This is a genomic window from Schaalia sp. ORNL0103, assembly GCF_019429565.1.
GTDB lineage: Bacteria > Actinomycetota > Actinomycetes > Actinomycetales > Actinomycetaceae > Pauljensenia.
Genome location: NZ_JAHXSA010000001.1, coordinates 1,090,678 through 1,321,363, shown reverse-complemented (window position 1 = coordinate 1,321,363; position 230,686 = coordinate 1,090,678). Strand labels below are relative to the sequence as shown.

183 protein-coding genes, 1 tRNA gene, 3 rRNA genes and 1 other RNA gene (2 of these 188 running past the window's edge) are annotated in these 230,686 nt (G+C 65.6%); 140 read left to right on the top strand and 48 right to left on the bottom strand.

All coding sequences use genetic code 11. From position 1 onward, the window contains the following. A protein-coding gene (locus JJJ16_RS05760; protein WP_219751713.1) for a Gfo/Idh/MocA family protein crosses the window boundary here: on the top strand, positions 1 to 920 show its 3' portion. The gene continues 64 nt to the left of window position 1, outside the view; the window shows 920 of its 984 coding nt (coding positions 65–984); its start codon lies off the left edge, out of view; the stop codon is at positions 918 to 920. 9 nt (positions 921 to 929) lie between these two features. Here the strand turns inward: JJJ16_RS05760 and JJJ16_RS05755 are convergent, their stop codons facing one another. After that, entirely contained in the window at positions 930 to 2,033 is a 1,104-nt protein-coding gene (locus JJJ16_RS05755; RefSeq protein ID WP_219751712.1) for a glycosyltransferase, read from the bottom strand. A 90-nt stretch (positions 2,034 to 2,123) separates the two neighbouring features. Between JJJ16_RS05755 and JJJ16_RS05750 the strand changes: the two genes are divergently transcribed. Next, positions 2,124 to 3,407 (top strand): lipopolysaccharide biosynthesis protein, encoded by a 1,284-nt coding sequence (locus tag JJJ16_RS05750; protein ID WP_219751711.1) that lies wholly within the window; start codon positions 2,124 to 2,126, stop codon positions 3,405 to 3,407. Positions 3,408 to 3,562: 155 nt separating this feature from the next. Here the strand turns inward: JJJ16_RS05750 and JJJ16_RS05745 are convergent, their stop codons facing one another. After that, entirely contained in the window at positions 3,563 to 4,762 is a 1,200-nt protein-coding gene (locus tag JJJ16_RS05745; protein ID WP_219752003.1) for a glycosyltransferase, read from the bottom strand. Between JJJ16_RS05745 and JJJ16_RS05740 the strand changes: the two genes are divergently transcribed. The 6 genes from JJJ16_RS05740 to JJJ16_RS05715 all read left to right on the top strand — a co-directional run bounded on the left by JJJ16_RS05740 (position 4,755) and on the right by JJJ16_RS05715 (position 12,412). Then, the gene (locus JJJ16_RS05740) at positions 4,755 to 6,059 is read left to right on the top strand and encodes a nucleotide sugar dehydrogenase (RefSeq protein WP_219751710.1); all 1,305 of its coding nucleotides are present in this window, start codon (positions 4,755 to 4,757) and stop codon (positions 6,057 to 6,059) included. The two genes, JJJ16_RS05745 and JJJ16_RS05740, sit on opposite strands and share 8 nt — an antisense overlap. After that, on the top strand, positions 6,053 to 7,234 hold the full coding sequence (locus tag JJJ16_RS05735; protein WP_219751709.1) for a glycosyltransferase: 1,182 nt from the start codon (positions 6,053 to 6,055) through the stop codon (positions 7,232 to 7,234). The genes JJJ16_RS05740 and JJJ16_RS05735 overlap by 7 nt, the downstream gene beginning before the upstream one ends. A 248-nt stretch (positions 7,235 to 7,482) precedes the next feature. Then, positions 7,483 to 9,543 (top strand): N-acetylmuramoyl-L-alanine amidase, encoded by a 2,061-nt coding sequence (locus tag JJJ16_RS05730; protein ID WP_219751708.1) that lies wholly within the window; start codon positions 7,483 to 7,485, stop codon positions 9,541 to 9,543. 210 nt (positions 9,544 to 9,753) lie between these two features. Further along, positions 9,754 to 11,034, top strand: a complete 1,281-nt coding sequence (locus JJJ16_RS05725) for a CorA family divalent cation transporter (RefSeq protein WP_225905006.1) — start codon at positions 9,754 to 9,756, stop codon at positions 11,032 to 11,034. Beyond that, on the top strand, positions 11,031 to 11,924 hold the full coding sequence (locus JJJ16_RS05720) for an NUDIX domain-containing protein (RefSeq protein WP_219751707.1): 894 nt from the start codon (positions 11,031 to 11,033) through the stop codon (positions 11,922 to 11,924). Before JJJ16_RS05725 ends, JJJ16_RS05720 begins: the two co-directional genes overlap by 4 nt. After that, positions 11,924 to 12,412 (top strand): HD domain-containing protein, encoded by a 489-nt coding sequence (locus JJJ16_RS05715; protein ID WP_225905005.1) that lies wholly within the window; start codon positions 11,924 to 11,926, stop codon positions 12,410 to 12,412. Before JJJ16_RS05720 ends, JJJ16_RS05715 begins: the two co-directional genes overlap by 1 nt. A gap of 599 nt (positions 12,413 to 13,011) precedes the next feature. Here the strand turns inward: JJJ16_RS05715 and JJJ16_RS05710 are convergent. Next, complete coding sequence (locus tag JJJ16_RS05710; RefSeq protein WP_219751705.1) at positions 13,012 to 14,439, bottom strand: sugar nucleotide-binding protein; 1,428 nt, start codon at positions 14,437 to 14,439, stop codon at positions 13,012 to 13,014. 195 nt (positions 14,440 to 14,634) lie between these two features. Here JJJ16_RS05710 and rfbA point away from each other — a divergent pair, with 195 nt between their 5' ends. The 3 genes from rfbA to JJJ16_RS05695 are packed head-to-tail and all read left to right on the top strand — an operon-like array spanning position 14,635 to position 16,652. Continuing rightward, entirely contained in the window at positions 14,635 to 15,507 is an 873-nt protein-coding gene (gene rfbA, locus JJJ16_RS05705) for a glucose-1-phosphate thymidylyltransferase RfbA (RefSeq protein ID WP_219751704.1), read from the top strand. After that, entirely contained in the window at positions 15,508 to 16,263 is a 756-nt protein-coding gene (locus tag JJJ16_RS05700) for a glycosyltransferase family 2 protein (protein ID WP_219751703.1), read from the top strand. It abuts the gene before it with no gap. Beyond that, positions 16,260 to 16,652, top strand: coding sequence for a DUF2304 domain-containing protein (locus tag JJJ16_RS05695; RefSeq protein ID WP_219751702.1), 393 nt, complete (start codon positions 16,260 to 16,262; stop codon positions 16,650 to 16,652). The genes JJJ16_RS05700 and JJJ16_RS05695 overlap by 4 nt, the downstream gene beginning before the upstream one ends. Positions 16,653 to 16,770: 118 nt before the next feature. Here the strand turns inward: JJJ16_RS05695 and JJJ16_RS05690 are convergent, their stop codons facing one another. Next, positions 16,771 to 17,943 (bottom strand): phosphotransferase, encoded by a 1,173-nt coding sequence (locus JJJ16_RS05690; protein WP_219751701.1) that lies wholly within the window; start codon positions 17,941 to 17,943, stop codon positions 16,771 to 16,773. Between the two features lie 143 nt (positions 17,944 to 18,086). On the opposite strand from JJJ16_RS05690, the gene JJJ16_RS05685 reads away from it, so the two are divergent. From JJJ16_RS05685 to ssrA, 16 genes are all read left to right on the top strand, one after another. Further along, positions 18,087 to 19,301, top strand: a complete 1,215-nt coding sequence (locus JJJ16_RS05685; protein WP_219751700.1) for a CpaF family protein — start codon at positions 18,087 to 18,089, stop codon at positions 19,299 to 19,301. After that, positions 19,298 to 20,164 carry a type II secretion system F family protein gene (locus JJJ16_RS05680; protein ID WP_152905058.1) on the top strand — a complete coding sequence of 289 codons (867 nt, stop codon included), beginning with the start codon at positions 19,298 to 19,300 and terminating at the stop codon, positions 20,162 to 20,164. Before JJJ16_RS05685 ends, JJJ16_RS05680 begins: the two co-directional genes overlap by 4 nt. After that, positions 20,161 to 21,057, top strand: a complete 897-nt coding sequence (locus tag JJJ16_RS05675) for a type II secretion system F family protein (protein ID WP_219751699.1) — start codon at positions 20,161 to 20,163, stop codon at positions 21,055 to 21,057. Before JJJ16_RS05680 ends, JJJ16_RS05675 begins: the two co-directional genes overlap by 4 nt. Before the next feature lie 15 nt (positions 21,058 to 21,072). Continuing rightward, complete coding sequence (locus JJJ16_RS05670) at positions 21,073 to 21,243, top strand: membrane protein (protein WP_003790126.1); 171 nt, start codon at positions 21,073 to 21,075, stop codon at positions 21,241 to 21,243. Further along, complete coding sequence (locus JJJ16_RS05665) at positions 21,230 to 21,604, top strand: ABC transporter (protein ID WP_219752001.1); 375 nt, start codon at positions 21,230 to 21,232, stop codon at positions 21,602 to 21,604. The genes JJJ16_RS05670 and JJJ16_RS05665 overlap by 14 nt, the downstream gene beginning before the upstream one ends. Then, positions 21,601 to 21,999, top strand: a complete 399-nt coding sequence (locus JJJ16_RS05660; RefSeq protein WP_219751698.1) for a 1-hydroxy-2-methyl-2-(E)-butenyl 4-diphosphate synthase — start codon at positions 21,601 to 21,603, stop codon at positions 21,997 to 21,999. The genes JJJ16_RS05665 and JJJ16_RS05660 overlap by 4 nt, the downstream gene beginning before the upstream one ends. Continuing rightward, the gene (locus tag JJJ16_RS05655) at positions 21,992 to 22,435 is read left to right on the top strand and encodes a hypothetical protein (protein ID WP_219751697.1); all 444 of its coding nucleotides are present in this window, start codon (positions 21,992 to 21,994) and stop codon (positions 22,433 to 22,435) included. The genes JJJ16_RS05660 and JJJ16_RS05655 overlap by 8 nt, the downstream gene beginning before the upstream one ends. 72 nt (positions 22,436 to 22,507) lie before the next feature. Then, entirely contained in the window at positions 22,508 to 23,869 is a 1,362-nt protein-coding gene (gene gdhA, locus JJJ16_RS05650; RefSeq protein ID WP_219751696.1) for an NADP-specific glutamate dehydrogenase, read from the top strand. A gap of 136 nt (positions 23,870 to 24,005) precedes the next feature. Continuing rightward, positions 24,006 to 25,127 carry a peptide chain release factor 2 gene (prfB, locus tag JJJ16_RS05645; protein ID WP_034464658.1) on the top strand — a complete coding sequence of 374 codons (1,122 nt, stop codon included), beginning with the start codon at positions 24,006 to 24,008 and terminating at the stop codon, positions 25,125 to 25,127. Between the two features lie 190 nt (positions 25,128 to 25,317). Continuing rightward, entirely contained in the window at positions 25,318 to 26,007 is a 690-nt protein-coding gene (gene ftsE, locus JJJ16_RS05640; RefSeq protein WP_034464661.1) for a cell division ATP-binding protein FtsE, read from the top strand. 5 nt (positions 26,008 to 26,012) lie between these two features. After that, positions 26,013 to 26,927, top strand: a complete 915-nt coding sequence (gene ftsX, locus JJJ16_RS05635; RefSeq protein WP_219751695.1) for a permease-like cell division protein FtsX — start codon at positions 26,013 to 26,015, stop codon at positions 26,925 to 26,927. A 5-nt stretch (positions 26,928 to 26,932) separates the two neighbouring features. Then, positions 26,933 to 28,207 (top strand): M23 family metallopeptidase, encoded by a 1,275-nt coding sequence (locus JJJ16_RS05630; RefSeq protein WP_219751694.1) that lies wholly within the window; start codon positions 26,933 to 26,935, stop codon positions 28,205 to 28,207. Between the two features lie 84 nt (positions 28,208 to 28,291). After that, the gene (smpB, locus tag JJJ16_RS05625) at positions 28,292 to 28,819 is read left to right on the top strand and encodes an SsrA-binding protein SmpB (RefSeq protein ID WP_003790105.1); all 528 of its coding nucleotides are present in this window, start codon (positions 28,292 to 28,294) and stop codon (positions 28,817 to 28,819) included. 18 nt (positions 28,820 to 28,837) lie between these two features. Beyond that, positions 28,838 to 31,528 carry a YhgE/Pip family protein gene (locus JJJ16_RS05620; RefSeq protein ID WP_219751693.1) on the top strand — a complete coding sequence of 897 codons (2,691 nt, stop codon included), beginning with the start codon at positions 28,838 to 28,840 and terminating at the stop codon, positions 31,526 to 31,528. Next, positions 31,525 to 33,729, top strand: a complete 2,205-nt coding sequence (locus JJJ16_RS05615; protein WP_219751692.1) for a YhgE/Pip domain-containing protein — start codon at positions 31,525 to 31,527, stop codon at positions 33,727 to 33,729. Before JJJ16_RS05620 ends, JJJ16_RS05615 begins: the two co-directional genes overlap by 4 nt. A gap of 100 nt (positions 33,730 to 33,829) precedes the next feature. After that, positions 33,830 to 34,207, top strand: a transfer-messenger RNA (tmRNA) gene (gene ssrA / locus JJJ16_RS05610). Between the two features lie 303 nt (positions 34,208 to 34,510). Here the strand turns inward: ssrA and JJJ16_RS10285 are convergent. The 3 genes from JJJ16_RS10285 to JJJ16_RS05595 all read right to left on the bottom strand — a co-directional run bounded on the left by JJJ16_RS10285 (position 34,511) and on the right by JJJ16_RS05595 (position 38,140). Beyond that, positions 34,511 to 34,732 (bottom strand): recombinase family protein, encoded by a 222-nt coding sequence (locus tag JJJ16_RS10285; protein ID WP_225905003.1) that lies wholly within the window; start codon positions 34,730 to 34,732, stop codon positions 34,511 to 34,513. Positions 34,733 to 34,961: 229 nt separating this feature from the next. After that, a complete protein-coding gene (locus tag JJJ16_RS05600; protein ID WP_219751690.1) occupies positions 34,962 to 36,170 on the bottom strand; it encodes a restriction endonuclease subunit S in 1,209 nt (402 codons plus the stop codon). Further along, entirely contained in the window at positions 36,110 to 38,140 is a 2,031-nt protein-coding gene (locus tag JJJ16_RS05595) for an N-6 DNA methylase (protein WP_219751689.1), read from the bottom strand. Before JJJ16_RS05595 ends, JJJ16_RS05600 begins: the two co-directional genes overlap by 61 nt. A gap of 426 nt (positions 38,141 to 38,566) precedes the next feature. On the opposite strand from JJJ16_RS05595, the gene JJJ16_RS05590 reads away from it, so the two are divergent. The 4 genes from JJJ16_RS05590 (at position 38,567) to JJJ16_RS05575 (ending at position 41,890) form a co-directional block, all read left to right on the top strand. After that, a complete protein-coding gene (locus tag JJJ16_RS05590; protein WP_219751688.1) occupies positions 38,567 to 40,243 on the top strand; it encodes an FAD-dependent oxidoreductase in 1,677 nt (558 codons plus the stop codon). A 217-nt stretch (positions 40,244 to 40,460) separates the two neighbouring features. Beyond that, on the top strand, positions 40,461 to 40,640 hold the full coding sequence (locus JJJ16_RS05585; protein WP_219751687.1) for a hypothetical protein: 180 nt from the start codon (positions 40,461 to 40,463) through the stop codon (positions 40,638 to 40,640). A gap of 123 nt (positions 40,641 to 40,763) precedes the next feature. Beyond that, positions 40,764 to 41,129, top strand: a complete 366-nt coding sequence (locus JJJ16_RS05580; protein WP_219751686.1) for an iron ABC transporter — start codon at positions 40,764 to 40,766, stop codon at positions 41,127 to 41,129. Positions 41,130 to 41,287: 158 nt separating this feature from the next. Continuing rightward, complete coding sequence (locus JJJ16_RS05575; RefSeq protein WP_219751685.1) at positions 41,288 to 41,890, top strand: class I SAM-dependent methyltransferase; 603 nt, start codon at positions 41,288 to 41,290, stop codon at positions 41,888 to 41,890. Here JJJ16_RS05575 and JJJ16_RS05570 read toward each other — a convergent pair. Then, a complete protein-coding gene (locus tag JJJ16_RS05570; RefSeq protein ID WP_219751684.1) occupies positions 41,874 to 42,659 on the bottom strand; it encodes an alpha/beta fold hydrolase in 786 nt (261 codons plus the stop codon). The two genes, JJJ16_RS05575 and JJJ16_RS05570, sit on opposite strands and share 17 nt — an antisense overlap. Before the next feature lie 81 nt (positions 42,660 to 42,740). Between JJJ16_RS05570 and JJJ16_RS05565 the strand changes: the two genes are divergently transcribed. The 6 genes from JJJ16_RS05565 to JJJ16_RS05540 all read left to right on the top strand — a co-directional run bounded on the left by JJJ16_RS05565 (position 42,741) and on the right by JJJ16_RS05540 (position 63,061). Beyond that, entirely contained in the window at positions 42,741 to 44,168 is a 1,428-nt protein-coding gene (locus JJJ16_RS05565; protein ID WP_219751683.1) for a hypothetical protein, read from the top strand. A 181-nt stretch (positions 44,169 to 44,349) separates the two neighbouring features. Further along, positions 44,350 to 44,667, top strand: coding sequence for a heavy metal-binding domain-containing protein (locus JJJ16_RS05560; RefSeq protein ID WP_034465938.1), 318 nt, complete (start codon positions 44,350 to 44,352; stop codon positions 44,665 to 44,667). Between the two features lie 314 nt (positions 44,668 to 44,981). Further along, complete coding sequence (locus tag JJJ16_RS05555; RefSeq protein WP_219751682.1) at positions 44,982 to 51,524, top strand: leucine-rich repeat protein; 6,543 nt, start codon at positions 44,982 to 44,984, stop codon at positions 51,522 to 51,524. Positions 51,525 to 51,936: 412 nt separating this feature from the next. Beyond that, on the top strand, positions 51,937 to 54,555 hold the full coding sequence (locus JJJ16_RS05550) for a leucine-rich repeat protein (RefSeq protein ID WP_219751681.1): 2,619 nt from the start codon (positions 51,937 to 51,939) through the stop codon (positions 54,553 to 54,555). Between the two features lie 203 nt (positions 54,556 to 54,758). Beyond that, positions 54,759 to 58,673 (top strand): S8 family serine peptidase, encoded by a 3,915-nt coding sequence (locus JJJ16_RS05545; RefSeq protein WP_219751680.1) that lies wholly within the window; start codon positions 54,759 to 54,761, stop codon positions 58,671 to 58,673. A gap of 446 nt (positions 58,674 to 59,119) precedes the next feature. Then, positions 59,120 to 63,061 (top strand): S8 family serine peptidase, encoded by a 3,942-nt coding sequence (locus JJJ16_RS05540; RefSeq protein ID WP_219751679.1) that lies wholly within the window; start codon positions 59,120 to 59,122, stop codon positions 63,059 to 63,061. Positions 63,062 to 63,638: 577 nt separating this feature from the next. On the opposite strand, the gene JJJ16_RS05535 is transcribed toward JJJ16_RS05540, so the two are convergent. Next, complete coding sequence (locus JJJ16_RS05535) at positions 63,639 to 65,579, bottom strand: solute carrier family 23 protein (protein ID WP_219751678.1); 1,941 nt, start codon at positions 65,577 to 65,579, stop codon at positions 63,639 to 63,641. A 165-nt stretch (positions 65,580 to 65,744) separates the two neighbouring features. Between JJJ16_RS05535 and JJJ16_RS05530 the strand changes: the two genes are divergently transcribed. The 7 genes from JJJ16_RS05530 (at position 65,745) to JJJ16_RS05500 (ending at position 73,944) form a co-directional block, all read left to right on the top strand. Continuing rightward, positions 65,745 to 66,758 carry a LacI family DNA-binding transcriptional regulator gene (locus JJJ16_RS05530; RefSeq protein ID WP_225905002.1) on the top strand — a complete coding sequence of 338 codons (1,014 nt, stop codon included), beginning with the start codon at positions 65,745 to 65,747 and terminating at the stop codon, positions 66,756 to 66,758. Between the two features lie 92 nt (positions 66,759 to 66,850). Further along, entirely contained in the window at positions 66,851 to 67,564 is a 714-nt protein-coding gene (locus tag JJJ16_RS05525) for an L-ribulose-5-phosphate 4-epimerase (protein WP_219751677.1), read from the top strand. A gap of 19 nt (positions 67,565 to 67,583) precedes the next feature. Then, positions 67,584 to 69,092 (top strand): L-arabinose isomerase, encoded by a 1,509-nt coding sequence (gene araA / locus JJJ16_RS05520; protein WP_219751676.1) that lies wholly within the window; start codon positions 67,584 to 67,586, stop codon positions 69,090 to 69,092. Between the two features lie 238 nt (positions 69,093 to 69,330). Continuing rightward, entirely contained in the window at positions 69,331 to 70,515 is a 1,185-nt protein-coding gene (gene chvE, locus JJJ16_RS05515) for a multiple monosaccharide ABC transporter substrate-binding protein (protein ID WP_219751675.1), read from the top strand. Between the two features lie 63 nt (positions 70,516 to 70,578). Next, a complete protein-coding gene (gene mmsA, locus JJJ16_RS05510) occupies positions 70,579 to 72,126 on the top strand; it encodes a multiple monosaccharide ABC transporter ATP-binding protein (protein WP_219751674.1) in 1,548 nt (515 codons plus the stop codon). Then, positions 72,123 to 73,298: a multiple monosaccharide ABC transporter permease gene (gene mmsB, locus JJJ16_RS05505; RefSeq protein ID WP_219751673.1), complete on the top strand. Its 1,176-nt coding sequence runs from the start codon at positions 72,123 to 72,125 to the stop codon at positions 73,296 to 73,298. Before mmsA ends, mmsB begins: the two co-directional genes overlap by 4 nt. 364 nt (positions 73,299 to 73,662) lie before the next feature. Continuing rightward, positions 73,663 to 73,944 (top strand): HU family DNA-binding protein, encoded by a 282-nt coding sequence (locus JJJ16_RS05500; protein ID WP_003790058.1) that lies wholly within the window; start codon positions 73,663 to 73,665, stop codon positions 73,942 to 73,944. An 878-nt stretch (positions 73,945 to 74,822) separates the two neighbouring features. Here JJJ16_RS05500 and JJJ16_RS05495 read toward each other — a convergent pair. The 4 genes from JJJ16_RS05495 to JJJ16_RS05480 all read right to left on the bottom strand — a co-directional run bounded on the left by JJJ16_RS05495 (position 74,823) and on the right by JJJ16_RS05480 (position 80,634). Beyond that, positions 74,823 to 76,874 carry an ABC transporter ATP-binding protein gene (locus JJJ16_RS05495; protein ID WP_219751672.1) on the bottom strand — a complete coding sequence of 684 codons (2,052 nt, stop codon included), beginning with the start codon at positions 76,872 to 76,874 and terminating at the stop codon, positions 74,823 to 74,825. A 10-nt stretch (positions 76,875 to 76,884) separates the two neighbouring features. Next, positions 76,885 to 77,784, bottom strand: coding sequence for an ABC transporter permease (locus JJJ16_RS05490; protein ID WP_101602131.1), 900 nt, complete (start codon positions 77,782 to 77,784; stop codon positions 76,885 to 76,887). Then, positions 77,781 to 78,740 carry an ABC transporter permease gene (locus JJJ16_RS05485; protein WP_219751671.1) on the bottom strand — a complete coding sequence of 320 codons (960 nt, stop codon included), beginning with the start codon at positions 78,738 to 78,740 and terminating at the stop codon, positions 77,781 to 77,783. Before JJJ16_RS05485 ends, JJJ16_RS05490 begins: the two co-directional genes overlap by 4 nt. A 79-nt stretch (positions 78,741 to 78,819) precedes the next feature. Further along, on the bottom strand, positions 78,820 to 80,634 hold the full coding sequence (locus JJJ16_RS05480; RefSeq protein ID WP_219751670.1) for a peptide ABC transporter substrate-binding protein: 1,815 nt from the start codon (positions 80,632 to 80,634) through the stop codon (positions 78,820 to 78,822). 249 nt (positions 80,635 to 80,883) lie between these two features. Here JJJ16_RS05480 and JJJ16_RS05475 point away from each other — a divergent pair, with 249 nt between their 5' ends. From JJJ16_RS05475 to JJJ16_RS05445, 7 genes are all read left to right on the top strand, one after another. Further along, positions 80,884 to 82,032, top strand: a complete 1,149-nt coding sequence (locus JJJ16_RS05475; RefSeq protein ID WP_219751669.1) for an ROK family transcriptional regulator — start codon at positions 80,884 to 80,886, stop codon at positions 82,030 to 82,032. Next, the gene (locus JJJ16_RS05470; protein ID WP_219751668.1) at positions 82,029 to 83,486 is read left to right on the top strand and encodes a M81 family metallopeptidase; all 1,458 of its coding nucleotides are present in this window, start codon (positions 82,029 to 82,031) and stop codon (positions 83,484 to 83,486) included. The genes JJJ16_RS05475 and JJJ16_RS05470 overlap by 4 nt, the downstream gene beginning before the upstream one ends. Then, positions 83,483 to 84,415 (top strand): ROK family protein, encoded by a 933-nt coding sequence (locus JJJ16_RS05465; protein WP_219751667.1) that lies wholly within the window; start codon positions 83,483 to 83,485, stop codon positions 84,413 to 84,415. Before JJJ16_RS05470 ends, JJJ16_RS05465 begins: the two co-directional genes overlap by 4 nt. Further along, a complete protein-coding gene (locus JJJ16_RS05460; protein ID WP_219751666.1) occupies positions 84,412 to 85,092 on the top strand; it encodes a copper homeostasis protein CutC in 681 nt (226 codons plus the stop codon). Before JJJ16_RS05465 ends, JJJ16_RS05460 begins: the two co-directional genes overlap by 4 nt. Before the next feature lie 75 nt (positions 85,093 to 85,167). Then, on the top strand, positions 85,168 to 85,941 hold the full coding sequence (nagB, locus tag JJJ16_RS05455) for a glucosamine-6-phosphate deaminase (protein ID WP_007590223.1): 774 nt from the start codon (positions 85,168 to 85,170) through the stop codon (positions 85,939 to 85,941). Positions 85,942 to 86,075: 134 nt separating this feature from the next. Next, positions 86,076 to 86,408 (top strand): DUF3039 domain-containing protein, encoded by a 333-nt coding sequence (locus JJJ16_RS05450; RefSeq protein ID WP_034464295.1) that lies wholly within the window; start codon positions 86,076 to 86,078, stop codon positions 86,406 to 86,408. Continuing rightward, complete coding sequence (locus tag JJJ16_RS05445; RefSeq protein WP_219751665.1) at positions 86,405 to 88,147, top strand: DEAD/DEAH box helicase; 1,743 nt, start codon at positions 86,405 to 86,407, stop codon at positions 88,145 to 88,147. The genes JJJ16_RS05450 and JJJ16_RS05445 overlap by 4 nt, the downstream gene beginning before the upstream one ends. A 103-nt stretch (positions 88,148 to 88,250) precedes the next feature. Here the strand turns inward: JJJ16_RS05445 and JJJ16_RS05440 are convergent, their stop codons facing one another. The 3 genes from JJJ16_RS05440 to JJJ16_RS05430 form a co-directional block, all read right to left on the bottom strand. After that, positions 88,251 to 89,078 (bottom strand): IS3 family transposase, encoded by an 828-nt coding sequence (locus JJJ16_RS05440; RefSeq protein ID WP_318836528.1) that lies wholly within the window; start codon positions 89,076 to 89,078, stop codon positions 88,251 to 88,253. 32 nt (positions 89,079 to 89,110) lie between these two features. Continuing rightward, a complete protein-coding gene (locus JJJ16_RS05435; protein WP_219751664.1) occupies positions 89,111 to 89,623 on the bottom strand; it encodes a helix-turn-helix domain-containing protein in 513 nt (170 codons plus the stop codon). A gap of 107 nt (positions 89,624 to 89,730) precedes the next feature. Beyond that, positions 89,731 to 91,074, bottom strand: coding sequence for a nicotinate phosphoribosyltransferase (locus JJJ16_RS05430; protein WP_219751663.1), 1,344 nt, complete (start codon positions 91,072 to 91,074; stop codon positions 89,731 to 89,733). Between the two features lie 81 nt (positions 91,075 to 91,155). Between JJJ16_RS05430 and clpS the strand changes: the two genes are divergently transcribed. From clpS to JJJ16_RS05410, 4 genes are read left to right on the top strand one after another with little or no spacing between them, the layout of a single operon-like run. Then, positions 91,156 to 91,443, top strand: a complete 288-nt coding sequence (gene clpS / locus JJJ16_RS05425) for an ATP-dependent Clp protease adapter ClpS (protein ID WP_219751662.1) — start codon at positions 91,156 to 91,158, stop codon at positions 91,441 to 91,443. A gap of 4 nt (positions 91,444 to 91,447) precedes the next feature. Then, a complete protein-coding gene (locus JJJ16_RS05420; RefSeq protein WP_219751661.1) occupies positions 91,448 to 92,020 on the top strand; it encodes a DUF2017 family protein in 573 nt (190 codons plus the stop codon). A 16-nt stretch (positions 92,021 to 92,036) separates the two neighbouring features. Beyond that, positions 92,037 to 92,867 carry a glutamate racemase gene (gene murI, locus JJJ16_RS05415; protein WP_219751660.1) on the top strand — a complete coding sequence of 277 codons (831 nt, stop codon included), beginning with the start codon at positions 92,037 to 92,039 and terminating at the stop codon, positions 92,865 to 92,867. Then, positions 92,864 to 93,661 carry an MBL fold metallo-hydrolase gene (locus tag JJJ16_RS05410; protein WP_219751659.1) on the top strand — a complete coding sequence of 266 codons (798 nt, stop codon included), beginning with the start codon at positions 92,864 to 92,866 and terminating at the stop codon, positions 93,659 to 93,661. The genes murI and JJJ16_RS05410 overlap by 4 nt, the downstream gene beginning before the upstream one ends. 45 nt (positions 93,662 to 93,706) lie before the next feature. Here JJJ16_RS05410 and JJJ16_RS05405 read toward each other — a convergent pair whose 3' ends face one another. After that, a complete protein-coding gene (locus JJJ16_RS05405) occupies positions 93,707 to 94,624 on the bottom strand; it encodes a LysR family transcriptional regulator (protein WP_219751658.1) in 918 nt (305 codons plus the stop codon). Between the two features lie 86 nt (positions 94,625 to 94,710). Between JJJ16_RS05405 and JJJ16_RS05400 the strand changes: the two genes are divergently transcribed. Together JJJ16_RS05400 and JJJ16_RS10245 are read left to right on the top strand one after the other, a co-directional pair. Continuing rightward, on the top strand, positions 94,711 to 95,043 hold the full coding sequence (locus JJJ16_RS05400) for a CBU_0592 family membrane protein (protein WP_034464201.1): 333 nt from the start codon (positions 94,711 to 94,713) through the stop codon (positions 95,041 to 95,043). 251 nt (positions 95,044 to 95,294) lie between these two features. Next, positions 95,295 to 95,417 carry a hypothetical protein gene (locus JJJ16_RS10245; RefSeq protein ID WP_256323451.1) on the top strand — a complete coding sequence of 41 codons (123 nt, stop codon included), beginning with the start codon at positions 95,295 to 95,297 and terminating at the stop codon, positions 95,415 to 95,417. A gap of 75 nt (positions 95,418 to 95,492) precedes the next feature. On the opposite strand, the gene rdgB is transcribed toward JJJ16_RS10245, so the two are convergent. Then, complete coding sequence (rdgB, locus tag JJJ16_RS05395) at positions 95,493 to 96,107, bottom strand: RdgB/HAM1 family non-canonical purine NTP pyrophosphatase (protein WP_219751657.1); 615 nt, start codon at positions 96,105 to 96,107, stop codon at positions 95,493 to 95,495. Beyond that, positions 96,104 to 96,871: a ribonuclease PH gene (rph, locus tag JJJ16_RS05390; RefSeq protein ID WP_219751656.1), complete on the bottom strand. Its 768-nt coding sequence runs from the start codon at positions 96,869 to 96,871 to the stop codon at positions 96,104 to 96,106. Before rph ends, rdgB begins: the two co-directional genes overlap by 4 nt. A gap of 36 nt (positions 96,872 to 96,907) precedes the next feature. On the opposite strand from rph, the gene nudC reads away from it, so the two are divergent. Beyond that, positions 96,908 to 97,843: an NAD(+) diphosphatase gene (gene nudC / locus JJJ16_RS05385; protein WP_219751655.1), complete on the top strand. Its 936-nt coding sequence runs from the start codon at positions 96,908 to 96,910 to the stop codon at positions 97,841 to 97,843. Between the two features lie 26 nt (positions 97,844 to 97,869). Next, positions 97,870 to 99,885, top strand: coding sequence for an ATP-dependent DNA helicase UvrD2 (locus tag JJJ16_RS05380; protein WP_219751654.1), 2,016 nt, complete (start codon positions 97,870 to 97,872; stop codon positions 99,883 to 99,885). A 1-nt stretch (position 99,886) separates the two neighbouring features. On the opposite strand, the gene JJJ16_RS05375 is transcribed toward JJJ16_RS05380, so the two are convergent. Both JJJ16_RS05375 and JJJ16_RS05370 read right to left on the bottom strand, forming a co-directional pair. Then, positions 99,887 to 100,765, bottom strand: coding sequence for a hypothetical protein (locus JJJ16_RS05375; protein ID WP_219751653.1), 879 nt, complete (start codon positions 100,763 to 100,765; stop codon positions 99,887 to 99,889). 110 nt (positions 100,766 to 100,875) lie between these two features. Continuing rightward, positions 100,876 to 102,342, bottom strand: coding sequence for a zinc-dependent metalloprotease (locus JJJ16_RS05370; protein WP_219751652.1), 1,467 nt, complete (start codon positions 102,340 to 102,342; stop codon positions 100,876 to 100,878). A gap of 136 nt (positions 102,343 to 102,478) precedes the next feature. On the opposite strand from JJJ16_RS05370, the gene JJJ16_RS05365 reads away from it, so the two are divergent. Then, positions 102,479 to 103,660, top strand: a complete 1,182-nt coding sequence (locus JJJ16_RS05365; RefSeq protein ID WP_219751998.1) for a PDZ domain-containing protein — start codon at positions 102,479 to 102,481, stop codon at positions 103,658 to 103,660. 106 nt (positions 103,661 to 103,766) lie between these two features. Here JJJ16_RS05365 and JJJ16_RS05360 read toward each other — a convergent pair whose 3' ends face one another. Further along, positions 103,767 to 104,336, bottom strand: coding sequence for a PPA1309 family protein (locus tag JJJ16_RS05360; protein ID WP_219751651.1), 570 nt, complete (start codon positions 104,334 to 104,336; stop codon positions 103,767 to 103,769). 182 nt (positions 104,337 to 104,518) lie between these two features. On the opposite strand from JJJ16_RS05360, the gene JJJ16_RS05355 reads away from it, so the two are divergent. From JJJ16_RS05355 to JJJ16_RS05340, 4 genes are all read left to right on the top strand, one after another. Next, positions 104,519 to 107,536 (top strand): UPF0182 family protein, encoded by a 3,018-nt coding sequence (locus tag JJJ16_RS05355; protein ID WP_219751997.1) that lies wholly within the window; start codon positions 104,519 to 104,521, stop codon positions 107,534 to 107,536. A 203-nt stretch (positions 107,537 to 107,739) separates the two neighbouring features. Then, positions 107,740 to 108,534: a hypothetical protein gene (locus JJJ16_RS05350; protein ID WP_225905001.1), complete on the top strand. Its 795-nt coding sequence runs from the start codon at positions 107,740 to 107,742 to the stop codon at positions 108,532 to 108,534. A 114-nt stretch (positions 108,535 to 108,648) separates the two neighbouring features. Further along, positions 108,649 to 108,725: transfer RNA gene (locus JJJ16_RS05345), tRNA-Met, on the top strand. Between the two features lie 147 nt (positions 108,726 to 108,872). Next, a complete protein-coding gene (locus tag JJJ16_RS05340) occupies positions 108,873 to 110,660 on the top strand; it encodes an ABC transporter permease (protein ID WP_219751650.1) in 1,788 nt (595 codons plus the stop codon). A 72-nt stretch (positions 110,661 to 110,732) separates the two neighbouring features. Here the strand turns inward: JJJ16_RS05340 and JJJ16_RS05335 are convergent, their stop codons facing one another. Beyond that, complete coding sequence (locus JJJ16_RS05335; RefSeq protein ID WP_219751649.1) at positions 110,733 to 111,425, bottom strand: MgtC/SapB family protein; 693 nt, start codon at positions 111,423 to 111,425, stop codon at positions 110,733 to 110,735. 217 nt (positions 111,426 to 111,642) lie between these two features. Here JJJ16_RS05335 and JJJ16_RS05330 point away from each other — a divergent pair, with 217 nt between their 5' ends. The 6 genes from JJJ16_RS05330 (at position 111,643) to JJJ16_RS05305 (ending at position 117,093) form a co-directional block, all read left to right on the top strand. Then, positions 111,643 to 113,145: an amino acid permease gene (locus tag JJJ16_RS05330; protein ID WP_219751648.1), complete on the top strand. Its 1,503-nt coding sequence runs from the start codon at positions 111,643 to 111,645 to the stop codon at positions 113,143 to 113,145. Positions 113,146 to 113,260: 115 nt separating this feature from the next. Then, a complete protein-coding gene (locus JJJ16_RS05325; protein WP_219751647.1) occupies positions 113,261 to 113,893 on the top strand; it encodes a DUF4232 domain-containing protein in 633 nt (210 codons plus the stop codon). 294 nt (positions 113,894 to 114,187) lie between these two features. Continuing rightward, a complete protein-coding gene (locus tag JJJ16_RS05320; RefSeq protein ID WP_219751646.1) occupies positions 114,188 to 114,538 on the top strand; it encodes a hypothetical protein in 351 nt (116 codons plus the stop codon). Between the two features lie 160 nt (positions 114,539 to 114,698). Next, positions 114,699 to 115,616, top strand: a complete 918-nt coding sequence (locus JJJ16_RS05315; RefSeq protein WP_225905000.1) for a hypothetical protein — start codon at positions 114,699 to 114,701, stop codon at positions 115,614 to 115,616. Positions 115,617 to 115,720: 104 nt separating this feature from the next. Next, the gene (locus tag JJJ16_RS05310) at positions 115,721 to 116,233 is read left to right on the top strand and encodes a helix-turn-helix domain-containing protein (protein ID WP_219751171.1); all 513 of its coding nucleotides are present in this window, start codon (positions 115,721 to 115,723) and stop codon (positions 116,231 to 116,233) included. Positions 116,234 to 116,265: 32 nt separating this feature from the next. Next, positions 116,266 to 117,093: an IS3 family transposase gene (locus JJJ16_RS05305; protein WP_318836526.1), complete on the top strand. Its 828-nt coding sequence runs from the start codon at positions 116,266 to 116,268 to the stop codon at positions 117,091 to 117,093. Positions 117,094 to 117,224: 131 nt separating this feature from the next. Here the strand turns inward: JJJ16_RS05305 and JJJ16_RS05300 are convergent, their stop codons facing one another. Next, positions 117,225 to 120,101, bottom strand: a complete 2,877-nt coding sequence (locus JJJ16_RS05300) for a glycoside hydrolase family 66 protein (RefSeq protein ID WP_225904999.1) — start codon at positions 120,099 to 120,101, stop codon at positions 117,225 to 117,227. Positions 120,102 to 120,568: 467 nt separating this feature from the next. Here JJJ16_RS05300 and JJJ16_RS05295 point away from each other — a divergent pair, with 467 nt between their 5' ends. Together JJJ16_RS05295 and JJJ16_RS05290 are read left to right on the top strand one after the other, a co-directional pair. After that, positions 120,569 to 122,149, top strand: a complete 1,581-nt coding sequence (locus JJJ16_RS05295; RefSeq protein WP_219751645.1) for a type I restriction-modification system subunit M — start codon at positions 120,569 to 120,571, stop codon at positions 122,147 to 122,149. Beyond that, positions 122,146 to 123,267 (top strand): restriction endonuclease subunit S, encoded by a 1,122-nt coding sequence (locus tag JJJ16_RS05290; RefSeq protein ID WP_219751644.1) that lies wholly within the window; start codon positions 122,146 to 122,148, stop codon positions 123,265 to 123,267. The genes JJJ16_RS05295 and JJJ16_RS05290 overlap by 4 nt, the downstream gene beginning before the upstream one ends. A 41-nt stretch (positions 123,268 to 123,308) precedes the next feature. On the opposite strand, the gene JJJ16_RS05285 is transcribed toward JJJ16_RS05290, so the two are convergent. Further along, entirely contained in the window at positions 123,309 to 123,536 is a 228-nt protein-coding gene (locus JJJ16_RS05285; protein ID WP_219751643.1) for a DUF2188 domain-containing protein, read from the bottom strand. Between the two features lie 476 nt (positions 123,537 to 124,012). Continuing rightward, positions 124,013 to 124,399 carry a Panacea domain-containing protein gene (locus JJJ16_RS05280; RefSeq protein WP_219751642.1) on the bottom strand — a complete coding sequence of 129 codons (387 nt, stop codon included), beginning with the start codon at positions 124,397 to 124,399 and terminating at the stop codon, positions 124,013 to 124,015. A gap of 294 nt (positions 124,400 to 124,693) precedes the next feature. Here JJJ16_RS05280 and JJJ16_RS05275 point away from each other — a divergent pair, with 294 nt between their 5' ends. Beyond that, positions 124,694 to 127,747, top strand: a complete 3,054-nt coding sequence (locus JJJ16_RS05275) for a type I restriction endonuclease subunit R (protein ID WP_219751641.1) — start codon at positions 124,694 to 124,696, stop codon at positions 127,745 to 127,747. Positions 127,748 to 127,844: 97 nt separating this feature from the next. Here JJJ16_RS05275 and JJJ16_RS10255 read toward each other — a convergent pair whose 3' ends face one another. Beyond that, a complete protein-coding gene (locus JJJ16_RS10255; RefSeq protein WP_318836527.1) occupies positions 127,845 to 128,891 on the bottom strand; it encodes a hypothetical protein in 1,047 nt (348 codons plus the stop codon). A gap of 236 nt (positions 128,892 to 129,127) precedes the next feature. Between JJJ16_RS10255 and JJJ16_RS05260 the strand changes: the two genes are divergently transcribed. Further along, positions 129,128 to 129,445, top strand: a complete 318-nt coding sequence (locus JJJ16_RS05260; protein ID WP_219751640.1) for a TfoX/Sxy family protein — start codon at positions 129,128 to 129,130, stop codon at positions 129,443 to 129,445. Positions 129,446 to 129,522: 77 nt separating this feature from the next. On the opposite strand, the gene JJJ16_RS05255 is transcribed toward JJJ16_RS05260, so the two are convergent. Beyond that, entirely contained in the window at positions 129,523 to 130,074 is a 552-nt protein-coding gene (locus JJJ16_RS05255; RefSeq protein WP_219751639.1) for an NAD(P)H-dependent oxidoreductase, read from the bottom strand. Positions 130,075 to 130,203: 129 nt separating this feature from the next. Between JJJ16_RS05255 and JJJ16_RS05250 the strand changes: the two genes are divergently transcribed. Further along, positions 130,204 to 131,004 (top strand): sulfite exporter TauE/SafE family protein, encoded by an 801-nt coding sequence (locus tag JJJ16_RS05250; RefSeq protein ID WP_219751638.1) that lies wholly within the window; start codon positions 130,204 to 130,206, stop codon positions 131,002 to 131,004. Positions 131,005 to 131,073: 69 nt separating this feature from the next. On the opposite strand, the gene fumC is transcribed toward JJJ16_RS05250, so the two are convergent. The 6 genes from fumC to JJJ16_RS05220 form a co-directional block, all read right to left on the bottom strand. Further along, positions 131,074 to 132,483: a class II fumarate hydratase gene (gene fumC, locus JJJ16_RS05245; protein ID WP_070834482.1), complete on the bottom strand. Its 1,410-nt coding sequence runs from the start codon at positions 132,481 to 132,483 to the stop codon at positions 131,074 to 131,076. A gap of 88 nt (positions 132,484 to 132,571) precedes the next feature. Beyond that, positions 132,572 to 133,906, bottom strand: a complete 1,335-nt coding sequence (locus tag JJJ16_RS05240) for an MFS transporter (RefSeq protein ID WP_219751637.1) — start codon at positions 133,904 to 133,906, stop codon at positions 132,572 to 132,574. A gap of 72 nt (positions 133,907 to 133,978) precedes the next feature. After that, entirely contained in the window at positions 133,979 to 134,512 is a 534-nt protein-coding gene (locus JJJ16_RS05235) for a dihydrofolate reductase (protein WP_219751636.1), read from the bottom strand. Then, positions 134,509 to 135,312, bottom strand: coding sequence for a thymidylate synthase (locus tag JJJ16_RS05230; protein ID WP_219751635.1), 804 nt, complete (start codon positions 135,310 to 135,312; stop codon positions 134,509 to 134,511). Before JJJ16_RS05230 ends, JJJ16_RS05235 begins: the two co-directional genes overlap by 4 nt. Before the next feature lies 1 nt (position 135,313). Then, on the bottom strand, positions 135,314 to 135,739 hold the full coding sequence (locus JJJ16_RS05225; RefSeq protein ID WP_003794191.1) for an OsmC family protein: 426 nt from the start codon (positions 135,737 to 135,739) through the stop codon (positions 135,314 to 135,316). A gap of 85 nt (positions 135,740 to 135,824) precedes the next feature. Next, complete coding sequence (locus JJJ16_RS05220) at positions 135,825 to 136,307, bottom strand: DUF2505 domain-containing protein (RefSeq protein WP_219751634.1); 483 nt, start codon at positions 136,305 to 136,307, stop codon at positions 135,825 to 135,827. Positions 136,308 to 136,404: 97 nt separating this feature from the next. Between JJJ16_RS05220 and JJJ16_RS05215 the strand changes: the two genes are divergently transcribed. After that, entirely contained in the window at positions 136,405 to 137,865 is a 1,461-nt protein-coding gene (locus tag JJJ16_RS05215; RefSeq protein ID WP_219751633.1) for a sensor histidine kinase, read from the top strand. 107 nt (positions 137,866 to 137,972) lie between these two features. On the opposite strand, the gene JJJ16_RS05210 is transcribed toward JJJ16_RS05215, so the two are convergent. After that, the gene (locus JJJ16_RS05210) at positions 137,973 to 138,224 is read right to left on the bottom strand and encodes a WhiB family transcriptional regulator (RefSeq protein ID WP_007587459.1); all 252 of its coding nucleotides are present in this window, start codon (positions 138,222 to 138,224) and stop codon (positions 137,973 to 137,975) included. Positions 138,225 to 138,376: 152 nt separating this feature from the next. Continuing rightward, positions 138,377 to 141,415, bottom strand: coding sequence for an FHA domain-containing protein (locus JJJ16_RS05205; RefSeq protein ID WP_219751632.1), 3,039 nt, complete (start codon positions 141,413 to 141,415; stop codon positions 138,377 to 138,379). 174 nt (positions 141,416 to 141,589) lie between these two features. Here JJJ16_RS05205 and ligA point away from each other — a divergent pair, with 174 nt between their 5' ends. Beyond that, complete coding sequence (ligA, locus tag JJJ16_RS05200) at positions 141,590 to 143,923, top strand: NAD-dependent DNA ligase LigA (RefSeq protein WP_219751631.1); 2,334 nt, start codon at positions 141,590 to 141,592, stop codon at positions 143,921 to 143,923. Between the two features lie 12 nt (positions 143,924 to 143,935). Here the strand turns inward: ligA and JJJ16_RS05195 are convergent, their stop codons facing one another. Next, entirely contained in the window at positions 143,936 to 145,201 is a 1,266-nt protein-coding gene (locus JJJ16_RS05195; protein ID WP_219751630.1) for a phospholipase D-like domain-containing protein, read from the bottom strand. Between the two features lie 18 nt (positions 145,202 to 145,219). Here JJJ16_RS05195 and gatC point away from each other — a divergent pair, with 18 nt between their 5' ends. The 9 genes from gatC (at position 145,220) to JJJ16_RS05150 (ending at position 157,553) form a co-directional block, all read left to right on the top strand. Then, positions 145,220 to 145,516, top strand: coding sequence for an Asp-tRNA(Asn)/Glu-tRNA(Gln) amidotransferase subunit GatC (gatC, locus tag JJJ16_RS05190; RefSeq protein WP_003789902.1), 297 nt, complete (start codon positions 145,220 to 145,222; stop codon positions 145,514 to 145,516). Then, positions 145,516 to 147,021, top strand: coding sequence for an Asp-tRNA(Asn)/Glu-tRNA(Gln) amidotransferase subunit GatA (gene gatA, locus JJJ16_RS05185; protein WP_219751629.1), 1,506 nt, complete (start codon positions 145,516 to 145,518; stop codon positions 147,019 to 147,021). Before gatC ends, gatA begins: the two co-directional genes overlap by 1 nt. Next, positions 147,021 to 148,517: an Asp-tRNA(Asn)/Glu-tRNA(Gln) amidotransferase subunit GatB gene (gene gatB, locus JJJ16_RS05180; RefSeq protein ID WP_060567640.1), complete on the top strand. Its 1,497-nt coding sequence runs from the start codon at positions 147,021 to 147,023 to the stop codon at positions 148,515 to 148,517. The genes gatA and gatB overlap by 1 nt, the downstream gene beginning before the upstream one ends. A 244-nt stretch (positions 148,518 to 148,761) precedes the next feature. Then, the gene (locus JJJ16_RS05175; RefSeq protein WP_219751628.1) at positions 148,762 to 150,189 is read left to right on the top strand and encodes an NAD-dependent malic enzyme; all 1,428 of its coding nucleotides are present in this window, start codon (positions 148,762 to 148,764) and stop codon (positions 150,187 to 150,189) included. Positions 150,190 to 150,608: 419 nt separating this feature from the next. Next, positions 150,609 to 152,147 (top strand): 16S ribosomal RNA (locus JJJ16_RS05170). Between the two features lie 320 nt (positions 152,148 to 152,467). Further along, positions 152,468 to 155,591 (top strand): 23S ribosomal RNA (locus JJJ16_RS05165). A 125-nt stretch (positions 155,592 to 155,716) separates the two neighbouring features. After that, positions 155,717 to 155,834: ribosomal RNA gene (gene rrf, locus JJJ16_RS05160) — 5S ribosomal RNA — on the top strand. The 16S, 23S and 5S rRNA genes sit together here, the layout of an rRNA operon. A gap of 271 nt (positions 155,835 to 156,105) precedes the next feature. Then, positions 156,106 to 157,401, top strand: coding sequence for a threonine/serine ThrE exporter family protein (locus JJJ16_RS05155; RefSeq protein WP_219751992.1), 1,296 nt, complete (start codon positions 156,106 to 156,108; stop codon positions 157,399 to 157,401). Further along, positions 157,398 to 157,553, top strand: a complete 156-nt coding sequence (locus JJJ16_RS05150) for a hypothetical protein (protein WP_219751627.1) — start codon at positions 157,398 to 157,400, stop codon at positions 157,551 to 157,553. Before JJJ16_RS05155 ends, JJJ16_RS05150 begins: the two co-directional genes overlap by 4 nt. A gap of 669 nt (positions 157,554 to 158,222) precedes the next feature. On the opposite strand, the gene JJJ16_RS05145 is transcribed toward JJJ16_RS05150, so the two are convergent. Further along, the gene (locus JJJ16_RS05145; protein WP_219751626.1) at positions 158,223 to 159,815 is read right to left on the bottom strand and encodes an aspartate:alanine exchanger family transporter; all 1,593 of its coding nucleotides are present in this window, start codon (positions 159,813 to 159,815) and stop codon (positions 158,223 to 158,225) included. Positions 159,816 to 160,149: 334 nt separating this feature from the next. On the opposite strand from JJJ16_RS05145, the gene JJJ16_RS05140 reads away from it, so the two are divergent. From JJJ16_RS05140 to JJJ16_RS05120, 5 genes are all read left to right on the top strand, one after another. After that, positions 160,150 to 161,916, top strand: coding sequence for an acetolactate synthase large subunit (locus JJJ16_RS05140; RefSeq protein WP_219751625.1), 1,767 nt, complete (start codon positions 160,150 to 160,152; stop codon positions 161,914 to 161,916). Beyond that, positions 161,916 to 162,428: an acetolactate synthase small subunit gene (ilvN, locus tag JJJ16_RS05135; protein WP_003792759.1), complete on the top strand. Its 513-nt coding sequence runs from the start codon at positions 161,916 to 161,918 to the stop codon at positions 162,426 to 162,428. Before JJJ16_RS05140 ends, ilvN begins: the two co-directional genes overlap by 1 nt. A gap of 2 nt (positions 162,429 to 162,430) precedes the next feature. Next, positions 162,431 to 163,456 carry a ketol-acid reductoisomerase gene (gene ilvC, locus JJJ16_RS05130; protein ID WP_034467551.1) on the top strand — a complete coding sequence of 342 codons (1,026 nt, stop codon included), beginning with the start codon at positions 162,431 to 162,433 and terminating at the stop codon, positions 163,454 to 163,456. 107 nt (positions 163,457 to 163,563) lie between these two features. After that, positions 163,564 to 164,076, top strand: coding sequence for a helix-turn-helix domain-containing protein (locus JJJ16_RS05125; protein WP_219751171.1), 513 nt, complete (start codon positions 163,564 to 163,566; stop codon positions 164,074 to 164,076). A 32-nt stretch (positions 164,077 to 164,108) separates the two neighbouring features. Then, on the top strand, positions 164,109 to 164,936 hold the full coding sequence (locus tag JJJ16_RS05120) for an IS3 family transposase (protein WP_318836526.1): 828 nt from the start codon (positions 164,109 to 164,111) through the stop codon (positions 164,934 to 164,936). A gap of 110 nt (positions 164,937 to 165,046) precedes the next feature. Here JJJ16_RS05120 and JJJ16_RS05115 read toward each other — a convergent pair whose 3' ends face one another. Continuing rightward, entirely contained in the window at positions 165,047 to 165,202 is a 156-nt protein-coding gene (locus JJJ16_RS05115) for a hypothetical protein (RefSeq protein WP_219751624.1), read from the bottom strand. A gap of 395 nt (positions 165,203 to 165,597) precedes the next feature. Here JJJ16_RS05115 and JJJ16_RS05110 point away from each other — a divergent pair, with 395 nt between their 5' ends. Continuing rightward, entirely contained in the window at positions 165,598 to 167,853 is a 2,256-nt protein-coding gene (locus JJJ16_RS05110) for a sialidase family protein (RefSeq protein ID WP_219751990.1), read from the top strand. Between the two features lie 142 nt (positions 167,854 to 167,995). Then, the gene (locus tag JJJ16_RS05105) at positions 167,996 to 169,045 is read left to right on the top strand and encodes a 3-isopropylmalate dehydrogenase (RefSeq protein ID WP_034464035.1); all 1,050 of its coding nucleotides are present in this window, start codon (positions 167,996 to 167,998) and stop codon (positions 169,043 to 169,045) included. Between the two features lie 83 nt (positions 169,046 to 169,128). Here the strand turns inward: JJJ16_RS05105 and JJJ16_RS05100 are convergent, their stop codons facing one another. After that, positions 169,129 to 170,133 carry a hypothetical protein gene (locus JJJ16_RS05100; protein WP_318836525.1) on the bottom strand — a complete coding sequence of 335 codons (1,005 nt, stop codon included), beginning with the start codon at positions 170,131 to 170,133 and terminating at the stop codon, positions 169,129 to 169,131. 71 nt (positions 170,134 to 170,204) lie between these two features. On the opposite strand from JJJ16_RS05100, the gene rimP reads away from it, so the two are divergent. The 28 genes from rimP (at position 170,205) to miaB (ending at position 200,211) form a co-directional block, all read left to right on the top strand. Next, positions 170,205 to 170,675: a ribosome maturation factor RimP gene (rimP, locus tag JJJ16_RS05095; protein WP_070835340.1), complete on the top strand. Its 471-nt coding sequence runs from the start codon at positions 170,205 to 170,207 to the stop codon at positions 170,673 to 170,675. 6 nt (positions 170,676 to 170,681) lie between these two features. After that, positions 170,682 to 171,710 carry a transcription termination factor NusA gene (nusA, locus tag JJJ16_RS05090; RefSeq protein WP_003796129.1) on the top strand — a complete coding sequence of 343 codons (1,029 nt, stop codon included), beginning with the start codon at positions 170,682 to 170,684 and terminating at the stop codon, positions 171,708 to 171,710. A gap of 44 nt (positions 171,711 to 171,754) precedes the next feature. Continuing rightward, complete coding sequence (locus tag JJJ16_RS05085; protein WP_318836524.1) at positions 171,755 to 172,042, top strand: YlxR family protein; 288 nt, start codon at positions 171,755 to 171,757, stop codon at positions 172,040 to 172,042. Positions 172,043 to 172,178: 136 nt separating this feature from the next. Continuing rightward, entirely contained in the window at positions 172,179 to 174,974 is a 2,796-nt protein-coding gene (infB, locus tag JJJ16_RS05080; protein ID WP_219751622.1) for a translation initiation factor IF-2, read from the top strand. A gap of 99 nt (positions 174,975 to 175,073) precedes the next feature. Continuing rightward, positions 175,074 to 175,526, top strand: coding sequence for a 30S ribosome-binding factor RbfA (gene rbfA, locus JJJ16_RS05075; protein WP_219751621.1), 453 nt, complete (start codon positions 175,074 to 175,076; stop codon positions 175,524 to 175,526). Between the two features lie 5 nt (positions 175,527 to 175,531). Then, entirely contained in the window at positions 175,532 to 176,584 is a 1,053-nt protein-coding gene (truB, locus tag JJJ16_RS05070) for a tRNA pseudouridine(55) synthase TruB (protein ID WP_219751620.1), read from the top strand. A gap of 10 nt (positions 176,585 to 176,594) precedes the next feature. After that, complete coding sequence (locus JJJ16_RS05065) at positions 176,595 to 177,584, top strand: bifunctional riboflavin kinase/FAD synthetase (RefSeq protein WP_219751619.1); 990 nt, start codon at positions 176,595 to 176,597, stop codon at positions 177,582 to 177,584. Between the two features lie 241 nt (positions 177,585 to 177,825). Next, a complete protein-coding gene (rpsO, locus tag JJJ16_RS05060; protein ID WP_007587851.1) occupies positions 177,826 to 178,095 on the top strand; it encodes a 30S ribosomal protein S15 in 270 nt (89 codons plus the stop codon). Between the two features lie 184 nt (positions 178,096 to 178,279). Continuing rightward, the gene (locus JJJ16_RS05055) at positions 178,280 to 180,625 is read left to right on the top strand and encodes a polyribonucleotide nucleotidyltransferase (RefSeq protein ID WP_219751618.1); all 2,346 of its coding nucleotides are present in this window, start codon (positions 178,280 to 178,282) and stop codon (positions 180,623 to 180,625) included. A gap of 133 nt (positions 180,626 to 180,758) precedes the next feature. Then, positions 180,759 to 182,063 (top strand): M16 family metallopeptidase, encoded by a 1,305-nt coding sequence (locus JJJ16_RS05050; protein ID WP_219751617.1) that lies wholly within the window; start codon positions 180,759 to 180,761, stop codon positions 182,061 to 182,063. Positions 182,064 to 182,162: 99 nt separating this feature from the next. Beyond that, positions 182,163 to 182,903, top strand: coding sequence for a 4-hydroxy-tetrahydrodipicolinate reductase (gene dapB / locus JJJ16_RS05045; RefSeq protein WP_219751616.1), 741 nt, complete (start codon positions 182,163 to 182,165; stop codon positions 182,901 to 182,903). After that, the gene (locus JJJ16_RS05040) at positions 182,900 to 183,442 is read left to right on the top strand and encodes a GNAT family N-acetyltransferase (protein ID WP_219751615.1); all 543 of its coding nucleotides are present in this window, start codon (positions 182,900 to 182,902) and stop codon (positions 183,440 to 183,442) included. Before dapB ends, JJJ16_RS05040 begins: the two co-directional genes overlap by 4 nt. A 104-nt stretch (positions 183,443 to 183,546) precedes the next feature. Continuing rightward, the gene (dapA, locus tag JJJ16_RS05035) at positions 183,547 to 184,443 is read left to right on the top strand and encodes a 4-hydroxy-tetrahydrodipicolinate synthase (RefSeq protein WP_219751614.1); all 897 of its coding nucleotides are present in this window, start codon (positions 183,547 to 183,549) and stop codon (positions 184,441 to 184,443) included. Between the two features lie 147 nt (positions 184,444 to 184,590). Continuing rightward, positions 184,591 to 185,016 (top strand): DUF4418 family protein, encoded by a 426-nt coding sequence (locus tag JJJ16_RS05030; RefSeq protein WP_219751613.1) that lies wholly within the window; start codon positions 184,591 to 184,593, stop codon positions 185,014 to 185,016. A 13-nt stretch (positions 185,017 to 185,029) separates the two neighbouring features. Next, complete coding sequence (locus JJJ16_RS05025; protein WP_219751612.1) at positions 185,030 to 185,911, top strand: DUF6273 domain-containing protein; 882 nt, start codon at positions 185,030 to 185,032, stop codon at positions 185,909 to 185,911. After that, entirely contained in the window at positions 185,908 to 187,098 is a 1,191-nt protein-coding gene (locus JJJ16_RS05020; RefSeq protein WP_219751611.1) for an ABC transporter permease, read from the top strand. The genes JJJ16_RS05025 and JJJ16_RS05020 overlap by 4 nt, the downstream gene beginning before the upstream one ends. Before the next feature lie 27 nt (positions 187,099 to 187,125). Next, positions 187,126 to 188,334, top strand: a complete 1,209-nt coding sequence (locus JJJ16_RS05015; protein ID WP_219751610.1) for an ABC transporter permease — start codon at positions 187,126 to 187,128, stop codon at positions 188,332 to 188,334. A gap of 1 nt (position 188,335) precedes the next feature. Beyond that, positions 188,336 to 189,013 carry an ABC transporter ATP-binding protein gene (locus JJJ16_RS05010; protein ID WP_219751609.1) on the top strand — a complete coding sequence of 226 codons (678 nt, stop codon included), beginning with the start codon at positions 188,336 to 188,338 and terminating at the stop codon, positions 189,011 to 189,013. A gap of 97 nt (positions 189,014 to 189,110) precedes the next feature. Next, the gene (locus JJJ16_RS05005; RefSeq protein ID WP_219751608.1) at positions 189,111 to 190,802 is read left to right on the top strand and encodes a ribonuclease J; all 1,692 of its coding nucleotides are present in this window, start codon (positions 189,111 to 189,113) and stop codon (positions 190,800 to 190,802) included. Positions 190,803 to 190,919: 117 nt separating this feature from the next. Then, a complete protein-coding gene (locus tag JJJ16_RS05000) occupies positions 190,920 to 191,819 on the top strand; it encodes a PfkB family carbohydrate kinase (RefSeq protein ID WP_219751989.1) in 900 nt (299 codons plus the stop codon). 57 nt (positions 191,820 to 191,876) lie between these two features. Then, positions 191,877 to 194,732 (top strand): FtsK/SpoIIIE family DNA translocase, encoded by a 2,856-nt coding sequence (locus JJJ16_RS04995; RefSeq protein WP_219751607.1) that lies wholly within the window; start codon positions 191,877 to 191,879, stop codon positions 194,730 to 194,732. 17 nt (positions 194,733 to 194,749) lie between these two features. Further along, positions 194,750 to 195,478, top strand: a complete 729-nt coding sequence (pgsA, locus tag JJJ16_RS04990) for a CDP-diacylglycerol--glycerol-3-phosphate 3-phosphatidyltransferase (RefSeq protein WP_219751606.1) — start codon at positions 194,750 to 194,752, stop codon at positions 195,476 to 195,478. A gap of 170 nt (positions 195,479 to 195,648) precedes the next feature. Next, a complete protein-coding gene (locus tag JJJ16_RS04985; RefSeq protein WP_003792723.1) occupies positions 195,649 to 195,963 on the top strand; it encodes a helix-turn-helix domain-containing protein in 315 nt (104 codons plus the stop codon). Positions 195,964 to 195,966: 3 nt separating this feature from the next. Continuing rightward, entirely contained in the window at positions 195,967 to 196,191 is a 225-nt protein-coding gene (locus tag JJJ16_RS04980; RefSeq protein WP_219751605.1) for a DUF3046 domain-containing protein, read from the top strand. Positions 196,192 to 196,439: 248 nt separating this feature from the next. Further along, the gene (gene recA, locus JJJ16_RS04975; protein ID WP_003796169.1) at positions 196,440 to 197,531 is read left to right on the top strand and encodes a recombinase RecA; all 1,092 of its coding nucleotides are present in this window, start codon (positions 196,440 to 196,442) and stop codon (positions 197,529 to 197,531) included. 3 nt (positions 197,532 to 197,534) lie between these two features. Next, positions 197,535 to 198,161 (top strand): regulatory protein RecX, encoded by a 627-nt coding sequence (locus JJJ16_RS04970; protein ID WP_219751604.1) that lies wholly within the window; start codon positions 197,535 to 197,537, stop codon positions 198,159 to 198,161. Beyond that, positions 198,149 to 198,661: a CinA family protein gene (locus JJJ16_RS04965; RefSeq protein ID WP_219751988.1), complete on the top strand. Its 513-nt coding sequence runs from the start codon at positions 198,149 to 198,151 to the stop codon at positions 198,659 to 198,661. The genes JJJ16_RS04970 and JJJ16_RS04965 overlap by 13 nt, the downstream gene beginning before the upstream one ends. A gap of 11 nt (positions 198,662 to 198,672) precedes the next feature. Further along, entirely contained in the window at positions 198,673 to 200,211 is a 1,539-nt protein-coding gene (gene miaB / locus JJJ16_RS04960) for a tRNA (N6-isopentenyl adenosine(37)-C2)-methylthiotransferase MiaB (protein ID WP_219751603.1), read from the top strand. A gap of 385 nt (positions 200,212 to 200,596) precedes the next feature. Here the strand turns inward: miaB and JJJ16_RS04955 are convergent, their stop codons facing one another. Then, a complete protein-coding gene (locus JJJ16_RS04955; protein ID WP_219751602.1) occupies positions 200,597 to 201,136 on the bottom strand; it encodes a YbjN domain-containing protein in 540 nt (179 codons plus the stop codon). Further along, the gene (locus JJJ16_RS04950) at positions 201,129 to 201,575 is read right to left on the bottom strand and encodes a histidine kinase (protein WP_048672833.1); all 447 of its coding nucleotides are present in this window, start codon (positions 201,573 to 201,575) and stop codon (positions 201,129 to 201,131) included. Before JJJ16_RS04950 ends, JJJ16_RS04955 begins: the two co-directional genes overlap by 8 nt. A 60-nt stretch (positions 201,576 to 201,635) precedes the next feature. On the opposite strand from JJJ16_RS04950, the gene miaA reads away from it, so the two are divergent. Together miaA and dapF are read left to right on the top strand one after the other, a co-directional pair. Beyond that, complete coding sequence (miaA, locus tag JJJ16_RS04945; protein WP_219751601.1) at positions 201,636 to 202,625, top strand: tRNA (adenosine(37)-N6)-dimethylallyltransferase MiaA; 990 nt, start codon at positions 201,636 to 201,638, stop codon at positions 202,623 to 202,625. A 47-nt stretch (positions 202,626 to 202,672) separates the two neighbouring features. After that, entirely contained in the window at positions 202,673 to 203,596 is a 924-nt protein-coding gene (gene dapF, locus JJJ16_RS04940; protein ID WP_219751600.1) for a diaminopimelate epimerase, read from the top strand. A 69-nt stretch (positions 203,597 to 203,665) separates the two neighbouring features. Here dapF and JJJ16_RS04935 read toward each other — a convergent pair whose 3' ends face one another. Beyond that, positions 203,666 to 204,280 carry a class I SAM-dependent methyltransferase gene (locus JJJ16_RS04935; protein ID WP_219751599.1) on the bottom strand — a complete coding sequence of 205 codons (615 nt, stop codon included), beginning with the start codon at positions 204,278 to 204,280 and terminating at the stop codon, positions 203,666 to 203,668. 85 nt (positions 204,281 to 204,365) lie between these two features. On the opposite strand from JJJ16_RS04935, the gene hflX reads away from it, so the two are divergent. From hflX to JJJ16_RS04920, 3 genes are all read left to right on the top strand, one after another. Continuing rightward, positions 204,366 to 205,898 (top strand): GTPase HflX, encoded by a 1,533-nt coding sequence (gene hflX, locus JJJ16_RS04930; RefSeq protein WP_219751598.1) that lies wholly within the window; start codon positions 204,366 to 204,368, stop codon positions 205,896 to 205,898. After that, positions 205,895 to 207,835, top strand: a complete 1,941-nt coding sequence (locus tag JJJ16_RS04925) for an ATP-dependent DNA helicase (protein ID WP_219751597.1) — start codon at positions 205,895 to 205,897, stop codon at positions 207,833 to 207,835. Before hflX ends, JJJ16_RS04925 begins: the two co-directional genes overlap by 4 nt. A 101-nt stretch (positions 207,836 to 207,936) precedes the next feature. After that, the gene (locus tag JJJ16_RS04920) at positions 207,937 to 208,926 is read left to right on the top strand and encodes an L-lactate dehydrogenase (protein ID WP_007587840.1); all 990 of its coding nucleotides are present in this window, start codon (positions 207,937 to 207,939) and stop codon (positions 208,924 to 208,926) included. A 62-nt stretch (positions 208,927 to 208,988) separates the two neighbouring features. Here the strand turns inward: JJJ16_RS04920 and lexA are convergent, their stop codons facing one another. After that, the gene (gene lexA / locus JJJ16_RS04915; protein WP_219751596.1) at positions 208,989 to 209,669 is read right to left on the bottom strand and encodes a transcriptional repressor LexA; all 681 of its coding nucleotides are present in this window, start codon (positions 209,667 to 209,669) and stop codon (positions 208,989 to 208,991) included. Positions 209,670 to 209,855: 186 nt separating this feature from the next. Here lexA and JJJ16_RS04910 point away from each other — a divergent pair, with 186 nt between their 5' ends. Further along, positions 209,856 to 210,320, top strand: a complete 465-nt coding sequence (locus tag JJJ16_RS04910; protein ID WP_219751595.1) for a LysM peptidoglycan-binding domain-containing protein — start codon at positions 209,856 to 209,858, stop codon at positions 210,318 to 210,320. A gap of 56 nt (positions 210,321 to 210,376) precedes the next feature. Further along, positions 210,377 to 210,964 (top strand): transcriptional regulator NrdR, encoded by a 588-nt coding sequence (gene nrdR, locus JJJ16_RS04905; protein WP_219751594.1) that lies wholly within the window; start codon positions 210,377 to 210,379, stop codon positions 210,962 to 210,964. A 70-nt stretch (positions 210,965 to 211,034) separates the two neighbouring features. Here the strand turns inward: nrdR and JJJ16_RS04900 are convergent, their stop codons facing one another. The 3 genes from JJJ16_RS04900 to JJJ16_RS04890 all read right to left on the bottom strand — a co-directional run bounded on the left by JJJ16_RS04900 (position 211,035) and on the right by JJJ16_RS04890 (position 216,686). Then, the gene (locus JJJ16_RS04900) at positions 211,035 to 213,062 is read right to left on the bottom strand and encodes an AMP-binding protein (RefSeq protein ID WP_219751593.1); all 2,028 of its coding nucleotides are present in this window, start codon (positions 213,060 to 213,062) and stop codon (positions 211,035 to 211,037) included. A gap of 85 nt (positions 213,063 to 213,147) precedes the next feature. Continuing rightward, positions 213,148 to 214,353: a phosphoglycerate dehydrogenase gene (serA, locus tag JJJ16_RS04895; RefSeq protein WP_219751592.1), complete on the bottom strand. Its 1,206-nt coding sequence runs from the start codon at positions 214,351 to 214,353 to the stop codon at positions 213,148 to 213,150. A 59-nt stretch (positions 214,354 to 214,412) separates the two neighbouring features. Next, positions 214,413 to 216,686, bottom strand: coding sequence for a HelD family protein (locus JJJ16_RS04890; protein ID WP_219751591.1), 2,274 nt, complete (start codon positions 216,684 to 216,686; stop codon positions 214,413 to 214,415). Positions 216,687 to 216,859: 173 nt separating this feature from the next. Here JJJ16_RS04890 and JJJ16_RS04885 point away from each other — a divergent pair, with 173 nt between their 5' ends. After that, positions 216,860 to 217,936: a PAC2 family protein gene (locus tag JJJ16_RS04885; protein WP_219751590.1), complete on the top strand. Its 1,077-nt coding sequence runs from the start codon at positions 216,860 to 216,862 to the stop codon at positions 217,934 to 217,936. A 58-nt stretch (positions 217,937 to 217,994) separates the two neighbouring features. Here the strand turns inward: JJJ16_RS04885 and JJJ16_RS04880 are convergent, their stop codons facing one another. Continuing rightward, the gene (locus tag JJJ16_RS04880; protein ID WP_219751589.1) at positions 217,995 to 218,834 is read right to left on the bottom strand and encodes a spermidine synthase; all 840 of its coding nucleotides are present in this window, start codon (positions 218,832 to 218,834) and stop codon (positions 217,995 to 217,997) included. A 29-nt stretch (positions 218,835 to 218,863) separates the two neighbouring features. On the opposite strand from JJJ16_RS04880, the gene dinB reads away from it, so the two are divergent. The 11 genes from dinB to murG form a co-directional block, all read left to right on the top strand. Continuing rightward, on the top strand, positions 218,864 to 220,207 hold the full coding sequence (gene dinB, locus JJJ16_RS04875) for a DNA polymerase IV (protein WP_219751588.1): 1,344 nt from the start codon (positions 218,864 to 218,866) through the stop codon (positions 220,205 to 220,207). A 67-nt stretch (positions 220,208 to 220,274) separates the two neighbouring features. After that, on the top strand, positions 220,275 to 220,691 hold the full coding sequence (locus tag JJJ16_RS04870) for a DUF3040 domain-containing protein (RefSeq protein ID WP_219751587.1): 417 nt from the start codon (positions 220,275 to 220,277) through the stop codon (positions 220,689 to 220,691). Between the two features lie 464 nt (positions 220,692 to 221,155). Continuing rightward, a complete protein-coding gene (gene mraZ, locus JJJ16_RS04865; RefSeq protein ID WP_003792696.1) occupies positions 221,156 to 221,587 on the top strand; it encodes a division/cell wall cluster transcriptional repressor MraZ in 432 nt (143 codons plus the stop codon). A gap of 111 nt (positions 221,588 to 221,698) precedes the next feature. After that, positions 221,699 to 222,706 carry a 16S rRNA (cytosine(1402)-N(4))-methyltransferase RsmH gene (rsmH, locus tag JJJ16_RS04860; RefSeq protein WP_219751586.1) on the top strand — a complete coding sequence of 336 codons (1,008 nt, stop codon included), beginning with the start codon at positions 221,699 to 221,701 and terminating at the stop codon, positions 222,704 to 222,706. Next, positions 222,703 to 223,095, top strand: coding sequence for a membrane protein (locus JJJ16_RS04855; RefSeq protein WP_034464322.1), 393 nt, complete (start codon positions 222,703 to 222,705; stop codon positions 223,093 to 223,095). Before rsmH ends, JJJ16_RS04855 begins: the two co-directional genes overlap by 4 nt. 17 nt (positions 223,096 to 223,112) lie before the next feature. Further along, complete coding sequence (locus JJJ16_RS04850) at positions 223,113 to 224,846, top strand: peptidoglycan D,D-transpeptidase FtsI family protein (RefSeq protein ID WP_219751585.1); 1,734 nt, start codon at positions 223,113 to 223,115, stop codon at positions 224,844 to 224,846. 17 nt (positions 224,847 to 224,863) lie between these two features. Next, complete coding sequence (locus JJJ16_RS04845) at positions 224,864 to 226,261, top strand: UDP-N-acetylmuramoyl-tripeptide--D-alanyl-D-alanine ligase (protein WP_219751584.1); 1,398 nt, start codon at positions 224,864 to 224,866, stop codon at positions 226,259 to 226,261. Further along, on the top strand, positions 226,258 to 227,343 hold the full coding sequence (gene mraY / locus JJJ16_RS04840) for a phospho-N-acetylmuramoyl-pentapeptide-transferase (protein WP_219751583.1): 1,086 nt from the start codon (positions 226,258 to 226,260) through the stop codon (positions 227,341 to 227,343). The genes JJJ16_RS04845 and mraY overlap by 4 nt, the downstream gene beginning before the upstream one ends. Next, on the top strand, positions 227,340 to 228,785 hold the full coding sequence (murD, locus tag JJJ16_RS04835; RefSeq protein ID WP_219751582.1) for a UDP-N-acetylmuramoyl-L-alanine--D-glutamate ligase: 1,446 nt from the start codon (positions 227,340 to 227,342) through the stop codon (positions 228,783 to 228,785). Before mraY ends, murD begins: the two co-directional genes overlap by 4 nt. After that, the gene (locus JJJ16_RS04830) at positions 228,733 to 230,028 is read left to right on the top strand and encodes an FtsW/RodA/SpoVE family cell cycle protein (RefSeq protein ID WP_219751987.1); all 1,296 of its coding nucleotides are present in this window, start codon (positions 228,733 to 228,735) and stop codon (positions 230,026 to 230,028) included. Before murD ends, JJJ16_RS04830 begins: the two co-directional genes overlap by 53 nt. A 72-nt stretch (positions 230,029 to 230,100) precedes the next feature. Beyond that, positions 230,101 to 230,686: the 5' portion of an undecaprenyldiphospho-muramoylpentapeptide beta-N-acetylglucosaminyltransferase gene (gene murG / locus JJJ16_RS04825; protein WP_219751581.1), read on the top strand. Its footprint extends 539 nt past the window's final position; the window shows 586 of its 1,125 coding nt (coding positions 1–586); it begins with the start codon at positions 230,101 to 230,103; its stop codon lies beyond the right edge, outside the window.

The following is a 230,686-nucleotide window of genomic DNA, read 5'->3' as shown; positions in this document are numbered from 1 at the left end:
GCGCCACCGCCGGCGTGGACCTCGTCGCGCTCGCGGATCCGGGCGGTGACCGCTTCGGCGTCGCCGGCGATCTGCCCGTCCTGGGTGGAGTCGAGGAACTCATCGAGGCCGGCATCGACGCCGCGATCATCGCCGCGCCCACCGCCCATCACGAGGCCGCGGCCCTGGCGCTCGCCGAGGCCGGGGTGCACGCCCTCGTCGAAAAGCCCCTCGCCACGAGCGTGGAGGCGGGCCGCCGCATCCGCGACGCCTTCGCATCCGCGGGCCTCGTCGGTGCCGTCGGCTACGTCGAGCGCTGCAACCCGGCGCTCATCGACATGCGCAGGCGGATCGCCCAGGGCCAGCTCGGCGAGATCGAGCAGATCGCGACGCGCCGCCAGTCTCCCTTCCCCGCCCGCATCAGCGACGTCGGCGTCGTCAAAGACTTGGCCACGCACGACGTGGACCTGGCCGCGTGGGTGGCCGGTGCCCCCTATGAGAGCATCTACGCGCGCACGTCCGCGCGCTCGGGTCGAGTGCACGAGGACATGATGGTCGCCTCGGGCGTACTTGCAGGCGGCGTCCTCGTCAACCACCTCGTCAACTGGCTGACCCCCTACAAGGACCGCACGACGATCGTGACGGGGGAGCGGGGCGCTCTCGTCGCAGATACCGCGATGGGGGACCTGACGTTCTACGAGAACGGCCACGCGCCCCTGCAGTGGGACGCCATCGCCGCCTTCCGCGGGGTGAGTGAGGGACAGGTCGTGCGCTACGCGCTCACCAAGCGCGAGCCCCTCGCCCTCGAACACGAGCGTTTCCGCGACGCGATCCTCGGCGTGGGAAACGAACACGTCACCATGGACGAGGCCCTGGACAACCTGCGCGTCGTCGAGGCCATCCTCGCCTCGGCCGCCACCGGTCGTTCGGTCGACCTGTAGAGCGCGGCGCTACCGCATCACATCGGCGTAGATCGCGCGTAGCTGATCCACAGATCCGCGCAGCGAGCGCTCGCGCGTCACCCACGCCCGGCACGCCGCCCCGCGATCCGCGCGCTCGTCCTCGGACCAGGCCAATGCCTCGTCGAGGGAGTGAGCGAGAGCGTCCGGCGAGCGTTCGGACGAGAGCATCGAGGCCCCGGGCGCGATCATCTCCGACGTGCCGCCCGTGCGATATGCGATGACGGGAACGCCGCACGCCTGCGCCTCGAGCAGCACGAGTCCGGCGGCCTCCTGGCGCCCCTGCGTTGGCTTCGTGGGCAGGACGAGGACGTGGGCGCGACGCATCCAGGCGCGCACCCCCTCACGCTCCAGTCGGCCCGCGAACGTCACGTGGTCGGGAGCGTGTGCGCGCAGTGCGGGTGCCAGCGGCCCGTCGCCCACGAGGACGAGGCGATGCGGGCGGCGCCCCATGAGGGTGGCGGACGCCCGGGCCAGGTCGTCCACACCCTTGAGAGAGCTGAGTGCGCCCACGAACAGGACGACGGGTTCTTCGCGCGATTCTTCTGCGTTCGGGGCGGGCGTCCACCAGTGCGTGTCCACGCCCTGGTAGTGGACGCTCAGGCGCTCCGGATCTGCTCCCGCGCCTAACGCGACATCCGCCAGGTAACGGGAGACGGCCAGCAGCCGGGTCGCCCCCTCAAAGGCAGACGTGTGGTTGCGTGCGTTCCACGCGGCGCCCGCGCCGCGCCCGAGCCTCGGGTAGGCATCCCCGCCGTGCAGCGTCACCACGAGGGGCGCGCCCGTGTCGCGTGCGGCCCCCACGGCCGGCAGGGACCAGGTCGCCTGATGCTGGTGAATGACGTCCGGATTCCAGGCGGCGATCGCGCGGCGCATCCGTCCGAGGCCTCGTGCCTGCGCGGCCACGCGAAGCGGGAGGGGACTGCCGAGCGCGCGCGGAGCGACCTCGTCGATGGGGATCGTGATGGACGGATCGGTGATGCGCGCCGCGAGCGTGAAAGCCTGCCAATCGAGCTCCGGCATCGCGAGGGCGTGCGAGAGCGCGAAGTAGGTCGGGGGAACCAGCAGGGTTCCCTTCGTCAGGGCGACCCTCATGAGTTCCACCCGAGGGTGGGTGTGGATCGGTGAGCGGGCATGCCACCATCCTAGGGGCAAGCCGCGCGCCCCAGGTGATTAAATGAGGTCATGACGAACGCACCTGCCCGCCCCGCCCGCTCGGGCGTCCTCGCGCAGGTGTTCACCCTCCTTGGCGGCACCCTCCTCGCCCAGGTCATCGCCTTCGTCGCCCAGATCGGCATCGCCCGCCTCTACACGGACACGGACCTGGGCTACCTGGGAATCTTTACCTCCGCGGCCGCGCTCGGCGCCGCCGTCGCTGGTGCTCGCTTCGACCTCAGCATCGTCCTGCCCGCTCCGGGGGACGAGGCCTCGGCCCGCTCCCTGGCCCGCCTCGCCTCGCGCTGCGTGCTGGTTGCCTCCGCTCTGGCCACCCTGATTGCGGCCGCCGCATGGCCGTGGGTGAGTGCGCGCTACGGAAGCCCGCTCGCGGGCTGGATGCTTGCCGTCGGCGTGTCCGTCCTCTTCCTGGCGCAGGGGCAGGTGTGCTCCTACTGGCTGACCCGCCACCGGCGATTCCAGGCGATCGCGAGCTCCTCCGTGGTGCGTGCCCTCGGGATCGCGGCGCTGCAGCTGGTGTGCGGTTTCCTGGCTGGTGGCGGCTTGGGTGCGGCGATTGGGGCGACAATCGCGGGCCAGGGGCTCGCCGTCGCCTACCTGTCGTGGCGCGCCCGCGACGCCCGCGAACGTCAGGACACTGATCCGACCCTGCGCGAGGTGGCCATGCGCTACCGCAAGATGGCCCTCGTGGGCGTGCCCAACGTCGTCGTCGACGCGCTGCGCACGAGCGCGATCCCGATGCTCATCGCGACGTATTCCGTGGCCTCGCTCGGCCAATTCAACTTGGCGTGGCTGGCCCTGCAGGCCCCGGTCGCCCTCATCGCTGGGGCGCTGTCGCAGGTGTACCTGCCGCGCCTGTCGGACACCCCTCCCGGTGAGATGACCCGCGTCGTTGTGCGCGTGGGCGGCATCGCCCTGGCCTGCTCGATCCCCGTTTTCGCCCTGCTCGCGTGGGTGAGCCCGGCGCTCTTCCCCCTCGTGTTCGGGGCGCGCTGGGAGGCAGCTGGGCACTTCGCTCGATCCCTGGCGCCCTGGCTGGCTCTCACGGTCGCGACCTCTCCGCTGTCGAACGTCTTCGTCGCGACCTACCACCAGCGGCGCATGCTGGCCTTCGCGTGCGTGTACTGCGCGGCGCCGCTGGCGTGGCTCGCGTGCAGCCCCTACGGAGTGGAGATCACGGTCGCGGTGCTGGGCGTCCTCATGGCTGCGCTGCTGGTGGGTATGTTGGCGATGGCTGTCCTGACGGCCCGTGCCTACGACCGGGGTGACGGCGCGCGCCCGACGGCGGCGTAGACGTGGGCGACCGCGTGATGGTCCCTCCCCAAAAGTCGCACGTAATTCCCATGTGGTCCGTTTATGCGCAAGGTCAAAAGTCTTGATATTTCGCAGTTTTTAGCGGCACTAAGAAAAGTGAGTGAACCCAAATTACGTGCGAGATTTTGGGGGAACTATTGATGTGTTGCTCGCGTGGCGAGGGCTCGCTCGTAGGCCTCACGCAGGCGGGCGGCCCCCTCCTCCCAGGTGGGGATCGCGGGAGCCGTGAAAGCCGCGATGTCCTCTCGCGTGATGCGCTCCAGGGCACCGACGAGCTCGCGCTCCGGATCTTCCAGCACCCACGTGTCGGCCTGATCTCCCAGGTATCGGCGGGCCTCGGACAGGGGGGAACACAGTGCGGGCACCCCGGCCGCGAAGGCCTCCATCATCTTGTTGGGCGTGGACATGCGGTGCGACAGGCACCCGGACTCGATGAGGCACAGCGCCACGTCAGCCCCACGTGTCATGGCCAGAACCTGGTCCGGGTCCACGGGAGGCAGGCGGTGGATGTTCGGGTGGCTCGCAGCCGCACGCTCGACCTCGGGCAGTAGGGCACCCGCGCCGACGAAGGCGACGTGCGCGTTCTGTGCCTTCTCAAAAGCGCGCAAAATCAACGGAATGTTGCGCCCCGGCGCCAGGTAGCCCGAATGCAGGTACAGGAGAGCGTCCTCGGGGATCCCCAGTTGCGCACGCAGGTCGATGACGCCCTCCGCGCCAGTCGGCGCGTTTGTTACGACGACCGGATCGACGCCCGGATATGCCTCGCGGTACCACTGCGCGATCGACTCGTTGACCACGGACACCACGTCCGCGCGGCGGATATAGCGGCGCTCGATGACGCGCTGGAGGCGCTGACGTAGCCCCGCCGACCCCACCGTCTCCGTCTCCAGCTCGTGCGCGTTGTAGGCGAACACCGCGCCCGTGCGCCGCGCCAACGCGTGCGCGAGGGGCAGCAGGAATAGGTTCTGCGCCGAGACAGCCGCGACGCGCTGCCTCGCGAACCGCCGGTACACGCGTGCCCCCCACGCCCCGACGACCCTCACCCCGCCCAAGGGCGCACCCAGGGACGCGCCCTGAATCCTCGTGAGGTGCACGGTGGGGGCCACGGCCTCGTCCGTGGGGAGCTCGCCCTGATCAATCCCGACGACGTGCGTGCGGGAGAAAAGCGGGGACAACGAGCGCGCGATCTTCACCAGCCGACCGGGCGAGGCCAGGTTCGACGGGTAGAGCAGGAGATTGAGCGCGCGATCCACGCTCCCATTGTAGGTGGGGCGGGGCACTACACTGGAGGGGAACAACGAGGCCGGAGACGGAAAGGGGAGCCGCATGCGCATCGCGGTCGTCGGCATGGGCAAGATTGGTTTGCCGCTGGCGGTGCACTACGCGCGCGGCGGGCACACCGTCGTTGGCGTGGACGTGAACCCCCGCGTGGTCGCCCTAATTAACGAGGGGGTTGAACCCTTCCCGGGCGAGGCGCACCTGGCCGAGTACCTGGCCCCGCTTGCTTCCTCCGGCGCCCTTCGCGCCACGACCGAGTACGCCGAGGCGATCTCCGGCGCCGACGCGGTCGTCATGGTCGTGCCCCTCGTCGTCGATGATGAGAGCCGCCCCGACTTCCGCGTCATGGACGCCGCGACCCGCTCGATGGCCGCCCACCTGACGCCCGGTACCCTCGTCTCCTACGAGACCACCCTGCCCGTGGGTACGACGCGCGGCCGCTACAAGCCCCTCATCGAGGAGGTCTCCGGCCTGTTCGAGGGCCGCGACTTCGATGTCGTGTTCTCGCCTGAGCGCGTCCTCACTGGCCGGGTTTTCGCCGACCTGGCGCGCTACCCGAAGCTCGTGGGGGGCCTCAGCGAATCCGGCGAGGCGCGCGGCGTTCGCTTTTATGAGGCTGTCCTCGCCTTTGATCAGCGCGACGACCTGCCGCGCCCCAACGGCGTGTGGCCGATGGGCGGGGCCGAGGCCGCCGAAATGGCCAAGCTCGCCGAGACTACGTACCGGGACGTCAACATCGGCCTGGCCAACCAGTTCGCGCGCTACGCGGACGCGGTCGGCATCGATGTCGCACGTGTGATCGAGGCCTGCAACTCCCAGCCCTACTCCCACATCCACCAGCCCGGCATCGCGGTCGGCGGCCACTGCATCCCCGTCTATCCGCGCCTCTACCTGGCCGGCGACCCGGAGGCGACCGTCGTGTCCGCGGCCCGCGCCGCGAACGCTGGCATGCCCGCCTACGCGGTCTCCCGCGCCGCCGCTCTGCTCGGTTCCCTTGAGGGGCTGCGCGTCGTGGTCCTGGGTGCCGCCTATCGCGGTGGGGTCAAGGAAACCGCGTTCTCCGGAGTCTTTGGCGTCGTCGACGCGCTGCGCGAGGCCGGGGCGCAGGTGAGCGTGCACGATCCGTTGTATTCCGATGAGGAGCTGGCAGCCTTCGGGTGGGACGCCTACCACCTTGGCGAGCCGGTGGACGTCGCCATCGTCCAGGCCGACCACGCCGCCTACCGGGACCTGGTCCCCGCCGACCTGTCCGGCGTGCGCCTCCTCGTCGACGGCCGCGCCATCACCTCGCCCGAGGCCTGGGCCGGCACCCCGCGCATCACGATCGGCGGGGGAAGCGCCCCCGCATGCTAGTCACTCTGGCGACCCGCACCTTTACACCCGAGCCTACGGCCGCCGCGCTGCGCCTCGGGGCGCTCGCCCGCGCGCTCGCCGCAGGCGGAGACAGGGTCCGGGTCCTCACCTCGCGCCTGGCTCCCTCCGTCGCTCGCGATGCCCGTCAAGGCGTAGACGGCGGCAGCGAGCCGGGGGAGGGATGCGGCCTCGTCGAGGTGCGACGTGCCCCCGTCCTGCGTGACCGTACGGGAGCGGTTCGCGGATACGTGTCCTACATGTCCTTCGATGTTCCCCTCGTCGCCCGGCTGCTCACCGGTCCGCGCCCCGACGTGGTTGTCTCCGAGCCTCCGCCCACGACCGGAGCCGCCGTCCGCATTGCATGCGCGGTGCGCCGCGTCCCCTACGTCTACTACTGTGCCGACATTGTCTCGGACGCCGCCGCGCTCGCGGGCGTGCCCAGCATCGTCGTGCGCACGGTCGCAGGGCTGGAGTCTTTCGCGCTGTGCGGTGCCCGCCGCGTCATCGCTGTCTCAGATGGCGTCGCGCGTCGTGCGCGCGATCTGGGTGCGCGCGATGTTGCGGTCGTCCCCAACGGCGTGCGCGTGCCCGACGCCGTGGTCACCGGCACCCCGGAAGGATTCCCCACCTGCGACGGCCCGGTCTTCGTCTACGCGGGCACGGTCGCCCAGTGGCTGGCCCCCGAGGTATTCGTCGACGCATTCGAGCGCGTACGAGCGCGGCTCGGGGACGCGCGCCTCGTGTTCGTGGGGCAGGGGAGTGGATGGGAAGCCCTCGCCGAGCGCTCGCGAGGCGTGGCCGGCGTCGACATGATCCCTGCCGTCAGTGCCGATGAGGCGGACCGGTGGATGGCGCGAGCCACCGCTACCCTCGCCTCGCTGCGACCGGGCGGATACGACTACGCCTACCCGACGAAGATCCTCGCCTCCCTCGCGCAGGGCACTCCCGTCATTTACGCGGGTCCGGGCCAGGCAGCCAGCGACGTCGCGGAGGGTGAGCTCGGGGTCGCGTGCAACCTCGACGTCGATGAGGTCGCCGAGGCCATGGTTGGCCTCGCGTCGGGCACTGCCGCCTGGGTGGGCGCTGAGGGTGCGCGCGCCTGGGTGAGCGCGCATCGGTCAGTCGAGGCCTCATCGCGCGCTGCGGCCGCGGTGGTTCGGTCGGCGCTCGCGTAGGCCTTCGGTTTTTCTCCCTCGGGCTGAAGCGCTGAGTGGCGTTATTCCTGGCCATGAGTGCTTTCGATGGCGCGTCGGTGCGTCCCGATGTGATTGAGCATTGGTGGAGGGGCCCCGGCCTCTTCTCACATGCGAAAAGCTATGACTTCAGTTCGTATCAATTTGTGCGTGTAACTATTCTCATGTTTACAGTTACAACATAAGCATCTACAATCACGACTGTCACATCAGCAACATGAAGGATCACTATGCGCTCCTCGTGGAGGACCATCGTCGCCGGGCTCACCCTGGCCCTCGGCGCAGCCGCAGCGGCCCTCGTGCCGCCCGCGCACGCAGCAGGTATCACGATTGCCATCGACCCCGGGCACGGCGGCTCCGACCCCGGCGCGGTCGCAAACGGCCTGCGTGAGAAGGACCTGACCCTCGCGGTCTCCCTGGCCCTGAAGGAAGAACTGGAAAGCTACGACGGTGTGCGCGTCGTCATGACTCGCACGACGGACACCCGTCCCTCGGAAAACACCAGCGCCGACCTGTCCAGCCGCGTTGAGATGGCCGCAGCCGCGGATGCGGACGCCCTCGTCTCCATCCATTTCAACTCGGGCGCGCCCATCGCGAAGGGTGCCGAGGTCTGGTACCCGAATTCCTCCTCGTACAACTACGGCACCCACACGCAGGGGCGCACCCTGTCCAACGCTATCCAAAAGCAGCTCACCGGCCTTGGTCTGGCTGACCGCGGCATCAAGACGCGCGACAACCCCTACTACGACTACCCGGATGGCTCGACCGGTGACTACTACGCCATCATCCGCCAGTCGCGCGAAGAGAACATGACCGGCGTCATCGTCGAGCATGCCTTCGTGACCTCCGCATCCGACGCAGCCCTCCTGCGCGACGAGAATTTCGTTCGCTCTCTTGGCGTTGCTGACGCGACCGGTATCGCCGAGGCCTACGGCCTGAGCAAGGGCACGTGGCGCGCCACCGGAGATTCCTGGAGCTTCATCTCCAACGGCGCGGCCAAGACCGGCTGGTTCTCCGCCGGTGGCCGCTGGTACTGGGCTGGCTCCAACAAGCAGACGATCCGCGGATGGTCCACCATCAACGGACGCCGCTACTTCTTCGACGACTCCACCGCCATGGTGACGGGCTGGAAGAAGGAAGACGGCAAGTGGTACTACCTGCGTCCTGACGGCGACATGGCCACCGGCTGGGTGAAGGTCGCCGGCTCCTGGTACTACATGAACGCCGACGGCGTCATGGTCACCGGCTGGCTCAAGGATGGCAACAATTGGTACTGGCTCCGCGCCAACGGTGCGGCCGCGACTGGCTGGACCAACGTTGATGGCGCCTGGTACCTCTTCGAGGACGACGCGCGCATGCTCACCGGCTGGCAGCTGACTGAGGATGACAACCGCTGGTACTACATGCGATCCAGCGGCCAGATGGTCACCGGCTGGCTCCTCGACGCCGGCAAGTGGTACTACCTGGATGGTGAGGGCGCCATGATGACCGGCTGGACCAAGGTGGGCGACACCTGGTACCACCTGAACTCCTCCGGCGCGATGAGCACCGGCTGGCTCCTGGATGGCGCCTGGTACTGGCTGGACCCGAACTCGGGCGCCATGGCGACGGGCACGGTCACCGTTGAGGGCCGCGCATCGAACTTCGCTTCCTCCGGCGCGTGGCTCGGCTACGCGGACGGCAGCGAGGCTCCGGCGGCCTCCCGCAGCGCCTCGCGCAGCGCCTCCGTCACGAACGCGTCCGGTCAGCGCCTCATCATGAGTGCGCCTACCGCCTCGCGCGCGGAGATTATCGACGCGATGGAAGACGCCTGGGATCAGGCCGGCTACAGCTACCCGAGCGCCCTGGCCGCTGGCGGTGCGCCGACGATCCGCGACTTCGCGTCCATCGTCTACGACGAGGCCGTGGCCGAGGGTGTGTCCCCCGAGCTGGTCTTCGTCCAGGCGATGAAGGAGACGGGCTGGCTGCGATTCGGCGGCGACGTGACCGTCAGCCAGTACAACTTCTCCGGCATTGGCGCGGTCGGCGGCGGCGCGAAGGGCGCCTCCTTCTCGGACGTTCGCACGGGCATCCGCGCGCAGGTCCAGCACCTGCGCGCCTACGCGGACTCCTCGGTGACCACGGCGTCGCTCGCAAACACGGTCGTCGACCCGCGCTTTACCTACGTGCGTAAGGGTGCGGCCCCGGTGGTCGAGTACCTGGGCATCCAGGAGAACCCCAACCGCACCGGCTGGGCCGCTGCCAAGAACTATGGCTATGACCTGGTGTCCATGATGAAGGCGTACTTCTGAGAGTTCTTCCGTGACGAGGCCGGGGCCGGCTGCGCGATTCAGCGTGGCTGGCCCCGGCCTCGTTTATCTGCGGCGCGCACATATGGTGCCCTCCGGTGCGGCATCTGCGCGACCGACTACAATCTCAAAGAGCGGTGTGTCCCCACGGCCTCGGGCCGCATGGCTGCGGACTACTACGTGTCAACGACTGTGAATGGAGGTGCCCGGGCGATGAGCTCCTACAGCGAGACGTACGCGTCTGATCCTCAGCTCTGGGACGCGGGCCCGAGCTTCCTGCTGAAGTGCCAGTACACAGACGGGACGCAGGCGGTGATTCTGTCTGGCTGGCATCGCCGGGCCATGGAATTCGAGAATCCGATCGTTCTGCCCCCGCTGGACGATGGCGAGAGCTACCGGTACTGCCCCATCGGAGCGCAAACCCATTGCGAGAATCCGTGGAACGACATCGACAGGTACGAGCTCGAGGTGTCGCTCGACGGCGCACACGACGGCGAGATCTCCTCGCTCCTTGAAAAGCTCATGGCATCGACCGTCGCTCGCGCGCTGATGGCTTCCATGCCGGAGATGATCCAGCGGGTGTCTGCGAACAAAACGAACGTGCCCCTGCAGATCGACGCCGACACGAGGATCAGGTACGTCGATCTGCTGACCCAGAACCTGCCGGCCCGTTCCGGTGATACTTCCGAGCCGCTTCGTGCACTCCACCGCTGGTGCCGGATTTTCGATATGGGCAACGGCACCGTCTCGATCTATCAGCCGGTCTCGCCAGAACAGCTCGACAACCTTCGCTGGCCGCACAACGGCATCTGGCTGAACCGCGGGCAGGCATACTTCACCGAGCCGTCGGACGTGGGCAACATCGTTGAGGCGTTCTCGATCCCCATCAAGTACGAGCAATACAACCTCGAGAACTGGCGGATTGAGTTCGAATTCTGGGAGAACGAACCCTTCCAGATCATGATCAGCGACGACTCGGAGGAAGCCGCGCAGCGCCTCGGGCGGGCGCAGCGAGAAATCGGCGTGCTCTCGCAGTTCGTGACCACGGCGTTCCTCGTGTCCAGGAACCTCGAACGCCGTTCCAAGGTCAACGAACTCGTGACCGGAAACGAGGCCCTGCAGGGCCTCGCAACGCGCAAGGTCGCCGAACTCAAGGCGACGATCGAAGAATACCGACGGCTGCTCGAGCGGGCGTCCGGCCTGCTTGCGAACACCGCTCAGTCCGTCCAGGCCGTTGCGAACCAGGAAAACGCTGAGGCCGCAGAACGAACAAACACGTTCCTTACCTTCGCGTCCGCAGTCTTTTTCGTCCCGACGCTCATCATCTCTTTCTTCTCGATGTCCATCATTGGACTCAACCAGGGCGAAACTCTTCCCTCGCTCTGGTTCGTGCTTGCCCTGTGCCTGGCGAGCGTGGTCGTCGCGATCGGCGTTCTCGTTGTCTTGAGACGTCAGCTGAGGAAGAGTCGACACAAGGCCCCAAGGAGGCGATGACGATGTTCTCCACCATCACGTCAGGCGAGATTCGGCAGGCGCTGGAGCACGTGTCGCGCCAGTACCTGGCGGGCAACCTCTCTCGGCCACAGGAGGTCGCGCACTACGACACGAACGATCTTGAAATCGGGATTACGTCCTATTCCGACGATGCGTGCGAGCAGCCGCACTTTCATACGCAGGCCACCGAGTACCAGTACATGCTGTCCGGGTGGACGCAGTACCTGGACACGGACACCGGCGAGGAGCATGAGTTCCGTGCGGGCGATTTCTACGTCATCGAACCCGGGACGACATACGCGCAGCGCTCGAAGCGGGGGACGCAGATCCTCTTCATCAAAGTTCCCTCCACCAACGACAAGAACGTCGTCACCCCCGGCCCGGATGTCGAGGCCTGGCTGGCCTCGGCCCTGACGACGACGCGCGTGGACTACTCCCACGCTCCCGATGCGCCGGCCGCCAACTCGATCGTCCCCGCAGCAGCGGTCGCCATCGAGCGCGAGGGCCACATCCTCATGCTCCAGCGCCGAGATAGCGGGAATTGGACGCTCCCGGGCGGCACCCTCGAATTCGGCGAAAGCCTCGCCGAGTGCGCGGTCCGCGAGCTCAAGGAGGAGACCGGCCTCGACGTGCGGGTAACCGGGATCGTCGGCACCTACACGGACCCGGACGTGCGCATCGCATACTCCGACGGGGAAGTGCGCCAGGAGTTCACCGTCGTCTTTCACGGGGTGTCTGAGGGCCACGAGGTGTCCCTCGACTCTGAATCCACTGGTTTTCAGTGGGTGCCGAAGGAGAAGCTCCTCGATCTGCGCCTCGCGGACTCTCAGCGTCGCAGGCTCGAAGATCTCCTGCGGTATCTGGCCAACGGCACGCAAAGGATCGCATGATGAATGACTCGACGCCGGCAATCGGCATGGACGAGAACCGGCTGCGTCACTGCCGCGGCGTGGGGATGAAGGCCTCCGAGCTGGGGCGGACCCTGTTTGGCTGGTCGGACGCCAAGTGCCGCGAGATGTTCGTGATGGGCTACCTGCATGATGTCGGCTATCAATTCGCTCAGGAACAGTCCGAGCACGAGGAACTCGGAGGCGATCTGCTGCGCTCCCTGGGGTTCACCTACTGGGCGGAGATCTTCCATCACGGCGACCCCGACAGCGACTACCAGTCGGATGAGCTCCTGGTGCTTAACCTGGCGGACATGTTGACATCGAAGGATGGCAGCGCCACGACCATCCCTGCGCGCCTGACGGACATCGCGAGTCGCTACGGCGTCGAATCAACGCAGTACGTGGCGGCGAAGAAGCTCGCAGACGTGCTCGTCGCGCAGGTGAAGGAGATCGACGGTTCGCAGGAGATCCTCAGCCAGCTCGTGTAGGCCTCTCAAGGGGCTAGCTTCTCCAGGCATCTCAGGGTTTTTCATCCCTTTCGACGAGGCCGGGGCCTCTCGGGTGGGAATGCGCCGTCATCGCTGGCTTGCCTCCCCCTTTCATCTCGCACGTAATTCCCATGAGGTTTGTTTTACGGTGTCAAGATAACGTTGGAATATCAACGTTGCGGTTTCAAAAGTTGAAAGAGCCGCCGGGAAATTACGTGCGGAATTGGTGGGGATGTGTAGCGGTGCTCTGGGGTGTCCCGGTGGTGTGGGGCTCCAGTGATGCTGTGCTCCGGTGCTTGAGCACCCACAGCTGCCCTCGGTCATGTGCGCCCGGATAGGGCGTGCGCATCTGGATAGGTTATGCGCATCTGGATAGGTTATTGCGTTCTGGATAGCTTATTTTCCTATCCAGAACGTCGTTTCCTATCCACAACAGTGTTTCCTATCCAGAACCGCCCTCCGCTGGAGGGTAGTGACACGCGAGAGCAGCGCGGAGTCGAACGTGCGCGACGATGAGCGCACCTTCCATGAGTGACCAGGCGTAAAGCGAGGCCCCGGGCGCTTTTCAGAAGCGTCCGGGGCCCTCGTACGTGTAGAGGTCAGCCGCGCAGAGAAGCGACGTAGGAGTCGATGCGCTGCGAGGAATCCTCGGGGGTGAAGCCCGTGGCCTTGATCTTCGTCAGGTCCAGGACGGAGGACAGGGGGCGCGGAGCCACCTCGCGGCCCGCGAAGTACTCCTCCGTCGTCACCTCGGTGACGTCTTCCGGATCGCGGCCGCACAGCTCGAACACGCGCTTGGCGATCTGCGCCCAGCTCATGATCGGTCCCTCGCCCGACAGGTTGTAGGTGCCAAACGGGGCGTCGCTGGTCAGCAGGTGAATGATGCCCTTGGCCAGGTCGGAGGTGAAGGTCAGGCGACCCACCTGGTCGGACACGACCGAGGGGGAGGTGCCCTGATCCGCCAGGGACGCCATGGTCTTCAGGAAGTTCTTGCCATCGCCCACAACCCAGGAGGTGCGCACGATGTAGTGCTTCGGCGTCGAGGCAACAGCGGCGTCGCCGCCCGCCTTCGACTGGCCGTACGCGCCCAGGGGAGAGGGGGCCTCGTCCTCGAGGTGCACGTCCTGCGTGCCATCGAAGACGTACTCCGTCGAGATGTGAACCATCGTCGCGCCGTGAGCCGTCGCCTCGCGCGCCAGGATCGCCGGGCCTGTCGAGTTTGCCTGCCAGGTCGCGCGGCGACCCTCGGGCGTCTCAGCGCCGTCCACGTTCGTCCACGCGGCCGCGTTGATCACCACGTCGATGTCGTCCCACGGCAGAGCGGCCACCTGCTCGGCGTCGGAAATCGACACCTCGGGCAGGTCCACGCCCGTCACCGTGAAGCCGGCCTCGGGCAGTGCGCGCATGAGCTCGCGGCCCAGCTGGCCGTTCGCGCCCGTCACGAGCGCGCGGCGACCCACGGGAGCCGGGGCAGGGAAGGGAGTCACATCCGCCATGCGCGGGTGAGCCTTGTCCTTGTCGGACAGGATGGCGCGCTCGAGCGGGATCGGCCAATCCACGGCGGCCGTCTCGTCAGCCAGGTTCAGGAAGGTGTAGCGCGCATCCGGCGACCAGTGGTCGTTGACCAGGTACGTGTAGGCCGTGTTCGGCTCCAGGGTCTGGTAGGAGTTGCCCACGCCCTTGGGGACGAACACCGCGACGCCCGGATCGATGATCGTCGTGTAGACGGTGCCGAAGGATGGGCCCTCGCGCAGGTCCACCCACGCGCCAAACACGCGGCCGGTCGCGACCGACACGAACTTATCCCACGGCTCCGCGTGAATGCCTCGCGTCACCCCGACCTCGTCGTTGAACGAGATGTTGTTCTGCACGGGCTGGAAATCCGGCAGGCCCAGCGCGACCATCTTCTCGCGCTGCCAATTCTCCTTGAACCAGCCTCGGTTATCGCCGTGAACAGTCAGATCAATGCGCAAAAAGCCGGGGATCGGCGTGGTCGTAATCCCCAGGGGCTTAGCGGTGGGCGCCATGGTTCTTCCTTACGTGCGTGGTTTTTGTGCGGACGCAACATTCCATGTAAATACTATCCGATCTGCACCCCCGCGGCGGTGTGCGCCGCCCCATGGGCGCGCGGAGGGGCAAAGTTGTGGAAAAATACTGTTGTATAGGGATAATTGTCAACGACGCGCGACCCACACGAGGACGCGCCGGGAAGCGGAGGCAACATGAAAGGCATCATCCTGGCGGGCGGCTCGGGCACCCGTCTCAACCCGATTACGCTGGGGACATCGAAGCAGCTCGTCCCCGTCTACGACAAGCCGATGATCTACTACCCGCTGTCGACCCTCATGCTGGCGGGCATTTCTGAGGTCCTCGTCATCACGACCCCCCACGACGCTCCGTCGTTCCACCGCCTGCTCGGTGACGGCAGCCAGCTCGGCGTCAGCATCTCCTACGCTGTCCAGCACGAGCCCAACGGCCTCGCGCAGGCCTTCGTGCTCGGCGCCGATCACGTGGGCAACGACAGCGCCGCCCTGGTCCTGGGCGACAACATCTTCTACGGCCCTGGCATGGGTGCCCAGCTGCGCCGCCACGTCGACCCCGACGGCGGTGCCGTCTTCGCCTACCACGTGTCCAACCCGCGTGAGTACGGCGTCGTGGAATTCGACGAGGAGTTCAACGCGCTGTCCATCGAGGAAAAGCCCGAGCACCCCAAGTCGAACTACGCGGTGCCCGGCCTGTACTTCTACGACAACGACGTGGTCGAGATTGCCCGCAACCTCAAGCCGAGCGCGCGTGGTGAGTACGAGATCACCGACGTGAACCGCTCCTACCTCGAGGCCGGCAAGCTCAAGGTCGAGGTCCTGCCGCGCGGCACCGCGTGGCTCGACACCGGAACGTTCGACTCCCTCGCTGACGCCACCGCCTTCGTGCGTACGGTCGAGGCCCGCCAGGGCATGAAGATTGGCGCCCCCGAAGAGGTCGCGTGGCGTATGGGCTTCATCGACGACGAGGGCCTGCGCCAGCGCGCCGAGCCCCTGGTCAAGTCCGGCTACGGCGCCTACCTGCTCGAGCTGCTTGAGCGAGAGGGTCGCTGAGTGAGCCGTCCCAGTGCTCAGTCCCGCCTGCTCATCGTGATCCCCGCGTGGAACGAGGAGGAGGTGCTCGGTGATGTCCTCGAGATGGTGAAGGTTGAAAAGCCTTCCTTCGCGGACATCCTCGTCGTCTCCGACGGGTCGACGGACGCGACCGCCGAAATCGCGCGCGCCGCGGGCGTGGCTGTCCTCGACCTGCCGCTCAACCTGGGGGTCGGTGGCGCGATGCGCGCCGGCTTCCAGTACGCGCGGCGCATGGGCTACGAGTATGCGTGTCAGCTCGACGCGGACGGTCAGCACGACCCGCGCGAGATCGAGACGCTCATCGAGACGGCCTCGAGCGAGCACGCGGACGTCGTCATCGGCTCGCGTTTCGCGGGTAAGGGCAACTACCACGCGAGAGGCCCGCGCAAGTGGGCGATGAACCTCTTCTCGTTCATCCTCTCGCGCGTGTGTGAGACTCATTTGAGCGATACGACCAGCGGTTTCAAGCTCTACGGTCCCCGTGCGCTCTCGCTCTTCGCGCACAACTACCCGGCCGAGTACTTGGGTGACACGATCGGTGCGCTCGTCATTGCGGCGCGCTCGCACCTGGTCGTGCGCGAGGTCGGCGTGCAGATGCACCCGCGCGCGGGCGGCGAGCCCTCCCACAACCCGATCAAATCGGCGCTCTTCCTGGTGCGCGCGACGATGGCCCTCGCGGTCTCCCTGTCGCGCCCCGGTGAGAAGGTCGCCCCGGCGCCGGAGGAGAACGCATGAGCCCCACGTACGTGCTTGGACTGGTGTTCGCGATCATCATCCTGGTGATGGTGTTCGTCAAGATGCGTAACTCGGGCCTGAAGGAACGCTACGGCCTGTGGTGGTACTGCATCGCTTTCTTTACGGCGCTGCTGTCCATCTTCCCGCCGATCCTGAAGTGGAGTGCGATCCAGCTGGGCGTTGTCGTTCCGCTGAACCTGGGCTTCTTCCTGGCCGGCGTGGTCCTGCTGCTGCTGTCGCTGCGTTTCTCGGTGGACCTGTCGCGTTCGGATGAGGATCGCCGTCGCCTGACTGAGGAGGCCGCGATTCTGCGCCTCCAAATGGAGGATTTGCAGCGCCGCGTCGATGCTCTCGAGGCGTCTCGTCAGGGGGATGGTCAGTCCCGCTGAGGCGCGCGCTTTCAAGACAATAAACGAGGCCGGGGCCCGTCAGGTGGAAACCTGACGGGCCCCGGTTGATGACGTGGGAGCGCCCCTGGGTGGTCGTTCCGCGTGCGGGGCGGCGCGGTTAGCGCAGCAGCGTGCCGTCGGGGCCGAGGCTGAGGCGCTCGGTGGGGGCGGCCGGGTCGACTTCGCCCTCGGCGAGCTTTCGCTTGAGCGCGGAGGCTGGGCGTGACACGGGGACGGTGGGCTCGTTGGAGTCGTCGTCCTCCGAGGCGCTCGGGGTTGGTGCCGAGGCCTCGATCGGCGAGGCGGAGGGGGATTCGATGGGGGTCAGGGAGATGCGCGCCCCCATCGCGGATGCGTGCGAGGGCAGCAGGGGCTCGCCGTCGAGGTCCTTAGCCAGGTCGTCGAGCATTGAGCGGGCTTCTTCGACGATGGAGGAGTCTTCGGCATGCAGGCCGTGCACGAGCCAGCGCACGAGCGCGATCTCGGACAGGAGCTGGGCGCGCGTGAAGACGTGGAGGTCCGTGGCGCGGCGCTCGTGGCCGTAGGTCTCGCGGAAACGGTCGAGGAATGCGTCGGATGCAGTGGCCTGGACCCATGCGATGTCGAGGGCGGGGTCGCCGACGTGTGCGCTGGTCCAGCCGCCGATGGCGAGGAGCGAGCCGCGTTTGACGGACAGGCATCGCTCCTGGATGTCGCCGTGGATGGGCGCGGAGGGGAAGCGCCACAGGGAGACGTCCTCGAGGGCTGCCTCCCAGCGGCTCCACAGGGCGGCGGGGATGGCGACTTCTCGGGCGGCCTCGTCGAGGAGGGCGAGGTTCCGGTCGCGGCACTCGATGGCCGTGTAGCTGGGCAGGCCGATCGAGGAGAAGACGGTCTCGGGGAGGTTGTGCAGGGCCGCGAGGGCGCGTCCGAGGGATGCGGGCAGCAGGGGATCGGTGTCGAGGTCCTCGTCCGTGGGGGCGGTGCCACCCGGGTCGCGGTGGACGTAGACGGTACTGCCGTCGCTGATCTTTACCTGACCCGCCAGGCGCGGCACGTCGAAGGGAATGTAGTCGTGGTCGTGTGCCTGGCCGAGCCGGTCCAGGATGCCGGAGGTCGCCTCGAGTGCGGGTCCGGAGACCTCCTCGTGGGGGCAGGTGACGATCCAGCGGTGTCCGGCGGCGTCTTCGATGCCGGTCACGGTGGAGAGCTCGTCGCTGTAGGTGGGCGGGCGCAGGGCGGTGACGCGCATGCCGGGGACGGCCGCGGTGGCCAGGGCTGCCAGTTCGAGGGGGCTCTTGCGGGAGGTCATTGCCTTAACGTATCGCGGCCTGGGCCCGGGCGCTCCTCCCCGCGCGGGCGCGAGGAGGATTGAACGAATGTGGGTTTGCTCCTTGCCGAAAAACTCTGTTACTTTCAACACATTGGCTTGGTCTGTAGCAAGGAGGCGCAGCGATGGAAGCCACGACGCGCGCGCTCGCCGCACGGGTGCGTGAGGATTTAGCCGCGGGTGGAGTCGACGCGGCTCGAGATCCTCGATCCGTGCGTCTGCTCATTCACCGCGCCATCGACAGGTACGCGCCCGATCTGCTGCCCGCGGCCCGCGAGCAGGTCGAAGCGGACCTCATGGACGACATCTGCGGCCTCGGCCCGCTTCAGGCGCTCATGGATGATCCCTCGGTCGAGGAAATCTGGATTAACGCAGCGTCGCGCGTGTTCGTGGCCCGCTCGGGTGTCGCCGAGCTGACCAGTCTGATCCTCACCGACGAGGACGTGCGTGCACTCGTCGAGCGCATGCTCCACCACTCCGGGCGCAGGCTCGATCTGTCCAGCCCCTTCGTGGATGCGATGCTCGCGGGCGGGGAGCGTCTCCATGTCGTTATCCCTCCCGTCACGGGATCGTCGTGGAGTGTCAACATCCGCAAGCACATCCAGCGCGCCCGCACCCTGGACGACCTGGTCGCGGTCGACATGCTCGCCCCTCCGATGCGTGATTTTTTGGCGGCCGCCGTCTCTGTGGGGCTCTCCGTCCTCGTCTCGGGAGGCACGCAGGCGGGGAAGACGACGCTGCTGCGCGCGCTCGCGGGGGAGCTGCCCAGGTCGCGCCGCGTCATCTCCTGCGAGGAAGTTTTCGAGTTGGGTCTGGCCAACTGGGACCACGTCGCGATGCAGACGCGCCCGGCTGGCGCGGAGGGGACGGGTGAGATCACGCTGCGTGACCTCGTGCGCGAATCCTTGCGTATGCGCCCCGAGTACCTGATCGTCGGCGAGGTCCGAGGCCCCGAAGCCCTCGACCTGCTGGTGGCCCTCAACGCGGGCGTGCCGGGCATGGCGACCGTGCACGCGAACTCGGCCCGCGAGGCCCTCGACAAGCTCTCGATCCTGCCGCTCCTGGCGGGGGAGAATGTGACGACGGGGTTCGTCACCCCGACCCTGGCCTCGTCCATTGATCTCGTGTGTCACGTCGAGCGCGGCGTGGACGGGCAGCGCCACGTCGCCGAGATCATGGCGGTCCCGGGGCGCGTCGAAGGAAATCGGATCGAGACAGCTACCCTCTTCCGCTTCGATGGGTGCCGGTGTGCACGAGGCACGGGCGGCCTCGACCTGCACGATCGTTTTGCCGCCGCCGGCTTCGACCTCGCGTCCCTTCTGGATTGGGGGCCGGCGTGATCGCGATCGTGTGCGGGCTCGTGTTCGGCATCGGCCTCGTGATGGCCGTGTCCCCCTGGTTCACTCCACGCCCGGCGTGGCGCCCGTGGGGGCCGTGGAAGCGCCTGCGCGAGGACGTGGCCCGCGCCCGCATCCCCGGATTGACGGCCGTGCGCCTGGTCGCGCTGAGCCTCGGAGTCGGAATCGTCGTCGCGCTCGTCATCCTGGCTGCCACGGGAGCCTGGCCCGTCGCCCTTATCGTCTCCGTCGGCGTTGCGTTCCTGCCTTACGCGTGGGTCGTCTCGCGCCTGGGTGCACACGCGAAGACTGTTCGGGCCGCCTGGCCCGAGGTTATCGACGCCATGGTGTCCGGCGTGCGTGCGGGCACGGCGCTACCCCAGGTGCTCTGCGACCTGGCCGAAGAGGGGCCCGTCCCCGTGCGCTTCGCCTTCGAAGCGTTCTCGCGGGATTACAGTGCTAACGGCCGTTTCGAGCTCGCCCTGGACAAGATGAAAGAGACGGTCGCCGACCCTGTCGCCGACCGCATCGTCGAGGCGCTGCGCATCGCCCGATCCGTCGGCGGGGCGGACCTGACGCGCCTGCTTCAAGACCTCGCCTCGCTCCTGCGCGAGGATGCGCGCGTGCGTGGAGAGCTCGAGGCGCGTCAATCCTGGACGGTTGGCGCCGCTCGTCTCGGCCTCGCGGCCCCCTGGGTCGTCCTACTTCTCCTGTCGGGAGGAGGGGCCAGCGCACACGTGTGGAACTCGTCGGGCGGTGTCGCCGTCCTGTGCTCCGGGGCCGGTATCTGCGTCATCGCCTACCTGATCATGAAGGCCATGGGCCGACTGAGTACCGACCCGAGGAACCTTGGGGGCGTGCGATGAACCCGTGGATCATGCGTGCCTTCGACCTGGCCGTCGCCCTTATCGCAGGCGCGGGCCTCGTCCTCATCCTGGCCGCCGCCCTCGCACGCCGCCCCTCCTTCGTCGACCGCGTCGCGCAGGGCCGCGTGCAGGAGCGCCCGACCTCCATACTTGCCGCGTGGGCGCGCCGCGTGAGCACCTCAGCCCTTGATTCCCTCGGATCCACCACTGAATCCGTAGCCCGCAGGCTCTCCCTGGCCGGTATGAACCCGGACGTGTCCCTCTTCCGGCTGCGCCAGGCGGTCGCAGGGGTGGTAGGCCTCGTCGCCGCATGTGCCCTCGTCGCCGCGCGCCACGCCTCCTCCCTGCGAGCCTCCCTCATTCCCCTGTGCGCCTGCGCGCTCGTCGGCACCCTCCTCGGGGTCGCCGGCATGGACCGCTTCCTCACCATGCGCGCAAACGCCCGCCAGCGCGCGATTGATGCCGCCGTGCCCGACTGCTCGGAACTCCTCGCGCTCGCGGTGGCCGCAGGCGAGTCGATCCCCGCCGCCATCGAGCGCGTCGCCGGCTGTGCGGGAGGCCCCCTCGGGGCAGAGCTGTCGCTGACAGCCGGGCACATCCGCAACGGCACGCCCTCCGTGCGCGCTCTCGCCGACCTCGTCGAGCGCACCGAATCCCCGGCCCTCACGCGCCTGAGCCGCACGCTCACCACGGCGATCGAGCGCGGTTCGCCCCTGGCCTCGGTCCTGCACGATCAGGCCCGGGACCAGCGCGAACGATCCCTCGCTGCCCTCATGGAAGAGGGTGGGCGCCGCGAGATCGCGATGCTCCTGCCCGTCGTCTTCCTCATCCTGCCCGTTACCGTCATGTTCGCCCTCTACCCGGGGCTCATCGCCCTGGATTTCACCCCGTGAAGGAAGGAAACAGTCATGAAGAAACTCTTTCTCAGGAAGGCTCCCCTCGGGGAGCGCGGTGACGTGCCCGGGTGGGTCCTCATCACCCTCATGACGGCCGCGCTCGTCGTCCTCATCTGGGGTGTTGCCTCGGAGCGGCTCGTGGAGATCTTTAACCGTGCGATGGACTCGATTGCGGGCATCTGAGGAGGGATCCGAGGTCGTCTCGACGGTCCTCGTCCAGGGCCTCGTCGTCCTCGTCATCCTCCTTCTCATTCAGCTGGCCTTCGCTTCGCACGTGCGCACGATGAGCGTGAGTGCGGCGTCCGAGGGCGCGCGCCGAGGCGGCCTCCTCGGAGGGGATGAGGACGAGGCCCGGGCGCGCACGGGCGAACTCCTCGACTCTCTCGTGGGGACCGCGAAGGATCGCGAGATAGCCGTGGATCGCGAGAGCGACGGTGGAGTCGACGTCCTCACCGTCACCGTGCGCACGCGCCTGCCGCTCGTCGGAGGACTCGGGCCGAGGTGGCTGACCGTGCGCGGGCGTGCACTGGTGGAGGGGCCGTGAGCGAGCGCGGAGACGCCAGCGTCGAATTCCTGGGGATTCTCGTCGTCGTCGTGATCCCGGTGCTCTACATCGTGCTCGCGATCGGCCAGGTGAGCGCGGGGGCGATGGCAGTGGACGCGGGGGCGCGCGAGGCTGCACGTATCCTCGCCGAGGACCCGGATCGAACGGCCGATGCGTCCCACGCCGTCGCCCTCATCGTCGAGGATTTCGGCGTGAACGCGACCCCCGAGGTGGCCTCGACGTGCGAGAACTGCCAGCAGGGAGAAGGAGCTGTTGACGTGCGCGTGTCCGTGCAGGTCCCGCTGCCCTTCATGCCCGCCTGGCTCGGCGGCCTCGGCGTGGGTGTATCCTCGAGCGCCCGCGCGCCCGTGCGGGAGGTGGTCGCCCGTGAATGAGGGGGAGGAGGGACGCGTTGGGATCCTCATGTGCGCGGGCTGCGCCTTCGTGTGCCTGCTGCTCGTCGTGTCGATCGCGCTCACCGAGGTCGCGATGCAGGACCGCCGCCTCGTGTCCTGCGCCGACGCCTTGGCCAGCGCCGGGGTGTCAGGAGCCTCCGCGTCAACGGTCTTCGCGGGAGGAAACCTCGGGGTTGACGAGGAGACGGCGAGCTCTCGCGTCGACCGTGCGCTCGCGGGTCTGTCGGACTCGACGTGCCGGGTCGGGGAAGGGGTGAGCGTCTCCTGGGTCAGCGTGAGCAGTGGGGAGGTGGAGGTTGGTGTCAGGGCGCACCCCAGGGTCTCCCTCCTGCCTCCGCTGCTGCGCAGCGCGGTGGTTCCCGAGCTGGTGAGGACCTCGAGTGCACGCCTGCGCGGGGTGCAGGGGTCACCCTAAAGTGGTGTCCGCGACGGTCACATTGTGGGACGGCGAGGGAAGGTCGGGTAAACGAAACGTAAACTTTAGGCCATGAGCAGCTTTGATACATCTCGTCTTTCCCCCGCGCTGGCCTCCGTTTTCGAATCCGTTCAGCGCCGCGATCCCGCCCAGGCCGAGTTCCACCAGGCCGTCTACGAGGTCCTCCTGACCATCGCCCCCCTCGCCGAGCGTCACCCCGAGTACGCTGACCTGGCCATCATCGACCGCATCGTCGAGCCCGAGCGCCAGATCCAGTTCCGCGTCCCGTGGGCCGACGACAAGGGCAACATCCACGTGAACCGCGGCTTCCGCGTCGAGTACAACTCCGCGCTCGGCCCCTACAAGGGCGGCCTGCGCTTCCACCCCTCCGTGAACCTGTCGATCATCAAGTTCCTCGGCTTCGAGCAGATCTTCAAGAATGCCCTCACCGGCCTGCCCATGGGTGGTGGCAAGGGTGGCGCGGACTTCGACCCCAAGGGTAAGTCCGACGCCGAGGTCATGCGTTTCTGCCAGTCCTTCATGACTGAGCTCTCCCGCCACATCGGCCCCGACACCGATGTGCCCGCCGGCGACATCGGCGTGGGTGGCCGCGAGATCGGCTACATGTTCGGCCAGTACAAGCGCCTGAAGAACCGCTTCGACGCGGGCGTCCTGACCGGCAAGGGCCTGTCCTGGGGCGGCTCCTACGTGCGCACCGAGGCCACCGGCTACGGCCTCGTCTACTTCGCCGCCGAAATGCTCGCCGCGAAGGGCACCAGCTTCGACGGCAAGCGCGTCGTCGTCTCCGGCTCGGGTAACGTCGCGATCTACGCGACCGAGAAGGCCCAGCAGCTGGGCGCGACCGTCGTGGCCGTGTCCGACTCCTCCGGCTACGTCGTGGACGAGGCCGGCATCGACGTCGCGCTGCTCAAGGACATCAAGGAGGTGCGTCGTGGACGCGTCTCCGACTACGCGGCCGAGCGTCCCGGCGCCGTCTTCGTGTCCGACGGTTCCATCTGGGACGTCCCCTGTGACGTCGCGCTGCCCTGCGCGACCCAGAATGAGCTGCCCCTGTCCGGCGTCGAGACCCTCATCAAGAACGGCGTCCAGCTGGTCGCCGAGGGCGCGAACATGCCCACGACCCCCGAGGCGATCGAAGCCCTGCAGGCTGCCGGCGTTGCCTACGCCCCCGGCAAGGCCTCCAACGCGGGTGGCGTGGCCACCTCCGGCCTCGAGATGCAGCAGAACTCCGGCCGCACCCAGTGGGCCTTCGAGGAGACCGACGCGAAGCTTCACCAGATCATGGTCGACATCCACGCGACCACCGTCGCCACCGCCGAGGAATACGGCGTCGCGGGTGACTACGTGGCGGGCGCGAACCTGGCGGGCTTCCAAAAGGTGGCCGACGCGATGATCGCGATGGGTCTCATCTGATCCTCTCTCTTTCGGTGCCCCGCCGTCCTGTGTGGCGTCGGGGCGCCGTCGTATCTGAGGTCGGCGGGGGAGTAAACCCCGCCACCGTCGCCCCTTAGCGTTCCTCGTTGGGCTTCCGATCCGCTACCCTGGGTGCGTGGCCATTGAATTTTCTGAAGAGATCCCGTCCCTGCGCACCACGATGGAGAACATCGTCGCGGTCGTGCAGCCGGACAAGCTGCGCGAGCAGATCGCCGAGCTGAACGAGAAGGCGGCAGCGCCCGACCTGTGGGACGACCCGAGCGCCGCCCAGGCCGTCACGAGCGCACTCAGCCACCGCCAGAGCGAGCTGGACCGCATCACGCAGATGAGCGAGCGCATCGACGACCTGGAGGCCATGGTGGACATGGCCGCCGAGGACCCGGATGAGGGCGCTGACATCCTCGCCGAGGCCGAGGCCGACCTGGAGAAGCTGCGCAAGGACCTGGGTGACCTGGAGATCCGCACGCTGCTGGACGGCGAGTACGACGAGCGTAACGCCGTCATCACGATCCGAAGCGGCGCGGGCGGCGTGGACGCCGCCGACTTCGCCGAAATCCTCCTGCGCATGTACCTGCGCTGGGCGGAGCGTCACGGCTACCCGACGAAGGTTATGGACACCTCCTACGCGGAAGAGGCTGGCCTGAAGTCGGCCACCTTCGAGGTTCAGGCGCCCTACGCCTACGGCACGCTGAGCGTCGAGGCCGGCACCCACCGCCTCGTGCGCATCAGCCCCTTCGACAACCAGGGCCGCCGCCAGACGTCCTTCGCGGCCGTCGAGGTCATCCCCCTCATCGAGACCACGGACCACATCGAGATCCCCGAGTCCGAGCTGAAGGTGGACGTCTTCCGCTCCTCGGGCCCCGGCGGCCAGTCCGTGAACACGACCGACTCGGCCGTGCGCATGACCCACATCCCCACGGGCATCGTCGTGTCCATGCAGGATGAGAAGTCCCAGATCCAGAACCGCGCGGCCGCCCTGCGAGTGCTGCAGTCCCGCCTCCTCGTGCTGCGCCACGAGGAAGAGCAGGCGAAGAAGAAGGAGCTCGCCGGCGACGTCAAGGCGTCGTGGGGCGATCAGATGCGCTCCTACGTGCTCCAGCCGTATCAGATGGTCAAGGACCTGCGCACCGAGTACGAGTCCGGCAACCCCCAGTCCGTCTTCGATGGCGACATCGACGGCTTCATCAACGCCGGCATCCGCTGGCGCAAGAACGAGCAGAAGGCCGCTCAGGACTGAGCGTCGCCCATACGCGCAACCCGGCCCCGGCCTCGTCGATTCATGAACGAGGCCGGGGTCGGCTGCGCGTCCAGGCGCCCACAGCGGAGGGCTGAGCGCCACACCGCCTGTTTTCCGCGTGTCGTAGCCGGGCCGTGACCCGATCGTTACCTAATCTGACAGGGACTATTGACCCCGATCGGACGGTCCCATGATTCGTTTTGAAGATGTCACCATGGTGTACACGCCAGGTGCCCAGCCCGCGCTGGACCACGTCTCGCTGGAGGTGGAACGCGAAGAATTCGTGTTCCTCGTCGGCAAGTCAGGTTCCGGCAAATCCACGTTCCTGCAGCTCGTCATGCGCGAAATGAAGGCGACCAGCGGGAAGGTGTGGGTGCTCGGCAAGGACGTGTCCAAGCTGTCCACGTGGGCGGTTCCGAAGCTGCGTCGCCAGATCGGCACGGTCTTCCAGGACTTCCGACTGCTGCCCTCCAAGACCGTGTACGAGAACGTCGCTCTGGCCATGCAGGTCATCGGCAAGCCTCGCCACGCGATCGAGACGGCCGTCCCGGACGCCCTCGAGCTGGTGGGCCTGTCCGGCAAGGAATCGCGCCTGCCGCACGAGCTGTCCGGCGGTGAGGAACAGCGTGTCGCTATCGCGCGCGCCATGGTGAACCGCCCCGAGCTGCTGCTCGCGGACGAGCCCACCGGCAACCTTGACCCGGAGACGTCGCTGGGCATCATGCGTCTCCTCGACCGAATCAATCGCACGGGCACGACCGTCGTCATGGCTACCCACGACGCGGACATCGTGAACCAGATGCGTAAGCGCGTCATCGAGCTCGCCAGCGGCGACGTCGTGCGCGACCAGAACCGCGGCGTCTACGGGGCCGGGAGGTAAGACCAGTGAAGCTTCGTTTTATTCTGTCCGAGGTCGGCAAGGGCCTGTCGCGTAACCGCGCGATGAGCGTCGCCGTCATCCTCGTGACCTTCGTGTCCCTCCTCTTCGTGGGCATCGCGGGCCTGACCCAGATGCAGGTGTCCAAGATGAAGTCGGAGTGGTACGACAAGATCGAGGTCACGATCTACATGTGCGCCATCAACGATGCGGCCGCGAACTGCAACGCGACTGAGGCAACCGACGCGCAGATCGACGCGGTGCGCCAGAAGCTGGCGTCCGCCGAGATGACCCCGTACGTGGCCAACGTGTACGAGGAGACGAAGGAAGAGGCTTACGAGAACTTCCAGCGTCTCAACGGCAACAACGCGCTGACCCAGTGGACGACTCCGGAGATGCTCCAGTTCGCGTTCCGCATCAAGCTGGTCAACCCCGAGCAGTACTCGGTGGTCAAGGAGGAGTTCTCCGGGACCGCGGGCGTGTCCGAGGTGCGCGACCAGCGTGAGGTCGTCGAGCCCCTGTTCCGCGTGCTGGGCGCAGCCCGCACGGCTGCCCTGGGCCTCGGCGCGATCATGGTCGTCGCCGCGATCCTGCTGATCTCGACGACGATCCGCCTGAGCGCCATGAGTCGTGAGCAGGAAACCCAGATCATGCGTTACGTGGGCGCCTCGAACCTGTTCATTCAGGCCCCCTTCATGATCGAGGGCGCGCTCGCCGCGCTGGTGGGTGCCGGCTTCGCGATCGGCACACTGTTCGCGGGCGTGCACTTCATTGTCCAGGGGTGGATGGCCCCCGCATTTAAGTGGACTAACTTTATCGGCATGGGTGAGGTCGCGATCATGACGCCGATCCTCGTCCTGGCGGCGGTGGCGCTGGCGGTTATTGCCTCGGCGTTCTCGCTCGCGAAGTACACGAAGGCGTGAGTCTGATGTCCCTCTCCTCGCATCGTCCCGGTCGTCGCGCGCTGCGCGCCGGCGCGCTGGCCCTCGCGATCGCCTCATTTGCGGCGATGAGCCAGGCCCTGCCCGCACGTGCGGACGATGAGCGCGACGCCGCCGCGAACGCGGCCGCCGAGGCCGAGGCGACGGTCAACGCCCTGCAGTCGCAGCTGGAGGGCATCGATGCGTCGCTCGCCCAGGTGTTCATCGACCTGCAGTCGCTGAACGGGCAGATCCCGGTGGCACAGGCCGCCTACGAGAGCGCGACCGCGACGTACGACCAGAAGTCTCGCGAGCACGCGACGATCATGGGTGAGCTGAGCGCCGCTCAGGGCGAGCAGAGCCGCATCGGTCAGTCGCTCAACCAGGCGACCACGCAGGCCGACGACGCGCAGCGCGCGATCGCTGACCTCGTGCGTCGCAAGTACCGCGAGGGCAACGTCGACCCCGTCGCAGTCGCCCTGACTGCGGGCGGCACGGAGTCGATCACCGACCGTGCAGCGGCCGCCGACATGGCGCTTCGCACGGAGAGCCAGACGATGACGGCCGCGCTGGACGTCTCCTCGTCCCAGCGCACCCAGGCCACGCGCCAGGACGCTATCACGGACCGTATCGCCGACCTCGAGGAGAAGGCCGCGAAGGCCGAAGCCGAGGCTGAGGCTGCGAAGAATGAGGCCGACTCCAAGCTCACCGAGCTCAACAACCTGAAGACGCAGGCGCAGGCCAAGCAAGCCGAATGGGACTCTCAGAAGGACAAGGTCCAGGCCTCGCTCGACCAGGCGGAAGCCGACTACCAGGCGCGCAGCGCGGAGTTGGCTGCCATCGACGAGGCGAACCGTGCGTCGGGTGCCTCGTACGTGTCGGCCTCGGGTTTCCGCAGCCCCCTCGACATTCCGATCGTGGTCACATCCCCGTTTGGTATGCGCTACCACCCGGTCCTGGGCGTCATGAAGGGCCACTCGGGCACGGATATGGCTGCAGACTGCGGCACGATCATTCGTGCTGTGGCGTCGGGCTACGTCAATGCGGTGTCGTCGGACTATTCGGCGGGCAACTACGTGGATATCAACCACGGCCTCGTCGGCGGTAACTCCGTCATCACTGAGTACCTGCACATGCAGGCCCAGTACGTGTCCCCGGGTCAGTACGTCAACGCGGGTGACGCTCTGGGTGAGGTTGGATCGACCGGCTATGCGACCGGATGCCACCTGCATTTTGGTGTCATTCAGAACGGAAGCTATGTTGAACCGATGGATTATTTGTAATCCGCGTTAGGATGGACCCTCGTAGCGATTTCGCTGCGGGGGTCTTTCCGCATGAGTCGGAAACCGAGTTTGAAAGGAGGCAGCATGCCCAAGGAATGGAAGAAGCCCAAGCCTACGGAGGGGCAGCGCGCCAAGGCTGCCTCCGACGCGAAGAAGACGATCGCCCGTAACAAGAAGGCGCGCCACGACTACACGATCGAGGACACCTGGGAGGCCGGCCTGGCCCTCATGGGCACTGAGGTGAAGGCGCTGCGCATGGGTCGCGCGTCCCTCGTCGATGCCTGGGTTGAGATCAACGGGGGAGAGGCCTGGCTCTACGGAGCCAACATCCCTCTGTACTCGCAGGGCTCGTGGACGAACCACGCGCCCACGCGCAAGCGCAAGCTGCTGCTGCACCGCGCGGAGATCGACCGCATGCAGGACCGCGTGGCCGCGAAGGGCTACACGATCGTGCCCCTGGAGCTGTACTTCATCGGTGGCCGCGTCAAGGTCGAAATCGCCCTGGCCAAGGGCAAGCAGGAATGGGATAAGCGTCAGGCCCTGCGCGAGAAGCAGGATCAGCGCGAGGCCGAGCGCGCGATGCGTCGCTACGTGAAGCAGGCCCGCAGGTAAGGGAAAGAAGGCGGTTGCGTGCGAGGTTCCGTCAGGATTTTTCGTCGTGATCTTCTGAGGCTGCTGCGTGTTCCGGCCGCGTGGATCGTCATCATCGGTATGGCGTTCGTGCCCGCGCTCTACGCGTGGTTCAACATCGTCGGGTTCTGGGATCCGTACTCGCAGACCTCCCACATTCGCGTCGCCGTCGCGAACGAAGACGAGGGTGCGACCAAGGACCAGATCGGCACCGTGAACGTCGGTGCGATGCTCGAGACTCAGCTCAAGCAGAACGATCAGCTGGGCTGGCACTTCGTGAGCGCGCAGGAGGCGCGCGCCGAGGTAGAACGCGGCGACTCCTACGCGGCCTTCATTATCCCGGCGTCGTTTTCGCGTGACCTGACGGGCATCGTTGACGGCACGTACGTCAAGCCGAATATCCAGTATTACGTCAACGAGAAGAACAACGCGGTGGCCCCCAAGATCACGGGGGCGGGCGCGACGACTCTCGACCGCCAGATCAACTCCACCTTCGTCTCGACGGTGGCCAAGGTGCTGTCGGAGAAGGCATCCGAGGCCGGGGTCAGTATCGCGGACAACGCTGACCAGAAGCGTTCGGAGGTTTCTACATCGGTGTCCGAGGCCTCGGCCAAGCTGGGAAGTGCCTCGCAGACCCTGGACGGCATGGGGGAGAAGATCGACGCTGCGAAGGCATCGGTGGCCTCGGCTCGCACGACCCTGAGCGATCTGGACGCGGCCGTCTCCGAGATGTCGACCTCTCTGGACCAGGCGGACCAGCTGGTGAGCGACTCGCGCACGTCGCTGGCTTCCTTCTCGAGCCAGATGGGCGGGGCCCTCGACGGCCTGTCCTCGAACGCGGCGAGCGCCCTTGCGGGCGTGTCCGCGAATGCGGGAACCCTCGACGGCGCGGTGCAGGGCGCCTCCGGGCGTGTGGGCGGCCTGCTCACCGAGGGAACGTCGATCAACGACTCGGTCGGTGAGGTGCTCGCGGAACTGAACGCTCTGGGGATCGGGAACCTGCCCGCCGCGGGCACGGCACTGACCGACCTGACGAATCAGAACACTGCGCTGTCGACGGCCCTGGGCAGCCTGACGACCCTCAACTCCGACCTGTCGGACACGTCCACGTCGATTTCGAACGCGCTGACGTCAGCCTCCGACGCGTCCGCGGCCGTGTCGGCCTCAGTGACGAACGCCCGCAGCGGAGTGTCCGCTCAGCTGCCCGCGATCTCCTCGGCGCTTGATGACTTCTCGAGCGCGTCCTCGTCGATGCGTGGCTCCCTCGACACGCTGCGCAGCCAGCGCGAGCAGGTGTCGGGCCTGCTCGACCAGCTCGATTCCCTCTTGGACGGGGCGAAGACGGCGACCCAGACCAGCTCGACGAATGTCGCCGCGATCAAGACCGACCTCGACTCGGTGGCGACGGACATTTCGTCGCTGTCCTCCTCGAACACGCTGCGTGACCTCGCGGACTCTCTCGGGGTCAACGCAGAATCGATCGCCTCGTTCATGGCCTCGCCGACGCAGATCGAGACGAAGGCCGTGTACCCCGTAGCCGCGTACGGCTCGGCGATGGCCCCGCTGTTTACTAACCTGGCCCTGTGGATCGGCGCGTTTTCGCTTGTCCTCCTTCTCAAGCTCGACGTGGATGAAGAGGGCATCGGCCCGATCTCGTCGGCCGCCAAGTATATGGGCCGGTGGATGCTGCTCGCGTTCTTCGGGGTCATTCAGGCGCTCGTCGTGTCGATCGGCGACCTGGTCATCGGCGTTCAAACGGTCTCCCGACTGGGTTTCGTGGGGACGTCGATCGCTATTTCGCTCGTGTTTATCTCGATCGTCTACATGCTCTCGACGTGCTTCCAGCACATCGGCAAGGGGCTGTGCGTCATCATCATGGTCATGCAGATTCCCGGTTCTGCCGGCCTGTATCCGATCGAGATGCTGCCGTCCTTCTTCCGCTTCCTGCATCCGCTGTTCCCCTTCACCTACGGTGTTAATGCGCTGCGTGAGATCGTGGCCGGGTTCTATGGGCACACCTACCTGTCGTGCCTGGCGGTTCTCGGTGCTGAGGCGCTGGTAGCCTTCGCGATCGGTCTCGCGCTGCGCCCGTTCTTGGTGAACCTAAATGCGATGGTCACCCGCGACCTGGCGTCCTCTGGCCTCTTTCTGGCTGAGGCGACGCGCGTGCCTTCGAACCGCTACCGCCTGACGCAGATTGTGGCAGCCCTGGCCGATCACGACGGCTTCCAGCGCTCGGTCAGCGGCCGCGCCGCGCGCTTCGAGCGCCGATACCCGAGGATTCGCCGCGTGGCGATCATTCTTGGGGTTATCGTGCCGGTGGCGCTCGCCGTCCTGTCGGTCGCGAACGTCGCGGAGGTGCCGATCGTGCTGGGTGCCTGGATCGTGTGGGTTCTCCTCGTCATCACGTTCCTGATCGGCCTGCAGTACGTGCGCGAGGCCTTGGCGCGTCAGCAGCTCCTCGGCGCCATGGACGAGGGGGACGTGCGCTCGCTGCTGACCCGCCGCGTGCAGGGCGCGCGCTCGCGTATCGCGCTGGGTGCTGCCGCTGTGGGTGCGTCGATCTCGTCGGCGCTGGCCTCCTCCCTCGGTGATCGCGGGGGAGAGGACACGGACAAGGCCGACCCCGACCTCGTCGATGAGGCTGCCGCGGGCGGCGCGTCGGAGCCGGCGAAGGGAGAGCAGCAGTGAGGACCATCTGGGCCATCTACCGCGCGGACCTGCGCCGCGCGCATCGATCCCTGATCGCCAGCGTCGTCGTCTTCGGACTGGTCGTCATCCCGTCGCTGTTTACGTGGTTCAACGTGGCGGCGTCGTGGGACCCGTTCGGGAACACGAAGAGCCTGCGCATCGCGATTGCGAACACGGACGCGGGCTACAAGTCGGACTTGGTGCCGCTGCACGTCAACATTGGCGATTCTGTGGTGTCCGCACTGCGTAAGAATGACAACTTCGACTGGGTCATTGCCTCCGAGGATGAGGCGGTTGAGGGGACGCGCTCGGGCGAGTACTACGCGGCCATCGTCATTCCCTCGGACTTCTCTCAGGAGATGCTGACGTTCTTCGACGGGGGAGCGTCCTCCGCGCCGATGACGTACTACGTCAACGAGAAGAAGAACGGTATTTCGCCGAAGATCGCCGGGCAGGGCGCCGAGGCCGTGAGCGCCCAGGTGAATCAGATCTTCGTTCAGACCCTCTCCGAGGTCGCCCTCGATACGGCGACGTCAGTCGGGGGTGCGCTGTCGGCTCCCACGGCCGTCAATACGGTGACGGCGCTCGATAACCGCGTGCAGACCGTCGCCTCGCGCCTGCGCACGGCGGCGGACAGTGCGGATGCCTACGCGTCGCTCGTGGGTTCCTCGGTGACGCTCATCGACTCGACGGCCACGCTCGTGGACGGGTTGGGGAGCGCGAAGGGACCTGCGCAGTCCGCGGTGTCGAGTGCTCAGGTGGGGGCCAGCGGCCTCGGATCTGCTGCGTCGGCGACGGTCTCCTCGGTGTCCGACGCGATCTCCTCCTCCCAGTCCTCGCTGTCCTCCCTGTCGAGTGCCGTCGAGAGCGTGTACGCGAACGGATCGACGAGCGCGTCGGATGCGGCCTCGACGCTGCGTTCGCAAGCTGGCGTGCTGGACACGCAGGCGACCAGCTTCGCGTCGATCAAGTCGACGCTCGAGGCGCTGCCGGGCTCGCCCGTCTCCCAGTCTTCGCTGGACCGCCTGCAGGCGGCCTCCGACCGTTTGACCGAGGTTGCGAACGGGCTGCGCGCCGCCGCCTCAGAGCTGGACTCCAAGGTCGCGAATGCCGAAGCTGGGCACGCGACGGTCAACGGCCTGATCGCCCAGGCGCGCTCGGCGGTGGACGGGCTGTCCTCCGACTACGAGAACAACCTGCGTCCTCAGCTTGAATCGCTGGCCGCCACCCTGGCCTCGGCCCAGTCGTCCCTGAGTGCCGCGCGCACGTCCCTGGAGGGCGCGACGTCCACGGCTTCGAACGGAAGCGGGAGCGCGCGCGAGGGGCTGACCCAGCTGCGTGACAACCTGAGTGGCGCGGCCACGAGCCTGCGCGAGGCCGCAGGTAAGCTCGACTCCCTGCACTCCTCGATCAGTGAGGCGCTTGCCAGTGGAGACCTGACGACGCTGGGAACGATCATCGGGAATAATCCCGAGGCCCTGGCTGCGGCCATTGCGGCCCCCGTCGGCGTGGAGAAAACTCCCGTCTACCCGGTCGCAAACTTCGGCTCCCAGATGGCGCCCCTGTACACGATCTTGGCGCTGTGGGTTGGCTCTATTCTGATGGTCGTGTCGCTGCGCTCGGACGTCACGGACTCCAACGTTGCCGACGGCCTGCCCGAGGGTGACTCGCTGCGTGCAACCCTGACGGCTAAGCCCGTCGGCCTGGCGGCCGGGTACCTGGGCCGCTACCTGATCTTCGGGACGATCGCGCTCACCCAGGCGACCCTGGTGGGGCTCGGGGACCTGTACTTCCTGAAGGTTCAGCACGCGCACCCTCTGCAGTTCATGGGCACCCTGTGGCTGACGGCCGTCGTGTTCTCATTCCTCCTGTACACGCTCATCGCCACGTTCGGGAACGCGGGCAAGGCCCTGGGCGTGCTGCTCCTGGTCCTGCAGATCTCGGGCGCCGGGGGAGCGTTCCCGCTGGCGATCCTGCCGTCCTTCTTCTCCTCCGTTTCCCCGTTCCTGCCGGCCACGCACGCCATCACGGCGCTGCGCGCGTCGATCGCCGGGTACGCGGGGCACGAGTACGGGGACGCCATGTGGTTCCTCGCCTCCTTCATCCTGTTCGCCGCGTTCCTGGGGCTGGCGCTGCGCCCGCTGCTGGTGCGCAAGAATCGGCGCATGGTCGAGAAACTGGAGTCCACGAAGCTGCTCTGAGGCGTCGGTTTTTCCCTTGACGGGCGGGGGCTGTGGGCGTAAACTGATGTGTCCGACGGTCTGCGGCAACGCGGGCGTTGGGGGAGTTGAAAACTCAAGAGGGGATGATCGGTTTCGACAGTGGTCGTCGATCGAAGTGAAGCGAGCCGAGAATGTACGCTCAACTCGTTAACGATGCGTGCAAACCAATAGGTGCCGAACAGAATCGCACCGACTACGTTCTCGCTGCCTGATATCGCAGCCTGAACCTTTAGTCCGTCAGCCCGGGAGTTGCTTCCGGCCCGGTGTCTGGCGTCGTCTAGGGAGCCACTGGGAGTCGCCCATGTTGGTGGGGCGCCTCCGACACTTCATCAACTGAGCCTATCCAGCGGTGTGTCTACGCAATGCCGGGGGCTGAGAAATAAAAACGTAGACTGCGCTCGGAGAAGAATTCGGGGCCGGCCATTGGACGGGGGTTCGATTCCCCCCATCTCCACTCGAGTACACAGGCTCGACCCCGCTTGATGCGGAGATACTTCGTGCTTGCCGTACTACTGGCCTAGGCCGAAAAGAAGGCACCGCCCATCAGGGCGGTGCCTTCTTTGTATTGGGTGGCTCTAGGTGGCGCCTCACGCTCTAGTACCCGGTAGAGAGTCCAGCGTCAGACTCTGAACGATCTCGCTATGGAGGCGACGCTCTCCCCGCTGCTGGTGAGCTGGCGCGTCGGCAGGGCTCACTCGTTGGTGAGATTGGGATTAAGATCCGCTGCGCGGGCGTGGGCGACACCCTCATGGGTACGGTCCTACAGCAACGCTCGCTTCCACACCGCCAGGGAGGCCATGACGTGCACGACCCCCTCGTCTGCGGGGCGGGACCTATCTAGCACGGAATCGAGTACTTGGACTTTAGTCTGGCGCGCGGCAAGGTTAGCGTTGGTGGTGACGGCCTCGTACATATTGCGTCCTAGACGGACTAGGTGGGTCGCCACGACGGTGTCTCCTGTGCGCATGTACTCCAGCCGCATCCGTAAGCTCTGGGCGGCTCCTTTGAGTGTCGCTGATGGTGTCTGAGTGCGGCTCGTCGGGATCACACTCGGCGTCGATCAGCGCCTCATGCTGGGTGTCCAAGGATCGCTCTCGGCGGGTGGTTGAAACCCTTGTGTGTCCGTTTCTCATGGGCTGAAATCACTCCTCGCTTGAGCGCATCGCTAATCGAGTTGGCATCCGATTGTTTCAAAAGGAGGATTGTCGCGATTATTGGGCATCCAAGCCGGTCACTTTCAAGCTGGCCGCAATCTCGCGGGCAGCGAATTCGGCGACGCCCTGTACCACCAGCTTGTGAGCAGCGCTAACAATGGCATCCATGAGATCCCAGTCAGGCTTGCCGTTCTTTGTGGGCAAAGAGATCTCCAGTGCATCGGCATCTTTCGCGTAGAAGTTCCGCCCATAATCAAATGCCCCAGTGTGGGCTGCTTTGTGCGCCGCGCCAGTGACAAAAATCGCTGCATTGCGCGTGAGTTTTTCTGTGTGTACCACAGCCACATGGTCGTCGCCGCCGTAGTTGTAGTTGCGGAACTTGGCAGAACCAAACATGTCGATAGTGAACGAACCGGCGGGGAATACCTGCACGTTGTTGCCGATGAAGGCCGAAACTCCCGTATCAGACTCACCCGCTGTCACGAACGGCAAAACCCCTGCCGTTCGGTCCGCAGACTTGAGCCGCTTCCCGCGTGTGGCCGGGCCGAAAAGCTCCTTGAGGTTGAAGGAAGCCCAGTTAGCAGAAGTGAGGGAAGACAAAGCTCGATAATCGACCTCACTGAGAGCGTAATCAGAGAGACCAGAGGAGGACAGGTAAGCTTCCAGCTCGGCGACATGCCGAGCTTCCAGCTCGGCGACATGCCGAGCTTCCAGCTCGGCGACAACACGCCTCATCGCTTGAAAATCAAGACTTCCATCCCCCTGACACGGCAACATGATTCGTATATCGCGAGCAGTGTCTCTGGTGAACTTGTGTCCATAGCTGAAGCGGCCACGTGCGTATTTACTCATGAGGGAAACAACAAAGAGAAGTGAGGCACAATCCCACTCTCCAGGTTGTTCAATGGGATAGAGACCCTGCACGTGCGGATAACCGATAAATGGGCGCGGCTGGACAAAAATGCAGTCCCCTGTAGTCGTGTCGCTAAAGGTAATCATTGGCCCTATCTCAGTCGGGGGTAAACTGGAGAACCCGGTTATTCCATTATTCGATGAGGAGTTAGTAACCACGGGTATGGTCCCCGCTGAAGAAAATAGCTCGCCGTTTGTTAGCCTGTAAGCACGGGTCGGGTGAATATCGAACAGATCGCCGATTCTGACTTCTCCCCACTGTGCGCTATCAAGTTGCGCGCGCAGTGAGGTATCTATTTTCCCAGGCGATCGTCCTCCAGCTTGATGTTCTTCAAGAGCGTTGAGACTTCCCAAGCGAGATAGTCGGACACAGTCTTCTTGAAGTCTTCCAAAGTTGGCGTGATGTCAATGGGAGCACTCTGATTCCAATCAGCGCCGTTGGTCGGGTCGATGGCGCCCTCGAAGAAGTCTTGTGGGCGAATATGGTGGAGCTTTTTTGCCCCATAGTGCACCACGTCAACCAGCTCTGCGTAACGCTCCGTCGCATGGTTAACATCCTTCAGGTTGATGCGTGCCTTTTTGCGGTTTGACCGTTCATACCCGTCATCAGTGAAGTCAATGAAGCGAACTGTGTCATCCGTCTGGTGTGCCTCACCGACGCGGAAGACGTAAACATAGGTCTGGACGCTTGACTTGCCGAGGAACAGGTCTATAGGCATTTTGATGCTGGCCAGCAGCTTGGAGTGGGTGAGAATTCGCCGGTTGTAATCGATAGCTTTTCCGGATCCCGCGGACCCCTGAATGATGACAGCCGCGTATCCGCTAGACATCATTGCTAAAGCCTTTTCCACAAAGACCATTCCATTTCCGGGTGCCGAATATGGTGGGTTGAGGATAAATGCGTCTGCAGAAAATGGGGCGTCCCCACCGTCAAATTCCTTAAGAGAGTCTCTGTTGAGGATGTTCGAGGATCCATCGCCCATGAGGATCATGTTGAGCACGGCAAGCATGTAGACGCTAGGCAGGATTTCAATGCCCAGCAGCTGATTCGCCTTGATCTCAGCTTCCTTGCGAGCCGAGTCTTCGGGGGACTTGATAGTTCTCTTCGCATCAGCGAGCATCTCGTTCATCGCAGCAACCAGCAGTCCAGCGGAGCCGGTAGCGAAATCCCATACGTGCGAGTCTTTGTTGACACGCGCTAGCCTGACCAACAGCGTTGCCACATACGATGGCGTCAACACCACATCGTTGAGCTTGTCCTGGCTAAAGCCGAGCCATGAGTACATTTCGTTGAACAGGCGGCCAGTGAAATCAGTGGTCAGGCCGATCTTGTAGTAAATTCCCAGGTCGTCGATGATCTTGGAGAAGATACGCCGAAGCTGGCTCTCGCCGTTTTCTGGCTTGTTGATCCGCTCTTGTAGCAGCACATTCGACAATGTGTTTACGACGAACTTCCGCTTTTCTTCGGGTAGATTCTTGTGCTGTAAGAACGCTTGAATCTTCCGATGAATGATGTCTCCGTCGCGACTACCGACCTCAGTTGACGATTTGAGGTCTGCCTTGTCCAGTGGTGCGACATAGTCAGGGATACCGAGCGTGGCAATGATCGACGCGGCCACCAGGTAGACGCGGTCCGACTCCCCGATACCCTTCTCGTTTTGGTAGATGTCGTTGTTGAGTTTGGTGAGACTGGCGGTAATCTCGCCCTCGCGCTTTTCTCGCAGAGCCTCAAGCTCGCGCTGCGTGAGAGACAGTTGCTTGACTTGTTTGATGAAGCCATCGAAGTGTTTGGGGGCGAGGAAGCTCAAGTCGATAAAGTCCGCGACCTTCTGCCCCACGCCCAGGTTGGAGCGTGACACATAGTAGACGCCAATCTCATGGTGCAGCTTGCCGTCATCTGGATTGAGGTATCCGGTAACGCCGATGGCAATGATGTCCGAGTATCCGGTGAAGTGAAGCAGGGCGTTGGCATAGTGAACCGCGCCATTGACTGCGAACTTTGCGATGTTTCGGTAGTCGGGTTCGCCCTTGCTGTCCCGGTTAGCGATATGGCCTTGCGCGTCACACTTGATGAGCTTGTCGCGGTAGCCCTTGTACTCGATGAGTATGGGCCAGTGCTTGTTTTCACTGTCGGTCAGCAGTAGTTTTGCGTCTGGACGGTTCCCGCCCTTCCCTCCGCCTTTGGACTCGTATTCGGATAGAGCTTTGTCGATCTCCTCGTTGAGAGGTTCTTGTTCAAGCTTGTAGTCCAGCCCCATGTCGCTCATCCAGCGGTTGCAACGGTCAGCGACTTGAGGTTCGACTGATTTTGCTTGCTTGGCCATTTTTTTATCCTTTCCAAGCCTTAGATGTGTTCACAATCGGTTGAGTTCGAACATGTGCGTGAGGGGTACTGGACCTGGGCAGGCCATGGGGGTAGCCTCCACTGTTCCATCATCGGAGTCCGCATTCCTAAGTGTGTCACAATGTGCGGATTGGCGATAATGGACCCGTCGGGGGGCGTAACGTACTCTGCTTCTTTTTGGGTGCTGTGGGGAAACCTGTCTCGAAAGTTGGGGTGCGAGCTGTTTTCCTTCGCGCATCCCGGCCACGACGAACTCTTGTGCAAGGATTCGTTGCGGTCATCGTGAGAGGCTAGGGGCCTGTGAACTAGTCAGAATTCCCGCATTCAAAACCCGTTAGATACCCCTCAGGGGTATCATTGGGGTTGTTGAAGAAGACCAGCCCTCGAGCCAGAAAGTGAGCCGAACATGCGAGTAGTAGTCGTCGGAGGAGTCGCGGGTGGCATGAGCGCGGCGGCACGCCTGCGCAGGCGCGACGAGGGAGCCGAGATCATCGTGCTGGAGCGCAGCAAGTACGTGTCCTTCGCGAACTGCGGGCTCCCGTACTATGTCGGCGGCGAGATCGAAGACCCCGCCAAGCTCCTCCTCCACACCCCGCAAACCCTCAAAGCTGCGCTCAACCTCGACGTGCGCATCAACTCCGAGGTCACCGCGCTCGACCCGGGCGCGCACAGCGTCCAGGTCACGAACACTGAGACCGGCGAGGCCTACACGCTCACCTACGATCACCTGATCCTCTCCCCAGGAGCCCTCGCGAGCCGGCCCCCGATCGACGGCCTCGACTCCCCGCGCGTGCACACCCTGCGCACGGTCGACGATGCCCTCGCCCTGCGCGAGGCCTCGGGCACGCAAGCCGTCGTCCTCGGAGCCGGGTTCATCGGCATCGAGGCCACCGAAGCCCTCGCACAGCGAGGCTTCGAAACCCACCTCGTCGAGTACGCCGAACACGTCTTACCACCCCTCGAAGTCGAAATGGCCACGCTGGTCACCCGCGAGCTGCGCGCCCTCGGCGTGCACGTCCATGCGGGCGTCGCCGCCCAGACCATCACCCACGGCGACGACCACGACTCGGTGACACTCTCCGATGGCGCCAAGCTGGACGCCGACGTCATCGTCCTATCGGCCGGCGTGCGCCCCGACACCGCCTTCGCCGAGGCCGCGGGCATCGAGACCAACCGCGGCTACATCCTCGTCGACGAGCACGGGCGTACCAGTGCTGACGACGTCTACGCGGTCGGCGATGGCACGATTGGCCGCGACTACGACCGCCCTGTCGCCCTGGCCGGACCCGCGAACCGAGGGGGACGCCTCGTCGCCGACGCGATCGCGGACGCGGAACACGGCGAGGCCACCGCGCGCCCCATCCCGAGCCCCCAGGGCACCGCAATCGTTCGGGTTGGTAGCCTCACCGCCGCCATGACCGGCGCCAACCGCGCGACCCTGGATGCCTTGGGCGCGGAGTACTTCACGGTGCACACGCACGCTAACCAGCACGCGGGCTATTTCCCGGGCGCCAAGCCCGTGCATATCCTCATGCACGTGGGCGCGGATGGGGAGATTCTGGGCGCGCAAGCCGTGGGTGCCGACGGCGTGGACCGCCGCATCGACGTCATTGCGACCGCCATGCGAGCGGGCCTGAAAGCGACGGACCTCATCGATCTGGACCTCGCCTACGCGCCGCCCTACGGCCAAGCCAAGGACCCCGTCAACCAGACCGGCATGGTCGCCCACAACGTGCTGACCGGCGAGCTCGTCCTCATCGGCCCCGACGCCCTCACCGAGGACATGCCGGTCCTGGACGTGCGCACGGTGGGGGAGTACGCGGCCGGGCACATGCCGAACTCCCTCAACATTCCCCACACCCAGCTGCGCGACCGCCTCGATGAAGTCCGCGCTTGGGTCGACGAGAACGTCGGCGACCAGCCCTTCGTCGTCATGTGCGCCGCGGGAGTGCGCTCCTGGATCGGCTACCGCATCGTGCGCCACGCGGGCTTCAACGCCACGATGCTGTCGGGCGGCATTCAGACGCTGCGCGCGTGGCTCGGAGAGAAGGCTGAGGCCGTGCTGGTGAAGGGGGAGGGCTAAGCCCGAGGACTTCTGCCTCGCAAACGACCACGCGTCGGACCGCGAAGCAGTAGAATTTCTAGTCAAAACCGGGAGCATTGCGACCGACGAACACGAGTTCCCCTTCCTTCGGCTGGCCTCATGCGACGGTGCAACCAGCATGGGGAGGGCGGAAGCTCGCAACACCACGGCCCGGATCCAATGACGGATTCGCGGCGCAACAACGAAGGAGGCAATCATGTGTCGACCCACCACCTGCGAGGTATGCGGAAAGACCACCTGGAAGGGCTGCGGCAAGCACATCGACTCGGTGAAGGAGCAGGTTCCCGCGGATCAGTGGTGCGATAAGAACCATTCCGACGAGGAGTACGCCGCCGCCGAGAAGAAGCGCGGTTTCTTCGGCAGCTTTTGCAAGTAGGCGTCAGCCCTCTGGTAGCGTCGCGCGAGCCGCGACGCTGGTTCATTTGCGCCCATTTTGCGGCCCGCACAGCGGACGTGTCAAAGAGCTTTTTTCTTCATGCGACACGGCTATCATTGAGTCATGAGGTGGGCGACAAAATCAACGTGGATTCGTATCGCCGTGCTGTTCGGCATCTACCTGCTGGTGCCGGCGGCGTGGTTTAGTCTCTCGCGCGTCTCGGACTCGATGGAGATCGTGAAGAGCCTCGTGTTCCTGATCCTGCTCGCGATCCTGCCGATCCTTGCGATGGGCTTTGGCGCTTGGGATGGCGTGAAGGATGGCTTCAGCCTCCTGTGGCTGCTCGCGCCCTTCGTGTGTTTCCTGGCGCCGATGTACCTGTTTCTCAATGACAGCGCGCTCATCTACGGGGTGGGCTACAGCCTCCTTGGCTTCGGGGCCCATAGCGTCGGTGCCTTCATCCACGCGTGTTCCTCGCGGCGGATGTAGGTGCGCAGCAGGCCGATTCGCGTGCTGAAGGCGACTACGCGGATATGTCCCCGTGCGCAGAACCCGTTTCACCCCGGTGTCGCCTTCTCGGGCGTAGCATTTCCTGTATCGCGACGGCTCAAGGCCCGCGCAACGCACAAGCACACGGAGGTGCTGGCATGATTTGGGATCGAGTTGCCCCGCTCTACGACCTCGCGGTCAACGCGCTCAACAGGAGAGTGTACGACGGGACGGGCGGTGCCGTTGCCCGGTTGATTCGTCCCGGTGACACCGTGCTCGAATGTGCGTGCGGAACGGGCGCGATTAGCGCGGCCATCGCCCCCGCATGCGCGCGTGTGGTCGCGACCGACTATTCCGAGGGGATGCTCAAGCAGGCACGCAAGAAGCTCGCGAAACACTCGAACGTCACCGTCGAGCAGGCGGATATCACCGACTTGCGCTACGCGAACGACTCGTTCGACGCCGTCGTGGCGGGCAACATCATCCACTTGCTGCCTGAACCGGGCGACGCGCTCAAGGAACTCAAGCGGGTCGTGCGCCCGGGTGGCATGATCATCGTGCCCACCTACGTGATTCCCAAGAAGCGGGCGTACACCATGTTCCTGAGGGTGATCTCCCGATTCGGCGTGCACTTCCAGGAGCACTTCGACCCGGTGTCGTACCGGGCGTTCTTTGAGCGTATGGGCTGCATGGGCGTCACCTACCGCGTCGTGCGAGGTCGAATTCCCTGCGTGATCGCCTCCTTCACGAACGATCAGTAGATGCCGAGCCCAGGGCGACGTTCCGCAGCATCGCCCCGTAGGCGACCGAGTCACGGCTCATGCGCTCGCAGTGCCCCCAGCCTGACCAGACGCGCAGCTCCACCTCCGGATAGAGGCGTGGGACCACGCGGCGCGCGAGCCGCAGGTCGGAGTCTTTCTCCCCATACGCGAAGGTGCAGCGCTGCTGGGTGGTGGGGGAGAGGGGTGGCAGGCTGACATGCGAGCAGTCGTGCACGATCGCGCGGACGCTGTCCTCGCTCATCGCTGCGAAACTGGCGGCCATTGAGTGTGCGGCCTCCTCGCCGTAGAGGCGTGCGAGCTTGCGTGCCCCCGCCTCGGGGTCGCGGACGGCCTTCCGGTGTTTCGCGACCATCACGCGGCTGAGAACTGCCCCGCCGACTCGGGCCACGGGTCCGCCCGAGTAGAAGCTCACCCCCTCGATGAACAGTCGATCAAACGAGAGGTCCGGGAAACGCAGCAGCTCGAACAGGACAACCCCGCCGAGCGACGCCGCGAACCCCAGCGATAGGTGACGCACCCCGTGGGAGGATAGCCACTCGTGGATCGCCCCCGCTTCCGCGGTCGCTGACACGTAGGGGGCCGAGGCCTCGTCCCCGTGGGCGGACAGGTCCGGCACGAGAAAACGCAGGCCGGGACCCATGTGATCGCAGAGGGCTGCCTTCATGCTCGAGGCCGAGGACAACATCGGGTGAATGATGAGGACGGTGGGGGAGTTTTCCCCGCCGGGCCCGTAGACGTGCATCTTCATATCGGAACTCCGTGAAAATAGAAAAATTGAGAGTTGGTGAAACGCCTGCGCAAACCGTAGGGCCGATGACAAAATGTGCTCATGGGACAGATTGACCTTGATTTTGGAGATAGTATCACTGGTCTCCTTGTGGATTGTGAAAATGATAGTTTCTATGTGGGGGCGACATTGAGACTCACGCCTGATGAAGGAGTCGTAGTTGAGGTGCCGTATGTGTTAGATGGAGAAGTGCAGAATTTTGCAAGAGTGCGGAAATGGTTTGAGAATAGGGAAATTCCTTCAGCTCTCGTTTTGCTAACTACGAATGGTGCAATTGGTTTGTACGAGAATAGATGGCGATCATATAATGAGGCTTTCGGGTATAGTGTTGCATCAATTGGTAGATTTTGTCCTTCCTATTCGGTATTAGGGGTCACGTTAAGAGGGAGCTTAGAGTCTCTTGCGGTTGGTGAGATTGCGAGTTGGATTGATGGTCTTAATGTTTGGTCTCCAGTATATGCATTGTCTGAGAATCCAATTATGGATGAGCGAGGATGTGCTGAATCCCTTGAAATCAAAACGGGGTCAAATCAAATTGCTACCTGGAGTCAGGGGGGTGCTCGAATGGAATTGCGAACTACTTGGGAGGGGAGGTCGACTCAAGATGGGTATAAACAGCGTATATTTGTGGACGGTAATGTTTCGCTTGTTAGTAAGTTTGAATCTGGTGCGAAAGCGGCTGCGGATCATTTATACGAACATCAAAAGTTTAAGAACTTTATGACATTTATTTTTGGTAGGCAATTGTCTTTTCGTCGTCATTGTCTGCGAGATGAGAATGTGTCGGCACGTTTTGTCTCCGGCTCTGATGTTACTCACATATCTTCTGTCGAGTTTGTTAGCGCAGATACAGTTCGAGAGAAGGTTGAACCTATCCCGGACATGAAAGGGCTGAGGTATCCTATCGCTTCGCTTGGGGAAATTGGAGTGGAAGGTCTCGAGCGATGGGCTAACCTGTATGATGAATGGGAGCGCTTTATTCTGCCAAGTGCTAATGTCCTTGGTCGTAAAGGTGGAATTGTTGAGGATTCTATTATCTCAACGTGCATGAGTATAGAGGCTGCGGCGTCGAAGCTTGAGAGTGTTGAAGGAGAGGAGTGTGTAGGCGCTAGACGGGGGCAGCGTAACGTGCCGATAGCTGTCTGTGTATACAGGTGCCTTACTGTGCTTGATATTAAGTGGCCTGATCAGATTGAAAGTGTAGAGGGTTTATCGCGGGCGATTGCGGCAGTCTATAACTCGATTAAGCATGCTAGTCGGGGTAGTTTTCCGGATGGTGTGAAAGTTAGAGTTGTCTCCAAAATTAATGAAATGATAGTTCGCCTGTTGGCGGTGTATGTTGCTGGAGCAGGAGATGTGGTATTTCCTCGTTACAGGCAATCGATGGAACTGCTATCCATAGCACAGGTTCTGTCTGCGTATGATTGTCATATTCGTGATGATGGTTCTTGGGATATAGGTGTAATTTAATTCATTCTGAAGTTAGGTTATTGTTGGATTTATGCATAGTGGTTTAGGAGTATGTTTAGATGCTGATTTGTGCGCTATGGTAGCGGAGTGTGTCGATCGGATGTTTGCCTGAGCGCCTACTAGCCTCCGCGCGGGATCGCGGGTAGTGTTGCCACGTTAGCCCCCTATGAAGGAGTGAATGATGCTCGTTGTGACGACCCCGACCGTTGAGGGTGCGCCCGTCAAGCAGTACATCGGCATGGTCTCCGGCGAGGCGATCTCCGGCGTCAACATGTTCAAGGACTTCGGTGCAAACCTGTCCAACATGTTCGGTGGCCGCGCCTCCCAGTACGAGGAAGAGATCGGCGGCGCCTCCGCAACCGCCGTCAATGAAATGTGTGCCCGCGCCCAGGCCATGGGTGCCAACGCGGTCGTCGGCGTGAAGGTCGACTACTTCACCGCCGGCACCAACAACGGTATGCTCGCCGCCATCGCGACGGGCACTGCGGTCATTCTCTGACCCGCGCCTGCGCGCCACAACGCGCTCGACTGACAGCCCGCCAGGAGGCGGCTCGGACCCTGTTCGAGGCCTCCCTGGCGGGTTTGTCGTTTCCTGCCGTAACCGACGCAAATTAAGTGGCGCTATTGTTACTAAGGCCTCGCTAAGAAGAGCTAGTTTACGCTGAAAGTGCGGGCACGTAAAGACCTCGACGGATGGTGAGAAGAAAACTGAGCGGGACTTTTCAGTAAGGGTAGGGAACCCTACCCTAGACGCTGGGTTATGCCGTATCTGCGGCCATGCCCTGACCCAGTTGTCAACCAAGTGAGCCATAGATGTCCCATCGCACAACTTCGGCATTGGTGCTGCTAACCGCGGGCACCCTTGCCATGACCGCCGTGACCACCCCGGCGGCTTTCGCGGCCAACAGCCCCGAGGAAAGCCAGTCCGGTGCCCCCGCCCCCGCCTCGTCCGTCGACGCCCAGTCCGGCGCCCCGCAGTCGGGAGCTGCCGACGAGGCCGGGGTCGAGAACCCGACCACCACCCCCGAGACCTTCCCCGCCGACGACACCCCGACGACGATCATCGTCCAGCTCGAGGACGGCTCGGTCGGCATCCCGTGGTACCAGCGGGTCTTCGGCCTGTCGTCCTCGACCAAGCACGAGACGGTCAAGGAACGCATCGAAACCTCGGTCGAGGCAGTGGTCCCCGGTGCGGACATCACCGACGTGCGCGACTACACGCACGCGCTGGATGGTTTCGCGATCCAGGCCCCGGCCTCGTCCCTGGACGCCATCAAGGCGACCGAGGGCGTCAAGGCCGCGTTCATCGAGCGCCACCACAAGCCCATGGTCGTCGAGGGTGACGCGGGCGCGCTGGGTGCCGAGGCCGTGGATCCCGCCCTGCAAAACGCCTCCTCCCTGGAGATGACGCGCGCCAACCAGACCACGCAGAAGGGTGATCGTCAGGTCGTCGAGGTCATCGACACGGGCATTGAGGCCACCCACCAGGCGTTCTCCGGCTCCATGGATGGCGTCGACGTGCGCCTGAGCCAGGGGGACGTCGAGGCTCTCGTCGGCAAGCTGCCACACGGAAAGGCCGGCGCGTACCTCAACAACAAGATTCCCTTCGTCTTCGACTACGCGGACAACGACGCGGATGTGCTGCCCAAGTCCAGCAAGGACCTGTCGCACGGCACCCACGTCGCCGCGATCGCCGCGGCCAACGCGGCCGACCTGCAGGGCACCGCGCCCCACGCGCAGATCATCGTCGCTAAGGTCGCCTCCGATAAGGACGGCTCGATCCCCGACAGCACGGTCCTGGCGGCCCTCGACGACGCGGTTGTCATCAAGCCCGACTCGATCAACCTCTCCCTCGGCGAGGACGCGGGCATGGGCACCGAGGCCGGAACCATGTACGCGGAGGTCTACAAGAACCTCGCCAACGCGGGCGTGACCGTCAATGCCGCTGCGGGTAACTCCTACTCCAGCGCCTACTCCAACTACAGCGGCAAGAACAAGCCGTTCGCGACCGACCCCGACGCCGGCACGGTCTCCGAGCCCGGGTCCTACAGCTCGACCCTGGCCGTCGCCTCGGTCAACAACCAGGACGCACTGCCCTACCTGACGGTGGGGGACCGCCAGGTCGTCTACCAGAAGTCGCGCGGCATCAAGGACGCCGTCGTGCCGAGCCTCCTCGACATCCCCGAGGGGACCTACACCCTCGTCTACGCGGGCATCGGTGACGCGGCCGCACTCGAGAAGCTCGTCGCCGAGCACCCCGGGGACCTCTCCCAGGTCATCGTCCTCGAAGACCGCGGCGGCTCCGACAGCGCGACGGGCGCGGACATGACCCACGAGGCCAAGGTCAAGGGACTCACCCAGCTGACCTCCAAGCCCGCCGCCCTCATCATCGGTGACTCCGAGACGGTCGAAAACCCGTACGTGGCGACGATCGAGGCCACCCACACGATGCCGACCGTGACCATCACGAAGAAGGAGAAGGACGCGCTTATCGAGGCCATCAAGGCCAGCGAGTCCGGCTCCATCACCATCTCCAACCCGCACGCGGGCCTTAAGCTCGCCTCGACCAACCCGTCGGTCTCCGACTTCACCTCGTGGGGCGTCACGCCTGATCTTAAGCTCAAGCCCGAAATCGCGGCCCCCGGTGGCAACATCGTTGCCGCCGTCCTGGGCAACACCTACCGGTCCATGTCTGGCACGTCCATGGCGACCCCGCAGGTCGCGGGCATTGCCACGCTCGTGCGCCAGCGCGTGAACGACGACCCGGCATTCGCGGGCCTGTCGGAGGCGGACAAGGCCGCGATCGTCACCACCCTCATGATGGGCACCGCCCACCCGCTGCTCGACATCGACCAGAACGACGGCACCTACTACTCGCCGCGCCGCGTGGGTGCGGGCCAGGTGGACGCGCTCGCCGCCACGACCACGACCGTGTACCCGAGCGTCGCGGGCGCCGAGAACCCGTGGCGCCCCAAGGCTGACCTCGGTGAGGGCACGAACGGGTGGACCTTCCAGGTCACCCTGACGAACGTCTCCGACGCCGACCACACGTACACTCTGGGCGGCCAGGCGCTCTCAGAGATCGTCGAGGGTGGCCTGTTCACCGAGCACTCGAAGAACTGGGCGGGGCAGGGCATCGACCTGACCTACTCCGCCGACTCGGTGACCGTGCCCGCCAAGGGCACCGCGACCGTGACCGTCACCGTGACCCCGCAGGGCGCCTTCGCCTCGTACGCGAACGCGAATGCGCCGAAGGGCACGTTCATCGACGGCGCCGTCACCTTCACCAGCGCCGACGGTCAGCCCGACCTGACTGTCCCCTACATGGGCTTCTACGGCTCCTGGGGCGCGCCCGCCGTCTTCGACGGCAAGTGGTACGACGGCACGACGAGCACCGCTCACGCCTGCTCCTCGACGCTCATGAACCCCTCGACCGAGGTGCCCCTCGGCGCCCTGAACCCCCTCGTCGGACAGGAAATCGACGACGTGCGCGCGGTCGACCCCGCGTACTTCATCATGTCCCGCTCCGCGCTGCCCGAGGCCCCCTCGCGCATCCTGCCGCGCACCTGCCTGCTGCGTAACTCCCCGAAGGTGACCTACACCTACACGAACGAGGCCGGCGAGGTGGTGCGTGAGTACACCTTCGAGCGCGCCCGCAAGTCCCTGTTCAACTACCACGCCAGCAAGGTCGAGCCCATCGAAAGCCAGGAAGGCAATAACCCGGTCTTTGACGGCTTCGACAAGGATGGCAAGGAGCTGCCCGCAGGCCGCTACAAGCTGACGATCGATGCGGCCTCGGTCGCGCCCTCGAGTGTGAACTCGCAGCTGACCTGGGACTTCACCCTGGACACCCAGGCGCCCGTTATCTCCAACCTGGCCGTGACCGGCGAGGGGGACGAGCGCGTCGTGTCCTTCGACGTCACCGACAACTCGCCGCTGGCCGGCATCGCCTTCTCCGAGTCCCCGACCTCGCGTCGCTACTACGACGAGAAGGAGGCCGTGGGCGCGAATCGCCAGGCCGACGGCACCTACGCCAAGCACTACGAGATCAAGTGGGCCGACCTCATCGACCGCGCGGACTCCTCCGACCCAGCGACCGCCTACCTGTTCGCGTGGGACTGGGGTAAGAACCAGGCCCGCCAGGTGATCCGCTTCAGCACGATCCCGATGACCTCCCTGACCCTCACCCCGCAGGACTCCGAGGTCGTCGCGGGCGAGACGGTCACGCTGAGCCCCTCGTACGAGCCGGCGAACGCGAATGTCATCGACCTCGTATGGACGTCCTCGAACGAGGCCGTGGCCACCGTGAACGAAAACGGCGAGGTCCGCACCCTGGCCGCCGGCGAGGCGACGATCACCGCGACCGACGCGTCCCAGCCGACCCTGTCGGCCAGCGCCCAGATCCGCGTGCGCACCATCTCCGAGGATGCGGGCATCGAGCTCGCTGACACCCAGGTGAGCGTCAAGGTGGGCGAAACCGCCCCCGTGAAGGCCTACCTGGCGCCCTCGCTGAAGGACCGCGCGGTGACGTGGAGCGTGGAGCCGTCCGACCTGGCCACGGTCGCCGCCGACGCAGACACGCGCAAGGCGACCCTGACCGCCGGCGATCACGCTGGTTCGGGCAGGCTGACCGCCACCGTCACCACCGAGGCTGGCGCTACTAAGACCGCGTCCATTCCGGTTACGGTTCGCGCCGCCGACGCCGACGACTTCGAGATCAACGAGGAAGGCGTCCTCGTCAAGTACAAGGGCTCGGCCACCGAGGTCACCCTGCCCGACACCGTGACCTCCATCGGCGAGCGCGCCTTCGCGAGCTCCACCGTGGAACACGTGACGATCCCCGCCTCGGTGCGCTCGATCGGCCTGGAGGCCTTCATCTACAGCTCGCTGAAGAAGATCACCTTCGTCGACGACGAGGCCCACCCAGCCCAGCTGACCAAGATCGCCGACCGCGCGTTCGCGAACACGAGCCTGGAGGCTATCGAGCTGCCGCGGTCCGTGGTGACGATCGGCGCGGAGGTCTTCGACTTCAACTCGGCGCTCACGACGATCAAGCTGGGACCCAACGTCGCCGCCGACTCGGTGACCTCGGGCTACGCCGAGACCACCGCGCTGACCAGCGTCGAGGTCGATCCCGCGAACCCGAACTACGAGAGCGTTGACGGAGTCCTCTACTCCAAGGACCACTCTCGCCTGATCCTGTACCCGGCCGCCAAGAATCCCGGCGGTGCGTACACGGTCCTGGACGGAGTCACGACGATCGCGCCCAAGGCCTTCCAGAAGGCTGGCATCACCTCCGTGACCCTGCCCGACAGCCTGCGCGAGATCAAGGACGAGGCCTTCCGCCTCTCCGCGCTCACCGCGGTCACCCTCCCCGAGAAGTTTGAGACGGTCGGCACCTGCGCCTTCTGCTCCGCCGACAAGCTCGCGAGCATCGACCTGGGCGGCACGATCTCCCTGGGCGGCAGCGCGTTTGAGTCCACGAGCGCTAAGGCGGGCGTCAACTTCCGTCCCGAGCTCGGCCGCCTGACCACCATCGGCGACTTCGCGTTCAGCCGCACGGCGCAGTCGTCTGTGACCCTGCCGGACTCCGTGACCACGGTCGGCGAGCAGGCCTTCTCGGAGAGTACGGCCCTGACCTCGTTCCACATCGGAGCGGGCGTCACCTCCTTCGCCGAGACCGCCCTGTACAACGACCGCAAAATCGCGACGCTGACCGTTGCGGATGGTAACCCGGTGTACTCGGCCGAGCACAACGTCCTGTACCGCAAGGCGGACGACGGCCTGCACCTGATGCTGTCCCCGGTCGCCAACACGCTCACCGACTACACGGTGCGCGCGGGCACGGTCGAGATCGGCGCGACGGCATTCGCCAACAACAAGACGCTCACCCGCGTCGTCCTGCCCGAGGGCCTTAAGGTCATCGGCGACGATGCCTTCGCGGGCACCACGGCCCTCACCGAGCTCGTCATCCCCGAGTCGGTCGAGCGCTCGAGCGGTGTCACCGGAAACTCCCTGGAACTCGTCGAGTACGGCTCCAAGGTGACCTCGATCCGCATGGAAGGCAGCTGGGTTCCCATGCCTCGTCGCATCGTCGTGCGTGGCGGTGTGGACGGCTCCTTCGTGTACGATGGTCGCCCGACGAACGGACGCCGCCAGAGCGCCTACTTCGGCGAGGGCATGACTCGCGTGTCCTTCGGCGTGGACGTCCCGCGCGTCCTCGTCCTGCCCTCCACGCTCACCCGACTCGACCTCGAGCCGGAGCTGAGCGACGAGAAGAAGGATGACACCCACGTCTACGTTGCCGCAGCCGAGGGCGAGCCGGCGTGGAACGTCGCCAAGGACGCCCTCGAGGCGGCCGGCATCGACCCCTCCCACCTGCACACCTTCACGGCTGCGTCGATGACCCTGGCAGGCGCGAACATCGCCGAGGCATCGGGAAGCTACACGTACACGGGCGAGGTCGGGGCGTCGGTCGACGTGACCGCGACGGTCACCGGTGGCATCGCCGGCACGCAGCAGGTGCGCGCCGTGCAGATCGGAGCGGACGGCACCGAGACGCTCGTGCGCGACTGGACGACGGTGACGGACGGTGGGGACCGAGCTGCGGCCTCCTCCGTGACCTTCCCGTGGACCCCGTCCGCCGCGGATGTGAGCCTGCGCGTCCAGGTGCGCGACGCCTCGTACCTGACGAGCACCCTCATGATCAAGCTCCCGGGTACCCCGGAGCCCGCGCCGACTCCTGAGCCGACGCCGGACCCGACGCCCGCGCCCTCGCCGGATCCGACGCCCGCGCCCTCGCCGGATCCGACGCCCGCGCCCTCGCCGGACCCGTCTCCTGCTCCTGCCCCGCAGGAAGGCCAGTGGGTGAGCGACTCTGTCGGCTGGTGGTACCGCTATGCGGATGGCACCTATCCGGCGAACAAGACGGTACAGCTCGGAGGCTCCACCTATCGCTTCGGTGCGGATGGCTACATGCGCACTGGCTGGGCGAGTGAGGATGGCGCGTGGTACTTCCACAATCCGTCTGGCGCTCAGGCGAGCGGCTGGGTGAAGGACGGCTCCTCCTGGTACTACCTGAACCCGACGACCGGACAGATGGTGACGGGATGGATCCTTGATGGGCTGACCTGGTACTACCTGACGCCCGGCAGCGGCGCGATGGTGACCGGCTGGGTGAAGGATGGTTCCTCCTGGTACTACATGCACTCCAGTGGCGCGTTGACGACCGGCTGGCTGAAGGATGGTGGCTCCTGGTACTACCTGAGCACCGACTCGGGCGCCATGTACACCGGCGGGCACTGGATCGGCTGGAAGTGGTACTACTTCAACGAATCGGGACAGCTCGTCGGCTGACATAGCTGCGAGACTGTTCGCCCGCGCCCCGGAGACTCTCCGGGGCGCGGGCATTTGTTCGACCATTAGGTCGGGTCTGCCGTCCTCTGAGTTCGCGCGTGCTCGCTTGTAGGGCTGTTTAGGCTATAAATTCTGGCTATTGGTTGATTTGTCAGATTCGGTGGAAAGATGTTATGCAACCCTTGAAAATATGGGCGGAAAACGCCTGCATCGCCGCCTCTACGCGTTATCTGTCGGTTCGGATTGATGCATGGTACTACGGGCAAAGATCCCAAATGTTCGACCGACGCATGCTGAGAAGGAGTGTCTCAGGGGGTACCTAAAAACCCTCTTGAGGGATATGTTTGACACGAGGGGTCGTGGTCGCAACACGGAGCCTTCCCTTACCAACTGTCAATAGAGGGGGTCACAGATGTCCCATCGAAAGTCAATGGTGCTGGCGTTCGCGCTCGCCGGCGCCCTGTCCCTGACCGTGGTCAGCGTGCCAGTCGCGTTCGCGGCTGACGCGGGTGCCGTCGGTCCGGTGAACGCAGCCGCCCCGCTGCAAGCCAATGCCGATGGGTTCACCATCGACGCCGACGGTGTGCTCGTGTCGTACACGGGCACTGAGACGGATGTTCGCATCCCCGAGGGCGTGACCGAGATCAGCACGAATGCCTTCACTGACACGCAGCTGACGAGTCTGTGGATCCCCGCGAGCGTGCGAGCGATCGACGACAACGCCTTCTCGGGCCAGCCTCTGACCCAGGTCACCTTCCAGGATGACGATGCGCATCCCTCGCAGCTGGAGACGCTTGGAGAACGCGTCTTCGCATACACCCCGCTCGAACACGTCACGCTGCCTCGTTCTCTCAAGATGGCGGGCCTCGAGACTTTCAGCGACATGGGGAAACTGCGCTCCGTCCACGTCGGCCCGAACGTCCAGGCCGACGGTCTTTTCGCTGCATTCGCGCGTACTCCGCTCCTGGAGAGCATCGAGGTTGACGCGGCCAACCAGAACTACCAGAGCGTCGAAGGGGTTCTGTACACGAAGGGTCTGACCCACCTGGCGACCTACCCGCAGGCGAAGAACGCCGGCGGGCACTACACGGTTTCCGAGGGGACCACGACCATCGACGAGGGCGCTTTCTCCTCCGCGCAGATCACCTCCCTGGCTTTGCCGTCGAGCCTGCGCCACGTGAACAGGGGTGCTTTTGTGGGCTCGCAGATTACCTCCCTGACCCTGCCCGATGGCTTCGAGTCCATGGACGACACGGCCTTTTGGTACATGCCCAAGCTGCAGCGAGTCGACCTGGGCGGCACGAAGGCGCTCACAGATAGTGCCTTCCGCTACGATAAGGCGCTCGCCGAGGTGAATTTCCGCCCCGACCTGAATCGCCTGACCGACGTTGGCGACTACGCCTTCGACGGTTCGGCTCTCGTCTCTGTGTCGTTGCCCGACTCGGTAACCTCGATCGGTAAGGGCGCGTTCGCTGGGAACGCTGCGCTCCGGTCTGTGCATCTGGGCTCGGGCCTAACCTCCATCGGTGAATCCGCATTCGTGGACGCGAGCAACCTCGCCTCGCTGAGCGTTGCCCCCACTAACTCGGCGTTCTCCGTGGAGGATGGCGTCCTGTACAGCAAGGGCGACACCGGGCGCACCCTGGTCCTGTACCTGCCCACGAACGGGGCCTCCGAATTCACGGTTCCTGACGGCACGGTCGCTATCGCCGACACCGCTTTCGCGCACAACATGTCCCTGCGTCGCGTCGTCCTGCCCGAGGGGCTGACGACCATCGGCTATGGTGCCTTCGACGGGTGCGACAACCTCACCGACATCGTCATCCCCGACTCGGTGACCGTGGCTCGAGGCCTCGTCAACAACGGCCTGGACACGATTGAACTGGGCTCGCAGGTCACGGAACTGTGGATGACCCCGCGAGACACCGCCACCCCGCGCCACATCATCGTGCGCGGCGGCAACAACGGCGAGTTCTACTACGAGGGCAAGGCCACCAACGGCCGCCCCGACAGCGCCTACTTCGGCGAGGGGATGACCAGCTTCACCTTCTGGTTCGACACGCCCCGCGTCCTGGTCCTGCCCTCGACCGTGCAGGACATCAAGCTCGCCGCCGACATGGCACAGGACCTCAAGGATGGCACCGAAATCTACGTCGCCGCCCCCAAGGGCTCGAAGGCCTGGACGCTCACCGAGGCGGCCATGAAGGAAGCCGGCTACAACACGGCCAACCTCTTCGAGTACGCTCGCCCGCAGGTCGCGGTGTCGGGCGACGGAATCAACGAGGCCGGCCCCGGGTACACGCTCACCACCTCCGTGGGCGCGCCGACGACCGTGAACGTCTCCGCTCAGGGCGGCACTCTGGGTGGGCGCCAGATACGCGTCGTGCAGATCGGTGGGGATGGTACCGAAACGGTTCTCCAGGACTGGGACTCGATGCAGGGCAGCTCGGATGAGAGCGCGTCCACCGCCTCCTACACCTGGACCCCGACGAGCGCTGATGTCTCCCTGCGCGTCGACGTGCGTCAGGATCCTCGCGTCGTCACCTCGGTGGCCGTGACCGTTAAGGCCGACTCCGACTCCGCTCCCGCTCAGGGCACGTGGACGTGGGGCGCTCGCGGCTGGTGGTACCGCTACGCGGACGGCACCTACCCCTCGAACACGGCCAAGACCATCGACGGCCAGGTGTACCGCTTCGACGCGGACGGCTACATGCGTACCGGCTGGGTCTTCGAACGGGGCGCCTGGTACTACCACGCGCTGTCCGGCGCGCAGGCCACCGGCTGGGTCCTCGACGGCGTCTCCTGGTACTACCTGACCCCCGGAAGTGGCCAGATGGCCACGGGATGGGTCGAAGACGGTTCGCACTGGTACTACCTGAACCCCACCAACGGGAAGATGAAGACAGGATGGCACTACGAGGACGGCTCCTGGTACTACCTCAAGCCCGGCAGCGGCCAGATGGCGACCGGACGCCTGTGGATCGTGTGGAAGTACTACCGATTCGCCGACAACGGCAAGCTGATCCGCTGATCCGCTGACCCGCTGACCCGAAGGACTACCCATGCGTCGCGCCCGCCCCGCCCGGACTCATGCCGGGGGAGTGGGCGCGCTCGCAAGGCAATGCGGGCACCGCATACGCTCCGCCCGCCCTATCGCGCCCCACAGGGATGTGCCGCGCGATCACTCATCCTCATGCAGCTCAACACTTTATGTGTGAAGAAAGCGAGCCGACAATGTTTCACTACCGACGCGCAGCGCTGACGCTCATAGCGGCTGGCGCCCTCGCGCTCACCACGATCGGCGTGCCCGCCGCCTTCGCGGACGAGACCGACGCCACCCAGGCCTCGTCGCCCCAGCAGGGCGCAAACGACTCCCCGGCGACGATCATCGTCCAGCTCGAGGCGGGCGAGGCCGGGGCCGACCACGCCGCGTACTACGCGCAGATGAAGAAGCGCATCAGCGAGGCCGTAGCCACGGCTCTCCCGGGTGCGACCATCTCCGACGTGCGCGACTACCACCACGCCTTTGATGGCTTTGCGATCCAGGCGCCCGCCTCGACGCTCGGTGTCATCAAGGCGACGGCCGGCGTCAAGGGAGCCTTCCTCGATGGCAGCCATACGTTCGCCACGGATGACGAGATCTCCGGAGGCTACCGCGCCGTCGCAGGGGGCGACGAGTCGGATGCTGCCACCGGTGCCGCGGCCCAGATGATGCGGGCCGACGGCCTTGCCCAGAAGGGCCAGGGCCAGGTCATCGAGCTCATCGACAGCGGCATCGATACCTCGCACCAGGCTTTTGCCGGCGATATGGATGCAGCGTCGCTGCGCTTCACGCAGGACTCGGTGGCCTCGCTCGCCTCGCAGCTGGGCGCCGGCAAGGGTGGCGTGTGGGTGAGCCCCAAGATCCCCTTTGCCTACGACTACGGTGATGGGGACACCGACGTGCTGGCCACGGAGGAAGGAGGCGACGGAGCCCGCAGCGCCAACAGCCAGGGCACGCACGTCGCAGCCCTCGCCGCGGCTAACAGCGGACAGTTCTCGGGCGCAGCGCCCCAGGCCCAGCTGATCGTCGCGAAGGTGACGACCGATCCGGGCAACCAGGCGAGCGACGTGAACCTCCTGGCCGCGCTCGACGACGCGATGGTCCTCAAGCCCGACGTCGTCTCGGTCTCCTTCTCCAAGACTGAAGGATTCACGGACGACGCAGAGGCCCTCTACGCCCACGTCTACGAGGCCCTAGGCGCGCAGGGCTCGACCGTCTACGCGCCCGCCGGTGACGTCGAGAGCTATGGTCGAGCCGACGACCCCGACAACGGCGCGCTCGGCTTCCCCGCAGCCTTCTCCTCGACCCTCTCCGTGGCCTCGGTCAACGAGCAGGAGATCATGGGTGCCCTCACCTTTGGGGATCACCTGATCGGGTACCGGCCCCTGGGTCGCATGAGCAAGGGCGATGGCCCCGGGTTCGACACTCTCGCCGAGGGCACGTACCGCGTGGTCTACGCAGGCAACGGCTCGAGCGAGGACCTGGCCAAGCACCTAGGAACGGACTACGGTGACCTGTCGCGCACGATCCTCCTCGAGGAGCTGGGAGGCAACGACTCGAGGGGCAACTCGGTGGAGGTCAAGCACAAGATCAAGGCCCTCAAGTCGCTGACCAGCAAGCCCGCCGGCGTTCTGCTCGGACACTGGTACGACAGCGAGACCCCCATCAAGTGGTCGGTCGATCGCTGGTTCAACCTGCCGATGGCGACCATTACGACCTCGGACCGCAACCGCCTCTACGACGCCATCAAGGCCTCGGAAAGTGGATCGATCGAGGTGAACGTCTCTCCCTCCACGATCCTCACCGTGCCCGAGGGGATCCACGCCTCCGACTTCTCCTCCATGGGCGTGACCCCCGACCTGCGGCTCAAGCCCGAGGTCGCGGCCCCCGGCGGCGCGGTCATGTCCGCGACCCCCGGGAACTACTACGATCGGCTGTCCGGTACGGCCGAGGCCTCGGCTCAGGCCGGCGCGGTCGCTACCCTCGTGCGTCAGCGCGTGGCGTCCGACCCGGCGTTTGCGGGCCTGTCCGCCTCCGAGAAGAATGCCGTGGTCACGAACCTCCTGATGGGCACCGCGCGCCCGATCGTGGACGCGGAGCAGAATAACGGCACTTTCTACTCGCCGCGCCGCGTGGGTGCAGGTCTGGTGGACGCCCAGGGCGCCACGACCTCGTCCGTGTACCCGAGCGTCGTCGGGGCAGTGGACCCCTCGCGTCCCAAGGCTGACCTGGGTGACGGAACCTCCGGGTGGACCTTCCAGGTGGCCCTGACGAACGTCTCCGACACCGCCCGCACCTACACTCTCGGCGGACAGGCGCTGTCCGAAAAGGTCGAGAGCATGCTGTTCACGCATCACTCGACCAACTGGGCGGGACAGGGCATCGACCTGACCTTCTCCTCCGAATCGGTGACCGTGCCCGCCAAGGGAACTGCCACCGTGACCGTCACCGTGACCCCGCGCGAGGCTTTCGCCTCGTACGCAGCGGAGAACACGCCCAAGGGCACGTTCATTGACGGTGCTGTCACCTTCACGAGCGCCGACGGCGCTCCGAACCTCACCGTCCCCTACGTGGGCTTCTACGGCTCCTGGGGTGCGCCTGCGATCTTCGACCTTGTCACGCCGGACAACCACATCAGCGGATACGGGTCGACGTTCATGAGCGGCCGCCTGCCCTTTGGTCAGCAGAGCCCCTTCGACGTTGAGGATGAGCGGATGATCAACGGGGTCAACCCCGACCTCCTCGTCATCTCGCGCTCCACACAGGAGGACGCCCGCACCGCCGTCACCCCGGGCACGGTGCTGCTGCGCTCCGTCCCCTCGCTGACCTACACCTTTAGGAACGAGGCCGGGGAGACGATCCGCTCCTTCACGTGCGGGCGCGCGGATCGGTCCATCTACGACGTGCACACGCGCTCGCCACGCACCGTCGAGGACTCCGCGCCGGGCTGTGACCCCTGGTTCAACGGCTACGCGCCGGACGGCACCGAGTTGCCGGATGGACGCTACATGCTGACGATCGAGGCCTCGACCTACGGCCCGTCGCCCGCGACCCAGTCCATCAGTTACAGCGTCATCCTGGACACGCAGGCTCCCGTCATCTCCAACGTGACGGTTTCGGGTGAGGGTAAGGACCGCGTCCTGTCCTTCGACGCCACCGACTCCTCAGCCATCGCCGGTGTCGGCTTCTCGGCCACCGAGGACGGCAAGGTTGTTGAGCGCGGCGCCGAGGTCTACCCGACCGGGCGCAGCGAGGACGGTCTGGTCCACATCCACTTCGACGTGCCGCTGAAGGACGCCCTGACGAGCATCGGCGGTGACCCGTCGACTATCTACCTGCACGTGTGGGACTGGCCGGTCAACGGGGCAACGGCACCGGTCGCCCTGAAGGCAATCCCCATGACGTCGCTCGCGTTGTCGCGCGAGTCCGCCACGCTCGGTGTCGGGGAGACCCTCACGCTGAGCGCCACCCACGAGCCCGCGGACGCGAACGTGACCGGCGTCGTCTGGTCCTCCTCGGACGAGGCCGTGGCGACAGTGAGTGCGACCGGCGAGGTGCGTGCGGTGGGTGCGGGTGACGCGACTATCACTGTCTCCGACCCGACGCAGCCGAGCGTGTCCGCCAGCGCCACCATCCACGTCAGCGCCCCCACGCCCACCCCCAAGGCCGGTACCTGGAAGCGGGATGGCCGCGGCTGGTGGTACCGCTACGAGGACGGCTCGTACCCCGCCGATACGACCCTCGCTATCGACGGAGCGACGTACCGCTTCGACGCGCGCGGTTACATGCGCACCGGATGGGTGAGGGAGCAGGGCTCGTGGTACTACCACAGCGCATCGGGTGCGCAGGCGAGCGGCTGGGTCCTCGATGGGATCTCCTGGTACTACCTGGACCCGGCCACGGGCGTCATGGCGACCGGTTGGGTCAAGGACGGCGACACCTGGTACTACCTCAATCCCGCCACCGGCAAGATGATGACGGGGTGGCTCAAGGACGGCGGTGCCTGGTACTACCTGAAGACCGGAAGCGGCGCGATGGCCACGGGTCGCCTGCGTATCTTCTGGACGTGGTACACCTTCTCTGAGACGGGACAGTTGATCAGCTAGGCCGCCCTTGAGACTGAGCGTCCAGGCCCGCACACCCTGCTACATGTGGGATGTGCGGGCCAGACGTCTGTCAAAGGAGGCAGGCGCCAAAATTCCCAGGGTTTTTTCAGGTTGTCTTGTCGTTGTCGCAAGGTTCGCTGTTTACACTGAATGTCATCACAAGGGAATACGGCACGGACCATGAGGGTCCGGGACATGCCGACGAGACTTTTTCGAGGAGCCTTCTGGGAAAACTTGCACTGTGTTGATGGGATAAGCCGAGGGGCCGACCGCAAGGTCGGCCCCTCGGCTTATATTCAGGCCTGCACAAAATGTCAGTGTGTGGACACTGGGCCATCTATCGGACATGCATACTGCACAACTGGAAGAACTTACGCATAATAGGACGGCGCGTCAGCCGGACGCGCATCAGATCGTCATCTCGTCGACACGTAAGTGAGCCATTGATGTCCCATCACTCCACCCCGGCACTCGCGCTCGCCGCAGCCCTCGCCCTGACCGGCGTGAGCGTCCCGGCGCTCGCAGCAAGCCCGCAGCCAGGCGGTGTCCTCCCCGCCAACCCCACCCACGCCTCGTCGAAGGACGCGCAGTCGGGGACGCGAGTCGAGGACGCGCTGCTGTCCATCCGCCAGGCCGAGGCCGGGGGAGTGACCCTGCCCGACGCCTCGTCCGCGCAGGAGGCGGCCGACGACACCCCGACGACGATCATTGTCCAGTTGGAGGATGGGACAGCCGGTGGCTCCACGCAGGCCACGCGCGACGACGTGAAGGCCCGTATCGCCTCCGCTGTCGCGGGAATCGTCCCCGGTGCGCAGGTCGCGACCGTGCGTGAGTACACCAACGCTTTCGTCGGCTTCGCCATCGAAGCGCCCGGCTCCGCTCTCTCCGCGATCCAGAAGGTCGAGGGAGTGAAGACCGCCTTCATCGAGGGCGTCCACAAGCCAATGGAGACTGAGGAGCAGGGGAGCGGTGCGCCCGTCCTCAAGAACGCCTCGTCCCTGGCGATGACGCGTGCGAACGAGGTCGCCCTCAAGGGCGATCGTCAGGTCATCGAAGTCATCGACTCCGGCCTGCAGACCGACCACGACGCTTTCGCCGGCTCGATGGACGGCGTCAACGTGCGCATGAGCCAGGCCGACGTGCAGGCCTTCGCGGGTAAGCTCCCGCACGGCGGCGCCGGCACGTACGTGAACAGCAAGATTCCCTTCGCCTACGACTACGCGGACAACGATGCCGATGTCGTCCCTCATTCCGAGAAGGACCTGTCCCACGGCACGCACGTCACCGCGATCGCGGCCGCCAACGCCGACGTCCTGCAGGGCACCGCACCCCACGCGCAGATCGTCGTCGCCAAGGTTGCCTCAGATGAGGACGGATCGATGCCCGACAGCGCGCTGCTCGCAGCCCTCGATGATGCGCTCGTCATCAAGCCCGACGTTATCAACCTGTCCTTGGGTGATGATTCCGGCATGAGCAGCGATGCTGGCAGCGTCTTCGCCGGCGTGTACGAGAAGCTCGCCGCCGCTGGCATCACCGTCAACGCGGCGGGCGGCAACGCCTTCTCCAATGCCTACGGCAACAACTCCGGCCAGAACAAGCCCTTCGCGACCGACCCCGACACGGGTACACTCGGCGAACCCGCCTCCTACAAGTCCACCCTGGCCGTCGCCTCCGTCGACAACCAGGAGGCCCTGTCCTACGTGAGCCTGGGCGATCGCAAGATCGCCTACCGCACCGCCCTCGACGGCCAGGGCGCGGCCGTGCGCGGCCTGCGCGACGTCCCCGAGAAGACCTACCGCATCGTCGACGCCGGCGCTGGCGGCACCGACCGGCTCGAGCAGTACGCGGGCGCCGACCTTTCAGGCGTGATCGTCCTCGAGGACAAGGGCGGTACGGACTCCCGCGACGGCTCGGCCATGACCGAGGAGCTCAAGGCGCGCAACCTGACGGCTCTCTCGCCTGCACCCGCGGCCCTCATGGTCGCTGACACGGACGAGGTCGGCACGCCCTACCAGGCGATCCTCGGCTCGACCACGTCGATGCCGACGGTGACCATCACCAAGCGGGACGGCGCGGCGATCCGCGAGGCTCTGGCCGCCGCCAACGGAGCCGACGTCACCGTGACCGTCACGCACTCCGGCATCGTGCTGGCCTCGAACAACCCGACGGCCTCGGAGTTCTCGGCGTGGGGCGTAGCCCCCGACCTGACCCTCAAGCCTGAGATCGCTGCCCCCGGCGGCGACATCATGTCGGCTTACCTCGGCAACGAGTACCAGCGCCTGTCGGGCACCTCGATGGCCTCCCCGCAGGTCGCGGGCATCAGTGCCCTCGTGCGTGAGCGCCTTGCGAGCGATCCCGCCTTCTCCGCAATGAGCGCCGAGCAGAAGAACGCGGTCGTTACCAACCTCCTCATGGGCACCGCCCACCCGCTCGTCGACGTTGAGCTGGGCGACGGCACCTACTACTCGCCGCGCAGGGTCGGCGCGGGGGCTGTCGACGCGCTCGCAGCGACCACCGCGACCGTCTACCCGACCGTTGTCGGCGCTGCCGATCCCTCCCGACCCAAGGCCGACCTCGGCGACGGGACGAAGGGGTGGACCTTCCAGGTGCAGCTGACCAACCTCTCGGACGCTGCTCACACCTACACCCTCGGCGGCCAGGCGCTTTCCGAGATGGTTGAGGAGGGCCTCTTCCTCGAGCACTCACAGAACTGGGCGGGCGCGGGCATCTCGCTGACCTTCTCCGGTGACGGCGTCGCCGAGGCCGGGGACGCCCAGCAGATCACGGTCCCCGCGATGTCGAACGCCACCGTGACCGTCACCGTGACCCCCGAGTCCGAGTTCGCTGCCTTTGCCTCGGAGAACGCCCCCAAGGGAACCTTCATCGACGGCGCCGTGACCTTCACGAGCGAGGACGGGACCCCGAGCCTGACCGTGCCCTACCTGGGCTTCTACGGCTCGTGGGGAGCCCCGAACGTCTTCGACGGCAAGTGGTCGGACGATGAGACGACGCCCGTGCACGTCTACCGTTCCGCGCTGGTCAACGCTCACTCCTCCATCCCGCTGGGAGCGCTGAACCCGCTGTCGGACAAGCAGGACTCGAACCTGGTCACGACGATCAACACGCAGCGCCTCATCACCTCGCGCGCCAAGTGGGCCGGCGCCCCCGACAAGATCGCGCCGATGACCGGCATGCTGCGCTCGGTCCCGTCGATGTCTGTCACCTACCGGAACTCTGCGGGCGAGTCAGTGCGCTCCTACACGATCAACCGCGTGCGCAAGTCCCTCTACGACCTCGAGACCGGCTGGACGAAGCCGGGTGAGTTCGCCGGTGAGGAACCCTTCTTCGACGGCTACGACCAGTCCGGCAACGAGCTGCCCGACGGCGCCTACACGCTGACGATCGAGGCGGCGACGGACGGGCCGTCCTCGCAGAAGCACCAGATGAGCTACGAGTTCACGCTGGACACGCAGGCCCCCGTCATCTCCAACCTCACGGTGAACGGCGAGGGCGGCGCCCGCACGGTGTCCTTCGACGTCACCGACGCTTCCCCCGTGGCCGGCATCGACTTCCACGAGGACGCCGACGGCACGTGGTACTACCGCAAGCTCGTCGAGGACGACGGTGAGATCCTGGCCGACGGCACGCACCGCTACCACTTCGACGTGCCCGTCTCGGAGCTGAAGGCTGCCTGGGCGCAGCAGGGACGCACGGACGAGGCCCCGGTGACCCCGTACCTCTTCGCCTGGGACTGGGGCGTCAACCCCGCCAAGCAGGAGGTGCGCCTCCAGGGCGATCCGACGCCCGCTCCGACCCCGGCACCTGAGCCGACGGCGGACCCGACGCCTGCTCCGACCCCGGACCCGACCCCCGCACCTGCCCCGCAGGGAGGCCAGTGGATCAGCGATTCGGTTGGCTGGTGGTACCGCTACTCCGACGGGACCTACCCGGTGAGCCAGACGCTGCAGATCGGTAACTCGATCTATCGCTTCGGTGCGGATGGGTACATGCGTACCGGTTGGGTCAACGAGGCTGGTTCGTGGTTCTACCACGATGCTTCGGGTGCCCAGGCGAGTGGCTGGGTGAAGGATGGCTCTTCCTGGTACTACCTGGATCCGGCGACGGGGCGAATGGTCACCGGTTGGCTGCTTGATGGGCTGACCTGGTACTACCTGACGCCCGGTAGTGGCGCGATGGTGACCGGTTGGGTCAAGGATGGCTCGTCCTGGTACTACATGCACTCCAGTGGCGCGTTGACGACCGGTTGGCTGAAGGATGGCGGCTTCTGGTACTACCTGAGCACCGACTCGGGTGCGATGTACACGGGAGGTCACTGGATCGGCTGGAAGTGGTACTACTTCGCCGAGAACGGCCAGTGGAACGGCTGAGGCCTCACGCGCAGCACTGACAGTGTGTGACGCAGTGTGCGCCCCCGGGAAACCGCGGGCGCACACTCGTCTTGTGATCAGTCAATTATCTGCGGGGTTAAAATCCCAGGATTTTCTCAGCTTGCCTTGCCGTTGCCGCAAGGTTGGGTGCCTACAGTAGGTGTCATCACAAGGGAATACGGCACGGGCCGGGCCCGAGCGATGCCGACGAGACATCATTGAGGAGCCTTCTGGGACAACTTGCACTGTGTTGATGGGATACGCGGAGGGGTCGACCGCCAGGTCGGCCCCTCGGCGTATCTGCACCGGGAGCGAGTCGTGGGAACTGTGTGCTGTGGGAAGAATGCTGTTTCAGGCATCTTTCGTGCTGCTCACCAATTTCGCACGTAATTCCCCCGCGGCTGCTTCAAACATTGAATTGTGGTCATTGGAATTGCAACGTTTCTGGATGTTGTTGAATATTCATGCAGTCGAATTACGTGCGACTTTTGTCTGGCTGGGGTGTTGTGGGCCTGAAAAAGCCGGGGCGCGTCAGGCATATCGCCCGACGCGCCCCGGCCTCGTCGTTGCGAGCTACTCAGAGGCGCTCAAAGCCGGCGTCCCACGCGGCGCGCATGGGGTTGGCGTCGGCGACCAGCTGATCGAAACGCAGGTCGGCGATGTCGATGACCTCGCCGAGCGCGAAGCGAGCCTCGCGGGCGGGGGAGTGCTCGACGCGGCGCCAGCCCGAGGACAGCAGGTGCTTGCGGTCCACCACGTTGTCCACGCAGATGACCAGCGGGCGGCCGAACTTCTCGCGGTAGGCGGCAGCCAGGGCGCGCAGCTCCTCGGCTTCCTCGGAGGTCACATCGCCCACCGACAGGGACGAGGTGTCCGTGCTGGCCTGCTCGTCGCCCGCGCCGTCGAGGACCAGGGAGACGACGTCCGTGTAGGACGCGATGAGCTCCTCGGCCTCCTCGGGGCTGGCCGCCAGGACGGCGTCCTCGAAGGAGGAGCGCAGCTCGGACACGGAGGCGAAGGGACGGGACTCCCAGGCTCGCTCGACCGGCCACGTGTGAGCGGAGAACATCGACGAGAAGGTTGCTACGAACTGGTCGCGATCCATCGCGTTGACGTCGTCCAGGTTGATCTTCTTGCCGTCCACCACGGCCACGTCCGGCGAGGCCGGGCGTCCGATGTGGAAGAACAAGAGGTTCAGGATGATGGCCGTCAGCGAGCCGATGGTCACGCCGGAGCCGAAGATGATCTGCAGCCAGGAGGGCATGGCCGCGACTATGTCTGCTCTCCTGAAGGTGACGAGGAGTGCCAGGCCGATCGAGGTGGAGACGATGACGGCGTTGCGGCTGTCGCGCAGGTCGACCTTTGACAGGGTCTGGATGCCGACGACGGCGACGTTGGCGAACATCGCCAGGGAGGCGCCGCCGATGACGGGGGAGGGGATGGCTGCGACGATGGCCGCGGCCTTGGGGAGCAGGCCCAGGATGATCATGAAGACGCCCGCGGCGGTGACGACCCAGCGGGACTTCACGCGGGTGAGGCGCACGAGGCCGACGTTCTGCGCGAAGCAGGTGTAGGGGAAGGAGTTGAGGACGCCGCCCAGCAGCGTGGACAGGCCGTCGGCGCGCAGGGCGTTGGCGATGTCGCGCGGGGCGATGCGCTTGCCCACGACCTCGCCGGTGGCGAAGACGTCGCCCGTGGTCTCCACGGCGGTCACGGCCATGACGATGATCATCGCGATGATGGCGGTGATGGAGAACTGGGGGAGCCCGAAGAAGAAGGGGTGGGTGACGGCCACCCAACTGGCGTTTCCAACGCCTGTTAGATCGGTCTTGCCCATTGCGAAGGCGACGCCCGTCATAATGACGAGGCCGAGAAGGACCGAGAGGGTCCCCATGAAGCCCTTGAAGAGGCGCTGGATGAGGACGATGATGACGATGGTGCCGATGGCGTACGCGAGCGATTCTAAGGTGAGCGCCGCCTTCGTGTCCGCCGGTGCATCGTCAGTCCACCTCAAAATGTCGTCGGCAGAGACGGACAGGAGCGTCGTGCCCATGACGGTCAGGAGCGTGCCCGTGACGACCGGCGGGAAAAAGCGCAGGAGCTTGGCGAAGAAAGGAGCGACCAGGAAGACGATGAGGCCGACGGCGATGATGGAGCCGTACATGGTGGCCAGGCCGGTCTTTGGGTCGGCGCCGGGCGGCGTCGCAGCCGCACCGATCGCAATGAGGGGGGAGACGGCGGTGAAGGTGACTCCCTGGATGAGGGGGAGCTTCACGCCGATGAAGCGGCCGATACCGGCCGACTGGATGATGGTGGCGATGCCGCAGGTGAGCAGGTCTGCGTTGATGAGGTGAATAAGCGTTTCATCATCGAGTCCAAGCTGCTTGACAATGACGAGCGGGACGACCACGGCGCCCGCGTAGAACGCGAGGACATGCTGAATGCCCAGAATGGTGAGTTTCCCAAAGGGAGGGACTTGATCGACGGGGTGGGGAGCGGACGAGGGGCTTGATGCCATCTGTGTCTCCTGGACCTTTATCCAAGTGTTGAAGGGACCCCTCCATTCTCTGTGATCGGCACGATTGTTTTACGAGTTATTTAAAAAGTGTGGCGAGTTCTATGTCGTGGGCTCTCGTCGTTTACGATGTGAGCACAGTGTGACGCATGCGGGAGGGAGGCCGGTATGACGCGCAATGGTCGTCCTCCGTCGATGGCGGACGTGGCTGAATTGGTCGGTGTCTCGCATCAGACGGTGTCTCGCGTGGTGAACGGCAAGGGGCGTGTGTCGCCTCGGACGCGCGAGCGCGTGCAGGCCGCGATTGATCAGCTGGGATACCGCCCGAACTCGGTGGCCCGTGCCCTGGTGACTGCCCGCTCAGGCATTATCGGCGTCGTGACCACGACCTCGGCCCACTTCGGTCCCTCCTCGATGCTGGTGGCCCTGGAGGTCGCCGCCCGCGAGGCTGGTCTTTTCACGTCGGTCGTGGCCCTCGATCGTTTCGGAGCTGACGACGTGGCCAGTGCCTTCGACCACTTCTCCTCCCTGGCGGCCGAGGCGATCGTGGTCATCGCGCCGGTGGATTCTCTCGCTGAGGCCGTGGCATCCCAGGGTGCGTCCGTGCCGGTGGTCGCGGTCTCCGGCGGGCGCACGTTCGGTCGCGGGGTGTCCGTCGTTCACGCGGATCAGCGTGGAGGTGCGCGAGCGCTCGCGGAGCACCTCATGTCGCTGGGGCATCGGGACATTGCCTGCGTGGCGGGCCCTCAGGAGTGGTTCGAGGCGCGCGAACGCGTGGCCGGCTGGCGCGAGGCAGTGGATGAGGCGGGCCTCTCGAAGCGCGAGCCGCTCGTCGGCTCGTGGGAGGCGCGCTGGGGGTACGTAGCCGGGCAGAGCCTCGTCGAGGATGGCCTTCCGGACGCCGTCATGTGCGCGAACGACGAGGTCGCGGTGGGTCTCCTGCGCGCCTTCGCCGAGGCGGGGGTGAGCGTTCCGGGCGACGTGTCGGTCGCGGGTTTCGACGATGTGCCGATCGCCGCCTACGCGGGTCCGGGGCTGACGACGGTGCGCCAGGATTTCGCGGACCTTGGGCGCTGTGCGCTTGAGGCGGTCAGCCACGCGCTCGATGGGGACTTGGTGGACACGTACGTGCGTCCAACACGCCTCGTTGTGCGCGGTTCGACGGGAGTTTGCCCTCGTTAGAGGCTCTTTCGGTAGTCGTACTTGCTTTCATGCGCGGACGAATGTTAACGTTAACCCAACCGATGCTCATCGGCGCTCAGTGAGGAGTACGAATGGATCACCGCAACCCCGACACATGGACCCCAGAGTTCGCGCGCGAGATCGAGCGCGTTCGTGAATACGTCGCCACCCTGCATGCCGAGCTGCCCCGCTGGGGCCTCGTCGTCTGGACGGCCGGAAATGTCTCTCAGCGCGTGCGCGGCGAGGCCGAGGATGGCAGCCAGGACCTCCTCGTCATTAAACCCTCGGGTGTGTCCTACGACGACCTGAGCCCCGAGGCGATGGTCGTGTGTGACCTCGACGGAAACCTTGTGCTGGGGGAGGGGTCTCCCTCCTCGGATACCGCCGCGCACGCCTACGTCTATCGCCACATGAGCGAGGTGGGCGGCGTCGTGCACACGCACTCCACCTACGCCACCGCATGGGCTGCGCGCGGAGAGGAGATTCCCTGCGTCCTGACCATGATGGGTGACGAGTTCGGCGGTCCCGTCCCCGTCGGCCCCTTCGCCCTCATTGGTGACGACTCGATCGGGCGCGGCATCGTCGACACCCTGCGCGAATCACGCTCGCCGGCGGTCCTCATGCGCAACCACGGCCCCTTCACGATCGGGCGCGACGCGCGCGCCGCCGTCAAGGCCGCTGTCATGGTCGAGGAGGTCGCCAAGACCGTGCACGTCGCGCGCGCGGGCGGGCCTCTCGTTCCCATCGAGCAGCACCACATTGATTCCCTCTACGACCGCTACCAAAACGTCTACGGACAGCACTGACATCAAAGGAGATTTCACCGTGACCAGTTTCTACGAGGGCCGCGAGGTCTGGTTCGTCACCGGCAGCCAGGACCTGTACGGCGAGGAAACGCTGGCGCAGGTCGCCGAGCAGTCCCGCGAGGTTGTGCGCCTGCTCAACGAATCCGACCTACTTCCCGCGCCGATCGTGTGGAAGCCCGTCCTGAAGGACTCCGACGCCATCAAGCGAGCAATGCTCGAGGCTAGCGCGGACGACCGCGTCCTTGGTGTCATCTCCTGGATGCACACGTTCAGCCCCGCGAAGATGTGGATCCGCGGCCTCGAGGTCCTGCGCAAGCCCCTGCTGCACCTGGCGACCCAGGCCAATGTCGAAATCCCCTGGGACAGCATCGACATGGACTTCATGAACCTGAACCAGGCGGCGCACGGTGACCGCGAATACGCCTACATCCTCACGCGCCTGGGCCTGGCTCGCGCCACGGTCGTCGGTCATGCCTCGCAGGAGAACACGCGTCGTCGCGTCGCCAACTGGGTGCGCGCGGCCGGCGGTTTCGCGGCGACCAACGAGCTGCGCGTCGTGCGCTTCGGCGACAACATGCGCAACGTGGCCGTCACGGAGGGCGATAAGACCGAGGCTGAGCGTCGCCTCGGCGTCTCGGTCAACACGTGGTCGGTCAACGACCTCGTCGCCGTCGTTGACGCCGTGGACGAGGCCGCTATCGACGCCCTCGTGGCCGAATACTGCGAGCGTTACGACGTGGCCCCCGAGCTGGCCCCGGGTGGGGATCGGGCGGAATCGCTGCGCTACGCCGCCCGCGAGGAGATCGCACTGCGCACCTTCCTCGAGGAGCGCGGGGCGATGGCCTTCACGACCAACTTCGAAGACCTTGGCGGGCTCCGTCAGCTCCCCGGCCTGGCCGTGCAGCGCCTGACCGAGGCCGGCTATGGCTTCAGTGCCGAGGGGGACTGGAAGACCGCGGTCCTCGTGCGCGCCGCGAAGGTCATGGGGGAGGGGCTGCCCGGCGGCGCCTCGCTCATGGAGGACTACACCTACAACCTTGTCGAGGGCCAGGAGATGATCCTGGGCGCTCACATGCTCGAGGTGTGCCCCTCGCTGACGAACGCCCGTCCGCGCATCGAAATTCACCCCCTGGGCATCGGGGATCGCGAGGATCCTGTCCGCATGGTCTTCGACGCGGCCCCGGGACGCGGCGTCGTTGTCGCCATGTCCGACATGCGCGACCGCTTCCGCCTCACCGCGAACATTGTCAATGTCATCGAGCCTCCCCAGCCGATGCCCAAGCTCCCCGTCGCCCGCGCGATGTGGATCCCCGAGCCCGACTTCTACACTTCCGTCGAGGCGTGGCTGACGGCAGGCGGGGCGCACCACACGTGCATGTCGACGCAGATTGAGCCCGAGGTGTGGGAGAACTTTGCGGCGCTGGCGCACATGGAACTCGTCGTCATCGACGAGTCGACGACGCGACGCGACTTCGCCTCCGGCGTGCGCTGGAACCAGGCGTACCATCGCCTCGCAGAGGGGCTGTAAAACCCGCTCACATTGGCTGTGTGGGGTCGTCTCGCCCCACACAGCCTGGGGATTCCTTTGTGTATATGTCCGTTCTTAAAGTTGTGAACGTTAACAATTGTTATTGGAACGTTATCAATTGGGCAATGCGAGGGTGTCCCCTCTCTCATATGGTAAAAGTTGTCAGACCACACGACGGATGTGTGGAGACGTGACACTCATCGACAGTGATGTCGAGGAAATTAACAGGAGATATTCCATGAAGACACGTGGTTTCTTTGGCAAGATGGCAACGGTTGCGGCCACTTTTGCGGCCGGTGCCCTTGCACTGAGCGGATGCGCAGGCGGCGGTGCCGGCGGCGCTTCCAATTCCGATAGTGGCGCTGCGGCCTCGAACGGCGGCAAGGTCAAGGTCGGCGTCGCGATGCCGACCCAGACCTCGGAGCGCTGGATCGCCGACGGCAACGCGGTGAAGGAGGGCCTCGAGGCGGCCGGATACGAGGTTGACCTCCAGTTCGCCAACGACGACATCCCCACCCAGACCCAGCAGATCGACCAGATGATCACCAACGGTGCCACCATCCTGGTCATCGCCTCCATTGACGGCACGGCCCTCTCCAGCCAGCTGGACACCGCCGGCTCGAAGAACATCCCGGTCATCGCCTATGACCGCCTCATCCGCGACAACGAGAACGTTGACTTCTACGTCTCCTTCGACAACTTCAAGGTCGGCGTCGCACAGGGCAACGCCCTGCTGTACGGCCTGGGCCTGACCGACAAGGACGGCAAGAAGCTCGATAACGCTCCCAAGGGCCCGCTCAACATTGAGCTCTTCGCCGGTTCGCCCGACGACAACAATGCCAAGTTCTTCTTCGATGGCGCCATGAGCGTCCTCAAGCCCTTCCTCGACGATGGCACCCTCGTCGTGAAGTCGGGCCAGACCAACTTCGACCAGGTCGCCATTCTGCGCTGGCAGCAGGAAGTCGCCCAGAAGCGCATGGAGGACCTGCTGACCTCGACCTACGGCGGCGGCTCTGAGCCCCTCGCCGGCGTGCTCTCGCCCTTCGATGGCATCTCCCGCGGCATCATCACCGCCCTCCAGGGCGCCGGCTACGGCCCCGCCATCAAGGACGGCCTGCCCATCGTGACCGGCCAGGACGCCGAGATCGCCTCCACCAAGATGATCGCCGACGGCATCCAGCAGTCCACCATCTTCAAGGACACCCGTACCCTGGCCGCCCAGGCCGTGACGGTCATCAAGGCGATGGCTGAGGGCAAGGAGCCCGAGGCCAACGACACCACCACCTACAACAACGGTGTGAAGGTCGTGCCCTCCTACCTGCTCGAGGTCGAGACCATCTACGCCGACAACCTCAAGGAAAAGCTCATCGACTCCGGTTACTTCACCCAGGCCGACGTTGATGCGGGCGTCGTGAAGAAGTAAGCGACGACGGGGTGCGGGGCACTCGCCCCGCACCCCACCCCTTCCGATTCGAGGAATGCAAACATGACGCAGAACATTTTGGAAATGCGTGACATCGACAAAGGCTTCAATGGCGTGCCCGTCCTCAAGCACGTCAACCTTGATGTCCGCCCCGGTGAAGTTCACGCCCTGTGCGGCGAAAACGGCGCCGGCAAGTCCACCCTTATGAAGGTTCTCTCCGGCGTCTACCCCCACGGGCAGTACGACGGCACCATCATCTTCGATGGCAAGGAAGTCCAATTCCGCTCCATCAAGGACTCCGAGGCGCTCGGCATTGGCATCATTCACCAGGAGCTGGCCCTCGTTCCCTACCTGTCGATCGCGGAAAACATCTTCTTGGGCGCTGAGAAGCCCCGCAAGCTCGGCCTCATCGACTGGCATGAGGTCAACCACCGCGCCGAAAAGGTCCTGGAAAAGGTCGGCCTGAAGGAAAACGTGACGACCCAGGTTGGCACGCTCGGCGTGGGCAAGCAGCAGCTCATCGAGATCGGCAAGGCTCTGTCCAAGGATGTGCGCCTGCTGATCCTGGATGAGCCCACCGCCGCCCTCAACGACAACGACTCGGCCCAGCTCCTCGACCTCGTGCGCAGCCTGCGCGACCAGGGCGTGGCCATCGTCATCATCTCCCACAAGCTCGGAGAGATCGCCGAGATCGCCGACCGCACGACGATCCTGCGCGACGGCCAGACCATCGAGACGATCGACATGAAGGACCCCGCCTCTACGCAGGGCAAGATCATCTCGCTCATGGTCGGCCGCGATCTTACCCAGCGCTACCCCGAGCGCAACGTGGAGATCGGCGAGGAGGTCTTCCGCGTGGAAGACTGGACCGTCTACCACCCGTCCCAGGCAGGGCGCGTCGTGATCTCCGGGGCTTCCTTCAACGTGCGTCATGGCGAGGTCGTCGGCATTGCCGGCCTCATGGGTGCCGGACGTACCGAGCTTGCGATGAGTATCTTCGGCCGCTCCTTCGGTACGCGTATCTCGGGCAAGCTCTTCAAGGACGGTAAAGAGATTAAGATCAAGACCGTCTCGGACGCGATCAAGCACGGCATCGCCTACGCGACCGAGGATCGCAAGCAGTACGGTCTCAACCTCATCGACGACATTCGGCATAACGTGGCCACCGCAGGCCTGTTCAAGCTCTCGCGCCGAGGCCTCGTCGATGGACACAAGGAACTGGCGGTCGCCGCCGACTACAAGGAACGGATGAACATCCGATCCAACTCGGTCCTCCAAAAGACCGGCTCCCTGTCGGGCGGCAACCAGCAGAAGGTCGTCCTGTCCAAGTGGCTCTACACGGACGCAGACGTCCTCATCCTCGACGAACCCACGCGTGGCATCGACGTCGGCGCGAAGTTCGAGATCTACACGCTCATCAACAAGATGGTCGAAGAAGGCAAGGCCGTCATCGTCATCTCCTCCGAGCTCGAGGAAGTCCTCGGCGTCTCGGACCGCATCTACACCCTGGCGTACGGCCGCATCACCGGCGAGGTCAAGGCCGAAGACGCCACCCAGGAAAACCTCATGGAACTCATGACTATCGAACCCGCAAGGGAGGACCAGAAATGACCGCCGAAATCAGCCTGGTTGACACGCTGAAGGCCAACCTGCGTCAGGGCGGCATCTTCATCGCGTTCATCGCCATCGTCGTCCTCTTCTGGGCGTTCAACCCCGACACCTTCCTCTCGTCGGGCAACCTGACGAACATCGTTCTGCAGTACTCCTACATCCTGATCCTCGCGATCGGCATGCTCTTCGTCATCGTCCTGGCCCAGATCGACCTCTCCGTCGGCTCGGTTGTGGCCGTGACCGGCGCCCTCAGTGGCGTTCTCGTCATCAAGCAGGGCTACCCCTGGTGGGTTGGTGTCGTCGCCGCCCTCGTCATGGGTATCCTGATCGGTGCATTCCAGGGTTTCTGGGTCGCCTACGTGGGCATCCCCGGCTTCATCGTCACGCTGGCCGGCATGCTCCTGTTCCGTGGCCTGACCTACCAGGTTCTCGACAACGTCTCGCTCTCGCCTTTCCCCAAGGGCTACTACAACATCGCCAACGGCTTCCTCAACGGTCTCCTGGGCGGTAATGGCTTCGACGTCTTCACCCTGGTGATCTTCGGCATCGGCGTGGCAGGATTCGCCTACCAGCAGGTGCGCACCCGCCGTGCACGCATCTCCTACAACCAGGCGGTTGAGGCGATGTGGCTGTTCGTCGCGAAGATCGTCGTCACCGCCGTTGTCGTCATGTGGTTCGCGTACAAGCTCTCCACCGAGCGTGGCCTGCCCATCGTGCTGATCCTCCTGGCGATCCTCGTTCTCGTCTTCGGAACCCTCGCGTCGTCGACGATGTTCGGCCGCGACGTGTACGCGATCGGTGGCAACAAGTCCGCCGCTGCCCTGTCCGGCATCGACGTTAAGAAGGTGACCTTCTGGTGCTACGTCAACATGGGCTTCCTCGCGGGCGTTGCCGGCGTCGTCTACTCGGCGCGTATGAACGGCGCGCAGCCCTCGGCGGGTAACATGTTCGAGCTCGACGCGATCGCCGCCTGCTTCATCGGTGGTGCGTCGACGACCGGCGGTATTGGACGTCTGTCCGGCGCCCTCATCGGTGGCCTCATCATGGCCGTCATGTCTAACGGCATGCAGCTCATGGGTGCCTCCACCTCCACCCAGCAGATCGTCAAGGGCGCTGTCCTGCTCCTGGCGGTTGCCTTCGACGTGTGGAACAAGCAGCGCGCCTCGGCCTGAGGTATCGCGAAGCTTCTCATCAGGGCGGGGAGCGGCCATGCGGTCGCTCCCCGCCCTTTTGTATGTCGGTCGTCTATGTTTGTCAGGTCTAATGAGAGGGGTGCGCACTGGGTGCAGGGAAAAGTTCCTGTTACCGAAAAACGTGCCGGTGGCGGCGCATTTGAGTTCCGCAGAATTGCAACCACTCGGCAAGTTTGAGTGATCTGTCGCACAGAATTGACGGTTTTTGAGCAAAAAAACGAGATATTTTCGTGAAATCCGCGAAATCTGGCCCTAAAGTCGGCAAAATCGCCAAAGATTTCGTAGTGTGTCATTCGTGGCCACGACAGTGGTAACCAAGAACGAACAGGAATGAGGTTTCTCAATGTCCGTGAACCGTACCGAGCTTGTCGCTCAGATTGCCGAACGTGCCGACCTGACCAAGGCGAAGGCCGACGAGGCCCTGGCCGCCTTCCAGGCCGTCCTCGTTGAGTCCCTGGCTAAGGGCGAGGCCGTCAAGGTGACCGGTCTGCTCTCCGTCGAGCGTGTTGAGCGCGCCGCCCGCACCGGCCGTAACCCCCGCACCGGCGAAGAGATCAAGATCCCCGCTGGCTACGGTGTGAAGCTCTCCGCTGGCTCCACGCTGAAGAAGGCCGTCTCCAAGTGACGCGCTGACACTAGCGAATAGCCTGTGGGGCACGACCGAGTGGTCGTGCCCCACACGCGTCTGTGCGGTCCTGTGCTCTTCGCCGCGGACGTGGGCCCGCTAATGCGCACGTGGGCCCGATGACATGCGAGTGGGTGCGACACCTCGCACGTTAACCCGATGATATGCGCGTGGGCAGCGCTGCCCACGCGCACATCTAGAGGTTTACGTGCGTATCAAGGGGTTGACGCGCATATTCAGCGGTTTGCGTGCGACCAACACACCCGGCCAGGCACCGTTGTGCCCAAAACGCAGACCACCTCAGCCGCAGCACCCTATTTTCAGTGTTTTTCACCGAGGTGGTCTGCGATTTGGGCGCCTTACCGCCCCGAACTGTGACCTCGCCGCCACCAGACGGGGGGGATTTGCACCATGAGGGGCGCGACACGCCGGTGACACGCCGAAGGGAGGCTCCTAATGCTGCAAAACCCCCCGCCATTACCCCTGGTGTCATGTTCCCTCACTAGTGCATGACTGCCCGGCTGGGCGCCGAGAAACGCCGGTAGGGTGTCGCCAGCAATAACGGGGAAGGTCATGAGCGGCCAGCTCCGCGACGAGGCTTGTGCCTGATGAGGTGTTACACCCGATCGGGAAGATTCAACCTCTTCTGATCGGGTTGAATCTTCCCTAACGGGTTGAATGCTCCCGATCAGGTGGAATCTTCGCCCTGGGGCGCATCCTGTCTGAGGCGCAGCGGTGGGCACCGGGAGGGCGACACAGCCCTGCGCCCCTCAGACGCGCATAGCGGCCCGATGACGTGACTGTCGCGCATAACGTTGCCCCCCGGCTCGCATCAGCGGGCTGGGGGGCAACGCATGGAGTTCGCATGAACGTGTGTGTTAGGCGTTCACCTCTTCCTTGACGCTCAGCGTCAAGAGCGGGTGGTGGCACGCCACGCGGTGCGTCTCGTCCGTGAGCATGGGCTGCACCTTGCACTCCTCGCCAGCGAACGGGCAGCGCGGGCGGAAGCGACAACCCTTGGGTGGGTTGACGGCGCTCGGCGGCTCGCCGGTGAGCTTGATGGCACTCTCGTCGTGCTGGAACTCGGGGTCCGGCACGGGGATCGAGTCGATGAGCGCCTTCGTGTAGGGGTGCTTCGGGTTCTTGACGACCTCGTGCGCGGGGCCCTCCTCGACGATGTGGCCCAGGTACATGACGCCGATGCGATCGGCCATGTACTGAACGACCGCCAGGTCGTGGCTGATGAACAGGTAGGAAAGGCCCAGCTCCTGCTGCAGGTCCTTCATGAGGTTGAGGACCTGCGCCTGGACGGAGACGTCAAGCGCCGAGACAGGCTCGTCGGCCACGATCAGGTCGGGAGCCAGGGTCAGTGAGCGAGCGAAGCCGATGCGCTGGAGCTGTCCGCCCGAGAACTCGTGCGGGTAGCGGTCCAGGATCTCCTCGGTCAGACCGACCTGCTCGAGGATCTCCATGATGCGCCCGGCGATCTGGCGAGCGTTACCGGTCTTCTGGATGCTCATGGGCTCGGCCAGGATCTGGTCGATGCGCATGCGCGGGTCCATTGCCGCGTAGGAGTCCTGGAACATCATCTGCACGTCTCGGTGGATGCGCACAGCGTCGCGTCCCTTGAGCGTGGCCAGGTCGCGTCCATCGAGTTCGATGGCACCGCCCGACGGGCGCTCGAGGCCTGCGATGAGGCGGCCAACGGTGGACTTACCGCAGCCGGACTCGCCGACGAGGCCGTAGGTCTCGCCCTTGTTGACCGTGATGGACACGCGGTCGACGGCGGAAACGACGCCCTTATCGCGCTTGAAGAAGCCGGAGCCTGCCGACTCGTACTCACGCGATGCCTCCTTGACGTCGAGGAGTACCTCGTGGGAGATCTGCCCGGTGGCGTCGACCGCGTCCTCGGCCTTGCCGGAATCCAGCTTGGCCTGGAGGACCGCGGGGGACTCGTCGCCCTCCTGCACCGGGTGGAAGCAGGAGAAGGTGTGGGAGTCGTCGCCGCTCAGGGACGGGTAGTCGGCGAGGCACTCGTCTGTGGCCCACAGGCAGCGGGCCGCGAAGCGGCATCCCTTCGGCAGGTTGGTCAGCGACGGGGGAGCGCCGGGGATCGAGAAGAGCTTCGTACCGGCCGCAAGGGCGCGCTCGGGCAGTGCCGCCATCAGTGAGCTCGTGTAGCGGTGCTTCGGCTCGGTGAACAACGTCTTCGTCGGCGCGGTTTCGACGATACGGCCGGCGTACATGACGGCGACACGGTCGGTGTGGCCGGCAACAACACCCAGGTCGTGGGTGATGAGGATGACGCCCATCTTGTACTCGTCGCGCAGCTCGTCGATGAGGTCGAGGATCTGCATCTGCGTCGTGACATCCAGGGCCGTCGTAGGCTCGTCCGCGATGAGAATACGCGGCTTGCACACGAGGGCCATGGCGATCATGACGCGCTGGCGCATGCCGCCCGAGAGCTGGTGCGGGTAGTTGTTGATGACAACCTCGGGGCGAGGCATGCCGACGCGCTTGAGGATCTCGACGGCGCGCGCGAGGGCTTCCCTCTTCGAGAGATTCTCGTGCACGCGCAGCGGTTCGCACACCTGAAGGCCGATCTTCATAGTCGGGTTCAGGGAGGTCAGCGGATCCTGGAAGATCATGCCGACCTTGGTGCCACGCATCTTGCGCTTCATGTGCAGCGGCATCTTCGTCAGGTCCTGGCCGTCGAGGATGATCGAGCCGGAGGAGACCTTGCCGCCCTGGGGGAGCAGACCCATGAGGGACAGAGCCGTCATGGTCTTGCCCGATCCGGACTCGCCCACGATGCCGAGGGTCTCGCCCGGGTTCACGTGCAGGTCGACACCCGAGAGGGCGCGAACAACGCCGTTGCGGATCTCAATATCGGTGTGTAGATCTTTGATCTGAAGGAGTGGAGTATTCATAGTTCAGTGCTCACCTCTTGCGCAGTCGAACTTCGAAGGCGTCACGCAGGCCGTCGCCGATGAAGTTGAACGACAGGACCAGCAGGATGATGAGGACGCCCGGCGGGTAGAGCAGCCACCAGTTGCCCGAGTAGACGTGCGACTGGCTGTTGGAGAGCATGGCTCCCCAGTCAGTGGCGGGAGGCTGCGCGCCCAGGCCGAGGAACGACAGGTAGGCGACGTAGAGGACGGCGTCTGCGACCTGGAAAGTCGCGTTGACGATGACGGTACCGATCGTGTTACGGACGATGTGCGTCCGGATCGCTCGGGGCATCGAGCCGCCCATGCCGCGCATCGCGACGACGTACTCGCGCGTGCGCAGGGACAGGGCCTCGCCTCGAATCAGTCGGGACGTACCCAGCCAGGACAGGGCCGACATGATGATGATGAGGACCGGGACGGTCGGCGGGATCATCGTGGCGATCAGCATGAAGAGGAACAGGACGGGCACGGACATGAGCGCGTCAACGATGCGCATCATGATTGCGTCGATCCAGCCACCCACGAAGCCGGCGATCGCGCCGTAGAGCGTGCCGATCGTGGTGGCGAAGATGCCGGCGAACAGACCGACGATGATCGAGGTCTGGCCGCCCTTCATGAGGCGTCCGAGCTGGTCGTATCCAACCATGTCGGTGCCGAGTGGATGCTCGGCGGAGGGAGGCAGCGCCGAGTTCGACAGGTCCGTGTGGATCTGGTCGGTCACGTAGAACAGGGGACCGATGAAGGAGAAGGCCATCAGGATGAGGATCAGGCACACGCCGAAGACGGCGAGCTTGTTTTCCATGAAGACCTGCAGGCCCTGCAGCTTCGTCGATTTGCGGGCGGTGCGCGCCTTGGCCGGCGCAGCGATGGGTGCTGTTGCAGTGGTCATTTGGCACGTCCTGCCAGTCGGATACGGGGATCAGCGACGGCGTAGAGGAAGTCTGCCAGGAGCGCGCCGATGACGGTCGCAAAGGAGATAATCAGGGCGACGCCGAGGAGAATCGGGTAGTCGCGCCTGCCGGTCGCCTGGTAGTACAGGTAGCCCATGCCGTTGAAGTTGAAGAGGGTCTCGATGACGAGGGCGCCGCTGAACATCGCGGGGATGTACAGGCCGATCATCGTGATGACGGGGAACATGGCGTTGCGCAGCGTGTGAACGAAGACGACGCGGAACTCCGACAGACCCTTCGCGCGAGCGGTACGCACATACTGCTCGTTGAGGTTATCCACCATCGAGGAGCGCACGTAGCGCGCGTAGGCGGCGATCGTGCCGATCGACAGGGCACACACGGGCAGGACGAGGTGGTCCCACTGCTCCCACATGACCGACAGGGCCTCGCCCTGCGGTGCATCGTTGGGCAGGATCGGCCACACCTGGGAGAAGAGGACGATGAGGAGGAGGCCCGCGAAGAAGATCGGCGTCGAGTAAGCGAGCAGACACGCGATCGTCACGATGTAATCGGGCGCTTTATTTCTCTTGACGGCCTGCCACACGCCCAGGGGGATCGCAACAATGAGAGCCAGGATGGTGGACAGGAGAGACAGGAAGATGGTGCGCGGCAGGCGGGCTGCCAGCAGGTCGTTCACAGACTGGTTGTGCTGGTAGGAGTAGCCGAAGTCGCCGTGCGCAATTTTGGTGACGTAGATTTTGTATTGCTCGAGGATGGGCTTGTCGTAACCGTTTTCGTGGTCGAAGGCCGCGAGCTGTTCTTGGGTCGCATCCTTACCGAGTGCCGCTCGGGCTGCGCCGCCCGGCTGGGACTGGAGGAGGATGAAGGTGATGATGGTGACCAGGAAGACAACGACGACTGCCTGGCCGAGGCGTTTGAGGATGAATTGGAACATTGCGAACTCCACAGTAAGGGGGCAGGCGCCCGCATGTGCGGGTGCGGGCGCCTGCCCCGTGAGGCGTCAAGGCGAAGGCTTACTTACCTTCGGTCGACCACGACCAATCCTCGGGCCAGGTGTCGCCGGTGGCATCGAGTTCGCCCAGGTCGAGCGTCTTCTTCACCGCGGTGATCTGGTAGTACGGGTTGGGCATCCACAGAACGGGGAGGTCCTCCGCGAGGTAGTCGTTGTATGCCTGGAGAGCGTCGGGCTCGGAGGAGCGGGTCGACTCTTCGATGAGCTTGTCGGCCTCGGGGTTGGAGTACTGGCCGAGGTTGACGGGAGCGCCAGTGGCGAAGAGGCGCTCGCCGGAGGCGTAGATCGGGAAGCCCCACGAGGTCTGGGATCCGAAGAAGGACAGGTCCCAGGTGCAGGGGGTCTCGTCGTCACATGCCTGCGAGGCGCCGACCGAGTCGGGAACTTCGTTCATGTCGATCTTGATGCCGAGCTTGCCGAACTGGGAGATGATCTCCTCGAACATCTGGTGCGTGGAGACGAAGCCCGACTGGGAGACGAGCTTGAAGCTCAGCTTGTCGCCGGCCGCGATGCCCTCGCCACACTGGTTGGCGCCGGTGCCGGGGTTCTCGCACGTGCTCTCGCCGTCGGGCACGACCTTCCAGCCGTGGTCCTCAAGGAGCTTCTTGGCGGCATCCGGATCGAACTTGTAGACGCAGCCCTCGGTGGTGCCGACCTTGTCAGCCGCCATGGGGACGGGGCCACAGGTCGGGGAAGCGGTGCCGGACCAGATCTTCTCAGATAGGGTCGGCTGGTCGATGAGCTCCTGCATCGCCTGGCGGATGTACTTCTGGTTGATGAACTTCGAGCCGGGGGCCTGGGGTGCGAAGTTCAGGGCCAGGTAGGTGATGGAGTTGCCGGGCCACAGGAAGACGTTGTAGCCCTTGTCCTCGACGGCCTTGCGCTGGTTGTACTGCGCGGCGGGGATGTAGCCGAAGTCGATGGAGCCCGAACGCACGGAGTTGAACTCGGCGTCGTCACCCGTGAATGCCTTGTAGATCAGCGCGTCGATCTTGGGCTTGTCCTCGCCCCAGTAGTTCTCGTTGGGGACGAGCGTCAGGCCCTGGTCGGGGGTGAATTCCTTGAGCTTCCAGGGGCCGTTCACCGTCTGCCACAGCGGGTTGGTGGCGTAGGAGGACAGGTTCTTCGCCTCGCCCTGCAGGTAGGCAAAGACCTTCTGGGCACCCTCGGGGGTGCGGTCGAGGTCGGAGACGGCCTCGTCGGCGCTGGACTTGTCCCAGGCGTGCTGGGGGAGCAGAGCGACCTTGTTGATCTGGTTGTCAATGAACCAGGCCGGGGCGAACTTGGTCTCGGTGGTGATGGTGAAGGTGTGCTCGTCGACGATCTTCAGGTCGGCACCGTCGGGGAAGAAGCCCTTCTTGTACGAGGCCCACTCGTCCTTGTTGTTGGTGACGAGGTTCCACCAGAACTCAACGTCGCGGGTGGTGACGGGCGTGCCGTCGGACCACTTGGCGTCGTCGCGCAGCTTGATGGTGAAGGTCAGGCCGTCCTCAGAGACCTCGGGAACGGTGCCCAGGGACTTGGGGAGGTTGATCTTGTAGGGGGTATCAGAGGTGGACTTGTAGGCGAAGAGCGGGCGGTACATCGCCTGGATGAACTGGCCGTTCTCGCCCTGCGTGTAGCCCTTTGCGGAGACCGGGAAGATCCAGTTGGGGGTACGCGAGGCCATCGTGACCTCGTTCTTTCCGGTTTCCGAGTTGGCTGCCTGGCCGCCGCCGCTACTGCTGCTGCCGCCACCACAGGCGGACAGGCCCAGGGAGGCGACCATTGCGAGGGCCGCGCCGGTGACCATCCACCGCTTCTTTCTAAGGTTCATGACTGCTCCAAATCAACGTTGATCGGGGACACTGACGGATGACAACCCTGTCAGATGACGTTCATCATATGACAGTTTGTCGGCGAATGTTGCCACTTTGGCCAAAATGTGGAATGTTACGAAAAAATAACAAGATATTTCGGCGAAAGAAGTGTCACACTTTCTTCGGTGGGGCATAATGGATCCTGTTCTCAACGATGAGCGCAGTGTAACGTTGTAGTTACTGCATACGTACCTAGAGGAGGTGTCATGGCCACGCATGATGTCGACGAGACCGTCCTGACGCTGATTGGGTCCGGTCAAGCAGACACCAGGCCCGCGATTGTCAAGCAAACGGGCCTCGCACCATCAACGGTGTCGGCCGCTGTGTCTCGCCTTGTCGAAGCCGGGGTCATCGCGGAAGCGGAACACTCTGTGTCCACGGGCGGGCGGCGCGCGCGCCGCCTCGTCACCTCCGATGGCGCCGGAGCACTCGCCCTCGTCGAGCTGGGAGCCCACCACGGCCTCGTCGCACTGACGGACCCCACCCGCGGAGTCGGGCAGGCCTCGAGCCTCCTCATCGACATCGCGGAAGGCCCCCAGGCGGTGCTCAGTGCCGTCATGGACGAGGTGTCCCGCCAGGAACAAGCTGTCGGCGTGCGGGTCGGTGGCATTGCCCTGGCGGTTCCTGGTCCCGTGGATGCGGAGCGCTCTCGCGTGATCCGCCCCGCCCGCATGCCCGGGTGGGACGGCATCAACGTCGCCGAGGCCATCACCGAGCAGTGCGGCCTGCCCGCCCTCATCGAAAATGACGCGCGCGCGGGAGCCATCGGCGAATCCGTCTACCGGCGTCGTCTCCACGGCGTGACCCCCATCGACACGCTTATCTACGTCAAGGCTGGCTCCGCCATCGGCGGCGCCTACCTCGTCGATGGCGTGCCGCAGGTGGGGCAGGGTGGACTGGCCGGGGACATCTCGCACATCCCCGTCGAGGCCGCCGCGGGCCGCCCCTGCAAGTGCGGCAACGTCGGATGCCTCGAAACGATCGCGTCCGCCGACTCGATCCGAGCAGACCTGGCCGCCTCAGGCCTCGTTTATGAGAACAACGCACAGCTTCTGGCTGCCGCACGCGACGGTATCCCCGAAGTTGCGACGGCCATCCGCCAGGCAGGCACCCTCCTGGGCCACTGCGTCGCCCACCTCGTGTCCTTCCTGGCTCCCGAGGGAGTCATCGTCGGTGGAGCACTCTCCGCCGTCGATGCCTTCACCGCCGGAGTGCGCGCCGCACTCCACCAATCCTGCCTCCCCTCGATCATGGAACACCTCGTGATCGAATCGTCTCGATCAGGGCGCGAAGCGGCGCTCTGGGGGCTCTCGACACTCACCCCCTCGAAGATCTCAAAGGAGAATCGCTCATGACCAAGCCCCGCATCGCGGTTGCCGGCATCCACATCGAATCCTCGACGTTCACCCCCTACATCTCGACCGCCGACGACTTCATCGTCACCCGCGGCGAGGAACTGATGGACCGCTTCTACTGGCGCGATGAGGACTGGGCCACCCAGATCGAGTGGATCCCGGTCCTGCACTCGCGTGCCCTGCCCGGCGGCGTCGTCGAGCGTGGTGCCTACGACGCCTGGAAGGCTGAGATCCTCGAGGGCCTCGCGGCTGCGGGTCCCCTCGACGGCCTCTTCTTCGACATCCACGGCGCCATGAGCGTCCAGGGCATGGACGACGCCGAGGGTGACCTCATTAACGCCATCCGCGGCGTCATCGGCCCCGAGCCCATGGTCAGCGCCTCGATGGACCTGCACGGAAACGTCTCCCAGGACCTCTTCGATGGCTGCGACATCCTCACCTGCTACCGACTCGCACCCCACGAGGATGCCCTTGAGTCGCGCCGTCGCGCCGCCTACAACCTGGGCATGCGCCTCCTGAACGGCCAGCCCAAGCCCGTCAAGGCCCTCGTCCACGTGCCCGTGCTGCTGCCGGGCGAGAAGACCTCGACCCGCATCGAACCCGCCAAGTCCCTGTACAAGATGATTGACCCCATCGAAGCGATGGACGGCATCCTGGACGCCGCGATCTGGATCGGCTTCGCGTGGGCCGACCAGCCGCGCTGCAAGGGTGCGGTCGTCGTCACGGGCGACGACGCGGAGCTCGTCAAGGAGCAGGCCGAGCGCATCGGCCAGTACTTCTGGGATGTGCACGACCGTTTCGAGTTCGTGGCCCCCGTTGCCTCCATGGAAGAGTGCCTGGCAGCCGCTGAGGAGGGCCCCAAGCCCTTCTTCATCTCCGACTCCGGCGACAACCCGGGTGCCGGCGGTGCCGACGATGTGACGGTCGCGCTCGCGGCCCTGCTCGCGTGGAAGCCCGTCCAGGAGGCCACGCTCGACGTCATCTACGCCTCGATCATCGATCCCGCCGCGGCCGCCATCGCGTGGGAGGCTGGCGTCGGCGCCGAGGTCGACCTCGAGGTCGGCGGGCACATCGACACCCGCGAGCCCGGAACGCTGAACGTCCACGCCACGGTCGAGGCCCTCGCCGACGACCCGATGGGCGGCCATACCGCGCTGCTGCGCACGGGCGGCCTGCGCTTCATCATCACGACGAACCGCAACCAGTACACGATGTACAGCCAGTTCGAGCTGCTCGGCGTGGATATCACCACCGCTGACGTCGTCGTCGTCAAGATCGGTTACCTGGAGCCCGACCTGTACGAGACCCAGAAGGGCTGGCTCATGGCGCTGACCCCCGGTGGCGTCGATCAGGACCTCATCCGCCTCGGTCACCACAAGATTGAGCGCCCGATGTTCCCCTTCGATCCGGATATGGCAGATCCTGATCTGCATGCTCAGGTCGTCGTACCATGAGCGCCGTCAAGCATTCCGAGGGCCCGGTATTTGCGGGCATTGACATCGGCGGCACATCCATCAAGTGGATGATCGTTGATGAGGCGGGCGCGATCCTCACCCAGGGAAACGAGCCGACCAACCGCGAGGCCGTGGCCGAGCAGGTGGGACGAATCGGCGCGCGACTCGCGAGCGACTATCCGGGACTGGTCGGTTTCGGCCTGATCTGCCCGGGCCTCGTCGATGAGGAAAGCGGGACCGTCGTGTATGCGGCGAACCTCGAGCTGCGCGGTGTCCAGCTGGCACGCGCGGTCGAGGACGCCACGGGTGTGCCCGCCGCACTCATGCACGATGGGCGCGCCGCTGGCCTGGCTGAGGGCCTCCTCGGCGCGGGCCGAGGGGCTTCCTCCTTCCTCATGATGCCCATCGGTACCGGCATCTCCGTGGCTCTCATGCTCGGGGACAACCTGTGGAGTGGCGCAACGTTCAGCGCCGGCGAAGTCGGGCACGCGCCCGTATTCCCCGGTGGGGAGTCCTGCCGCTGCGGGTCGCGCGGGTGCCTGGAGGTCTACGCTTCGGCGAAGGGCATCGCGAGGCGCTACGAGCAGGCGACCGGCGAGGACATCGGTGCGAAGGCTGTCGAGGCCGGTATCGGTACCGACCCGGTCGCGACCGAGGTGTGGAACACCGCGGTTCGTGCACTCGCGCTATCCCTCACCCACATGACGCTCACCGTCGACGTCGAGCGCATCATCATCGGCGGCGGCCTGTCGCACGCGGGCGAGAACCTGCTGGCGCCGCTGCGCGAGGAATTCGCTTCGATGCTGACATTCCGTGACGCTCCCGAGATCGTCCGTGCTTCCCTCGGGGGTGCGGGCGGTCGCTGGGGTGCTGCGATCCTGGCCGCCCGCGTGGGCGGCTCGACGTGCTACGAGAGGTGGCAGCCGTGACGACTGTAGAAATTTGTGTGGAAGATGCCGTGGGTGTGCGCCGCGCGCGCGACGGGGGAGCGGATCGTATCGAGATCTGCACCGACCTGTCGTGCGGCGGCCTAACCCCCGCATTCGACGAGGTGGCCGCCGCCCTCGAGGTGGCGCCCGCTGGGGGCGTTCAGGTGCTCGTGCGCCCGCGCCCCGGGGACTTCGTGCATACGCGCGAAGAGGTCGACCGCATCGCCTCCGATATCGTGACGCTCTCCTCGATTGGTCGTGGAGCACCGGTGCGCCTCGGCTTCGTCGTCGGAGTCATCACGCGTGACGGGCAGATCGACGTGAATGCGGCTGCGCGCCTGCGGGACACGGCCGAGGACGCGCCGCTGACCTTCCACCGTGGATTTGACCAGGTCGTGGATCAGGATCGCGGCCTCGACGTCCTCATGGAACTTGGGTATGACCGCGTGCTGACGACGGGTGGGGATCCGGCCGTCGCACAGCCGGACGCCCTCGCTCGCCTCGTCGAGCGCGGGGGAGACGACATCATCATCCTGGTGTCGGGTGGCCTGCGCGCTCATAACGTCGCCGAGGTCGTGGCTGCCTCGGGAGCACGAGAGGTCCACATGCGCGCCCCCGGAACCTCGGGAACCGATCAGGCGGAGGTCGAGCGAATCGTCGCTGCCCTGCACGGATAGCCCAGCTCACACGTTTTCGAAAAATCTTCATCGATTCGTCTGACAAATCGACGTCAGCAGTGTAAGGTTAAACACATGAGAATTGGAATTTTCAACGACGAAGATCAGATCGCATCCCTCGCAGCGGACCGCATCCTCGAGGTGTACCGCGCTAAGCCGAACTTCGTGCTCGGCCTGGCCACCGGCTCCTCGCCGCTGAAGCTCTACGCAGAGCTCGTGCGCCGCTACGAGGCCGGTCAGATCTCCTTTGCCCAGGTTCGTTCCTACAACCTCGACGAGTACGTGGGCCTGCCCCGCGACCACTACGAGGGTTACGCGAACTTCATCCACCGCAACCTCGTCGACCTCGTCGACATGCCCGAGGGTGCGGCACACGGCCCCGACGGCTGGTGCGATGACCTCGAGGCCGGCGCTGCCGCCTACGACGAGGCCATCAAGGCCGACGGCGGCATCGACATTCAGGTCCTCGGCATCGGCTCTGATGGCCACATCGGCTTCAATGAGCCCGGCGGCACCCTCGCGTCGCGCACCCACGTGGGCGTCCTGACCGAGCAGACCCGCCGCGACAATGCCCGCTTCTTCGATGGCGACATCGACCAGGTCCCCACGCACTGCGTGACCCAGGGCCTGGGCACGATCATGGACTCGCGCGCCCACATCTTCATCGCCACGGGTGAAGGCAAGGCCGACGCGGTCAAGGCCATGATCGAGGGCGGCGTCACCCAGCGCTGGCCCGCGTCCATCCTCCAGCACCACCCCGACGTCACCGTGCTCCTCGACGAGGCCGCTGCCTCCAAGCTCGAGCTCGCAGACTTCTACAAGGAGGTCTGGGAGAAGGAACACCTGTGAGATAGGTTCCCCACCCGACTTCGCCCCGGCCTCGTCAATGCGAGGCCGGGGCCTTATTGTGAGCGTCGCTTCTTCGCTCCCGGCGCACGCGTGCCACCCGTTGGAAGGACCCCCAGGCACGTACAATGGACCCCATGCGTAATGCCCTCGACGAACCCACCGGCCCCTCCGCGCCCTCCGGTCCCTCCACCGCGTCCTCGACCGGTCTGCTGGAGCGTACCGAGACCCGCAAGGAGCGCACCGGCGGGGACGGCGACCGCTTCGCCCACTTCGTGCGCAAGGACAAGGCGAACTCGTCCATGGTGACGGGACAGCCCGTCGTTGCCCTGTGCGGCAAGGTGTGGATCCCCACCCGCGATGCCTCGCAGTACCCGGTGTGCCCCACCTGCAAGGAACTGCGCGACTCGATGGGAAAGAACGGGCGTAACTGGCCCTTCTCCGACGGTGGAAAGGGCTCCGACAAGTGAGCGAGACGACCCGGCGCGCACCCGTTGGCAGGCTGCGCGCCTGGCAGGCCGCTGCCCTGGATCGCTACATGGCGGCCTCCCCGCGCGACTTCCTGGCGGTCGCAACGCCGGGCGCAGGTAAGACGACCTTCGCCCTGACGCTTGCGACCGAGCTGATCGCCCGCGGCATCGTCGACAAGCTCACCGTCGTGTGCCCGACCGAGCACCTCAAGGGACAGTGGGCCTCGAGCGCCGCGCGCTTCGGTATCCACATCGACCCCGACTTTACGAACTCGCAGGGCGTTGCCGGCTCACACTTCGACGGCGTGGCCGTCACCTACGCGCAGATTGGCTCCAACCCGGCCGTTCATGCGGCGCGCACCCGCGCCTACCGGACCCTCGTCATCCTCGATGAGATCCACCACGCCGGCGACTCCCTGTCGTGGGGTGACGGCGTGCGCGAGGCCTTCACGGACGCGACGCGTCGCCTGGCGCTGACGGGTACGCCCTTCCGCTCCGACACCTCTCCGATCCCCTTCGTCACCTACGAGGAGGACGAGGAGGGCATCCGACGCTCGCGCGCCGACTACACGTACGGCTACGGCGACGCCCTCAAGGACGGCGTCGTGCGTCCCGTCCTGTTCATGTCCTACTCGGGGCAGATGGCCTGGCGCACCAGCGCGGGTGACGAAGTGAGCGCCCGCCTGGGTGAGCCCCTCACCAAGGACATGATGAAGCAGGCTTGGCGCACCGCGCTGGATCCGAAGGGTGAGTGGATCCCCGCCGTCCTGCGCGCCGCCGACCTGCGCCTCGAAGAGGTGCGTCGCGCCGTGCCCGACGCGGGCGGCCTCGTCATCGCCTCCAACCAGGAGCACGCGCGTGCCTACGCCCGCCACCTGCGTCTCATCACCGGCAAGGCCCCAACGATCGTCCTGTCCGACGACGCGGACGCCTCCGACCGCATCTCCGAGTTCGCCGACTCCACCGACAAGTGGATGGTCGCCGTGCGCATGGTGTCCGAGGGCGTCGACGTGCCCCGCCTCGCGGTCGGCGTCTACGCGACCAACGCCTCCACGCCGCTGTTCTTCGCTCAGGCCATCGGCCGCTACGTGCGAGCCCGTCGTCGTGGCGAGACGGCCACCGTCTTCATCCCCTCCGTCGTGCCCCTGCTGACCCTCGCCGGCGGCATGGAGGTCGAGCGCGACCATGCGCTGGACCGCCCCAAGCGCGACGAGGCCAGCGAAGACGACATGTGGAATCCCGAGGACGCCCTCGTCGCGGCCGCAAACCGCGAGGAGAAAGCTTCCTCCGACTTGCTCTCCCAATTTGAGGTCCTGGGTGCGGACGCAGAGTTTGACGGCGTCCTCTTCGACGGTGCCGCGTGGGGCGCGGGCGCCGAGGTTGGCTCCGAGGAAGAGCAGGAATACCTGGGTATTCCCGGCCTGCTGGATGCCGATCAGGTGACGACTCTGCTGCGTGCCCGCCAGGCCGACCAGGTTGCCGCGCAGAAGAAGACCCGCGCCGCGCAGAAGATGCGCGAAGAAAACGCCGGAATCCCCGCCCACAAGCTGCGTGCCGCCAAGCGCAAGGAGCTTCAGCACCTGGTCTCCACGTGGTCGCGCCGCTCCGGTGAGACCCACGCGACCATCCATTCGCGTCTGCGTTCGCGCTGCGGTGGCCCCGAGGTCGCCCAGGCGACGACCGAGCAGATCGAGGCCCGCATCGCCCTGCTGCGCGAGTGGTTTGTTGGCCGCCACTGACGCGCACTCCCGCAGCGATGTCCGCGCCCTGATGCATAACGAGCCCCGGCCTCGTCCCTCCGTGAACTGCGCCCCGAAACTTGGACGCGTTTAATGGTAGCCGTTATGCGGCTTCCCGTAGGGCCTGATCCCGGTATTCTGCCGGGGTCAGGCCCTTGAGCTTTACTTGGCGTCTTACTGTGTTCCAGTGTGTGATGTAGGCGTCGAGGTCGGCTTTGAAGCTCTCGAAGGTTGGCCAGTCTTGGCCGCGAAAGAACTCGTCCTTGATGTGTCCGAAGACCTGCTCAGTGGCGCCGTTGTCGATGCAGTTGCCTTTGCGTGACATGCTCTGGATGAAACCGTTATCAGCAAGCGTGCTGATGTAGGCCTCGTGCTGGTACTGCCATCCCATGTCCGAGTGCAAGATCGGCTCGACCCCTGCGGGCTTGGCATCCATGAGTATCTGGAGCATCTCTTGTTGCTGGGCGAGGTTGGGGCACAGAGAGATGGAGTAGGCGACAATCTCTTTGCTGGCAAAGTCGTAGACCGGAGCGAGGTAGGCCTTACCGAAGGAGAGCTTGAACTCGGTGACATCGGTACCCAATTTCTGCCAAGGGCCATCGGCTGTGAAGTCGCGGCCGATGATGTTCTTGAAGCTTTGCCCCACGTCCCCCTTGTAGGAGTTGTACCTGTGATAGGCCCTCTCGCGGCGTATGCCGCAGCGCAGCCCCATCTCGCGCATCATCTTCAAGACCGTCTTATCGGCGATGCGCTCTCCTGCCTCAGCGCGTAGGCACATGGCGATCTGCCTGTGACCGCACCCGTTGGGGGTTCGTGAAAAGATCTGGGCGACCTTGGGACGTAGCTGCGCCCGGGTCACGCCCTTGGGGTGAGCCAGCGCGTAGTAGTAGCTCGACCTGGCAAGACCGGCGGCCTTGAGGAGATCACCCACCGCGTGTCCGCGCCCTGAAAGCTGCGCGACCACTAGGGCTTTGTCCCGGTTTGGGAGCGCCTCTGCGCCTTCAGGGCAATCGATTTTTTTAGGTACGCCACCTGCGCCTCGAGCTTGCGCACGCGCTCGGCGAGTTCCTCCTCACGCGTTGGTGGCACCGCCCGCACCGACCCCTTCGGCCTGCCCTTGGGCTTGGGCTTGAGCGCCTGCGCGCCGCCCTCGCGGTACAGCCTGCACCACTGCTTCAACGGTGTCGCGCTCGCAATACCGAAACGCACCATCGCCTCAGGTTTACTCATCCCACCGTCAACCACGGCCCTCGCTGCGGCGACCTTGGTCTCATAGTCGTATTTGGCCCGCTTTACTCCCATGGCAAGAAGCCCGCCCCTCCCGATCACGCGGTACATCTTCTGCCACTCTCTCACAGTCTCGGCAGACACACCAAGCCTCCTGGCGGTCAAACCATAGCCACGTCCCCTCTCAAACATCTCCACCGCCTGCTCCCGAAGCAAACGATCATGCCTCAACCCCAGATCCACAGACATGAAAAGCCTCCCATTCCCTGGACTTCAATTTCGATGTCCAAGAAACGGGAGGCAGTTCACCGAGTGTGAAGGACGAGGCCGGGGCTTCGTTGAGTGAGAGGTGAGGGTCAGTCGACCTGCTCGTAGCGTGTGGGGATCGCGACCTCGCCCTCGGACAGGCGCCACGCCTGGTAGGGAAGCTCGTTGCGGGTGCGCAGGTGGCGCTCCTGGGCGCGGGACAGCGCCTCGGGGCCCCAGGCTTCGGCGTCGATCTGACCGCCGCGGACCAGCTGGACCTGCAGCGGGCGGGCGCCGCGCTCGGCCAGCAGAGCCTGGCCCTCCTCGAAGGACGTGCCGACGAGCAGGAGTTCCTCGGTCGCGTAGCCGTCCTCGCCCATGACGCGGCCGGCAACCTTGCGTCCGCCGACCGTGGACTTCGACTCGGCCTTCTTGGCCACCGACACGATCTGGCCGTTGCTATCCTCGCGCTGGACGACCTTGTAGACCAGGGCGGCCGTCGGGACGCCCGAGCCCGTCACGAGCTTGGTCCCCACGCCGTAGGAGTCCACGGGGGCCGCGCCCAGGGCGGCGATCGCGTACTCGTCCAGGTCGGAGGTCACCGTGATCTTCGTGGTGGTCGCGCCCATCGCGTCGAGCTGGCCGCGCACCTTGAACGCCTCAGCGACGAGGTCGCCGGAGTCCAGGCGCACCGCGCCCAGCTCGCCGCCGGCAGCGCGCGCGGCCTCGACAGCGTTGATGACGCCCTGCCTGATGTCGTAGGTGTCCACGAGCAGGGTCGTGCCCGCGCCCAGCTTGGCGACCTGAGAGTCGAAGGCGTCGCGTTCGCTGTCGTGCAGGAGCGTGAACGCGTGGGCGGCCGTGCCGATGCAGCGGATCCCATAGCGCTTGGCAGCCTCGAGGTCGGAGGTGCCCTGGAAACCGCCGATGATGGCGGCGCGGGCGGCGGAGACCGCTGCGCGCTCGTGGGCACGGCGAGCACCCATGTCCATGCAGGGACGGCCGTGGGCGGCGATCGTCATACGCGAGGCGGCGGAAGCCACCGCGCAATCGTGGTTGAGGATCGACAGGAGCAGCGTCTCTAGGAGCGTGCAGTCCGCGAATGTACCCTCAACCGTCAGCAGGGGAGAGCCGGGGAAGTAGCACTCGCCCTCGGCGTAGCCCCAGATGTCGCCCGTGAAACGCCACGAGGCGAGGAACTGGGCGGCCTCCTCGGAGATGATCCCCTGGTCGCGCAACCAATCGATCTGTTCAGCGTCGAACTCGAAGCGTTCCAAGGCCTCGAGAATGCGACCGGTGCCGGCGACAACGCCGAAGCGTCGCGTGGCGGGCAGGCGGCGCCCAAACAGCTCAAACGTGCAGCGACGATGCGCGGTGCCATCCTTCAGGGCGGCGTCGAGCATCGTGAGCTCGTACATGTCAGTCAGCAATGAAGTGGATGTCGATGCAGGCATACTGTGAGCCTACCCTGAGAAGCGTGTCACCGGGGTGCGAATTTCCTTCCCTGATACTCAAATACGTCTTAGTGTTGACGTATGACAACGATCTTCCAACCCGCGTCCCGCACGCACGAGGCACCCACTGGGGTGCCGCGTTGGCGTGCCGTCGTGTGGGACGATCCTGTCAACCTCATGAGCTACGTGAGCGCTGTTTTTCGCCAGTATTTTGGCTATTCAAGCGCCCGTGCTGAGGAGCTCATGATGGCCGTTCATACGCGCGGGCGTGCCACCGTTTCCACGGGCGTGCGCGAACGCATCGAGGCGGATGTCATGGCCATGCACTCCTACGGTCTACGCGCCACCATCGAAGAAGACCGGGACTGAAGATATGGAAGGCTTCGCTCTTCGAGACGGTGTCTACGCCTCGTCGATGAGCGACGGCGAGGCGCTCCTCCTGCGCCAGTTGGCGACGGAGGTTCTCGTCGTCTTGGATGATCCCGGTGAGTACGCCGCGACCTCGTCCATGGTGAACGCCGCCACCGAGACCGAACAGCGACGAGACGAACCCCGCGAACGCACCCTGCGTATGCTGCTGCCCTCGATGAGTGAGGATGACGAAGAGGCTGGCCGCCTGCGCGCCCTGACCGAGGATTCTCTGCGCACCGATAAGTCCGTCCGTTTGCGCGCCATCGTTGGCGATCTTGACCACATCGTCCACGGCGAGAGTGACACCCTCAGGATCCAGCCCGAGGCCGTGTGGTCCTGGCTGGGCGCTCTCAATGACATCAGGCTCGGCTTAGCCGGTGAGCTGGGCCTATCGGATCAACAAGATGCGCAGCGCATCGAAGAATTGGCGCTCAGTGAGCCGACGGGGGAGCGCTCGCAAACCGTCGCCGCCATCTATATGCTCATCACATGGTGGCAGGACTCACTCCTAGAAGCCGTCAATAATTCCCAGTAGCGCATAAGGTCGAGACATGAACAACGCCCCGATCGGAATTTTCGACTCGGGCCTAGGTGGGCTGACGGTGGCGCGCGCAGTCATCGACAAGCTGCCCGACGAAGAGATCATCTACCTGGGCGACACCGAGCACACGCCTTACGGCCCGCGCGCGATTGCGCAGGTTCGCTCGCTGACGCTGTCCGCCCTCGACGAGCTGGCCTCGCGCGGCGTGAAGGCGCTCGTCATCGCCTGCAACACGGCGACGGCCGCCGCGCTCGCGGATGCTCGGGAACGCTACTGGATCGATGCCGGCATCCCCGTCATCGAGGTCATCACCCCGGCGGCACGCCAGAGCGTTATCGCCACGCGTAACCGCCACGTGGGCGTCATCGGTACGAAGGCCACCATCCAGTCTGAGGCGTACCTGCGCGCGCTCGCAGCCGTCCCCGGGCTGACGGTCAGCCAGCAGGCCTGCCCCGCTTTCGTTGACTTCGTCGAGGCCGGGGTGACCACGGGCGAGGAGATCGAGGCCGTGGCGCGCGAGTATCTGACGCCGCTGAAGGAAGCGGGTGTGGATACGCTGATCCTGGGGTGCACGCACTACCCGCTGCTCACCGGTGTAATCGGCCGAATTATGGGCGAGGGAGTCACGCTCGTAACCTCCTCGGAGGCGACCGCGAACGTCACCTATAACGAGCTCGTGGACCGCGGGCTCCTTCACGATCCGTGGCCCGCTGGTGAGGGGCCGCAGCACCAGTTCCTGGCCACGGGCGCTTCCGACGCGTTCCCGCGCCTGGCTCGTCGTTTCCTTGGCCCCGAGGTGGGGTCCGTTGCCCGCGTGAACACCGGCGGTGGTATCGCGTGAAGCTGACTGTCATCGGCGCTACCGGTTCGATGTCTGGCCCGGAGTCGCCGGCCTCGTCCTACCTTGTTCAGGCCCGAGGCCTGGACCCTCGATCGGGGGAGGAGCGGACCTTCTCGCTCGTGTGCGACATGGGTCCCGGTTCCTTCGGGGCGCTGTGGGCGCACGTGTGCCCATGCGAGCTTGATGCTCTCGCGCTGTCCCATTGCCACGCCGACCACATGGGCGACATCATTTCCCTGCAGGTCTACCGCAAGTGGGGTCCGGGAGCTGCTGCATCCGCGCTGCCCCTGTACGGTCCCGCCGAGACGATGCGTCGCGTGCGCCAGATCGAAGACGCCCCGGACGACGAGGCATACGAGGTTGAATTCGCCTTCACCCGCATGCAGCTGGGCGAGGCCTACCAGGTGGGCCCCATGACGATCCGCCCCTACCGCGCCCTGCACCCGGTCGAGGCTTTTGGCCTGCGCATCGAGGGCCCCTCCGAGGAGGATCCTGAGCGCCTGGTGTCCCTGTTCTACACGGGGGACACCGACCTGTGCGACACGATCATCGAGGGCGCGCGCGGTGTCGACGTGCTCCTCAGTGAGGTCGGCTTCACGAGCGACGAGACTGAGCCCGACATGCACATGGACGGCGTGCGTGCGGGCGAGGTCGCCAGGCGAGCCGGAGTGGGCCGCATGATCGCGACCCACATCCAGCCGTGGACGCCTCGCGACCGGGTGGCCGCCGAGGTGCGACAGACCTGGTCTGGTCCCCTCGACTTCGCGACCTCCGGGATGCAGGTGAGCCTCTGAGCCATCCCTCGCCCCGCCGGTGGGTGAGGCGAGGCGGTTCCTTGGTCAGTCGCTAGACGTCGAGTACGAGGCGTTGTGGCGCTTCCACTCCGCCAAGTATGTGGCCACGCGCGCCGGGCCTGACGCCTCGGACCATCCGTGATTCTTGTGACGCAGCAGGATCTTGCGAGTGCCCAGCGACGGCAGCGGCGTGATGCGCATGCCCTCCGTGTGGGCCCCGGCCAGCGCCATGGCCGGCAGGATCGTCGAGCCCGTGCGGGCACGCACGAGGGCGCGGGCGGCCTCGTACGTCGTGTACAGGTGGGGCGCCCAGCGTGTGTCCGGGAAGGCCTTCGTAATACGGCGCATGACGTGGTCGCCGCTGGTGCCCGGATTGACGCGCAGCCAGGTGAGGTCCGCAAGGTCTTCGATCGAGCCGATCGGGGGAGCGGAGTCCGGTGTGACGAGCATCCAGGGTTCGTCGAGGAAGGGAACGTCCGTGTATCCGCGAGGGGCCAGGCCTGGGTCCTCGTCTCGTTCGATGACGAGGATGTCGTAGTGGCCGGTGCGCAGCGCGGCCATGCCCGGGGTCTCTTCTGTTTCCTCGATGCGCAGGTCGACGCCGGGCAGGGCGTCCGCGAGGTCGGGGAGCGCGGGGATGAGGGTGGATCGGCAAATAGTCAGGAACGCCCCAATGGTGACCGTTCCCGTCACCTGGCCGGTGAGGGGACGCAGCGCCTTGAGAGCTTCCTCGATATCGGCGTTGATGCGTTCGCCGGCCTCGGCGACGATCGTGCCCGCCGGGGTGAGAATCGCGCCGGACGTGGTGCGCTCGACGAGCTTGAGGCCGACTTCCTCCTCAAGTTTCTGGATCTGCTGGGACACCGCCGAGGGTGAGACCATGAGGATGTCGGCGGCGGCAACGATGCCGCCTTCACGCGCGACGGACAGAAGGAAAGGCAGGCGGCGGGGGTCGATATCCACGCGAACTCCTTCGTTAAGTGAAACTGTAAGATAACTATAGAACCATTCAATTGTGCTTGACTAGCGGAAGGTGCATCATATGAGTCATGACGATCTCATCTCTTGTAATTCCGGTCCTCGGTTGGCTGGGTGCGGGCGCCTCTATCGCCGCCTACTACCTGGTTTCCTCCAAGCGCTTCGCTCCCGACTCCCTGCGCTACCACTCTCTCAATGTCTCCAGCTGCATTCTGCTGGCCCTCGCATGTGCATCCACCGGCGCGTGGCCGTCCTTCCTGACGAACGCCATCTTCATCGGTGTCGGCTGCACCATGATCTGGCGCGTGCGCGACCGCCTCGCGCGCCGCATCATGCAGGTCGTTCGCTTCTTCGACGTGCGCCGCTTCCTGCCGCGTCGTGCGCGCCTGGCGCGAGCTCGCTGACTCTTCGCTGAATTGGGGAGGTGAGGGGGCAGGCCGTGGGCCTGCCCCCTCACCGTATCCACCGGCTGATTAATTAAGCGAAGCGACCCTCTTCGGTCAAGAATTTGCCAAGCTGTACCAAGGGAAAGTCCGTAAGAAACACTTCATAGAAAAATAAGAAAATATCGATGGAAAACACGGACTTTGAGGCGCACTATGTCAGTATGACGCGGTGACAGATCCATCGCACTGTACTCAAAGAGGAGCACACAATGTCTCGTTTCGTCGCATCACTCCTTCATCGCCTCGCCCATCACCGCAGGTGGCGCCAACAGCGCAACCCCCTGCAGTTCTCGATGGACCGCCCCATCTTCGGCAACCTCGTCGCCCGTTGATGGCGCGCCTGCGGGCGCAACACACAAGTGCCGGACACCCTCGGGTGCCCGGCACATTTGTGTCCGCGGTCCTTCTCAGCCGCGCAGGTACTCCACGATGTGAGGCATGAGGGCGCGGAAGGCGATGCCGCGGTGGCTGATCGCGTTCTTCTGTTCCGCACTCATCTGAGCGGTCGTAACCTCGAAGCCCTCGGGGACAAAGATCGGGTCGTAGCCGAACCCGCCGTCGCCGCGAGGGGAACGCGTCAAGGTGCCGCGCACCTCGCCGCGCTCGACGAACTCGCGACCGTCCGGGGTCACGAGGACAGCGGCCGACACGAAGGCCGCGCCACGGTGGCGGTCGGGCACATCGGAGAGCTGATCGATAAGCAGGCGTAGATTCGCCGCATCATCACCGTGGGAGCCGGCCCAGCGCGCAGAGAAGATGCCGGGCGCCCCGCCCAGAACGTCCACCGTGATACCGGAGTCGTCGGCGATGGCAGCCAGGCCGGTGGCGCGAGCCAGCGCGTGGGCCTTGATGAGGGAGTTCTCCTCGAAGGTCACACCGTCCTCGACCGGCGAAGCCACGTCGAAATCGCTCATGCGCGCCACGCAGCCGGCCTCGAAGCCCTCCCATGCGGGGGCCAGGATGGCCTCGAGCTCGCTGACCTTGTGCGCGTTGGAGGTCGCGAAGACCAGACGCGCGCTCACGGACGCACCTCGACGCGCTCCATGAGGGGAGCCTCGAGCGCCAGCTTCTGTGCCTCCGCGAGCCGGGCGTTACCCAGGGTTGCCAGGTCCAGCAGCTCGCCCAGTTCATCGCGGTTGAAGGGGGCGTGCTCGGCGGTGCCCTGCACCTCGATGAAACGGCCATCGCCCGTCTGGACGACGTTCATGTCGGTCTCGGCGCGCACGTCCTCAACGTAGGGCAGGTCCAGCATCGGGGTGCCGTCGATGACGCCCACGGAGATCGCGGAGATCGAGTCGGTGAGGACCTTGGCGGAGGGCTTGAGGATGCCCTGCTCCTTCGCCCAGCTCACGGCGTCGGCGAGGGCCACGTAGGCGCCCGTGATCGCCGCGGTGCGGGTGCCGCCGTCGGCTCGCAGCACGTCGCAGTCCAGAACGATCGTGTTCTCGCCGAGCGCGGAGACGTCGACGATGCCGCGCAGGGAGCGGCCGATGAGGCGCGAGATCTCCTGCGTGCGGCCGCCCACCTTGCCCTTGACGGACTCACGTGAGGAGCGCTGCTCGGTCGCACGCGGGAGCATCGAGTACTCGCCGGTGACCCAGCCTTCGCCGGAGTCGCGCTTCCAACGCGGCACACCTTCGGTGAAAGACGCAACACACAGGACGCGGGTGTTGCCGAACTCGATGAGGACGGAACCCTCACCGGTGCCCGACCAACCGCGGGTAATGGAGACGGGACGGAGCTGGGAGGGGGTGCGCCCATCGGCGCGCAGGGGAGTATTTGTCATAGTGCCTAGGGTAGCCCACCGCGTTACCGTGGAGTTATGAGTCTTGATCTACCTCTCGTCCGCGGTCACGTCGACCCGGCCGTCGCGCTGCGCGAATCCGTGGCTCCCGTCGCCCTGGTGCGCGCCGGTGAGGCCGATGTCATTCTCGTGGACGGCGCCGGCTTCGTTCTCGTTGACGAGGTTGAGACATCCTCCTCGGGAGCCCCTGTCCTGCGGCGCCTGAGTGGGGACGAGGCCGTGCGTGCTACCGAGGGAGGGACGGCCTCGTTCATCGGGGTCGTGCAGGGACGCTCCGTCGTCGCGATCGAGACGAGTCGGGACGAGGCCCGGGGCCGCTGGGAGCACCTGCGCGCGGTCGGGTGGCAGCTTGACGGTGACGACGCGGCCCTGGCGCTGACTGCGCTCGCGCTTGCGGGCTGGCACGCCAACTACCGATTCTGCCCGCGCTGTGGGGCGCCCGTGCAGCTGGTGTCCGGCGGATGGGCCGCGCGATGCGAGACGTGCGATCGGCTTGAATACCCGCGCCAGGACCCGGCAATCATCGTCATCGTCGAGGATCATGACGGGCGCGTTCTCCTGGCGCACAACGCCCTGTGGCGGCCCGGCTTCGTGTCGATCATCGCCGGCTATGTCGAGGCCGGGGAGTCCCCGGACGTCACGGTTGCCCGCGAGGTCGCCGAGGAGGTGGGCGTCGAGATTGAGACGCCTACCTACGTCGCGACGCAGCCGTGGCCCTTCGGGCGTTCGCAGATGATGGGCTACCGGGCTCGCACGGCCTCGCCGCGCCCCACCCCGCAGGCGGATGGCGTGGAGATCGAGTGGGCGCGCTTCTACAGTCGCGACGAGCTGACGCGTGCGCTGGAATCCGGGGAGATTAGCGCCCCCGGTCGTGCCTCGATCGCCTACGCGCTGCTGCGGGAGTGGTACGGCGAGGAGCTGCCGAGCGGCCCGGACGGTGCGGGACGCAACTGAGCGTGGGCGATGGAACAATGGGGACCATGAACCCCGAGGAACTGCTGGAGGCACTGGACCCCGATCAGCGCGCCGTCGCCACGCAGGTGGCGGGCCCGCTCGCCGTCCTGGCGGGCGCGGGCACCGGCAAGACCCGCGCGATCACGTACCGTATCGCGTACGGGTCGGCCGTCGGCGCCTTCGACCCGTCCAACGTGCTCGCCGTGACCTTCACGCAGCGTGCGGCCTTCGAAATGCGCCACCGCCTGGCCCAGCTGGGTGTTCCCAAGGCTCAGGCGCGCACCTTCCACTCCGCCGCGCTGCGCCAGCTGCGCCACTTCTGGCCCACCGTCGTGGGTGGTCCGCTGCCTGACGTCATCCCGCACAAGGCGTCCCTCGTTGCGGCCTCCGCCGCGCGCCTGGGGATCACAATTGATCGCACGAACGTGCGCGACATCGCGGCCGAGGTCGAATGGGCGAAGGTGTCGATGATCGACGCTGCGCACTACGCCTCGCGCGTGGCTCGCCTGCGCCGCGACGTGCCCGCCGGGCTGGACGCGGGCGACATGGCGCGCCTCCTCGACGTCTACGAGGACGCGAAGAACGAACGCGGCGTCATCGACTTTGAGGACATCCTCATCTACCTGTGTGGCATGCTCCAGGAACGCGCGGATGTTGCCTCGATCGTGCGCAAGCAGTACCGCTCCTTCGTGGTTGATGAGTTCCAGGACGTCAACCTCCTCCAGGCTCGCCTGCTCGACCTGTGGCTGGGTGGGCGCCACGACGTGTGCGTCGTCGGCGACGTCGCGCAGACGATCTACTCCTTCACGGGCGCGTCCCCGGACTACCTGACCGGTTTCGGACGCAAGCACCCGGGCGCACGTATCGTCGAGCTGACACGCGACTACCGCTCGACCCCGCAGATCGTGAGCTTGGCGAACGACGTCCTGGCGCGCTCGAGCCAGCGCGAGGGCACGGTGCGCCTGTCCAGTCAACGTGACGGCGGCGCCCAGGTCACCTACCGCACCTACGATGACGATCGGGCCGAGGCCGAGGGCGTTGCAGCCTCGATCGCGGACCTCATCGCGGGCGGTATGGCGCCTCACTCGATCGCAGTCCTCATGCGTACGAACGGCCAGTCCCAGGCCTTCGAAGAGGCCCTGGGGGCGCGCGGAATTCCCGTCGCCGTCGCCGGGGGAAAGCCCTTCTTTGCGCGTGACGACGTGCGTACCGCAATCTCGCGCCTGCGGGCAGCGGCGGCGGCCGCCACCGACGACGGGAGCGTGGGCGAGATCGTCCGCGACGTCCTCTCAGGCGTCGGCTGGGCACCCGAGGCGCCCTCCGGTCAGGCGGGATCCGAGCGCTGGTCCAACATGAACGCGATCGTCGGCTGGGCGGACGACAGCAAGGCGGAGACGCTTGCCGCCTTTGTGGCGGAGCTCGACGAACGAGTCGCCTACCAGGTCGAACCGGATAAAGCAGGCGTCGAGCTGGCCACGATCCACGCCGCTAAGGGCCTCGAATGGGACGCCGTCTTCCTCGTCGGCGTCGCCGAAGGTCTCCTGCCGATCTCGTACGCAAAGACCACAGCCGCACGCGAGGAGGAACGCCGCTTGCTGTACGTGGCCGTCACCCGTGCCCGCGACCTGCTGACCCTGTCGTGGGCGCGCTCGCGGGGCGCGGATGGGCGCGGCAAGCGCAAGCGCAGTCGCCTGCTCGACGGTATCTGGCCCGAAGACGCGCGAGTGGGCGCGCCGAAGAAGAAGGCGCGTGCCTCCACGCGCGCCCTCAACCAGGCCTTCGAGGAGGAGGCCTCGCCCCAGGCGATCGAGCTCTTCGGGCGCCTCAAGGCGTGGCGTCTCGAGGTCTCGCGTCAGGCGGGCGTGCCGCCGTTCGCCGTGTTTACCGATCAGACCCTGCGAGACATTGCCCAGGCCATGCCAAAGAACACGACGCAGCTGCGCGTTATCCGTGGCATCGGTGACGTGAAGGTGCAACGCTTTGCCGCCCCGGTGCTCGCACTGGTGCGCGGCGAAGAGGTCATCGTCGACGAAGGGGCCTGAGCTAGCAGGCGACGCCGTCGATGCCGCAGACGCATTCGTGGGCGCCGATCGCGCGTTCGACGGTGATGGTTCCGTCCTCGTCGACCGTGGCGATCTCGGCGCACAGGTGCGGGGTGAGTGCCCCTGAGGCGAAGTCGCGCAGCAGGCGGGCAATCCGCAGGGCGGACGCGAAGTGTGCCAGCTGGGGGAGTGGCCCGAGTGGCCACTGGGCGAGTTCTCGCAGGTGGGTGAGGTGGTAGGGGTCCTGCTCGGCTCGCGCGTGCTCGATGCAGTGGAAGCATGGCGTGGAGCCGGGAATGACGAACGGCCCAATCTCGTAGGAGTGCTCTCCGCGCGTGATGAGCAGGTGGGGTGTGTCTGCGGCCATCAGCTCGAAGGGGATGCCGGGGTCCTGCGCCCGATCCGCCGACACGAGGGCGACGTCCGGCGCGTCCTGGGCGTGCAGGTCGGGCAGCGGGATCAGTGAGGAGAGTTCTCGGCGCACCGCACGCGAGCGTGGCGTGCCCGTGTAGGCGCCGCCGAACACATGATCCCAGTCGCCGTCCACCAGGGTGGGCGCGTCGATGCGGAGCCGCAGTGCGAGGGTGTCGACCAGCGAACGGAGAGCGAGGACAGCGGCGGGGGCCGCGCCGAGAACACCTACGGATAGGAGTGGGCGTCGGTCGGGGTGCTCCACGAGGTCCGCCGCGGCCAGCGCAGCGAGGAGGTCGGGAGATGCCTCGGGAGAGTCTGAAGCGTGAATGGGCCTGGCTTGGCTGGCGAGCCAGAGCTGGTCGCTTGCGTGTAGGTCGTCGAGGCGCACGTGTCGGGCGCGGTCGCCACCAATTTGGACGCTACCTGGACCACGCCACAGGATCGCCGTGTGATGCATCAGGTTCATGATTGTCTCCTTCAGTTTGTGACTGTTAGAGACATGATGAACCTATGCGTGTCGCCCGTGTAGCGTTTTGGAAAATCTGTGGATAACTTGTCAGATCGTTCTGGTATATATCAGTCCGTCTTTCCCATGGGATCCGATGCTTCGGGATCCTCGGGTTTGTCATCCGAGTCGGCCGAGGCCTCGTCCCCGGGTTCCAGCCCATCCGCCCAGCCGAGCGTTCCATCCAGGAGCGAGTTGAGGGCGGCGTCGATATCCGCGTCCTCTTCCGCCGCAGCCTGGCGCAGCGTGAGGAAGGTGTCCGGCGTGGCCAGCTCCGTCTCGGAGGGAACCATATCCGGGTGCGACCACAGGGCCTCGCGAGCGTTGCGCCCGCCATCGGCCTCCACCAGCGCAAAGATCGACGCGGCGCCGCGCGCCTGACGCGGGCGCATCTGCAGACCCATGAGGGTCCCGAGGATCTCCTCCGCGGGACCGCCCGACGCGCGGCGGCGACGCATCATCTCGCGCAGCGCGTCCGCGTGGGGCAGGTAGGGCAGGGTGGCGCGGGCCGTCACGACCTCGACCCAGCCCTCGATGAGGGCCAACATCGTCTCCAGGCGCGTGAGCGCACGACGCTGATCGGGCGTCGTCGACAGCGCAAACACGCCGCCGCTGAGGGCAGACTCCACCGAGTGCGGATCCGAGGGGTCCACCGAGCGCGCAGCCTCGGAAATCGCCTCCGTGTCAATCGCGATCTGGGATGCGTAGCGCTCGACCGCGCGCACCAGGTCGCCCTCCAGCCACGGGACCGAGGCGAAGAGTCGGCGATGCGCCGCCTCGCGCACGGCGAGGAACTGACGGACCTCATCGAAGGGGATGTCGAGCCCCTCGGAGAACTGCGCGACGTTGTGCGGTAGCAGGGCGGCGTGCGACGTGTCCGACAGGGGGATGCCCGTGTCGAAAGTGCCGAATGACTCGCCGGCCAGGGCCGCCAGCGCGCGTGCGATCTGCGCGGAGAACATCATCGCCGACAGGCGCGGCATCATTTCCTGTGTCTTGCCGAGCATCGCAGCCATGCCGTCCGGCAGGGAGGCTGCATCCCCCAGGCCCTCGGAACCGAACTGCTCCGAGAGGGCGGCGGACAGGGCGCGCGACACGTTGAGTGCGACGGGCTCGCAGATGCGCTTCCATGTCGGAATCGTGTGCTCGACCCATGCGACCTTGCTCCACACGTCGCGGGTGACCGGGCCGGAGGCGAAATCGGTGACCGCGTCGAGCCACAGGTCCGCGACGGTCATAGCCTGACGCGCGGCTTCGGCCTCCGTGGCCGTGGGGGAGGGGTCGCCGCTCGCGTACGCCGCCTGCTTCGCGCTGTCCTCCACCATGCGCCAGTTGACGGGGCCGGCCGTCGTGTTCATGAGGAACTGGAACTGGCCCATCGCCGCGCGCATACGCGCGGGATCGGAAAACTCCGGGGGAAGATTCGCAGGATCGAAACCCTGAGCCTGCAGGGCGCGCGCGGCCTCAGCTGCCGCCTCCTCGCCCAGGATCGAGCGCAGGAAGTCCTCAAACGGGGTGCCGGAGTCAAACTCGTTCATGACCACAGACTAGCCGCCCGTTGTTCGCGGGGGCTGACAATCTTCTGCAAAAACGCTGAGAGCTGAAGGAGTGGCGCGCGGCGCGCGTGCGCAGGGGGAGCGGGTGGGACACAATGACACGGTGAACGATGCGCAGATGACCTCGGAGAATATCGAGCTGGTGCCCCTGCAGGAGGACGACTCCACCCGGCGTATCCCCATCGTCAGCTGGCGGATCGTCACGGCGGTCCTCGCCGCGCTCGCCATGGTGGTGATCCTCTTCTGGATCCCCGTTCCCTTCGTGGTCAATAGCCCCGGTCCGACCTTCAATGTGCTGGGATCCGACAACGGAGTTCCCATGCTTCAGATCGAGGGAACCGACCCTGCAACTGGGGAACCGATCGAGCAGGACGAGCCTCAGTCCACCTCGTACAAGGCACCCGCGAAGCCGGGGCAGGGGCAGCTGCGCATGGTGACGGTCTCCGAATCGGGAAACCCCAAGTCTCGCCTGAACTTCGCACAGCTCATCGCCGCGTACTTTGACCCGCACAGCAAGATCGTGGACTACGAGTCGGTGTATCCCAAGGGATTGACGCAGGAACGGGCGAGCACGGCTCAGCTGGCCATGATGCGTAACTCGCAGACGACCTCGCAGGTCGCCGCCCTCGAGTACCTCGGGTGGGAGGTTCCTGCGACGGTCACGATTGAGGGCGCGGTTGAGGGAACCAACGCGGAAGGGATCGTCCAACAGGGAGATATCCTCCGCGCGATCACCACCCCGGACGGTGTACGTCACGAGATCACCAGCGCCGCAACTCCTTTCGCCCTCATGCGATCGGTGCCGGCCGGCTCCACGATGACGCTGACGATCGAACGAGAAGGCGCCACGCAGGACGTCTCCTTCGCATCCGTCGCCGCGTCCGCCACCGAGAGCGGCTCCAAGCTCGGCGTCTACCTCTCCGTCGACCCCGCCCTGCCCGTCGACATCACCGTCAACATCGACGGCGTTGGTGGTCCGAGCGCCGGCATGATGTTCTCGCTCAGCATCATCGACCGTCTCACCCCCGGCGACATGACCGGCGGCAACGTCATCGCGGGCACCGGAACCATGTCCTACGACGGCCAAGTCGGAGGCATCGGTGGCATCCAGCAGAAGCTGTGGGGCGCGCACCGCGACGGGGCCCAGTGGTTCCTCGCCCCTTCCGAAAACTGCAACGAGGTCGTCGGACACGTCCCCGACGGGCTGCGCGTCGTCTCGGTGTCCACCCTCGACGAGGCGGTGAACGCCGTGCGCTCCATCGCCGACGGCACCGGGGACGCCCTGCCGACCTGCCAGTAGCGCGGGGGCGCTCTCAAGCCCGCCCACCGACTTTCGTCAGGTGGGTGACAAAGGGCCCCGGCCTCGTCCATCTGGTCCGGACGAGGCCGGGGCCTCCTCTATGCTGTCAGGCTTGCTCGTCCGTCACCGGCTCGAGGGACGCGCGCAGGGCGTCCACCAGCGCCGGGACGAGCGTCGAGCCCTGCCCGACCTTGTCGTCAGAGTCGAAGGCGCGGGTGCGCAGCGCGCACCACGATTCGCCCGTACGCATCACGCCAACGGCCAGACGCACGTCCGTGCGCAGGGGGTGATTTGAGATGAAGGCCAGGGCCTCGTCGGGGTCCTCGGGGGCCTCGTCCTCGACCTCCGGCGGAACGACGATGCGCTCGACCGTGATCGCCGCTCCCGGCACGGTTTCCGGCCAGGCCAGATGCGCCAGAACCTGCTCGATGTCGTCGTCAGCCAGGTCCTCCTGGATGATCGCGCTCAGGTGGTCCTCGGTGCCATCCCAGCCGGCGCGCAGCTGCTCCGCAATGTCAGCAGGTAGATTCGGGTCCGCCAGCAGCATCGCAGTCGGCACCAGCGCGTAGATGGACGGGGCGTGATCCCATCCCACACGGGCCGCGCCCTTCTCGATATCGACAACCACGTTGGCCAGCGCGATCTCGCGCGCACTCGGCATCATCTCAACAGTCATGCCCCCATAATCTCACGGAGAGCGAATAAGACTGAGACGAAGAAGTGCATGTGCGCCGCTACACTGGATCGGAGCCGATCGGTTTTACAGAGAGGACTGCCGTGAGCTTCAATTTTTCGGTCTTCCCCCCGGGGGGAGCGCGGGCGCCACGAGACCCCGATAGCCCACCCGTCGAGCTGAAGATGCACAAGCCCGGCCCCGGAGCGATCACTCTGGGCGTCCTGATCGCGATCGGCGCGATCATCTACGCTGCGTCGATCGTGTGGACCGAGATCCTCTGGTTCCGCCAGATGAGCGCCACCCGCGTCATCCTCACCCAGTGGGGAGCACACATCGGCCTGTTCGTCGTCGGATTCGTCGTGGCCACGGCCCTCATTTTCTTCTCGATGTCCTACGCATACCGGCATCGCGCCTCCTCGACGCGCGGACAGGCGTCGGCCTCCCTGCGCGCCTACCAGAAGGCTCTCGAGCCCGTGCGCCGACTCGCGTTCTGGGGCGTCGCTCTGTTCTTCGGTTTCACGAACGGCGCTCGCCTGGCCACGGAGTGGCAGACGCTGCTCCAGTTCCTCAACCGCTCCTCCTTCGATCAGGTTGATCCCCAGTTCGGTCTGGACATCTCGTTCTTCGTGTTCGTCCTGCCCGCGCTGAAGGTCCTCGTGTCCTTCCTGCTGACCGTCACCGCCATCGCTCTCATCGCGGCCCTCATCGTGTCCTACCTGTACGGAACGATCCGCCTGGCGCCGCGCCCTCACGCCTCGAAGCAGGCACGCCTGCAGTCCGGCTTGATGGCCGCCTGCCTGTCGCTCTTCATCGCCGTGAACTACTGGCTGGGCCGCTACGAGCTGCTTACCTCGGACTCCGGCTCCATTCATGGCGCCATGTACTCCGACATCAACGCGACGCTGCCCGCGCACTCCATCCTGGCGGTCATCTCCGGACTCGTCGCGGTCCTCTTCGTCGTCGCGGCCTTCAAGGGCACGTGGCGCCTACCGGTGACCGGCGTCGCGGTGACGGTGATCGCGGCCCTCGTCCTGGCCGGCGCCTACCCGGCCCTCGTCGAACAGTTCCGCGTGCGCCCCAACCAGCGCAGCCTTGAATCTCCCTACATTCAGCGCAACATCGACGCCACGCTGGCCGCATATGGCCTGCAGGACGTCGACTATCAGACGAACTACGACGCGGCCACCACGGCCTCGGCCGGTCAGTTCGACACCGAGTCCCTCACCTCCCAGGTGCGTCTGCTCGACCCGCAGGTCATCACAAAGACCGTCCAGCAGCTCCAGCAGTCTCGCCTGTACTACGGCTTCAACTCGGGCATGAAGGTCGACCGCTACAACGTGGGTGGGGAGCGCCGCGACACCGTGATCTCTGTGCGCGAGCTCAACCTCTCGGGCCTGTCCGCCGAACAGCAGACCTGGGTGAACCAGCACACCGTCTACACCCACGGCTACGGCGCGGTCGCCGCATACGGCAACCAGCTGACCAGCGACGGCCTGCCCTCCTACTGGGAGCAGTCCGTGCCCTCCGTCGGCGAGATGGGCGACTACGAGGAGCGCGTCTACTTCAGCCCCGGCTCGCCCGACTACTCGATCGTCGGCGCCCCCGAGGGCTCCGAGCCTCAGGAACTTGACTACCCGGACGACACCGCGGTTGGCGGCCAGGTCTCCACGACCTTTGTCGGCAATGGCGGCCCCTCCGTGGGTAACGTGTGGAACAAGCTCCTGTACGCGATCAAGTTCGGATCCACCGATCTGTTCTTCTCCTCGCAGACGAACGAGGCCTCGCAGATCCTCTACAATCGCGATCCTCTCCAGCGCGTCGCAAAGGTCGCGCCCTATCTGACGCTCGAACAGTCCGCCTACCCGGCGGTCGTCGATATGGACGGCGACCCCTCGACCCCCAAGCGCCTCGTGTGGGTCGTCGACGCGTACACGACCACGAACAACTACCCCTACGCGCAGCACGAGACCCTCTCGAATGCCACCGTGGACTCTCGCTCCACCGAGGTCGGCCAGTACGTCCAGGCCAACAAGATCAACTACATGCGTAACTCCGTCAAGGCCATCGTCGACGCCTACGACGGCTCCGTGCGCCTGTTCCGCTGGGATGACCAGGATCCGATCCTACGCACCTGGGAAAAGATCTACCCCGGCAGCGTCGAGCCCGTCTCGGCGATCTCGGGCGATCTCATGAGCCACCTGCGCTACCCGGAGGACATGTTCAAGGTCCAGCGCAACCTGCTCGCCACGTACCACGTGACCGACGCTGCCGGCTTCTACTCCGGCGGTGACCGTTGGCGCCTGGCCGAGGAGACCTCCACCCACGGCGCAGCCTCCAGCTCCGACTCCTCCACGCGCGTGGACGCGGCGGGCAACCCCGTGCCCGCTCCGACCGCTCTGCAGCCGCCGTACTACCTGACCATGCAGATGCCCGGCCAGGACAGCGCTGAGTTCTCCCTGACCTCGGTCTTCGTGCCCGGTGGCGGCGGCGAGGGCCGACGCGAGGCCATGGCGGGCTTCCTCGCCGTCGACTCTGAGACCGGTAACACCCCCGGCCAGGTGCGCGAGGGATACGGCAAGCTCCGCCTGCTCGCCCTGCCCTCGTCGACGACCGTGCCCGGCCCCGGCCAGGTACAGAACAAGTACGACTCCGACGAGAAGATCGCGACCCAGCTCAACCTGCTCAACCAGGCTGACTCCACGGTTATCCGCGGTAACCTCCTGACCCTGCCGGTCGGCGGCGGCCTGCTCTACGTGCAGCCCGTCTACGTGCAGGGCACCGGCTCCGCGTCCTACCCCGTGCTCCGCTCGGTTCTGACCGCCTTCGGTGACAAGGTCGGCTTCGCGCCCACCCTGGAAGAATCGCTGCGCCAGCTCGTCGCCGACGATGGTAGTGCGACGACGCCGCAGACGCCGCCAGCGAGCGACGACGGCAGCCAGTCGGGTGCGACCCCGCCGGCCGCCTCGGGCGACGCGAACGCCCGCCTGACGCAGGCCATCAACGATGCCGCTCAGGCCATGCGTGACGCCGATTCGGCGATGAGCAAGTCCGATTGGACCGCCTTCGGCCAGGCTCAGACTCGTCTGCGCGACGCCCTGGCCCGCGCCGAGGCTGCCCAGCAGGAGCTCGGTGCGGCGACGCCCAGACCGACGCCCAGCCCGAGCCCATCTGCCACGAGTGGTGCCCAAAGCGGCTCATAACTGCTGACGGAAGCCGCCGCGCGCCCGGTCCCGCCTATCACACGTCGTGAGGGGGCCGGGCGCGCGGCCGTATGCGCTTTGTGGAAACAACTGGATGGGGGAGCTTATCCCAGCATGAGTTGTCGTCCGGCTTGCCCCGGCGCGTCGTTGCTATGGTGAGGGCATCTGTCTCTGGGACCCATCGACATCGTGGAAGGAAGACGATGACTCTGCCCAATAATCCCTTCGCTACCTCCTCGGGTGTGCCTCAGCCAAGCGAGGCGCCGGAGCGAGCTTCGTCGCTGCCGACTCCGGCGGGTACTTCCTCGCTGCCTGCGCCGATGAGTGCTCCCGTGATGGTGGCGCCGACCGCAGATCCTTATGGCGCGGCGCCCCTGTATGCTGGCCCATCGAATACGGCTCGTTCGTCGCTATCCATGCGCGGACGCATCGCCGCGTGGACGATCATTATCCTCCAGGGGATCTCCCTGGTGAATGGATTCATTCCCTATCACTTCGATCATCTCGACGACTACGTAAGCCAGTTCTCGAACCCGTTGTTCTGGCTGTGGCGTCTGATTGACATCGTTGTCATCACGCTTGCGGTGCTCTATCTGCGCAGGGGCGCTGTCATTGCGCGCTACGTCGCCGCGTCCATCATTTTGGTGCTGTTCTTCATCGTCACACCGGTCATGTTCGTTGCTAATGATTCTGTCTGGTACCACGCGTTCGTGCCTGAGCCCGGGATTTATGAGCTCGGACTCTTGGGTGCGCGCTTGCTCCTGATGCGGGCGATTGCTTGGATCTGTGTCATCGCCGCGATCCTGCTCGCGATCCCTGACTTCAAGCCGGCGCCCTCGCCCTACGCGATGAGCGCTCCCGTTCCTGCTGGAGGAGCGGCTCCGGCCGGCCACGTCGCTTCGCCGTCGGTGATGCCCGAGCCCGCTTCTTCCGCGGTGGCGCCCGAGGCCTCGTCCGCTCAGGTGACGAACGTGTCAGGGTTTGCCGCGCCCCAGTGAGCGCGCTGGGGCCGCGTGAATGCCCGCCTGCTGACAGATACTGACCGCTGGGACGTAAATCACCGCGCACGGTTTGTGCCCTCCCGGTCGATGCGCTAGAGTATCTAGAGCCGACGCGGGGTGGAGCAGTTCGGTAGCTCGCCGGGCTCATAACCCGGAGGTCGCAGGTTCAAATCCTGTCCCCGCTACCACCACAGACCCGGTCCCGTGAGGGGCCGGGTCTTTTGTATCACGCCCATGTTTCATGGTGTGAACGTCTTGACGTATACAACCCTCGGCGCGATAGTATTGGCTGTTCGCCATCAGGAACTGCACCTACGGGTGCGAGAGGAATACAGATGAGCACTATCGATCCGTCGCAGCTCACCGCTGCCGACTTGAGCAATCCGGCGCTTTCGGCCCAGGATCTCGCGGATATCACTGCCGCTCGCCCGGACCTGCGTCCCTACGTCGCAACGCACCCGTCGCTGTACCCTGCCCTCGGGCAGTGGCTAGCGGACCAGGGTGTCGTTCCCGCGCAGCCCCCGGCTGCTGAGGAACCTGCGGTCTCCGAGCCCGAGGCCCCCGCGGAGGAAACCGGCGAGCAGGCCGAGCCTTTCGCCGGTGTCCACGAAGAAGCGCAGCCCGAGGCTAACGCCGCCCCGGCCGAGGCCCCCGTCGAGCAGCCCGTGGTCGAAGAGCCGCACGTTGAGGCTCCCGCAGAACCCGAGGTTGCCCACGTCGAGCCCGAGGCTGCCCACGTCGAGCCCGAGGCTGCCCACGTCGAGCCCGAGGCTCCCGTGAGCGAGGCCGCCGAGGCACACGATGACAACCTCGAGCAGGCAATCCTCGAGGGCGCGGCGCAGTCCGAGGCCCCTGCGGGCGACGAGGCCGCTCCCGCCCTGTCGACCGAAGAACAGGTCGCGCAGTCTCCCTTCAGCAACCCGCCGCAGGTAGACGCTCAGCCGCAGGGTCAGCCCCAGTTTGGCGCCCAGCCGCAGCAGGGCCAGCAGGCCCCCTTCGGTCAGCAGCCCGGTCAGCCCCAGTACGGTACTGCTCCCCAGCAGGGTCAGCAGGCTCAGCAGGGTCAGCCCCAGTTCGGCGCGCAGCCGCAGCAGGGTCAGCCCCAGCAGCCTCCCTTCGGCCAGCCCGGCCAGCCCCAGTACGGTACTGCTCCCCAGCAGGGTCAGCAGGCTCAGCAGGGGCAGCCGCAGTTCGGCGCGCAGTCGCAGCAAGGTCAGCCCCAGCAGGCCCCCTTCGGCCAGCCCGGCCAGCAGGGACAGCCCCAGTTCGGCGCGCAGCCGCAGCAGGGCCAGCAGGCCCCCTTCGGCCAGCCCGGCCAGCAGCAGTACGGTCAGCCGGGTTACGCTCCGGCGGGCCAGTCGACGGGCCAGCAGTTCGGCGCTGCCGCCCAGCAGTTCGGCGCTGCCGCGAACTCGGCGTTCAACCAGTTCCAGACGGCCGTTGTGGCCGAAACGGGCAAGGTGAGCGGCCGCTCCGTTCGCGCGACCTACTCGCTCATCGGTATCGCCGCGTCGGCGGTGCTGATCCTCGTCTCGATGTTCCTGCCTTTCGTTTCTGCCTACGGCTACAGCGCGTCGATGTTCGAGGCGAAGGGCGGCTACTCGGCATTCCACCTCATCATGCTGATGGCTGTCGTCGGCCTGGGTGCCGCCTACTGGTTCACGAACCAGAAGTGGGCGTACCTGTCGGCGGGCATCGGCGCGCTTGTGGTGGCGTTGCTCGGTGTTATTCAGTTCATTGTCGCGATTAGTAATAAGTACGTCGATGCGGGCTTTGGCGCTTTCATGCTGCTGCTGTTCTCCCTCGCGCTCGGCGCTGCGGGCGGCCTCCTGCTTATGGAGCTGAAGACCGGTGCGGTCGCACCGATCAACAACCCGAATGCCTTTGGTGGCGCGTTCGCCGGCGTGCAGATGGGCCAGCAGCAGGGCCAGTTCGGCCAGCAGCAGGGTGGCTTCCAGGCCCCGCAGGCCGGTCAGCCTCAGTTCGGCCAGCAGCAGGGCGGATTCCAGGCCCCCCAGGCCGGTCAGCCCCAGTTTGGCCAGCAGGCTCAGTTCGGCCAGCAGCAGGGTCAGCAGCCCCAGCTGGGCGACAAGCCCTACAATCCTTTCGGTCCTCAGGCGTGATGCGCTGAGAGCCTGATGGCATGAACGAGGGGCCCGCGGTGATCCGCGGGCCCCTCGTCTACGCTGTGGACTTTATTCGTCGTCGTCTTCGCTGATGTCGACGCCCGCGACGCCATCGAGGTCGGCCAGGGTGGTCACCAGCAGGGAGCGTGAGAGGTCCTGGCGCGTCGCAGCAGTGAATCGCGCGGTGGTTGCGCGGTCACTTGAATCCGTGTGGGTCGACACCGTGGAGACGGTCCAGCCGAGAGCTGAAACCTGGCTGAGGAGCGTGGAGAGGACGCCGTGCCCCGGCGTGTAATGAATAGTGAGCGTCACCTTGTGGCCATGCGTGCGCATGAGGATGAACTGAACGAGGGGCGTCAGGAGCGCGATGACGATGAAATGCAAAACCGTGCCGGCCACGGCAAGCCACCACAGGCCTGCCCCGCACGCCATGCCGATTGCCGCGGTCTCCCAGATGGTGGCCGCAGTCGTGAGGCCTCGAATCGCGCCGTGACGGGTCAGGATGATGCCCGCGCCCAAGAAGCCGATGCCGGAGACGATCTGTGAGGCGACGCGCGAAGGGTCGTATCGGGTGATGCCGTCGACGAGGATGTCGGAGAATCCGTACTTGGAGATCAGCATCATGAGGCACGCGGTGAGGCCGACGATGGCCTGCGTTCGAATGCCCGCGCTCTTGCCTCGGATTTGTCGCTCGAGGCCGATGGATGCAGAGAGGACGAGGGCGAGGAGCATCCAACCGATGCTCATGAGGGATTGCGTCATAGGAACCTCCTGCGGTGGCGTGGGTGGGTTTAGTGTAACTGCCCAGCGTGTGTGTGGCTCGTTTGGTGCGCGCGAGGTCGTGGTGGGCAACGGGGTGTCAAGAGCGGAAGGAGAACCCCGGCCTCGTTAAAGAATGAGAAAAGAATCTACCAACGTCGACACAAGCGATTGTGGGACTAAGATGGGACTCGACGATCGACAGATGAGGAACCGACTCATGGCTACCCCCACTCCCGACGACATCGCCAGTGATGTGCGCGAGCGCTCCAACACGGCGCTCAAGCGCGGCCTGGCGTCGCGTCATATGCAGATGATCGCCATCGGCGGCGCGATCGGCACGGGCCTGTTCCTGGCCTCCGGTGCGACGGTCGCGAACGCCGGTCCGGGCGGTGCCCTTCTCGCTTACGCGGCGATTGGCCTGATGGTGCTGCTCCTCATGCAGTCCCTGGGTGAGATGAGTGCGCACCAGCCGGTCGCGGGCTCCTTCCAGACCTTCGCCACGAAGTTCATCTCCCCGTCCTTCGGCTTCGCGATGGGGTGGAACTACTGGTTCAACTGGGCGGTGACGGTGGCCGCGGACCTTGTGGCATCGGGCCTGGTCATGGCCTACTGGTTCCCGTCTGTGCCGTCGTGGATATGGGCGGTGGGCTTCCTCGTGATCGTCGTCGGGCTGAACGCGCTCTCGGCGAGAGTCTACGGTGAGGCCGAATTCTGGTTGGCGGCCATCAAGGTCGTCATTGTCATCGTCTTTGTCTTGTCGGGCGTCTTCATGATCGCCGGCGTGATGGGCGAAAACTCTCCGGGCTTGTCGAATTGGACGATCGGGGACGCGCCCTTCCATAACGGCTTCGTGGGCGTTATCGCGGTCTTCATGATTGCGGGCTTTTCCTTCCAGGGCACCGAGCTGGTGGGCGTGGCAGCGGGCGAGTCCGAGAACCCGCGCAGGGACGTGCCGCGCTCGATTCGCACGGTGTTCTGGCGCATCATGTTCTTCTACATCGGCGCGATCGCGGTTATCGGTACGCTGCTGCCCTACACCGACCCGAGCCTGCTGAGCGCGGCCGACGACTCGGCGAACAACATTGCCCAGTCGCCCTTTACGCTCGTGTTCGCCCGCATGGGCATCGGCGCGGCGGCCGCCGTCATGAACGCAGTCATCCTGACCTCGATCCTGTCCGCGGGTAACTCGGGCCTGTACGCCGCTTCGCGCATGCTGCACTCGATGGCCCTCAAGCGCCAGGCGCCCGCAATCTTCGCCCGCGTTACCAAGGGCGGCGTGCCCGCCTACGCGATGGCGGTGACGACGGTGACTGCGGCGTTTGGCTTCCTCACGCAGCTGGTCTTCAACGACGCGTACATCTGGCTGGTGAACATCGTCGGTATTTCCGGCATCATCATGTGGCTGGGTATCGCGGTCAGTCATATTCGTTTCCGCCGCGCGTACCTGTTGCAGGGATATCGCCTCGAGGACCTGCCGTATCGATCGCCGTTCTTCCCGGCGGGCCCGATCATCGCTTTCGTCATGTGCTTGGTGGTCATGGCGGGACAGAACTATGAAGCCGTGCTTCATGGCCAGGTCTGGGAGGTTGCCTCCTCCTACATTGGCCTGCCGCTGTTCGGCGCGGTCTGGTGGGGCTACCACGTGGCGCGCAAGGATCGGGTGGTGCCTCTGGCTGAGATGGACGTGGCCCCCGTGGAGATTGAGCCGGTCACTCGATAGAGGGGACGAGGCCGGGGCCGGGTGGGTAGTTAACGCCCGGTGCGCCCCTTGTCACCCCTGGGCTCTGCCCGGCGTGGCGGTGCGTGAGCGGCGTGGCACTTCATAGGATGGGGCCATGATCAACACGCGACGCATTCTTGCCGTGACCTCCCTGTCGGCCCTTGTCCTGGGCATCGCTGCCTGCTCCCCGAAGGGCCCCCAGCCTGAGTCGGGGTCCACTGCCTCGTCCGCTTCCCCGAGCGCTTCCGCCTCGCAGAGCGACATGCCCGCCCAGAGCGGCGCTGGCCCTCAGAGTGGCGTGCCCGACGAGGGAAACCAGGCGCCCGAGGTGAACGTTGCCGATAACGACCAGCGTTGCGACCTGACGAACCTGCAGCCCTCCATCGACTCCCAGCAGGAGGCGGGCGGCACCACCTACGTGGAAATCGGCTTCATAAACGAGGGGCCCTCGTGCTGGATTGACGGCTTCCCGCAGATCATCTTCTCCAGCGGCGGCTCTGTCATCTCCACTGCCGTGCGCGACGGTGAGGACCCCGGTAACGTCTACACGATTGCTCAGGGCGGCCGTGTGGGCGTGACCCTGACGGCAGAATCGACGGACGGAGTTGACGGGTGTAACCCCGCCGATTCGGAGCTGGTCGACGTCATGCCCGAGGCGGGCATCGGCGTGACGAGCCTGCAGCTGACCCTGCGCGTGTGCCAGGAGATGCCCTCGGTGTCGGTCAGCCCCTTCGAGCCGCGTTCCTGAGGAAGGTGCCGTCACTTCTGTGAACAGGGCGGGCGGCGAGACGGATGACATCTCGCCGCCCGCCTGCGTCTATGGGCCCGGCATGTGCTTTCTCAACGAAGGTGATGGTCATTTCTGGTGACGGAATATGAGATTTGGGCGCGTGCTGCTACGCTGAACCAGCTGGAAGAAGTCGCGCATTCGCAGCGCCACACCGAGGTGTCCGCGATCGTGCGCGTGGCCCCTTCTTCACCGGTTGACGCGTAACCCGTGCGCGCCGACTGTGCACACTGAGATCCTTAAGGAGACACTCCCATGGGTATGCGTTCCACAACCCAGGCATTCCAGTTCGACGTGCCGTTCGAGCAGCTGTTCCAGCTCGCTACCCCGGCTGCGCAGTCCGTTCCGAAGGCGACCGTGACGCTCGCGGACCCCAACCGTCAGGTTGTCACCTTCGATACCCCGATGGGCATGATGTCCTGGGGCGAGAACATCGTCGTTGGATTTATTCCCTCCGAGGCCGGCACCGTCGTTGAGGTCACCTGCACGACCAAGGGCCTGCCCAACCTCATGCAGGACAGCCGCAACCGCAAGCTGATCGCGCAGTTCGTGACCGCTCTGTCCAACCTTGCGCAGACGACCGCCGTGGAGGTTGCTCGCTCCTGACGGCCCGTGAGCGTCAGGCTCGGCCCCGGCCTCGTTCATAGTGACGAGGCCGGGGCCAAACCATGCGCGCAGGACTGGCTGATTGCGGTGGGAGAGCGTGCACACGATAGGCTGGATGCATGAGTGCCTTCGGGCGCCACGCGAGGAGGATCGGAGACGTATGAACAAGTTTGCACCGCCCACCGGCGACAACGATGTCGCCGCCGAGACTACCCCTGCCGAGCAGGCTGGCAACGAGCAACCGCTTTCCGCGTCGAGCGCCGCGGGGTATCGGGGTTCCTCCGCGCAAGTGAATCCGACACCTCCGGCTCCCGTGGGGCAACCCAGCCCTCAGATGATGCGACCGAGCTACGGCACCTTCTACACGATCTACCATACGGATCGGCGCTCGCTGCGCCCCTGGCTCGTGTGGGGCATCGGCCTCACGTTGGCGGTTCTCTTCACGTCAATCGGAATCTTCATCAACGACATGCTCTATGTCGCCGCTTCGGTAATCGGCGGCATCGTCTGCCTGATCGTGGGAGTGACGGAAGCAGGTTGGTCGCGCAGGCTCGTGAGTGTCGTGTCCACGCCCGAGGGATCGATTGTCCTGCGTCCTAGCGGTTTTCTCATGTCCATGCGTCTTGTGGGTACGTTGCTTACCACTGCGAGCGGTGTCTGTTTCTTCTTCTCGTTCTTCCTTGGGCCGTACCACGAGGTCAAGGAACTCACCACGTTCAACCTGTTGGGCGCGTTTGCCCTCGCGGCGTATCTGCTCTGGAAAATCGTTGGTTCACAGAGCGGTGAGTGCATCGTCGTCAGCCAGGAACGCGTGGACCTGTGGGGCAAGGGCGGAATTCACTACTCGATCCCGTGGAACGATCAGCCCAAGGTGATTGGGCAGCGCAACAACGGTAGGAGCCTGCTGATCAACGTCGGGCAGGACGTTGAATGCCCCATCGTGTTCATGACTCTGCGGCTCCTCCCGTCTCGCGTACAAAGCATGCTTGCCTACTACCAGAAGAAGCCTGAGGCGCTCGACCGTCTCTTCACGTCCGAGGCTTACGACGACGCGATGAAGGCCCTGGACTGGCGCTAGGCGCGCGTTGAAGAGCCACGACATGACTCGGCCCCGGCCTCGTTCTGAACTGCCTCCCGTTTCTTGGACATCGAAATTGAAGTCCAGGGAATGGGAGGCTTTTCGTGTCTGTGGATCTGGGGTTGAGGCATGATCGTTTGCTTCGGGAGCAGGCGGTGGAGATGTTTGAGAGGGGATGTGGCTATGGTTTGACCGCCAGGAGGCTTGGTGTGTCTGCCGAGACTGTGAGAGAGTGGCAGAAGATGTACCGCGTGATCGGGAGGGGCGGGCTTCTTGCCATGGGAGTAAAGCGGGCCAAATACGACTATGAGACCAAGGTCGCCGCAGCGAGGGCCGTGGTTGACGGTGGGATGAGTAAGCCTGAGGCGATGGTGCGTTTCGGTATTGCGAGCGCGACACCGTTGAAGCAGTGGTGCAGGCTGTACCGCGAGGGCGGCGTGCAGGCGCTCAAGCCCAAGCCCAAGGGCAGGCCGAAGGGGTCGGTGCGGGCGGTGCCACCAACGCGTGAGGAGGAACTCGCCGAGCGCGTGCGCAAGCTCGAGGCGCAGGTGGCGTACCTAAAAAAATCGATTGCCCTGAAGGCGCAGAGGCGCTCCCAAACCGGGACAAAGCCCTAGTGGTCGCCGAGCTTTCAGGGCGCGGACATGCGGTGGGTGATCTCCTCGAGGCCGCTGGTCTTGCCAGGTCGAGCTACTACTACGCGCTGGCTCACCCCAAGGGCGTGACCCGGGCGCAGCTACGTCCCAAGGTCGCCCAGATCTTTTCACGAACCCCCAACGGGTGCGGTCACAGGCAGATCGCCATGTGCCTACGCGCTGAGGCAGGAGAGCGCATCGCCGATAAGACGGTCTTGAAGATGATGCGCGAGATGGGGCTGCGCTGCGGCATACGCCGCGAGAGGGCCTATCACAGGTACAACTCCTACAAGGGGGACGTGGGGCAAAGCTTCAAGAACATCATCGGCCGCGACTTCACAGCCGATGGCCCTTGGCAGAAATTGGGTACCGATGTCACCGAGTTCAAGCTCTCCTTCGGTAAGGCCTACCTCGCTCCGGTCTACGACTTTGCCAGCAAAGAGATTGTCGCCTACTCCATCTCTCTGTGCCCCAACCTCGCCCAGCAACAAGAGATGCTCCAGATACTCATGGATGCCAAGCCCGCAGGGGTCGAGCCGATCTTGCACTCGGACATGGGATGGCAGTACCAGCACGAGGCCTACATCAGCACGCTTGCTGATAACGGTTTCATCCAGAGCATGTCACGCAAAGGCAACTGCATCGACAACGGCGCCACTGAGCAGGTCTTCGGACACATCAAGGACGAGTTCTTTCGCGGCCAAGACTGGCCAACCTTCGAGAGCTTCAAAGCCGACCTCGACGCCTACATCACACACTGGAACACAGTAAGACGCCAAGTAAAGCTCAAGGGCCTGACCCCGGCAGAATACCGGGATCAGGCCCTACGGGAAGCCGCATAACGGCTACCATTAAACGCGTCCAACTTTCGGGGCGCAGTTCATTCATAGTGACGAGGCCGGGGCCGAGTCTTGCGTGCAGCGCGCGGGCACTGCGTCCCTCCCCGGCTGTGCCCGTGCCGGGGAGGCGGACGTTACTGTCCGGAGGTGTCGGTGAGCGTCCAGCGCTGCGACTTGGAGGTCTCGGAGCACTGCGAGATGACCGCCTGCGTGGCGTCGCGTGTCGTGTCACCCGGGATCGTCAGGCACAGGCCGGACGCACGGTTTTCGAGCTGGCCATTCTCGTTGAGATCCCACTTCTGGGATTCCAGAGCCGGGTAGCAGGTCCACATGTGCGCGACCGTGCCCTCCTCGGTGTAGCCGCCCAGGACGTCGACGCAGCGGTCGCCGATGCGGATGTGCCCGTCACCCTCGTAGATGACAGTCTGCGCGGCGCTGTTCCCGGCGCAGTTGCTGTTCCACACGGGGGTGCCGTTGGATCCCTTCGGATCCTGGGAGGTCAGGCACTGGCCGAGGCCGTTGCGCAGCTGGCCGACGATCGTCGCGGGCACGAGGCCCGCGTCGTCCGCGTCGGTTGTGGCGGCGTTGTCGGACGTGTCCACTGCCTGGGGCGCGAGGGCCGCGCGATCCGCGTAGGTGGCGGGGGAGAAGACGACCATGTCCCACGAGGCCAGGCGGCCCACGTTGAAGGTGATCGTCGTGCGGCCCTGATCATCCGTGCCCGTCGTGAAGTCGAGGGGCGTCGCGCGGCCACCGTCAACGTCCGGGCTGACGGCGAAGATCGAACCGGGGATCGCCTCGCCGTCCTCCAGGTGGTAGGTGACGGACGTGTTGTCGAAGGCGAGGATCTGCTTGGCGGCATTACGCCAGTATTCGTCGTTGCCTTCGTTGTCGTTGGTACGCAGGTTGATCAGGTGCAGGGCCGTGCCCGCGTTGGACGTCATGGCGTTCGCCCAGATCGTGTTCGCGGCACCGTCCGTCGAGGTCGGCAGTCCCACGCCGTTCGTCGAGACCTCGACCTGGCGTTCCTTGCGCGTCAGGTTGTCGCCGAAAAGCAGGTTCTCGTAGGCGGTGGAGATGTTGTAGTAGTTCTTCATCCACGCCTGGAGGTCTGGGGACAGTCCTCGGCCGGATTCGGCGAAGAACTGATCATCCAGCATGCGCCCGTAGTCGCCGAGCTCCAGGTGGTGCGCGCCGTTCGCCGCGAACGCCGCGTCCGCGAGCTTGATGGAATCTGCGTTGAACTCGCGGAACGTAATGCAGTCGATGTTGACGGGCGCGTACTTCTCGTACTTGTCGATCGGGAAGGAAATCGTGTGGGTGCCCGGGGTGAGCTCCACGTTGATGCTGATGTCCTCGCGCCAGTCAGAGTCGCTCTGCGTCTTATTGAAGGTGACGTACTTCAGGAGCTTCTGCTGACCCTTCTTGCCCATGTCAATCATCACCTGGTGGCTGGCGCCATCTGCCTGCGGGCTCGAGTAACGCGGCGAGAAGGTGAAGGTGCCTCCCTGTCCTGCGTCAACGGTGAAGGTGACGGAGTCGCCGTCCTTGGCAATGCCCGAGGCGTAGGAGCCGCCAGAGGCGGAAGCGTCGCCCGACACGATGGTGACGTCGCCGCTCACCTTCGCCTGGTTGGACTCGGCCTCGATACGCACGCCGTTGTCGGGGGTGATTTCGGGATGCCGATACTCTTTGGCCGCCGCATCCCAGTAGCGGGTCGTCGGATCGTAGTCGTTCGCGTAGGCGGTGACCACCATCGGCTTCTTCGTACCCGTGGCGCGTACGCCCTGCAGGTAGCTGGCGATCTGCGCGTTGGTCTCGTTGTTGTTCCACAGCTCCGTGTACAGGTACGTGGATGAGCCGGGGATGACCTTGTCGTTTCCGGCGCCGTCGGGCAGGTTGATGCCCACCGCGCCCTTCGTCTTCTCGGCAGTCTCGTTGACGAGCGCGGACAGGCCCTCGGTCAGGTCGATCTTGTTGCCGGAAGCGTCCTTCTTGACGGTCTGGCCGAGCGTGTCGATGTGCGTGCCGGTGAACGCGAATTCCTTCTTCTGGGTCGCGTATTGGCCGGTGATGTAGTCGCGCCAGCCCTGGTTGTTGACGTTCATCATCGTCATATGGTTCTGGGGCTTGGGCGTGTTGGGGGGCACCTGGACCCACCACTGGCTGCCAAACTCGCGTTGCCAGTAGGAGCCGTTGTCCTCGCGCAGGATCCAGTCTTCTTTGATGGCGTTCGTGTCGTAGCCGTCGTTGACTGCGTACGCTATGGAGTAGGCCAGCGAGGCTGCACCAACCTCGTCAGCCTTGGTCACGTAGGTGTTGATGGTCGCAGCGGAGGCGTAGGTGTCTCGGTACCACAACGGCCACTCGTTCTTGAGGTCGCCTTTAGCGACGGGCTGCTCGTGGCGGTACTGCCAGTCGTAGTACTGGAAGGCGTTGAGGTGATAGTCCTGGCTGAGCTTCGTCACGTAGTCGGACGGGGTGTGGAAGAGGTAGGGCTCGTAGGTGGCGTTGTCCGCCAAGCCATCGGGGGCGGTGGGCTTGAGGTGGGAGAGGTAGCCCATACGCGGGAAGCGCTCCCAGCTGGTGGAGGCGTCGATGGCGGTCTCTGTGTGCGTGCCGTCTCCGCCGGTCGCGGTGACGAGGTATCCCTGGTTGTTCTCGCTCGGCGTCGTGTAGGTCCACGTGGCTTTACCGTTTTCGACGGTGGCGTCGCCCGAGTCGATTTCGACGCCGACGTGGCTGACGGAGAAGTGAACGGTTCCCTCGGTCGAGGCCTCGGCCGTGATCGTCGCCTGCTTACCCGGTTCGTGCGTGGACTTGTCCGTGTAGGCGCGGGTGACGTGCGCCGTGCCCGTGGCGGTGGCCGGTGTGCTGCTCGGCAGGGGCAGAGCGGTGGCGACGACCGCGGTGCCCAGCACGATGGCGGCGGGGATGGTCAGGGGATGTCGTGTCTCCATGACGTGTGTGTCCTCGAAGTCGTTGACGGGACTGCCCTGTGGGGGAGTCATGCGCGTGAAAATGCGCCCATTCAACGGTAAAGCGATTTTTCAGTAAATTAACCGACAATATGGTCATGCTGGGCGAAAATGTCCCGCAGTGCGGACAAGTAAAATCGTGGGTCGGTTGAATTTCTGAGTATTTGCCAGGTGTTGTGCGCTCGTGAGCTGCTGCTTTGGTTGCGTGGGCGTGAGGGATCCTGTCGTTCTTTTCTGAAAGTGTCTAACAGGGTGGGGTGGGGGAGTATCCTGAAAAGTTGGGTTTTGTGAGTCCGTTTCCCTCGCGCTGTTCTCATTGACGAGGCCGGGGCTGGGGAGGCGGACATAGACGCCTCTCGGAGCGCGATGGTCTACAGATGTGGGGTCGTGCCGTAAGCTAATTTGTGCGGCCTGCACCTTGGGTTTATAGCGGGCTAGCAGAGATGAAAAGACCAAGTTGGGGTGCAGCTGATGCGCTCTACGCCGGAAATGAGGACACCGTGGCGGCAGTGATCGAGCGAGCCGAGCTGCATAAGACGATCTGGCGTATCGCCAACGACCTGCGCGGCAGCGTGGACGGGTGGGACTTCAAGAGCTACGTCCTGGGCTTCCTGTTCTACCGCTTCATCTCGGAGAACCTGACGGACTACGTGAACGCTACTGAGCGTGAGGCAATTATCGCCGAAGGCGGAACCCCTGAAGAGGCCGCGGCCTTCGATTACGCGACCCTCAGTAACGAGGACGCGGAAGCGGCGCGTGAAGGCATCGTCAAGGAAAAGGGCTTCTTTATTCGTCCCTCTGACTTGTTTGGGAACGTGCGCGCCCAGGCTGCCGGTGACGAGAATCTGAACGAGACCCTCTCCTACGCCTTCCGCTTCATCGAAAACTCGGCGCGGGGCAGCGGCTCCGAGTCTGACCTGCGTGGCCTCTTCGACGACGTGGACGTGAACTCCACGAAGCTTGGGAACACGGTGGCCCAGCGTAACGCGAAGCTCGTGAAGATCATGGACGCCGTCGGCGATCTGCCCCTGGAACACGGTGCTGCGCAGATTGATGCTTTCGGTGATGCCTACGAGTATCTGATGACCATGTATGCCTCGAGCGCGGGCAAGTCGGGTGGCGAGTTCTACACGCCCCAGGAGGTCGCAGAGGTCCTCGCGACCCTCGCTCTGGATGGGCGCTCCGACGTGACGCGCGTGTACGATCCCTGCGCGGGCTCGGGGTCGCTGCTGCTGAAGTTTGCGAAGCTTCTCGGTCCCTCAAGTAGCCGTCAGTATTTCGGTCAAGAGATTAACCTGACGACGTACAACCTGTGCCGCATCAACATGTTCTTGCACGACGTCAACTTCTCGAACTTCGACATCGCGCTGGGGGACACCCTGACGGAACCTGCCCACTGGGACGATCAGCCTTTCGACGCGATCGTCTCGAACCCTCCGTATTCGACGAAGTGGGTGGGCAAGGACGACATCGCTCTCATTAATGATCCGCGCTTCGCGCCGGCGGGGGTTCTGGCACCCAAGTCCAAGGCTGACCTGGCCTTCACCATGCATATGCTGCATTGGCTGGCAGAGGATGGGACGGCCGCAATCGTCGAGTTCCCGGGTGTCCTGTATCGCGGTGCCGCCGAGGGGAAGATCCGCAAATACCTGGTCGAAAACAACTTCGTGCACGCGGTGATCCAGCTGCCGCCGGACCTGTTCTTTGGGACCACGATCGCGACCTGCATCATCGTGTTGAAGAAGGCGCGTCCCGACCATAGCGTCCTCTTCGTGGATGCGTCCGCCGAGTGCACGCGTGAGGGAAACAAGAATCGCCTGACGGCGGAGAACCAGCAGCGGATCCTCTCCCTGGTGTCGCAGCGTCAGGCGGTGGACCACGTGGCCGCCCTGGTGTCGATTGACGACATTAAGAGCAATGACTGGAACCTGTCGGTGTCCTCCTACGTCGAGCCCGAGGACACGCGCGAGCAGGTGGACATCGTCGAGCTGAACACTCGGATCGCCGGCATTGTGGAGCGCCAGCGTGAGCTGCGCGCCTCCATCGACGCGATCGTCGCAGAATTGGAGGCCGACCGATGAGCCGCCTCGCCGAGCTGATCGAGGAGCTGTGCCCGGACGGGGTGGAGTATCGAGCTCTTGGTGATGTCGCAGAACTCAAGCGTGGGCAGGCAGTGACACGCAAGGAGATCGTGGAAGGGCAGGTCCCCGTTATTGCGGGTGGTCGCGAGCCTGCCTACTATATCGATCGTCCGAATCGGCAGGGTGAGACAATCGTTATTGCGGGTTCGGGTGCCTACGCTGGATTCGTTTCATTTTGGAATGAGCCCATTTTTGTTTCCGATGCATTTTCTATCGTAGTGGATCGTGGCACCCTGCAACCGCGATTCGTCTATCACTGGTTGCGTGGTAGGCAGGAGACGATTCATGCACTGAAGAGCGGTGGCGGCGTTCCGCATGTCTATCCAAAGGATGTGGCGAAACTAAGGTGTCCGATTCCTCCGCTGGAAGTGCAGCGAGAGATCGTGAGAATCTTGGATCAGTTCACGACGCTGGAAGCGGAGCTGGAAGTGGAGCTGGAAGCAAGGCAGGCCCAGTATGAGCACTACCGCAACCACCTGCTCTCGTATGAATCGCTGGCAGCTCGCGGACCGGTTGAAATGTTGAAGCTCGGGGAATTGGCGCATATCGCGACAGGCGGACGAAACACCTCGGATGCCGTCGAAAATGGTACTTACCCGTTTTATGTTCGGTCACAAGTACCGCTCAGCTTGAATGAGTATGACTTTGATGAATCTGCGGTGCTCACAGCGGGCGATGGTGTAGGTGTTGGTAAGGTTTTCCACCATGTAGAAGGTAAATATGCCCTACACCAGCGAGCTTATCGGCTCGTCCCTAATCTAGAGTTGCTCTCCTCAAGGTATTTGTACCATGTGATGGTTTCCCAATTTGGTCGATACCTTGAATCAACAGTCTTTCATTCATCTGTCACGTCGGTGAGGAAGCCGATGCTTGAGCGATTCCCGGTGGCTGTACCGCCTATGGAAGAACAAGACCGAGTGGCAGATGTACTCGATCGCTTTAATGCCCTCGTGAACGACATTACGTCGGGCCTGCCCGCCGAGATAGCGGCCCGCCGCGCCCAGTACGAGCACTACAGGGATCGCCTGCTGTCCTTCCCTGAGAAGAAAGCAGAATAACGAACTGAGGGGCGGGTGTCTGACCCGCCCCTCAGTGGTAACTAGCCCCTGCTTCGACGGGGATCGTTCCCAGGCTTGATGGTGTCCTGGGCGCGGATTCTCCCGTTCTCTCCACGCGTCCGCATCTCGCCGCCACCCTGGTTAGCCAGGATTTCGCGCGCGCGCTCTTGAGCAGCTGCCTGCGTAGGGGCGACTGCGGATGCCTTGGATGCATCCGGTGCAAACACAGCCCATCCTTCGCCATGTCGGCGTACTTCTCGAATGTTCATTCGTCACCTCCTTTCTCCTGTGTAGGGAGAGTAGGAGGAGGCATGCACATCTGCGTCCACTCCATCTGCATATGACGAACACCTGGTGCTCGAGTCCGTGTAGCTGCTTCGACTTCGCACGTAATTCTCTTGCGCGGCTTTTGAAGTGTTCTCTCTAAACCTTGATATTCCGCGGAAAAGACTTCGGGCAGCAGGAGATTGGCTGGGGAATTACGTGCAGGACTCGTTGTTTGTGGTTAGCGCTTTCCTCAACAGTGCCTCCGAATAGTTGTGTTTCCCCTCGCGCGTGCGCGAGGGGAAACACGAGGGCGTGACTTCAGCTTGCCGTCCACGAGTGGACTATTACGAGGCCCTGTTTTGTCAGGTTTCGCGGTCGTCGTCTGCAGGTGATCTGCTTCGTACCCGTTTCAGCCCTTGCCCTGGTGGTCATTTTAGTGTCGACAGTGGCACCAGAGCAATGGGGAGCCGATAGGCAATCATGCGAAAACGGGGTGTTCCAGGTAGTAGCTGTGCATTGCTTCCTGCGTGATAACTGCATTCGAGGGATCGGATGGAGCCAGTCCTTCGCGCGCATTCAGCCAGGGCGATTCAAGGTGCGTCCGTTCACTCAGCTCGGCACCTGTCAGGCTGCCCAGTGCAGAACACACGCTATCGATCAGGGCGCGTTCAGCATCAGTGAGAGCGGACGAGTCGCCGGACATCAGTTCGCCCGGACGAATCAGGAACATGCCGCGATGCAGTGCGTAGAGCTCGGGGGCAACGGGTCCACCGCGCCACGCCTCGAAGTCCTCGGGAAAGAGGGAGGACCCGTACTGAGCGAGGTGCTGAGCTTGAGAATAGAAGGCAAGCTTCTGGAGCTTCATTGTCGGTACCGTATTGGTACGCTCCAGGATGTAGGCTGCGACATCAACGATTGACCGTGCCGTGTTGGTCTCCTCCTGCGCGTAGTTGCCACGCGATTATACTCGGCGTTCAAGGCTATATCAGTCGGGTTGAACAGGCTTCAGGTTTGTCTTTCAGCTGACGCCGCCGGGAGAGCCTGGACGCAGATGACGGTGGGTGACGTTAGCATCGGATCAACGTCACCAGACGGGAGGGAAGCCTCCCGCGTGCCAGCCCCGGCCTCGTGAATGAGACCCGTAGAGAAAGGAACGCGAGTGTCCACCGACGCACCTCGCCCCCGCATCGAACCCGTCGTCGTCTCCGACGAATTCACGGTCGTCGGCCTCTACCACCCGACCCGCGAGCAAGAGCAGGATTACCAGAGCGAAGCCGCCCTCGAGGACGACCTCATCAAACAGCTGTGCGCCCAGGCCTACGAATATGTGGATATCCACGACCGCGACGGACTGGAAGCGAACCTGCGCGTCCAGCTCGAGGCCCTCAACAACTACCGTTTTAGCGACCGGGAATGGAAGGACTTCTACCAGCATTCGATCGTCGACGTCCGCTCCTCCGACGGGAACCCCGTCGTCGCCAAAGCCCGCCGCATCCAGGAGGACCACGTGCAGGTCCTCACCCGCGACGACGGCACCACCAAGAACATCAGCCTCATCGATAAGACCAACATTCACCGCAACAAGGTGCAGGTGATCCGCCAGTACGCCATCGACACGGGCGCGCGCTCCAACCGCTACGACGTCACCATCCTCGTCAACGGCCTGCCCCTCGTCCACATCGAACTCAAGCGACGTGGCGAAGAACTGCGCCAAGCCTTCAACCAGATCGACCGCTACCAGCGCGACTCCTTCCACGCCGGCGCCGGTGACGGACTCTTCGGCTACGTGCAGATCTTCGTCATCTCCAACGGAGCCCACACCAAGTACTACTCCAACACCGTACGCCTCCAGCACATCACCGAAAACCAGGGCAAGCGACGGCAGGTGGCCGCCGCCAACGCGCGATCTTACGAATTCACCATGTGGTGGACCGACGCCGCCAACAATCAGATTCCGGACCTTACCGACTTCGCCGCCACATTCCTGGCCAAGCGCACGATCCTCGCCATCCTTACGCGCTACTGCGTGCTCAACACCCGCGATGAACTCCTCGTGATGCGCCCCTACCAGATTGCCGCGACCGAAGCGATCCTCCAGCGCATCAAGACCTCCAGCATGAACAACCAGACGGGCACCGTCGCCGCCGGCGGATACATCTGGCACACCACCGGTTCGGGAAAGACCCTCACGTCCTTCAAGACCGCGAAGCTCGCCGCCGGCATGGAGGGGGTCGACAAGGTTCTCTTCGTCGTCGACCGCAAGGACCTCGACCACCAGACCATCCGCGAATATAACGCCTTCGCCGAGGGAACCGTCTCCGCCAACCAATCCACACGCCAGCTCGCCCAGCAAATCAACGACCCGTCCACGCCGATCATCGTCACCACCATCCAAAAGCTCGCGACCTTCGTCAAGAGCCACCGTGGGCACGCCATCTACTCCGGGCACGTCGTCCTCGTCTTCGACGAATGTCACCGCAGCCAGTTCGGCGACATGCACACCGACATCACGCGAGCCTTCCGCAACTACCACCTCTTCGGCTTCACCGGAACACCCATCTTCGCGGAAAATGCCTCCAGCTCCGGCAAAGCAAACCTACGGACGACCGAGCAGGCCTTCGGGGACCAGCTGCACTCCTACACAATCGTCGACGCCATCCGGGACAAGACCGTCCTGCCGTTCCGCGTCGACTACCTCAACTCGTTCCGCGTGCGAGACGGCATCGACAACCACGACGTCGAAGGCATCGATACCGACAGCGCCTACATGAACCCGCAGCGCATCTCGGCCGTGGTCTCCTACATCCTCGAACACTTCAACCAAAAGACGAAGCGGCACGCCTCCTTCCAGTACAAGGAACGGCGCGTCAACGGCTTCAACTCCCTGTTCGCCACCTCCTCCATCAAGGCCGCCCGTGCCTACTACCAGGAGTTCAAGCGCCAGCAGGCTGACCTGCCGGAGGCGCGCAGGCTCAGCGTCGGAATCATCTACTCATACGCGCCCAACGCCGAGGCGCCGGGCACCGGCCTGCTCTCCGAAGAATCCATGGATCCTTCGGCCCTCTCCCAGGACGACCGTGCCTTCCTCGACGAGGCGATCGCCGACTACAACCAGCAGTTCGGTGCCAGCTTCGGCACCGATGCCTCGGGATTCGAGGGATACTACACGAGCCTGTCAACGGCTCTTGCCGAAAGACGTATCGACCTGGTGATCGTCGTCGACATGTTCCTCACCGGCTTTGACTCCAAGTCCCTCAACACCCTGTGGGTCGACAAGAACCTGCGCGCCCACGGCCTCATCCAGGCCTTCTCGCGCACGAACCGAATCCTCAACTCCGTCAAGACTTTCGGAAACATCGTCTGCTTCCGTAACCTCGAAGAGGCCACGAACGACGCGATCGCCCTCTTCGGCAACAAAGAGGCGCGCGGTCAGGTACTCCTGCGCCCATACGGAGAGTACCTGTCCACCTACCTCGAGACCATCGAGCAGCTTCGCATCGGCTTCCCCCTGCCCATCGGATCGATCGCATCTGAAAAGGAACAGAAGCGCTTCATCGACCTCATGGGGCAAATCCTGCGCCTGCGCAACATCCTCACCTCCTTCGACGACTTCGAGGGTGATGACATGATCGCCCCGCGTGAGCTCGAAGACTACAGGAGCGTCTACCTGGACCTCTATCACGAGGCGCGCGAGCGCTCGAAGGTGGAGAAGGAACCGATCGCAGACGAGCTCGTCTTCGAAATGGAGCTTGTCAAGCAGGTCGACATCAACGTTGACTACATCCTCATGCTCGTCGAACACCATCGGGGCGAGCGCGGCGACGGCGACGACCGCGAAATCCCCGTCGAAATCACGCGCGCCCTCGCCGCTTCACCCGCCCTGCGCGGCAAACGCGACCTCATCGAAGAGTTCTACCGCCGTGTGTCCCTCAATGGGGACGTTCCCACAGAGTTCGAGTCCTTCATCGCCGCCAAGCGCGACAGCGAACTCGAAGCAATCATCGAGGCCGAACGCCTCGGCGAGGGCGCGCGGGACTTCGCGTACGACTCCCTGCGCGAGGGCTACGTCCCCGACGAAGGGACCGGCCTGTCCTCGATCCTCCCGCCGGCCCGCCGCTTCGGTGGCGGTGGCAGTCGCGAAGCCATCCGCTCGCGCGTCCTCGACGCCCTGCGGACCTGGGTCGAACGCTTCTCCGGACTCGGAGGACTGTGACGAAACGGCCCCGGCCTCGTGATGGCGAGGTCGGGGCCAGTTTTCGCCTTTTGTCTAGTGGCAGGGGAGCGGTCGAAGCCGCTCCTGAGACAACGGACTATTGCTTGTTGGTGTCGGTGTCGGTGTCGGTGTCGGTGTCTGTGTCGGGGTCTGCTTCGATAACCCCGGTGGTCGCTGTTGGGGCGTCTGCAATGTTGGAATCGCCCGGGATCTCAGTTTCAGCCGGAGCGGCGGGGCTGGTAGGGGCGCTGGGCGTAGCAGTGAGTCGTGGGCTCAACCAGCGGAAGAACTCGCGGAGTCCCCACGCGCACAAGGCGGCCACGAAGTGGTAGGGCAGCCAGTGGGTCACGAGCCCCCAGTCGGAGCTGGGGCCGCCGACATAATATCCCAGCAGAACTCCCAAGAACCACAGGGCAGCCACGTCGGAGACTACGGCCCCCACGATGGCGATACCCTTCCACCATCCGCCCTTCTCGAGGAACTTTCGGGTAATGGCTATCAACACCTGGAAGAAGGTGAAGAAGCCCATGAAGCCATAGAAGTAGAAGTCGGTGAGTGTCAGGCTCATGCCATAGGAGACCGGCAGTCCGGCAAGGAAGATCACGTGGAGGACCAGGTATCGGACGATGAACGTCATGATGCCTCGCGGGTCCCTCGATTTTGTCATTCCTCCATCTGCGTCTTCGGAGCTGGTGAGGTTCTCCGTAACAGCCGGATCAACGGCATCGACAGGGGCGCTGGGGGTCGCAGTGTCTCGTGGGCTCAACCAGAAGAAGAACTCGCGGAGTCCCCACGCGCACAAGGCAGCGACGAAGTGGAAGGGCAGCCAGTGGGTCACGAGCCCCCAGCTGGGGCCGTCGGATATACCTCCTATCAGCCATCCCAAGAACCACAGGACGGCCACGTCGGAGAATACAGCCCCCGCGATCGCGACAATTTTCCACGATCCGGCCTTCTCGAGGAACTTTCGCGTGATGGCTATCAGCACCTGGAAGAAGGTGAAGAAGCCCAGGAAGCCAAAGAAGTAGATGAGTGCCAGGTCCATGGCATACGAGAGCGGGAGCCCGACCAGGAAGATCACGTGGAGGACCAGGTAACGGACAAAGAAGTTAACAATCCCTCGCGGGTCACGCGCATCTGTCATGCCCCCATCCTAACGGGGTTCTCAGCTGCGAGGTCCAGCCCTTCAAGCCTCTAGCATCACGGCGATACTAGCCCGTCCAGCTTCCAACCCCGGCCCCGTTGATCAATGAACGAACGCGGTCACCGGACCGCTCAAAGGCTCCTACACTGTTCTCATCCGCCACAAAAGAGCAAGGCCGCTGAATGCAGCGCAGGCTCAGATGAGCGTGTCGTTGAGCGGGAAAGTGAGGAAGAACGATGTCGTCCACCGAGCAATACCTGGACTTCGTGCTCGACCTGCTGGGCGAGCTGGAAGACGTGGCGCACCGCAAGATGATGGGCGAATACGTCCTCTACTACCGGGGCAAGGTCATCGGCGGCATCTACGACGACCGCTTCCTGCTCAAGGTCACGCCCGCCTCCTCACGGCTTCTGCCCGAGGCCCCGCGCGCCATCCCCTACGAGGGAGCGAAGGAGATGCTCCTCGTCGAGGTGGAGGATCGCGACGTACTGCGCGACGTCGTCGACGCGATGTGGGAGGAGCTACCTGCACCGAAGAAGAGGAACAAGAAGTAGGCGTCTGGCCCCGGCCTCGTATTGTATGAGGCCAGGGTCGGGCAGCATGTTCCTCCTGATGGCAGGGGAGCAGAAGCTCAGAGGGAGGAGACGAACTCCGCGAGGTGCTTCGCGTGCTCGCGCGAACGCTGCACCATGTCGGCGCGCGCCGCCTCATCCGTGCGATTCGCGTACGACACCCCGTACAGGGGAAGGCTCCCCGCAAACTCCATGCCCGTCAGCGCGCACGTCGCCTTCGCGGGCGTCAGCAAGTCGTTGAAATCGACGGAGTCTGGCGCGTAGTAGGCCTGAGAAGCCCCCGTCGTTACCGACACGACCAGCTTCTTACCGCGCAGAGCAGTACCCGAAGACCCGTGGCTGAAACCGCGCACAAACACGTCCTCCATCCACTTCTGCAGCAGCGCCGGCCAGCCGTACCACCACAGCGGATACTGCAACACGATGACGTCCGCGGCGCGTAGCTTTTCCTGCTCCGCCTCAACGTCGAAGGCGTACTCCGGATAGAGGTCATCGAGATGATCGATCTCGGCGCCAGGAAGCAGGACCGAAAGTTCCTCCAGGATCGTCTTATTCGCAACTGAATCATCGCCGGTGCGCGGGTGTCCCGACACGACCAGAACGTTGGACATCGCATTTCCTTTCGTTGATGTGAGGAGTCTACGTCCGCCCGTGGCCCCTGAACAGGGCCTGGACTTCCGTTTCGCGCGGGGTGAAGCCCCGTCCCAGAACGCAAAACAACGCGGTACTACAGTAGAAGCATGGCCAACACCGACTCCCAGCCCCTCACCCTGAACCGTGTCCTCCTCGTCATCGCGACAGGCGTACGCGCTGGATTCCTCTCCGGACTCTTCGGGGTGGGAGGCGGCCTCCTCATCGTGCCCGCCCTGATGGCCGTCCTGGGCATGGATCAGCGCCGCGCCTCGGCCACGTCGCTTGCCGCCATCATCGTCACCGCAGCCGTCGGCTCGGGTAACTACGCCCTGCACGGCGAGGTCTCCTGGGCAGGAGCCGCCCTCCTCGTGGTCGGCGCGCTCGCGGGCTCCCAGATCGGCGTGTGGCTCCTGCGCCGCCTCCCCGCGCCCGCCCTGCCCTGGATCCTCATCGGCTTCACCGTCTTCGTCATCGTCTCCCAATACCTGCACGTCCCCACGCGAGAGGGAACCGTGTCGCTGACCCCGGCCTCGTGCGCCCTCATGATCCTGGTCGGCCTGTGCGCCGGCATCCTCTCCGGCCTGGTCGGCGTGGGCGGCGGATCCGTCATCGTGCCCGGCATGGAGCTCGCCGTCGGCGCGGGAGACCTCATCGCGCGCGGCACGTCTCTCCTCGTCATGATCCCCACCGGCATCGCCGGCACCGTCACCAACCTGCGCCACCGCATGGTCGACCTGCGCGTCGGCCTCATCGTCGGCGTATCCGCAGCGGCCACGACCCCCGTCGGGCGCCTCGTCGCCACGTGGGTATCCCCGAGCGTGGGTGCGATCCTCTTCAACATCTTCCTGCTCTCCATCATTGCCTCAACGATTCTGAAGATGCGCAAGAAGGCGCGCGCCCAGGGCTGAACGAAACGGCCCCGGCCTCGTCAATGCGAGGTCGGGGCCGAAGCGTTTACCGCTAGCGCGACGAGCGGATCACTCGTCGGCGGCGCTGGGGTGCGTCATGTCGGCGGGAACGACCCACGCGTCGAACTCCTCGGCCGTCAGGAAGCCGAGCTCGAGGGCGGACTCGCGCAGCGACAGGCCCTTGTGATGCGCGTTCTTCGCGATCTTCGAGGCCTTGTCGTAACCGATGTGGCGGTTCAGGGCGGTCACCTGCATGAGGTTGATGTCCAGGTTGTGCTGGATCTTCTCGTAGTTGGGCTCGATGCCGTACGCGCAGTGCGTATCGAAGGACACGCAGGCGTCGCCCAGCAGGCGGATGGACTCCAGGACGTTCCAGGCCATGACGGGCTTGAAGACGTTGAGCTGGAAGTTGCCCTGCGAGCCGGCGAAGCCGACCGTCGCGTCGTTGCCGAACACCTGGGTGGCGACCATGGTCATGGCCTCGCACTGGGTCGGGTTGACCTTGCCCGGCATGATGGACGAGCCCGGCTCGTTCTCGGGGATGATCAGCTCGCCGATGCCGTTACGCGGACCGGAGGCGTACCAGCGCACGTCGTTCGCGATCTTCATGAGAGCGTCGGCCAGGACGCGCAGCGCACCCGAGACCAGCACCAGCGCGTCGTGCGCGCCCAGGGCGGCGAACAGGTTGTCGGCCTGCTTGAACTCGATGCCGGTCTCCTCGGAGATCTTCTTGGCGGTGAGCTCGCCGAACTTCGGGTGAGCGTTCAGGCCGGTGCCCACGGCGGTACCGCCGATGGCCAGCTCGCGCGCACGGGTGTCCGCGTACTCGATGCCGTCGAGGGCGAAGTCGATCTGAGCAACCCAGCCGGAAATAACCTGGCCCAGCCGGATCGGGGTGGCGTCCTGCAGGTGGGTGCGGCCCACCATGATGACGTCCTCGAACTCCTTGGCCTTCTTGTCCAGGGTGTCACGCAGCTGGCGCACGCGCGGGTACATGTCGTGCAGCTCGGAGACGACCGCGATGTGCATGGCGGTGGGGAACGTGTCGTTCGAGGACTGGCCGCGGTTCACGTGGTCGTTGGGGTGGACGGGGGACTTGGTGCCCATGGTGCCGCCCGCGAGCTCGATGGCGCGGTTGGAGATGACCTCGTTGGCGTTCATGTTCGACTGGGTGCCCGAACCGGTCTGGAAGACGACCAGCGGGAAGTTATCGTCGAGCTTGCCGGAGATGACCTCGTCGCCAGCCTGCGCGATGTAGCCGGCGATATCGGCGGGCAGCTCGCCCAGCTCGGCGTTGGCCAGGGCCGCGGACTTCTTCAGGATGCCAAGGGCGCGCACCATCGGGCGGCCCCACACGAAGGTGTTGCGTCCAATGTCGAAGTTGTGCAGCGAACGCTCGGTCTGAGCGCCCCAGTAGCGGTTCGCGGGGACCTCAACGGCGCCCATCGAGTCGGTTTCAGTACGGGTTTCTTGTGCCACAGGTGGCTCCTTCGCGTAGGGCTTACGTACCTCTCTAGGATAGCGCCGCACACGCGATGAGGCGTGGGGCACTCGTCCTAGTCGCGTCCTAGTCGCGTGCGCGGGCCTCGAGATCAGCGCGGCGCAGCAGCCACCAGGCGCAGGCACACGACAGGGCGACGAGCGAGAGCGCCAGCAGGAAGGGAGACAGTGGCATCCAGCCGTACAGGGCCGTGGCGCTCACGGGGGCCACGATCCACGTGATAGCGCCGGTCGCGTTGATGACGCCGGCGATGCCGCCCTGCTCGCGCGCGCTCACCGCCAGGGACGCGCCCGCCGAGTAGCCGGGGGAGGCCATGCCCGAGGCGACGCCCATCGCGAAGGTCGAGACTGCCAGCGCCCACAGCGACGGCGCGATCGTCAGGCAGGCGAGGGCCACGAGGGCGAGCGTCATGCCAACGCGCAGCAGCATGCGCGGACTCCATCCGAGGCGCGGTACGACGATCAGCTGCATGAGCATGGCTCCGGCGGCGTTGGCCAGCAGCATGAGGGCGGTGACGGAAACTGCGGGAGCGGGCTCGAGTCCGCCGCGGTCCTGGACGAGGAAGCCCATCGTGATCTGAACGACGCCGTTCGCGAAGTAGATGCCGAACACCGAGGCGATCCACGGGGCGATGCGCCGGTCGGTCCACCTCACGCGCGGGGGCAGCTCGGCGGTGGCCTTCGCCCCGCTCGCGTTATCGTTCGCCGCTTCAGTCGACGAGGCCGGGGCCGCCTGCTCGGGCTCCGTGTCCTTGGCCGTCAGGCGGGGCAGGCGCCTCCTCGGGCGCGTGGATGCTCCGTCGCGGGGGAGCCAGATGAGGGCGATGGCCAGGGCGATGAGGACAAAGATCGGGGTGGCGTGCACGGGGCCGAAGATCCACCAGGCGCCCAGAGCCGACGAGACGAGGGAGCCGACCATGACGGACAGGTTGATCGCGCCGGAGAACGCGGACGTGCCGCGCACGCGCGAGGCCTCGTCGGGGGTCACCTCGGCGACGAGGGCCTGGCCCGTCGGCGGGATCGCGGCGACGGCAGCGCCGAAGAAGGGGCCGCGCGCAGCCATGATGGCGCCCGCAGCGACGAAAGCGCCGATGTAACCGGCCGCTCGCGCCCACACGGCCGCCGAAAAGAGCGTGCCCGCCGTGAGCGCTAAGAAAAGAGCCAGCAGGATGACGCGCCTGCGTCCCCAAGCGATCGAACGGCGCCCCCAGAACTGGCTGAGCGCCGTCACCGCGGCGGCCGCCAAGGAAACGGCCGCGCCCACAATCCACTCGGGCAGGTTCAGGGCACGCGACAGGGGAGCGATCGACACGTTGAGCATGTTCTGCGCCGTGTACGTAAACAGCGCGATCGCCACGAGTGCGCGCAGCGTCGGATTCGTCAGCAAAGGTGATGAGGGCACAATGCATCCTACGACGAAGGCCCCGCGCGATGCGCGGGGCCTTGCCGGACAGACGTCACAACGGGGAAACGCTTAGCGCTGCACCCAGGTGCTCACCTTCCAGCGAGCGTCCCCGGAGCGCTCACGCCACTCGGCGTCGCTGCGCTCTTCGTCCCTACGCCACAGCGCCGGATCCAGCGGCGGCGCATACACGAAGGTCGAACCCTCGGGAGCGCTCGCGGCCACGTCCAGCTCCAGGTCGGTCACCACGGCCTCGTCCAGGAGGGGGAGGGTCTCGGCGTACAGCTGAGCCCCGCCCGTGATCCAGATGTAGGGGGCGTCCGTTCGCGAGGTTTCCTCGCGCGCGATCTGGAGCGCCTCGTCGACGGAAGACACAACGAGAGCGCCCTCGGCCTCGTACCCGGGGGTACGGGTGATGACGATGTTCGTGCGGCCCGGCAGAGCGCGCCCGAGAGCCTCCCACGAGCGGCGACCCATGATGATCGGGCAGCCCATCGTGGAGTCCTTGAAGTGCCGGAAATCAGCGGGAACATGCCAGGACATGGCCGTGCCCGTCCCAATGATCCCGTTGCAATCCTGCGCCCAAATCGCTCCCAGCTTCGTCATACCGCGACCGGAGCCTTGATCGTGGGGTGATGCTGGTAGTCCGTCACCGAAATATCATCGAAGGAGTACTCGAACATCGAGGGAGCGTGTCCGAGCTCCAGGCGCGGGAACGGGTACGGCTCGCGGCTCAGCTGCTCGGTCACCTGCTCCGTGTGGTTGGAGTAGATGTGGCAGTCCCCGCCCGTCCAAATGAAGTCGCCGACCTCCAGGCCCGCCTGCTGGGCGAACATGTGGGTGAGCAGCGAGTAGGACGCGATGTTGAAGGGCACACCCAGGAACATGTCTGCGCTGCGCTGGTAGAGCTGCAGCGACAGGCGGCCGTCGGCCACGTACAGCTGGAAGAACGCGTGGCAGGGCTCGAGCGCCATCTGCGGCAGATCACCGACGTTCCACGCGGACACCACCATGCGGCGCGAATCCGGGTTCGTCTTCAGGGTCTCGAGGACCTGGGAGATCTGGTCGATGTGGCGACCATCCCCGGCATTCCACGAACGCCACTGGACGCCGTACACCGGGCCCAGCTCGCCGTCCTCGTCCGCCCACTCGTTCCAGATACGGATCCCGTTGTCCTGGAGCCAGGACACGTTCGAGGAACCGGAGAGGAACCACAGGAGTTCGCCGACCACCGACTTGAGGTGTACGCGCTTCGTCGTGATCAGCGGGAAGCCCTTGGACAGGTCGTAGCGCAGCTGCGCCCCAAACAGGGAACGCGTGCCCGTGCCGGTGCGGTCGCCCTTCGGGGTGCCCTCGGCCATGATGCGCGCCAGCAGGTCCTCGTACTGGCGGTCGACGGCGGTCACGTCAGTTGATCCGCTCGTTCGTCCACGTGTGCGAGGCCGACAGCGCCTGGTCGACGACCGAGTGCTCGATCGTGCAGTTGCGCTTGATCGCGGCATCGGCGCGACGCTTCAGATCCTCGATCTCTTCCTCAGACAGTGCGGACATGTCCTGGACCAGCTCGACGTCCACGTGCGTGAAGCGGTCGTTGTCCTGGTCGTAGTCGGCGGAGACACCGACGAACTGCTCGAAATCGTCGCCCAGGCGGGCGGCCATGCGCGCGTCTGAACTCATCGCGTTGCAGCCCGCGAGCGCGAGCTTGAGCAGGTCGCCGGGGGAGAAGAGGCCGGGGCCGTGACCGATGCGGATTTCGGCGCCGTCCTGGTTGCGGGCGACGTACTGACGCACGCCCGTACGCTGCATGTACAGAGACTTAGGTGTATCACTCATGGCACCTATTGTGTCGCGAAAAGACCCCGCCCGCCCGAAATACAGCGCCGGGCGGGCGGGGTTCCGCGCAGAGCGTAGCGTGGGCTCAGCGATGCTCCTCCAACCACTGTGTGGCCAGCGCCTGCTCGCGCTCCACGACGCGGCCCAGGTGCGCCACAGCCTCCTTCTCGATGCGCCCGCCCAGCAGCGGCACGCGCACCGACACGTTGCCGGTCACCACGCGAACACTGCCCTCCTCGGTGCCCGCCAGCGTGGACGTGGCCTCGACGGACACCGGGGCGCCGTCGACGGTCACGGACGTGCGCGAGGTCGCCCCGGCCTCGTTCGTTGTCCACTCCTCGGTGAAAGTAATGCGCAGATCAGACTTGACAAAGCGCGCGGCCGCCGCCGGAATCAGCTCCGGGCGCACGGTGCCCGCAAAGGACACGCGCTCACCCTCCACCGACACGGCCTGGGAACCCTCCACGACAAACTGGCCGAAGCGTCGCTCCAGGTAGGCGGGGGTCAGGTACATGGCGACGACCTCGTCGACCGTACCCTGATAAGAAATAGACTGCGTGAATTGCATGGCTCTCCTGACGAAAGAAGCGGCGCCGAAGCGTGTCCCGGCGCTCATTTACAACTAAGGTCCGCCCTCGCGGCCCCTCTCCCTTTAGAGTAGATGCATGCGTAGTCTCATGCAGTTAGCTGAAGAAGCCTCTTCGACGCCGTTGTCGGAGCAGGACATCGATTGGCTGCACCTCCTCCTCGCGGACTGGCAGGTGCTCGCCGACCTGGCGGCCGCCGACCTGGTTCTGTGGCTGCCCGCCGACGACGGACGCTTCATCGCGGCCGCCCATTGCCGTCCCGCGACCTCGACGACCGTCCACGTGGACGACATCATCGGCCTCCACCTGCCCGCCGCCCGCGAAATCGACCTGCGGCGCGCCCTGCAGACCGGGCAGGTCGTGCGCTCGCCCGCTGCCCGATGGGCCGGCACCTACTCGATGATGGAAACCTGCGTGCCCGTGTGCCACGATGGGCGCATCATCGCCGTCGTCACCCGCGAGGCCAACCTGTCGAGTCCGCGTCTGTCCCTCGGGTTCGAGGGGTGGACCGTTGCGGCGGCCGACACCCTGTGCCAGATGATGGCGCGCGGCGAATACCCCTACGACTCCACCCCGCAGGTCACCTCCCACGGCGTCCCGCGAGTCCTCGACGGCGCTGTCCTGCTGGATGCGGAGGGCCGCGTCCAGCATGCGACCCCCAACGCCGTGTCGTGCCTGCGCCGCCTCGGCATTCGCACGCACGTGACCGGAAAGGTTCTCGCTCAGGAGATCACCGAGGTCATCGGTGACGGCACTCTCATCGAAGAATCCATGGCGGTCGTCGTCATGGGCCGTGCCTCCTGGCGCGTCGAGATCGCCGCGCGCGCCTCCACCGTCAGTATGCGTGCCCTGCCCCTCGTCAACGGGCGTAAGCGCCTGGGCGCCGTCATCCTGACGCGCGACGTCTCCGAGGTCCACCGTCACGAGCAGGAACTCATGACGAAGGACGCGACAATCCGCGAGATCCACCACCGCGTCAAGAACAACCTGCAGACCGTGTCCGCCCTGCTGCGCCTCCAGTCGCGCCGCTCCTCCGAGGAAGCGGTCAAGGTCGCGCTCGCGGAGGCCGAGCGCCGCGTGCAGGCCATCGCGACCGTGCACGCCGCCCTGTCGCAGAACGTCGATGAATCGGTTGACTTTGACGAGGTCGCGCGCACGATCGTGCGCATGGCCGGTGCGATCGCGTCCACGGACCACGCCGTCGAGGTCATCACGAGCGGCAGCTTCGGCACGATTCAGGCCGATCAGGCTCAGGCCCTGGCGACGGTCCTCAACGAGCTGGTCGCCAACTCGGTCGAGCACGGCCTCGCGGACCGTGATGGCCTCATCGAGGTGCGCGCCGAGCGCGAGGGAACGTCCATGACCGTGACAGTCGCAGACGATGGCGTGGGCTTCGTGCCGGGCACGCCCATGAGCGGCCTGGGCACGCAGATCGTGCACCAGATGGTGCGCGGCGAGCTCAAGGGCTCGATCGAGTGGGCGCCGCGTGAGGGTGGCGGCACGCTCGTCACGCTCCACGCCAACCTGGACCCCGCCTGATCGGGGATCCGCCCAGGCGGTATGAATGATCAACGAACGAGGCCGGGGATCCATTGTGGATCCTCGGCCTTGATCGTCTGTGCGGCACGTGCGGGCGCTGTGGCTTGTTAGCAGCCTGCGCGGCGTGCGCGCGCGGCGCGGCGCTTGAGGGAGCGGCGTTCTTCTTCGCTCATGCCACCCCACACGCCGGAGTCCTGGTTGTTGTCGATGGCCCACTGCAGGCAGATGCCCACGACCTCGCACTCGCGGCACACGGCCTTGGCCTCGGCGACCTGCGTAATAGCCGGACCCGTGTTCCCGATCGGGAAGAAAAGTTCCGGGTCTACGGTCAGGCATGCTGCCTTACTGCGCCAATCCATGATCTGTCTTTCGCTCCTCGCGTCCTGTGCGCCTGGTTCTCTTTTACTCTTTTTCAGTGTCCGCTAGGTCATCTTAGTCGTGCAAGGTCGTGTCAACAGTGAAATGGAGATGTCACTATGTGGCTGCTCACGACCGGCCAATAAGGTGGGACTTAGGTGTTAACTGACCCTACGGTCAGTTGGACAGTACTGACGGTATCACCCTCGCTGATCAGTCCGCAGGTCATATCCCACCGTCGTGCCGTCAGGGCGAGCGGCGGCGTGTGGCTGTGTTGAATTAATGCGCGAATTACGTTGTGTGTGGGGTTGAGCGCGAGGACCCTGTGCTTGTCCCATCTGGTGATACGAGTCCACGCTTCTTCGGGAATTACGTCAGAGATCTTTGGTGTTTCCCAACCGAGGTGGGCGTGGATGGCCTCGATGACCCGGGCATCGTCCCTGCGTCCGATGATGATCCACGGCAGTGCGTGTTCCCAGGTGGGGGCGCTGTAGGTGGGGCCGATCAAGATGGGAGAGCGGGTATTTCTGACCAGCGCTGTGACCTGCGAAGGGGAGGGGATGTGCCAGTCGTTCTCGTCAGCCGGGCGGTGGGGTCGCAGGTGAATGCCCTGCCTGGGGATGGTGGCGAGGCGCGAGGGCTCCCCAGGCCGCACGACGAGCGCCTGCCCCTCACCGAGAGCGCGCAGCTCCCCGGGCGCGATCCCGGCGTGGACGGCCTCGTCCGCGTCCCGGGCACGCACGATGCGGGTCGAGAATGCTCCCATTGCCGCGCTCGACGGGGTGAATCTGCCGGCGAAGGCTGCGACGATGACGATGCCGGCGCGCCTGGCCTTGGCCAGGAGTGAGGTCCACAGCGCCTCCGCCTGGGGAGCAGCGAGCGCCTGCGACAGATACGAGCGCAGCTGCGGGCCATCCGTGAGCGCGAGGACCGCGGGCCCGTGGTCGCAGATGCCTTCCAGCAGGTCGATGGCGCTGGGTGCGTCCGCAGGCAGCTGGGAGGCCACGCCTCCCACCGCGTCCTCGCCAATTACGTGGAGAGGGTGGTGGGTGCCGTGCGCGATCCGCGTCGCGAGGGACAGTGCCCATTGCGCGGCGAGACGCGCCTCGTGCGCGCTGGTCTGAATCTGGATGCTTCCCCCGTCCCAGACGATGGGGGAGTGCCGCTCGATGCCTTCCGCGAGGCCGAGAGACACGGCGGTGCCGCCAGGGAGTCCGTCGCGGGCAGCGTTCCTCTCCGGGGCGTGATCGGGAAGGGGCTGTGCGGCGTCGTCGACATCCTCCCAGGTCAGCTCCTCGGGTAGGGGCGGCGCCCACAGGGGCTCGGTGCCCGTGCGAGGCCACGTGGCGTTGCAGCGCTCGACCACTGACGCGATGTCGGCGAGGTAGGTCAGCTGGATCGTGCCCACGTCCGACAGGACCGCGCGACCGGGGATACGCGGCAGTGAGGCGGCGCGTCCGTCCCCGATGATATCGGTGGAGTCCGAGGTGCTGACGCAGCGCAGACACAGGCGAATGTCCATGTTTGCGCGCATCTGTGCGCTCACCGCGCCCGAGGGGCGTTGTGTGGCCGCGATGAGATGCAAGCCGAGGCTGCGTCCCTGCGCGGCGAGGCGGAGCAAGACCTCCATCGAATCGGGGTGGGCCTGGGCGAGAACGCGGAACTCGTCGATCGCGACGATGAGACGAGGCGGGGGAGCGCTCACGCTGACAGGATCCTCCTCGTGCGCGCTCTCCCAGGCGGCGAGGTCGGGGAAACCGAGCGCCCCGAGGGCTTCCTCACGTCGTTGGAGAATCGACGCTATTCCCTCCAGCGCTCGGGTCGTGGCTCCGGCGTCGAGGTCGGTGAGGAGGGCCTGCGTGTGAGACAGTGCCTCGAGGCGGGCGAAGGTCGCCCCGCCCTTGTAGTCGATGAGGATGAAGCGGACCTGTTCGGGGTTGTAGCAGTGCGCGATGGCGGCGAGCCACCCGAGGAGCGCCTCTGACTTACCCGATCCGGTGCACCCGGCGACGAGGGCGTGCGGCCCGTCGGCGACCAGGTCTAGGTCGACGGGACCATCCTCTCCCAGACCTATCCGCACACTCAGTCCACCGCCGCGTCCCCTCGCTGAGGAGGGGTCCCAGTCGAGCCGCGTGGGCAGGCTGTCTTGTGCATCCGCTCGGGTGACGGTCCACCACCAGTGCGAGCTTACGGGTGCGTCGTCGGTGACGCACACCTGCGCGCACCACGCCGGAAGGAGCGACAGCGAGGAGGCGTATCCGATGTGGAGCGTTGGGCGGGCGGCGTCGCGCGTGCAGTGCGGGCAGGAGTCGCGGTCGCTGACGTGGATATCCACGCCTGCGTTCCCAATGAGCACGGGAGTGGCGCTCTTCCACCACACGCGCGCCCCACCGAGCTGAGCGGCGATCTGGCCGGCGCACCACAGCGCGCACTGGGACGCGTGGGCGCCGACGATGCCGATCGCCTCGCACTCGCCCGGCTCTCTCGCATCGGCTGATGCTGCCAGCCGCACGCGCCGGCCCACGCGCGTGGGCCGCCCCGGCCACACGGCGGCCCTCGCAGCGCGTGGGGGAGCGGACGAGGCCGGAAGCCCAGCGAGGACAAGGGACAGTGCCCCTCCATCCCAGCCCAGGCGACGCCGGCGTGCCCGCCACGCTAGGGCGACCGCGGCGACGATTGCGACCAGCACAACGCCCGCGCAGGCCGGCGCGAGCGCCGAAGGAAGCGAAACGGACGAGCGCAGCCTCCACAGCAGGAAACCTCCCATGACGAGCACTGAGACCAGGGGAGCTCCTCGCAGGAGAGACGACCCCGTGATCGACCCCCGGCCTCGTCCGGAAGGTGCGGGCCAGGCCAGGCGCCGAGGCCGCCCCCGCACTTCGAAGATGTCCTCCCCCAGGCGGATGCGGGTCCCCGCAGGGAGAGGACGGGTGTCCCGATGGTGGCGCCATAGGGGGAGCCGAGCGCGCACGCGCACGGGGGAAGCGCCGGGCGACACACGCAAGACGGCCTGACCGTCCCGCGTCGAGAATCGGAGGTGCTCCCTCGCGACGGAGACGCATGTCAGCGGCACGTCCCCCGCTCGCCCGACCGTGCCGGGGGCGAGCACGACGCCGACGTCCGGGCCCGCGACGCAGGCCAGGTGAACGTCGGCTCGCAAGGCCGATCGGGCGAGGCAACCGGAATCCTTCATGCACCAACGATCCCGCTGCGCTCGCTGCCGATCAAGCGACGTGAGAAGCCCTGTGGATAACCCGAGGCACTCACGTGCCCCTGTGGATAACAGCGCATAGGCCCGTGTGGCTATGGCCACCTCCGCCGTCCAAGCGCCCCGCCCGCCGGTCCGCCAGCCTCGTCGAATGCAAGAATGGACCCCATGGCTGACTCCACGTTCGAGACGACCCGCGACCGCTACAACGACCTCGTGACACGCATCAATGAGGCGCGCGCCGCCTACTACGACCGTGATTCGCCGACGCTCGCGGACGCGGACTACGACCGCATGTACCGCGAGGTCGAGCAGATCGAGGAGCGCTACCCGCAGCTGCGCGGCGTCGACTCGCCCACGATGAGCGTGGGCGGCAGCGTCGACTCCGGTTTCTCCGAGGTGCGCCACCTTGCTCAGATGATGTCCCTCGACGACGTGTTCTCCCTCGAGGAGCTCGCCGGGTGGGAGACCCGCATGGCCGAGGCCACCGGAATTGCCGACCTCGAGATGACGACCGAAGTCAAGGTCGACGGCCTCTCCATCAACCTCCTCTACGAGAACGGCCGCCTTGTGCGCGCCGCGACCCGAGGCGACGGCTACGTCGGCGAGGACGTGACCGCTAACGCCCGGACGATCAAGTCGATTCCGCAGACCCTCACCGGAACGGTGCCCGCCCGCATCGAGGTACGTGGTGAGGTCTACTTCCCGGTCGCCGACTTCGCCGCATTCAACGAGGCCCGCGTCGAGGCCGGGGAAAAGACCTTCGTCAACGCGCGCAACGCCGCCGCCGGCTCCCTGCGCCAAAAAGACCCGGCCGAGACCGCCAAGCGCCCCCTCGCGATGGTCGCCCACGGCATCGGCTTCGTCGAGGCCGGGGAAGACTTCTCCGAGCCGACCACCCAGATGGGCTGGTACGAGCAGCTGCGCGACTGGGGCCTGCCCGTCTCGCCCTACACCCGCGTGCTGACGGGCCGCGAGGCGATCGAAGAGCGGATCGCCGAGATCGGTGCCAACCGCCACGGCCTCGTCCATGAGATCGACGGCGTCGTCGTCAAGATCAACGACCTGGACCTGCAGCGTTCCCTTGGCTCGACCTCGCGCACCCCGCGCTGGGCGGCCGCCTACAAGTTCCCGCCCGAAGAGGTCCACACGCGCCTGCTCGACATCCGCGTCCAGGTGGGCCGTACGGGGCGCGTTACCCCGTACGGCGTCATGGAGTCCGTGCTGGTCGCGGGCTCGAACGTTGCGCGCGCGACCCTGCACAACGCCCAGGAAGTCGCCCGCAAGGGCGTCCTCATCGGCGACCTCGTCGTCCTGCGAAAGGCCGGCGACGTCATCCCCGAGATCGTCGCCCCCGTCGAGGACGCGCGCAACGGCTCCGAGCGTCCCTTCGTCATGCCTACCGAGTGCCCCTCCTGCGGGACGACGCTCGTCCAGGAGAAGGAAGGCGACGTCGACCTGCGCTGCCCGAACAAGGGTTTGTGCCCCGCGCAGATCACCGAGCGCCTCGCCCACGTCGGCGCCCGATCCGCCCTGGATGTGGAGGGCCTCGGCGACGAGTCTGCCCTGGCGATGACCCAGCCTGAAAATGACCGTGACGAGGTGGCGGCCGCCCTGGTCGCCGGCCACAGCGTCACGCTGGAGGACGGCACCGTCCTCACCCTTGAGGGCGGCCGCGAGCTGCCCCACGGCGAGCAGATCACCCGTGCCGAGGAACTCCTGCCCGCCCCGCAGGCTCCCGCCCTGCGCACGGAGGCCGCGCTCTTCGACCTGCGTGCCGAGGACCTGCACGACGTGATGGTGTGGAAGCCCGTCAAGCAGAAGGGCGAGGAAACCGGGGACTGGAAGCAGGTCCGCTACTTCTGGACCAAGGCCTACAAGCCTCGCAAGCTGCGCGGACAGACCATCTTTGAACCCATTGAGCCCAGCGCCTCCAAGGGCACTGAGAAGATGCTCGCCGAGCTCGAGAAGGCCAAGAGCCAGCCCCTCGCGCGCGTCCTCGTCGCCCTGTCCATCCGCCACGTCGGCCCCACGGCGGCCCGAGCGCTCGCAGAGAAGTTCCTATCGATGGATGCCCTGCGCACCGCCACGGTCGAGGAGCTCTCCGCCGTCGAGGGCGTGGGCGAGGAAATCGGCCGATCCCTGCGCGACTGGTTCACGGTCGACTGGCACCTGGAGGTGCTGGAGGCGTGGGCGCGCGCGGGCGTGCGCATGGCCGACGAGGCACCCGAGCCGGCCTCGGACGTGCTCGCTGGTCTGACGATCGTCGTCTCGGGCGCGATGCCCGGATACGACCGCGAGGGCGCCAAGGAGGCGATCACCTCGCGTGGCGGCAAAGCCGCGGGCTCGGTCTCGAAGAAGACGTCCCTCGTGGTCGCGGGCCCTGGCGCGGGCTCGAAGGCCGCGAAGGCCGAGGCCCTGGGCGTCCCCGTCATCACCGAGCAGCAGTTCGCGGACCTCCTCGAGGGAGGCCTGGCAGCCGTCGGCCTGTAACGAGGCCGGGGCTCAGACGAAGGGCTCGAAGGGGCCCAGCAGCACCTCGCCGACGCGGGTGATCATCGAGCGCTTCTCCCACTCGTCGATCGTCAGGCGGCGGGCCGTCGTCAGGTCGTTCGCGAAAATCTCCTCCATGCGCGCGGCCAGCGGGCGAGAGAAGAACTGCAGGCACACCTCGTAGTTGCCGCGCATCGACAGGCGGTCGATATTCGCCGTGCCGATCGTCGACCAACGCCCATCCACCGTCATCGTCTTCGAGTGGACCATCGCGTGACGGTACAGCCAGATCTCCACGCCCTCGCGCAGCAGCTCGCCGTAGTAGGGGCGCGCCACCCAGTCCGCCAGGATGTGGTTGGAATACTCGGGGATCAGCACCTGGACGCGCACGCCACGGCGGGCGGCGGCGATCAGGGAACCGAGGACCTCGCGGTCGGGGATGAAGTACGCCGTCGTGATGAGCACGCGGTCGGTCGCGCGCTCAATCGCATCGATGTACATGCCGCGGATCGGGTACAGGAGGTAGTGCGGCAGGTTGAACTGCGCGGTCACGTCCGCGCTCCACGCCCGCGCACCCTGATCGGGCAGCTCCGGGCAGGTCTTGGGGCGGAAGTGGTTCCAGAAGTCGACGAAGCCGTTTTCCAGCTCCCACACGGCCTCGCCCGTGATGCGCACGTGGGTGTCGCGCCACTCGTTGGCAAAGGGATCGCCGATGTTGTAGCCGCCGACGAATCCGACCTCGCCGTCGACCACGAGAATCTTGCGGTGATCCTGGCCCGTGCGACGAATGTTCAGGGTGAAGAAGCCCGAACGTAGCGTCGGGAACTTACGCACGTGCAGATTCGGCATCACGGGGAACTTGTAGAAGCGCGGATCCTGGTTGAGGACGCCGAAGCCGTCCCACACGCAGAACACCTCGACACCGCGCTTCGCCGCGTCGATCAGTGCCGTCTTAAAGCGCTGGCCCCAGCGGTCCGAGCGCCAAATGAAGGTCTCGAAATAAATGTGATGCGTCGCCCCTTCAATGGCCTCCAACATGTCTGCGTACAGGGAGGTTCCCTCGGTGTACGTCCGCGCCACGGTGTCGCCGATCTGCGTGTCGGCGGGAGGCAGGGTGGGGAAACCGTGCACGCCACCGGGGATACGGGCGGTGCGCATGCGGTCGATCGCGTGCACGGTCACGACTGCGGCCGCCTGGGCGGCGAGCAGCGCGATTCCCGCTTTTTTGACGATCGACCACGTCTGCCTGGTGAGTTGGCGTCGCTGTGAAAAGGCCATACGGGTAGGATGCCACACATGTCACGCATTAGTACTGACGAGGTCGCCCGCGTTGCGGGCCTGGCCCACATCGCATTGACCGACGAGGAAATCACGCGTTTCGCGGGTGAGCTCGACGCGATCGCCGACGCCGTCTCCAAGGTGTCCGAGGTCGCCACCCCCGAGGTTCCCGCCACGTCCCACCCGATTCCGCTGACCAACGTGTGGCGCGAAGACGAGATTGGGCAGACCGTGGACCGCGACGAGGTGCTCGCTCAGGCGCCCGCCGCCCAGGACGGCATGTTCCTGGTTCCGCAGATTCTGGGGGAGGACTGATGAACGAGCTGCTGAAGAAGAGCGCCCTCGAGCTGGCGGACATGCTGGCCGCCGGCCAGATCACCTCCGTCGAGCTGACCCAGGCCTGCCTGGACCGCATCGACGCCATCGAGGACCGCGTCAACGCCTTCATCACGGTCGACCGCGAGGGCGCCCTGGCGACCGCGGCCGACGTGGACGCGCGCCGCGCGGCGGGGGAGACCCTGCACCGCCTGGCGGGCGTGCCGATCGCAGTCAAGGACAACGTGGTGACGCGCGGCCTGCGCACCACCTGCGCCTCGAAGATCCTGGGCGACTGGGAGCCTCCCTACGACGCGACCGTCACCACCAAGATCAAGGAAGCCGGCCTGCCCATCGTCGGCAAGACCAACATGGACGAGTTCGCCATGGGTTCGTCCACCGAGCACTCCGCCTTCGGTGCGACCAAGAACCCGTGGGACACCGAGCGCATCCCCGGCGGCTCCGGCGGCGGTTCGGCCGCTGCTGTCGCTGCCTACATGGTTCCCCTGGCCCTCGGTTCCGACACGGGCGGCTCGATCCGCCAGCCCGCGTTCGTGACCGGAACGGTCGGCGCCAAGCCCACTTACGGCGCGGTGTCGCGTTTCGGCCTGGTGGCCATGGCCTCGTCCCTGGACCAGATCGGCCCCGTCACCCGCACGGTCGCGGACGCGGCCGCCCTGACCGAGCTGATCGGCGGCTACGACCCCAACGATTCGACCTCCCTCAACGAGCCGGTCCCCGCGCTCACCGAGGCCGTCGAGTCCGTGGCCGCGGAAGGCTCCATGAAGGGCCTGAAGGTTGGCGTCGTTAAGGAGTTGAGCGGCGAGGGCTACCAGAAGGACGTTATCGACGCCTTCAACGCCACCGTCGAGAAGCTGCGTGAGGCCGGCGCCGAGATCGTCGAGGTCTCCTGCCCGCACCTGGAGTACTCGCTGGGCGCCTACTACCTGATCATGCCCGCCGAGGTCTCCTCGAACCTGGCCCGCTTCGACGGCATGCGCTACGGCATCCGCGTCGAGCCCACCGAGGGTCCCGTGACCGCCGAGCGCGTCATGGCGGCCACCCGCGAGGCCGGCTTCGGCGACGAGGTCAAGCGCCGCATCATCCTGGGCACGCACGTGCTCTCGGCCGGCTACTACGACGCCTACTACGGCAGCGCCCAGAAGGTGCGCACGCTTATCCAGCGCGACTTCGACGCGGTGTTCGAGCAGGTCGACGTCCTCGTGTCGCCCACGGCCCCCGAGACGGCCTTCAAGTTCGGTGAGAAGACCTCCGACCCGCTGGCCATGTACCTCTACGACGTCGCGACGATCCCCGCGAACCTGGCGGGCATCCCCGGCGTGAACGTGCCCAACGCGGTGTCCTCCGAGGGCCTGCCCATCGGCTTCCAGGTGCTGGCCCCCGCGCGCGGCGACCTGGTCATGTACAAGGTGGCGTCCCTGGTGGAGGCGCTCAGCGACGACGTCGCGGGTCAGTGCCCCGCAGCTAACTGGGAGGAAAAGTGATGACTGAGCTCATGGATTACGACGAGGCGGCGCGCCGCTTCGACCCGGTTCTCGGCATTGAGGTGCACGTCGAGCTGGGCACCAAGACCAAGATGTTCGACGCAGCCCCCAACGCGTTTGGTGGCGACCCGAACACCTTCGTGACCCCCGTGTCGCTGGGTCTGCCCGGCTCCCTGCCGGTCGTCAACCACAAGGCCGTCGAGTACGCGATCAAGATCGGCCTGGCGCTGAACTGCGAGATCGCGGAGTACTGCCGTTTCGCGCGTAAGAACTACTTCTACCCGGACCTGACGAAGGCTTTCCAGACCTCTCAGTCCGACGAGCCGATCGCTCACGACGGTTACGTGGACGTCGAGCTTGAGGACGGCACCATGTTCCGCGTGCAGATTGAGCGCGCGCACATGGAGGAGGACGCGGGTAAGAACACGCACATCGGTGGCGCTGACGGTCGCATCCAGGGCGCGGACCACTCGCTCGTGGACTACAACCGTGCGGGCGTGCCGCTCGTGGAGATCGTGACCCGCCCGATCGAGGGTGCCGGTGAGCGTGCGCCCGAGGTGGCCGCCGCCTACGTGCAGGCCCTGCGCGACATTTTCCGCGCCCTCGACGTGTCCGAGGCTCGCATGGAGCGTGGCAACGTGCGCGCCGACATCAACGTGTCGCTGCGCCCGACGCCCGAGTCCCCGCTGGGTACGCGCACCGAAACGAAGAACGTGAATTCCTTCCGCGGCATCGCCTCGGCCGTGCGCTACGAGATGCAGCGCCAGGCCCAGATCCTGTCCGAGGGTGGCACGATCCTGCAGGAGACCCGACACTACCACGAGGAGGACGGCTCGACGTCGTCCGGCCGTGAGAAGTCGGATTCTGAGGACTACCGCTACTTCCCCGAGCCCGACCTGGTGCCGATCCGCCCGGATCGCGAATGGGTGGAGGAGCTGCGCGCCTCGCTGCCCGAGCTGCCCGTCGCCAAGCGCCGCCGCCTGCGCACCGAGTGGGGCTACGCGGACATGGAGATGCGCGACGTCATCAACGCTGGCGCACTCGAGCTCATCGAGGCCACGGTCGCCGCGGGCTGCGATCCCGCCTCCGCCCGCAAGTGGTGGATGGGCGAGATCTCGCGCCGCGCCAAGGAGCGCGAGGTTTCCCTCGACGAGGCCGGGGTCAGCCCCGCTCAGGTCGCCGAGCTGCAGGGTCTTATCGATTCGGGTCGTATCAACGACAAGCTGGCGCGCCAGGCCCTCGAGGGTGTCCTCGCGGGCGAAGGCGATCCGACGCAGGTCGTCGAGGCCCGAGGCCTTGAGGTTGTCTCCGACGACGGTGCCCTGACGGCGGCCGTCCAGGAGGCCCTGGACGCCAACCCCGACATCGTCGAGAAGATCAAGGGTGGCAAGGTCCAGGCGGCCGGTGCCCTCGTCGGCGCGGTCATGAAGGCCACTCGCGGGCAGGCTGACGCCGCCCGCGTGCGTGAACTGATCATGGAGATGGTCGGCGCCTGAGGTTACTCCGCGCGAGCGTCACGGGGGCCGGGATCGATGCGATCCCGGCCCCCGTCGTCGTTTCCCGACTGGACGCCGCGGCCTCGTGGTGATCTCCCGAGGAGGTGCCCCGGCCTCGTCCCTGATCGCTCGCACGTGTCCACGTTGTGGCATTCCTCTTTCGGGGGGAGTGGAAAGTTACCTAGGATGAGCGCTTGAGGACAGCCGGGCCGACTGTGGCCGGGCGCCCAACGAAAGGACAGACATGCGCACATCGCCGTCGTACACCGCCTCCTACCGTATCGAGGTGGACGAGAAGACGACTTCCATCGCGTCCATTGTTGACGCAGTCTCTTCGACTGGAGCGGAGATCAAGGGCCTCGACGTGGCCGACTCCGACCGCGGGCGCATCATCATTGACCTGACGTGCGACATGCGCGATTCCGAGCACCGCCGCGAGGTGCGCGACGCCATCGCTGCGCTGCCCGGCGTGACCGCCGATTCCGTCGCCGACCAGACCTTCATGAGCCACATCGGCGGCAAGGTGGAGATCCACTCCAAGGTGCCGCTGCGTAACCGTGACGACCTCTCGCGTGCCTACACGCCCGGCGTGGCCCGCGTGTGCACCGCCATCCACGACATGCCCCAGAAGGCCCACCTGCTGACCATGAAGGCCAACACGGTCGCGGTCGTCTCCGACGGCACCGCGGTGCTCGGCCTGGGCGATATCGGCCCCGAGGCTGCCCTGCCCGTCATGGAAGGAAAGGCCGTCCTGTTCAAGGAGTTCGGCGGCGTCGACGCGTGGCCGGTCGTCCTGGACACCAAGGACACCGAAGAGATCATCTCGATCGTCAAGGCTATCGCCCCCGCTTACGGCGGCATCAACCTGGAGGACATCTCCGCACCCCGCTGCTTCGAGATCGAAGAGCGCCTGCGCGCCGAGCTCGACATCCCCGTCTTCCACGACGACCAGCACGGCACCGCGATCGTGGTCCTCTCCGCGCTCATCAACGCCCTGAAGATCGTGGGCAAGAAGATCGAGGATGTGCGCATCGTCGTCTCCGGCGTCGGCGCCGCCGGCAACGCGATCATCCGCCTGCTTCTCGCCCAGGGTGCGCGGGACATCATCGGCTGTGGCCGCGACGGCGCGCTGTCCGGAGACGCGACCGAGGGCATGCACCCCTCCCGTAAGGCGCTGGCCGAGGCGACCAACCCCCGCCACGTCCACGGCTCCCTCAAGGAGGTCCTCAAGGGTGCCGACGTCTTTATCGGCGTCTCCTCCGGCAACATCCTTGAGCCCTCCGACGTCGAGACCATGGCTGACGACGCTATTGTCTTCGCGCTCGCCAATCCCACGCCCGAGGTTGACCCGATCGGCGCCGGCAAGTACGCCGCCGTCGTCGCCACGGGCCGCAGCGACTACCCGAACCAGATCAACAACGTTCTGGCCTTCCCGGGTCTGTTCCGCGGTCTCCTGGACGCAAAGGTCAAGGAGATTACGACCGAGGTACTGCGCGTCGCCTCCGTGGCTATCGCGTCCGTGATCTCCGAGGACGAGCTCTCGCCCTCCTACATCATCCCCGGCGCCTTCGATAAGCGCGTTGCGCCCGCCGTCTCCAAGGCCGTGCGTCGTGCCGTGCGCGACCTTCCGACCGTGGATATCCCCGTTCAGCCCGATATGGATGTGAACTGAGAGTCATTTCGGCTGTTTGGCGGGCCCGATCGCGCTGGTGATGCGCGGTCGGGCCCGCCTTTTCGTTGACTGTGCACGGGCATGCAAGCTGAATCGACACGGACTTTTCGTTGTGTTTGGTGGGTTTGTGGTGTGTGTGGTGGGGGTCACGGTGTTTTGGTTTGACTTTGGGTGTGGGGGTGAGTAGATTATTCACCTGTCGCTACGAGCTTGTGAGTGAGTTTGTGGTGGTGGTTCACCGCTCTGGTGGCTGGGTTTGTGGCTTGGTTGTCTGGGGTGTGTGGGTGTTGTTTGTGAACTCGATAGTGTGTTTGTTTGTTTTTTTATGCCTGTTTTTTGTTTTTGAGTGTTTTTGGTTGGGATTGCTGGCTGGCCTTGTTTGGTTGGTTGGTTTTTCTGGGCTTTAACGTTTTTGTTTTTGTTCGGAGAGTTTGATCCTGGCTCAGGACGAACGCTGGCGGCGTGCTTAACACATGCAAGTCGAACGCTGAAGCCCAGCTTGCTGGGTGAATGAGTGGCGAACGGGTGAGTAACACGTGAGTAACCTGCCCCCTTCTTTGGGATAACGCCCGGAAACGGGTGCTAATACTGGATATTCACTGGCCTTCGCATGGGGGTTGGTGGAAAGGTTTTTTCTGGTGGGGGATGGGCTCGCGGCCTATCAGCTTGTTGGTGGGGTGATGGCCTACCAAGGCTTTGACGGGTAGCCGGCCTGAGAGGGTGACCGGTCACATTGGGACTGAGATACGGCCCAGACTCCTACGGGAGGCAGCAGTGGGGAATATTGCACAATGGGCGAAAGCCTGATGCAGCGACGCCGCGTGAGGGATGACGGCCTTCGGGTTGTAAACCTCTTTCGCTCATGGTCAAGCCGCAACAATGGTTGTGGTGAGGGTAGTGGGTAAAGAAGCGCCGGCTAACTACGTGCCAGCAGCCGCGGTAATACGTAGGGCGCGAGCGTTGTCCGGAATTATTGGGCGTAAAGGGCTTGTAGGCGGTTGGTCGCGTCTGCCGTGAAATCCTCTGGCTTAACTGGGGGCGTGCGGTGGGTACGGGCTGACTTGAGTGCGGTAGGGGAGACTGGAACTCCTGGTGTAGCGGTGGAATGCGCAGATATCAGGAAGAACACCGGTGGCGAAGGCGGGTCTCTGGGCCGTTACTGACGCTGAGGAGCGAAAGCGTGGGGAGCGAACAGGATTAGATACCCTGGTAGTCCACGCTGTAAACGTTGGGCACTAGGTGTGGGGGCCACCCGTGGTTTCTGCGCCGTAGCTAACGCTTTAAGTGCCCCGCCTGGGGAGTACGGCCGCAAGGCTAAAACTCAAAGGAATTGACGGGGGCCCGCACAAGCGGCGGAGCATGCGGATTAATTCGATGCAACGCGAAGAACCTTACCAAGGCTTGACATGCACGGCGACACTGCAGAGATGTGGTGGCATTTAGTTGGTCGTGTGCAGGTGGTGCATGGTTGTCGTCAGCTCGTGTCGTGAGATGTTGGGTTAAGTCCCGCAACGAGCGCAACCCTTGCCCTATGTTGCCAGCACGTGATGGTGGGGACTCGTGGGGGACTGCCGGGGTTAACTCGGAGGAAGGTGGGGATGACGTCAAATCATCATGCCCCTTATGTCTTGGGCTTCACGCATGCTACAATGGTTGGTACAGAGGGTTGCGATATCGTGAGGTGGAGCGAATCCCTTAAAGCCAGTCTCAGTTCGGATTGGGGTCTGCAACTCGACCCCATGAAGGTGGAGTCGCTAGTAATCGCAGATCAGCAACGCTGCGGTGAATACGTTCTCGGGCCTTGTACACACCGCCCGTCACGTCACGAAAGTTGGTAACACCCGAAGCCCATGGCCTAACCGTTTTTGCGGGGGGAGTGGTCGAAGGTGGGATTGGCGATTGGGACGAAGTCGTAACAAGGTAGCCGTACCGGAAGGTGCGGCTGGATCACCTCCTTTCTAGGGAGCCCAGTTTGTGGGGAACAAGGCAGCATGGCTGTTTGGGTTGTGTTGTGTTGTTTTCTTGTGCCTGCGCATGTACGCCACCTGATGTGGGTGGTGGGTGTGGGTGCGTGTTTTGGGTTGGGCATAAAAATGTTGTAGCGAGCAGACACACTGTCGGGTTCACGTTCAACACCGTGTGAGCGTCCGCTGCCTGTTGGTGGTGGTTGCCTGCGCAGCCAGCCTGGGGGTTTCTTGGGTGTGGGTGTGTGTGGTGGGTTGTTTGTGATTTGTATAGTGGTTGCGAGCATATTTGTTCTGTACTGTTTTTTGTGTTTTGTTTAGTTTTATTGGGCATTCGGTGGATGCCTTGGCATCAAGAGCTGATGAAGGACGTTGCGGCCTGCGATATGCCTCGGGGAGCTGGCGAGCGAGCGTTATTATCCGAGGGTGTCCGAATGGGGGAACCTAACCTGGGTTGTGCTGGGTTACCATCATCTGAACGTGTATAGGGTGGTGGGGGGAACGCGGGGAAGTGAAACATCTCAGTACCCGCAGGAAAAGATATTCCGTGAGTAGTGGCGAGCGAAAGCGGAGGAGGCTAAACCAGATGCGTGTGAGAGGCGGCGGCCGTTGCGTGTTTGGTGTTGTGGGGCCATATTGGATCCTTCTGCCGGGGGATCGCATCACTTGTTGTTGGGAGTTGAACAGTCTGGGAAGTCTGACCGTAGAGCGTGATAGTCGTGTAAACGGACCGGTGGCGTGTGGTGTGGGTGTGGTACCCGAGTAGCGCGGGACTCGTGAAATCTCGTGTGAATCTGCCAAGACCACTTGGTAAGCCTAAATACTACTTGATGACCGATAGTGCATAGTACCGTGAGGGAATGGTGAAAAGTACCCCGGGAGGGGAGTGAAATAGTACCTGAAACCGTGTGCCTGTAAGCCGTCAGAGCCTTGAGGGGTGATGGCGTGCCTTTTGAAGAATGAGCCTGCGAGTTAGTGATACGTGGCGTGCTTAACCCGTGTGGGGTATGCGTAGCGAAAGCGAGTCTGAAATATGGCGTTGGTCGCGTGTTCTAGACCCGAAGCGGGGTGATCTACCCATGGTCAGGTTGAAGCAGAGGTAAGACTGTGTGGAGGACCGAACCCACCAGGGTTGAAAACCTGGGGGATGAACTGTGGGTAGGGGTGAAAGGCCAATCAAACTCCGTGATAGCTGGTTCTCCCCGAAATGCATTTAGGTGCAGCGTCGCGTGGTCCCTGGTGGAGGTAGAGCTACTGGATGGCCGATGGGCCCTATGGGTTACTGACGTCAGCCAAACTCCGAATGCCATTAGGTGTAGCGCGGCAGTGAGACTGCGGGGGATAAGCTTCGTAGTCGAGAGGGAAACAGCCCAGATCATCAGCTAAGGCCCCTAAGCGTACGCTAAGTGGGAAAGGATGTGGAGTCGCGGTGACAACCAGGAGGTTGGCTTAGAAGCAGCCATCCTTGAAAGAGTGCGTAATAGCTCACTGGTCAAGTGGTTCTGCGCCGACAATGTAGCGGGGCTCAAGCGTACCGCCGAAGCTGTGGCAACAACACAAGTAGCTGGCGCCAGGAACTGGAGTGCTGGTGTGTTGTTGGGTAGGGGAGCGTCCTGCACGAGGTGAAGCCTGGAGGGAACTTCTGGTGGATTGTGTGGGAGTGAGAATGCAGGCATGAGTAACGAATCTGCGGTGAGAATCCGCAGCGCCGATTGACTAAGGGTTCCAGGGCTAGGTTTATCCGCCCTGGGTTAGTCGGGTCCTAAGGCGAGGCCGACAGGCGTAGTCGATGGACAACCAGTTGATATTCTGGTACCGCGTTATGACCGCCCATGCTGAAGTCATTGTGCTAACCAATTTGCTCACGCCCCCACATGACCTTCGGGTTGCGTGGTGTGTGTGGGTCTTGGGGCCCCGGTGATTGTAGGCAAGCGTGTTAACAGGGGTGACGCAGACAGGTAGCTGCAGTGCGCCGATGGTTGTGCGTATTTAAGGTTGTGGCCCGCCTCCCAGGCAAATCCGGGGGACAGATGGGTGAGAACTGATGAGGGACACACGCGTGTGTGGACTTGTGGTGATCCTAAGCTGCCGAGAAAAGCCTCGACGTGAGGGCATGACGCGCCCGTACCCTAAACCGACTCAGGTGGTCAGGTAGAGTATACCGAGGCGTTCGAGTGAATCGTGGTTAAGGAACTCGGCAAAATTCCTCCGTAACTTCGGGATAAGGAGGACCCCGTGACTTCCCCGCGCCGTGCGTGTGGGTGGGGTTGTGGGGTCGCAGAGAATAGGGAGAAGCGACTGTTTATCAAAAACACAGGTGCGTGCGAAGCCGTAAGGCGATGTATACGCACTGACGCCTGCCCGGTGCTGGAAGGTTAAGAGGAACCGTCAACACTCCTTTGGGGTGTGAAGCGGTGAATTTAAGCCCCAGTAAACGGCGGTGGTAACTATAACCATCCTAAGGTAGCGAAATTCCTTGTCGGGTAAGTTCCGACCTGCACGAATGGCGTAACGACTTCTCCGCTGTCTCAACCGCGAACTCGGTGAAATTGCAGTACGAGTAAAGATGCTCGTTTCGCGCAGAAGGACGGAAAGACCCCGGGACCTTTACTATAGCTTGGTATTGGTGTTCGCTTGGACTTGTGTAGGATAGGTGGGAGACTGTGAAGCTGCCGCGCCAGCGGTGGTGGAGTCGTCGTTGAAATACCATTCTGGTTCAAGCGGTCACCTCAACCTTGGCCCGTCATCCGGGTTGGGGACAGTGCCTGGTGGGTAGTTTAACTGGGGCGGTTGCCTCCTAAAATGTAACGGAGGCGCTCAAAGGTTCCCTCAGCCTGGTTGGTAATCAGGTGGCGAGTGCAAGTGTACAAGGGAGCTTGACTGTGAGACCGACGGGTCGAGCAGGTGCGAAAGCAGGAACTAGTGATCCGGCCATGGCACGTGGGTGCGTGGTCGCTCAACGGATAAAAGGTACCCCGGGGATAACAGGCTGATCTTGCCCAAGAGTCCATATCGACGGCATGGTTTGGCACCTCGATGTCGGCTCGTCGCATCCTGGGGCTGGAGTTGGTCCCAAGGGTTGGGCTGTTCGCCCATTAAAGCGGTACGCGAGCTGGGTTCAGAACGTCGTGAGACAGTTCGGTCCCTATCCTCTGTGCGCGCAGGAAATTTGAGAAGGGCCGTCCCTAGTACGAGAGGACCGGGATGGACGAACCTCTGGTGTGCCAGTTGTACCGCCAGGTGCATGGCTGGTTGGCTACGTTCGGAAGGGATAACCGCTGAAAGCATCTAAGCGGGAAGCCTGCTTCAAGATGAGATTTCCACGCCCCCTCGTGGGGTGAGAGGCCCCCGCCAGACTAGCGGGTTGATAGGCCAGAGGTGGAAGCACAGCAATGTGCTCGTGAGCCGACTGGTACTAATGGGCCAACACTAAACAACCACCCAACCAACAGGTCCGGGTGAACAAAAAGACACCAGCAAAACAGCCGCAACCACTATACAAACCACGATCAACCCACACCCCACCAAACCACGGCGGGGGAACAGTGTTGAACACCAAGACTTGTGGTGGTCATAGCACCGGGGAAACGCCCAGCCTCCATTCCGAACCTGGAAGCTAAGCCCGGCAGCGCCAATGGTACTGCAACCGCCAGGTTGTGGGAGAGTAGGACACCGCCACAACACACGTACGGAAGCGGCCGGAGACTTTACGTCTCCGGCCGCTTCATTTTTTTCGCGTTTCCAATTCGCCCTTTGTCAGTTGCACTTTCTGCACGTCCGGGACTGGCGGTCCACACCGTGTCTTCTGTCCACCACATGAAAAATCGCACGTGACGGACCAACGTCGCCCGCATATCGCTGTATCGCATGCGATGCTATATCCATGGTCACTTCTGCACACCCGCACGAGCCTCACCACCACGGTGGCAAAGACGAGGTCCTCGCTCAACGCATGGCGGCGCACGACCGCCTCGCCCATCAATCCCAGGTAGTTCTCCGACTCGGCCAGATGCTTCTGTCGTTCGGCGCCAGCGCCTACCGTGTTAAGAAGTCGATGGCAGACCTTGCGCGAGCCGTCGGCATTTCAGAGCACCGAGCACAGGTTACGTACACGGAGATCATCGCGACTGCGTACGCGAACGGCACATTCCGAACGGAGCTCGCCGAGCAACGTCTGATGGGCGTGAACGCAGACAAGATCGACCGCATCAACAACTACGTGGCGTCTTTGAACGGCAAGTCCGTGCGAGTCGAGGATGTGTCCGATGAACTCGACAAGATTGCGAAGGTTCCCGGCCTCTACGACTGGTTCTCCAACGCGCTTGCCTCCGGCCTCGCCTGTGCGGCCTTCGCATTCTTGAACGGTGGGGGATGGGTCGAGTGCTCTGCCGTTGCCGTCGCGTCGTTCTTTGGACAAGCGCTTCGCCGCCAGATGCTGATCCGCCACATGAACCACTTCGGCGTGTGGATGGCCTGCGGCGCTCTCGCCGCGATGATCTACATTTTGTTGGTCGCACCGGCTCAGCATTTCCTCGGTATTGAATCGACGCACCAGGCCGGCTTTATTTCCGCGCTGCTGTTCTTGGTCCCAGGCTTCCCGCTCGTGACGGGCCTGATCGATTTGGTGCGACAAGACTTCCAAGGCGGCGTCGGTCGCCTCGTGTACGTGACGATGCTCGTCATGTCGGCGGGTGTGGCTGTCTGGGCGATCTCGGCTGTCTTCGGGTGGTCTGTGACGCCCGAGTACGGTGTTTCGCTCGTTCCATGGCTGCACTACCTCCTGCGCTTCCTCGCCAGCTTTGTTGCTGCATACGGGTTTGCGATGCTTTTCAATTCACCGCAACGCGTGTGCGCGACGGCCGCACTCATCGGTGCCGTTATCAACACTGCTCGTATCGCCCTGCACCTGGAACTCGGCGTTCCTGCCCCGGCTTGCGTCGGCCTCGCCGCGCTCGCAGCTGGCCTTCTCGCCGTCTTCGTGGCCCGCAGGACGCGCTTCTCGCGCGTGACCCTGTCCGTGCCTGCTGTCGTCATCATGATCCCCGGTGTGCCGCTCTATCGTGCTCTGACCTACTTGAACAACCAGCAGATCGACGATGCGCTCGCCGCGCTCTTCACGGTCATGTTCACGATCGTCGCGATCGGCATGGGCCTCGCGCTCTCCCGTATGCTGACGGATAAGAACTGGCTCGTCGAAAAGCAAGAACGAGTCCCCAACCTGTGGGAGTACGAGGAGGAGAACGTATGAAATTCGAGATCGAAGCGGGCCTGAAGCCGCCGTCGTTTGAGATTGAGTACGAGATTGACCGTGACGAGATTCGCGCCGTCGGCCGCAACATCGCGATTGTGTGCGTGGCGGCGGTGACCGCTCGAGTGCTCGTCGCGCTGATTTCGCGCTGACGCTCATGCATTGACGAGGCCGTGGCCGGGAAACCGGTCGCGGCCTCGTTTGTGCGTAGGCCGAGTTGGCAGTCATAGAGGGCCACGACAACGTACTGAGCAAGCGTCGCCCTTGTGGAGGGCGCCGCAGGGCCTGCGGGGCCTGGCCGGGCTTCGAGGCGACGCGCCGAGCGGAGCTCGCGGCGCGGGCGACGAGCGGGCGGGCAGGCCATGCGGTGCCCGGAACAAAGGCGACGCCGCGAGGATTGATCAGCTGAGCGCGGCAAGTCAGGCTCTGGTTCCTGGCTACCAGGCCCCGCCACCGCCCACGGGCACCGCAGCCAGGCCTCGGCGGCCATGCGCCGGCTTTTATGTGATCGTATTGGTGGCTTTCGACCTTCTCAGCAATTTCGCACGTAATTCCCCTGCGACTGTTTCAAGATATGAACTCAAGGTGTTGAAATTGCAACGTTTTCGGGCATTGTTGAAAGCTCACGCAATCGAATTACGTGCGACTTTGAGGGAGTAGGTTCTTTCAGGGGCTACGGGCACCGGAGCCCGAGCGCCCTTGAGAGCTTCGCGGTGGCCTTGATGGTTTGAGGGGACGACAAGGAGGCATACGAATGGGGCCGACCCGAAAGGGCCGGCCCCATTGTTGTCGCAGGATCGAACCCGCGGGAGACGTTGCCGCTACATGCCGCCCAGGATCGTGGCGACGATGATCTTGCCGACCATGGCGACCGGGTAGACCAGCGCGTAGCCGAGCGACACGCGAGGATCGGCGTTGGTACGGCCGTTCGCGAATGCGAGGACGGCGGGCTGCGTCTGAGCGCCGCCCAGCAGACCGGCGAGCTTCGTGCCGCCCATCTTGAAGATCCAGCGCATCGTGCAGTACAGGCCGACCGCCATAATCGACGTCATGACGATGCCCAGGGCAAAGATGCGGATCCAGTCGCCCGACGTGAAGGCCTCGAGGATCTGACCGCCTGCCTTGGCGCCCGCCTGCGCGAGGAAGATGAGCAGGCCGAGCTCGGCCATCACCTGGCAGGTCGTGAAAGGCAGAGCCGTTGCGATGGGGCCGATGCGGCCGACGCGGCCGAAGATAAGGCCCACGATGAGCGTGCCTGCGGCGGAGCCGATCGAGAAGTACTCGCCGGAGGGGGTCAGGATCGGCAGCTCACCGATCGCGATACCCAGCGCCATGCCGATGCCCAGGGCGATCGGGTTGAGGTCCGTGAGGCCTCGGGACGAGTCGCCGAAGAACTTGGTGATCTCAGCCATCTTGGACGTGGGGGCGACGACGCGCACGCGGTCACCTTCCTGGAGGACGAGGCCCGGCTCGGCAACCATGTCGACGTCGCCGCGGCGCACGCGCGAGATAGTCGCCGAGAATTCCTTGGCGAGGCCGAGCGAGGCAACCGTGCGTCCGGCGACCTTCGGGTTGGAGATCGTCATGCGGCGGAAGTCAAGGTAGGAGCGGTCCTGCATGAGGGAGTGAGAGGACGCGTGGCCGAGCTCGGTGGCGGCGCGAGCGACGAGCTCACGGGGGCCGACGACCGTCACAAGGTCACCAGGATCCAGGGTGTCGGACATCTGGGGACGGGTGATTGGGCCGGTCTCGCCGCGGCGCAGACGGGAGAAGGAGACCTTCTCGCCGAGCTTCTCGTAGATGTCGCCGACGAAGGGGTGATCGTCGCGCTCGACGCGGATCGTGCGGTTCGACAGGGGAGAGGGGGCATCCTTATCGTTGCGACCGTAGTGCAGTGCGGCCATCGAAGCGGCAAGCATGCCGATGACGCCGAAGAGGTAGGCGATCGAGTAGCCGACCGTCGCACGTGCAGGATCGCCGGAGGCCTCACCGGCGGCGGCCAGAGCGGGTGTGTTCGTCACCGAACCCGCGAAGGTACCGGCGATGAGCGGAACGTCCATACCCATGGCCTTACCGACGTAGAGGCCGACGGTGGCGGTGATGCCGTAGAGGGCAACCATCGCCAGAATCGGGCCGACGGCGGTCTTCAGGTTGTGGAAGAATGACGCACCCGAGTTGATGCCGATCGCGAACGTGAAGAGCGTCAGGCCGAGAGTGCCCAGCTGGGGGGTGACTCGCAGCTCGATGTCGTAGGACTGTGCCCACGCTGCCAACGCGATGGCAAAGAAGAGAACGGCGGCGGCGCCGAGGCTAATGCCCTTGATTTTCACATGGCCGAACGCCATGCCTATTCCGATGAGAATGAAGAGGAACAGAACCGGCTGTTCGCTCAGAATCTCGAACACCTGATGCACGATGAAATCTCCGTGTTGTGGATTGTGATATGAGGTATGTATCAATTAAACCAGTAATACGTGCTGTGCATCTCAGTCCATCGTCCTAGATGGCGATCAGAACCCAAAGGTCCGCACAATGAGATGAAGAAGAGCGCAGCGCCTAGGCGAGATACGGTAAAGGCATGCTCAACGTTCGCGGAATTGGAATCCTCGCCCTGGTCATCGTACCCGGGCGTGCGATGCCTGCCGTGTAACGTGAGGATGGATCGCACGCCGAATTCCCCGCATCCGCGCATCTGCCGGACCTGACGGGGTTTTTTCTTTGAGACGGTCCCAACGATTGAGAGGACGAATGGTGAGCGACACCGCCAACACCACCCGCATGACCGGAGCCGAGGCTATCGTGGCCAGCCTCGAGGCCCTGGGCGTTACCGACGTGTTCGGTATGCCCGGCGGCGCAATTCTGCCGACCTACGACCCGCTGCTGGCGTCGACGTCCATCCGCCACATTCTTGTCCGTCACGAGCAGGGCGCGGGCCACGCCGCCGAAGGCTACGCCCTGGCCACCGGTAAGGTCGGCTGCGCGATCGTGACGTCCGGCCCCGGTGCCACCAACGTGCTGACGGCCCTGGGCGACGCCTGCATGGACTCGGTCCCGATCGTTGTGATCTCCGGCCAGGTCGGCGCATCCCTGATCGGAACCGACGCCTTCCAGGAAGCCGACGTCGTCGGCGCCTCGATGCCGATCACCAAGCACTCCTTCCTCGTCACGGATCCCGCGGAGATCCCCGCGCGCCTGGCCGAGGCCTTCCACCTCGCGGGCACCGGCCGCCCCGGCCCGGTCCTCGTAGACATCACCAAGTCCGCGCAGGTCGCCGAGATGGACTTCTCCTGGCCTCCCGCCCTCGACCTGCCCGGCTACCGCGTCGCGGACAAGCCGAACATGAAGCAGGTGCGTGCGGCCGCCCGCGCGATCGCCGACGCCCAGGCCCCCGTGCTCTACGTGGGCGGCGGCATCGTCCGCTCCGGCTCCACCGGCGCCCTCACCGACCTCGTCGAGATCACGAACGCCCCCGTCGTCACCACGCTGACCGCCCGCGGCGCGTTCCCCGACTCCGATCGACACAACCTCGGCATGCCCGGCATGCACGGCACCGTGGCGGCCGTCGGCGCCCTCCAGCGCGCGGACCTGATCGTGGCGCTCGGCGCCCGCTTCGACGACCGCGTGACGGGCCGCCTCGACTCCTTCGCGCCCCGCGCCACCGTCGTGCACATCGACATCGACGCCGCGGAGATCTCGAAGAACCGCCACGCCGACATCCCGATCGTCGCCGACCTGGCGACCGCCCTGCCGATCCTCACCGAGGAAATCGCCCAGGCCTCGTCGGAAAACAAGGCGGACATCTCCGGATGGTGGCGCTACCTCGACCGTCTGCGTACCAAGTACCCGATCGGATGGGCTGAGCCCGAAGACGGCATGATGGCGCCCCAGGAGGTCCTCAAGAAGCTCTCCGACAAGGTTGGCCCCGAGGCGATCTACGTGACGGGCGTGGGCCAGCACCAGATGTGGGCCGCGCAGTTCATCACGCTGGACAACCCGCGCAGCTTCATCTCCTCCTCCGGCTCCGGCACCATGGGCTACTGCATCCCCGCAGCCATGGGTGCCCAGGTCGCGGCCCCCGACAAGGTCGTGTGGGCGATCGACGGCGACGGCTCCTTCCAGATGACCAACCAGGAACTGGCCACCTGCACGATCAACAACATCCCGATCAAGGTCGCCCTCATCAACAACTCGGTGCTGGGCATGGTCCGCCAGTGGCAGTCCCTGTTCTTCGGCAAGCGCTACTCGAACACGACGCTCAACCCCGTCGAGGGCGAGCAGATCCCCAACTTCGAGATGCTCGCGCAGGCCTACGGCATGGCCGCGCGCACCGTTCGCTCCATCGACGAGGTCGACGAGGCCATTGAATGGGCCATGTCGATCAATGATCGCCCCGTTCTCATTGACTTCCGCGTCTCCAAGGACTCGATGGTCTGGCCGATGGTCGCCGCGGGCGTGTCCAACGATGAGATTCGTTACGCCAAGGGCATGGCGCCCGACTGGGAGGTGGAAGACTGATGACGAATCGTCACACTCTGGCCGTGTTGGTCGAAAACAAGCCCGGCGTGCTCACTCGCGTCGCCGCGCTTTTCGCCCGCCGCGCCTTTAATATCAAGTCGCTGACCGTGGGAGAGACCGAACACCCGGAGATCTCCCGCATGACCATCATCGTGGACGCAGACTCCGCGCCCATCGAGCAGGTGGTCAAGCAGCTCAACAAGCTCATCAACGTCCTCAAGGTTGTCGAGCTTGAACCCGAAGACTCCGTCGAACGGCGTCTGCTCATGATGAAGGTCCAGGCTGACGAGACCCGTCGTACCTCGGTCCTGCAGATCGTGGACCTGTTCCGCGCACACGTCGTCGACGTGCAACCCGAGTCGGTCGTCATCGAATCGATCGGCTCCCTATCCAAGCTGGAGGCGCTGCTGCGGGCCCTGGAGCCCTACGGTGTCACCGAACTCGTCCAGTCGGGCGCCGTGGCTATCGGCCGCGGGTCGCGCTCGATCACGGATCAACTGAAGGAGAAATGAAAATGGCAGAAATCATCTACGACGACGGCGCAGACCTGTCGCTGATCCAGTCCAAGAAGGTTGCCATCATTGGTTACGGTTCGCAGGGTCACGCGCACGCGCTGAACCTGAAGGATTCCGGAGTTGACGTGGTCGTCGGCCTGCGCCCCGGTTCCTCCTCCTGGGCCAAGGCTGAGGCCGCCGGCCTCGAGGTCAAGGACGTGGCCGAGGCCGTCGCCGAGGGCGACGTCGTCTCGCTGCTGCTGCCCGACCAGGTCCAGCGCTACGTGTACGCCGAGCAGGTTGCCCCCAACCTGAAGGAAGGCGCCGCCCTTCTCTTCGCGCACGGCTTCAACATCCGTTACGGCTACATCGAGGTCCCCGAGGGCCACGACGTCGTCATGGTCGCCCCCAAGGGCCCCGGCCACAAGGTCCGCGAGACCTACACCCAGGGCAAGGGCACCCCGGACGTCGTCGCCGTTGAGGTGGATGCCTCCGGCCAGGCTTGGGACCTCGTCCTGTCCTACGCGAAGGCCATCGGCGGCACCCGCGCCGGCGTCATTAAGACGACCTTCACCGAGGAGACCGAGACCGACCTGTTCGGCGAGCAGGCTGTCCTGTGTGGCGGCGTCTCCCACCTGATCCAGGCCGGCTTCGAGACCCTGGTCGAGGCTGGCTACCAGCCCGAGATCGCCTACTTCGAGGTCTGCCACGAGATGAAGCTGATCGTCGACCTCATCAACGAGGGCGGCATCACCAAGCAGCGTTGGTCCTGCTCCGACACCGCTGAGTACGGCGACTACGTCTCCGGCCCGCGCGTCATCAACGAGTCCTCCAAGGAGGCCATGAAGGCTGTCCTGGCCGACATTCAGGACGGCACGTTCGCCCGCAAGTTCATCGCCGATCAGGATAACGGCGCCCTCGAGTTCAAGGCGCTGCGCGCCGAGGAAGAGGCTCACCCGATCGAGAAGACCGGCCAGAAGCTGCGCAAGGCCTTCGGCTGGACCGACTCCGACGAGGACTACACCGAGGGCAGCGCCGCGCGCTGATCTCGCGGTCCGTTTCGGATAGCGTCAAGCCCCGGCCTCGTTCCCAACTGAACTGCCTCCCGTTTCTTGGACATCGAAATTGAAGTCCAGGGAATGGGAGGCTTTTCGTGTCTGTGGATCTGGGGTTGAGGCATGATCGTTTGCTTCGGGAGCAGGCGGTGGAGATGTTTGAGAGGGGATGTGGCTATGGTTTGACCGCCAGGAGGCTTGGTGTGTCTGCCGAGACTGTGAGAGAGTGGCAGAAGATGTACCGCGTGATCGGGAGGGGCGGGCTTCTTGCCATGGGAGTAAAGCGGGCCAAATACGACTATGAGACCAAGGTCGCCGCAGCGAGGGCCGTGGTTGACGGTGGGATGAGTAAGCCTGAGGCGATGGTGCGTTTCGGTATTGCGAGCGCGACACCGTTGAAGCAGTGGTGCAGGCTGTACCGCGAGGGCGGCGTGCAGGCGCTCAAGCCCAAGCCCAAGGGCAGGCCGAAGGGGTCGGTGCGGGCGGTGCCACCAACGCGTGAGGAGGAACTCGCCGAGCGCGTGCGCAAGCTCGAGGCGCAGGTGGCGTACCTAAAAAAATCGATTGCCCTGAAGGCGCAGAGGCGCTCCCAAACCGGGACAAAGCCCTAGTGGTCGCCGAGCTTTCAGGGCGCGGACATGCGGTGGGTGATCTCCTCGAGGCCGCTGGTCTTGCCAGGTCGAGCTACTACTACGCGCTGGCTCACCCCAAGGGCGTGACCCGGGCGCAGCTACGTCCCAAGGTCGCCCAGATCTTTTCACGAACCCCCAACGGGTGCGGTCACAGGCAGATCGCCATGTGCCTACGCGCTGAGGCAGGAGAGCGCATCGCCGATAAGACGGTCTTGAAGATGATGCGCGAGATGGGGCTGCGCTGCGGCATACGCCGCGAGAGGGCCTATCACAGGTACAACTCCTACAAGGGGGACGTGGGGCAAAGCTTCAAGAACATCATCGGCCGCGACTTCACAGCCGATGGCCCTTGGCAGAAATTGGGTACCGATGTCACCGAGTTCAAGCTCTCCTTCGGTAAGGCCTACCTCGCTCCGGTCTACGACTTTGCCAGCAAAGAGATTGTCGCCTACTCCATCTCTCTGTGCCCCAACCTCGCCCAGCAACAAGAGATGCTCCAGATACTCATGGATGCCAAGCCCGCAGGGGTCGAGCCGATCTTGCACTCGGACATGGGATGGCAGTACCAGCACGAGGCCTACATCAGCACGCTTGCTGATAACGGTTTCATCCAGAGCATGTCACGCAAAGGCAACTGCATCGACAACGGCGCCACTGAGCAGGTCTTCGGACACATCAAGGACGAGTTCTTTCGCGGCCAAGACTGGCCAACCTTCGAGAGCTTCAAAGCCGACCTCGACGCCTACATCACACACTGGAACACAGTAAGACGCCAAGTAAAGCTCAAGGGCCTGACCCCGGCAGAATACCGGGATCAGGCCCTACGGGAAGCCGCATAACGGCTACCATTAAACGCGTCCAACTTTCGGGGCGCAGTTCAAACATGGGACGAGGCCGGGGCCCTTTTGTGCTCACGGGCACGGTTACGTTCGGCAGGGTTTCCGCGGGGTCAGTTCGCCGGTGCCTCGTCCGCGCCGTTCGTCCACGGAAGGGGCGCGGGGGAGAGAGCATCCGCGTTGGAGACGGTGGAGATCGGTGCAACGATCACGAGGGAAGCGACGGCGGCCGATGCGACGCGCGTCAGAGTTCGACGGGAGGGGCGCACTGTGATTCCTTGCTGTGAAAGACTGATTGACAGGACTAGTTTACAGGTAAGTGCTTGCTGAGCAACTAGCCGTGATCTGTTCTACTGCCCAGTGTTGGTCGGCATGTTCTGGTGAGGCGAATTGTTTGTTGGATCGTTTGGTTTGGCAGGGGAGGGGTTGGCATTGTTGGGCGGTGCGGGGATTGGGGGTCTGAGTGTGTAGGCCTGTTGTGGAATGAGGGGTTGACAGGCGTGTGTGAATGTCGATAGTTCTAATGTAATTGTCCTAGACGTTGATAAAAGTTGTCTGTCATATAACTGGTTAGCGAGCATCTAAATTTGTATGATGAATCTCGTGGATAGTGAGTCATGACTCACTGACCGCTGATTGACAACCCATATCGGAAGGACCAATGATGACCCTCCGCCACTACGGGCGCGCCCTCGCGGCTGCCTCGGGAGCCGTGCTGCTGTGCGCGACTCTCTCGGTTCCCGCGCTCGCGACCCCGACCAGTGACACCGGTGCAGCTGCTCCGGTGGCGGCCTCGGCAACCGACGAAGGTTCGGCCCCCATCACCGTCACCGTCACGCGCACCGACTCCCACGGAGACAAGGTGTACGAAGGTGACCTGATCACCATCACCGTCACCTACACCAACAACACCGACAGCGCGCTCACCGTCTTCCCGGTGGACTCGAACCTCTCCGGCGTCCTCACCACCGGCGCTCCGAACTGCCGCTGGCATAACCTCGCCGCGCACACCACCAAGCAGTGCACGACCGCCACGCACACCGTGACCGCGGACGACGTTGCGGCTGGTACTTTCACCCCGATGACCACGTGGGCGGCCACCCGTGACCGCAACGGCACCGACGTCATCGCCGGTGGCATTACCGCCAATGCCGACCCGGTGACCGTCGCCCAGGGTGAGCGTCCCCCGGCCCCGGACCCGCTGGAGACCCCGCAGGACTACGCGATCGGCGACAAGGTCCGCCTCGCGTCCCCCGGCCTCGCCGGATTCAGCTGCCACCGCATCCCCGCGCTGACCACCGCCAACAACGGCTGGATCATCGCCTCGTGGGACGGCCGCCCCAACACCTGCCAGGACGCGCCTCAGGCCAACTCGATCGTCTACCGCATCTCCAAGGACGGCGGTAAGTCCTGGACCCCGATCAAGACCGCCCTCGCCGGCACCCCCGGCGCCCAGAAGATCGGCTACTCCGACCCCTCCTTCGTCGTGGACCGCACCACCGGAACGATCTTCCTGTTCTCGGTCAAGTCCTACGACGCCGGCCTCTTCCAGTCCCAGCTGGGCACCGATCCTGCGGCTCGTAACATCCTGCACGCCCACGTCGTCGAGTCCCACGACAACGGCGAGACCTGGGTGAACCCGCGCACCATCACCGACCAGGTGACCGCAGGCCACACCGACCAGTGGTTTACCCGCTTCGCCTCCTCCGGTGAAGGCATCCAGCTGCGCTACGGCGCCCACGCCGGCCGCCTCATCCAGCAGTACGCCGTCGCCAACTCCGGCACGACCTCGCTCATGGCCGTCTCCGTCTACTCCGACGACCACGGCCAGACCTGGAAGCCCGGCGCACCGACCGAGGGCAGCGCCGACGAGAACAAGGTTGTCGAGCTCTCCGACGGTCGCCTGCTGCTCAACTCGCGCACGCAGGGCACCGCCGGCCAGCGCCTCGAAGCCATCTCCTACGATGGTGGGCAGACCTGGGGGCCGTTCCGCCACAACTGGGACCTGACGGACCCGCGTAACAACGCCTCGATCGTTCGCGCCTACCCGGATGCCCCCGAGGGCTCCGCCCGTGCTCGCGTCCTGCTCTTCTCGAACGCCGACTCCTCCAGCGCCCGCGCCAACGGCACCATCCGCGTCTCCTACGACGATGGCTTCACCTGGAACGATGGCAAGGTCTTCGAGAGTGGCGAGATGGCCTACTCGACGCTGCACCCCCTCGGTGACGGCACTTGGGGCCTGCTGTACGAGTCCGGCGGCTACAAGAACATCGAGTTCATGCGACTGGACGCCGCCTACCTCGGCCTGACCGACCCCGGCGAGGAGCCTGCTCCCGAGCCGCAGCCCACCCCTGACCCGACCCCCCAGCCGCAGCCGACTCCGGATCCGACTCCGGAGCCGCAGCCCACCCCTGAGCCCGCCCCCGCGGTCACCCCCGCGCACTGGGTGAACACCGGCTCGGGCTGGAAGTGGCAGCTGGAGGACTCCAGCTACGCGACCAACCAGACCATCACGATCGGTGACGCCACCTACCGCTTCAACGCATCGGGCATGATGGTCACCGGCTGGGACCTCCAGGACGGAAAGTGGAGCTACTACAACGCCTACGGCGCTCGCGTGAGCGGCTGGGTCAAGGATGGTTCCTGGTACTACCTGGATCCCGCGACCGGCGTCATGGCGACCGGCTGGGTGCAGGTCGACGGCACCTGGTACCTCTTCTCCGGCTCGGGCGCGATGCTCACCGGCTGGCAGAACACCGGCAGCTGGTACTACCTGGCTCCCTCGGGTGCCATGCTCACCGGCTGGCAGCACATCGGCGTTACCTGGTACTACTTCGCTGGTGATGGTCACATGGTCACCGGCTGGCAGATGATCGACGGACGCTGGTACTACTTCGCATCTTCGGGTGCGTGGATCTGATCCATATCCATCGCGGCCGGGGCCGGGGGAGCGTGTATGCCCTCCCGGCCCCGGCCTCGTCTATGGGGGACGTCACGGCGCAAAGAGACCACGGGTTGGACCCGTTCGGACGCGCGGCGCAGACGCGGGGGAAGATGGAGTCATGACACTGAACATCGCAGTAATCCCCGGTGACGGAATCGGCAAGGAAATCGTCCCCGAAGGCCTGAAGGTCCTGGACCGCGTCCTGGCGGACAAGGGCATCGACTACTCCACCACCCACTTCAACCTGGGTGCCGAGCGCTGGCACGCCACCGGCGACACCCTGACCGACGAGGACCTTGAGGCGATCAAGCGCCACGACGTCATTCTGCTTGGCGCGGTCGGCGATCCCTCCGTGCCCTCCGGCGTCCTCGAGCGCGGTCTGCTCCTCAAGCTGCGCTTCGCCCTCGACCACTACGTCAACCTGCGCCCCTCCAAGTACTACGAGGGCGTGCCCAGCCCCCTGGCCAACCCCGGCGACATCGACTTCGTCGTCGTTCGTGAAGGTACCGAGGGCCTCTACTGCGGTAACGGTGGCGCCGTGCGCGTGGGTACCCCGCACGAGATCGCGACCGAGGTCAGCGTCAATACCGCCTACGGCGTCGAGCGCGTCGTGCGCTACGCCTTCGAGGCGGCCGCCTCGCGCAAGAAGCACCTCACCCTCGTCCACAAGCACAACGTCCTGGTCAACGCCGGACACATGTGGCGCCGCATCGTCGACGAGGTGGGGGAGGAGTACCCCGACGTGAGCGTCGACTACTGCCACATCGATGCCGCCACCATCTACATGGTCACCGACCCGGGCCGTTTCGACGTGATCGTCACCGACAACCTTTTCGGAGACATCCTCACTGACGAGGCCGGGGCAGTCACCGGCGGCATCGGCCTGAGCGCGTCGGGCAACCTGAATCCCTCGCGCGAGTACCCCTCCATGTTCGAGCCCGTGCACGGCTCCGCCCCCGACATCGCGGGGCAGGGTAAGGCAGATCCGACCGCGACCATCTCCTCCGTCGCGCTCATGCTCGACTTCATGGGATTCGCCGAGGAAGCAGAGCGTGTGCGCGCGGCGATCGACGCCGACATGGCGGCGCGCGCCGAGGCCGCGGCGGCGGGAACGCCGCTCGTGCGCTCCACCTCCCAGATCGGCGATGACATCGCCGCCAGGGTCTGAGGTATCGATACGACGAGGGCCGCTCCCCGGATGGGGGCGGCCCTGTTGTTCTATCCGTCGGAGTGCCGGCCTCGCACCGCGTGTTAGCGCGTGCCGATGAGAGCGGGCAGGGACGTGCGGGAAGCCCACTGCTCGATATCGATGAGGGCAGCGCTGGCGCCCGCCGCGCGCACATCTGCGGAGTCGCTCGTGAGCATCGCGGCGTCAGCCGCGAGCAGGTTTGAGGCCAGAGAGGCGGCATCAAGCGCATCGAGTGTGCAACGCGACGTGCGTGTGTCCGCAGCCCCAGCGCGCAAAGCGGTATCGACGCGGACGAGCAGCTCGCCGGACACGTTGTACGCGTCGCTCAGCGTCCCCGCGCTCACCTGCGCCTTCGGCAGTGATGAGGCGGTGCAATCCCACGTGGCGACAGCCTGCGAGAGCTCCGCCGAAGAAGCGAGGTCCTTGCCGGAAGGGGCGAACGTGGGGGAGATGGACGACTCATTGAACAGGTCGATCGCCCAGGTCTGAACGCCCTGACGCGACGCTATATTCACGCGGTCGTTGATGAGTTGCGCCGCGTCATCGCCGGTCTCGAGATCGATGCCGTAGACGTGGGCGAGGCTCACCGCGCTCGCGTAACGCCCGAGCGCGGAGGCACCGAGCGTGCGTGCCTCTTCGGCGCTCGTCTTGTCCGGGTTGGCAGCGATCTCGAGGTCGCGCGTGGCCGTGCGCGCCAGCCACGACACGTACGCCGAGACGTCGGTGGGTGCATCGGATACTGCTGCCGGAGCGGATGCGCCCTCGGGCGTCGCCCCGCCCCACGGGTCCCACAGTCCGCCGAGCGCCTCGAGCCGTGCCTGCGAGGATGAAGCCACGTCACGCAGAGTGGACGAACAAGAGGCGCAATCCGTCGCGATATCTGCCAGCTGGGTAGCGCGAGCCGCAGCGGCAGCCTCCGTGCGCGCGGCCTGGTCGCGAACCGCCGCGAAACCAGACAGAGTGGGCAGCGACGACGCGTCGCACGCGGACAGCGCGAAAACCGCAGCCGACGTCACGACGAGGCCGGGAATGCGGTGTGTGGTCAAAGTCAGTTTTGCGAAACGCACACCCGCATCATCCCACACCCCCGGGTAGGATAGGGAACTGACCCGCGTACGCGAGAGAAAGATAGGCGCATATGGCATCGTCCACGTCAGAGGGACCGCTCGAGGAGCTGCTGGCTCCCGTGGTCGCACGCTCGGGACTGGAACTGGACTCGGTGACCCGCTCACGCTCCGACGCGATGCCCCTCCTGCGGGTCATCGTCGAAGCGCCCATCGGTGCCGACGGAATTGACTCGGACACCCTCGCTGAGGTGTCTCGCGCCGTGTCCAAAGCCCTGGATGTCGCTGACCCGATTGACGGCGAATACCTGCTCGAAGTCTCCACGCCGGGAGCCGAACGCGAGCTCACGAAGGTCGGGCACTGGATGCGACAGATTGGACGCCTCGTGCGCATCAAGCTGCGAGCTGGCGGCTACGTCTCCGGACGCGTCGTCGCCGCGAACGAGACCAGCGCAACGATCGATGTCGACGGCGAAACGACTACCATTGACTATTCTGACATGAGGAAGGCGCGCTCCCGCGTCGACTTTGGAACGGGGAAGTAGGAGACCATGGAAATCGATATGACCGCTCTGCGGATGGTGGAAAACGAGAAGGGCGTCAGCCTCGAAACCCTCGTCGACGCCATCGAAGAGGCGCTGCTCAAGGCGTACCACAACCTGCCCGGCGCCATCTCCCAGGCCCGCATCGAAATCGACAAGAAGACCGGACGCGTCACCGTCATGGCTATGGACGAGGACGAGGACGGCAACCCGATCGGCGAGTTCGACGACACCCCGAAGAACTTCGGCCGCATCGCCCAGTCGACCGCCCGCTCCGTCATCATGCAGCGCCTGCGCGACGCCGACGACCAGCGCGTCTTCGGTGACTTCGCCGGACGCGAAGGTCAGATCATCACGGGCACCGTCCAGGCCCCGCGCCCCGGTCGCCCCACCATGGTTCAGGTTTCCGACGACTTCGAGGCCGTCCTGCCCGACGGTGAAAAGGTTCCCGGCGAGTCCTACCGCCACGGCGACCGCATCCGCGCCTACGTCGTGGGCGTCGAGCGTACCGAGCGTGGTCCGCGCATCACCCTGTCGCGCACCCACCCCAACCTCGTCGCCGGCCTCTTCCAGCGCGAGGTCCCCGAAATCCAGCAGGGCCTCGTCAAGATCAAGGCCATCGCCCGCGAGGCCGGCCACCGCACGAAGATCGCCGTGGCCGCCACCCGCGAAGGCATCAACGCCAAGGGTGCCTGCATCGGCCCGATGGGTGCACGCGTGCGCTCCGTCATGGCCGAGCTGGGCGGGGAGAAGATCGACATCGTCGACTACTCCGATGATCCGGCGCGCTTCGTCGCCAACTCGCTGTCGCCCGCACGCGTCACGCGCGTCGTCGTCCACTCCGTGGACAACCGCACGGCGACCGCCATCGTCCCCGACTTCCAGCTCTCCCTCGCCATCGGCAAGGAAGGCCAGAATGCTCGCCTCGCCGCGCGCCTGACGAACTACCACATCGACATCCACGCCGACACGGAAACCGGCGACGACGCAATCGCCTCGCGCGTCTCGACCCCCGACGACGTGACAAGTCGCTCATAGAATCTGAGACGAGCAATCCCCTAGCTGGACTAAGCTAGGGGATTGTGTCGTATTCTGTGCCGCCAGTGCCCACCCCTGGGCCCCAGCGCACCTGCATTGGATGCGGCGCACACGCGCATCGATCCGCGCTCGTGCGGATCGTTCGCTCGCCGGACGGTTCGATTCGCCTCGACCGAACGGCCACTCTTCCGGGCCGAGGGGCCTGGATTCACCCCGATGCGGGGTGCGTCCACAAAGCCCGAGCCAGACGGGGTCTCTCGCGCGCGTTCCGAACGGGAAACCTGACGGACGGCGTGTGGGACGACGTGGAGGAGTTGATCAACCACCAGTGATGGCCATGGGCCATCAACGCCGAGAAAATGGAAGCGGGTTGGAAGCTGATGGGCACCCGATGAGTACCCAGCGATGAGCTGCCAGCAATATCAGTAAGGCGTCTCCGGACCGGAGACGCTTCCGGAATGGAGAAATGTGGCAAAGTTGCGTGTCCACGAGCTCGCCAAAGAGCTCGGAATCACCAGCAAAGAACTGATGGGTCACCTGAAGGAAGCAGGTGAATTCGTCAAGTCGTCGTCGTCCTCGCTCGAACCGCCCGTCGTGCGGCAGATGCGCGAGAAGTTCGCGACGGCCCCCAAGACCAAGAAAGCGGACGCCAAGCCCGCCGCCAAGGCCCCCAAGCCCAGCGCGGCTAAGCCCGCTGCGAAGAAGCCCGCCGCCCCCAAGGCGGAGGCTCCCGCGGCCGAGGCTGCCGCCGCTGCCCCCAAGGCCGCTGCGCCCAAGGCTGCTGCGCCCAAGCCGGGTGCCCCCAAGCCTCGCACCAAGAAGGCCGATGCTGCCCCCAAGCCCGCTACCCGCAAGAGTGCGGAAGGCGGCGCACCCAAGCCCGCGCCTCGTCGCGCCGATGCGCCGCGTCCGGCCCGCCCCGGCGGCCCTCGCCCCGGTGGCCCGCGCCCGGGCAACAACCCCTACGCCTCCTCGCAGGGCATGCCTCGCCCCGGCGGCTCCGGCGGCCCTCGCCCCGGTGCCCCGCGCCCGGGCGGCTCCGGCAACGGCGGCCCGCGTCCCGGCGCCTCGCGTCAGGGTGCCTCCGGTAACGGCGGTCCCCGTCCCGGCGCCCCGCGCCCCGGTGGCAACCGTCCGAACCCGGGCATGATGCCCGGCCAGGCGAACTTCGCACGAAACGCTGCTTCCGGTAACGGCGGCGAGCGCACCGGCCGCGGTGGACGCGGTCGCGGCGGCGCACGTCCCGGTGGCGCAGGTGCAGGCGCCGGCGGTCCCCAGAACAACGGCGGCGGCTTCGGCGGTCCCCGCGGCGGTGGCCGCGGCGGTCGTGGCTCCACGCCGGGCGCATTCGGTCGCGGAGGCGGCCGCTCGCAGCGCGGACGCAAGTCGAAGCGCGCGAAGCGTCAAGAGTACGAGCAGCAGAACGCGCCCGTCATCGGCGGCGTGTCGATCCCGCGCGGCAACGGCGCGCAGATCCGCATCCGCCAGGGCGCATCCCTCGCTGACCTCGCCGAGAAGATCGACGTCAATCCCGCAGCGCTCGTGACGGTCCTCTTCGCCCTGGGCGAGATGGCGACCGCCACGCAGTCCCTCGACCAGGACACCTTCGAGGCCCTGGGCGCGGAGCTCGGCTACGACGTCAAGGTCGTCTCCCCGGAGGACGAGGACCGCGAGCTGCTCGAGTCCTTCGACATCGACCTCGAGGCCGAAGAGCTTGACGACGCCGAGAACATGGTGTCCCGCCCGCCGGTCGTCACCGTCATGGGCCACGTCGACCACGGTAAGACCAAGCTGCTCGACGCGATCCGTCACACCGACGTCGTCGACACCGAGCACGGCGGCATCACCCAGCACATCGGCGCCTACCAGGTCACGGTCAAGGCTGAGGACGGCACCGCCCGCCCGATCACCTTCATCGATACTCCCGGCCACGAGGCCTTCACGGCCATGCGTGCCCGTGGTGCCCAGGTCACCGACATCGCGATCCTCGTGGTCGCAGCCGATGACGGCGTCATGCCCCAGACGGTTGAGGCCATCAACCACGCGCAGGCCGCCGGCGTTCCGATCGTCGTCGCGGTTAACAAGGTCGATAAGGACACGGCGAACCCGGAGAAGATCCGCTCCCAGCTCACCGAGTACGGCTTGGTCGCGGAAGAGTACGGCGGCGACGTCATGTTCGTGAACATCTCCGCCAAGCAGCGCCAGGGCATCCGCGAGCTGCTCGAGGCCGTCCTGCTGACCGCCGACGCGGCGCTGACCCTCGAGGCCAACCCGAACACCGACGCGCGCGGCGTCGCCATCGAAGCGAACCTGGACAAGGGCCGCGGCGCAGTCGCGACCATGCTGGTCCAGCGCGGCACGCTCCACGTGGGCGACTCCCTCGTGGTCGGCTCGTCCTACGGCCGCGTGCGCGCCATGTTCGACGACGCCGGTAACGACGTCTCCGAGGCCGGTCCGTCGACCCCCGTCGCGGTCCTCGGTCTCACGTCCGTCCCGCGCGCCGGCGACTCGTTCCTGGTTGCGCCCGACGACCGCACGGCCCGCCAGATCGCCGACAAGCGTGAGGCCGCCGAGCGTCAGGCCCTGCTGGCTAAGCGCCGCAAGCGCGTCTCCCTGGAGGACTTCGACAAGGTCCTGGCCGAGGGCGAGGTTGACACCCTCAACCTGGTCATCAAGGGCGACGTGTCCGGTGCCGTCGAGGCCCTGGAAGACTCGCTGCTGCGCATCGACGTGGGCGACGAGGTCGCGCTGCGTATCATCCACCGCGGTGTCGGTGCGATCACGCAGAACGACGTCAACCTGGCGACCGTCGACAACGCGGTCATCATCGGCTTCAACGTCCGTCCCGCTGAGCGCGTGGCCGAGATGGCGGATGCCGAGGGCGTCGAGATCAAGTACTACAACGTCATCTACTCTGCGATCGACGACATTGAGGCTGCCCTCAAGGGCATGCTCAAGCCGATCTACGAGGAGGTCCAGCTGGGCACCGCGGAGATCCGCCAGGTCTTCCGCTCCGGCAAGTTCGGCAACATCGCCGGTTCGATCGTCCGTTCCGGCACGATCAAGCGCGGCACCAAGGCTCGCCTGGTGCGCGACGGTGTGGTTGTCGCCGACAACCTCGAGATCGCATCCCTGCGTCGCGAGAAGGACGACGTCACCGAGGTCCGCGAGGGCTACGAGTGCGGTATCACGCTGGGTTACAAGGACATCGCCGAAGGCGACGTCATTGAGACCTGGGAGATGCGCGAGAAGGCTCGTGACTGATTCCGTGGCTTGAAGTATCGGGGTCCGGGCACGCTCGGACCCCGATCTTCTCTCATCTAGTGTTTCGACAAGGGCGTGAGTGCCCGAAAGGAGGGCGCGATGGCTGACGAAGCTCGCGTTCGAAAGGTGCAGGAGCGAATCCTGCAGACCGTCGCGTCGATGATCGGACGCCAGGTGAAGGATCCCCGCCTGGAGCTCGTCACCATCACGGACGTGCGCGTGACGGGCGACCTGCAGCACGCGTCCATCTTCTACACGGTGCTCGGCGACGACGAGCAGCGCGAGAAGGCCGCGCGCGCGTTCGCATCCGCGCAGGGTCTTTTCCGCTCGCGTGTGGGCAAGGCCCTGGGCCTGCGCCTGACCCCGACCCTGGAGTTCATCCTTGACGCCCTGCCCGAGAGTGCCGCCGCGCTCGAGGACGCCCTGGCCAAGGCCAAGGCGAAGGACGAGGCCATCGCCGCCGCGTCCGCAGGCGCGACCTACGCCGGCGACGCCGACCCCTACCGTCGCGACGACGAAGAGGACGAGGCCGACGCGAAGGATTGGGCCTGACCCTCATGGCTCGTCGCCCCGATAATCCTCGTCCCGGCCTGCTTGTCATCGACAAGCCGCAGGGACTCACCAGCCACGACGTGGTCTCGCGCGTGCGACGCCTGGCCCACACCCGCAAGGTGGGGCACGGCGGCACCCTGGACCCGATGGCCACGGGAGTCCTCGTGATCGGCATCGGGAAGGCGACGAAGCTGCTCACCTGGGTGAGTGGTCATTCGAAGGAATATCGGGCGACGATCCGCTTCGGCGTCGCTACCAACACGGACGACGCCGAAGGCGTCGCGACCGCAGCCGTTGGTTGCTCCTCGCTGAGTGAGGAACAGCTAGAGGCCGCGCTCGCGCCACTGCGTGGGGACATCATGCAGGTGCCCTCGACCGTCTCGGCGATCAAGGTGAACGGCAAGCGCGCCTACGCCCTCGCCCGCGCGGGTGAGGACGTTGAACTGGCGGCGCGTCCGGTGCGTATTTCTCGCCTGGAGGTCCTCGAGCCCCCGCGCCCCGCAGAGTGCATCCTCGAGGAAACCGACGCCGACAACGCGCCCGACGTTCAGGCTCTGTCCGGCCCCGTTCGCGTGGTCGACGTTGATGTCGTCGTCGAGTGCTCCTCGGGCACCTATGTGCGCGCCCTCGCGCGCGACGCCGGCGAGGCGCTCGGCGTGGGCGCTCACCTGACCGCGCTGCGCCGCACGCGCGTGGGCGATGTGCCCCTGGAGACGGCGATGACGCTCGAGGAGCTGAGCGCCGCCGTCGAGGCAGCCACCGCGGAAGGGGAGCCGGACGCGGAACCGGTCATGCCCCTCGTCCCGCTGGGCGAGGCCGCGCGCACCATGTTCCCCTCCCTGCTCATGACCGAGGCAGAGGCCGGGGCGTTCGCGCACGGCCAGGCACCCAGGCGCTCGCGCGACGAGCTGGCCCAGTGGGCGACCGAGGTGGGCTACCGCCCGGGCGATGCGTCCGAGGAGGAGACCTCGCCGATCGCCGCCGTCGCGCCCGATGGCACCGTGCTGGGTCTGCTTCGCATCGATGCTTCTCGCCTGCGCACCGTCCTGGTTTTCTAGAAAGAGACTCATGAACGTTTGGTATTCCCTCTCTGACATTCCCGGCAACGAGGCCAGTGTCGTCACGATCGGCAACTTCGACGGCATGCACAACGGACACAAGAAGGTCATCTCCACGTGCGTTGAGCGGGCCCATAAGCTCGGCGTCGACGCCGTGGCCATTACGTTCGACCCGCACCCCATCCAGGTCCACAAGCCGGAGGTAGGCCTCCAGCTGATCTCCCCGCTGCGCGACCGACTCGACGCGATGGCCGCCGCAGGACTGGACGCCACGCTCGTCGCCCACTACGACGCGAGCGTCTACAGCCTCGAAGCCGACGAGTTCGTGTACGAATACCTGGTCGAGCGCTGCGGTGCGCGCGAAGTCGTCGTCGGCGAAGACTTCCGTTTCGGACGCGGCAACGCGGGCACCATCGACACGCTGCGCGAGCTCGGGCGCCGCTACGGCTTCAACGTCATCACGGTCACCGACATCGAGGCCCCCGAGGGGCGCCGCTGGTCCTCCTCGTGGGTGCGCGAGCTCCTCGCCGCCGGCGACGTGTCCGGTGCCGCCCGCGTCCTCGGCCACCTTCACCGCATCCGCGGCACCGTGTGCCATGGCTTCAAGCGCGGCCGCACCCTCGGCTTCCCGACCGCAAACCTGTCCGAGGACGTCGAAGGCGTCATCCCCGCCGACGGCGTCTACGCCGGCTGGGTCGTGCGCGCCGTGCCCGGCACCCAGTCCGCAGAGTTCCTCCCCGCCGCCATCTCCGTGGGTACCAACCCCCAGTTCAACGGCGTCGAACGCACCGTCGAAGCCCACGTCCTGGGCCGCTCGGACCTCAACCTGTATGGCGAACGTATCGCGGTGACCTTCGTGTCACGCATCCGCCCCATGCTCTCCTTCGACTCCCTCGATGAACTGCTCACCCAGATGGACGACGACCTGCGCCAGACGGCCTCCGTCCTCGGCATCGGCGTCGCTGGGCGCGTCGACCCGGACTCCGTCACCGCCCGATAGGACACCATCCTCTTCGCCTGGCCCCGCGCTAACGGAGGCGTCCACCCGGCCCGAGGCCGGGGGAGCGCAGGTCGGGGGAGGAGAAGAGTCCTCGTGAGAAGGCAGAATCGTTAGCTTGGTCGCTCATTGTGGGGATAACGCCGGTGGCGTGCTACTGTAGAAAGGCCGTACACCGGCCGCGGACTGTCAGCACCCGGGAAAAGCCCGGATGCCCCGCGCAACGAACACAAAGGAGAAGCCTGTGCCGCTGAGCAAGGACGTCAAGGACCAGATCATCGCCGAGTACGCGACCCACGAGGGCGACACCGGTTCCCCCGAGGTGCAGATCGCGCTGCTGACCCGCCGCATCAAGGATCTGACCGAGCACTTCAAGACCCACACGCACGACCACCACTCCCGTCGTGGCCTGCTGCTGCTGGTCGGCCGTCGTCGCCGCCTGCTGGGTTACCTGGCTGACATCGACATCGAGCGTTACCGCTCGCTCATCGAGCGTCTCGGCCTGCGCCGCTGATTTTGGGCCGGCCCGCCTCCCGTAGCGGAGACGGGCCGGTTTTCACACGCCCGCCTCGGGCAAACCGTTAATTCTCGCGCGAAAGCCGCCGGTTTTCGACAGTGGCCTACGGAGCGTTTATCCGTGGGCTTCGATCGAAGGCCGAAGTGGAGCGCGACACCAACAAACCAAGGAGAAACGCCCCATGATGGAAGGCTCCGACATCATCGCCGCAGAGGCGATTATCGATAACGGCCGTTTCGGCAAGCGCACCGTGCGCTTCGAAACCGGCCGTCTCGCCAAGCAGGCCGCCGGCTCTGCCCTGGCCTACCTGGACGATTCCACCACCGTTCTGTCCGCCACCACGGTGGGCAAGAACCCCAAGGACCAGTTCGACTTCTTCCCGCTGACCGTCGACGTTGAAGAGCGTCAGTACGCCGCGGGTCGCATCCCCGGTTCCTTCTTCCGCCGCGAAGGCCGCGCGGGCACCGAGGCCATCCTGGCCGCCCGCCTCATCGACCGCCCGCTGCGCCCCGGCTTCGTCAAGGGCCTGCGCAACGAGGTCCAGGTCGTCGAGACCGTCCTGACGATCGATCCGGACGACGCCTACGACGTTCTGGCGATCAACGCCGCGTCCATGTCCACCCAGATTGCCGGCCTGCCCTTCACCGGCCCGATCGGCGGCACCCGCCTGGCGCTCATCGACGACCAGTGGGTCGCGTTCCCGCGCTGGAGCGAGCTCGAGCGTTCCGTGTTCAACATCGTTGTTGCGGGCCGCATCGTCACCAAGGAAGACGGCTCCGAAGACGTCGCGATCATGATGGTCGAGGCCGGCGGCGGCAAGAATGAGTGGGAGCTCATTCAGGCTGGCGCAACCGTCCCCACCGAAGATGTCGTGGCCGACGGCCTCGAGGCCGCCAAGCCCTTCATCAAGGCTCTGTGCGAGGCTCAGCTCAAGGTGGCCGAGAAGGCTTCCAAGGAGACCGCCGAGTTCCCGCTGTTCCTGGACTACACCGACGAAGAGTACGCGGCGGTCGAGGAATACGCGGCTGAGAAGGTCGCCCAGGCCCTGCTGACCGAGGGCAAGCTCGCCCGCGACGAGGCCGTTGACGCTGTCAAGGAAGAGATGCTCGAGGCACTGGCCGAGCGCTTCCCCGAGTCGGAGAAGGCCCTCAAGGCTGCCTTCCGCTCGCTCGAGAAGGCCACGATCCGTAACCGCACCCTGCGCGAAGAGATCCGCATGGACGGCCGTACCCCGCGCCAGATCCGTTCGCTCTCCGCCGAGGTCGAGGTCCTGCCCCGCGTGCACGGTTCCGCCCTGTTCCAGCGTGGCGAGACCCAGATCCTGGGCGTCACCACCCTGGCCATGCTGCGCATGGAGCAGCAGATCGACAACCTGTCGCCCGTCAACGCCAAGCGTTACATGCACCAGTACAACTTCGCTCCGTTCTCCACGGGCGAGGTTGGCCGCGTTGGCTCCCCGAAGCGCCGCGAGATCGGCCACGGCGACCTGGCCGAGCGCGCCCTGGTCCCCGTCCTGCCCTCGCGCGAGGACTTCCCCTACGCGATCCGTCAGGTCTCCGAGACCATGGGCTCCAACGGCTCCTCGTCGATGGGCTCCGTCTGCGCCTCGACCCTGTCCCTCCTCCAGGCCGGCGTGCCGCTGCGCGCCCCCGTTGCGGGCATCGCGATGGGCCTCATGACCGGTGAGGTCGATGGCCAGTTCAAGGCCGTCACCCTGACCGACATCCTGGGCGCCGAGGACGGCTTCGGCGACATGGACTTCAAGGTTGCCGGTACCCGTGACTTCATCACGGCCCTGCAGCTGGATACCAAGCTCGACGGCATCGACTCCCAGGTGCTGCGCGCCGCGCTGGCCCAGGCCCGCGACGCCCGTCTGGCGATCCTCGACCTCATCAACCAGGCTATCGACGGCCCGGATGAGATGAGCCCCAACGCCCCTCGCATCATCACCGTCAAGGTCCCCGTCGACAAGATCGGCGAGGTCATCGGCCCCAAGGGCAAGATGATCAACCAGATCCAGGACGAGACCGGCGCTGACGTCACCATCGAGGACGACGGCACCGTCTACATCGCCTCCTCCGACGGCGCCTCCGCTGAGGCCGCCCGCACGATGGTCAACCAGATCGCGAACCCGCAGATGCCCGAGGTTGGCGAGCGCTTCGTCGGCACGGTCGTCAAGACCACCTCGTTCGGCGCCTTCGTGTCGCTGACCCCCGGCAAGGACGGCCTCCTGCACATCTCGCAGGTCCGTCGCCTCGTGGGTGGCAAGCGCATCGACTCCGTGGATGACGTCCTGCAGGTCGGCCAGCAGGTCGAGGTCGAGATCGCTGAGATCGGCGACCGCGGCAAGCTGAGCCTGCACGCCGTCATCGACGGCGAGGCCGGCGAGCTCGAGGCCGCCGAGGGCGAGCAGACCGAGCAGCGTCGCGAGCGCCGCGACCGCTCCGAGCGTCGCGAGCGTCGCCCCCGTACCCGCACCCGCCGTCGCCGTGACGACGAGCGCGAGGACGGCGCTTCCGAGGAGTGAGTAGCTCCCGCTAGCTGAATCGGACCGGTGGCCGGACGGAGTGTGTGCTCCGCCCGGCCACCGGCCTTTTTACGGCTACACTGTGAACGTTTCGTGCCAACCCCCGGATCATGGGGGACGCAAGAGGAGAAGTATGACGCCCAAGCCGCTGCCGCTCGACGAGGCCCGCCTGTCCATCGAGGATGGCGACACCCGCATTGATCGCACGATCCTGGGAGCCGGGACGCGCGTCCTGACCCAGGAGATTCCCGCGACGAAGAGCGCGGGCGTGTCCCTGTGGGTGCCCGTGGGGTCGCGCGACGAGGGACCGCGCACGGCCGGGTCGACCCACTTCCTCGAGCACCTTCTGTTCAAGGGCACGAACAAGCGTTCCGCCCTCGACATCGCCGTCGCCTTCGACAGCGTGGGCGGCGAGTCGAACGCGGAGACCGCTCGCGAGCACACCGCCTACTGGGCGCGCGTGCGCGACGCGGACCTCGACATGGCGATCGAGACGCTGACCGACATGGTCACCGACTCACGCCTCGACGAGGAAGATTTCTCGATGGAGCGCGGCGTCATCCTCGACGAACTGGCGATGGGGGAGGACTCGCCCACGGACACGGTCCACGACACATTCCAGCTGGCCGTCCACGGCGACCGTCCGATCGGACGCCCCGTCGGCGGCACGCCCCAGGCCATCCGTGAGGTCGAGCGCGCGGATGTGTGGGAGCACTACCAGGCCCACTACGGCCCCTCATCCCTCATCGTCGCAGCCGCCGGCAACGTCGACCACGATTCAGTGTGCGAGCGCGTGCAGGCCGCCCTGGAGGGATCGCCCTGGGACGCGGGCAGCGCGGCCTCGCCCCGGCCTCGTCGATCCACGATCGTGACACCGATTGCCGACCATGACAAGGACATCACGCGCAGGCGAGACGTGACCCAGGCGCACGTCATCATCGGCTGCGAGGGCCTGTCGGCCACGGACCCCGCGGGCCCGACCATGAGTGTCCTGCTGTCAGTCCTGGGCGGCTCCATGTCGTCGCGCCTCTTCCAGGAGGTGCGCGAAAAGCGCGGCCTGGCCTACACGACCTACGCCTTCGACGTCGCCTACTCCGACACCGGAACCTTCGGTATGTACGCGGGCTGCAGCCCCGATAAGGTCGGTGAGGTCGAGGCCATCATGCGTGCTCAGCTGGAAGATCTCGCCACCGACGGCCCGACCGAGGAAGAGATGACGCGCGTGCGCGGACAGGTGCGCGGAGGTGTCGTCCTGGGCCTCGAAGACAACTGGTCGCGCATGATGCGACTGGGCCGCTCTGAGATCATTGGTCGCTACCGCCCCATCGACGAGTCCCTCGCCGAGTTCGACGCGGTGGAAGCCGCCGACGTGCGCGCCCTGGCGGCCTCCCTCATCACCAAGCTGGATTGCCGCGCCCTCGTCCTGCCCGCGCAGTAAGAAACGGGGGAGTGAGATACCCCCTGTCCATCAGTGCTCGTCGCGCCGCCCGTGGGAATACCCTGAAGAGAGCCACACAACCGTAAGAAGGAGAGCGCAGTGATTCGCGTCGCAGTGACAGGAGCCAAGGGCCGCATGGGATCGACCGTCGTTCAGGCGGTCACGGACGCCCCGGACATGGAGGTCGTTGCCCTCTTCGATGCGGGCGACGAGATCACGCCGCAGAGCGTGAATGGCGCGCAGGTCGCCGTCGACTTCTCGATCCCCAGCGTCACCGAGTCCAACGTGCACGCGCTCCTCGACGCGGGCGTGGACGTCGTCGTGGGCACGACCGGGTGGACGGAAGAGTCCTACGCGCGCGTGCGCGAGCACGCTGAGGCCGCTGGGCGTGCCGTCCTGATCGCTCCGAACTTTGCGATGGGCGCGGTGCTCGCCATGAAGTTCGCCGCCATGGCCGCCCCCTACTTCGAGTCCGCCGAGGTCATCGAGATGCATCACCCCGCCAAGGTGGACGCCCCCTCGGGCACCGCCGTGGCGACCGCGCGCGGCATCGCGAAGGCGCGCGCCGAGGCCGGCCTGGGCGAGATGCCCGACGCGACCGAAACCGACGAGCTCGGCAGCCGCGGTGGCCGCGTGGATGGTGTCCCCGTCCACGCCGTGCGCCTGCGTGGCCTGACCGCCTCGGAGGAGATCCTCCTGGGCAACGCGGGTGAGCAGCTGGTCATCCGCACCGATTCCTTCGATCGCGTGTCTTTCATGCCCGGTGTCCTGCTGGGCGTGCGCCGCGTGATCGGCTGTACGGGCCTGACGATCGGCCTCGACCAGGTGATGGGCCTGTGAGCCAGAGCGTGGGTCCGGACCGCTCCGTGCGCCCCGCTCAGAGCGGCGACGCGCGCGCGATCGCTCGCCTGCAGCGCGAGGCCTGGCGCTCCCTCATGGGGCAGGACGCCCTCGACGCTCAGGGCATTACCGAGGAGGTGCTCGCCGCCCAGTGGGAGGCGACGCTGGCCTCTCCGCGGCCGGGCGGCACCGCCCTCCTCGTCGCCCTCCACGGCAACACGATCGTCGGCTTCGCGCTCGCCGGTCCCGACGAGGCCGGGGTGCCCACGGCTCCCGAAGCTTCACCGGGTGAGGCGGCGGTGGCCGCGACGCAGGTGTATGAGCTGACGGTGGATAAGAACTTCCGCCGCTCGGGGCATGCGTCGCGCCTACTGTCGGCGGTCGCAGACCTGACGAGTGGCCAGCTGCGCGTGTGGGTCGGTGTGGACGATGAGGAACGCCAGCGCTTTTACACGTCGGCGGGTTTCGCGCCCTCGGGCGCGGTGCGAGTGCTGGGCGATGGCCCCACGCAGCACATGTGGTGGGCGGAGCGCGACTAAGGGCCCACGGCGCGAGCGTCGCCACGCGGGTGCGTGCGCGGCGCTCCGTCCACGTCGGGGACGCAGTGCGCCCAATGCGAGGGGCCGTGCGTATCATGGAACGCATGAGCAACATTCCTCCCCGCCGCTTCGGTTCCCTCGCAGCCGCCATGGTCACGCCGATGACCGATACCGGTGAGATTGATCTGCCCTCCGCGCAGCGCCTGGCGATCAAGCTCGTCGACGAAGGGTGCGACACGATTCTGCTGTCCGGCACGACGGGCGAGTCGCCGACGACTCACCAGCCGGAGAAGAACGACCTGACGGACGCCGTCCGTGAGGCCGTGGGGGATCGAGCGTTCATCCTGTGCGGCGCGTGTTCGAACGACACCGCCCACGCGGTGCGCATCGGCGAGGGCGCCCAGGAGCACGGTGCGGACGGTCTGCTGATCGTGTCCCCGTACTACAACCGCCCCTCCCAGGAGGGCCTGCGCGCGCACGTGCGCGCCGTGACGGATGCGACCGACCTGCCCGTCATGCTCTACGACATTCCGGGGCGCACGGGCATCGCGTTCTCTGACGCGACCCTAGACATCCTTGCCCAGCACCCGCGGATCCTGGGCGTCAAGGACGCGACGGGTGATGTGGAGACCGGCGTGGAGCGCATGCACCGCACGGGCCTGGAGTACTACTCGGGGGACGACGGCCTGAACTTCGCATGGATGACGGGCGGCGCCTCGGGCTTCATTTCCGTGGTCACGCACGTGGCCTCAGCCCAGTACCGTCGCATGATCGAGCTGCTCGACAGCGACCAGGTGTGGGAGGCCCGTGAGCTCTCCTATTCGCTGCGTCCCCTCGTGCACGCGATCATGGGCGGCGGACAGGGAGCGGTCATGGCGAAGTACGCCCTGTGGCTCCAGGGCGTCATCGACAGCCCGGCCGTGCGCCTGCCGATGGTGGGCATCAGTGACGATGAGGTGTCGGCCCTGCGTCGCGCCCTGTGCACCGCTGGCTTGCTCTGACATACAGTTCGCCCCCGTCGAGCCCCGGCGGGGGCGAGGTGTATGTTCGGGGCGCCGTGGTGGTGTCACCGATCGTTGACGGGTGTTGAAAGGTAGGCTTAATATACTTAGGTAAAGCTCATCAACACTGATCGTTGTCTTCAAGGAATGGATACCGTGGCAAAGAAGGACGTCATCATTCCGCTGGTCCCCGCCGCCCTCAGCGCCCTGCTGCTCGCCGGAGGTGTGACCGTCTTTTCGGCGTGCGAGCAACGGGCAGACGGCTCGTGGATGCACTGCCACCAGTGCCAGAACATGGTGGCCGGCAGCGCCGTCGGCCTCATCGCGCTGTACGGCGCCTCCTCCCTCGTCAAGAACAAGCCCGCGCGCCTGGCCCTGCTCGCGCTCGCGGTCATCGCCAGCGTCGTTGTGTTCTTCATTCCCGGCGGGATCTGCCCGCTGTGCGCGATGAAGACGATGCGCTGCCACACCGTCTTCCAGCCCTTCGTGCGCATTATGAGCGTCCTGGTCGCCGGTAGCGGTATTGGGGCGCTGGTGGCGTCCTGGAAGAAGGACACGAGGCCCTCTGCCTGACGTATCGCCCCGGATGGGAGACAATGGCGGCGTGAGAGCCCTAGGACGTTCGAAAACCGTGCGCATCGGCGCGGTTCTCCTCGTGCTATCCCTCGTCGCCGTTCTCGCGATCGTCGTGCGCAACGCGGTGCGCTATCGCGAGGCCGTCGCCCTGGACGAGGCCGGGGACGCCCAGGGGGCGTACGAGCTCTTCCATGCGCTCGGCGGGTACAGCGACGCGGCGCAGCGCGCGCAGGCCCTCGTCGAAGCCGATCCCGGGCTGCCGTACCGCTCGGTATCCAAGGGCGACACCGTGTCCTTTGGCTCCTACGAGCAGGACGGAAATACAAGCAACGGTCCGGAGCCGATCACGTGGATTGTCCTCGACAAGATCGACGGCCAGCTTCTGCTCCTGAGCGCAGACGTTCTCGAGGCGCGCCAGTACCACCACGTGCCCTTCGAGGAGGTCACGTGGGAGAACTCTGACCTGCGCGCGTGGATGAACGGCAACTTCTACGAGGGCGCGTTCACCCCCGTTCAGCGAGGGCTCATCGAGACGGTGCACAACGAGAACGCGGATCAGTCGATCACCGGCGCGAGCGGCGGAGCCGCGACTGACGACCGGGTTTTTGCGCTCAGTGAGACCGAGAGCGTCATCTACCTGAACACGCCCGCCGCGCGCAGTGACATCGGAGCGGCGCCCGCCAGCGTTCACGCGGCCGCGGGACCCCTGAGCGTCTCCGAGGACGGCACGGCAGACTGGTGGCTGCGCTCTCCCGGAACATACGGTTTCGCGACGCAATTCGTCGACGCGACGGGCGTGCCCTCGCTCAGTGGAGCGAACGTCGACCTGCAGTACGGGGTGCGTCCCGCGCTGTGGATCAACGTCGAAGGGATCGGTGAGGGGAGCCGATGAGTAACGCGCTGTCCCTGCGCCGCGTTCCCCTCCTGACCATCCGCGCGCATCCCGTCCGTTCCCTCATCATCGCTGTGCTTGCACTCGCACAGGCAGCCTGCGTGTTCGGCGGATTGATCCTCGTGGGTGCGATGCGGGCGGAGCTCACCCTCGCTGAGCGCAGGCTCGGCGCCGACCTTGTCGTGTACCCGACGACCTGCTTGAACCAGGTGGAGAAGAAGCGCCTCCTTATGCTCGGGACCCCCGTGGGCTGTCACCAGCCGCGCTCGGCCCTGGCGCGCATGTCGTCCAACGAGGACATCGCCGCGGTGTCCTATCAGCTCTATGTGTCCGAGACGCTTGCCGATGGGTCCACCCGGTGGATTGTCGGTTTCGAACCCGAGACGGATTTCGCGCTCTCGCCTTGGATTGCCGAGGGGGACGGGACGTCGCTGCCGCGCGGCTCGGTTCTTGTCGGTAGTGCCGTGCCCGGCGCGGACGGACAGAGCCTCTCCGTCTTTGGGCGAGAACGCCCGATCGGCGCTCACCTCCTCGCCACCGGCTCGGAACTCGATGACGCAGTCTTCGTTTCCATGGACACCCTGACGGACATGATGGCGGACGCGCGCGCGGCGGGGCAGGACATCGACGCTTCCCTCGACCCGCGTACGGACTACTCTGCCGCGCTCGTACGCGCCTCGGACAGCGACGCCATCGAGAGCGTGACCAACTGGATCAACCTCTACGTGCGCAAGGTCAGTGCGGTGCACGCCACCGAGGCGCTCGTCGGGGCCGCATCGGGCATCCGCGCGCACCGCGGGGTCGCAATCGGGGTCCTGGGAGCGACCTGGCTCGTTCTACTGGGCGCCCTCATCATCGTGCAGGTGAGCCTCATGAACGAACGGCTGCAGGAACTGGCCGTGTGGCGCTCCATTGGGGCATCGCGCTCCATCATGAGCCGTGTCATGCTGAGCGAATCAGCGCTGCTTCACGTGGCCGGAGCGCTCGTGGGAGTCTGCCTCGCAGCCCTCACCGTGCCACTCGTGGGGGACGGGAGCCTCGTCGAGGCCCTTGCCGCCCCCGCGACGTCGCTGCCCCTCGCGGGCCTGTCAATAGTCGCCGTCACCTGCGTCGGTGTCGCCGGAACGCGTCTCGCGATCGCTCGGGTCAGCCGTGCGGCCACGGGGAATAAATCTGTCCTGGTGTAGGGACAACGGTCAAGGAGGAATGACGCAATGCTGTCGCTGTCGCGACTTCCATGGATGAATCTGCGCGGCTACCCCGTGCGGACGGGGGCCCTGGTCTTCTTCTCCATGCTCATGACGATGACGATCTTCGGCGGAACGCTGGTCGTCCAAGGCATCGAATACGGCCTGCGCACGACCCAGTCGCGCCTCGGAGCCGACATCATGGTGACGCCCGACGAGGCCGACACCGACTTCGACGCGCAGACCTTCCTCGTGAGCGCCGAACCGTCGTACTTCTACATGGACGCGTCCACGCGCGAGGCAGTCGCAGCCGTCGACGGCGTCGAGGCCGCCTCCTCCCAGCTCTTCCTCGCCTCGGCGAGGGCGAGCTGCTGCTCGGGCCGCTACCAGGTGATCGCCTACGACCCGGCCACCGACTTCACGATCCAGCCGTGGATGAACGATGCCGTCGGGCAGACGCAGCTGGGGGAGAATGAGGTGATCGTCGGCGCCAACGTGCTCGCCAACGACCCGGAGAACTTCCAGCTCTTTGACAACACCCTTCGGGTTGTCGGCCAATTCGACCCGACCGGATCGACCCTCGACAACGCGGTCTACATGAACTTCGAGACCGCGAAGAAGGTCATCGACTCGTCGCTGCGCAAGGGACTCAACAAGTACTCGACGCTCGAAACCGACCGCATCATCTCCTCGGTCATGGTCAAGGTGGCACCCGGATACGACGCCGAGGCCGTGGCCGCGCAGATCCGCGAGCAGGTCCCCGGCGTCTCGGTGGCCACGTCGACAAAGCTTGTCAGTGGCATCGCGCAATCACTGGAGGCGACCTCCCGTACGGTCACCACCCTCATCGCCGTCGCGTGGGGAGTCGGCCTGCTTATGATCACCCTCATGTTCGTCCTGATGATCGTCGAGCGCAGGAGAGAGTTCGCAACCCTCATCGCCGCCGGAGCACACCGTCGGCTGATCTCTCGCATTATCATTCGCGAGGCCCTCGCGGTCAACGCGCTCGGTGGCGTGGGCGGCATCGTCGTCTCCGGTGTCCTCCTCGTGTCCTTCTCCGGCCTCGTACGCCAAAGCCTGGGAGGGGGATTCCTCGTCCCGTCGCTGCCCACGCTGGCGCTGCTCGCGCTGGGAGCGCTCGCGTCGGTGGGCCTCGTCGCCCTCGTCTCCTCGTGGATAGCGCTACGGTACGTGACGACAATGGACGCCAGCCTGGCCCTCAAGGAAGGGGAATGACATGATCATCGAGGCAACGGGACTCACGAAAGAATTCGCCCGAGCCCGCGGGGGAAAGCGCCTCTTCACGGCCGTCCACCCGCTGGATATCGGCCTGGAGGAGCGCCAACTGACCGTCGTCTCGGGGCACTCCGGCAGCGGCAAGAGCACCCTGGCGAACATGCTCGCCGGCATCCTCACGCCGACCGCAGGACACGTACGACTGGACGGCACAGACCTGTATTCGCTGCGCGACGAGGAGCTCTCGCGCCTGCGCAATGAACGTATCGGCCTCATCCCCCAGGGGCACACGGCCCTGCGAGCCCTGACAGTCCTCGACAACGTCTTGCTTCCCTCGATCCTCTACACCAAGGACGAGGCGCCCGCGGACCGTGCCCGCGAGCTGCTGGCCTCCGTGGGCTTGGGCGACCTCGCCGACGCTGCGCCCACCGAGCTGTCGGGCGGTGAGCTGCGGCGCATGGCGATTGCGCGCGCCCTCCTCATGGACCCCGCGATCGTCGTCGCAGACGAGCCAACCGCCGGCCTCGATAGCGCGAACGCGACCGCTGCCCTCACCCTCCTGCGCGACGCCGCCGACCGGGGAGCAGCCGTCCTCGTCGTCTCGCACGAGGCCGAGGCGCAGCGCTTCGCGGACCGCAGCTACGTCATGGAGGACGGCCATCTGCGCGAGAGCGAGTAGTTCAGCGCCCTCCGAACGCGTCAAATGTGAGAGGGCCGACCTGCCCAACATGTCTTCCGATGCGGGCAAAGCGGTGCCAACGTGGCAGACTGGCATCATGAAGTCTTTGTACGAGAACCTCAGCGAACCCGCGCCCCTGGAAGATGGCGCACTGCGAGTGATCCCGCTGGGAGGTCTCGGCGAGGTCGGCCGCAACATGAACGTCCTCGAATACCGGGGCAAGCTCCTGGTCGTGGACTGTGGCGTCCTCTTCCCCGAGGAGACCCAGCCCGGCGTCGACCTGATCCTGCCGGATTTCTCCTGGATCGAAGAGCGCATGGACGACGTCGTCGGCCTCGTCCTCACCCACGGCCACGAGGACCACATCGGTGCCGTGCCCTACCTCCTCAAGCTGCGAGGAGACATTCCGATCTACGGATCCGACCTGACCCTGGCCTTCGTCGCACCCAAGCTGCGCGAACACCGCCTGCCCGACCCGGGCCTTAACGTCGTCGCCGAGGGCGACCGCCTCACCGTCGGTCCCTTCGACCTCGAGTTCGTCTCCGTCACCCACTCGATCCCCGACGCGCTCGCGGTCTTCGTGCGCACGGACGCGGGCAACGTCCTCATCACGGGTGACTTCAAGATGGATCAGTTGCCGCTGGACCGCCGTCTCACCGACCTGCGCGCCTTCGCCCGCATGGGCGAGGAGGGTGTCGACCTGTTCATGGTGGACTCCACGAACGCGCTGGTGCCCGGATTTATCACGCCCGAGCGCGAGATCGGCCCGGTCCTCGACCAGGTGTTCGGCGAGGCCACGGGCCAGATCGTCGTCGCCTCCTTCGCCTCGCACGTGCACCGTGTCCAGCAGGTCATCAACGCGGCCGCCCATCACGGGCGTCGCGTGGCCTTCGTGGGCCGCTCGATGGAACGCAACATGCGCATCGCGGAAGAAAAGGGCTACCTGTCGATCCCCGAGGGCATCATCGTGGACCTCAAGGGCATCGGTGAGCTGCCGCCTTCCGAGCGCGTCTACATGGCGACCGGTTCGCAGGGCGAGCCGATGGCCGCGCTGTCGCGCATGTCGGTGGGATCGCACCGCACCGTGACGATCGAACCGGGCGACATGGTCGTGCTGGCCTCCTCGCTGATTCCCGGCAACGAGAATTCCGTGTACCGCGTCATCAACGACCTGACCCGCCTGGGTGCGCGCGTCGTGTCGAAGGAGAACGCGAAGGTGCACGTGTCCGGTCACGCGAGCGCCGGCGAGCTCATCTACTGCTACAACATCGTTCAGCCCAAGAACGTCATGCCTATCCACGGCGAGGTCCGTCACCTGGTGGGCAACGGTCAGCTGGCAGTCAAGACGGGCATCGACCCGCAGAACGTGGTCCTGGCCGAGGACGGCGTGACGGTCGACCTCAAGGACGGCGTCGCGCGCGTGTCGGGCATCGTGCCCTGCGAGTACGTGTACGTGGACGGCCGCTCGATCGGAGAGATTTCCGAGGACGAGCTGGAGACACGCCGCACCCTGGGGTCGGAGGGCTTCATCTCGATCTTCGCGGTCGTCGAGCACGATTCGGGCATGGTCCTGGCCGGCCCGGAGATTCGCGCGATTGGTATGGCCGAGGACGACTCGGTGTTCGAGGAGATCCTCCCCGACGTCACGCAGGCACTCAAGGACGCGGCTGCTCCCGGCGGGCAGGACCCCTACGTCCTGCAGCAGGCGATGCGCCGCGTGATCGGACGCTGGGTTGCGCGACGCTTGCGTCGTCGTCCTATGATCGTTCCGGTCGTTACCGAGCAGTAGTCTGGCAGTCTTCATTGACGAGGCCCTGGTGCGCTGGGCGGTAGCGCGCGCTTGAAGGAAGGAATCTACGTGTCGGGTCGTTTTATTTCGACGCACTCTGTTGCGCTCGTGTTGCCGATGCACATCGCATACGTGCCGGAGCGTGGTGGATCCGTTCATGCGGATGCCGCCAGCTCGCGCCCGGGCGGTGGCTTCACGACCCTGTGCGCCGCCGCGGCCATGGGCATCCCGACTGCGGCCGCGTCGCCGCTTGGCACGGGTCCGAACTCTTTCGCCGTTCGTCAGCAGCTGGTTGAGGCCGGCGTCGAGGTCCTGACCCCCGAACTGGTGGGTGACATTGGCGTCGTCATTCAGCTCATCGTCGAAGATGGGTCGATGCGTTCGGTCGTGACGGCCGGCGTCGAATCGGAGCCATCGCGCGGTGCCCTTGCGAGCATCGAGCTGCGCGAGGGGGACGTTGTCCACGTGGCCGCCTCCGACATGACGAGCGCGCACGCGGCTTCCGAGCTGAGCGAATGGGCCGCGTCACTGCCGCCTTTCGTGACGCTCGTCGTCTCGGTGTCTCCCGCAGTCGCGCAGGTTCCCGTTGAGGCGTGGGAGATGATCTTCCCCCGTGCCGACGTCGTGACGATGAACGGCTGGGAGGCCTCCACTCTCGCCGGTATTCTCGACGCCAACCGTCACGGCTCCACGATCCGCACCTACATGCGCCCGGACGCCGCCACGGTTCGCCGCGTGGGGGAGCGGGGCTGCGAGCTGCAGAAGGTTGCGGATGCTCCCGTCATCTCGATTCCCGCGTTCCAGTCGCGTATCGCGGACACCGCGGGCGTGGGCGATACCCACATCGGTGAGATGTGTGCGGGCCTGGCCATGGGCTACGACCTGGAGACCGCGTGCCTCATGGCGAACGCGGGTGGCGCGCTGGCCATCTCCCACGAGTCGGCTCTGCCCGTTCCCACGCGCGAGCAGGTTGAAAACGTACTCGAAACCGGGGTTGTTACCAACATCCTGCGCTGATCTCGCGCGGCGCGCCTGGCAGAGTGGGGCCGCGGCGGGCGATATGGTGGAAGGATCATGGCACAATCGTCTCCACGCTCGTCGTCCGGTAAGGCTCCCGCGCGCCCGCGCGCCAAGGGAGGCTCGAACAAGTCCGCCCAAGCGCCCCAGCCCGAAGCAACGCAGCCAGGCTTCCTGGCGCGCTTCTTTTCCGCGCTCGGCCGCGCCGGTGTCGGTGCCGTGCGCGCGTGGAAGGCAACCGATTCGCAGGTCAAGCGTGACGCTGCGGCCTTCGTTGCAGTTGCCGCGGCCATCGTTATCGCGCTGCGCGAGTGGTTCCAGATTTCCGGCGAGGCCGGCGATGCGATCCACCACGCCTCCGCCGGCCTGTTCGGCATCTTCTCGGTCGTCCTGCCCCTCGTCCTGATCGCCCTGGCCGTCGAGCTCGTCTCCGCGCGATCCGGGCGATCCGCGCTGCCCCACCACGTGGCAGGCGGCATCGGCATCACCGCAGCGCTCACCGGCCTGGTCCACATCTCGCGTGGAAACCCCGCGATGGGCACCGAACCCGGCATCGAGGCGGCCGGTGGCTTGCTCGGCTGGTTCGTCGCACGCCCCCTCGCCATGCTGCTCTCCGGCTGGGGTGCGGGTGCCCTCATGATCCTCCTTCTGGCCTACTCGATCCTGCTCGCCACGCGTACGGCCGTCGCCGACGTTCCCGCACGCCTGCGCGACCTCGCCGCCCACCTCAGCGGTGAGCGCCCCGAGGGCGACGCCGAGGAAGCCGATCAGGCTGGTGGTGACCCCGCCAAGGAAGCCCGCCGCAAGGCGCGCAAAGACCTCGCAGCGGGAGACGACGCGTTCCTCGACGAATACGACGGCGACGAGTCCTTCCGCAAGGCGACCGACACGGAATCCGTGGGGGAGACCCGCCTCCTGGAATCCGGTGCCATCGCGGCCCCCGCGTCCGCCCCGGCTCCCGCGCCCCGGCCTCGTGCAACGACGCCCGACGCGCCCACCGAGATGCTCACCCAGATGCGTCCCGCCGTGGCCCCCGCGCCCGTCCAGGTGCCCGCGCACGTGCCAGAGCCCGAACCGGAGCCCGAGGACGAGCCGGCGCCCCCGCCGATCACCGACGAGCCCGAAGGGGCCTTCCAGCCCAACCTCGACGACTCGATCAGCTACACGCTCCCCTCGGAGGACCTCCTGGTCTCCGGCCCGCCCCACATGACCCGATCCTCCGTCAACGACCAGGTCGTCGCGGCCCTGGGGCAGGTCTTCGCAGACTTCAACGTCGACGCTCGCGTCACCGGCTTCTCCCGAGGCCCGACAGTCACCCGCTACGAGGTCGTCCTCGGCGCGGGCGTGAAGGTCGACAAGCTCACCAACCTGTCGAAGAACATCGCCTACGCGGTGGCCTCCGCCGACGTGCGTATTCTCGCGCCGATCCCCGGCAAGAGCGCCATCGGCATCGAGATCCCCAACGCCGACCGTGAAAACGTGGCCCTCGGTGACGTCCTGCGCTCCGCAGCTGCCCGCCGCAACCAGCACCCGCTCGTCGTCGGCGTCGGCAAGGACGTCGAAGGCGGCTACGTCGTCACCAACCTGGCCAAGACACCGCACATGCTGGTGGCCGGCCAGACCGGTTCCGGTAAGTCCTCCTTCGTCAACTCCATGATCACGTCGATCATGATGCGTGCGACGCCCCAGCAGGTGCGTATGATCCTCGTCGACCCCAAGCGCGTGGAACTCACGATCTACGAGGGCATCCCGCACCTCATCTCGCCCATCATCACCGACGCCAAGAAGGCCGCCGAGGCCCTCGAATGGGTCGTCAAGGAGATGGACGCGCGCTACGACGACCTCTCGGACTACGGCTTCAAGCACATCGACGACTTCAACAAGGCTGTGGCCGCCGGACAGGTCCAGGCCAAGCCCGGGCTGGAACGCACGCTGCACCCCTACCCGTACCTGCTCGTGGTCGTCGACGAGCTCGCCGACCTCATGATGGTCGCCCCGCGCGACGTCGAGGCGTCGATTCAGCGCATCACGCAGCTCGCTCGAGCCGCCGGCATCCACCTGGTTCTGGCCACGCAGCGCCCCTCCGTCGACGTCGTCACCGGCCTCATCAAGGCCAACATCCCCTCGCGCCTCGCGTTCGCGACCTCCTCGCTGACTGACTCGCGCACGATCCTCGACCAGCCCGGCGCCGAAAAGCTCATCGGCCAGGGTGACGCCCTCTACCTGCCCGCGGGCGCCTCCAAGCCCATGCGTGTCCAGGGTGCCTGGGTCTCCGAATCCGAGATCCACCAGATCGTCTCCCATGTCAAGAGCCAGATGGAGACGCACTACCGCGACGACGTCGTGCCGGAGAAGAAGGAAGCCAAGGTCGCCGAGGACATCGGAGACGATCTCGAAGACCTGCTGCAGGCCGCCGAGCTCGTCGTCTCCACCCAGCTCGGCTCCACATCGATGCTCCAGCGCAAGCTGCGCGTCGGCTTCGCCCGCGCCGGTCGCCTCATGGACCTGCTCGAGTCGCGCGAAATCGTCGGCCCCTCCGAAGGATCCAAGGCGCGCCAGGTGCTCGTCACCCCCGAACAGCTGCCCGAGGTCCTCGCCATGCTGCGCGGAGAGTCAGCCGGCATCGCCGAGCCCGAGCCTGAGCACGCCCCCGCGCCCGCTCCGGCCGCTCACGAGGGGGCGCCCAGCCCGGCCATCGGTGCTGCGGCGGGTGCTGCGGGGGAGGCTCCTGCCTCGTCCCCGGCCGATGCAGCTCCCGCATCCGGTTACGAAATGGGCACGGCTGGCGCCGGCGATTCGCGCGGCAGTGGGGTTGACCCTTACTCTGGTCATAACTTTGGTGGGTCCTCGCCCGACTGGGTCGACGAGGAACCCGAGGACAACGAGGACGCTTGGCAGCTCACGGGCCGCTGAGCGGAAAGGAAACGGTCATGAGCGAGAACGTGTCGCGCGTGCAGCGAGACAGCAAGGTTCCCTTGGTGAACCTGCCCAACGTGCTGACCGTTTTGCGTCTGGTCCTCGTTCCGGTCTTCATTGTTCTCGGCCTTCAGCAGTCGTGGATCGCGCTGTGGGCGGCATTCGTCGTCTTCGCCGTCGCCGCGATCACGGACCGCTTCGACGGGGAACTCGCGCGCTCGTGGGGGCAGATCACCGACTTCGGCCGCATCGCCGACCCTATCGCCGACAAGGCCCTGACCCTGTGCGGCTTCGGCCTGCTGTCCTACCAGGGGTATCTGCCCTGGTGGTTGACGATTCTCATCGCGGTGCGAGAGCTGGGCATCACCGCGATGCGTGCTTTCTTCCTGCGCCGCGGTGTCGTCGTGTCTGCCAACCAGGCGGGCAAGCTGAAGACCTTCATGCAGATGGTGGCCCTGGGGACCCTGCTCATCCCGTGGGCGCACTTCACGGCGCTGAACGAGGCCAATGAGTGGTGGGTTGTCCTTCTTATTCGCCTCGGGCAGATTTTCGCGGGCGTTGCGCTCGCGCTGACGCTCTACTCGGGCTTCATGTACGTCATCGATGGTGTGCGCCTCATGCGCGGGGCGAGCACTGGCGAAGCCGCGGTCGGCGAGGCAGTGGCGGACTCTGGCGATAACGATGCTCCGGAGGAGCCTGTGCCATCACGCCGCCGCACTGCGGGACAGCATGTCCAGAGTTGAGCGTGGGTGACGCAACCCATATCGAGATCAACTCGTCGGTGGAATAAGCCTGAAAGTGTCCACGTTGTACGGGTATGAATGCAACGCGAGGAATGAAAGCGGAACGTCACAGCGTTTCGATGCGCGAACTAACAATGCGTCCCTCGAAACAGAACGGCTACAGTAACAGTATGGAAAAGACACTGAGCGAAACCCCGCTGCTGCGCAGCGAACTGGGCGATGTCCTGCGTGGCATCCGCCAGCGCCAGGGTCGAACCCTGCGCGAAGTCTCTTCGGAGGCCCAGGTCTCCCTCGGCTACCTGTCCGAGGTTGAGCGCGGCCAGAAGGAAGCCTCGTCGGAGCTGCTCGAGGCGATCACCTCGGCTCTGCGCGTGCCGCTGTGGTTCGTGCTTCGCGAGGTTTCCGAGCGCATGGCGATTATCGATGGTGCGGTCATTCCCGACGCGGTGCCCGACGATATCGTGCCCGTCACGCTGATTTCCTGACGCGTGAAGCACTCTGAGTTTTACGAGGCGGTCGAGGCGACCTTCGGGTCGGCCCTCGGCCGTTCGTATGTCTCCGACCTCTATCTCGCCTCGCTAGGGGCGACCGCGCGCGAGGCGCTGTCCGCTGGCGTGAACCCGGACGAGGTCTGGGCGACCCTGTGCGAGGAAACCGGGCGCGAGGATGCGCGCTGGATTCATCGCGTGGATCCACGTGAGCGGGGGCGCTGACCGACTCGGGTCGTCGGTGTGATCGATGTCCGTCTGATTGGTGGGCGGCGTGTCGATCGATGGTCGAACATGTGTTCCATTTAAGCTTGTGGGCGACGACGCTCCGACGCGTGTCATCCACAGGGGTGACGTGCGCGGGACGCAGATGACGATGGCCGGTCGCATACTCGTCATGTCGCCTCGGAGAGGGGTGGCATTCCAGGCCAGGACACCCGCAGGCCGGAGAGGCCGCAGACGAAAGGATCACCATGGCAGCCCGTAAAGCACCCGCCGCAAAGCCCGCGACCAACGATCGCAATAAGGCTCTCGAAGTCGCCCTGTCGCAGATTGATAAGCAGTTCGGCAAGGGCTCCGTCATGCGCCTGGGCGATGACAACCGCCCGCCCGTTCAGGTGATCCCCACGGGTTCCCTCGCTCTCGACGTCGCCCTCGGCATCGGTGGCCTCCCGCGTGGCCGCGTCATCGAGGTCTACGGCCCCGAGTCCTCCGGTAAGACCACGGTCGCCCTGCACGCTGTCGCCAATGCCCAGAAGGCCGGCGGCAACGCGGCCTTCATCGACGCTGAGCACGCTCTCGACCCCGTCTACGCCCGCGCACTGGGCGTCGACACGGACTCCCTCCTGGTCTCCCAGCCTGACACGGGTGAGCAGGCCCTCGAGATCGCCGACATGCTGATCCGCTCTGGCGGCATCGACATCATCGTCATTGACTCTGTTGCGGCGCTCGTGCCCAAGGCGGAAATCGAAGGCGAAATGGGTGACTCTCACGTCGGCCTGCAGGCCCGCCTCATGAGCCAGGCCCTGCGTAAGATCACGGGCGCCCTGTCCGCCACTGGCACCACCGCGATCTTCATCAACCAGCTGCGCGAAAAGATCGGTGTCTTCTTCGGCTCCCCGGAGACCACGACGGGCGGTAAGGCCCTAAAGTTCTACGCATCCGTGCGTATCGACGTGCGCCGTATCGAAACCCTCAAGGAGGCCGGCGCCCCCGTCGGTAACCGCACGCGCGCCAAGGTCGTCAAGAACAAGATGGCCCCGCCCTTCAAGCAGGCCGAGTTCGACATCGTTTACGGCAAGGGCATTTCGCGCGAGGGCTCGATTATCGACATGGGCGTCGAGGCCGGTATCGTGCGCAAGTCCGGCTCCTGGTTCACCTACGGCGACGACCAGCTGGGCCAGGGCAAGGAGAACGTGCGTCAGTTCCTCGTGGACAACCCCGAGTTGGCTAACGAGATCGAACAGAAGATCCTCGTCTCGCTGGGCATCGGCGAGGCCCCGGATCCGGACCAGGCGTCCCAGGACGTGCCCGACATCGATCCTGACGAGGACGCGGGCTTCTGAGTCGTGGTCCGCTACCTGGATCCTGAAGATCATCCCGAGCTGGGGGAGGAACGTCACCGGCGTTCCTCCCCGGGCGAGAGGCTCGCGCGCGCCCGTGAACGCAATGCGGCCCTGACGGGCACGGCGGCGATCGAGGCCGCGCGCGAGGTCGCCCTGCGCAAGCTCGACGCGCGCGCGTGTTCCCGCTCGGAGTTGACCAGCGCGATTGAAGGGCGAGGCTTCAGCGCCGAGATCGCCGCCCGCGTCGTCGACCGTCTTGAGGCCGTTGGTCTCGTCGATGATCAGGCGTACGCGGACGCGCTCGTCCGCTCGCGTTTTTCGGGGACCGGAGCGTCTGGTCGAGCAGTGCGCGAAGTCCTCGTGCGCAAGGGGCTGGACTCGTCGACGATCGAGCGTGCCCTGTCTCAGATCGATCGGGACGACGAGGCGGAGCGCGCGGCACAGCTGGTGGCTCGCAAGCGTCGCTCCCTTGCGGGCGTCCCGCGCGAGACCGCCTACCGTAGACTGAGTTCCATGCTCGCACGCAAGGGGTATTCGCCGTCTGTCGCGTCTGCCGCCGTGCGCGACGCCCTCGACACGTGGGGCGACGAGGAGAGCGGTACCGAGGAGGCATGGCAGTGGGGACTGTGACCGCAGTGAGCGATGAGGCGCTCGCCGACCTGATAGCGGATCTGACTGAGCGTGGCCTGACGGTTGCGACGGCGGAGTCGCTGACCGGAGGCGGCCTCGTCGCGCGCCTCGTGGACGTACCCGGTGCCTCTCACGTCGTACGCGGGGGTGCGTGCACCTACGCGGTCGATACCAAGGCCTCGGTGTTGGGCGTTTCGGAGAGCCAGTTGGCGGCGACGGGTCCGGTGGATGAGCAGGTTGCTCGTCAGATGGCCCGAGGGGTGCGCGAGCTGTTCCGCGCAGACATCGGCGTATCGACGACCGGGGTCGCCGGCCCCGGCCCCGCTGACGGGTTCCCCGCGGGAACCGTCCACATCGCCTGCGTTCACCCGGTGGGGGAGGAGCATCGCCTCCTGCACCTCGACGGTGATCGAGCGGCCGTGCGTGCGGGCGCGATCGACGCGGCTATCGTCCTGGTGCGTGACGTGCTCGACTTCGCCGGTGCGCAGGTGGGCGACTAGACTTCACTGCGATGAATACGATGACGCAGGACGGCACCACGGCGCCCCGCACCTACGCGGTGCGCACGCTCGGCTGCCAGATGAATGAACACGACTCCGAACGAATGGCGGGTCTGCTGGAGCAGGCCGGCCTCGTCCCCGTTGAGCAGGTCCCTGAGGCTGCCGCCCGCGCGACCGACGCCGGCGACATGGGCGCCGACGTCATCGTCATCAATACCTGCTCCGTGCGTGAGAACGCAGCGACCCGCCTTTTCGGTAACCTCGGTCAGCTCGCTTCCGTCAAGCGTGCGCGCCCCGGCATGCAGATCGCGGTTGGTGGCTGTCTCGCCCAGCAGATGCGTGACGGCATCGTCGAGAAGGCTCCGTGGGTGGATGCCGTCTTTGGCACGCACAACATCGACGTGCTCCCGGCGCTCCTGCGCCGTGCCGAGCATAACCGCGCGGCCGCCGTCGAGATCGAGGAATCCCTCAAGGTCTTTCCCTCGACCCTGCCCACCCACCGTGAGAGCGCGTACGCCGCATGGGTGTCCATCTCCGTGGGTTGTAACAACACATGCACGTTCTGCATCGTTCCGCACCTGCGCGGCAAGGAACGTGACCGTCGCCCCGGCGACATTCTCGCCGAGGTCGAGGCCGTCGCCTCGCAGGGTGCTATCGAAGTGACCCTGCTGGGTCAGAACGTCAACTCCTACGGCGTCGGATTCGGTGAGCGCGGCGCGTTCGCCGACCTGCTGCGCGCCGTGGGCCGCGTCGAGGGCATCGAGCGCGTGCGCTTCACATCGCCCCACCCCGCAGCCTTCACGGATGACGTGATCGCCGCTATGGCGGAGACCCCCACGGTCATGCCGAGCCTGCACATGCCCCTGCAGTCCGGGTCGGACGCGATCCTGCGTCAGATGCGCCGCTCCTACCGTCGTGAGCGTTTCATGGGCATCCTGGAGCGCGTGCGCGCCGCCATCCCGGAGGCTGCGATTACCACCGACATCATTGTCGGCTTCCCGGGAGAGACTGAGGAAGACTTCCAGGCGACCCTCGACGTCGTCGAGCAGGCTCGCTTCTCCTCCGCCTTCACGTTCCTGTACTCGCCGCGCCCCGGGACGCCCGCCGCCGACCGCGAGGACCAGGTGCCCGACGATGTGGCGCTCGAACGCTACCAGCGCCTCATCAAGCTTCAGGAGCGCATCTGCGCCGAGGATAACGCCGCGCTGGCGGGGACCGAGGTCGAGGTCCTCGTCTCCGAGGGGGATGGCCGCAAGGATGGCGCTACGCACCGTATTTCGGGACGCGCCCGCGACAATCGTCTCGTGCACGTCGCCCTCCCCGAGGGGATGGCCGAGGCCGATCGTCCGCGCCCGGGCGACATGATCCGCGCGACTGTCACCTACGGTGCTCCGCACCACCTGATCGCCGACTCGGGCGCGCAGGGCGGCCTGTTCGAGGTACGCCGCACGCGCGCCGGTGACGCGTGGGAGGCCCGTCAGGCCTCGGACGAACCTGACAACACGGTGTCGCTGGGTATCCCCACGCTGCGTGTGGGCGCCCCGAGCTGACCCTGATCTGCACTGATGTGAGCCTCCCCGGGCGATGCGCCCGGGGAGGCTCATGCATGCCGGGGTGCCACGCGCGACGGGCGCTGCACGTTTGATCGTTTGTCTCAGTAACAAACGAGAAAATGTCTCACTGAAACATGCGTGTGACCCACGACTCCTGCGTTACTTTTGTGTTGTGGCGATCGTCACGACGACGAGGCGATCGACATGCGGGAGCACTCTCGGTAGTGCGGGTCGATTCGAGCCCCCCTATGCGACCCGTGGCCTCCCCGCGTACGCGGTACGCGCCGCGCCTTCGCATGTAGTCGGCGCACACTCCACCGAGAGTGCCCCGCTCCTCCCAGACGGAGGAACGGGGCACGATTCGTTTGATGCGCGGCTGGCGTTACTTGGAGGCCTCGGCCAGCAGGCCGGGCAGCTCCTGAGCCGCCGACAGGCCGATGATGAGGCCGCGGCGCAGCATCGCGTGAATCTGGCGGTCCGAGAGGCCCTCGCCCACGAAGAAACGCGAGGCGGCCACGAGGATCCACTGATCGCCGTCTTCGATCGGGATGACGGTGGGCTGGAGGTGCTCGGTGTTCCAGCGGTTGGCGACAGCCTGGAGGGACAGCTCGGTGTGGCCCTCGCCGTCGGGCTCGATGCGGGTCTCGATCTGCAGCCAGGGGGCGTCGACCGGCTCGCGGTGAATCTGGAAACGCACGTCCTCCAGCTGGGTGACGGCGATGAACTCGCTCGACCCGTGCGGCAGTCCGTCACCTTCGAGGACGTTCTCGATGCGAGCGATGCTCACCTCGGCGACCTCGGTGCCCCACTTGGCGGCGTATTCGTCGGCCTCCATCGCGGGGGAGGGAGCAGCGGGGGCGGGCGTGGTTTCGGGAACGGCCTCGCCGCCCTCCCCGAAGGTAAAGCTCTTCCACTCAGGCATTGGTGCCCTCCTTGGTCCACTGGTCGGGGAACATGATGTCAAGCTGGTTCATCATGGCGACGGCGGCCATGATGAACTGGGAGACCTCGGCGGCGACCTGGTCGTCCGTCGCACCCACGACCCAGTTGAAGGTGTGCTGCAGGTGCAGGGCGATCGCGCCGGTCTCGGTTGTGCCGGAGGTGACCTTCGGCAGGTAGGTGGAGGCGTTGAGGCGACGCACCGCGGAGGCGATCTGATCGGCGTGCGAGGGATCGAAGAAACGCGGGTAGTCGGCGACGCCCTGGGCGGGGTGGCCCTCGGGGACAGCGATGCGGACGGTGCGGTTCGGCAGGATGGCCGCGACCTGGCCGGTGTTGGACACGAAGGGGATAAGCCCCACGGCCTCGACCGCTTGGGTGATCCGGTCGAGGGTGACCGGGAGAGTGTCAGTTGTGCTCATGGTCTTAAGCCTAGCCGTTGTTGGGTGGTATCTGCGGGAGGCACCCGTACACTGGTGGCCATGGAGACATCGGTGAGGCGCGCGTCGGACGTCGTGTGCGCGGTTGTGGGGCCCACGGCCTCGGGCAAGTCGGATCTGGCCCTGGAACTGGCCTGCGTGCTTCCGGGTGCGTTGGGTGCGAGCGGCGCGGGCGAGATCGTCTCCGCGGACGCCCTGCAGCTCTACCGAGGCATGGACGTGGGGACGGCTAAGACTCCGGTGGAGGAGCGCCGAGGGATCGCCCATCACCAGATCGATGTGCTTGAGGTTCGCGACGAGGCCTCGGTGGCCGCCTACCAGAAACACGCGCGAGCCGACGTGGCGGGCATTCATGAGCGCGGGGGCGTCGCGGTGGTCGCGGGAGGCTCAGGCCTGTACCAGCGCGCCCTCCTGGACGTCATCGAGTTCCCGGGCACGGACCCGGCCGTGCGCGCCCGACTCGAAGAAGAAGCCGAGGGCCCGATGGGCTCGCGCGGCCTGCATGATCGCCTCACCCAGCTCGACCCGGTCTCGGCCGAGCGCATCGACCCGCACAACGCCCGCCGGATCATCCGCGCCCTCGAGGTTATCGAGCTGACCGGGCGTCCCTATTCGGCGTCCATGCCTCGCCACGAGTTCGCGGCGCCCTCGCTCATGGTGGCGCTGCGCCGCCCGATGGAGGAGCTGGATGAGCGCATCGCGGTGCGCACGCGCGCCATGATGGAGGGCGGACTCATCGAGGAAGTGCGTGCCCTCATCGATGTGGGCCTGCGCGAGGCGAAGACCGCGTCCCGTGCCACGGGATACGCCCAGGCGCTCGCGGTTATCGACGGACAGATGAGCGAGGACGAGGCCGTGGAATCTATCGCGCTGGCCACGCGTCAGCTGGCGCGCCGCCAGGTCAAGTGGCTGCGGCCGGACCCGCGCGTGCACTGGCTGGACGTGGGGAGTTTTGACTCGAACGAGGCCGTGGCGCGCCACGTCGTCGAGCTGACGCAGCGAGAGGCCGAGGCCGCCCTGGGACGCTCGTGACACGATCGGCGGCTGCACGCCCGGGAGACGGGGGCTACGGTGGAGCCATGATGAACACGCAGCTGCCCGCCCACGCCCGCGTCGTCAAGGCCCACGGTGCCGGCAATTCCTTCGTCGTCGCCACGGACCAATACGACGACTACGACCCCAGCGAGGTCGAGGTCGCGACGCTGTGCTCGCCGGCCTTCGGAATCGGCGCGGATGGCTTTATCCGGGCTGTCGAACGCGACGGCGTGTGGTTCATGGACTACCGCAACGCGGACGGCTCGAAGGCGGAGATGTGCGGCAACGGCGTGCGCGTCTTCGTCGATCACCTGCGCCGCGAGGGCCTCGTGGATCTGCCGGTCGGGCAGACGCTGGACGTGGCCACGCGCGGCGGCATCAAACGCGTGACCCCCGAATCCGAGGACGAGGGGCAGGGGGCGAGCTACCGTGTCGACATGGGTCCAGCGGCCTCTCCGGCGCGCGAGACGATCGACGTGCGAGTTCCCGGTGTTGACGGTGTGCTGGGTGGTATCTGGGTGGACATGCCCAACCCGCACACGGTCGTCGAGCTTGCCGACGAGGAGACCCTGCGCGAGATTTTCCTGCCCACCGTTGACGTCTCCCAGATCCCGCAGGCCCAGCGTCCCTCCTATGATCCGGCGCCCCAGGCGGGGACGAACCTCGAGCTGGTCGTCGACCTGACCGAGCCGGGCGGGGAGAACGGGCACATCGCGATGCGCGTGCTGGAACGAGGCGTGGGGGAGACCCAGGCATGCGGTACCGGATGCTGCGCGGCGGCCCTCGCCACGGCACTGCGTCGCGGGCCGGGTGCGCCCACCCAGTGGATCGTCGACATTCCGGGCGGAACGGTCATCGTCGGCCTCGACGGCGTCATCGATTGGTCGGGGGAGAACCCCCGCATCACGGACGCCTCGGTGTTCCTCACCGGACCCGCGACCCGAGTCGCCGAGATCCGCCTGCCCTGAGCCCGGCCCCCAGAAAACGGGGCCGGAGAGCGCGACGAGGCCCAGGCCTCGTCGAGGAAGAGGCGGGCGTCAGGCGGGGCGGACCTCGATGATGCGGAAGCCCTTCTTGGATGCGTACTTTGAGGCCTGGAAGCCCTGGCCGTTCAGCCACGTGATCAACGAATCCGCGCCCAGGTTGCGCTGGACGACGAGGTAGGCAACGCCGGTGGGGGCGAGCCTGCCCAGCCATGCCAGCAGCATCTCGTGCATCGCGTCCTTGCCGATGCGCACGGGCGGGTTCGACCAGATGACATCGAATTGCGTGTCCGACTCCCGCGAGGCGGTCAGTGCCTCCTCCGCCTTGAGTGCGCGCACGCCCTTCGCCCCGTTGGACTGGGCGTTGCGCTGCGTCAGATCCACCGCGCGAGAGTTCACGTCCACCGCCCACACGGCAGCCTGCGGGGACTCCAACGACATGATTGTCGCGATCGGACCCCACCCGCAGCCCAGGTCCAGGAAGGTCCCGTCCTCGGGCAGGTCCGGGGCGATCTCCAGGAGCTGACGCGTGCCCAGATCGAGCTTAGAACCCGAGAACACGCGCGACGACACGCGCATTGACAGGTCGAAGCCGCGTGCGCTCACCTCGATCGTGCGGATCTCCTCCGCGCTCGCAGGGGAAGAGTCGGTGAAATACTGTTCGTCCACGGAAGAAAGCCTATCGCGCCCGCGCGCGCAGGCGCAGATGGGGGCGGCGCGTGCGACACTAGAAGCCCCCACGAAAAGGACGGTTATGGACACGACCCACACAGGTGCGGACTCCTCGAAAGAGGAGCGCGACCAGCGCGTCAACGACGTTGTCGCGCGTATCCTCGCGCGCTCGGGAACGGCGCTCGCATCGACGATGGGTCAGGACACCTCCCAGGATGCGGGTGCCCTCGAGCGCGAGGCTCGTGCGGGCACGCGCCGCGTCGACACGGGCGCTTCCGACCGTGAGGATATCTCCGAGGTCGAGTACCGCCAGGTGCGACTCGAAAAGGTCGTGCTCGTGGGCCTGCGCACCACGCAGAGCGAGGAGGAAGCCGAGAACTCGCTGCGCGAGCTGGCCGCGCTCGCGGAGACCGCCGGTTCGCGCGTGCTCGACGGCATCATCCAGCGCCGCATGAAGCCCGACCCCGCAACCTACCTGGGGTCTGGCAAGGCCCGCGAGCTGGCTGACATCGTGCGCAGCGTCGAGGCCGACACCGTCATCGTTGACGAGGAACTGGCCCCCTCCCAGCGTCGTGGGCTGGAGGACGTCGTCGACGCCAAGGTCGTCGACCGAACGGCCCTCATTCTCGACATTTTCGCCCAGCATGCCAAGTCCCGTGAGGGCAAGGCGCAGGTCGAGCTCGCGCAGCTCGAGTACCTGCTGCCGCGTCTGCGCGGCTGGGGTGAGTCGATGTCCCGTCAGGCCGGCGGCCGCGTCGCGGGCGGCGCGGGTATCGGCTCTCGCGGCCCCGGTGAGACCAAGATCGAGCTGGACCGTCGCCGCATCCGCACGCGCATGGCAAAGCTGCGCGCGGACATCGCGCGCATGGAACCCGCCCGTCGCACCCAGCGCAATTCGCGCCGCCGCGGGGCAGTGCCGTCGGTGGCCATCGCCGGGTACACGAACGCGGGCAAGTCGACGCTGCTCAACCGCCTGACGGACGCGGGTGTCCTGGTCCAGGACGCGCTGTTTGCGACGCTGGACCCGACGGTGCGCCGTGCGCGTGCCGCCGACGGTCGCGAGTACACCCTCACCGACACGGTTGGCTTCGTGCGCAACCTGCCCACCCAGCTGGTCGAGGCCTTCCGCTCGACCCTGGAGGAGGTCGGCCAGGCCGACATTATCCTGCACGTCGTGGACGCCGCCCACCCCGACCCGGTCTCCCAGGTGCAGGCCGTGCGCGCGGTCATCGACACGATCGAGGGCGCCTCAGAGATCCCGGAGCTGATCGCGCTGAACAAGGCCGACCTTGCCTCGCCCGAGCAGATCGCGCTGCTGCGCACCGTATTCCCGAACGCTGTTCCGCTGAGCGCACACACGGGCTGGGGCGTGGAGGCGCTGCGCGTGGCCCTCGAAGACATGCTGCCCCGGCCTCGCGTGGCCGTCGATGCGATCCTGCCGTACTCGGCCGGCTCCCTCGTGCACCGCATCCACGAGGAGGGCGACGTCGAGCGCGAGGAGTACGTGGAGGCGGGCACGCGTATCGTCGCGCGCGTCGACGAGGCCCTGGCCGCCGTCATCGCCCGCGAGGCGGTGGGCGGCACCGTGGGTGACGCGGCGGTGAGCGGAGCGTGAGCGCGGACCTGGTCGAGGCCTCGGGTCGCGTCCTCGACGCGGTCGTCGCCCAGATGGGCGGGTCCCCGCGCGAGGGGCAGGCCTCGATGGTCGCCGAAGGCGCCGCGGCCCTGGAGGACCGCCAGCATCTCCTCGTGCAGGCGGGCACAGGAACGGGCAAGTCCGTGGGCTACCTCGTGCCGCTGCTGACGTACTGCGCGACGAACGGAGTACGAGGGGTTGTCTCGACGGCGACGCTCGCGCTGCAGCGCCAGATCCTCGTCAAGGACGCGCCGGTGGTTGTCGACGCGGTCGCCTCGGCGACGGGCGCGCGCCTGAAGGTTGCGGTGCTCAAGGGCTGGTCGAACTACGCGTGCCTACACAAGCTGGACGGCGGGTACCCCACCGAGGGCACGCTGTTCGAGGACCGGGACATGAGCGTCGGCCCGACGGGCGAGCTCGGCAAGGAGATCCTGCGCATCCGCGAGTGGATCAGCGAGACCACGACGGGAGACCGTGACGACCTGGTTCCGGGCGTCTCGGATCGAGCCTGGCACCACGCATCCGTTGCTAAACCCGAGTGCCTGGGCAAGCACTGCCCGCTCATCGACGAGTGCTTCGCGCAGGCGGCACGCCTGGAGGCCGCGGACGCGGACGTCGTCGTCACGAACCACTCTCTCTTTGGCATCAACGCGTGTGGTGAGGGCGAACTCTTCGGCGAGTACGACGCCGTCGTCATCGACGAGGCCCACGAGCTGGCCGACCGCGTGCGCTCCCAGGCTGCGGCCGACCTGACGGTCGCCCGCGTGAGCCGTGTGGCCCGCTCCCTGCGCTCGAATCTCTCGATCGATTCCACCGACCTGGACGAGGCCGGAGCCGGGCTGGGCGCGGCCATGGCTCCCCTGGAGGCGGGGCTGCTCGAGTATCGTCCGAGCGCCCTCGTCGACGCGATGATCGTGCTGGACGGCGTGGCCCGTCGTGCCAGTCACGAGGTCTCCGAGGCTCAGGGAGAACCCGCCGCCAAGCTCCTGGCCCGCGCCGCTATCGACGAGCTGATCGGCGCTCTCGATGCGTGGGGACGAGACCCCGACCAGTCGATCGCCTACATTACGAAGGACGAATCGGACAACGCGCGCTTGACCGTCGGGCCTCTTGATGTGTCGGCTGCGATCGGTGGCACCGGCATCGGTGAGCGACCCGCGATCCTCACCTCGGCGACCCTCGCGCTCGGCGGGAACTTCGACTTCATGGCCGCCCAGGCCGGCATGGCGGTCTCTGGGGTGCCCTGGCACGGCATTGACGTCGGATCTCCCTTTGATCACGGTCGCCAGGGCATCCGCTACGTGGCGACCCACCTGCCGCTGCCGGGACGAGACGGCCCCTCCGATGAGCTGCTCGACGAGCTCGTGGAGCTGGCGCAGGCCTCGGGTGGTGGAATGCTCGCTCTGTTCGCGTCGCGACGTGGGGCGATGGCGGGAGCGCAGGCTCTGCGCGAGCGCACGGACCTGACCGTCTACCTGCAGGGCGAAGAGACCTTGGCGCAGCTGATCCAGCGGTTCCGGGAGGAGCGCGACTCGTGCCTGGTGGGCACGATGTCCCTGTGGCAGGGCGTCGACGTCGTGGGGGATGCCTGCCGCCTCGTCGTCATCGACAAGATCCCGTTCCCACGCCCGGATGATCCCGTCTCGCGTGCCCGCTCGATGGATGTCGAGCGCAGGGGAGGGAACGGCTTCGTGTCGGTGTCCCTCACGCATGCGGCGCTCATGATGGCCCAGGGCGTGGGGCGCCTCCTGCGCTCGACCGACGACCGGGGAGTCGTGGCGATCCTCGATCCGCGTGTGGTAACTAAGCGCTACGGCGGCTTCATCATGCGTTCCCTACCCGCCATGTGGCCGACGACGGATCCGGAGGTTGTGCGCGGCGCCCTGCGACGCCTCTCCACGGTGCGTGACCAGTAGGGGTGAGCGGCCTCTGAGCGTGTAAAACGTCGCACAGTTAACGGGCGCGGTGAGGCTCTCATCTGAGAGAATGGACATGCCCCAGACTCTAGGAGACACTCGTGGAAAATAAAGCCCAGACCCTGTACCCGTCAAAGTCCTCCGGACGTCCCTCCAAGATCGCTATCATCGGTGCCGGTGCCGTCGGTACGGCCGTTGCGTACGCCTGCGCGATGCGCGGCGACGCCCGTTCGATCGTCCTTCAGGACATCAACAAGGCCAAGGTGGAGGCCGAGGCCCTCGACATGGCCCACGGCATCCAGTTCACGCCCGCCGGCTCGATCGAGGGATCGGACGACGTTGAGATCGTTCGTGGTGCCGACCTGATCATCGTGACGGCTGGCGCGAAGCAGCAGCCCGGGCAGTCCCGCCTGGAGCTGGCCGGTTCGACCGTGAACCTGATGAAGAAGATCGTCCCGAACCTGCAGAATGTGGCTCCGGATGCCCGCTTCATGTTCGTCACGAACCCCGTTGACGTCGTCACCTACGTGGCACTCAAGCTCACGGGCCTGCCCCGCAACCAGGTCTTCGGTTCGGGCACTGTGCTCGACACTTCCCGTCTGCGCTACCTGGTCTCGCGCGAGACCGGTGTGGCCACCCAGAACATCCACGCGTACGTGGCGGGTGAGCACGGCGACTCCGAGGTTGCCCTGTGGTCTAGCGCCGAGATCGGCAACGTCCCGTTGTCGCAGTGGGGCCCGACCCTGTCCGGCGGCGTCTTCGACTCGGCTCTGCGCAACTCGATCGCGCAGGAGGTCGTCCAGAGTGCCTACAAGATCATCGAGGGCAAGGGCGCGACGAACTACGCGATCGGCCTGTCCGCCGCGAACATCGCGGGTGCTGTCCTGCGTGACGAGCAGCGAGTCCTGACCATCTCGACCCTGCTTGAGGACTGGGAAGGCATCTCGGACGTCGTCATGGCTGCCCCGACCATCGTGGGCCGCGACGGCGCCGGACGAGTCCTTAACCCGCCGCTCACGCTCAACGAGCGCGACGGTCTGACCGCCTCGGCCCAGCGTCTGCGTCAGGTTGCCCGCGACCTGGGCTTCTGAGTCTCCTTCACATAAGCGAGTGGCGCCACCCCCCGGGTGGCGCCACTCGCTTATGTGGTACGTCAGAGTGAACGAATGACGGTGACGACCTTGCCGAGGATGGTGGCGTCGTCACCCGGGATGGGGGAGTAGTCTGCGTTGTGGGGCAGGAGCCAGACGTGACCGCCCGTCACGGACAGTTCCTTCACCGTCGCCTCGCCGTCGATCATGGCGGCGACAAATTCTCCGTTGCGGGCCTCGTTCTGCGAGCGGATGACAACGTAGTCGCCATCGAAGATGCCCGCATCGACCATCGACTCGCCGCTCACCTCGAGCATGAACAGATCGCCGTGTCCGGTCATAGACGTGGGAAGACGGAAGACATCCTCCACGTGCTGCTCAGCCGTGATGGGGGCACCCGCAGCGATGCGTCCAACGAGCGGAATGGCCGTGCCTTCTTCCTCGACGTGGGAGACGGGGACCTCGATACGAACAACCTTCTCAGACGGCTGCGATGAAGGGGCGATGCCGAGCTCGGCGCGCGCCCGATCGGTGAGGTCGAGGGCGCGAGGCAGGCCGGGCTCGCGCACCAGGTAGCCGTCAGCCTCAAGTGCATCAAGGTGATGCTTCACCGTAGAGGGGGATGCCAAACCGACTGCAGATGCGATCTCGCGCACAGACGGAGGGAAGCCGCTGGATGCCAGCTTTTCGTTGATAACTCGCAAGATCGCGCGGTGTCGATCGCTGATCGAACGCTCGGTCATGGCTCTCCTTCGCATCGGGGTGGACGCAAATGTGCATGGGTGGGCGTCCACTAGATACGTCAAGGATAAGCCGATTTCGCGCAAAATGAAACATATGTTCGAGTGGGTCTCGACATTGGCCATAGAGCGTGCTATCGTACAAGTGTTCGACGAACAGATGTTCGATTGAGTTTTCTGGAGGTTCTCATGAGTGTCCCCTTTGCGACGAAGACTGCCGTCTCGTTCCCTGCGCGCCGCTCCCCGCTTCGCGCCGTGGAGGATGCGCCGCTGGCGACCGTTCGTGACATCTCTACCGCTCCGTCCGCGCGTCGTCGCGTCGAGGCCCAGCGCGTTGATGATCCCTCGTACCTGCGGGCTCCTGCAGCTCCGCGTCGTCGCACCCGCTCCTCTCGTCGTGGCATTATCGCTGGCGCGCTCGCGACGGTCGTTCTCTCCGTGGGGGCCGGTGCCCTTGGTCTCGCCATCCAGCCCGCAGCCTACGACGGTCCGACGGTGACGAAGGCGGTTGTGAGTGGTGATTCCGTGTGGTCGCTGGCTCAGAATGTCAAGACGGATCGTCCGCTCGAGCAGGTTGTCGCTGACATTGAGCGCATGAATGACGTTCAGGGGGCCCTGCAGCCCGGGCAGCGGATCCTCGTGCCCGTTCGCTGACGGTGACGCGTGGGACTCCTGTGACAGATGGGGGTCTGAGCGTGTACCGTTGAGGGGTGCACTGCCCTTTCTGTCATAACCCGGATTCGCGCGTCGTTGATACGCGCATCGCGGACGACGGCGCCTCGATCCGGCGTCGGCGTGAGTGCACGCACTGCAAGAAGCGTTTTACTACCCTCGAAACGTCCTCGTTCCAGGTCGTCAAGCGCTCCGGCGTCGTCGAGTCTTTCTCCCGTAACAAGGTTGTGTCGGGTGTTAAGAAGGCCTGTCAGGGGCGTCCGGTCTCGGATGATCAGCTCGCGATTCTTGCTCAGCAGGTCGAGGAGCAGCTGCGCTCAACCGGCGTCTCCAACGTGTCGACGAACGAAGTTGGCAAAGCCATCCTCCCATTCCTGCGCGACCTCGATGTGATCGCCTACCTGCGCTTCGCCTCCGTCTATCGTCAGTTCGACACCCTTGATGATTTCGAGCAGGCCATTCAGGCGCTGCGTGAGCGTGCGCAGGGCGGTGACATGGTGTCCGAGGCCGGTGCCCACGCGGACGTCGAACCCGCGGCTCCCACGCCCGCGAAGAAGCCTCGCAAGGCGCGTGCTGCGCGCAAGCGCTCCGTCTCCAACGCCCCGACGCTGCTGGGAGACGACTAATCAACGTGTGCGAATGATGCCCGGTCCCGCGAAGGGGCCGGGCATCATCGTTGTGACGGTGGTGGGACGACTACTCCTCGTCCGCCTCCTCGTGGCGCTGTGCCGGTGCATCGGATGCATCGGTGGGCGCGGAAGACTGCTCGGAGGAGGATGCGCGAACCCCGGCGACGGCCTCGGCGACCGTCTCACGTGCGCCAGCCATCGCCTCGGCGACAGAATCGCGCGCTCCGGCCATTGCCTCGGAGGCGCTTTCTCGGGCGCCCGCCACCCTCTCCGACATGGACTCGCGTGCCTCGGCCACGGCCTCGGAGACGGCGCCGCGCGCACCCGCGACAGCCTCGCGCGCCTCGGCGACGGCCTCGGAGACGGCGCCGCGCGCACCCGCGACAGCCTCGCGCGCACCGGCAACCGCGTCGGTTGCGGCAGCCTGGGCACCCATGATCTGCTCGCGGACCTTCTTGCGCATGACCTTGCCCAGCTGAGAGCGAGGCAGCTCCGTCATGACGACGATCTGCCGGGGGAGCGCGTAGTGGGCCAGGGACTTCTCCGCCCACTTGCGCAGGTCTGCGAGCGTGACGGAGGCACCCGCCTCAAGGACGACGGCGGCAACGACATCCTCGCCGGACTCGCCGGCCGGCACGCCGACTGCTGCGACATCGAGAACTCCCGGCATCGAACGTACGGCGTTCTCGACCTGCGTGGGGTAGACGTTGAAGCCGGAGGAATTGATCATCTCCTTACGTCGATCCGCCATGTAGATGAAGCCATCGCGCACCTGAACGAGGTCGCCTGTTCGCAGCCAGCCATCCTCGGTGAACACTTCGGCGGTCTCGTCGTCCTGGTTCCAATAGCCGGAGAACACCTGCGGTCCGCGGGCAATGAGTTCACCGACTTCTCCATCGGCAACCTCGCAGGAGGGATTCTCCGGATCGACGATGCGCACCTGGGTGGAGGGGAAAGGGATGCCGAGCGCCCCGCGTGCCCGCGAGGAAGCGAGGGGTGATCCCAGGATGATCGGGGAGGCCTCCGTCATGCCGTAGCCTTCGATCATGAGGCCGCCGGTGGCCTGCTCCCACTGGTCGGCCAGCTCAGCCGAGAGAGGCATTGCGCCCGAGAGCGAGAAGTGGATCGAGGACAGGTCCGCGTTCGTGCCCTCCGCCGCCGCGAGCAGGCGCTCGTACATGGGCGGGACACCCAGGAAGAACGTGCACGGTAGCCGGCGCTGAGCGGCCAGCACCAGCGCGGTGTCGAATTTGGGGAACATAGCGATCGTCGCCCCCATGCGCAGGCCCGCCAGGAAGCCAATCGTGAACCCGAAGGCGTGGAAGAGGGGCAGGATGCAGTAGAAGACCTCCGCGCCCTCGTGGAGCACGGGGACCCACGTGATTGATTCCTCGACGTTCGCCATGAGGTTGGCGTGCGTGAGAGCGGCGGCCTTCGGCACGCCGGTCGTGCCGCCCGTGTGAATGAGGAGAGCGACGTCCTCCATCGTTGACGGGCAGTCGCCGCCCCATGGGGTCGCGGTGCGCAGGGCGCGCGTCCAGGAGCGAGCCCAGCTCGGGCGCGGGCTGGAGAGCTGTTCGCGCTTCTCGCGGGCCGCCTTGACGGGAAGCTTGAGCGCCATGCGCGAGGCGGCGGGCAGAGCCGTCGTCAGGTCCATGCAGAAGGTGGTGTGGCCGCGCCCGAGGAAGGTGAGTTTCTCCAGGGACTTCGACCAGGCGATGGTGACGCGAGCGCCGTGGCGCTCGTACTCGCCCTCCAGCTCGCCCGCGGGGGCAAGCGGATTGTGTTCGACGACGACGGCACCGAGGAGCATCGTGCCCAGGACGGCGACGGCGTGCTGCGGGCAGTTCGGCATGACAAGGGCGACGCGATCACCCGGGCGCACGCCCGCCTGGTGGAGGGCTCCCGCGGCCTGGCGCATCTCCTGAACAAGTTCCGCGTACGTGAGCTGGCGTGCGAAGAAGTCAATCGCGGCGCGCTTGGGGTAGCGGGAGGCGACTTCCAGGACCATGTCCGGGATCGGACGGTCGGGAATCGCGATGTTGTAGGCGACTCCCGGTGCGTACAGCTCGCGCAGCTTCGTCGTGAGATCCATCTGTCCTCCTTTGGGAACGATGCCCCTACGATACCGTAAGTTATGCCTCGTTTGACCAGCTGGGAACGCGATGAATGCGACAGTTTTACAGCGGCGTGGCGATCAGTCGGACAGTTTCGGGCAGGTGGCTCAGTTCCTCGAGCGCCTCGCGCCCCAGGCCCGCCGAAATGTCGGTGAGCACGTAGCCGACCTCGTCGACGGTGGCCAGGATCTGGGCGTCGACGTTGGCCTCGGAGGAGGCGAAGATCTGGTTGACGCGCGCCATGACGCCGGGCACGTTGCGGTGGATGAGGCGCACGCGGTAGCGCGAGCGCTTGCCGATGTTCATCGTCAAGTTCGGCAGGTTCACGCTCATGTCGGTCGAGCCACTGGCCTGGTATTCGCCGATCTTGGCGGCCACGAAGCGACCGATGTCGTACTGCGCCTCCTCCGTCGAGCCGCCGATGTGGGGCGTGAGGATGACGTTGTCGAGGGTCGCCAGGGGTGAGTCGAAGGGGTCGCCGTTGGCGCGCGGTTCCTCCGGGAACACGTCGATGGCCGCGCCGCCCAGGTGGCCCGAGACGAGCGCCGCGTGCAGCGCGTCGACGTCGACGACGTGCCCGCGCGACAGGTTGATGAACAGGGCACCGGGCTTCATGAGCTCGAACTCGACGCGACCGATGAGGTTCGTGTTGGATTCCTGGCCGTCCACGTGCACGGAAATGATGTCGGCTTCGCGCAGGACGGCCTCCATGGTCGGCATCTGCGTGGCGTTGCCCAGGGCGAGGCGCTCGGCGGCGTCGTAGAAGATGACGTTGAGGCCCATGGCCTCGGCGAGAACCGACAGCTGGGTGCCGATGTTGCCGTAGCCGATGATGCCCAGGGTGTGCCCGCGCACCTCGTGGGCGCCGTCCGCGCTCTTGTCCCACACGCCGCGGTGCAGACGCGAGTTTTTGACGGTGACGCGGCGCGAGAGGTCGATGATCTCGCCGATTGCGAGCTCGACGACGGAGCGTGTGTTGGAGTAGGGGGCGTTGAACACGGCGACGCCCATCTCGGTGGCGGTGGCCAGGTCGATCTGGTTTGTGCCGATGCAGAAGGCTCCGATGGCCTTGAGTTCGGGGCGCGCGCGCAGCACTCGCTCGGTGACCTCGGTCTTGGATCGCAGGCCCAGGTAGTCCACCCCTTCGAGCGCGTCGATGAGGTCGTCCTCGGACAGGGCGCCCGTCACGCGGGTGACCTCGATGCCGAACTTGGCGAAAATATCGTCGGCGACGTGGTGCGGGTTTTCCAGGAGCAGTGCGCGTGTCATGTCCCCATCATGGCAGACGGGAGCCGAAAGGGACACGCGGTGTCAGGGTGTGGTCGCTCCTACCACTCTTCCATGCCGGCGGGCAGGGGAGCGCAGTGGATGACGTGCACGTCGTGGGTAGCGCGGGTGAGGGCGACGAAAAGGTCGCCGACGCCGTCACCGAGGATTTCCGCGGGTTCGACGAGGATGACCGAGTCGAACTCGAGGCCCTTGGAGGCCACGGCCGACAGGAGGCTGACACGCTCGGAGAGGGCCGTCTCGCCGTCCACGTCGGCTCCCCACGCGCGGGCGCGTTCGTTGCCGACAATGAGGGCGATGCGGCCGCGGGAGGTCCCCGCCTCGCGATCGAGGCGTTCCTCGGCCTCGCGCTGGGCCTGGGCGACGGCGCGCCACAGGGGGCTGTTGTCCTTCGACGAGGCCGGGGCATCCTCGGGCGCATCCACGTGGGTGACGCGGTAGCAGTCTTCGACGTCGCGCACGGCAGTCATCGGGTAGAGAACGGGGACGCCGGCGCGGGCGACGACGCCTTCGGCGAGGGTCGTGAGGGTCGCGGGCGTGCGGTAGGAGACCGTCAGCGCGTACTCGGCCGCCAGGGCGCGGGCCGCAGGCCCGAGAGCCTTTTCCCACGTGGGCGGGCGCTTGGAGCCGCGACGCTGGTCGAGGTCACCCACGACGGTGAACGAACGGGAGGGGCAGCGGCGCAGTAGGGCGCGCCACGCCATGGGAGAGAGCTCCTGCGCCTCGTCGACCACGATGTGGCCGTAGGCCCACGTGCGGTCCTTGGCGGCGCGCTCGGACAGTGGCGTCCAGGTGTCCTGCCCGGCCACCTGCTCGGCGAGCATCTGGGCGGTCACGATGCCGCCGCCCAGGTTCTGGGCCTCGATCGCCTCGCGGGCGCGCTCGATCGCTCCCTCGTCGGCCTCGCGCGACGAGGAGGAAGACGACGGCATGGGGCCGAGCAGTTCCTCGCACTCGTCCAGGATCGGCACGTCCGAGACCGTCCACGGCGCCGAGCGGGGGCGCACGAGGGCAGCGAGTTCGTCGGGACGCAGGGGGGAGCCGGCCTTGCGGTTTGCCGCCGCCAACACCTCGGGACGAGCGTAGAGGCGGCGCAGCAGCGTCTGTGCGCTCGTCGGCATCCACGCTGTGTTGATCGCACGTCGGCAGTCCACGGAATCGCGGATTTCGATGAGCCAGGAGCGCTTGACCTCGGGGTCGACGCCGCCCTCGGAGTCCGCGTCCCCTGCCTCGCGCGCCAAGCGCAGGGCCAAAACGTCCATGAGTTCGCGCGCGAAGGACTCTCGCGCCACGTTGTGCGCCCGGCCCGAGCGCTTCGCCCGCCGCCTCGCGCTCTCCACGTCGGCGCGCGTGAGCGTCACCTCGCGGTTCCACACGCGCAGCACCTGGTCGCTGTCGGGGAGCTTGGCCAGCGCCCGTACGGCTTCCTTGACGATCTTCGCCCACGCGGGCAGGCCCTTGATCCGGGCCACGGCTTCGTCCTCGCTCACGCGAGCGTTCACTCCCGGCACCAGGTCGCCCAGCGTCACCGAGACGACACCCGTCTCGCCGAGCGACGGCAGGACCTGCTCGATGTAGCGCAGGAACAGGCGCGAGGGGCCGACGAGGAGAACACCCGAGCGTTCGAGGCGCTCGCGGTGGGCGTAGAGCAGGTACGCGATGCGGTGGAGGGCGACGGCCGTCTTGCCGGTGCCGGGGCCGCCCTGGACGACCAGGAGGCCCTTGTCGGACGCGCGAATGATGCGGTCCTGCTCGGACTGGATGGTGGCAACAATGTCGCCCATGCGGCCGTCGCGGGCCTCGCTGAGGGCATGCATGAGGGCTCCCTCGCCCTGGAGTTCCAGTCCGGAAGCGCGGGAGGCGTCCAGCAGCTCGTCTTCGAGGCCGGTGACGCGTCGGTCACGGGTGGAGATGTGGCGGCGACGCACGACACCGTCCGGCTCGGCGGAGGTGGCCTGGTAGAAGGGGCGTGCGGCGGGTGCGCGCCAGTCAACGAGCAGGGGAGTGCCGTCCTCGTGGGACAGGGAGAGGCGACCCACGTGGCGGGTTGAACGATCAGCCATGTCGAGGCGTCCGAACACGAGGCGTTCCTCGACGCCTTCGAGGCGCGCGGCCATTTCGCCGAGGTGGGCCGACAGGGCCTCGCGCTCGGTCCATCCCTGGGCGTTGCCGACGCCGTGGGTCGAGTGGATGCGCCCCTGACGCTGCCGATATGAGGCTCGCAGAGCGTCCAGGCGTTCGTAGGCGCTGTCCACGAAATCCTGTTCGGGCAACGGAAGGTCGGTCGACGACTCGCGGTGCTCGTTCGTGGCCATGGGTCCTCCTCGATTATGGGCCTTCTATTGTTCCCTACTTTCGTCTCGCGTGCTCTCCTATGTGCGGTGTGTGCCGACTTCGCCGAAAGCTCAAAACCATCTCCCGCGTGACGAGGTGGGCGCTGCCCGGGTACGTTAGACACGAGGCAGAAGAATCAGCATGAGGAGGAGACGTGAGTATCAACGCCACTGACCTGTATGCCGACGGGCCCGCCGCCGGTGCGAAGGCGAAGATTCTCCTCATCCACTTTGATGGGGCGATTGACGCCGGCGCCGCAGGGCGCATGGCGATCGGCCAGCTCCTGCGCTCCCTGCACAACGAGCGGGTCGCGACCTTCGATGCGGACACGCTCATGGACTACCGTTCGCACCGCCCGATCGTGACCGTGGACAACTGGGTGTCCTCCCCGGACATGGTGATGCCGGAGACCGTTCTTGACCTCGTCGAAGACGATATGGGCAACCCGATCCTGGTCCTGCACGGCGCGGAGCCGGATGCGCACTGGGAGTCCTTCACGAACGCGATCAACGAGCTGTGTGAGCGCGCCGGTGTCGAGATCACCTTCTCGCTGCACGGGGTGCCCTCGGGCGTGCCGCACACGCGACCGACGCCCGTGCACGTGCAGGCCACCGACGCGTCGCTGCTTCCCCCGGGGTCTGGTGCGATCTCGAACCACATGCAGTTCCCTTCGCCGCTGTCCACCTTCATGCAGATCCGCATGGGGCAACGAGGCATTGGCGGGCTGGCGCTGCTCGGCGCAGTCCCGTATTACATGGCGGACACGGGCTACCCGGCGGCCTCCTCGGCCCTGCTCACCTCCTTCGCGAAGTTCGCTGATCTGTCTCTGCCCGTCGGTGACCTCGAGCAGGGGGCCGCGCAGGACCAGGAGAACATCGCCAAGCTCGTAGAGGGAAACCCCGACATCTCGCACACGGTCTCCAACCTCGAGGAGCACTTCGACGCGTGGACCGGAGGGGAGGGTGCGATCCCGCTGCCCGGACTCGGTCAGCGCCCGTCGGCGGGCGGCGAGGAGAAGACCCCGAAGGATATCGGTGACGTCATCGAGGCCTACCTGGCGCAGGTCTCGCGCGCCCAGGACGAGGAGATCGAGTCCGTTCAGCGCGCCCCGCGCACCGAAGAATCCGAGGAACCGTCCAAGCCCGACACGATCGAGGACGTGCTCGCACGCATCGAGGCGCGTCGCAACGGGCACGGTCCCGGCCCCTCGTCTCCGCGTCACCGCGCCTGAGCTCTATCCACGCACCCCGGTTCGCCCGTGCGCATGGATTCACCCGTGCGTTGGAGCGTCAGTCCGCCTGCGGGTATCCCACCTGCGCGTCCGTCAGCGCAGCAGTGCCCGCCACCCAGCGCGCCAAGTCTGCCGGCCTCGTAATGCGGGCCGGGAGAGCGAGCATGCGCAGGGCCCGGTCGATCTGATCAACGTCCACGACGTCGGCAGCAGTCGCGAGGGCGACGACGTTGCCGCGACGTCCCCCTCGCCCCACCTTCGGGTCCTGGATGGAGGCCACGAAAGGGAACACCTCCTGCAGGGCGGCCACGTCCTGACGCGCGTTGGCAGGGCCTCCGTGCGCGCAATTGACGAGGTACACCCCCGAGGCCGCCAGGGCGCGCCGTGCCCGGTCGGCACACTCCACCGTGCGCAGATGATCGGGAGTCACGCCCGACGCGAAGGCATCGCGCACGATGACGTCGAAAGAACCCTCGCGCGCCCCGTCGAGGACCGCGCGCCCATCGCCCACGCGGATCTTGACCTGCGGGGCCTTGGGAATGGGGAAATGCTCACGCACCTGCTCGGCCAAAAGACGGTCGACCTCTACGGCGACGTGGCGCGAATTCGGGCGAGACGAGGACCATGCGCAGGCCAGTGCGCAGGCCGCTCCACCCACGTGGAGCGCGCGGAAACGATCCTGGGGGCCCCACAGAGAGGACACGACGGCGTCCATATGCTGCATGTACTCGAACTCCAAGTACGTGGGGTCCGACGTATCGACCGCGGACGATTCGACGTCGCCCAGGAATAGCGTCGCGCGCGGACCGTCCCAGCGGATACGGGCCGGACCGAAATCCGTGTCGAAGGAGATGTCGCGTGACGAAGATGAGCGTGCCATGGTGGACACTGTAACCATGGACGACGCCCACGGGCACAGGAGGTGACATGTCAAACGCTCCCAGGGACGCGCGCGCCAAACGCGACTGGGGATCGGACGATAGCGCCACGCCGATCCTGCACGTCGACATGGACTCCTTCTTCGCCCAGGTCGAAATGCGCGAGAACCCGAGCCTCATCGGCCGCCCCATCATCGTGGGCGGCACGTCCGGACGCGGAGTCGTCACCTCCGCCACCTACGAGGCCCGCGCCCTGGGCGTGCGCGCCGGCATGCCCACCTCTCGCGCCCGTGCCCTGTGTCCCCACGCGGCTTTCGTCCCCGGCAGCCACGGCCTCTATCAACGCTATTCCCGCCAGGTCATGGCGATTCTCGCCACCGTCACCCCCGACCTCGAGCAGGTCTCCATCGACGAGGCCTTCCTCGACGTCTCCGGGGCGCGCCGCAGGCTGGGATCACCCACCCAGATCGCTCGCCTCATCCGCGCGCGTATCCGCGAAGCCGTCGGGCTGCCCGCATCCGTTGGAATTGCCGCCACCAAGTCGGTCGCCAAAATCGCCTCCTCGCATGCCAAGCCCGACGGCTTGCTCCTCATCCCGCAGGCGGCCACCGTCGACTTCCTCCATGGACTGCCCGTTGGAGCACTGTGGGGAGTTGGGGGAAAGACCGCGGCGATCCTCGATCGGGAGGGGATCGACACGATCGGGGACCTCGCCAACGCCCCACTGACGCGCCTCACCAAGCTCCTTGGCGTCGCCTCCGCCCACCACCTACACGACCTGTCGTGGGGCATCGACCCGCGTCCCGTCGCCCCCACCCGCGCGGAGAAATCGGTCGGCATGGAACGAACCTTCGAGGAGGATGTGCGCTCGCGGGCCGAGATTGAAGAGTTCATCCTGGCGGCCTCGCACGACTGCGCCCGCAGGCTGCGCGCCGGAGGGGTCGTGGGGTGGACCGTGGGCATCAAGATGCGCGGCACCGATTTTCATACGATCACGCGCAGCGTGAGCCTCGTGGCACCCACCGACACGGGGCGCGATATTGCGCAGGCGGCACAGGGCCTGTTTGCTCGCGAGGATATGCCCATCGGGGGAGTGCGGCTCTTCGGCGTGCGCGTGGAGGGGCTGCAGGCGCGCTCGAGCGGCGTCGCCGTCACGCTCGACCGCGATGAGAGGCCCGCCGCCTCCGAGCGTGCGATGGATCAGATCCGTGACAAGTTTGGCGTGGGCGCGCTCGCCCCCGCCACGCTGCTGGGTAAGAAGGTGCCGGGCAGGCGCTCCTTCGGTGGGGATAGCAACGAGGCCGGGGCTCCTCCCGCCGGCCCCAGCGCTCCGGCGCACGGGCAGGGGAGTGGCCACGGCAACGAAGAGCCCACGCAGGGAACGCTCCTGTAAGGCCAGTTCGTCTCAGGCATGTCACACGCGCTAAGCTGAGGACACCACCGTCCGAAAGGGGCACCCAATGGCTCTCACCGAGTACGAGAAGAAGATCCTCGAGCAGATGGAAGCTTCCCTGCGCGAGGAAGACCCGGCGTTGGCCTCTCAGATGTCCGCCCCCGCGGCCGAGGAGGAAGCCGAGCCGGCTCGTGGACCGCGCGCGCCGCGTCGCATCGCGCTGGGCCTGACCGGAGCGGTCCTGGGCATGGTTGTCCTGGTCGCCGCCGTGTCCCTGGGCTACTCGATCCTTTCGATCCTCCTGGGGGTCGCCGGTTTCGCGCTGACGGTCGCCGGTATCCTCTACGCCCTGTCGCGACCGGGAGCATCGTCGTCAGAGTCGGCCGACGAATCGTCCGCGCGTGTCGCAGACAAGAGCAGCGGATGGAGTTCCTTCATCCAGGATCAGGAGCGCCGCTGGGACGACCGTCGAGGCAACGACTAGGCGTTCCATACGACTGATGAAGCGGGGCGAGCCGGATTAGCCGGCTCGCCCCGCTTTAGTGTGCTCCCCATTGTGCTCCCCACTGTGCTCCCCACTGTGCTCCCCACTGTGCTCCCCACTGTGCTCTCCACTGTGCTCCCTGGGATTCCCCACCTCGCTCCCCACTGTCCTCCCCGAGAGTGGCACCGGTGCCCTCTTCACGCTCCCATGCCTCGTGAAAACGCTGCAATAACAACGAATTACGCTTGTTTTGCGCCTCGCTAACGCCTCTGGCAGCCGACGTCCATGACGGCGCGACTCACCGAGTGTGTGCAAGATTTCCCCACTTTTCTCCACCTGATTTTTTCGCTGCAATTCCGCCATTTGTGCTCGATGTATTTCGCGCCACGCCGTAAGTTTCTGCGTAAATATGGGGTTTGGTGGGTTAAAGTGGGGGAAAGTTCCGAACAGGGGAGGGCGGTGACATGTTCCTCGGTACGTACGAGCCCAAGCTCGACGACAAGGGTCGCATGTTCCTGCCCGCGCGCTTTCGTGAGGATATGGAGGGCGGAATCGTCCTCACTCGCGGACAGGAGCACTGCATTTATGCATTCCCTGCGTCGGAGTTCGAGAACATGACCGCGGAACTGCGCCGCGCGCCCCTGTCGTCCAAGCAGGCGCGTGACTGGATCCGCGTGATGCTCTCGGGTGCCTATAAGGAGGTCCCGGACAAGCAGGGGCGCATCAGCGTCCCTGCAGACCTGCGCGCATACGCCGGTCTGGGTCGTGAGCTCGCCGTCATTGGCGCGGGCTCGCGAGCCGAAATCTGGGATGCCTCGGCCTGGCGCGAATACCTCGCGGTCCAGGAGGAGGTCTTCTCCAACACAGCAGAAGAGATTATTCCCGGGATGTTCTGACCCGTACATCCAGGTCTCCGCCCGCTGTTCCGACATCACTTCCCCGGTGGCGGAGCACGGTGGGGGACCTGGGTGGACGGATCGAGGAAGTAGACGTAAAGGAGGCGCGACATGCGCGATGCATCGGAGTCGGTGCGCGATTCGTCGCGCCCCGCGAGCGAGCGTCACGTCCCCGTGCTGCTGCGCGAGTGCCTCGACATGCTCGCGCCTGCGATCGAACGCCCCGGTGCCGTTCTCGTGGATGCAACCCTGGGCATGGGTGGGCACACAGAGGGTGCCCTCGAGCGCTTTGAGGGGCTCACCGTCATCGGCATCGACCGTGACCCGCAGGCCATCGAGCTGGCCTCGGCGCGCCTTGAGCGCTTTGGGACGCGTTTCCGTGCGGTCCACACCACCTACGACAACATCGATGCGGCCGTCGAGGAGCAGCTCGGAGCCGGCGCTCGCGTGGATGGCGTCCTCATGGACCTGGGAGTGTCCTCCCTCCAGCTCGACGAGGCCGACCGCGGCTTCGCCTACTCGAAGGACGCTCCGCTCGACATGCGAATGGACGCGACGAGCGGGCAGAGCGCGGCGGACCTGTTGGCCACCGCCTCAGAGGGCGAACTGATCCGCATCCTGCGTGCTTACGGCGAAGAGAAGTTTGCACCCCGCATCGCCAGGCTCATCATCCGCCGCCGAGACGATGCGCCCATCACTCGCACTGGAGAGCTCGTGGACATCATTCGCGAGGCAATCCCGGCACCTGCGAGGCGCACGGGCGGCAACCCGGCGAAACGCACGTTCCAGGCGCTGCGCGTTGCGGTCAACGACGAGCTGACCATCTTGGAGCGGGCACTCCCGCGGGCGCTGTCCAGTCTGAGGGTCGGCGGGCGCCTCGTCGTGGAGTCCTACCAAAGCCTCGAAGACCGAATAGTCAAAGATGTGCTGCGCCGTGGCTCCACGTCCGCAGCGCCTCCCGGACTGCCGATCATCCCCGATGAGATGGCTCCCAGCCTGCGCCTGCTGACGAAGGGCGCAAACAAGGCCGACCAGGCCGAACAAGACCACAATCCCCGATCCGCTTCCGTGCGACTGCGCGGCGCGGAGCTCATCCGTGAATGGAAGGACCTCGCATGAGTGCAGCAACCGCGAAGGCACGTCCCGCAGCGCGCCCAGAGCTGCGCCGCGACGAGGTTCACGAGCTTCGTCTCGTCCAGGGCACCCGCCCGCGCCGCTCCCTGATGGCTGTCGTGGCCCTCCTCGTCGTCGTCGCTCTGGCGTCTGTGGTGACCTCGATGGTGCTCAACACCCGCATGGCGCAGACCTCCTTTGAGATCCGCGAGCAGCAGCTCGTGCTCAACGAACTGGAGGCGCAGTCGTGGACCATGCGCGCTGAGCTGGACCGTAAGGCCTCGCCGACGGAACTGGAGAAGGCAGCCAAGGCGAACGGCATGGTGCCCGCCGGCAAGTCGGGTTTCATCACGCTTGAGACCGGCACTGTCGAGGCTGGAACCCCCGCGAAGTAACTCGGAGGCGAGTGCCTATGGATACCGTCATCACGCGTTCGCGCTGGGTCTTGGGATTCTTCATCTTTGCCCTGAGCATCTGCGCCGTGCGGCTCGTGCAGCTTCAAATCATTGAAGGTCCGTCCCTGGCCGCCCAGGGGCAGCGTGTGCGCACCTCCTCGACGGAAGTTGCGGCCGCACGCGGAACGATCACCGACGCAACCGGAGTGGTTCTGGCGAACTCGATCCAGACCTACGACATCGCCGTCAACCAGGTGAATATCCGCGCCTATGTGCACCGCGACGATGACGGCAACGAGGTTGGGCGAGGCCCCGCTGAGGCCGCTCGTCAGCTCGCCCCGCTCCTCGCCATGAACGAGGCTGAGCTGGGCGGCATGATGCTGGGTGACTCGACCTACGAGTACATCAAGCGAAACGTCGATGCCGTGACCTACCGTGAGATCCGTAAGCTCGACATCTACGGGATCGAGTGGGAGTCCGTCTTCGAACGCGAATACCCCAACGGCAACGTGGCGGCCCCGGTCATCGGCACGGTGAACGCCGAAGGGCAGGGCTCCTCGGGCATGGAGGCGCAGTTTGATGCCTTTCTGACGGGCACCCCGGGCGCGCAGGCCTTTGAGATCGCTCCTAACGGCGCCGTCATGCCCGGCGGCAAGAAGACGACGGTGGAGCCCAAGAACGGTGGCAACGTCGAGCTGACGCTGCACGCTGACCTTCAGCACCAGGTGCAGGACCTCCTGGACGCGCGCGTCGCGAAGCACCAGGCCGACTGGGGCGCGGTCGTCATCGAAGATGTCGCGACGGGGCATGTCCTCGTCATGGCGGATTCGAACTCAACGGAACCCGACAACGCTAAGCCTCAGAAGGTGCACGCTGTGCAGGACACCTTCGAGCCGGGCTCGGTGGGCAAGCTCGTGACCGTGGGAGCGGCTCTCAACCAGGGGACGATCACCCCGACGAGCGTCTTCCAGGTTCCCTACGCGCTGGATCTGCCCGATGCCGGTGGCCCGATCACGGACTTCCACGAGCACGATGGTGAGACCTTGACGGCGACGGGTGTGTTGGCGGAGTCCTCGAACACGGGAACGGTACTCATCGGTCAGACGATGAGCGATGATCAGCGCTACTCGATGATGCGCGGCTTCGGCTTTGGTCAGGAGACCGGTATCGAGCTGCCCGGCGAATCTGCGGGTCTGCTGCGCAGTGCCGACCAGTGGCAGGGCCGCGATCGCTACGTAACGATGTTCGGACAGGCCTACGCGATTACGGCGATGCAGGAGGCTTCCGCAATCGCGACGATCGCGAACGGGGGAGTGCGCATTTCGCCGCACATCGTGAAGTCGTGGACGAACGCGGATGGAACGGTCGAGGTTCCCGATACCAGCCAGCCCGTGCAGGTCATGGATGCGCAGGCGGCCTCGCAGCTGCTGACCATGATGGAATCCGTCGTTGAGGATGACCTGGGTACCGCTGGCGCCGCGAAGGTCCCGGGCTACCGGGTCGGCGTGAAGACGGGTACCGCAGAGACCGTTATCGACGGCGCCGCGGGCCTCGTGTCGACCACCGCGGGTATTATCCCCGCGGATGCGCCGCGCCTGGCGATCGCCGTGGTTCTCTACAATCCGAAGGTGGCGTCGGTCTCATCTGATTCGTCAGCCCCGCTTTTTGGCGACATTGCGCGTACGGCGGTCGCGAACCTGGGTATCCCCGCGTCTACGGGGTCAGCTAACCTGTATCCGACGACCCCGTGAGTCTGAAGGAGTAAAGCATGCAGGCATCAGCCCAGTGGATCGCTGAGGCAGTGTCGGGTCGCCTCGTGGGGAACGATGTTCCCGTGACGGGGCCCGTGGTGACGGATTCCCGCGAGGCTCAGGCAGGGTCGCTCTACGTTGCGCGCCGCGGTGAGAGTGCCGACGGTCATGCGTTCGTGTCCGGTGCGGCCACGCGCGGCGCGGTCGCCGTCATCGTCGAGCACGAGGTTGACGAGGCCGTGACCCAGATCGTCGTCGAAGATTCGACCGAGGCACTGGGGGCGCTGGCCCGCGCACACGTCGAGAAGCTGCGCAGTGGCGGCGACCTCGATGTCATCGCGATGACCGGCTCCGTGGGTAAGACGACCACGAAGGACCTGCTGCTCCAGATCATGAGCGAGGACGGGCCGACGGTCGCCCCCAAGCTGTCCTTCAATAACGAGGTCGGCCTGCCGCTGACCGTGCTGCTGGCCGACGAGACGACGCGTCACCTCGTCCTTGAGATGGGTGCTTCAGGGCCCGGCCACATCACCTACCTGACGGACATCGTCGCCCCCGACGTGGCCATCGAGCTGTGCGTTGGCCACGCCCACGTGGGTGGCTTCGGCGGTTTCGAAGGTGTTGCGGCTGCGAAGGCCGAGCTCATCAAGGGAACCCGCCCGGGCGGTCCGGTCATCCTCAACACGGACGACCCGAACGTCGAGGCCATGGCGCCGTTGGCAACCGGACGCGTGATCCGCTTCTCGGCGTCGGGCAACGAGCGTGCTGACGTCGTCGCGCGCGACGTGCGCCTCGATCGCGCCGACCGTGCATCCTTCACGCTGGTGACCCCCGAAGGGGAAGCCCCCGTCGAGCTGAAGATCGTGGGTCGCCACCACGTTGCGAACGCGTTGGCCGCAGCCGCCGGTGCGCTCACCCTCGGGGTTGGTCTTGAGACCGTGGCTACTGTCCTCTCGCGCGCTCGTGCGCTGAGCCCGCACCGCATGGACGTCCACGAGCTGCGCGTCGACGGGATGGACCTGACGCTGATCGATGACTCGTACAACGCGAACCTGGATTCGATGCGTGCGGGCATCGCTGCCCTCGCCTCGATTGGTCGCGACAGCCAGCGCATCGCCGTTCTCGGTGAGATGCTCGAGCTGGGCGAGGACTCCCAGTCGCTTCACCAGCAGGTGGGCGCGTTGATCGCCGATGCGGGAGTCGACACACTCATTGGTCTCGGCACAGATGCCCACTACTATCTAGAGGGAGCACCCGACGTGCCCAATCGCGAGGTTGCCGCGGATCCGCAGGATGCCGCGCGGCTTGCCCTGGAACACGCCGAGGACGGCGCAGTCGTCCTCGTCAAGGGTTCTTTCGGTTCGCAATCGTGGCAGGTGGCTGACATCCTGCGGGAGAAGGGAACGACCCGGTGATTGGACTTATTGCCGCGTTTATTATCGCGATGGCCCTGTCCGTGACGGGCACGCCAATCCTCATCCGTTTCCTGGTCATGCACCAGTACGGACAGTTCATCCGCCAGGACGGGCCGACCCAGCACCTCACCAAGCGCGGCACGCCCACGATGGGTGGCGTCGTCATCATCCTCGCGACGGTCGTCGCATGGCTGATTGGCTCTCTTGTCGCCGGTGCTGGGCCGTCGTGGTCCGGCTTGCTGCTGATCTTCCTGTTCGTCGGCCTGGGCGTCATCGGCCTCCTCGATGACGGCATCAAGATCATGCGTCAGCGTTCTCTCGGTCTGCACCCCTCCGGCAAGATCATCGGTCAGGTCGCCGTGGCCTCGCTTTTTGCCTTGGGCACGCTCATCAAGCCCAACGAGTTCGGTGAGTATCCGGGCACCCTCGCGATTTCTTTCGCGCGTCCCACGGCCCTGACCCTGGGCTTTGCGGGCCTCGGTCTGGGAATCGTCCTGTACCTCATCTGGACCAACCTCATCGTGACGGCCTGGTCGAACGCGACGAACCTGACGGACGGCCTCGACGGCCTGGCCGCGGGTGTTTCGATCTTTGTCTTTGGTGCGTACACGTTCATCACCTACTTCCAGCGCATCCAGGCGTGTACGCAGCTCGGTGCGAACCAGGCGAACTGCTACTCGACGCGAGATCCGCTCGACCTGGCGATCTTCTGTGCCGCACTGATCGGTGCCCTTGCGGGCTTCCTGTGGTGGAATGCCTCGCCGGCGCAAATCTTTATGGGTGACACGGGTGCTCTCGCTCTCGGTGGAGCTGTCGCAGGCCTGTCGATCCTCACCCAGACGCAGCTGCTCGCCATCGTCGTCGGTGGCCTCTTCGTCGCCGTCGTCCTGTCCGACGTCATCCAGATCGGCGTCTTTAAGGCCACCGGCAAGCGCGTCTTCCGCATGGCGCCGCTGCACCACCACTTCGAGCTGCTCGGGTGGAAGGAAGTGACGATCGTGATCCGCTTCTGGCTGATCGCCGCGATCATCGCGGTGGCCGGCGCGGGCATGTTCTACGCGGAGTGGGTGTCACTTCGATGAGCCGTTTCGCTGCTGTCGTCGGCTGGGGCAAGTCCGGGCAGGGCGCTGCTGGCGCGCTGCTCGCGCGCGACTGGCAAGTGCGTGCCTTCGACGCGCGCGGGGGACAGTCCGTGTTCTTCGATGACGTCGCCGGCGTCGATGTTCACGTCGACGATAACCCCGAGACCCTTGCACAAGCGATCGTCAAGGCCAGCCCCGACCTCGTCGTCGTGTCTCCTGGTATTCCCGCACACCACCCGGTCTTCTCGGCCTGCGAGGCCGCCGGCATCGACCTGTGGGGCGAGGTGGAACTCGCCTGGCGTCTGCAGGAGGAAGGCCCGCACGCGGGTCGCCCGTGGCTGGTCGTGACCGGAACGAACGGCAAGACGACGACGGTTGGTATGCTCGGCGAGATCCTGCGCTGCGCGGGCGCCAAGGCCGAGGAGGTCGGCAATATCGGTACGCCGATTACGCGGGCGATTGACTCCGACGCCGAGGTCTTCGCGGTGGAGCTATCCAGCTTCCAGCTGCACACGGCGCGGACGGTCTCGCCCCTGGCGTCGATCTGCCTGAACGTGGATGCCGATCATCTGGACTGGCACGGCAGCGTGGAGGCCTATGCGGCCGATAAGGCGCGCGTCTACGAGAACACGATCCGCGCCTGCGTCTACCCCGCGTCTGATCGACGCGTGGAGCAGATGGTGGAAAACGCCGACGTTGTGGAGGGGGCTCGCGCGGTCGGGCTGACCCTCGGCTCGCCCAGCGTCTCTCAGCTCGGCATCGTCGAGGGCCTGCTGGTTGACCGTGCATTCGTGGAGGATCGCGCGCGTCACGCTACCGCCCTCGCGCACATTTCTGACTTGGCGGGGGCATACGGCCCCCACCCGTCCGCCGCGGTCGTGTCGGACGCCCTGGCTGCCGCGGCCCTCGCCCGCGCCTACGGCGTTGAGCCCGAGGCAGTCGAGGCGGGTCTGCGCGCGTTCCGGCCGGCCGGACACCGTCGCGCGATTATCGCCCACGCCGCGGACCTGACCTGGGTGGACGATTCGAAGGCGACGAATGCGCACGCGGCGCGCGCCTCTCTCGCCGGACTTCCGCCGCGCAGCGCGATCTGGATCGTCGGTGGCGACGCGAAGGGACAGGACTTCACGGAACTGATCCGCCAGGTCGAGCCGACGCTGCGCGGTGTCGTCGTTATCGGCGAGGAGCGCGCGCCTCTCGTGGAAGCGCTGCAGGCCGGTGCACCGAACGTCCCTCGCGTCGAGGTCGACGGCCACGAGGATTGGATGTTCTCGGTCGTCAACGAGGCCGTGGCACTGTCCATGCCGGGCGACACCGTCGTGCTCGCCCCGGCCTGCGCGTCATGGGATCAGTTCGATAACTACGGCCAGCGCGGTGACGCATTCGCCGATGCGGTGTCGCGCCTGGCGGCTCAGTGGGGGAGCGCCGGTGGCGACGAATAAGCGCGGCTGGCACATCCCGACGGTCACCCTGCCTCGTATCCGTTTCGGGTCGGGCCAGGAACGCAAGGACGACCCGGCGACGACGTACTACCTCGTGATTCTGCCGGCTCTTCTGCTGTCGGTGTTCGGCCTCATCATGGGTTTTTCCGCGCAGACCGTGACCGCGATCGCGCAGGGGGAGAACCCCTACACGGCGTACGCTCGACCGCTCATCATCATTCTTGTGTCGCTCGTGATCGCGACGATTGTCCTTCTCGTGCCACAGCGGTGGCTCATGAACCTGGCTCCCGTCATGTTCGTGGGCGCGCTCGGCTTCCAGTCCCTGGTCCTCAGCCCTCTGGGACGCTCGGAGGGCGGTAACGCGAACTGGGTGAAGGTGGGCCCGATCATGGCCCAGCCCTCAGAGTTCCTCAAGCTTGCGCTCATTGTCTTCTTGGGTTTCATGGTCTCGAAGTCGGCGTCCAAGCGCGGTGATTGGAAGGCGATGAGTCTGGCCGTCGGCCTGCCGATCCTGACGGCGCTCGGCGCGGTCATGCTGGGTCGAGACATGGGCACCGCGATGGTCGTGGCTGTTGGTGCGCTGGGAGCGATGTGGGTGGCCGGTCTGCCTAAACGCTGGTTCGGCGGACTCGTTATGCTCGCCATTCCGACGATGGTGCTGCTCGTGTTGTCGAACCCGACGCGTATCCGCCGTATTTTGGCGATCCTTCCGGGCACCTCGAAGGGGCCGGATGAGTCCGCTCCCGAACAGATCGACCACTCGCTGTGGGCGTTGGGCTCGGGTGGCCTGACCGGCCTCGGGCCGGGAGCCTCGCGCGAGAAGTGGAACTACCTGCAGGCCGCGCACACGGACTTCATTTTTGCGATCGTCGGCGAGGAATTTGGCCTGCTTGGTGCCCTCGGCGTGCTCCTGTGCCTGGGCCTGCTGATCTGGGGCATGTTCCGCGTGGCGCGCGAATCTTCGGATCTGTTCGTGACGATCGTGGCCTCGGGCGTGGCCTCGTGGATTGGCATCCAGACGGTCATCAACGTCCTGTCCGTGACGGGGCTGGGACCGGTTATCGGCGTGCCTCTGCCGCTCGTGTCCTACGGCGGTTCGTCGTTCCTGTTTACGATCACCGCGATCGCCGTCGTCGCCTCTTTTGCTCGAGCACGCGCGGGTATTTGGATGATCGGCCGCCCCGACGAGGCCTCGGCTGGGCGTGATCCCCGCGTCGCTCCTCGCCGTCGCTCGGCGCGCTAAGACGCCTGCGGCACCTGGTGGCCTGCGCGGCTCGCTACACTGGTGTTACGCACACGCGTAAAGGAGACGCATATGGTCAAGGTTGTGATGGCTGGCGGCGGCACCGCCGGTCACGTGAATCCTCTGCTGGCGACGGCGGCGCAGCTGCGCGAGAGCGGCGCTGAGGTTGTCGTCCTGGGGACGAAGGCTGGTTTGGAGGCGGATCTGGTTCCCGCCGCAGGATTCCCGCTCGTGGAGATTCCCCGCGTTCCTTTGCCGAGGCGTCCCTCCCTGGCGTTCTTCACTCTTCCCGGTCGTTTCGCGGATGCCGTAAAGCGTTGTGCTCAGGCCCTGGAGGGCGCTGACGTCCTCGTTGGTTTTGGCGGCTACGTGTCGACGCCCGCGTATATCGCGGCGAAGCGTGCGGGCGTGCCGATCGTCATTCACGAGCAGAACGCGCGCCCCGGCCTGGCGAATAAGGTGGGCGCGCGCAACGCGAAGGTTGTCGCCCTGACGTTCCCCTCCTCTCCGCTGAAGGCGCGCAACGGCCGCACGGTCGTGACGGGCCTACCCCTGCGTGCGGCGATCGCTGAGCTTGCGGACCGCCGCGCAGACGCTGAGGGCGCTGCCCAGGCGCGTCGCGAGGCTGCCGAACGCCTCGGTGTCAACCCGGATGAGC

What these genes read in the sequence shown, in the direction of transcription:
- JJJ16_RS05055 (WP_219751618.1), top strand. Translation starts at nt 178,280, where the DNA reads ATGATGGAAGGCTCCGACATCATCGCCGCAGAGGCGATTATCGATAAC.
- mmsB (WP_219751673.1), top strand. Translation starts at nt 72,123, where the DNA reads ATGACCGCCGAAATCAGCCTGGTTGACACGCTGAAGGCCAACCTGCGT.
- JJJ16_RS05690 (WP_219751701.1), bottom strand. Translation starts at nt 17,943, where the DNA reads ATGACCTCCCGCAAGAGCCCCCTCGAACTGGCAGCCCTGGCCACCGCG.
- JJJ16_RS05105 (WP_034464035.1), top strand. Translation starts at nt 167,996, where the DNA reads ATGACACTGAACATCGCAGTAATCCCCGGTGACGGAATCGGCAAGGAA.
- JJJ16_RS05235 (WP_219751636.1), bottom strand. Translation starts at nt 134,512, where the DNA reads ATGACGAAGCTGGGAGCGATTTGGGCGCAGGATTGCAACGGGATCATT.
- nudC (WP_219751655.1), top strand. Translation starts at nt 96,908, where the DNA reads ATGAGTCTTGATCTACCTCTCGTCCGCGGTCACGTCGACCCGGCCGTC.
- JJJ16_RS05215 (WP_219751633.1), top strand. Translation starts at nt 136,405, where the DNA reads ATGCGTAGTCTCATGCAGTTAGCTGAAGAAGCCTCTTCGACGCCGTTG.
- JJJ16_RS05380 (WP_219751654.1), top strand. Translation starts at nt 97,870, where the DNA reads ATGAACCCCGAGGAACTGCTGGAGGCACTGGACCCCGATCAGCGCGCC.
- JJJ16_RS05065 (WP_219751619.1), top strand. Translation starts at nt 176,595, where the DNA reads ATGAACGTTTGGTATTCCCTCTCTGACATTCCCGGCAACGAGGCCAGT.
- rsmH (WP_219751586.1), top strand. Translation starts at nt 221,699, where the DNA reads ATGCGCGATGCATCGGAGTCGGTGCGCGATTCGTCGCGCCCCGCGAGC.
- dinB (WP_219751588.1), top strand. Translation starts at nt 218,864, where the DNA reads ATGTCAAACGCTCCCAGGGACGCGCGCGCCAAACGCGACTGGGGATCG.
- JJJ16_RS05300 (WP_225904999.1), bottom strand. Translation starts at nt 120,101, where the DNA reads ATGACTCCCCCACAGGGCAGTCCCGTCAACGACTTCGAGGACACACAC.
- JJJ16_RS04995 (WP_219751607.1), top strand. Translation starts at nt 191,877, where the DNA reads ATGGCACAATCGTCTCCACGCTCGTCGTCCGGTAAGGCTCCCGCGCGC.
- recA (WP_003796169.1), top strand. Translation starts at nt 196,440, where the DNA reads ATGGCAGCCCGTAAAGCACCCGCCGCAAAGCCCGCGACCAACGATCGC.
- JJJ16_RS05370 (WP_219751652.1), bottom strand. Translation starts at nt 102,342, where the DNA reads ATGAACGAGTTTGACTCCGGCACCCCGTTTGAGGACTTCCTGCGCTCG.
- JJJ16_RS05475 (WP_219751669.1), top strand. Translation starts at nt 80,884, where the DNA reads ATGGCCACGCATGATGTCGACGAGACCGTCCTGACGCTGATTGGGTCC.
- JJJ16_RS05315 (WP_225905000.1), top strand. Translation starts at nt 114,699, where the DNA reads ATGAACAAGTTTGCACCGCCCACCGGCGACAACGATGTCGCCGCCGAG.
- miaA (WP_219751601.1), top strand. Translation starts at nt 201,636, where the DNA reads ATGGAGACATCGGTGAGGCGCGCGTCGGACGTCGTGTGCGCGGTTGTG.
- JJJ16_RS05435 (WP_219751664.1), bottom strand. Translation starts at nt 89,623, where the DNA reads ATGTCTGTGGATCTGGGGTTGAGGCATGATCGTTTGCTTCGGGAGCAG.
- JJJ16_RS05595 (WP_219751689.1), bottom strand. Translation starts at nt 38,140, where the DNA reads ATGGCCAAGCAAGCAAAATCAGTCGAACCTCAAGTCGCTGACCGTTGC.
- gatB (WP_060567640.1), top strand. Translation starts at nt 147,021, where the DNA reads ATGACTGAGCTCATGGATTACGACGAGGCGGCGCGCCGCTTCGACCCG.
- JJJ16_RS05630 (WP_219751694.1), top strand. Translation starts at nt 26,933, where the DNA reads ATGTCCCTCTCCTCGCATCGTCCCGGTCGTCGCGCGCTGCGCGCCGGC.
- murD (WP_219751582.1), top strand. Translation starts at nt 227,340, where the DNA reads ATGAGCCGTTTCGCTGCTGTCGTCGGCTGGGGCAAGTCCGGGCAGGGC.
- gatA (WP_219751629.1), top strand. Translation starts at nt 145,516, where the DNA reads ATGAACGAGCTGCTGAAGAAGAGCGCCCTCGAGCTGGCGGACATGCTG.
- JJJ16_RS05375 (WP_219751653.1), bottom strand. Translation starts at nt 100,765, where the DNA reads ATGAACCTGATGCATCACACGGCGATCCTGTGGCGTGGTCCAGGTAGC.
- JJJ16_RS05335 (WP_219751649.1), bottom strand. Translation starts at nt 111,425, where the DNA reads ATGACGCAATCCCTCATGAGCATCGGTTGGATGCTCCTCGCCCTCGTC.
- ligA (WP_219751631.1), top strand. Translation starts at nt 141,590, where the DNA reads ATGGACCCCATGGCTGACTCCACGTTCGAGACGACCCGCGACCGCTAC.
- miaB (WP_219751603.1), top strand. Translation starts at nt 198,673, where the DNA reads ATGAATACGATGACGCAGGACGGCACCACGGCGCCCCGCACCTACGCG.
- hflX (WP_219751598.1), top strand. Translation starts at nt 204,366, where the DNA reads ATGGACACGACCCACACAGGTGCGGACTCCTCGAAAGAGGAGCGCGAC.
- JJJ16_RS05545 (WP_219751680.1), top strand. Translation starts at nt 54,759, where the DNA reads ATGTTTCACTACCGACGCGCAGCGCTGACGCTCATAGCGGCTGGCGCC.
- rfbA (WP_219751704.1), top strand. Translation starts at nt 14,635, where the DNA reads ATGAAAGGCATCATCCTGGCGGGCGGCTCGGGCACCCGTCTCAACCCG.
- JJJ16_RS04950 (WP_048672833.1), bottom strand. Translation starts at nt 201,575, where the DNA reads ATGAGCACAACTGACACTCTCCCGGTCACCCTCGACCGGATCACCCAA.
- JJJ16_RS05000 (WP_219751989.1), top strand. Translation starts at nt 190,920, where the DNA reads ATGCACATCGCATACGTGCCGGAGCGTGGTGGATCCGTTCATGCGGAT.
- JJJ16_RS05535 (WP_219751678.1), bottom strand. Translation starts at nt 65,579, where the DNA reads ATGGCATCAAGCCCCTCGTCCGCTCCCCACCCCGTCGATCAAGTCCCT.
- JJJ16_RS05745 (WP_219752003.1), bottom strand. Translation starts at nt 4,762, where the DNA reads ATGCGCATGCGGCTCCCCTTTCCGTCTCCGGCCTCGTTGTTCCCCTCC.
- JJJ16_RS05050 (WP_219751617.1), top strand. Translation starts at nt 180,759, where the DNA reads ATGACGCCCAAGCCGCTGCCGCTCGACGAGGCCCGCCTGTCCATCGAG.
- JJJ16_RS05750 (WP_219751711.1), top strand. Translation starts at nt 2,124, where the DNA reads ATGACGAACGCACCTGCCCGCCCCGCCCGCTCGGGCGTCCTCGCGCAG.
- JJJ16_RS05175 (WP_219751628.1), top strand. Translation starts at nt 148,762, where the DNA reads ATGCGCACATCGCCGTCGTACACCGCCTCCTACCGTATCGAGGTGGAC.
- nagB (WP_007590223.1), top strand. Translation starts at nt 85,168, where the DNA reads ATGAGAATTGGAATTTTCAACGACGAAGATCAGATCGCATCCCTCGCA.
- rimP (WP_070835340.1), top strand. Translation starts at nt 170,205, where the DNA reads ATGGCATCGTCCACGTCAGAGGGACCGCTCGAGGAGCTGCTGGCTCCC.
- JJJ16_RS05480 (WP_219751670.1), bottom strand. Translation starts at nt 80,634, where the DNA reads ATGAACCTTAGAAAGAAGCGGTGGATGGTCACCGGCGCGGCCCTCGCA.
- JJJ16_RS05355 (WP_219751997.1), top strand. Translation starts at nt 104,519, where the DNA reads ATGCACAAGCCCGGCCCCGGAGCGATCACTCTGGGCGTCCTGATCGCG.
- rph (WP_219751656.1), bottom strand. Translation starts at nt 96,871, where the DNA reads ATGACAAATACTCCCCTGCGCGCCGATGGGCGCACCCCCTCCCAGCTC.
- JJJ16_RS05730 (WP_219751708.1), top strand. Translation starts at nt 7,483, where the DNA reads ATGCGCTCCTCGTGGAGGACCATCGTCGCCGGGCTCACCCTGGCCCTC.
- JJJ16_RS05530 (WP_225905002.1), top strand. Translation starts at nt 65,745, where the DNA reads ATGACGCGCAATGGTCGTCCTCCGTCGATGGCGGACGTGGCTGAATTG.
- JJJ16_RS10245 (WP_256323451.1), top strand. Translation starts at nt 95,295, where the DNA reads ATGTCTCGTTTCGTCGCATCACTCCTTCATCGCCTCGCCCATCACCGC.
- gdhA (WP_219751696.1), top strand. Translation starts at nt 22,508, where the DNA reads ATGAGCAGCTTTGATACATCTCGTCTTTCCCCCGCGCTGGCCTCCGTT.
- JJJ16_RS05400 (WP_034464201.1), top strand. Translation starts at nt 94,711, where the DNA reads ATGACGATCTCATCTCTTGTAATTCCGGTCCTCGGTTGGCTGGGTGCG.
- JJJ16_RS05010 (WP_219751609.1), top strand. Translation starts at nt 188,336, where the DNA reads ATGATCATCGAGGCAACGGGACTCACGAAAGAATTCGCCCGAGCCCGC.
- JJJ16_RS05470 (WP_219751668.1), top strand. Translation starts at nt 82,029, where the DNA reads ATGACCAAGCCCCGCATCGCGGTTGCCGGCATCCACATCGAATCCTCG.
- JJJ16_RS05550 (WP_219751681.1), top strand. Translation starts at nt 51,937, where the DNA reads ATGTCCCATCGAAAGTCAATGGTGCTGGCGTTCGCGCTCGCCGGCGCC.
- JJJ16_RS05565 (WP_219751683.1), top strand. Translation starts at nt 42,741, where the DNA reads ATGGGACAGATTGACCTTGATTTTGGAGATAGTATCACTGGTCTCCTT.
- JJJ16_RS05525 (WP_219751677.1), top strand. Translation starts at nt 66,851, where the DNA reads ATGGATCACCGCAACCCCGACACATGGACCCCAGAGTTCGCGCGCGAG.
- JJJ16_RS05695 (WP_219751702.1), top strand. Translation starts at nt 16,260, where the DNA reads ATGAGCCCCACGTACGTGCTTGGACTGGTGTTCGCGATCATCATCCTG.
- JJJ16_RS04985 (WP_003792723.1), top strand. Translation starts at nt 195,649, where the DNA reads ATGGAAAAGACACTGAGCGAAACCCCGCTGCTGCGCAGCGAACTGGGC.
- truB (WP_219751620.1), top strand. Translation starts at nt 175,532, where the DNA reads ATGGCTCGTCGCCCCGATAATCCTCGTCCCGGCCTGCTTGTCATCGAC.
- JJJ16_RS05560 (WP_034465938.1), top strand. Translation starts at nt 44,350, where the DNA reads ATGCTCGTTGTGACGACCCCGACCGTTGAGGGTGCGCCCGTCAAGCAG.
- JJJ16_RS05500 (WP_003790058.1), top strand. Translation starts at nt 73,663, where the DNA reads ATGTCCGTGAACCGTACCGAGCTTGTCGCTCAGATTGCCGAACGTGCC.
- JJJ16_RS05715 (WP_225905005.1), top strand. Translation starts at nt 11,924, where the DNA reads ATGAATGACTCGACGCCGGCAATCGGCATGGACGAGAACCGGCTGCGT.
- dapA (WP_219751614.1), top strand. Translation starts at nt 183,547, where the DNA reads ATGAGCAACATTCCTCCCCGCCGCTTCGGTTCCCTCGCAGCCGCCATG.
- JJJ16_RS05250 (WP_219751638.1), top strand. Translation starts at nt 130,204, where the DNA reads ATGGCCAACACCGACTCCCAGCCCCTCACCCTGAACCGTGTCCTCCTC.
- murI (WP_219751660.1), top strand. Translation starts at nt 92,037, where the DNA reads ATGAACAACGCCCCGATCGGAATTTTCGACTCGGGCCTAGGTGGGCTG.
- JJJ16_RS05150 (WP_219751627.1), top strand. Translation starts at nt 157,398, where the DNA reads ATGAAATTCGAGATCGAAGCGGGCCTGAAGCCGCCGTCGTTTGAGATT.
- JJJ16_RS05365 (WP_219751998.1), top strand. Translation starts at nt 102,479, where the DNA reads ATGACCTCGGAGAATATCGAGCTGGTGCCCCTGCAGGAGGACGACTCC.
- JJJ16_RS05710 (WP_219751705.1), bottom strand. Translation starts at nt 14,439, where the DNA reads ATGGCGCCCACCGCTAAGCCCCTGGGGATTACGACCACGCCGATCCCC.
- JJJ16_RS05430 (WP_219751663.1), bottom strand. Translation starts at nt 91,074, where the DNA reads ATGCCTGCATCGACATCCACTTCATTGCTGACTGACATGTACGAGCTC.
- JJJ16_RS05330 (WP_219751648.1), top strand. Translation starts at nt 111,643, where the DNA reads ATGGCTACCCCCACTCCCGACGACATCGCCAGTGATGTGCGCGAGCGC.
- JJJ16_RS05205 (WP_219751632.1), bottom strand. Translation starts at nt 141,415, where the DNA reads ATGAAGGATTCCGGTTGCCTCGCCCGATCGGCCTTGCGAGCCGACGTT.
- JJJ16_RS04880 (WP_219751589.1), bottom strand. Translation starts at nt 218,834, where the DNA reads ATGGTTACAGTGTCCACCATGGCACGCTCATCTTCGTCACGCGACATC.
- rbfA (WP_219751621.1), top strand. Translation starts at nt 175,074, where the DNA reads ATGGCTGACGAAGCTCGCGTTCGAAAGGTGCAGGAGCGAATCCTGCAG.
- JJJ16_RS04955 (WP_219751602.1), bottom strand. Translation starts at nt 201,136, where the DNA reads ATGCCTGAGTGGAAGAGCTTTACCTTCGGGGAGGGCGGCGAGGCCGTT.
- JJJ16_RS05555 (WP_219751682.1), top strand. Translation starts at nt 44,982, where the DNA reads ATGTCCCATCGCACAACTTCGGCATTGGTGCTGCTAACCGCGGGCACC.
- serA (WP_219751592.1), bottom strand. Translation starts at nt 214,353, where the DNA reads ATGACACGCGCACTGCTCCTGGAAAACCCGCACCACGTCGCCGACGAT.
- JJJ16_RS04850 (WP_219751585.1), top strand. Translation starts at nt 223,113, where the DNA reads ATGGATACCGTCATCACGCGTTCGCGCTGGGTCTTGGGATTCTTCATC.
- JJJ16_RS05735 (WP_219751709.1), top strand. Translation starts at nt 6,053, where the DNA reads ATGCTAGTCACTCTGGCGACCCGCACCTTTACACCCGAGCCTACGGCC.
- JJJ16_RS05225 (WP_003794191.1), bottom strand. Translation starts at nt 135,739, where the DNA reads ATGAGTGATACACCTAAGTCTCTGTACATGCAGCGTACGGGCGTGCGT.
- JJJ16_RS10255 (WP_318836527.1), bottom strand. Translation starts at nt 128,891, where the DNA reads ATGACAGATGCGCGTGACCCGCGAGGGATTGTTAACTTCTTTGTCCGT.
- pgsA (WP_219751606.1), top strand. Translation starts at nt 194,750, where the DNA reads ATGAGCGAGAACGTGTCGCGCGTGCAGCGAGACAGCAAGGTTCCCTTG.
- ftsE (WP_034464661.1), top strand. Translation starts at nt 25,318, where the DNA reads ATGATTCGTTTTGAAGATGTCACCATGGTGTACACGCCAGGTGCCCAG.
- dapF (WP_219751600.1), top strand. Translation starts at nt 202,673, where the DNA reads ATGATGAACACGCAGCTGCCCGCCCACGCCCGCGTCGTCAAGGCCCAC.
- gatC (WP_003789902.1), top strand. Translation starts at nt 145,220, where the DNA reads ATGTCACGCATTAGTACTGACGAGGTCGCCCGCGTTGCGGGCCTGGCC.
- JJJ16_RS05685 (WP_219751700.1), top strand. Translation starts at nt 18,087, where the DNA reads ATGGAAGCCACGACGCGCGCGCTCGCCGCACGGGTGCGTGAGGATTTA.
- JJJ16_RS05290 (WP_219751644.1), top strand. Translation starts at nt 122,146, where the DNA reads ATGAGCCGCCTCGCCGAGCTGATCGAGGAGCTGTGCCCGGACGGGGTG.
- chvE (WP_219751675.1), top strand. Translation starts at nt 69,331, where the DNA reads ATGAAGACACGTGGTTTCTTTGGCAAGATGGCAACGGTTGCGGCCACT.
- JJJ16_RS05585 (WP_219751687.1), top strand. Translation starts at nt 40,461, where the DNA reads ATGTGTCGACCCACCACCTGCGAGGTATGCGGAAAGACCACCTGGAAG.
- JJJ16_RS05720 (WP_219751707.1), top strand. Translation starts at nt 11,031, where the DNA reads ATGACGATGTTCTCCACCATCACGTCAGGCGAGATTCGGCAGGCGCTG.
- JJJ16_RS05025 (WP_219751612.1), top strand. Translation starts at nt 185,030, where the DNA reads ATGGGAGACAATGGCGGCGTGAGAGCCCTAGGACGTTCGAAAACCGTG.
- JJJ16_RS04900 (WP_219751593.1), bottom strand. Translation starts at nt 213,062, where the DNA reads ATGGATCTCACGACGAAGCTGCGCGAGCTGTACGCACCGGGAGTCGCC.
- ilvN (WP_003792759.1), top strand. Translation starts at nt 161,916, where the DNA reads ATGACGAATCGTCACACTCTGGCCGTGTTGGTCGAAAACAAGCCCGGC.
- JJJ16_RS05110 (WP_219751990.1), top strand. Translation starts at nt 165,598, where the DNA reads ATGACCCTCCGCCACTACGGGCGCGCCCTCGCGGCTGCCTCGGGAGCC.
- JJJ16_RS05570 (WP_219751684.1), bottom strand. Translation starts at nt 42,659, where the DNA reads ATGAAGATGCACGTCTACGGGCCCGGCGGGGAAAACTCCCCCACCGTC.
- nusA (WP_003796129.1), top strand. Translation starts at nt 170,682, where the DNA reads ATGGAAATCGATATGACCGCTCTGCGGATGGTGGAAAACGAGAAGGGC.
- JJJ16_RS05140 (WP_219751625.1), top strand. Translation starts at nt 160,150, where the DNA reads ATGGTGAGCGACACCGCCAACACCACCCGCATGACCGGAGCCGAGGCT.
- JJJ16_RS05210 (WP_007587459.1), bottom strand. Translation starts at nt 138,224, where the DNA reads ATGGATTGGCGCAGTAAGGCAGCATGCCTGACCGTAGACCCGGAACTT.
- JJJ16_RS05320 (WP_219751646.1), top strand. Translation starts at nt 114,188, where the DNA reads ATGGGTATGCGTTCCACAACCCAGGCATTCCAGTTCGACGTGCCGTTC.
- JJJ16_RS04845 (WP_219751584.1), top strand. Translation starts at nt 224,864, where the DNA reads ATGCAGGCATCAGCCCAGTGGATCGCTGAGGCAGTGTCGGGTCGCCTC.
- JJJ16_RS05280 (WP_219751642.1), bottom strand. Translation starts at nt 124,399, where the DNA reads ATGAAGCTCCAGAAGCTTGCCTTCTATTCTCAAGCTCAGCACCTCGCT.
- JJJ16_RS05220 (WP_219751634.1), bottom strand. Translation starts at nt 136,307, where the DNA reads ATGCAATTCACGCAGTCTATTTCTTATCAGGGTACGGTCGACGAGGTC.
- JJJ16_RS04870 (WP_219751587.1), top strand. Translation starts at nt 220,275, where the DNA reads ATGGCTCTCACCGAGTACGAGAAGAAGATCCTCGAGCAGATGGAAGCT.
- JJJ16_RS05675 (WP_219751699.1), top strand. Translation starts at nt 20,161, where the DNA reads ATGAACCCGTGGATCATGCGTGCCTTCGACCTGGCCGTCGCCCTTATC.
- JJJ16_RS05350 (WP_225905001.1), top strand. Translation starts at nt 107,740, where the DNA reads ATGACTCTGCCCAATAATCCCTTCGCTACCTCCTCGGGTGTGCCTCAG.
- JJJ16_RS05155 (WP_219751992.1), top strand. Translation starts at nt 156,106, where the DNA reads ATGGCGGCGCACGACCGCCTCGCCCATCAATCCCAGGTAGTTCTCCGA.
- JJJ16_RS05590 (WP_219751688.1), top strand. Translation starts at nt 38,567, where the DNA reads ATGCGAGTAGTAGTCGTCGGAGGAGTCGCGGGTGGCATGAGCGCGGCG.
- JJJ16_RS05360 (WP_219751651.1), bottom strand. Translation starts at nt 104,336, where the DNA reads ATGACTGTTGAGATGATGCCGAGTGCGCGCGAGATCGCGCTGGCCAAC.
- JJJ16_RS05260 (WP_219751640.1), top strand. Translation starts at nt 129,128, where the DNA reads ATGTCGTCCACCGAGCAATACCTGGACTTCGTGCTCGACCTGCTGGGC.
- JJJ16_RS05255 (WP_219751639.1), bottom strand. Translation starts at nt 130,074, where the DNA reads ATGTCCAACGTTCTGGTCGTGTCGGGACACCCGCGCACCGGCGATGAT.
- JJJ16_RS05580 (WP_219751686.1), top strand. Translation starts at nt 40,764, where the DNA reads ATGAGGTGGGCGACAAAATCAACGTGGATTCGTATCGCCGTGCTGTTC.
- JJJ16_RS05285 (WP_219751643.1), bottom strand. Translation starts at nt 123,536, where the DNA reads ATGAACATTCGAGAAGTACGCCGACATGGCGAAGGATGGGCTGTGTTT.
- JJJ16_RS05195 (WP_219751630.1), bottom strand. Translation starts at nt 145,201, where the DNA reads ATGGCCTTTTCACAGCGACGCCAACTCACCAGGCAGACGTGGTCGATC.
- JJJ16_RS05030 (WP_219751613.1), top strand. Translation starts at nt 184,591, where the DNA reads ATGGATACCGTGGCAAAGAAGGACGTCATCATTCCGCTGGTCCCCGCC.
- JJJ16_RS05540 (WP_219751679.1), top strand. Translation starts at nt 59,120, where the DNA reads ATGTCCCATCACTCCACCCCGGCACTCGCGCTCGCCGCAGCCCTCGCC.
- JJJ16_RS05495 (WP_219751672.1), bottom strand. Translation starts at nt 76,874, where the DNA reads ATGAATACTCCACTCCTTCAGATCAAAGATCTACACACCGATATTGAG.
- JJJ16_RS05755 (WP_219751712.1), bottom strand. Translation starts at nt 2,033, where the DNA reads ATGAGGGTCGCCCTGACGAAGGGAACCCTGCTGGTTCCCCCGACCTAC.
- ilvC (WP_034467551.1), top strand. Translation starts at nt 162,431, where the DNA reads ATGGCAGAAATCATCTACGACGACGGCGCAGACCTGTCGCTGATCCAG.
- JJJ16_RS05020 (WP_219751611.1), top strand. Translation starts at nt 185,908, where the DNA reads ATGAGTAACGCGCTGTCCCTGCGCCGCGTTCCCCTCCTGACCATCCGC.
- JJJ16_RS05450 (WP_034464295.1), top strand. Translation starts at nt 86,076, where the DNA reads ATGCGTAATGCCCTCGACGAACCCACCGGCCCCTCCGCGCCCTCCGGT.
- JJJ16_RS05005 (WP_219751608.1), top strand. Translation starts at nt 189,111, where the DNA reads ATGAAGTCTTTGTACGAGAACCTCAGCGAACCCGCGCCCCTGGAAGAT.
- JJJ16_RS05740 (WP_219751710.1), top strand. Translation starts at nt 4,755, where the DNA reads ATGCGCATCGCGGTCGTCGGCATGGGCAAGATTGGTTTGCCGCTGGCG.
- JJJ16_RS04890 (WP_219751591.1), bottom strand. Translation starts at nt 216,686, where the DNA reads ATGGCCACGAACGAGCACCGCGAGTCGTCGACCGACCTTCCGTTGCCC.
- mmsA (WP_219751674.1), top strand. Translation starts at nt 70,579, where the DNA reads ATGACGCAGAACATTTTGGAAATGCGTGACATCGACAAAGGCTTCAAT.
- JJJ16_RS05725 (WP_225905006.1), top strand. Translation starts at nt 9,754, where the DNA reads ATGAGCTCCTACAGCGAGACGTACGCGTCTGATCCTCAGCTCTGGGAC.
- clpS (WP_219751662.1), top strand. Translation starts at nt 91,156, where the DNA reads ATGACAACGATCTTCCAACCCGCGTCCCGCACGCACGAGGCACCCACT.
- JJJ16_RS04855 (WP_034464322.1), top strand. Translation starts at nt 222,703, where the DNA reads ATGAGTGCAGCAACCGCGAAGGCACGTCCCGCAGCGCGCCCAGAGCTG.
- JJJ16_RS04830 (WP_219751987.1), top strand. Translation starts at nt 228,733, where the DNA reads ATGCGGTGTCGCGCCTGGCGGCTCAGTGGGGGAGCGCCGGTGGCGACG.
- lexA (WP_219751596.1), bottom strand. Translation starts at nt 209,669, where the DNA reads ATGACCGAGCGTTCGATCAGCGATCGACACCGCGCGATCTTGCGAGTT.
- JJJ16_RS05015 (WP_219751610.1), top strand. Translation starts at nt 187,126, where the DNA reads ATGCTGTCGCTGTCGCGACTTCCATGGATGAATCTGCGCGGCTACCCC.
- JJJ16_RS05485 (WP_219751671.1), bottom strand. Translation starts at nt 78,740, where the DNA reads ATGTTCCAATTCATCCTCAAACGCCTCGGCCAGGCAGTCGTCGTTGTC.
- JJJ16_RS05420 (WP_219751661.1), top strand. Translation starts at nt 91,448, where the DNA reads ATGGAAGGCTTCGCTCTTCGAGACGGTGTCTACGCCTCGTCGATGAGC.
- JJJ16_RS05340 (WP_219751650.1), top strand. Translation starts at nt 108,873, where the DNA reads ATGAGCACTATCGATCCGTCGCAGCTCACCGCTGCCGACTTGAGCAAT.
- JJJ16_RS05325 (WP_219751647.1), top strand. Translation starts at nt 113,261, where the DNA reads ATGATCAACACGCGACGCATTCTTGCCGTGACCTCCCTGTCGGCCCTT.
- smpB (WP_003790105.1), top strand. Translation starts at nt 28,292, where the DNA reads ATGCCCAAGGAATGGAAGAAGCCCAAGCCTACGGAGGGGCAGCGCGCC.
- JJJ16_RS04910 (WP_219751595.1), top strand. Translation starts at nt 209,856, where the DNA reads ATGAGTGTCCCCTTTGCGACGAAGACTGCCGTCTCGTTCCCTGCGCGC.
- JJJ16_RS05575 (WP_219751685.1), top strand. Translation starts at nt 41,288, where the DNA reads ATGATTTGGGATCGAGTTGCCCCGCTCTACGACCTCGCGGTCAACGCG.
- mraZ (WP_003792696.1), top strand. Translation starts at nt 221,156, where the DNA reads ATGTTCCTCGGTACGTACGAGCCCAAGCTCGACGACAAGGGTCGCATG.
- JJJ16_RS05465 (WP_219751667.1), top strand. Translation starts at nt 83,483, where the DNA reads ATGAGCGCCGTCAAGCATTCCGAGGGCCCGGTATTTGCGGGCATTGAC.
- JJJ16_RS10285 (WP_225905003.1), bottom strand. Translation starts at nt 34,732, where the DNA reads ATGCGGCTGGAGTACATGCGCACAGGAGACACCGTCGTGGCGACCCAC.
- JJJ16_RS05490 (WP_101602131.1), bottom strand. Translation starts at nt 77,784, where the DNA reads ATGACCACTGCAACAGCACCCATCGCTGCGCCGGCCAAGGCGCGCACC.
- JJJ16_RS05670 (WP_003790126.1), top strand. Translation starts at nt 21,073, where the DNA reads ATGAAGAAACTCTTTCTCAGGAAGGCTCCCCTCGGGGAGCGCGGTGAC.